Here is a 168,959-nt window from a genome sequence, read left to right on the forward strand (position 1 = left end):
GCTGTTCCGAATTACCCGACCCTCATCGCGTGCTGTCACGCCGGTCGATCCCGGAGTTCCGATGTCCATGGATCCGGAGAACTCGTGTCCGTCGACCCGGAGTTCCAACTGACCGTTGACACACGTTAAGCACCTCGGCGGGCACACCCAGACGCGCCTGCGTCCCACGTCCGAGAAGGTCACCGATCAAGTGTCAGCCTGTTACCGATGCTGCTCTTCGCCCCGGATTCCAGCGCCCGCCGCTAATCGAGGACGAGGCCGTCCGAATGTATCGCAGAATCTGCAGTGTCTCCGCTTTGATCAGCAGTTTGATCGGCGGCGCCGACACCTTCGCAGCCCAAAGACAAGACATCTCGAGCAACCGTGTTCCGTTATTCACCGACAACAGCTGTCCTGAAACACCGGTTCTGGACACGAGTTTCGGCACATGCTCGGCCGCTGGTCACCTGTGTGTGAATCGCGGCGATAAGTGGCACTGATTACGCGGCGGTAAGTGGCACCTGCCTCACGTAGCCGCCCAGCGACTACCACGGCACTAACCGACGAGGACTGCGCCTGAATGAGCCTGGAGCAGAGAAGTACCGCTTCGCTGCTTGTTCGGTTTCCGCATATTGCCTGCCTGCTGGCTTGCGTCATTGGTGGGCGTTCTGCGCCGCCTATTGCAGGTTCAGATTATTCGGTGTGTCGACGTCCTGCGGGCCAGGTACGAGCGGGGGCCTTGTCCGTTCCAGCGGCGGAACGCGTGTGAGAAGTTGCTGACGTCGGTGTATCCGAGTCGGTTCGACACCTGCTCTACCGACATTCCACTGTTGAGCAGTTCCATCGCGAGGTGCTGGCGCACTTCGTCGAGAAGCCGCCGAAGCGAGGTGCCCTCGGACGCCAGTTGCCGTCGAAGGGTTCGGGTGCTGGTGGACAGATGTTCGGCGATCTGGTCGAGTGTCGGTGGCTGTGCGGGATTCGACAACACCAGGTCGCGTACCTGACCGGCTCTTCCGGTTCGGGCTTCGCGTTTGTCCAGCAAGATTCGACACTGCTGCTCGGCAAGCCGGGCCGAATGGGCACTCGCTTGTGGCAGTTTGACGTCCAACTGCTCGGGCGCGAACGAGATCACGGTTTCTGCGGCGTCGAACTCAGGGACTGCGCCGAACATCTCTTCGTAGAGCGTCACGGCGGGTCCCGGTGGCGAATGCGTGAAGGTCAGCCGAGTGGGTTGTGGTGCGGCGCCGAAGATCTCACGATGCAGGACGGGGATCGCCGCCGCGTCACGCTCGAGCACGAACCTGCGCACGGCGGTGGGGACCGAACGTGCGTCGACGACCAGCGTCAGTTCGTCGTGATGATCACGCAGTTCGAATGTGCAGAACGTGTAGGTCAAGCGCATGAATCTCAGCCCGACGTACATCGCCTCACGTAGTGTCTGGCTGCTGATCAGCGCGAAACCCCACACTCCATAGGCAGTCAACGGGTAGTTCTCAGCCAGTTCGAGCCCAAGACCGGGTCGATCTCCGATCGCGGCAACGATGTTCGAAATCGCCTTGAGCTCTTGTTGCCCGCTGACCTCGGCGTCGGGGTTGCGGATCCCGGCGAGTGTGGTGCGAGTACCGGCGAGACTCACTTTCGGTGTCACGCCGAACTGTGCGGCCCACTCGACCATGACCGATAGGCTCGCCGCTGACCGTGGCGACTGCAGAATCGTTGCTGTCACGGTGATTTCGTGTTCTGTCGGTACTCGCGCGGGCCGACTCCCTTCCACCGTCGGAACGCTTGGGTGAAGCTCGACACCTGGGAGTATCCGAGACGATCGGCGACTTGGGCCACCGCGAGACCGTCGGTGACTAGCAATTCCTCGGCGAGTGCTTCGCGTACTTCTTCTTGCAGCGTTCGCAGCGAAACACCTTCCATTGCCAGGTACCGCCGCAGGGTGCGGGTACTGAGGGTGAGCTGCCGCGCCGCCTCGTCCAGCGACACCACCGGCGTCGGACTGGCGAACATGAGGTCGCGGAGCAGTCCCGCTACTCCCGCGCGCGCTGATCGTTGCCGAAGCAGTTCCCATGCCTGACGCTCCGCCATCGACTTTGTGTGTTCGTTCGCCTTCGGTAGCGGGACGTCGAGCCAATCTCCGACGACGGTCAGGCTGTTCTCGGCGGCGCCGAACAGGGGCATCGTGCCGAAGATGTCTTTGTACTTCCGTTCGAGTTTCTCGGTGGGCGGCGCAGTCGTGTAGGTGGCGTCGAGGGGGACATCGGAGGATGCGAGCAGGTCGCATTGCAACGTGCGAATTCCGGTCATGTCGCGGTCGAGGGCGAATCTTCGCACGGCGAGCGGGAGATCGCTGGGGTCCAGGACTATGCGCAGCGAGCCGTCCCCCGGGTCTGGGACGAGGCTGAGTCGGCACAGGCAGAAGCTCAGCGCGGCCAGTGGAAGCCCGATTGAAATCGCCTCCCGGAGCGTTTTCGCGCTCATGAGCGCGAGACCCCAGATGCCGGGGGAGGTCGAATGGCACCGCAGACCCGCCTCGATGCCCAGGTCGGGGCTGTCGCCGAGCGTGTCGAGCATGTTGGTGATGATCTTGAGTTCGTCGCGAAAGCTGATTTCACGGTCGAGATCATCGAGATCTGCTCTCGTCAGCTTCGTTCCGGCCAGCACGGCGCTCAGCGGCATTCCGTGTTCGACTGCCATGTCGACGAGCAGTGCCGAGCTGGCCGGCGAGCGGAGAACTTCGTGCAGACTCACTCGAATACCCTTCGGTTGCTAGCGCATCCCGGTAATTTTCGCGACTTTGAGCGCCTGGGTTGTCGCTTTGGCGAACAGCCGCCACGAAATCGACGGTGGCGGGTTGAGATTGTGCAAGCGCTGGTAGGCGACCGTCTGTGCTTCGGTGTACTTGAGGATGCCCTCGGCTCCGTGTCGACGGCCGACGCCGGAGTCGCCCATACCGCCCATCGGGGAGTCGACACTGCCCCACGCGGCGACGAACGCTTCGTTCACGTTGACGGTTCCGGCGTGGATCTGCGCGGCAATCTTTTGACCACGTGCCGAATTGCGTGTCCACACACTGGCATTGAGACCGTAGACGGTGTCGTTGGCCAGTCGTACCGCCGTCTCGTCCGACGAGAACGGATAGATCGACACCACCGGTCCGAACGTCTCCGACCGGTACAGCGTCATGTCCGGGGTGACATCCTCGAGAATGGTCGGCTCGTAGAACAGCGGGCCGAGGTCGGGCCGCGGACGGCCGCCGGCGAGAACCGTGGCGCCCTTCGACACCGCATCGTCGACATGCGCGAGCACCGTGTCGAGTTGGCTGGAGTTCGTCAGGGACCCCATATCTTTGTCGAAGTCGTAGCTGGCACCCAGTCGCATGCGCCGTGTTCGCTCCACGAACCGTGGCACGAAGTCGTCGTAGATGTCTTCGTGCACGTACATACGCTCGATCGACACGCACAGCTGGCCCGCGGATGGGAAGCTCGCGGCGATCGCGCCCTCGACCGCCCGGTCGATATCGGCGTCGTCGAGAACGACCATCGCGTTCTTGCCGCCGAGCTCGAGGGAGGCGCCGATGAGGCGTTCACCGGCCGCGCTCGCGATCTGACGACCGCTTGCCGTCGAGCCGGTGAACATCATGTAGTTCGCGTTGTTCATCAGCGATGTCCCGATCGAGCTGCCACGCCCGATGACGATCTGCCAGACGTGGTCAGGCAATCCGGCTTCGCGCATGAGTGCCAGTGCCCACAGCGCCGTCAACGCGGTCTGGGTGTCGGGCTTCTGGACGACGGCGTTGCCGGCCATGAGAGCCGCGATCGTGTCGCTGGCGGCCATGCTCAGGGGGTAGTTCCACGGTGAGATGACCGCGACGACACCTTTTGGGTGCCTGAGCTCGGTCGTCGACGTCATCCCCGGGATCACTCCTCGGCGCCTTTTGGGCGCGAGCAGCGAGTGTGCCGTGCGTGCGTAGTAGCGCGACGTGACGGCGATGTCGGTGACCTCCATGAAGGCATCGCGACGGGTTTTACCGCTTTCGGCCTGCATGAGGTCCAACACTTCGTCCTGGCGCTTGAGGACCAGATCGTGAAAGCGCAGCATGATCCTCCTACGCGCCTTGAACGAGGTCTTCGCCCATTCACGCTGCGCCTGGTGGGCGGTCACGAACGCGTCGGCGACGTCGTCCGGTGTCGAGACAGGAAGCGCGGCCAAGGTCTCCAGGGTGTAGGGCGCGCGGGTGGTCACCCGAGGCGCATCCGGCTTGGCGGAGACGAGTCCCGCAAGTCGGTTCACGACATCCGGGGTGAGCGAAGGTGGAAGGTCGGCGCTGCGATCGAACGCGGCACGAGGGGTGGCCGGTGTCGCAAGTTCGTGTGTGGTCATGACGTCCACGGTAGAAACTCCTGCGACCGCTTCACAGGTGACGACTGGCCAATCAGTTGTGTTCAGTGGCCATCATGAGTCAGCCTGGCATGTCTGAGTCGACGCGTCTCAGCCGCCACGATCTGAGCCGGTCGTATCCACCTACGTCTTGCGGCGGCTGCTCGTCGAGCTGGAAACGGGGATTGTCGCCCAGTGCTGCGGCGGTGTTCTCGTCGACTCGCACGTCACCGGCGCGACCGAGAGACGTGAGTCGACTCGCGATGTTGACGGTCGGACCGAAGACGTCGCCGAGTCGTCGCAGGATGGGACCTGACGCGACGCCGGCATGAAGTGGTGGTTAGGACTGCGTCGCCGATGAGTTTCACCACGCGCCGCCGTGCGCGCCTACGGCGTCGGTCGAGAAGAGTGCGGTGAATCCGGAGATGTCGGCGAATCCGACGGTTGCGCCGTCGGCGGAGTCCGGGTGCCGGCCCACTTGCATGGCTTTGCGCGCGACGAACGCCGCCAGCTGCCGTCGCCACACGTAGGTGTGCAGGTCTTCGATGAACGGCAGTGTCTCGTTGCCGAGTTGATCGACTGCCGCGTCGAAACTCCCGGACTGCTTGAGCGCCCCCGTGTACATCAGCTCGCCTTCGCTGTCGGCGAGCTGGGCGAATAGTTGGCCGATCAACCGTGACAGCGACACGACCTCGTCGAAGGTGGCGATGCCGAGCGCGATGCTCTCTTCACTCGCTGGGCGGCGACGAGGTCGTATTCCGTCAGCGAGACCTGGTTGTCGTACCCCTCCTCGTCGACGCTCGCGAACCCCATCGATTGCCACAGGCGCCGCCCGACTTCTCGATCGATGTCCGCTCGCTCGGCCAAGTCGCGTGGACTCAGCGTGCGTGGCCCGCCGAGAAGGGTGACTTCGACCGACTCGGCAAATGCTTGCGGATCGAACCCTTCGTCCGGCATTCAGTCCTCGCTCTCGTTCAGGTACAGGTTTACCTGGTGCACGAGAGATTCAATCGAGGAACGGGGCCCGGCAACCGCTAACGGACAGCCTTTCGGAGGCGCAGCCAGGTCGTGTATCGACGCAAAGCCCGACGTTGCAGGACCGTCTCTTTCGCGAGGGCGATCTTCGGGTGGATCCCCGGTTGTGGGGCGCGTCCGCGTCCCAGCCGCCGGAGTTGCTGGCGGACACGTGCCATGCTCGCTGCCGAGGCAACGGCCTTGTCATCGATGTTGATCGGCTTGAGCTGCACCTGTGCCTCATCGCTGTGTCGCCATTTGTTCGGCAGATCGGGGTCGACAGCGAGCGCGGTGCCCATTCCCACGAGGTCGATTCCGCTCGCGAGCACCTCTTCGGCGACGGGGCGGCGCGCGATGCCTCCGGTCAGCATCAGCGGAAGTGAGCTGCTCTGTGCGAGTTGTGTGGCGAGCTCCAAGAAATAGGCCTCCCGGGCGATCGTTCGATCGTCGGCGGCGCGACCCGACATCGCGGGGCTTTCGTAGCTTCCGCCCGACAGTTCGACGACGTCGACCCCGAGCGGCTCGAGCATCTGGATGACGTTGCGCGCGTCGTCGGCGTCGAATCCGCCGCGTTGGAAATCGGCCGAGTTCAATTTCACCGCCACCGCGAACTGCGCCCCGACGGCCGCGCGCACTGCAGACACGATGCTTACCAGCAGGCGTGCGCGATTCTCGAGAGTGCCGCCCCAGGCGTCGGTGCGCTTGTTCACCAGAGGGGAGAGGAATTGCGACAGCAGATATCCGTGTGCGGCGTGAATCTCGACGCCGTCGAAGCCGACCTCCTGAGCACGCCGCGCGGTGTCGGCGAATCGCGCGATCGTCGCGGTGATCTGTTCGGCGGTCATCTCGATCGGCTGCGCGATCCGCTTGCTCTGCTTGCCGATGTCGACTCGGATCGCCGACGGTGCCCATGCGACGCCGGGCATGTCGGCCCGGACTTGCCGACCCGGATGGTTGATCTGCATCCAGATCTTCGCGCCACCGGCATGGGCGGCGTCTGCCCATTGCCGGAACGGTTCGAGTGGCGAGTCCGCGTCGAGCACGATCCCGCCCGGTCCGGTCAGGGCTTCGGCGTGCACCATCACGTTCCCGGTGATGATCAGCCCGACGCCGCCGTTGCTCCAGCGCTGGTACAGGCGCCTGAACTGAGCGTCCGGCAGTTGGCCCGTCGCGGCCATGTTTTCCTCCATGGCCGCCTTGACCAGCCGGTTCGGCAGGACTTGCCCGTTCGGAAGGGTGAACGGGCGGGACACGGTGGACGACATGAGCTTTCCTTCGGTCGGAATGTATGCACTGATTACATGAAGGTAGAGCGCAATGTGAGCGCCGTCAACATGCGGTGGTGCAGGCCACATGTCGATAGCCTCACGAACGCGGTAAATCGCCGACCGTCAACCAGCGAGATGTTCGTCGAGGAAACGCCACGTGGTGGTCGGCGCTTTCGGTCCGGCCAGCACGCCGACGTGACCGCCCGGCGCGGTTTCGAACCGCAGCCTGGGGGCGCCGGTGAGCACGGTGGTGATGGCGTGTGCAACCGGGACAGGTGCAATGACATCGGCGAGCCCCGCCACTGCCAATACCGGAACCCGGATCTCACCGAGATCGATTCTCCGATCGCCGAGCACGACGTGCCCGTTGGCGAGCTCGTTGCCGAGCATCAACTGATGCCACATCTGGTGGAACAACCGACCGGGATATGCGGGCATTGCAGCCATGAAACCGTCGACCGACTTCATCTGCTCGAGCTTGACCGTCTCGTTTGCATGTTGCAGGACGAACCATGGTTTGGTCAGCTCCCGTTCGAGAGCGGTCAGCTTGAAGCTGTTGCGGACCAGCCAAGGCGGCACTCCGCCCATGACCCGATTCACGGTTCCGATCACTCGTCCACCTGTGACGGTCGCGGCCCGTCGGAGTGGGGAGATCGCGGGAAGCTTGGAGTAGTCGATCGGGGTACCGATCGTGGCGATGGACGCGACCGGCAGCCCGGGGTGTGCGGCGACGGTCAGCAGCGACAAAGTGCCGCCCAGCGACCATCCCACGATGTGAACGCTCTGCGCGGCCTCCGCGGACGCCGCGCTAACCGCGCGTGGCACGATTCGGTCGATCCACTCTTCGAACCCCATGCCGCGGTCGGCGTAAGAGATGTCGCCGTAGTCGGCCAGATAGACCGCGTGTCCCTGGTCGACCAGGTGTGCGACCAGACTCTGCGTAGGTCGCAGGTCGTATGTCGCGGCAGGTGCTGCGGGCGGCGGGACGAGCAGAACCGGTGGCTTGCTGGTGGGGCGGCGACCGTAGCGCGTGAGGGTGAGCTTGTGCTCGGAGACGATCGTCGTGCCAGGCATAGACGTGCCGGGCGGGATCGGCTCCGCGGAGAGAACGGACAGGGTTGTGCGCACTCTCGAAAGCTGCTGTGACAGTGACGGCATTTCGCGACTCCCGCTCGATGTGTGCTGCTGGTCGTACCGACGTTATGGCAGTTCGGTCAGCGCCCACAGGTGCGGACTGGCCAATGAGTTGTGATATCCGGCCATCGGCGACGACGGTCGTGCTAGGTTTGTTAGCAGTGATTACATCGGGGAAAGGGAGAGACCGTTGCCAGCATCGGCGAACTCCTATCACCACGGCGATCTCCCGGGCGCGCTGGTTCGTGCCGCTGTCGAACTGCTCGAGAACGCCGATGTGAGCGAGCTGTCACTGCGCGCTGCTGCCCGGCGTGCTGGGGTATCGCCGGCCGCGCCCTACCGCCATTTCGCCGATCGCGAGTCGTTGTTGTCGGCCGTAGCGGCGGTGGGCTACCGGGAACTGGCCGACACCCTGTCCGCGGCGCATCCCGAGCCGGCCACAGTGGACGACCTCGCCGACATCGCAGTCGCCTACGTCCGTTTCGCATTGACTCGAACGGGGTTGTTCCGGGCGATGTTCGCCGAGCCGTGCGATCCCGGCAACCCGCAACGAACCGCTGCGGCACAGGCGATTCGTCAGTACGTCAGTTCCAGCGTCGAGCGGGTGTTCGGCGGCGCGGACCGCGAAGCACTGTCGGCAGGGGTATGGGCCTTCGTACACGGTCTCGCGTTCTTGCATCTCGATGGCAAGTTCGACGCGACGTCGGCAGAGGCCGTCGACGACCGGGTTCGTGCTGCTGTGCACGCTCTACTCGGGGTCAGGTCCGCCGTCGCAGTGCAACGACCGGAATCGTTCGCTCTGTCTTCGCCTGATACTGCGCAAATATCGGGCTGACTTCGACGAACTTCGCCCACGCGAGGTCACGCTCGGAGTCGGTGACTTGTTCGGCGCGAACAGCAACCGTCCCATCGTCGGGGGTTTCGATCGTCACCTCGGGGTGGGCGAGCAGATTGTGGAACCACGCGGGATGCTCGGGCGCACCGGCCTTCGTCGCGACGATCATCCACGTGTCCGGATCCTGCCGCAGGGCGAACAGCGGAGTGATGCGCTCGATTCCGGTGCTTCTCCCACAGTGGTGTAGCAGAACCAGATGCCGCCCGAATCCACCCGTGGTGACCGTTCCGTCGTTCTCGCGGAACTCCGCGATGATGATGTCGTTCCTGTTCATCCCACTCCTCTCGCGTCCCGTCACCGCGGCCACGCGGTCCTCGCCCCGCGATGAAAGCGAGGACCGCCAGCCGAGAAACTAGTGCAGCGCCGCGTGCAGCGTCTCCTGCGCCAGCTTGATCGCCGCGCTCGCGCCGTGGGTCGACCGCAACGCGTTGAGCATCATGAAATCGTGGATGACGCCACCGAACCGAACCTGGGTCACCGGCACGCCCGCCGCACGGAGTTTGGCGGCATAGGCTTCGCCTTCATCACGCAACACGTCCGCCTCCGCCGTGATCACGAGTGCCGGCGGCAGACCCGCGAGCTGGTCGACCGACGCGCGCAGCGGTGACGCGTAGATCTCTTCACGCTGGGCATCGTTGTCGGTGTACTGATCCCAGAACCACTTCATGCCGTCGCGGGCGAGGAAGTAGTGCTCGGCGAACTGGTGATACGAGCCGGTGTCGAAGTTCGCGTTGGTGACCGGGTAGAGGAGCACTTGCTGGGTGATCGTGACGTCGCCGCGGTCCTTGGCCATCAATGCCAGGACGGCGGTCATGTTGCCGCCGACCGAGTCGCCGACCGCCGCGAAACGGGTGGCGTCGAGCCCCTTCTCGGAACCGTGCGCGACAACCCACTGCGCTGCGGCGTAGTTCTGTTCGATCGCGGTCGGGTACTTCGCCTCGGGAGACAGGTCGTACTCCGGAAACACCACGGCTGCGTGCGCACCGACGGCGAGTTCACGGACGAGGCGGTCGTGGGTGTGCGCGTTGCCGAACACCCAGCCGGCACCGTGGATGTAGAAGACGACGGGAAGTGTTCCCGTGGCGCCGGCTGGCCGGACGATGCGGACCTTCACCGAGCCGGTCGGGCCGCCCTCGACCGTGATCCATTCCTCGTCGATGTTCGGCTTCTCGATGTCGCTCGACTGGACCTCGTCGACTGTTGTGCGACCTTCGGCGGGCGGTAGTTGGAACAGGAACGGCGGGTTGTCTGTAGCCTTTGCAAATTCTGCTGCCTCGGGCTCGAGAACTGGCGTGATTTCGGTCATGTATTCCTCCTTGTGGTGGCGGCCACATCCGATTCGACCAGCGATTCCACTGGCGCGCAGCAATGTGGCCGAATACCACAACTCATTGGCCATTCATCACCTGTGGGCCATCGAGCGACTTCCCTAATTTTGGTGTGGTCGGCCGAGCGTCCGCTCGGCTTCGAACGGGCGAGAGGTCCACCATGAACAGCACACAAGATTTGGTCGAAGTCGATTTCGGCGGCACCACCGTCGATGTTCCCAGGGGCGGTTACTACGACCGCTACCGTTCGAACCCGAACCTCGACGAGATCGCCCAAGATCCGGCGGCGGGCAACATCGATTGGTTCCGCCGGATTCCGAAGGTTCTCGTCGATTCTCGGGTCGGACCGATCTGGGCACCGAACTTCTACTACCGCGCAGGCATCGTTCAAGTCCTGATGCTCGCACCGCTCGACCGGGTCCGGGCCGCGCTTCCGGAGCCGCTGGAGCCGCTGAGCCCGATTCCCGGTCAAGCACTCGTTGCGTTGACGTTCTTCTCGTACTCGGTGTGCGACAACGATCCATACGACGAGGTGTCGGTCGCCGTCGTCGTTCGCCGGCCGGGCGCACGGGGGCCGCACGCGCTGGAACTGGCCGAGTCGATGCGTCGTCGCAGCTACTACGCACACGTGCTCGCGTTGCCGGTCAACACCGAGATCGCCCGGGCTCGTGGCGTGAACGGCTATCAGCTTCCGAAGTGGAAGACCGACATCAGCCTCGCGATCGACGACACGGTGACCGCACAGCTCGACGGACCCACCGGTCCCGATGTGACCCTGCAAACGCCGACCCCTGGCTTGCAGAAAGTGCCGTCGCAGTCGCGGTTCAGCACGAACACGATGCTGCACCTCGTCGACGGCCAATGGCACCAGACCTCGGTGCAGACCAACGTGCTGGAATTCGCCTCGCAGACCCTGCCCGGTGAGCTGACGATCACCCGCCACGGTGGCCCGGTGAGCCAGCTCCTCGACGGGCTGGGTGCCTCGAAGGTTCTTCGCCTCGACGTCACCAAGGATGCGCAGCTGGTCCTGAACCTGCCGCGGCCGCTGACTGCGTTCGACAAATGAGCGAGTCCGAGTTCGATCTGGTCGTATTCGGCGCCACGAGCTTCGTGGGGAAGCTGTTGACCGCGTACCTTGCCGAACGAGACGAACCAGTCCGATGGGCGATCGCCGGGCGATCGCTGACCAAGCTCGAGCAGGTCCGGAGCTCGCTGGGTGCGGCGGGAGAGTCGCTGCCGATCATCGTGGCCGACGCCGCGAACGAGCAGGACCTGCGCGCATTGTGTGCCCGGACCCGGGTCGTCGTCTCGACCGTCGGCCCCTATGCGCTCTACGGCGAGCCACTGGTCAAGGTCTGCGCGGAAACCGGTACGGACTACTGCGACCTCACCGGCGAGACCCAGTGGATTCGCAAGATGGTCGACAAGTACGAGGCTGCAGCGCAGCAATCGGGGGCGCGCATCGTCCATTGCTGTGGCTTCGACTCGGTGCCATCCGACCTCGGGGTCTCCTTCCTTCAGAAGCACGCGTTTGCGCAGTGGGGTGCACCGGCAACGAATGTGACAATGCGGGTAAAGACCCTCAAAGGCGGCGCATCGGGCGGCACCATCGCCAGTCTGATCAATGTGGTCAAAGAGGCAGCCTCGGACCCCCAGCTGCGCAAGGCATTGGTCAATCCTTACTACCTGACCCCCACGGGGCACGGATTCACCGCTCGCCAGCATGCCGTGACGGGACCGGAGTTCGATGCCGATTTCGATGAGTGGATCGCTCCGTTCGTCATGGCGGCGATCAACGAGCGGGTCGTGCATCGCTCGAATGCTCTGTCGCACAACACTTACGGAGACGCATTCACCTACAACGAAGCGATGCTCGTCGGACCGGGTATCAAGGGCCGCATGACCGCGACGGGCATCGTCGCAGGTCTCGGTGGCTTCATGATCGCGGCGGTCGTCGCACCGTTGCGCACCCTCCTCGAACGATACGTCCTGCCCAAGCCCGGCGAAGGCCCGACTCCACACGCGCAAGCCTCCGGTCGCTACGACGTCCGATTCGTGGGCCACAACCGGGATCGGACGATACGGGCGAAGGTCACCGGCGTCGGCGACCCCGGTTACGGGTCGAGCAGCAAGATCCTCGGTCAAGCGGCGCTGAGTCTTGCGCTGAACGAGACCGATCGCGACGGGGGCTTCTGGACCCCGGCCACGATCTTCGACGAGCGCTTCGCCGATCGGTTGACGTCGCACGCCGGCGTGAGATTCGAACTGGTGTGAAGCGGTCAGTGCCGGCGTTACCGCTGCTCGCGGCGGAATTGTTCGGCTTCTTCATCGCAGCGGCCGCACCCTCACCTCTGCTCGTACCGTTCGGGCGGCAATTCGGTTTCGGGGCGGCGATGCTCACGATCATCTTCGCGATCTACGCGATCGCGTTGCTCGGCGCCTTACTGACCGCGGGTGGACTGTCCGACCACGTGGGCCGCAAGCCGATCATCGTCGGTGCCCTGCTGCTCGAGACCGTGAGCATGCTGGTCTTTCTCGCCGCGAGCGCAACGGTGTGGCTCCTGCTCGCTCGCGCGATCCAAGGGTTTGCGACCGGTATCGCGGTCGGAGCACTGAACGCGGCCATCGTCGAGGCGGCGAGGTCGCGTGCCGGCGGCCTGATCAACGGCTTCGCACCGCTGTCTGGCCTCGCCGTCGGCGGTCTCCTCAGCGGGTGGCTCATTCAGCAGGTTGCCGATCCCGCGGAACTCATCTTCTCGGCGCTGGCCGCGTTCTTCGCAATCGCCGCCGGGCTGACCGTGCTCATCCCGGAAACCAGCACAATGCGACCCGGCGCCTGGCCGTCGCTCAAGCCGCGACTGTCGATACCGGCCGCGGCACGCAGGACGTTCCTCGCGCTTACACCTGGGCTGATCGCGCTGTGGGCCCTCGGTGGCCTCTATCTCTCACTGATCCCGCCGGCGATGGGCAGCGTGTACGGCGTGCACGCGGCGCTGGCCGGCGGGTTGGCAATCGGCATGCTCAACGCCACGGGCGCGATCGCTCCGCTGGTACTGGCCCGATTGCAGCCGCAGACGGTCACGGTCATCGGCAGTGCGGCCATCGCCCTGGGATCACTGCTGATCGCGGCATCCGTCGTGACAACGTCGATCGTGCTCTTCTTCGTTGGAACGTTCGTCGCCGGAATCGGATTCGGGTCGGCCTTCTCGGCAAGCCCACGGCAATTGGCGGCATTCGTCACCGCGTCGACACGCGCCCAGATGTTCGCCTCGATCTACGTCGTCAGCTACGCGGCGTTCAGCATTCCGGCGGTCCTTGCCGGGACCTTCGTGCAACCTTTCGGACTGACATCCACGCTGTTGGTCTTCGCTCTGTCGTTGGTTGTAGTGGCACTCCTCGGGACGGCGACCTCATTGGCCGAGAGGCGGGCCGCACGCACGAAGATGCCCGATCTGGGTGTAGGACTTCGCGATTCAGCACACAATTCCATTACCGCAAAATAACAAAGGACAGAAATGACCAAGCGAATTCTCCACGTCGTCACCAACCGCGCACACTACGACGACCCGGCCGAGCTGACCGGCCTGTGGCTCTCCGAGCTGACCCACGCGTGGCACGTGTTCGAGCAAGCGGGATACGAACAGCGGATCGTCAGCCCGCTCGGTGGGCAGTCCCCACTGGAACCGCGCTCCCTGAAATTTCCGAACTACGACAAAACTGCAAAACAGTGGCACGGCGACGAGGCGAAGATGGCGCTGCTGGCGAACACCGCATCGCCCGACGACATCGATTCAAAGGACTTCGACGCGATCTACTTCACCGGCGGCCATGCCGTGATGTACGACTTCCCCGACAGTGAAGGGCTGCAGCGCATTTCGCGCGAGATCTGGGAGAACGGCGGCATCGTATCGTCGGTATGCCACGGATACTGCGGACTGCTGAACACGCGTCTCTCCGACGGATCCTTGCTGATCGCCGGCCGAAAAATGACCGGATTCGCCTGGCGCGAGGAAGTCGTCGCCGGGGTCGCCGACAAGGTCCCCTACAACGCCGAAGAAGCCGCCCAGGAACGTGGTGCCCTCTACGAGAAGACACTGCTGCCGTTCATCCCGAACGCAGTCGTCGACGGACGATTGGTCACCGGCCAAAATCCGCCATCCGCCAAGGTGACCGCGAAGAAGGTCGTCTCGGTGCTCGAAGGGAACTAGCTGGGCTGAACGACTGGCGGCAGCAGCTCGGCTCGCCGCCATCAGCGCTCGCGTGAAGCCGGATCCCGATCTGGACTCCCAAGAGCGGGCCAGTCTGTGGATCTCGGCGATATGTGGCACTGATTTCGCAGGCGTGTTTGGCACCACTGGGCGGGGCTCGCCGGTGACTCCTCGTTGCGATGGGCCCTTACGGCAGTCCGTACACGAGCGCATCAACCGCGACTAGGGACAACCAGGGTGGCCTGGCGCGCGTCAACTGGACACCGTTGACCGGGACCGTCTCGTGGCGTTGACCCCGGTGTGACCGGTTGCCGTCGTGATGGCCGGATTCGCGCCGCCCGCGACACCGGGCCGTTGACCGATCGCTTTCGGAACAGCCGAAGCCGACGCGATCAAGCTTCGGTTATCTGCGCGGGGCTGCTGGGTCGTTGACGACCTTGCGAAGTCGTCGGCAATGGCGATTACCTGAGCGACTTGGCGTGGCGCGTGAAATGGTCGCGCACTCCTCTGGCGTGCGTGCGTCACGCGGCCTCGAGTTTGCTGCGCAAGCGTTGCCGCTGATCCGTTCCCACGAGTTCACCCTCGCCGGGTGCAACGACACAGTCACCGCCGAGTTCTTGTGGATTCTGCAGGAACGCGACCGTCGTGGCTTCGGCATCTCCATCCTGCGGATGCGCAACCTCGTGAGCTCCGCGCGAGACGCGGACACCCTGTTCGATGTCACGCCGTCCCACGAGCACGCCGCGAAGTTCCTGCGGATGACACTGCCGTTGCTGCGGGCGCAGCGCTCACTGTCGGACGGAATCGACGCTGCCGTGTCGGACCGGTGGGGACCCGATGTGCTGGAGCGATTCCCCAGTGTTCACGGCACACGTAGCCGCAGCAGCGTCATCGACTGGTCCGAGGTCGGATGCGTATGGCTTCGGCGCCTCGGCAAGATATGGGCAACCGAAACACAACCCGCGTACGAGAAACTGCGCCCCACGCTTCGGGCACTGACCTGGGCGTCGAAGGCACTCGAGACCAGCCCGGCGATCACTGATCCCACGCTGGCCGGACGCGGCGACATTGCCTCCATCATCGCCTACTGCCGGCGACAGACCAGCCGCGCCGGCACACCCTTGGCTGGCGATTACGCCCAGCGCAGGCTGTGGGATCTGAAAGCAATCCTGGCGTTCTGCCGGTCCGCCGGACACATGGACGACGTGCCCGGCACCTTCGTCCTCACGACAGCCCATCTCGGAGGGAAACCCGAGAGTCGGCGCCGCGACGACGACGACCCCGGTAAGGCATTACCCGACGAGGTCCTCGACATACTCGACCACAACCTCGAGCTGCTGAGTCCGTCGATGTCGGCGCAGTACCGCGTTCAAGGCTGGACCAATGCCGACTACGCCTTGATGCGGCAAACGATCTATCAACTTTTGCGCGACACCGGCCGACGGCCCGGTGAAATCACCGCACTGCGCCGCAACTGCCTCGACACCGACCCCGCCGGAGACCCGGTGTTGATCTACACCAACTCCAAGGCCAACCGAGTCAACCGGCGACTACATATCACCACCGACACCGCCCAGGTGGTGAAAGCCTGGCGGGCGCAGGTTTCGACTCTCCGGCCCGATCGGGATACCGCACACCTGTTTCCGCAGCTGCACAGGTCGGAACCACAGTCCGACAACCATTTCAAGGCCGGAGCGTTCGGGGTCATCTTCGGAACGTGGGTCGACTCGATTCCCGAATTGGAGCCGCTGCTTCGCACCCCGTCTAGCCCAGAGGGCATCATCGACCGGCGCGACGTGATCGCCTACTCGCTTCGTCACACCTATGCGCAACGTCATGCCGACGCCGGTACCCCGGTCGACGTTCTCGCCCCGCTGCTCGACCATCGCAACGTCGCCGTCACACAGGGCTACTACCGCGTCGGCCCCAAACGCAAACGCGAGGCGATCGAACGAGTCGGGGCACTGGTGATGGATCGGCGCGGATCGCTGCGTCCCGCCATGGATCAGATCGAATACGAACGACGTTCCGTATCCACACTTCTCGGCGGATGTGTCGAACCGTCGAATGTGAAATCCGGTGGCAAATCGTGTCCGATCCGCTTCCAATGCGGAGGCTGTGACCACTACCGACCGGACCCTTCCTACATCCCTGAGATCGAGCAGGAGATCGTCAAGATCAAGGCCGACGTCATGGAAGCGCAGCTGTGTGCCGCTCCACCGGTGGTGGACAACCTGCGCTACAACCTGGCGATGTTCGAGTCCATCCTGGCCAAGATGACCACGACGCTCACCCAACTCGACCCAGAGGAACGAGCCGGACTGGACGCTGCGATCGGCACCATCCGCCAGGCCCGTGAACTTCAACGAAAAGCGTTGCCCCTCTTCGTTACCCACACCGGCACATCCGATAACGATGCCTGACTCCCGCGCCGACAAGCTGATCGCCGCCCGGAAACAGGCCAGCCGAGACAAACACAAGCACACCCTGATCACCCTGAACCGGCTACTGCAGACGGGGACACGGATCAGCTTCGCCGGCGTCGCCCGTGAAGCCGGCGTCTCCACCTGGCTGCTCTACAACAACTCCGAACTCAAACAGGCGATCACAACCGGGATGCAACGGCCACCACAACCGCTGACATCGCCGCCGCAGGCACCGTCTGAAGCCTCGGCCAACAGCATGCGGGCCGATCTCGAACTGGCCCGGCACGAAATCACTGTTCTGCGGCGATCCGAACGGAAACTGCGGGAACGTCTGCAACGCACCCTGGGCGCCGAAATCGAACAGATCGACCGCGCAGACCTAATCGCCCGCATCACCGACCTCGAAACGGTCATCACGACACTACGCACTGACAACATCGAACTCGCCGAAACCAACGGTCGGCTCACCGAGCTCACCGCCCGACAACACGACGAGCTCGACACCGCGAACACTCTGCTCCGCCGCTATATGAAGGAAGCCAGCCGAGCACACCCCGACCCAGCTAGACCGAGATGACAAGGTGCGCATGACTCGGCGCAAAGCGAGCCAAACTCAAAGCGGTGGCGAAAGATCGGTCAAGTCGCCGATTCGCGCGACAGTGTGACCGAGCCGCCAGTCGTACCAGACCGCGTTGGTGTCCTCGATGCGTGGGCGCAGAAAGCCGCCTGTGGCTCCCCATGGCCACGCGACTCCGGCGTCGCCGATAGAGTCTTGGATGCTGTCCGCGACATAGCTGAGAATTGTTTCCTGATCGCTGTCGAGGGACGGGCTGCAGGTGCCGCCCAATCCGCTCGGCTGACCGCCGTGTGATGTCACGTTGGCGAGAATCAGCACTCCGCCGAAGTCGTCGTCGTACTCGCCGATCAATTCGATGTGATCGATGTGCCCGCCGTACTGGCGGACGTGCAGGTCGTGCCCGAGGCGGCGCACGGCAGCCAACCAATCGTCGGGTAGATCGGCGGTGAGATCACTGATGCCGGTCGTAGGCGTCCACACCGCTTTCAAAACTTGCTCGCGTCGATCGAGCCAAGTGTCCCGCACGGCGTCAACGCTACGTGGCTCTGCTCGTGAATTTCGGAGTCAGTTGTTAGCGAATGTTGGAGTGCTTTTTGGCGTTAAACAAGATCACTTGTTCGTGAATATTGGCGTCGGATGTTCGCGAAGCGGCGAAGGGTTCGTGGCGGTGTGCGCCGACCTGGTCGCGGGACGTTCAGGGGTGTTCCTTGTTGCGGATGGGGCAGTGTGTCAGCGATGAGCTGCGGTCGTGTGGGCCAGTCGGTAGGAGTCGGTGCCGGTCTCGATGATGTTGCCGCCGAAAGTCAAGCGGTCGACTATCGCCGCGCAAAGCCGCGGTTCGGTGAACGTCCTGGTCCAGCCGCTGAAGGCATCGTTCGAAGCGATGGCGACACTCGCCCGTTCCTCACGCTCGGTCAAAACCTGGAACAACAGATCCGCGCCCCTTTTGTCGAGTTCCATGTATCCCAATTCGTCGACCTATGCCGACATCGGCATAGGTCGACCTATCCCGACCCTGTGACTATGCCGAGCCCGCGACGACGTGGACGCGAAAATGCTGGCATTGGTGGGGATCTGGCGGGCGGGGTGGCTGCGGGTGTCGGCATAGTCAGAGGCTTTCGAGGAAGGCGAGCAGCTTGTCGTCGGGCTGGTAGCGTCCCGGTGTGATCGACGGAGGGGCGGTGGCGTCGAGCGCGCGTTGCTTGATTGTCATGTCGGCGTGCAGGTAGATCGCGGTGGACCTCAGGTCGGCGTGGCCGAGCCAGAGCGCGATCACAGCGGTGTCGACCCCGGCCTGCAGCAGTGACATGGCGCAGCTGTGCCGCAGGATGTGGGGGTGAAGCTCTTCGGGTCGGATAGTCGGGCAGGTGCGTGCCGCGGTGGCGGCGTGGAGCCGGACGAGGCGTTCAACGGCGTCGGTGCTGAGTTCGCGCCCGCTGCGGGTGGGGAACAACGGTTGGTCGGGCCGCCCGCCGCGTTCTGCGAGCCATTCCCTCAGGACCGCCTTGGTGATGGTGGTGAGGGGAACTGCTCGATGTTTGCGTCCTTTGCCGAGACATCGGACTGCGGCTCCATCTCCGAAAGTGACGTCGTTGCAGGCGAGTCCGGTCAGCTCGGAAACTCGAAGCCCGGTCTGCACGGCCGTCAGCAGCAGGGCGCGGTCACGGCGGCCTTCCCAACGACTCATGTCGGGCGCGTCGAGCAGGGCGTCGATCTCGGGTGCGGCGAGAAAGGCGATGAGCTGCTTGTCGAACCGTTTCGCAGGCACGGCCAGGACACGCTGGATCGACTCGGCATGCTCGGGGTGGCGCAGCGCGGCGAAGGAGAACAACGACCTGATCGCGGTCAGCCGCAGGTTCCGGGTGCGCGGGCTGTTATGCCGCTGGAGTTCGAGGTGGTCGAGGAACGCGGTGATCAGGTCCGCATCGAGGTCGGCCCAGTCCAGCGCGGTCGGCGATTTGCCTGTGTGCTGTTGTGCGAACGCGAGCAGCAGTTTGAGCGAGTCACGGTAGGAGGCGACGGTCCGCGGGCTGGATTGGCGTTGCGTGGTGAGCCGTTCGGTGAAGAACGACTGCAATGTCGCGGCGATGGCGGTCATCGGGTGCTCGCCTGCCTCGCCGTGTCCAGTCGATGCGCGGCCATGGCCATAAGTTCCGGCGCGGCGGACAGATACCAATACGTCCAGCGCGGGTCCCGGTGGCCCATATAGGTCGACAGGATCGGCAGCCGAGCGTCGACGTCTTCGCCGGCTCGATACCAGCCCAGCAGGGTCTTCACCGCGAAGGTGTGTCGCAGGTCGTGAATTCGCGGTGGCCAGGCCGCGTTCGCTCCGATTCCTGCGCTGTCGCAGAGGTTTCGGAACACCGCGTGGATGCACGGGTAGACCATCCTGTTGCCTCGGGTCGAGACGAAGAAGCTCACCGTAGTCGGCTTGCGGTGGGTCTCGTCGCGCAGGCGCCCGTAGCTCTGTAGGGCGGCCAGCACGGTCGGTTGCACCGGTATCAGTCGGGACTTGCCGAACTTCGACTCGCGGATGGTCAGCGCGGCGTCGGTTTCGTCGATGTCACCGCGGTCGAGCCGGATCGCCTCACCGACCCTGATGCCGGTGGCCGCCAACAGTCCGAGCAGGGTGTGGTGGGTGGCCGAGGCGAACGGGGTCCGCCGCTGTCGCGCGCCGTCCAGTAGTGCGGCGACGTGCGCATCGTTGAAGATGAACGGCTCGTGGCGACGTCTTCGAGGCGGTGTCAGACCGAACGGCGGGATCTCGGTGCGCGGGTCGAGTCCGCTCATGTGTCGGGCGAACCCGCGCGCGATGGTCATCCGATGCGAGGCCACGGTGCCGGTCGGGTCGACCTCGGGTGCGTTGGCCCACTTCAGGGCGGCGACGACGGTCACCGTCGGTAGACCGGCGTCGTCGAGGAACGCAACGAAACGCGGCAGCAGCCGGTGGTATTCGGCAAGGTCGTGGCCCAGGCGGTTACGCAGCCGCAGGTAGTCCGCAGCGGCGTCGGCCAGCGGACTCATCGCTGGTCTCCCGGCCAGGGCTGGGCGATCGACCGCAGCGTGGCCAGGTCGACCTTGGCGTAGATCGCCGTGGTGGCAAGGTCACGGTGTCGCAGCACCTGCCCGATGTCGATGAGTTTCACTCCCCGACGCAGCATTTCGGTGGCCACCGTGTGGCGCAGTCTATGCGCTCCGGCGTGTGGGAGCCCGGCCCGGTCACACGCCCGACGAGTCACATCGTGCACGAGGTCGGGGCGTATGCCCCGCAGCGGCGCTTTGCACGTGACGAACACCGACCGCAACGGCGTCGTCGGGCGTGCGTCGGCCAGGTAGGCGGCCAGCGCCGCACCGACGTCGGCCGGCAGCGGCATCCCGTCCTCGCGGGAGGCTTTGCCGCGCAGAACGAGACGTCCACCACGCCAGTCGATGTCGCCGAGTTCGAGCCGCGCAACCTCGATCGAACGCAACCCCAGACGCGCGAGGAGCATCAGGATCGCGTAGTCGCGGGCTTGCACCGGATCGGCGCGGTCACAGCTGTCCAGCAGCCGCTGGACATGCCCAGCGGGTAACGCCCGGGGTATTCCGGTGTCGCGCCAACCCGCGACGGGCGGAACCGTCGTGGTCAACAGTCGCGGTGTCAGTCCGCGCACGAACAGGAACTTCAGCACCGAACGCAGCTCGGCCACATGCCCTTTCGCGGCTCCGACGCTGGCCCGATCAGTCTCGCGCAGCAGGAACGACACCACGTCGGCCCCGCCCAACGCCCCGAGCTCCGTCTGCTCGCCGAGCATGTGCTCCAGCAGGAACCGGCGGGCGAGCTTCTCGTAGCGGATGATCGTCGCCTCCGCCAGCCCGCGCTCGGCGACGAGCCACTGCCGGTAGTCGACGAGCATCCGGTCCACCGGCGATACCGAGCGAGCCGAGTCGCCGATCACGCCCTGCTCACGCAGAAACCGCAGCAGCGGCGCGAAACTCTTGACACTGGCGACTTTTCGCCTGCCGATCGCTACGCGATAGTTGTAGAACTCGGCGACCACCGCCTCCGACAACCCGCTCGGCTGCAGATCGTGTTCCTGCATCCACAGCCCCAAGGTGTCGACGTCCTTCAACATGTTGCGGATCGTCGACGGCGTATAACCCTGCTCTTCCAAGCACTTTCGGAAACCCGAGACAAACCCACCCATCCGACCGGGCTTCCTGCGCGGCGTTCCAGACATGACATTCGCTCCGTCCCGGAGCACCCTGCTCCGATACCAGAAGCGTCGACCCGCACAGCAACTATGCCGACCAATCGACATCACTGGAGCCGGTCAACATGCTCACTGCCAGCGTTTTAGCGTGCACGTCGTCGCGGGCTCGGCATAGTCACGGGGTCGGGATAGGTCGATCAGTAGACAGTCGACCCGGCCGTAGCGGTTGATGAGCTTGGTGAGTTGCTTGTCGTCGGCGGCCTCGACGAGTTCGTTGACGAGCTTGGTCGCCAGCGTGTATTTCACGCGGAAGCCCGACATCGCCGCTTCGGTGCCGAGAGCGATCAGCAGGTGACTCTTCCCGGTGCCGGAGTCGCCGATCAGACACAGCGGCAACCCTTTGCGGATCCATTCGCATTTGGCGAGGGTGTGGATCGTGGCTGGGTCGATGTTCGGGTTCGCGGCGAAATCGAACTCGCGTAACGACTTCTGTCGCGGGAAGGCGGCGGCTTTGATCCTGCGGTCGGACTGCCGACGCTTGCGGTCATCACATTCGGCCATCATCAGTTCGGCCAGGAATCCCCGGTAGGACATCTGGTCGCGGGCGGCTTGGTCGGCCAGCTCGCCGAATTCGCGCCGCATCGTCGGCAGGCGCAGCATCCGGCAGGCTTGGTCGATCGCGGCGTCGGCGGCTTGCTCGGTCAATCCGTTGCGGCGTGAGGTCGCCGTGGTAGTGGTCATGGGGTGGGACGTCCTTCCTGGGCGATGGGGCGGAGACGAAGCAGTTGGTCGTATTTCGTTACCGACGGTTGCGGGCGACGGTCCGGCGGCAGCCCGGCGATCACCGCCGAGGGATCGGCCAAACGGCGTTGGGTCAGCGACGCCACCGCTGTAGTGCCGGTTGCCGCAGTGTCGAAATCGGTCAGGTCGACCGCCGGCCGCGAACACTGTTCGACGATGCGGCGTGCTTCCAACGCGACCGCGTCGGCGGTCAACGCGCCGGACTTCAGCGCTGCGGTGATGCCGGTGACGACCTGCGCGTGGGGAAGGTGCCGGTGTAGTAGCAACACCTCGATCAACTCGCGAGTGCCGTCACGATCGCCGTGGATCTTGCATGCAGCGGCCCACCAGGCGTCGTGGGTGGGTGTGAACTTGCCTGCGGCGCGGGCCTGTTCGAGCGCAGTCGAGCCGGGCAGGGCACCTGGCTTACGGAGCAGCCCTTCCAAGTAGTGGTCCAGGTCGACCCGTGTTCCACATTTGCCGCTGTAGCGTTCGTGCTCGGCGACGAGGGTCTGGTTGTCGTAGACCTCGACGGTGTTGGCGTTCAACAAGACTGCGACAGTTCGCCCGATCAACCGGACCGGGACGCTGTACTTGTTGGTCTGCACCGCAATCATCGAGTAGCGATCGACGCGGGGGTGTGACCAGCGGCCGGTCTCGAACCGCTCCGACGGCAGCGGTTTCAGCAAGGGCCGTTCGATCGCGAAGTGCTCGCCGACTGTGTGTGGTCGCGCACCGATGCGCCGGTCGTCGTCAGCGATGTCCCAGCTTTCGATCAGCGCGTTGAGCTCCTCGATGGACGCGACGTCGGGAACGGGCACCATGTGGTTGCGCCGGAATCGGCCGATGTCGCCCTCGACGCCGCCCTTCTCATGAGCGCCGTCGATCCCGGGCTGACAGTAGAACGGGTCGACACCCCAGGTTTCTCTGAACGCGAGCCAGCGGTCGGCCTCCCGCCGCAGCCGGGAGAATCCGATCACCTGCGCGACAGCGGCTTTCAGGTTGTCGTAACGAACCTTTCCGAACGGGACCCCGCCGAGCGTTTCCAGCGCGTGCACGTGGCCCTCGAAGAACGCCTCGAATCCGCCGCTGACGAAGGCGCGATGAATTGCCTTGCCGCTGAAGCTGAGTCGGAACGCGAACAGGTAGACCGTGGTTGGCGCGCCGCGCAGGTTGATCACGACCTCGCCGAAGTCGACCTCCGCTTCGGCGCCCGGCCGGTGGGCTTGCGGAATGAACACCTGCGCCGGGCCGCGTCCGGCCTCGACGCGAATCTGCGGTCTCCGCTGGGCGACGTATGCACGCACGGTCGGATAAGACACGTCGGTCATGCCGTGCTCGTCGCGGAGCCGATGGTAGATACGGGTGATCGTGTGCTTCTGTTTGCGTGGCGCGTCGAGGTCGTAGCGCAGCATCTCATCGATAGCCGGTTTGAACCCGTCGAGCTTCGAGGTCCGTTTCGGGTAGGACTTGCGGGGCTCGGGCCACGCCGAATTCAAGGCGGTCTGCACCGTGGTCCAGCCGACACGGTGCTTGAGTTGGAGCTGCCGATTGTTCAGCCCGGTGCGGGCGTCGCGGCGAATCGCCGCATACAGTTCGACTTTCGAAACCTTACGTGGCGGCAACTCGGACCCTCCCGGCGCAACGACTCCACTGATGCAAACCCGCCGGCGAATCCCCGCCCCCGGGGCCAGATTCTCGATGCCCGACAGAAGTGGCCACTGGGGTTGCCTAGCGGCTCGCCCACGCTGGTGTGACCTGTGCCGGGGGGCATCTGCGGCCTTCGATCAGTGTGTTTGGACGGGTCGGCCTTTGAGGTCCTTGCGGAGGATCTTGCCCGAGACCGATTTGGGGATGGCGTCGATGAAGTCGACGAGACGAATGCGCTTGTGCGGTGCGATTCGGTCGGCGATCCAGGCGATGAGTTCCTCTGCGCTTGCTTCGGCTCCGTTTTGGAGTACGAGGAAGGCCCGGGGGATTTCGCCGGCCTCCTCGTCGGGGTGTGCCACCACTGCGGCGTCGGCGATGGCAGGGTGTGTGAGCAGTAGTGCCTCGAGTTCGGCTGGTGGTACCTGGTAGCCCTTGTATTTGATGAGCTCTTTGAGGCGGTCGACGACGTATACCTCGTGGCGAGGACCGACTTCGACTATGTCACCGGTGTGCAGCCATCCGTCGGGGGTGATCGTGGCGCGCGTCGCTTCCTCGTTGCCGAGGTAGCCCTGCATGGCGTTGGGGCCTCGGACGAGCATCTCGCCCGATGCGGTGCGACCGCCGGGCGAGTCGGGGACCTCCTTGCCCGTGTCGACGTCGACGACCTTGAACTCGATGTTCGGCAAAGCGATGCCGATGGAGCCGATCGAGATGCTGTCGTCACCGATCGGGGTGGCGTGCGAGATGGGGCTGAGCTCGGTCATCCCGAACCCTTGGAGCAGTTGAGCGGGGACGCGGGCGAGCAGTGCCGTGCCGAGTGCTTCGTCCATCGGTGCGGCCCCGGTGAGGATCTGCCGCACTGACGACAGGTCGTATTGCTCGACGAGCGGATGTTTGGCCAGGGCAACGGCGATCGGAGGCGCGATGTAGAGGTAGGTGACCCGTTGGGTTTGGATGAGGTCGAGGAAGGCAGGGAGATCCATCTTCGGCAGCGTCACCAGCGTCCCGCGCCGGTACAGGGTCAGGTTCATGATGACGTTCATGCCGTAGATGTGGAAGAACGGCAGGACGGCCATGACCTTGTCCTCGGCGGCAACGTCGATGGCGACGGCGCTCTGTGCGATGTTGGCGACGAGGTTGCGGTGCGTGAGCATGACGCCTTTGGCGGCGCCGGTTGTACCCGAGGAGTAGGGCAGGACCGCGAGGGCTGTTGCCGGGTCGACCTTCACCTCCGGTGCGGGGAGGCCCTGGCCCAACAAGTCGGCCAGGGACGGATGGCCGTCGGTGCCGTCGACGACGATGATCTCCCTGGCCGGGATACCGACCACCTCGGCTGCGGCGAGCGCGCCCGGCAGGAGAAGGGCGACGGTGATGTAGGTCTTCGCCTTCGCGTCGGCCAGCTGCTTGGCGATCTCGGCCGGCGAGTAGAGCGAGTTGATCGTCGTCACGGTCGCGCCGGCGCGCAGGATGCCGAAGAACGCGACGACGAATGCCGGCGAGTTCGGCACCTGCAGCGCGACCACGTCGCCCGCGCTGATGCCGCGCGCGGCGATAGCGCCCGCGAAAGCATCGGCGCGCGTTCGGAGTTCGCCGTAGGTCAGCTGTGTTGTGCCGTCGGTGACCGCCACTCTGTCGAGGTCGGCCTCGGTGAGGGTGCCGAGAACCTCGGCGTAAACGTCACCGGTCGGGATCTCGACCGACGGATAGCTGCTCGTGTAAACCATCGCTGATCCAGTTTGCTTTCTGTGTGATCAGCCGCGGAAGGCTTGGTTGAAGATGCCGGGAAGCTTGGCCCAGCTCGGATTGGCAGCGAAGCGTGTCAGCTTTTCCGAGACGCCGAGTCCGGACTTGGCGGTCACGAACCACCCGGGTTTCGGCGACAGGGTGAACTCGCCGTTGGCCACCGATCGGGGGAACGGCCGGAACGGGCCCGTGAGTACGCTTCGCTCGACGTTCTCGAGAAGGTGGGCGTTGTGAACGATGCCGATGCCGGAGCCCACGTTGTCCAGGGTGTTGCCCGGGAACGCACCCCACGACAGCGCCGACACCAGGAAGCCGACAGCGCTCCACACGTTGATGCCGATCGTGCCGTAGCGGAGGTCGGCGATCGCGTTTTCGAACGATGATCCCATCGCCGTGCGATCGGCCGGGGCCACGATCAGGCTCGCGCCGAGGGTGCCGTCGAGCTTGGTGTTGGCGAACTCGACGGCTGCGCGCAGGAAGTCGATGCCGCTTCCACCCAACTCGGTGTGGGCCAGGACGGGGCCGAAATATTCGGTGGTGAACGCGGACTGTGAGGTCGTGTCGTCGACCTTCAGCAGCGTGCGGCCGTTGATCCGTTCGGCATCGGGATAGGCCGCCTGTGCTGCCGCGGTCTTCGCCTCGGTGCCTGGGTACCAGGAGGTTCGGTCAGGTAGTTCGCTGATGACGGTGCGCAGTTCGGCGAGGAATTGTTCCTTTTGCGGCCAGTCTGCCGACAGGATCAGGGCCTGACCGCCGATGCAGTTGTGGCCGCAGTTGTGGAACCGCTGGGTGGCGACGTGTTCGGCCTGGTATCGCAGGTCCGCCGCGTCCCACTTGCCGGGCACGACGATGATGGGTGACACGCCGCCGAGCTCGCTGGTGATCGGCTTGTCGAGGCGTGGGGTGCCGGATTTGTCGGTAGTGGAGCCCCACACGATCATGTCGTGCGTGACGCCGCTGCCGGTGATGTGCACGTGCTGGATACCGGGGTGTCCCGTGAGGTACTGGCCTACCTGGGCGCCTCCGTTGACGACGCGCACGAGGTTGGCCTGGATCAGCGGCGCAAAAGCGCGCTCGTACGCGGTGAGCAGGCCACCGAAGGTGGGGTTCAGCTTGAGCACGCTGGCTCGGTTGTAGGCGACGAGTTCGTAGAGGACGTCCAGCGGGCCGATCGAGGAGATGTTGCCTGCGCCGAGCACCAGGCCGACGCCACCGTTTTCGCCGAGTCGTTTGGCGCCCAGGCCGGCGGTGCGCTTGGCTTGGGTAGCGCTCACGCCGGGCTCCAGCCACACCTCACCCTTGAAGCCGTGGAAGAGGTTGAACTCGTAGAGGTTGCTGGGCAGCATCGTGAATGCGGTGCGGTTGCCCGCTGCCGTACGGGTCTTCAGGCCGTCGGCGGGCGAACCGCCTTTGGCGATCTTGCGAAGGCTCTCGATCGCGGCGCCGAAGCCGGCGAGCGTGGCGTACGGTCCCGACATCCACTCCTCGCCTTCGAGCGGGCCACGCGGGGTTGCCTTGGCGAGGATCGCCGCCTCGGCCCAGTCGTCGGCAGCGGCGGCAATGGATTCGTGGGTCCGCTCCAGAAGGGCGATGCGGTCTGGGAGGGGCAGCGCAGCCCAGTTCGCCGCACCACGGGTGAGGTCGTCGATGGCCGAATCTAGCTGGGACTCGGTGGCGAAAGCGATGTCGGTCGTGCTGGTCACAGATGTACTCCTATCGAAGAGAAGGCAGGGTCTACTGGTCGGTGGGCCGTCCGGCCACCGGTGTGCCGCGATACTCGGCCTTGACGCCTTTCAAGCCGCGCTCGACGAACCAGTCCATGAACTGGAGGCCACGCGCGTCGGCCAGCCTCCGGACGGGCCGCAGGCGGGTGGCCTGGTTCACGCCGTGCATCGCGCCCGCGAACAAGCGCACGGCGAACTCGGCTGCTGGTGCCGGCGTCAGACCCAGGTCGTGCTGTACCGGGTGGTCGGTCAGCGTGTCGGTCATCGTCGGTGCCAGGAGTCGGCGTGCGACGGCATGGTTGAAGGCTCTCGACTTGCCGAACACCGGCATCCCTGCCGCGCCTGCGACCACGTCGGCGGTCAAGCGGGCGGCGCCGTCGGTGGCCGCGTACAGGAACCGGTGCTGACGGGTCTGCAACTCCAGCTCTTCGGCATGGGTGCGGCCCAGGAGCTGATTGTTCGCGCCCACGATGCGCGACACCCACCGCCACATCAGCGCGAAGCCGTCACGCTCCTCCTGGCTGACGATCCCGCCGAAGTACTCGATGATGTTCACCCGGAACTGCCCGAAGATGTACGTCGCGCCCGAGGTGGCGAGCTGGCTGATCGGGGTCCCGGTTTCGTACATCGGCCAACGACCGCCGCGATCGATTCCCATCCGGATCATCGTGTGCAGGAACCGGATCCGGACCCAGAGAATCCAGCGTTCGCCGCCGGGCAGCATGCCGTCGACGTCCAGCGCCCCGACGAAGCCCGCCGCGGTCTCGTAGTAGCGGCGGCGGTAGTCGCCGCCGCGCGCGAGGCGCCCGGTCGAACCCATGACGTGAGCGGTCGCGGGGTCGATGTAGGTGTAGGGCAGGGCGGCGTGCATCCCGAAGGCCATGCCGACCGGGTTGCGTCGTCCCATGCTGGCGCCGCGGCGCAGCGAGTCGACGTCCAACCAGGAGGGAACCGCTTCGACGTCGGCGAAGAACGCCACCGCCTCCGGCACGCCTTCGTCCTGGAGGCGGCGTGCGTTGACGTAGATGTCGCCGCCCATCTCCTTCCGTTCGCGCATCACGGCCATCAGGTCCTCGCAGAGAGGATCGCCGACGTGATTCCATGCCTCGAGGTCGACCTTGTCCGGGTCGAGGTAGACCTCGGCGCCGGGCGTGCGAGCCAGAGCGGTGAGGGCAGCAACTCGATCGACCAGAGCTGGGCCGGCGTTCCGGGTGGCGTTGGCAGTCATGGCGTGGTCCTCTGGTGAGTGGGTTGGAGTCCAGCGACGAGTAACCGGATGGTTTGTCGAAGTGCCGCCTCGATCTCGTCCGGAGACAGCCGCAGATCATCGCGGCGCAGCTGCAAGCTCGCCGTAGCAGTCCATGTCGCGAGCAGCGAGTGCGAAAGCAACCGGGCGTCGATCGGCTTCATTTCGCCGACGTCGATCACGGCTTGGATGGCGTGCTCGAAGCCTTCCCGCAACCGATTCATCCGCGCCCCGACCCGTCCCTCGGCCTCGGTCGCCGGCTCGCGTACGGCGCTCAACGCGACGTACTTGCCGATCGCCGGGTGAGCGAGCAGCAGCTTCATGAACGTGACACCGATCAGCTGGAAGCGCTCCGACGGAGTCGCGGGCGCGGCGTAGGCCGCTTCGAGCCGCGATTCGGTCATCTCGACGAGATGATCGACCACGGCCGCGATCAGCGCGTCCTTCGTTCCGAAGTGGGCGTAGATCGAGGCAGCAGACACGCCCGCGTGGACCGCAACATCCTCGATCCGGAAGGACTCGGCCTCACGATCGGCCAGCAGGCTTTCCGCCGCCGCCAAGACGACCTGCCGGGTGCGTTCACGCCTGCGCGCGCCCCGTTCCGCTGGTGTCGACAACACTGTCGATTCCACCCGCAACCTCCCTGTCGCGATTTAGAGTCCGGATCCAATTTGGAGTCAGGCTCCAAATTACATCACGAGGTGGCGCTCGCGGGCAATACTCGGCTTCGGTCGAAGGATGGACGAACAATGGAACCCGCAGAGAAGCAAGCGATTCGGCTGCCGCCGGCGACACGCCGACAGATATCGCGGCGTCCTCAACCGGTCGGGGCCGCGCGGCGATCACGCAACCGAGGAGTCCCGTCGACCGCACGGCGAAGGTCGACACCCATGGCAACTTCGTCGGCGAGCGCTCCGTCGATGCAGGTATCTGTCCGCGCGGCCAGGCCTACCCATCGAACACCTCCACCGCCCAGGCATTGCGACTGTCAACGACGACCGATCGAATCCACAAGCAAACGAACGACTCCAATATTCATCAACATCACAGGTGTCCACTCATCACCGAGCTCCGGAGTCCGCTACCAAACCGCTCCAGAATTCATCAACGAATCCACACCGTCGTATTCATACAGTGGCGGGGTACGACGCCGGGCTGGTTGTTCGTGCCACGTGACTCGCTAGCTGCTGCGCGGTGTGATGTCGGCCCCGTGCGTTCAGCCTCGCTCGTATGTTCCGATCAGTCGCCCGCGGCCGATGACCAGGCCCTCGATTGCGGCCATTGCTTCGGCGAGAGTTGCGTGCTCGCCGAGACCGCTGGGTCGATCCAGGGCGAACAGCTGGAAGATGTAGCGGTGCGGACCGTGTCCAGGCACCGGCCGCGGTCCGGAGTAACCGCGGCGCTTGAACGATCCGAGGCCGACGCGGGCCGGACCGTCTGCCGCGCTCAATTCGCCTTCACGTAGTTCGCCCCGTCCCGCCGCGCTGATGGCGAAGAACAATCCGTGGACGACGGGGCGAGGCAGTGGTGCGTCCGGGTCCTCGACTACGAGGATCAGTTCAGTAGTGTTGTCCGGCGCTCCCGACCATCTCAACGGAGGTGAAATGTTGTCGCCGACGTCGTGGCCGGCATACCGCCGCGGTATCGGGGCGCCCTCCAGGAACGCTGCGCTTGTGACCGTAATACATTCCGGCGCTTGGTTTGTCGCCCGATGGTGCCAGGCTGTCCGGCCGACGCCAGCTCGGACGGGGCGCAGCAGACGCCCGAAAATCGGTGTCGCCATCATGCCCCCGACGAACTGTCGACGGGAACCGCGCCGGAGCGTAATGCGTCGAGAAGTTCGATCGGCAGGTATCCCTGTTCTGCCAGTCTCGCGAGGATGCCGCCGCTCGCGAGAATTTCCTGGATCAGCCCCGGGAGCGGCTGCGCTTGGACGGTATCGCCGGTGGTGTCGTTGCGAACAGTGCCTGTCGCGATGTCGACTGTTCCGCTATCGCGGTCGTTGAACAGATCGGTGACTCCTGGCACGGTCAGGGCCGGCAGTCCTGCATTGATTGCGTTGCGAAAGAACAATGAGTTGAAGTCTTCGGCGAGCAGTGCAGCGACACCGAGATGACGAAACAGTGCAGCGACCGGGCGAGAGGATCCGACTCCGAAATTCCGTCCGGCAACGACGATGTCGCCGCGTTCGACGAGGTCGGTCCAACCGGGACGGATCTGGTGGAAGACATGCTTCGAGGCCTCGGGAATGTCGAGCTTCATCGCGAACGCCGGGTACATGGCGTCGGTGTCGATGGAGTCGCCGAATACCCAAACTCGGCCCGTGATTGTGGTCATCATGCGGTGACGCTCCTGGGGTCGGTGATGTAACCGGTAATGGCGGATGCGGCGACGGTTGCGGGTGAAGCCATATAGATCTCTGCCTCGGTGCTGCCCATCCGGCCGGGGAAATTGCGGGTGCTCGACGTGAGACACACTTCGCCTGGCCCGACGACGCCCATGTGATAGCCGAAGCACGCACCACACGTGGAATTGGTGACAACGCCACCGGCATCCGCGATGTCCTGCAGATAGCCCAATCGCATTGCATCGCGGTAAACCAGCTGGGACGCCGGCGTGACAAGTAGACGGACTCCGTTCGCCACGGTTTTGCCGCGCAGGATCTCAGCGGTGATGCGCAGGTCGTCGAGCTGCCCGTTCGCGCAGGATCCTATGAACGCCTGGTCGATTCGTCTTCTTTCGATTGCGGAAACAGGAAGGCCATTCTTGCTGACTGTGCCCGGACGGGCGACGTAAGGCTCGAGCGCACCGAGGTCGACGATGCGAGTGTCGACGTACTCGGCGTCTGTGTCCGCATCCGCGGGTTCGTAATCGTGCACGCCGTGTTCAGCGAGGAACTGCCGCAGGACGTCGTCTACACCGAAAGTGGCGAAGTCGGCGGAAATCTCGGCCACTTGGGTGGCGATAGTGCGTCTGTCGTTCAGCGGAACACTCGCCACGCCCGGTCCGCCGAATTCGAGGTTCTGATTTGTGGCATCGCCATACGTATTCGCGATGTAAAGGAAGACGTCCTTGCCGCTGATCCCTACCGGCAGGTCGCCTTTCAGTTCGTAGCGCACAGTGGGCGCAACCTGGAACCATGTGGAACCGGTGCACAGGATCGAGTACACCTCGGCCGGGCCGAGGCCTCGCGCCGCAGTGTTGTACGCGCCGCCGGCGCATGTGTGCGAGTCGGTGCAGGCAAGCACCTCGCCCGGGCGAGCCAGACCGTTTTCGGCAATGACCTGGTGGCAGATTCCGTGCCGTCCGACGTCGAAGAATTTGTCGATTCCGAAGTTGGCCACGAACTTTCGGGCTTTCGGGCCGGCCGCTGCATCCTTGAGGGAGGGCGCCGGGACGGCGTGGTCCATCACGACGGCGACCTTGTCGGCGTCGTGGATACGGCTCGGCGGGATCCATAGTGTGGCGAACTGTAGGTCGATCATGACGCACATGTCGACGTCGACGGTTACGATGTCACCTGGACGAACTTGTGCGACACCCGCTTTGCGGGCGAGCAGGTTTTCGATCATGGTCATGCCCATGGGTCACTCTCCTTTGGTTCGGTACAGTTCGGCCAGTTCGGACCATTCGGCGAGTCCGACCAAGTCGAAGAATTCAGCGGGCGTTGACGGCAGTAGCGGTGCCGGGTCTCGACCGGCGAGTCCGGCCAGACCGGTCAACATTGCGAACGCTGCTGCGCCGAGCGGCAGTGAAGGGTGGATCGCCACCGCGTAGCCGAGATCGGTAAGGCGCGTGGATGATTCGATCGGTGTCAACCCTCCGATGACCAGGTTGATCAGCAGCGGTGCCGACACCTCGTTTGCGATTCGTTCGACCTCGTCGGCACCTTGCGGTGCTTCGACGAAAATCATGTCTGCGCCCGCGGCGGCGTAGGCGTTCGCGCGGTCGATCGCTGCGGCGATGCCGAGCGGTCCGCGCGCATCGGTACGGGCGATGAGGATCAGGTCCGAGTCGGTGCGCGCATCGAGGGCCGCTTCGAGTTTCTTGACGAATGCGTCTGTCGAGATGAGTTCCTTGTCTGGCAGATGTCCACATTTCTTCGGAAAGGCCTGGTCTTCCAATTGAATTGCGGCCACTCCTGCGGATTCGAATTCGCGAACCGTGCGGATGACGCTCAGCTCGGCCCCGTAGCCGGTGTCCGCGTCAGCGATCAGCGGGACGTCGCCGAGAGCGGAGACCAGCATGCGGGCCCGCTCGACCATCTCGGTTTGCGTGACCAGTCCGATATCGGGCAGACCGAATCCGGATGCTGCGACGCCTGCTCCGGTCATATATGCGGCGGCGAATTCCAGCAGCCGGACCAGGTGAGCCGAAATGCCGTCGAAGACACCAGGAGCGACTGTCACGTCGGTGGAAGCGAGGGCAGTTCGTAGCCGCTGACGATTCTCGTGGGCGGTCATCGGTTGCTTCCGTCCAACGCGCCTGCGACAGGTCGGGCAAGTGCGTCTGCGAGAGTGCCGATATCGGCGAGTTCGTCGATGTGCAGAACCATTTTCTGGATTGCATCCAGTCGTGCGGTGGTGATCAGCGGCCCGACCAGCGAGCGGTATTTGCCGATGAGTTCGTCGTTGGTGACTGGGTCCGAGGGACCGCCGTGCGGCTGAGTGATTCGCTTCTGCATGGTTGTTCCGTCGTCGAGAGTGATCGTGACTATCGTGGCGAAACGCTCCTCCAACGGCGCGTTCTCGATCTGTTCGTCGAGTTCGACCTCGACTTTGTCGAGCAGATCCCAGACGTCGTCGGCGTCCAACCGGTTCTCGCTGAATTGTGGAGGAAGCACTTGGCCGTCGAGCAGAGCGACAGCCGCGGCGTAGCCGAGATTCATCTGAGCGCCGATCGCGGTCAGCGGACGTTCGGGCACCCACCAGCCGTGGTGGTAGACGGTGTGTCCGACCCGAATCTCGATGTGGGAGATCGTCTTCGCATCGATGTCGTATTCGGCGCGAAGCTCCAACGCGGCTTGGATCGTGCCGTGCAGGCCGCCTTGAGCGGCGTACGACTTCACCATGACCATCTCGGTGTGCCAGCCTTCGCCGAGACCGGCGATCACCTGCGTTGGATCCGGGTCGTGCCCCTCGCCGAATACCGCGAGATAGCCGCCGTAGGGCCGATCGAAGACTCGCTTGATTCCGGTATAGCCGCCGGCGGCCAACCCCGCCGCGTAGTAGCCGTTGCGTGCGGCGAATCCGTGTTGCATTCGCTTCGACATTGCCTCGTACTGAGCGGCCATCAAACCTGCCGACTGGGTACCGGCCATACCGAGCGCATCCTCGATCCGGTCGGTGTCGAGACCGCGCAGTTTGCCGGAAACCACAGCTGCAGTGTGGGTTCCGAACACCGGACCGCTATGCCAACCGCGCGACAACATCTGCGAACCGTGCAGCGCCAGTCCCACCCGAGGCCCGACCTCGAACCCTGCGATCGCCGCAGTCAAGGCTGCAACGCCGTCGACGCCTCCCACATCCCCAGCGGTCGCCAGCATCACCGGCACGATCAGGGAATTGCTGTGCAACGGCGCAATTGGATGGAAATCGTCCAACTCGAAGCCTTGGATGAACGTGCTGTTGAGTAAGACCGCTGCGGGTCCGCTGGTGGCCAGACCCGTTCCGATGACGACCGAGTCGCCGGACCCTTCCATGCCCAGTACCGCGTCCGTGGCGATGCGCGACCACGGCAGCTGGGCGCCGACGAGGCCGCACGCCACTCCGTCGAGCAGAAGGTGCTTTGCGCGCTCGATGACGCGTTCCGGAATCGCGTCGAGTGACAGTTCATCGACCCACCGAGCGAGCGGCACGGTGACGGCGGAAGTTGCGGATTCGCTCATGCATTCAGTGAACGTGCCGACGACCTGCATTCTTCGATAACGATGGAAAGCCGCGATTTCTGCGCCATATTTGCGGGATAGTTACATCGTGGACACGCCGGATGCTAGGAATGCATCAGAACATCGCTCGCTCGCTGCGGGCATCGATGAGACCGATGTCCTGTTGCTCGATGCCCTGCACGCCAATCCGAGAATCAGTTTCGAGAAACTCGGACCGATACTTGGGCTGTCACCTGCGACGGTCGGGCGAAGGTGGCAGCGACTCGTCGATGCGGGGCGTGCGTGGGTGTCGTCGGTTCCCGGCCCGCAGCTGGCACTCGTCGGTGCGGTGTACGAGGTCCGCGCGTTTCCCGGTCGCGCCGTCGAGGTCGCGCAGGAGTTGGCTCGCATCCCCGAAGTCATCAGCGTGTACGCCACCGACGGAACGTTCGACTTACACGCGCTCGTGTTAGCGAGCGACATGCATGTACTCGGGGTTTTGCTTCTCGAATACCTGCCTCGGATACCGGGAATCGCCGAAGCAGTCGCACATGTCGCTACGGAATGGCACAGCGGGATCCATTGGCGCCTCGGAGCAATCGATACCAGCCAGAAGCAGTCGGTGGTCGAGGCGCCCGAAAACGTTGGCAGAGCTGCCACACGTGACCGAGACTTCGAGCCTGCCGATCGCGATCTGTTCCTCGCGCTACAGAATGACGGCCGCAATCGCTACCGCGATCTCGCGCGACAGCTGACCACGTCGGAGCAACTCGTTCGTCGGCGACTCGATCGACTTGTTCGACGCGGAATGATCTCATTCCGAACGGATTTCACGCGGCGAGAAGGTGGTTGGCCGACAGAGTTCGTTCTCTGGTTGACGGTTCCGGCACACAAGATCGACGAGGTCGGCGCGGCGATCAGCGAATGGCCGGAGACCCGCATTTGTGTGTCGGTGGTGGGCGCGGCGAATCTGATGGTGATGGCGCAGGTGCATCGGCCGGTCGATGTAGTCCAGATTCTCGACCGGCTTCGCCTGACACAGCAGCAGGCTCAGGTCACCGATCAGCGAATTGTGTTGCGAGCATTCAAGTCATGGGGTCGGCTTCTGGATACGGAAGGGCATGCGATCGGCGTGGTCCCGGTCGACCCTTGGGCCCGTAGCTCATCGGCGCCGGGATGATGGATGCAAGTATCCGCATTCGGTCTCCGCGGCGATTCACTGTTGTTTAATGCCTCCCGGATGGCACCGGCTGCATCAACCGCTTCGAGCCCGGGGTCATCTACTGGCATCGCCACGCGGGGGTCGGATGCGACCTCACCGGATATCAGTTGCGGAAGATCGGGCCGTAGGTGACGACGGTGTCGCCGTGTGAGCTGACGACCTTCACATATGGCCGGATGCTGGTCTGGCCGAGCACCCCGGTGACCGTGCCGTGGATGCCGCCGATCGCGATGGTTCCGGAGCCACCCTTGATCGAGCCTGACGCCACATCCACCGAGACGATGCCCGGGCCGAAGCTGGCCCCGACCTCGAACCCGGCAACCGGGATCAGGTGGCTGAGTAGCAGGGCGGCGCGCGGAGTACCGAAGTTGTTCCCGAAGTCGACCTCGAGCTCAGGGGTCTGGGCCTTGAAGTACACGCGCCCGGACCCGGTCGCCGGGAATCCGATCTGGTACCCGATCGTGATCGTCCCGTCGAAGTTGTCCGCGGCAACGAATCCCGCGCGGCCGCTGTGGAAGAACTCACGGCTCAACGGGTTGCCGTCCAGCGGTGGCACGAAACTGATGTTGGTGTCGACGGTCTGCGCCTCGATCCGTACCCCATTGCCGTCGACTATCGAGGACGACCCGTCGATTCCGGCGGATGCGGTGCCGTTGTTCGTCAGCGCCACACCCGCAGCGGCGACAGCCGCTATCGCGATCGCACGGATGACGCCGAGCCCATACCGCTGCCGGGAGGCGTGTGTGTTTGTCATCCATCCATCCATTTCAGTTGCCGCTCGGGTGAGCGGCGCAGTTCCGACTATCGAGCTCGCAGTAGGCACTCGGAGACCAGCGGTGCCGAAGGCTATGAATGGGTCGTGTCGGCGGACACGCTGGGTTCGGCGGGGCGTCGACCCTGCCGGAGGGCGGCGCGCGCGTAATTCGCGATCAGTGGTGCGACCGAGAGGACGACGACCGCGATCAGGATGAGTTCGATATGAGCGCGGACGAAGTCGATCCCGCCCAACCAGTAGCCGAGGGTCGGGACGATCGTTCCCCAGGCCAGCCCGCCGACGATGTTGTAGAGGGTGAATTCGCGGTAGCGCATGTCGGCCGCGCCTGCCATGACCGGGATCACGGTGCGAACCACCGGTACGAAGCGGGCCAGGATGACGGTGCGCGGACCGTACTTGTCGAAGTACGCGTGCGCTCGTGCGAGTTGGGCGGGGCCGAGCCTTTTGGCGGTGGGACGCTCGAAAATAGGGGGGCCGGCGGCTCGGCCGATGACGTAGCCGCATTGATCGCCGAGTATCGCCGCCAGCGGCACGGTCAGCAGCAGCACCCACAAGGGAACGAAGGAATTCGGTTGTGCGACGAGCACGCCGGCGGTGAACAGCAACGAGTCGCCGGGCAGGAAGAAGCCGAGTAGGAGTCCGGACTCGACGAACACGGTGGCGAGTATTCCGATCAGTCCGAACGTCGACACCAACGTGTCCGGATTGAGCAAGCCTGCACTCATTGCTGTTGTCATCTCGATCCTCGTTGTGGGCGGCAGTGCGCCGGTTCCGGCACCTGGTTGCGTGTGGCGGGGTGTCGGTCGCCTGGGCAGTGTTGCCCGACCGCGCTGTGTAGATGCTGAGAACGGGTCAGGAGTTGCTCAGTGTCGGCCGCCGAGGAGGTGCCGGTGTCGCGGGAGGTGTCACCGGCGTGGGGTGTGGCTCGACCTGCGGGGCCGGTGTCGTGTGGCCGACGCTTGCTGCGTCCGCGCGCTCGCGGTCGGAACGCAATCGAACGGCAGTGACGACGAGTGCTGTGGCAAGAACGGCGGTTGTTCCCAGTAGGGCGCCGGCGCACACGTCGGTCAACCAGTGCACGCCCAGATACAGGCGGGTCACCATGACAGCGACCACCGCCACCACGCCGGCGCATAGCGCGGCGATTCGAAGTCCGGTGCTGCGTGTGCGGGTGCTGTGCGCCGGTTCGATCCAGATGACCAGCAGAACCGCCCCGACCAGTGCTGTCGTCGCGGTGACGTGCCCGGATGGAAAAGAAAAGTCGGTCTCGGTCATGAGATGAGCGGAAACTGGTGGCCTGTCTCGGCCAACGGCAAGCTTGATCAGCGTGCTCGCGGCGGCGGCCAATGCGACGGGGGAGAGCACCAATAGGGCTGGGCCGATCGCGCGGCGCTGCCAGCCGACGGCGGCCGCGATCACGGTGGCGACCAGCGCGACGCCGGCGGGTCCGCCGACGGTGGTGACCGCGACCGCGAGGGTCGTCCACACCGCCGAGCGGTGCGCCAGGAACCAGTCCAGGGTGGCGGTGTCGGCGCCGGTCAACCAGCCCGATCGTGCGACGTGGATGGCAAGAACGACGAATACCGCGATCAGTGCAGCGATGCGCACACACGCCCACCCGAGGATCGCTGCCGCGTCCAGCTCGGCGCGGGCGCGTCGCTGCGCGAATATCGAGAACAAGATCACGGTCGTGGCGACCGCGATGGTCCAGAGCGCGATTTCCTGCGTCGTGATTTCGGTGGTGATTTCGGTGATCAGAGTCTCGACGACTCCTCGGGGTCCAGCCATGAGGCCAAGTGTGTGAAACGCCTGCTGTGGAAACCCTGAGAGTGGAATGGAGCGGTCTTGAGCAGGCGTCGCGCCGAATTCGGCGCGACGACGAACGGAGACGGTCTGCTCGAGCGGGATGGGCGGCTCGATGTGCGGGATGGTGGTGATCCCCTCAGTCCCGGCGACCAACGGGTGATCTGACCGCGCCCGGTTATCCGGATGCTCTCTCAGGCTTCTTTCAACGACGGCGGCGCATGGTGGGTGTTCGACCGGTCTGCGAGAGTCAGGAGCGTCCGCACATGACAACTCCGCACATGATCACCACCCAGCGATCAGCGCGTGCGTGGCGAACCGGCCGTCACTGGTGGACCGCAGCTGCGCGGACGAAGTCCGCGGTCCTGCTGTGCTGCGTGGTACTTGTGGGTGTGTCCTACGTCCACGCGTTGCTGGCGCCGGGATATGCAAGTTGGACAGACAAAACGTCATCGTGGATCCGCGACCATGGTGGTGCACCACTGCTGAATGCGTACGAGAACTGGCGCTACACCCGTCATCCGCCCTCGGATGTCCCGGCGGACCTGAGCAGCTTCGCCGATCCGCACGGCATCCCCGGGGGCACGGCCGCCGTGAATATTGTTCTCCCGCTTCTTCCTTCGTCCAACGGTGTACCGGTGACGTGGAGACCGGGCCGATTGTCGGCTGGCGGTGACCCGCTCACCTACACCGCAGTCTTCGAACCCGATCCCACCCACCGCAGCGTCGTTGCCGCGGTGGCGATCGTGCCGCACCGAACGGCGATCGCCCATCTCGTCGCCGGAACGCGGCAACCCGGCGGCGAGGGGCTCGGCGGCGACGCCCAGGTGCCGGCAGCCGACGTCCCCAATCTGTTGGCTGTCTTCAATTCCGGGTTCAAGATGAAAGACATCGACGGCGGCTTCTACAAAAACGGAGTCACCGTGGGCGAACTGGTAGACGGGGCCGCGTCGGCGGTCATCGACGACCACGGTCAGCTCGCGGTAGGTGCTTGGGGGCGCGACCTGACCATGACCGCACATGTGCGTGCGGTACGCCAAAATCTTGCGTTGATCGTCGACGCCGGGCGACCGGTGCCAGGGCTTGAAACCAACAGAAACGGCGCGTGGGGCAGTCCCCGCAATCAGCTGCAATACACCTCACGCTCGGGGCTGGGTACCACCGCCGCCGGTGACCTCGTCTATGTGGCCGGTGAGGAGATGAATCTGACCACCCTGGCTGCGGCGTTGACCGCAGCCGGAGCCGTGAGGGGCATGGAACTCGACATTCACCAGGGCATGACCTTCTTCAGCAACTGGACCACCGACTCCGCGGGAACGCTGACCGCCACAAAGCTGCTGCCGACGATGAGTTCACCGCCCGACCGATACCTTTCCTCCGATCAGCGTGACTTCTTCTACCTCACCGCCGTCCCGGAGTCACTGGCCGTGGCTGCGCCGTCGGCGGCCGAGGGCACGACCGGAAGTCGAAGCCAAGCCCGGCCGCCGACATCGGGGCTAAGTTCCGATCAACACCCTAATGTGTGGCACGCCTGAGTAAGGAAGGAGCACGAGTGCGAATTCTGCTGGTCGAGGACGAGACCAGACTCGCCGAGACGATCCGCCGCGGTCTGGTGGCCGAAGGTTTCGTTGTCGACGTCGAGCACAACGGAATCGACGGGCTGGCCGCGGCGAAGACAGGAGAGCACGACGTCGCTGTCCTCGACATCATGCTGCCCGGAATGAGTGGCTACCAGATACTCCGGGAGTTGCGCGCTGCCGAAGTATGGCTCCCGGTCCTGATGCTGTCAGCGAAGGACGGCGAATACGATCTGGCCGACGCCTTCGACCTCGGTGCGGACGACTATCTGATCAAACCCTTCTCGTTCGTTGTGCTCGTCGCTCGGCTGCGTGCACTGATGCGCCGCGGAGCGCCGCGCCGCCCGACGATCCTCACCGCGGGCGATCTATCGCTCGATCCCGCCCGACGGCGCGTGGCGCGCGGTGACGTGGTCCTGACCCTCACCCCGCGCGAATATGGCGTCCTGGAATTCCTACTACGTAACAAGGGTGACGTCGTCACGAAGGCGGAAATCCTTCGATCGGTGTGGGACACCAACTACGACGGCGACGAAAACATTGTCGAGGTCTACGTCGGGTACCTTCGTCGCAAGATCGACGCGCCGTTCGGCCTGACGTCGGTGGAGACGGTCCGTGGTGTCGGGTATCGGCTGGTCGCGGAGTCCGCCTCCTAGCTGGGATCGGTCCACCCCTGCTGTCCCAGTGGCAGAGTGACCGAAAAGACGGTTCCACCACCGACCGCATCGGTGACCGCGACTGTGCCGTCGTGCATCCGCACGATCTGCTCGACGATCGACAGCCCGAGACCGGCGCCGCCGGACGCACGTGCCCGTGCAGTGTCGAGTCTGATGAATCGTTCGAATACCCGGTCACGTTCTTCGGGCGGTATGCCAGGGCCGTCGTCGCTGACGCTGATCACGGCGCGATCGGCGACGGGGCGACAGGACAGCTCGACTGTCGAGCTGGCGTGGCGCGCGGCATTGTCGACCAGATTTCGAATCACACGACTCAACGCCGCTGGGTCGCCGACGACACGGCACGGCTCGACATGGACGACGGTCTGCACTGATCCGATGCGTCGAAGTCGGCCGGCCTCGGCCAGCAACAGATCATCGAGATCGACATCGATGCGTTGGCGTTCCACGGCATTTTCATCCGAGCGGGCCAACAGCAGCAGGTCTTCGATGAGTTGATTCATCCGTCTCGCCTCCGGTAACAGCGACTCGTCGATCAGCTCCTTGTCGATCATCTCGGGCCGGCCGGCCGCAATGTCGAGTGCGGTCGTGATCGTGGCAAGCGGGCTGCGCAGCTCGTGACTGGCGTCGCTGACAAAACGTTGCTGTGCGGCTTGGCCGGTCTCGAGCCTGGCGAGCATCAAGTTCATCGTGGTTGCGAGGTGGGCTATCTCGTCGCGGGCGGCGGGAACCGGCACTCGCTGGGCGAGGTCGGTGCTCGAGATCGCGGCCACCCTAGCCCTGATTTTCTCGACCGGCCGCAGGGCAGCGCCGACGAGCCGATAGGTACTGACTACGACGACAACGAGCAGAATCGGTGCGCCGATCGCCAGCAGTACGGCAACTCGGCTGACCACCGATTCGATCGGCTCCCGATCTGCGCCGACCAGGATTGTCACGGTGCCGCCGGTGATCGCGGTTGCCCGACCCGACACCCAGTAATCGAAGTTGCCTTCGGGATCTTCGACCCTGCCCAGGTCGGTGACCTGGCCGTCACTCATCGATGTCGTCACCAGCGGGCGCGTCGGTGCACCGTTGGATGCCGCCAGGACCGCGCCGGTGTCATCGACTATCTGGACGGCGCCGATCTGACTGTCGGTCGCCAACGATGATCGGTCGATCTCGGTCGGTGAATCGGTCTCGAGCTGCACCCGGATCTGATCCGCGCGCGCCGTCGCCGCGTCCTGAGCGGTCGTCCCCAGCGAACGGTAGAGCACCAGCAACAACAGCCCGCTCGCAACGGCAAAGCACACGCTCACCACGAACGCGGCGGCAACGGCGGATTTGGCTCGCACACTCCAGCGCATCGGGTTCCACGAATCGGTGATCATCACTCTCCGTTGGTTATGCGATGACGTGATCCGCACTCTGCCACTGCGCCGCTGTGGATCAGCTGAACACCCTGCCGCATCCAGGGTTCTCAGCACCCTTCAGCGTGAGCACAGCATCGGATGCGCATTGTCGAGAGGTGCAGCCCACCTCGGCTGAACCTTCGACAGAACGGACCTGGTCCCATGATGAACCGCAGAAACAAGATCGTTGCCGCAGTGACTGCAGCCCTGGCTGCCGGCGCCATCGGCGGCGGTGTCACCCTCGCCCATGCAACCCCGCCGTCGCCGTCGCCGTCGCCGACTCCGGCGGTCGTGGACACACCCGAACCCGGCGATACACCGGACACCCCGGGTGCGGTCGACACACCGGAGCCCGGTGACACCCCCGACGTCCCCGGCGCCGTCGACAAACCGGAGCCCGGTGACACCCCCGACGTCCCCGGTGCCGTCGACACACCGGACCACCACGGACCGCACAACTGACAGTTCGCGTTGGAGTTACCCCGTGCCGAATGCCTCCGCAATAAGGCCTTGCCAGCACGGGGTTCCACATACCCATCCCAGATCCTTCATCGCACGAGAATGACCAGCGGCCCGCGCCGCTGGTCATTCTCGTGTCATCGTCGAGCAACATCTGGCTGCGTCCTGTCTTTTTTGACCACCCGGCATGCTCTGCAGATCTGCTCCACCAGGTGGTCGGCCTTTCGCGCGTCGACGACCGCGCTGCTTATCGGCGGCACCTTCGGCGTCCGCGCGATCGTGAGCTGCGGCGATGAGGTGTTCGCGGCCGCCGAGCGCCGGCCCTCCCGGCGTCCACTCCACCGTGGGCCCCTTTTGTGAGCGGAAGAGGTACCGAAGGCGCCCGCTCCCAACGACTCTGCGTCTCCGTTACACGGCCGTGACAATCGCTCAGCGTTGATTCAGCACCACCTGGATACGTTCTGGCCTTGTGACCGACACAACGAGATCCGACGCCCTCGACACTCCCCGCACGCTGCTGAGCAAAGTTCCCGAGATCACGATCTGGTTCTGGATCATCAAGATCCTCTGCACCACCGTGGGTGAGAGCTTCGCCGACTGGATCAACATGACGTTGGGACTCGGTCTGAATGCGACAGCCCTGATCTTCACTGTCGTGTTCGCGGCCGTCCTGGCGTGGCAGTTGCGCCTGGACCGGTATGTGCCGTTCGTCTACTGGCTCACCGTCGTCGTCGTCAGCGTGACCGGCACGCTCTACACCGACATCCTCACCGATGATCTGGGCGTTCCATTGGAAGTCAGCACGGGTGTCTTCGCTGCGGTTCTGGCGGGTGTGTTCGGTATCTGGTTCGCCCGTGAACGAACCCTCTCCATTCACAGCATTGTGACGCTGCCCCGAGAGTTGTTCTACTGGCTGGCAATCCTGGTCACGTTCGCACTCGGTACGGCGGCCGGCGACTGGATTCTGCAACTGACCGGTTGGGGCCCTGGCACGTCGGTGTTGCTGCCGGCAGGCTTGATCGTCGCGGTGGTGATCGGCTGGCGGTTGGGTGCGAACGCTGTCTTGTCGTTCTGGCTCGCCTACATTCTGACCCGTCCCCTCGGTGCCAATCTTGGTGACTATCTTGCCTTTCCGTCCGCCGATCGTGGGCTCGGGTTGGGCACCGCGCTGACCAGTGTCATCTTCTTGACCGCGATTCTGGCCACGGTCGTCTACCTCACTCGCACTCGCCGCGACGTCATCGACGGGCACGAGCCAGTGCTCGCGGCGACGAGCGTCACGCGCGAACGGACCATGCTCGGCTACTACGCCGTTGTCGCGGCCGCGACCGCCGCACTGCTCGTGTGGGCCAACGGCCAGCCGCACGAGCAAGCTGCGAGCGAGGAGGAATCAGGTTCCTCGGCGATGACAGCGACGCTCCCACCCGGTCAAGCCGCAGCAAGTTTTCCGCCCGCGGAGATCGCAAAATTTCGGACCATCGCGGCGGACACGCTCACCGCAGTCCAGGAGGGCGATCATGCGGCCGCGACTGCACGGGTCAAGGATCTCGAAACCGCGTGGGACAAAGACGAAGCCACACTCAAGCCGATGGACGCAGCGGGGTGGACTGTTCTCGACGGTCGGATCGACAAGGTCCTCAAGGCGATCCGCGCAGCCAATCCCGATCGTTCGACCGAGGCGCACACGCTCACAGATTTGCTCGCCGAGCTGAAGTAGTCGCCGACGGCGAACCAACTTCGGCCCGGGTGTCAGTTCCCACTGGCAAACGCCGATTCATCGCGAGGGCCGTGCGCCGAATCCGGCCCGTCACGAGGTATCGGTTTCGAGGCTCTGAGACGTTAACGGCTGGGTACCGTGTGCGTCGACCGGCGGCTGACCAGCGAAGGTCGTCGGAGTCGAGAGGAAGGTCTGGCCATGACCCATGCAGTCGGCGGTGAGGGTGCGGCGGAGAACACGTCGATGTTTCGGGCCGATGATTTCGGCGCAGACCCGACGCCGAACCCGCTCGGCGTGCCCGAGGAGGTGGGTGTCGAGGGGTTGCCGCCGCGATTCGGTCTGATCGTGGTTCGGCGCGGCCCGAACGCTGGTGCTCGGTTTCTGCTGGACCACGCGATCAGCTCGGCCGGCCGCCATCCCGACGCCGATGTCTTCCTCGACGACGTGACCGTCAGCCGCCGGCATGCGGAGTTCCGGCACGACGGTGAGCGGTTTGTGCTCGTCGACGTGGGCAGCCTCAACGGCACCTACCTCAACCATGTGCTGATCGATTCGGCCGTTCTGGCCGACCGCGATGAGATCCAGATCGGAAAATATCGGTTGCAGTTTCACGGATTGTCCTAAGCGACCGTGCCGCTGTTCCGATGGCCACACGGCAGCCCAAAATCACTCGCCGACACCCACCACCAACGGTCTTTCTCGCTGGTACGAAGTGGTGCCGGGACGTGGGCCTACCCGCTGTTGTTGAGATGGGACTGTCCGGACTCCGCGCGGATTCACAGCGGCCCTCAGCGGTCTCTCAGCGCGGCGCTGTGAGGATCCAGGCATGTCGAACGAACGCGCGCACCAATTCTTGCCAGGCCCGGCGAATCCGCCTACCCGCAGCTATGTGATGCGAAAGCTTCCCCACGTCACCGTCGTCTTCTGGATTATCAAGATTGTCGCGACGACGCTGGGGGAGACGGGGGGAGACCTACTCGCACAGACTCTGAAGGTCGGCTACCTGGTCAGCACGGTGATCTTCTTCGCCATGTTCCTCATTGCTGTCGTATTCCAACTTCGTTCCGGTCGTTTCCATCCGGCGATCTTCTGGACTGTGATCGCCTTGACCAGCACTGCCGGCACAACGCTGTCGGACTACATGAATCCGACCGGCGGGATCGGATACACCAACGGTGCGATCATCCTTGCCAGCGGTCTGGCGATTGTCTTCATAGTCTGGTGGCGTACTGGCCAGACGCTCGACGTGGAGAACCTCGCCACGTTCAAAGGCGAGCTGTTGTATTGGATCGCAATCCTGTTCTCCAACAGCTTGGGCACCTCCAGCGGCGATTTCCTGGCCGACGATCTTGGCTTCGGACTCCGGCAGAGCGCGTTTGTCCTGTCTGCCGTGATGCTGGTGTTGTTGGCCGCGCACTACTACACGCCCATCAACGGCATGGTGTTGTTCTGGATCGCGTTCGTTCTCACTCGACCTCTCGGCGCAACTGTCGGCGATGCGTTGAGCAAGCCGACCGAGCGGGGTGGATTGAATTGGGGGACGACATGGACGTCGGCGGCGTTGCTCGCGTGCTTGATCGGGTTGATTCTCTATCAGGCCAATCAACTGAGGCGCCGACCGCTCGACCCCCTGCCGGCACCTGTCCACCGACGTACGGGCGCGCCTCAAGCACCCAACGGCACACTGATAACAGTGAGCAGCTGACGGTGTGTGTGGACTCTCCGACGAGCCCCGTCTCCTGGATGATCTCGCCACAAGCCAGTGTCGAGCTGGCCGGCGGCCGACGGGGTGACTCGGTTGGCGGAGGTGGGCCGGTTGGGGCGCGTGACCGAGTGGTCGCTGCTGAATGGCCCCTTGCCATGGCTGATCACAGTGGTCGGTGTCGGTGGGGGTTTATGGCTTGTGTGCGTGCGCCGGCGATGGTTTGTGCGCCGTGCTCTGCTGCTGGCGATTGCCGTCGGGGTGGTGGTGACCGGGGTTGTGCGAGTGGTCATCGAGCGCTGGTGGCGGCCGTTCCCAGATCCGGTGCCGCTGGTGATCTGCGCGTCTTCGCCTGCGGTGTCTGCGCTGTGGTGTCGGTCAAGCCGCGGATGGCCGCCGCCGCCAGCCTGGCAGCCAAGGCGCTGTCAGGTACGGCGGCGGTGGCGGTGCTGCTGGCGTTGTCGGTTCAGACGAACGTGTTTTTTGCCCAGTATCCGACCATCGGGGACTTGTTGTATTTGCCGCCCACACACGAAGTCGCACTATCCGATGTTCCCGGTCTGACGACCGTGGTGACGGGCGTCCCGCTGGAACCGGTCTGGCGGAGGATCCCGGCGGCCGTGACCGTGGGCGCCTCGCCGGGACGGGTGGTCGCCGATGTCCCCATTCCTGGTGTGCGGTCGGGGTTCTCGGCGCGCTCGGCCCAGTTGTATTTGCCGCCTGCCTATTTCGCGTCGCCCCGCCCGTTGCTGCCTGTTCTGATTTTGCTTCCTGGGCAGCCGGGTTCGCCGTCGGACTGGTTTCGTGGCGGAAGGTTGACGGCCACGCTGGACGCGTTCGCCTCAGCGCATGCGGGATTGGCCCCGGTCGTCGTGGTCGCCGACGAGAATGGCGGTTCGTTCGACAATCCGGTGTGTCTGGACTCGCGACTTGGGAACGCGGCAACGTATCTAGCGGTCGACGTACCCGACTGGGTCCGCACCCATCTGCAGGTCGACCCCGCACCCACGTCATGGGCGATCGCGGGCATCTCTTCGGGCGGCACGTGCGCATTGCAGATGGCGACCAACTATCCCCAGGTCTATCCGACGTTCTTCGACATGTCCGGCGATGCGGAGCCGACCTTGGGCGATCGGGCTCAGACGGTGGATGCCGCATTCGGTGGTGACACCGCCGCGTTCGCCCGCGTCAACCCCGTCGATCTGATGCGCGTGCGCAGCTATCCGGAAACGAGCGGGCTGTTCGTGACCGGCGTCGACGACACCGACGGAATCGCGGCGCAACGGTCGGTGTGCAGTGCGGCGCCTGCGGCGGGGATGCGAACGCGGTGCGTCGAGGTCTCCGGCGGCCATGACTGGTCGGTGTGGTCGGCCGCATTGAGTGACGAAATGGGTTGGCTCGCAAAGCGGTTAGGGCTCATTCCGTGACATCGATCCGGGGACGCGCGGCGCGCGTCGGCCGCGCGGTGGAACGAACTCACCCATGAACCACCGCACGCATGTTCAGTTCGGGACGAGGGCGTCGGGCTGGTGGGGTGCGATGGCGGGTGTGGCACCGGGGATGTTGAATTTGGCGAGGTTGTCGAGGGCTGGGTGTACGGACCCGGTGGGTCCGGCGGCGTAGGCATCGAGCAGGCGGGTGGTGATCGCGGTGATCGCGTTACGGGTGGTGTCGCCGGCGGTGTTGGCCCGCTCGCAGTGCGGGTCGAGCCCGCAGATCCAGTATTCGGTTCCGGCGGCGAACACGGCGGCTCCGCTGAGGGTCGTGTAGTAGCTGACGTCGGCGTAACCGGGGGTGCCGTTGCAGGTCAGGGGGGAGTGGAACAGCACTTGAAGGGGTCGTGGGGTGGGGACGTCGAGGTCGACCTGGTTGTATTCGTTGCCCACCAGGCGAGGTAAGTGTTGCCCGTCGGACAGAATTCCCTGCAGCAGCCAGTTGGTGGTGTCGGCGGCGACGAGGTCGGCGTCGACGGGGTTGCATTTGTAGTAGTTGCCCAACAACGCGCTTTCGGGGTGTGGGTTGGGCGGAGAACGCCATTCCTGCGTTGCCTGAGCGGGGTTGGTCTTGCTGAGCGGGTCTTCGTCGAAGGATTTGTAGTCGATTTCGAGTCGGTTCGTACCGAGTGGGGTGGAGTTGAATCTCATGTGCCGGTAGCCGTCGTTGCCGCCGAGGAAGGCGAGATTGACGCCGCGGTCGCGTGCTGTGACCAGGTTGTTGCGCATGTTCGCCGACCAGTACTCGTCGTGGGCGAGGGTAATGACGGCGCGGGCGCCGTCGAGTAGGTGCGGATCAGCGTCGAGGTCGGCGTCGGTGGCGTATCCGATCTGGTGGCCGGACCGTTCGGCGAACAGCACCATGGGTAGTTCGAAGTAGAGGAAGTCGCCGGCGCCTTGCATGGTGTCGGCCTGGTAGGGGCGATCGAAACTGACTGCGCGTGAACGCAATGCCTTCTTTCCGCTGGGACTGTCGTAGAGGCTGTATCCGCCCCACCGGTTGTATGCCTGCCAGGTGGTCACGGCGTTGACGATGACGATTCGTCCCTCGTTCGACGGTGTCCGCACGGTGAGCGGCACGAATTGTTGAGCTCCGTTGTCGCCGTCGAGACGGAACAGGTAGTCGCCGGCGGACCACCCGGTGGTGTCGATGGTGAGCGAGGGATCCCATGGTGCGACCACCGTACTGGTCGGCTTTTGCACCGTGGAGCTGGGCTGGACGTGACCGATCTGCGGTTCCGATTTCCAGATTTGCAACGCTTCTGATCCGTCGTAATTGCCCATTCGCAACGCGGTCACCGTGAAGGTGGGCGCGGTCGTCGAGACAAATAGGCGGACTGGTTTGCCGGGTTTCACGCTGATGCGGTCGGCGAATCCTTCGATGGAATGTTCGGGTCCGGGGTGAGTGATCTGCCAACCAGCAGTGCCCGGCACGGCGGCAGCGGGGGAGGACGTCGGTTGGGGACTGGTCGGGGCGGTTGTGGGGGGCTGACATGACGCCGTTAACGCCAATAATGCGGCTGCACCGATGACTCCGCAGACTCGGAACGTCGAGGACCGACATGTTGTGGGCGCCGCCGGCGACTCTGCACAGCGGTTACGCCGCAGAAGAATCGTCGGACGCCGAATCTCGTTCGGTGCACCGACGAGACGGGCCGTTCTTCGGTGCTGTCGGCTTCGCGACCGAGTGCGGACGCAGATCCTCATCGATCCTCCGAAAAGCGTGTGGTCCAGCGATTCACGCTGCTCTGCTCAGCTTCGCCTGCATCCGCTGTGAGCGGGCTGAGAGCCGGTCTCAGCGTCCTTTCAGGGCGGTCTCCCTAGGGTGTGGTGACACCCGCTCACCGCAGGAGAATCCAATGACGACACCCCTAAATTCACCGCCCGACGAGCACACCGATCGGCCTGTCGTCGCCAGCGCTGACACGGCGACTGTGCCGCCCCCGAGCAACGCAGGCTGGGCAGTCGCGGCCGCGTTGTTCTTCTAGCCGCTGGCGTTCTCCGCGTTCACACACGCCTTCAACGTCTATCCGTTGTGGGCGAGCGGCGACATCCAAGGTGCTCGCGACGCATCCGACCGTGTTCGACGACTCGGCCAACTCTCGTTGTGGATTGCGGGTGCGCTGCTGCTTCTGCTGATCGTTGTGTACACGATCGCCGCCGTGATAGTGATCGCGCAGGGTGACTTCGAGACCGGCCGCCACGGCATAGAGCACGATGGCTTCGCTAGGTAGATCACGCCCGACAACTGTGACCGCGGAATTTCGGCCAGCGAACCTCAATCGTGGGAGCGCCGCCGAGCGAACCTGATACGTCAACACCGCCTGCGGGATCGTCGCATGGACACCAAAACGTGCGAACGTCGACTACCACCGCACTTGGGCGACCGCGCGGTCGAGACATCAGCACAAATCGCGGACCAGACACCGGTCAAGAACGCGGGAGTCGACAGGCTGACTAACCGGCACCGGGTTGTCGCCGTACGAAATGGCAGAGCGATACGAGTCGGGGCACGATGTCTGCCGATGCGGTTGGGCGGCACATCGTGGCCGTACCCTGTTCGAGGCTGCCACACAGGCGCACCCCGGGCGTGGCACAGATGAGTCCGAAAAGGATCGATTCGCTGGTGAAACACCATATCCGCGCGGCGGCGAGCGAATCAGACACCGCGCAGGCCGCCGCCTTCTTGGCGATCCTGACTCGGCATTTCGCCGAGGCGTCGTTGGCGGTCGAATCTGCTGATCTCGCAGTCGCAGAGGCGAGGGCGTCCAATCGCGCGGCCAAGTTGCGCCGCGCTGTGATCGCTTCGGAAAACATCCATGCCGAGCGTGACGAACTGCGTCGGCAGATCGGAGCACTTGTTAGCAGATTCCCTTCTCTGAGCGCCCAGGCCGAGACATAGGCGCGCAAATGAATTCGCCGGGCGCAGCGTGACTGAGTCACGCCATCTAAGGACTCTGACAGTGCCCGATAGCGGACCAGAGGGAGGAGTCTGTATCTAGTCGGCGCGGAGTTCTTCGCGCAATCTGAAGATGATCGAAAAACTATTGTCGCACAACAACTTATACCGTCCTTAGCGGGTTACTTTACGTAATCTAGATTACCGTCGTAGTAACTACGCTGGCGCGCAACACCTTTCGCAGTCGGTGCTGAGCTTGCGTAACGTCTCGACGATTCGGTTCATCGACGCGGTTTCGAGTTCGCGTTCAGCGACCTCGCCGTTCAAGTCGAGGAAGTCGAAAACGTACGGGTCCGTGAGATCTCTTGGGCAAGCTCGGAATCTCGCGGCTCCAGGTGGGCGAATGAAGTTCGACGGGGCGGCACCGTTGCGATCCACGGCCCGGTTCATGATCTGGTTGAGTAACACATTGCGGGACCAGTCGTGTTAGGGCGCTGATCGTGCAAACCAAGTTCGAGACCGAGGCTCATCGATTTTGTCCAACAGCACGGTGACGTAGCCCCACGGCAATTCTCCAACAGCCTGTCGGACGATTGCCTCACCGTCCGGCCATGCGGCAGCAAGAGCACCACGTAGTGCAAGTTGCTTCGAGACAGACCCGTCATGCTTCGGCAAGACTACTAACGCTGACTTACGCTGATAGTTAACGTTAGGAGAGGCTGATGAGGGTCGACTACAGCAGTGACGCGCGGAAGCTCGGTTCCTGCACGGGAAAGTCGGTTTCGAAACGGCGCTGAGTGAGATCGTGGGTGCAGAAATCACGAGGGCCGATCTGGTGCGAGTGCTGCACACCGTGGCAGAAGTAGCAGCCGCGGCATCCCATGATCCTGCCTTGTCGGTCCACGACGAGACGCTGCTCGATGAAGCGGGTTTCACCGCGCAACGGCCAAAGGCAACCGTTGCGCTCCTGTCGAGCGATCTTCAGATGCGCGAACTCGTGAGACTGTCCTTGACGGTCAACGCGGCCGCGGAACGGCTGGGGGTGTCACCTGCGCGAGTCCGGCAGCGCATCGCTGACCACACCGTATGGGCGTACAAGTCGGGGCGAAACCACCTCCTGCCAGCGGCGCAATTCACCGACAGCGGAACGGTCCCTCACCTGGATAAGGTCGCGCCACTGATTCCCCGCGACCTCCATCCGCTGAGTGTGCACGCATTGCTGACCCGCCGATTCCCCGAGTTGGTCGTCGACGGTGCGCCAGCGTCGATCATCCAGTTTCTCAGTGCGAGCGCCGGTTCCGCAGACGACATCACCGCCGTCGAACACGTCATCACCGCTGCCGTGTGGGAGTCCGCGTAAGCCTGTGACACCGATACTGCCGCCACCGCTTGGGTGGAAGTTCGTGGCGACTTCGTAGGTGGCGTCGGCGAAAGCTGGCGCCACCTCTATCGGTCTTCCCCAATTCGTCAGACGAACTGGGGGAGCGCACGCGGGTGACCCCGCGCGGCCGACGGCGAACGCGTCGCATGTCGACGTGTCAAGTTTATCGGGTGCTGACAATCGACGCGGCGATCCGCGACAGCGGCGCCGGGGACATCGTCTTTCGCCCCATAAGACCCTTCGCATAGCTACGAGCGCTCAACCCTTGGCCGTTGAAATTCGTTGTGCACGAGCATCTATCGTGGTGATCGCGCAACCGGCGCGCCTAGCGCACTGGTGACGAAAGCGCGTCCCTCGATTTCTCTCGATGGTGCCTTTCCGAGGGTTCCGTCCGCGCAGCAACAGATTTAGAATGATCATCAATCGGTCACCACAATCGAACCGTGCCCCGGCGTGGGTGCGGCAGCTGGATCGTCGGACGCGTACGACGAGCGACCCGCTAACCGATGCCCACAGGTGGTGGCCCTCTTCGGTAGATGCCTCTGAAATGTCGAAAGACACCGATTGCCGTCGGTGTCTTTCAGGTCGATCGCCAGGAACCCGCTGTCGCTGACGTCTGTGCAGGAGGAGATCTGCACTCATGACGATACTCCCGTTTTCCCGTCCCGCACCAGCCCTTCGCCGGGTGGAAGAGGGGTGATGTGGTCGTGTCGGCATATGCGCGTGGCGGTGACGATCCGGACTCGATCATGTTGCGTGTCAGTTCGTTTCGACCGCGAAGTATCGATGATGCGGTGTGGCTGGCGATCGGACCGTGGGTGCGCGCGACCACGCTAACGTCGCGGCCTGTGTTGGCCACCCAGGCCGCGTCGTCGTTGAAAGCGCTGGCGCGATTCGCTGCCTGGGCGGTCGGGCAAGGGATGGTCCTCGAGACCGAGACCGTGTTGAGTCCGGAGGTGTTGGAGCGGTACCGGCTCACCGGGATGCGGCCACTGGTCGCCACCTCACGATCGGCGGAGACGTCGCGGCTGCGGCGGATCGCCCGAACGGTGACCACGTCGACGCCGTGGCCACCGCCGCTGGACAGCTCCCCGCGCGGGCCACTGTCCCCGCCCTACACCGCAACGGAGGTGACGCGATTCTGGGACGTTGCACATCGGCAGCGCAGTCTGTTTCGTCGGCACGCCATGACGGCTGTGCTCGCGCTGACCCTCGGTGCCGGTGCCCGGTCGGGGGAGTTGTTCACCGTCACCGAGGCGGACGTGGTCGACATCGAGTCGACGACCGCTCTGCGGCTCGGGTCTCCGGTGCGAGTGGTGCCGGTGCGTCACGACTGCGTGCGACCGTTGCGGCGGGTGTGCGCTGCAGCAGGCGGTGAGCCGTTGGTGGTGTCACGACGCGAGGGCCGTGATCAGGCCGCAGCCTTGGTGGGGTCGTTCGACATGCCCCGCGATGTGCCGCATCTGACTGTGGCGCGATTGCGATCGACATGGTTGGCATCGGTGTTGACCGATCTGTCAGTGCCGGAAGTGTTCGCGGCCGCAGGAATCGTCAGCGGCAAAGCCTTCTCGGACCTCGTCGCCTATCTCCCTGCATCGGAGCTCGGTTCGCCCGGATGGCGCAGCCTCGTCGGGGGCGGGTCGTGATGGCTGCCCGCACCGCGGAGGAGATCCTCGCGCAGTACACGCCGCAGATGTCGGCCGAAAGGTGGTCGCAGATCGGGCCGTTCGTGCGGTCGGTGATCTCCGAGGCATACCCGGCGCCCGAGCGAGCAAAGGTGTCGGGAAACCGGATAGGGGTCGTCGCCGGACTGGTGTCGTGGGCACTCGATCAAGGACTGCCGTTGGATGTGGAGCAGATCTTCGCCCCGGCGACGGTGAACCGGTACGCGGTCACCGTTCCGGGGTTCGCAGAAACGTCGCGGTCCTCGCGGCGGACGTTGTTGACCACCGTCTCGCGTCGGGTCACCCGCCGGGCTCCGTGGGAGCCGCGCCGTGACCCGCTCGATTCCCGCAGCACCCCGTTTCCCTACACCGACGCCCAGGCACGGTGGCTGGTGGAATGCGTTGACATGCAGCGCACCTCGCTCCGATATCGAGGTCTGGGCACCGCTGTTGTGCTCGGTCTGGGGGCTGGATTGCGGACCGCGGAGATGGTTGGTGTCCTGGGGACCGACGTCACAGTTCGAAACCCGCACCTGCTGGTGACAGTCACGGGCGAACAGCGTCCACGGACCGTGCCCGTGGCCGACCGGTACGGACCGCTACTGGCCGAGCTGGCACGGAATGCGAAGAGTGAGCCGCTGTTTCGGGCGCCGCCGATCCCACGCATCGAGTTCGTGCCAAATCTGTTGCACCGCTGCGAGATTCCCGAACCGTTGCGGCCGGTTACGGTGGCCCGGATGCGAGCGACGTGGGCTGTCGCATTGCTGACAACTGTGCCGATGCCGACCTTTCTGCGGTTGGCCGGCTACAACGATATCGATCAGATTCGAGGCCTGCTTCCCTACATTCCCGCTGCCGGTCCACAACTTTCACGCGACGAACTCGACCACATCACGCAGGCGGTCCTGCCATGACCGCCCCAACCCAGCCGTTGCATGCCGTCACCGCCGATGTGAACCGGACCGAATCATGGCAGTGGCACCGCGTTCTCGCCGTGGTGCAGCAGTGCACGGCGCGCCGATTCGTGGCCGGTGTGTTCGAGCATCGCCGCGGCGCGCATCGCGTTCTGACAACCGACGCGTTCCTCGCGGCCTACCTGACACACTCGTTCCTGGTCAAAGACAACCTGCATCAAACCCAGATCACGAACACGATCCGCGGCTGGACCCCGTCGCAACGCATCGCGGTCGGGTTGGCGCCGGACGCGGTGATCACCTACAAGATGGTCACCGACGGACTCGCCCGCCTGGGTCGGGCGTGCGAAAGCGCGACCTACCCGGACTGGGACGCTGCACGGTTCGCTCAGTCGCTGCTCGACGCCTCGCTGCAGGGCCATTCACCGACAGGTGCTGTCGCGTTGGACTCCACCGACATCGAGACCTGGGGGCGGATCCGCTATCGCAAACCGCTCGTCGACGCTGACCCCGACACGCCTGCGAGGCCCGACCACTCGGACCTGCCGCACATACCGGACGCACCGAAAGGGCACGACGGCCGCTACATCTACACCCGCGATCCCGATGCCCGCATGGGCTGGCGCAGCGCGTCGCAAGGGGAGCAAAACCACTTCTGCGGCTACGACGCGCACGTCATCACCGACGTGCCAGCATCACCCAAATCCGCGGAACGGCCGGTCCCGCACGTGGCGCGCACGCTGTGTCTGGCACCTGCCGGTCGCCACAAAGGTGTCTGCGGAATCACCGCGCTCGATGCTCTTCCGCCGCTACCGCCGCCGCAAGAACTGATCGCAGATCGCGCCTACAACTTCACCCGACCGACCACCTTCACCATCCCCGCCTGGCAGCGCGGTTTCACCACCATCTACGACCTGCACCCCAACCAGCGCGGCCGCCGCCCCGGGCCGGTCGCCGGCACCCAATGGATCGACGGCACCCTCTACACCACCTGCCTGCCCGAAGGGTTGGTCGACCTCGCACCCCTGACCCGCGACATGACAACCGAACAGCGCGCCGAAATCGAGCGACTGCATCAACTGCGCGGCGCATACGCATTCACCCCACACGGCTCCCGCGACCCGGACGGTCGACGTCGCTATCGGGGACCCGCCGTCACCCACCCCAGCATTCGGAGTCCGAAGGCGCCGCGGTCGATGCGCGAAGACTTCCGCAAACCCACCGTCTACTGCACGGGCGACACCGCATGTGGATGCGCAATCACCGTCACCCTCTACGACACCGACGAGCCCAATCTGCGGATGCCGATGCAGCACGGCACTCGGGAATGGGAAGACAGCTACTACCGGCGCGAAGGAATCGAGTCCCTGTTCGGTGACTTGAAAGGCAACCGACTCGACCTCCACCGTGGCGCGATCCGCGGTTACGGACTGACCCGCTACACACTGCTGCTCGGTTTCGCACTCGCCACCATGAACATGGCAATCCTGCGGGACTGGCACGCCAAACGACACCGACTCGACCCGTGGGGGAAGGTCCTCGGCGAACCATCGCCACCGGTTCGCCGAGACCGACATCCCGCGACCGGGCGTCGACCATCGCGGTCTACTCGACGCACCACCCAGCGACCCGATCGATAACTGTCCAGCCCCGCACCGGAATCCCCCGCGATTTCGGCGGGCACACACGCCCTGCCACCGGTCCGAGGCGTGAACATGCCGATTGTCCGCGCAAATTCGAGGACCTGACACCCAGTACATAGCCAGATCACCGCACACGCGAGCCCCGCCCAACGCTGCACAGTCGGCACGCGTCGACAGCAAACCACCCACCCGGGCAATACGGACTAATTGGACTCGAATAGGTGAACTTGAACCCCTGATAAGGGGAAACACCCCATCCAGGTTAGTTTCCCTATTCGGCTCGGCCAGGAACGGCAATCAGAACGGTCATTCCCAGTCGGGGTGGGCACACGTTAGGCGCCTTGCTGGGCACAATTGGATGAACGCGAATTCACCGCGTCGTGGGAGCGGAAAACTGTTGATGCTGCTAAGACGTGATGTCGGCGAGCTTCTCAGCGACGCGTGCCACCGAACAACGGCGACCTGGTCGATCTTCCCGAGGTTTGTTTATGCGAGTCTGCGCCGCAGGTCGTCGGGGTAGTCGCGGTAGGCGGCTGCGACTTCATCGAGGTAGACCAGGGCGGGGAAGTCGATGACCAGTTGATGGTCGGCCAGGAACCGTGCGGTGTGTTCGACAACGCGCTGTTCGTCACCGGGGTTGAAGCCGAGTTCAGCCAGTACGTCGGGGTCGACAACGAACTGGGACTCGGCGGTGTCGCCGTGGTCATCGATGCGGACATGGTATTCGTGGTCAATGACGAGTTCGATATTCAGGTGCTCGGGCATGTCTTCGCGCTCCGTATCGGTATCGGGTGGGGCGTCAGTGCTGATGGGTTGTCGGTGTGTCGTCGGGCCGGTGAGCGGGACGAACAGGGTCGATCTGGGGGCGCAGATGCGTTCGGTTGTCGATTCGATGACTGACCCCAACACGCGGTCCTGGCCATAACTGAAGGCCGCAACAATGCCCCAGAATCCGCCGTGTTCGACGACAAACTCGTGTCGCACGCAGGACTGGTTCCGGTGATGACGCGGGCGAGCGATCCGGACTGCCGGGACTGCTGATCGAGAAGGCGAATATCACGACACCGCGGACCCGTCGGGGTCGGCCAACCACGTTCCGCCGGTGGTCATGTCGGGGCGGCCTTGCTACTTCGCGGTACGTTGCCACGGGATCAGCCCGCCTGCCGACACCATCGCGACCTGCCGGGCAGACAACCGGTGCCGGGTCGTGAAATGTTCGTCGCGGGTTGCGTTGTGCACAGTAATCTCGGCGCCGGACTCGATTCCGTGGCGCAGGTCGTCGAGGATGAGGATGTCGCCCTGGCTGATTTTCTCGTAGTCGGCGGTATCGGTGAATTCCAATGCGAGCACCCCGAAGTTCGCCAGGTTCTGCCAGTGGATGCGGGCGAACGACACCGCGAGGACCGCACGCAGTCCGAGGTAGCGCGGTGCGATGACTGCATGCTCGCGGGAGGACCCCTGCCCGTAGTTGGCGCCACCGACGACGATGTGTCCGCAGCCGTCCTTGTCGGCAAGCGCCCGCTGGGCATAAGTGTCGTCGATCTGGCCGAAGGTGAACTCGGCCAGTTTGGGGATGTTGCTGCGGTAGGGCAACACTCGTGCTCCGGCGGGCAGTATCTCGTCGGTGGAGATGTCGTTGCCGACTTTGAGTGCGACCGGTGCTTCGATCCGGTCCGGGAGCGGCGAGAAGTCGGGCAACGAGGAGATGTTGGTGCCCTTCACCAACACGGCCCTAGGGGTGTCCTCGGCCGGCGGCGGTTCCAGCATGGCTGTGTTCACGCTGGAGACGGTCGGCAGTTCGAGGTGCGGGTAATCGATACCGAGCAGTTGCGGCAGGTCCCGAGGGTCGGTGATCTGTCCGGTCAGTGCTGCTGCTGCGGCGGTTTCGGGGGAGCACAGATACACCGAATCCTCGCGCGTGCCGGACCGTCCTGGGAAGTTTCGCGGCATGGTTCGCAGGCTGTTGCGTCCGTTCGCCGGTGCCTGCCCCATGCCGATGCACCCCATGCAGCCGGATTGGTGCAGTCGAGCGCCCGCGCCGATCAGCGAGAAGGTGGCGCCCATCTTGGTGAGATCCTGCAGGATCTGCCGTGAACTGGGGTTGACGTCGAAGGACACCCGAGGATGGGTCTGTCGCCCGGCCACGATGGCAGCGGCCATGGCGAAGTCGCGCAACCCCGGGTTGGCGGACGAGCCGATCACCACTTGGTCCACGTCACGTCCGGCCACTTCACGCACAGTCACGACGTTGCCTGGTGAGCTGGGCAGCGCGATCAACGGTTCGATCGCCGACAGGTCGATGTCGTCGGTGATGTCGTATTCGGCGCCGTCGTCGGCGAGCAGTTCGACGAAGTCGGCTTCGCGCTGCTCGGCCCGCAGGAATGCCAGTACTTGGTTGTCGGCCGGAAAGACGGTGGAGGTGGCACCCAACTCGGCACCCATATTCGCGATCACGTGGCGGTCCATGGCGGTCAAACCGGCGAGTCCCGGTCCGTGATATTCGATGATCCGGTTTACTCCGCCGTTGACACCGTGACGCCGCAGCATCTCCAGGATGACGTCCTTGGCGCTGACCCAGTCCGGCAGTTCACCGCGCAGGCGCACGCCCCAAATCTCTGGCATCCGCAGGTGGATGGGGTTCCCGGCGATTGCCATAGCGACCTCGATCCCACCGAGACCGATGGCGAGCATTCCCAGCGACCCTGCCGCCGGGGTGTGGCTGTCGGAACCGACGAGGGTCTTGCCGGGGCGACCGAAACGTTGCATGTGCGTCGGATGCGACACTCCGTTGCCTGGCTTGGAGTACCACAGCCCGTATCGCTGGCACGCCGAGCGCAGGAACGCGTGATCTTCTGCGTTTTTGCTGTCGGCCTGCAGGAGATTGTGGTCGACGTACTGCACCGACACTTCGGTGTGCGCGTGGTCGAGGTCGAGTGCCTCCAATTCCAGCATGACCAGGGTGCCGGTGGCGTCCTGAGTCAGCGTCTGGTCGATGCGCAGGGCGACTTCTTGTCCTGCCGTCATCTCACCGGACACCAGATGTGCGGCGATCAGTTTCTGTGCGACGTTGCGTTGCATGTCCGGGCTCCCGCCAATTACTGCTGTCGAAGAATGCCACTACCCACGATCCGCCCGGCTGTTCTCCAGACAGCCGGCGCTCGGTTGCTGTTGTTGACGAATCGGCTACTGGTCCAACGCGAATCGGGCGTCTTGGAAGTCGATCCCGCGTGCGTTGTCGGGAATAAGCGTCTGGTGGGGGATCGGCCGGTCGCCGTTCGAGGCGGCGGCGGACGGGACGGTCTGTGCCCCCGTTGCCCGCGCGTCAATGCCTGAGTCGGGTGGGGTCGCTCGTTCCAGGAAGCGAAGCAATTCGACGGGGAACGGGAGTACGAGGGTGGAGTTCTTCTCCGCTGCGACCTCGACCACTGTTTGCAACAGCCGCAGTTGCAACGCTGCTGGGTGCTCGGTCATGGCTTCGGCGGCCAGGGCGAGCTTCGCCGATGCTTGCAGTTCACCATCGGCAGTGATGACGCGGGCCCGCCGCTCGCGTTCGGCCTCGGCTTGGCGCGACATCGACCGTTTCATCGAGTCGGGCAACGTGACGTCTTTGATTTCGACACGGTCGATCTGCACACCCCAACTCAGGGCGGGGCTGTCGATCATCAGCTCGAGGCCTTGGTTGAGCCGCTCCCGGTTCGACAGCAGGTCGTCGAGGTCGCTCTTGCCGATGATGGACCGCAGGGAGGTCTGCGCGACCTGGCCGATCGCGGATTCGTAGTCCTGTACATCGACGGCTACTCGCACCGGATCGATGACGTTGAAATAGACGACCGCGTCCACGCGGACGGTGACGTTGTCACGGGTGATGCCGTCCTGCGCGGGAACCGGCATGGTGATGATTTGCATGTTGACCTTCACCAGCCGGTCGGCAAGGGGGACCAGCAGCATCAGACCCGGGCCGCGTACCTGCGGTTGGACCCGCCCGAACCGGAACACGACGCCCCGTTCGAACTGTTTGACGACGCGGATGTTGGTGCCCAGCCATAGCAAGGCGAGCGCGATCGCTGCGGACGACGCGTAGAGGATGATCATTGTCTTCTCCAAATCTGTTCATGCTCACTGCTTTTGACGCACTCTGGACGTGGCTCCTTGTCAACCGATGGAAATCTGAGCTTCGGCTGGAGCGCCGCCGGGCAGACGTGACCGCGGTACGCGACTGGAGTGAGTGTCTCGGCAGCTGTCGCTCCGCGACCGCATCCGCGTAACACCGACCACGGGCCTTGGGTGTGCCGGACTCGTTGCGGGTCCGGCCGGAACAACGCTCGCGTTCCTTAGATCCCGACAGACGATCTGCTGGCGCGCGAGGGCGACGAGCGGCGGAAATGGTGGTGAGGTTTGTACCGCCGGTGCACGTTGGCGGGTGTCGATCTGCGCCGCGTCGAGCACACGCGGACTCCACTGCACAGACATCGTCAGCGCCACCGCGAACAGTAACTTCCGTATTCGGTAGCGGGAGTGGAGGTCAGGCGCGGGGGTCGGAGAGAGTCCGTGAAAGAACCGAAGCAGAGCTGGCTCGCCCACCAGTAGCCGTTCAGGCGACGGAACGAGGGGTTCTTGCTCGAATCTTTCCAACACGACATACCTCCCGGACTCGTCCCGGCGAGGTGGTCGTCGGGCTCAGCACCCATCTGTATCGTATCACGATATAAAATTGGGTGTAGTCACGCCCGGGTGTGCCAGTTCGGCATCCGTTTCCAGCTACCCAGGCAGCAACGAAGGCTGCGGGCAGGGGGTTGCGGCTACTTGTGTTGTGTGACAGTGGCGAGGATGCGTCGCCGAACGATCCGACTCCCGCATCAAGCGCGATAGGGGCCGGACTCGGAGCTTGGCAGGTTCAGCGTTGTTCGTCGGCGGGTTGCAGGCGTACGCAGCACAGGTCCGGGCTGGGTTCGAGCCGGGCCGACAGTCCGCTGACGGCGAGTCCGTCGAGGAGTCCGCCGAGCAGGCACAGGTTCATTCCGCAGACCAGATCGGTGTGTTGTTGCGCGAGCCGATGGAACGGGCAGTTGCCGAGAAGAATCTCGTCGTCGATGGTACGAGGCTCGAAGCCGTATCTCGCGAGTGTCTTCACCACGGCCGCTCGGTCGCCCGGTGTTGCTTCGCGGACTGCGGTGCCGAGTTCGCGTCCCACCTCAGCGGCGCGTCGCTCGAGCACCGCGCGTGGTGATTCACCGGTGTTGGTCGCTTCCTCGATGCTGGCGGCGAAAAGCCGCCCGGCCAGTTCGTAGCGCCGCTCTGGCAGCGATAGGTCGAACTGCTGCTGCGATCGCTGATACAGCTTCGAGGGGCGACCGGATCCGGGACCGGTGCGGCCGGTGCGGCGTTCGTAGACCACCGAGAGAAGGCCCTCGTCCACGAGACGTTCCAGGTGAAACGCTGCGGTGTTGCGTGGCAGTTGCACGGCCGCTGCCGCGTCGTCGCGGCTTACGGGTGCGGACTGGCAGATCACGTAGTCGTACAACCGACGCCGGGTCGGCTCGTCGAGCGCTGCGAACGCGGAGATCTTCGTCTCCCACGACTTGTCCTCGGTCATCGCCATTCTAAAACCAATTTCTGTTGACTAAATGCTCGGTTCAGATCTAACGTTAACAAATATCGTCGATAGAAGGAGAAAGTTATGAGTACAAAGACATCCGAGCGCGGACCCGTGGTTGCGGCGCTCCGGTCCGACCCTGCCTACCAGGCGTTTTTCCTGTTGCGGACGGTGTTCACCGTGGCGCCGATCTTGTTCGGTCTGGACAAGTTCACCAACTGGCTCGTCGACTGGCCGACCTACCTGGCCCCGTGGATCAACGACATCGTTCCCGGCACTGCACAGCAGGCCATGTATGCGGTCGGTGTGGTGGAAATCGTGGCGGGGATCGTGGTGGCGGTGGCGCCGCGCTTCGGTGGACTGCTCGTGGCGGCCTGGCTCGCCGGGATCATCGTGAGCCTGCTGACCATCCCCGGGTACTACGACGTCGCGCTGCGCGACTTCGGGCTGTTCGTCGCCGCCGTGGCACTAGCCCGCCTCGCCGTCGTCTACACGCCCGCACGTCAAGGACGCGACGCATGACACTCGCGGCACCGCCGGCTTCTGCGTTCGACGCGCGGGCCGGCAGCGGAGCCGGAAAACACCTGCACGTGGTGCACGGGCGCGAGAACGTCGACCTCGATGCGGCACAGCGAGCAGTCACCGACCTCCTGGTCGCACTGGGCCAGGACCCGACCTCGGAACACCTGGCAGACACTCCGAAGCGAGTAGCGCACGCCTACGTCGAGATGCTCTCCCCGCGCGAGTTCAACCTGACGACATTCCCCAACGACGAGGGTTACGACGAGCTGGTACTCGCCAAAGCCATCCCGATGCAGTCGCTGTGCCAGCATCACCTGCTGCCCTTCCGCGGCACCGCGCACGTCGGCTACCTGCCCGGGGACCGGATCCTCGGGCTGTCCAAGCTGGCCCGCGTCGTCGACCTGTTCGCCCGAGACCTTCAAGTGCAGGAACGGCTGACCCAGCAGATCGCGAACTGGTTGCAGGACCACCTAGCGCCCAAGGGCGTCGGGGTGGTGATCGAGGCGGAGCACATGTGCATGTCACTGCGCGGTGTACGGGCGAGTGGATCGCGCACCGTTACGTCAGCCATGCATGGCGTGCTGCGCGAGGATGCTCGGTCCCGGCAGGAATTCTTTGCGCTCACCGGTTTGGTCGGCTGAGACCGATGACACGGGCGTTCGTGCTCACGGGCGGCGGGAACCTCGGCGCGATACAGGTCGGCATGCTCGCCGCGCTGCGCGAGCGCGGCGTCGCGCCGGACCTGCTGGTCGGCACGTCGGCAGGTGCGCTCAACGCCGCCTACGTCGCCGGAGTCGGGTCCGACGCCGACAGCCTCTATGCGCTGGCCCGACTGTGGATGCGAACACGCCGCCCTGACGTGTTCCCGATCGACCCCGTCCGGCAGCTGCTCGCGCTGCGCGGCCGGCGACCCTCGCTGTGCTCTGCGGAGAGTCTGCGACAGTTGATCGCCGGCGCCCTGCCCTATCAGCGGCTCGAAGACGCCGCCACCCCGGTTCACGTGATTGCGACGAACGTACTCACCGGCGAAGCAGTGAGTCTCGGCTGCGGCGACGCCGTGACCGCGGTACTGGCCAGTGCGGCCATCCCCGCAGTGTTTCCTGTCGTCCACGTCGACGGCACGTATTTGGTCGACGGCGCCGTCGCCGACAGCGGCGGCATCGCCCGCGCGGTGGCGCTCGGTGCCGACGAGATCTGGGTGCTCCCCGCCGGGTACGCGTGCGCGCTGACCCAGCCACCGGCGAGCACCTTGGCTGCCGCGTTGCACGCGGTGTCGTTGCTCGTTCATCAGCGGCTGCAGCAGGAGGCCGCGACCTACACCGGCCGGGTCGAGCTGCACGTTCTGCCGCCGTTGTGCCCGCTGAAAGTGTCGCCGGTCGACTTCGGTCGAGCTGGGCAGCTCATCGCGCGCGGCCACGGGGCGACGCAGGCGTGGTTGACCGAGCGCGGGGACCGTCTGCCCGATCCGGGACGGTTCCTTTCCCTGCACGAGCACAGCACGCAACGCAATGCGGTGACGGGCGGATGCACGACCTGCGCCGGCACCGGCACCGATTGAGGAGAATCTGATGATCGAACAAACCACTCACGTCATCGTCGGCGCGAGCCTGGCCGGGGCCAAAGCCGCGGAAACGTTGCGTGCGGAGGGCTTCGACGGGCGCATCGTGCTCATCGGTGCGGAAAACGAGTTGCCCTACGAGCGTCCGCCTCTGTCGAAGGGATTTCTCATCGGCCGCGACGACAAGTCGAAAATCTTCGTGCACGCGGACGCCTGGTACCAGGACAACTCGGTGGAACTGATGCTAGGTCGACAGGTCACGCGGCTCGACCGCGGAACGCACACGGTGGAACTCGACGGTGGCGAGCGTATCCGTTACAGCAAAGTACTGCTGGCCACCGGCGCTTCGCCGCGTCGACTCGAGATCCCCGGCGGTGGGCTCGACGGCATCCACTATCTGCGACGGGTTACCGATGCCGAACGGCTCCGGTCAGCACTGTCTTCCGCGCCTCGGGTCGTCGTCGTGGGCGCAGGTTGGATCGGGTTGGAGACGGCGGCGGCGGCCCGCGAGCTGGGCTGCCATGTCACCGTCGTCGAACCACGTCAGGCTCCTTTGCTGGCGGCGCTGGGTCCGGAGATGGGTGGATTCTTCGCCGATCTGCACCGCGAGCACGGAGTCGACGTGCGGCTCGGACACGGTGTCACCGAGATCCGTGGCGCCACGGATCGGGTCAGTGCGGTCGTCACCGACGATGGTTCGGTGATTCCGGCTGAGGCGGTCATCGTCGGCGTGGGTGCGCGACCGAATGTCGAGTTGGCCGCGGAAGCCGAGTTGCCGGTGGACAACGGGGTGCTGGTCGATCAGTCGCTGCGGACCGACGATCCTGACGTCTATGCCGCGGGCGATGTCGCCAACGCCTTCCATCCGCACTACGCCCGCCCGGTCCGGGTCGAGCACTGGGCAAACGCGCTGCACGGTGGCCAGGCCGCGGCGAAGTCGATGCTCGGACAATCGGTGAGCTACGACCGACTCCCGTACTTCTTCACCGATCAGTACGACGTCGGCATGGAGTACACCGGCTGGTTCCCGCCGGGCGGCTACGACGCGGTCGTCACCCGCGGCGATGTCGTCGGCAAGTCGTTCCACGCGTTCTGGTTCCACGGCGGCCGCGTCGTTGCCGGCATGCACGTCAACCGGTGGGACGACGGCGTCGGTGCAGCACAGGCACTGATCACCAGCCGCACGATGGTGGACCGTGACCGGCTCGCCGATCTCTCGGTACCGTTGGCCCAACTTGCCGATCCGGTGCCCCACTGAAAGCGGGTGCGGGAACGTTCGAACAAGCGGGGTTGAATAACTCTTCTTACGACTTCCCGCCGCGATCGGTAACCAGATCACCGCAGTCGACGAAGTCGGGGACAGGTGCAACGCCGGTGGGAGCACCGAGCACTCAGCGAGCGCGTGTCGAACTTCCCAAGCACAGCGGGCAGCAATCTCGTTGGCGTATTACGCGGGCTTCACCTATCGAGAAAATAGTGGACTATCTTTCCGAGCCGCTGCCCACGATCAAGTCACGTATCCGAGCTGGCCTGGCGTTTCTGACCTCGGTAGTGGCTGTCGCGTGAGGCGATCGACACGAGCAGCAGGTGCAGACGACGTATTGTATCGTGATACGATATAGCGGTTGTCGAGTGTGTCGAAATGGGAGGATGCCCGGTGTGACAACAGAGCAGGGTGTCGAATCGGCGCCGTTGACCAAACTGGATTTCGAGGCATTGGCGCGTTTCCGCTTTGGTATCCGCCGCTACCTGCGCTTCAGTGAAGAAACGGTCCGTAGTCACGGTTTGACCCCGCAGCATTACCAATTGATGCTCGCGCTCAAGGGTTTTCCCGGTCGGGAGTGGGCCACGATGCGGGAGCTGGCGGAGCGGCTGCAACTGCGCCATCACAGTGTGGTGGAGCTGGTCAACCGGGCTCAGAAACAAGGCCTCGTGGACCGGGCGGCGCATCCGTCCGACGCGCGCGCGGTGCGTGTGCAGTTGACCAACGAAGGGCAGCAGATTTTGGCGCGCCTGAGCGCCATGCACCGCGACGAACTACGCCGCCTCGGGCCGGCACTGAACCTGCCCACCTGGGGCGCCGCCGCAAATTGGTGAGTGTCCCGATAGCCGTCGTCGGTTCGTGAGGCGCAGTCGAATCGACATCGCGCTTCGCGGCTTGGGCTCGACCCCAACTCGACAGGAGGCCGCGCACTTCTGCCCGCTCTGCGCGGATGGCGTGCACTGGCCCTAACGAGGCCTCCTTGAACCCGCTGTCGCGCAACGCTTGTCAGTTGTCACGCCCGGCCCGGCACCGACGATCACGATACTTGCCGGTGCGGGCAAGGCGGTCATCGTCTCGCCTCGGTGAGAGTCGCGGAGAGTTCGGTGGTGAGGTGATCCCAGCTGGCGTCGAATTTCGCGATCCCGTCGTCTTCGAGGGCGGTGACGACATCGTCGTAGTCGATGCCGAGCGCGCCTAACTCCACGAGGGTCTGCCGCGCCTCTGAGTAGGTGCCGTGAATGCGGTCGCGCGGTATCTGGGCGTGGTCGGCGACTGCGTGCAGGGTGGCCTCGGGCATCGTGTTGATCACCCCGTCCGCGACAAGATCGGTGACGTAGCGGGTGTCGTCGTAGCGGGGGTCCTTCACCCCGGTCGAGGCCCACAAGGGCCGCTGCGGGCGTGCTCCTGCCTGGGCCAGTGCCCCCCAGCGGTCGCCCGCGAGGTACTGCTCGTAGATCTGGTAGGCCAGGCGCGCATTGGCAATCGCCACGCTACCGCGCAGGGCCGCGGCCTGGTCGGTGCCGATTTTGTCGAGCCGGTGGTCGACCTCGGTGTCCACGCGGGAAACGAAAAACGATGCCACTGAATGAATCTGGGTGACATCATGACCACGCACGCGTGCCCGTTCGAGCCCGGCGAGGAACGCCTCGATCACTTGGCGGTAGCGGTGCAGCGAGAACATGAGGGTGACGTTGATGTCGATGCCGTCTGCCAGGCAGGCGGTGATCGCTGGCAGCCCTTGTTTGACGGCGGGGATCTTGACCAACACATTCGGCCGATCCACCAGCCGCCACAGCGCGTGGGCTTCGGCGACGGTGCGGTCGGTGTCGTGCGCCCACCGAGGGTCGACCTCGATCGACACCCGCCCGTCGGTCCCGCCGGTGGCGTCGTAGACCGGGCGCAGCACATCGCACGCCCACCGCACGTCGTAGGCGGTCAGCTCCTGTAATGCCGTGTCGGCATCTACCCGGCGCAGCGCGAGACTGTGGATCTGGTCGGCATAGGTGTCGCTGCCGGTGATGGCTTTGGCGAAGATGGTCGGGTTGGTGGTCACCCCCGTCACATGCCGGTCAGCGACCAGGCGGGCCAGGCTGCCGTCAATCAGCCTCTCTCGGCTCAGATCATCGAGCCAGATCGACACTCCGGCCTCGGTCAAGGTGGTCAACGGGTCCGACATGAGTGCTCTCCTTCCGCAGGGGTTCACGTCACAGGTTCCATTTCGAAACACCTTCCCCGACCACGGCTCGCTTTACGCACAACAACGATCGGCTATCGCCTGGCCGGTGCGGGATACTCGCGCAGGTATCGGCGCCCAATCCCCCCGGTCCGTCCGGCCTGGAGCGGGTCCTCGGCCCCGACACAACTCTAGTTTATACAAGAACGCTCTGTATAAATAGAGGCATGGCGAAGGTGATCGGCGGACCGTGCATTGACGTGATGGACCACCGGCCGTGCGCGAAGCAACGCCCGGTCGAGCGCCTCTTCGAATGGGCATTGCCTGCGGCTACCGGCAGAGGGGCCGTGTGAATGCGATCTCGTGCTCACCTGCCCGAAATTCCTCACCAGCAGCGAATACGCCCCGCGCATCCGTTCGCGACTGACCACCGAAACCAAGCTCGTCGACGACGCGCGAAAAGCGTGGCTGGGACCGCGAGGTCGAACGTCACCAGGCGACACGCCGACGGCTACAACATCTGCTCGACGAACTAGACGAGTTTGCCGATCCGCATGCGACGTAACCCGGCAGCGCAACAAGGGCTTCCGCGCCGGGGCGCATCGACAGATCGATAGCTGCACCGTCGATCTCCGCTCGCAGTTTCAATCGGTCGGCATCAATTCCCGTGCGACCAGCCCATCGTCGGGGCGGTGTAGAAGCGGCGGTTCGAGGAACAACGGAACGAAAAGTCACGCGAGCAGCGCCCGCGCCGGAAGCTGGCGGTGGACGGCACCGTCTGCCGTCCGCACGATTCACCCGTGGCGGCGGATCTGGTCGTAGGTCGGGATGTGAGGTTTCGAGGTTCAAAAGGTGACCTGCCCGGTCTGCTCGCTTCGGCCGCGGTTCAAGGCAGGGTGGTTCGTGCCGCCGTGTCCGGCCAGCGCGGTAAGCATGTCGTGCCTGGTTCATTGTCGTCGTTGCTCACGCGGTGGGTCGCGCAGCTGAAGTCCGACCAGGGGCAGTGTCGTCCCTCGGTCGCCGATCCGGGCGCCGAGGGTCGATTCGAAGACGGGTTTCAGTGTGCGCCACGCGCGCGGGTGCGCGGTCGCGTAGCTGGCCAGTGCCGCGGCGGATTCTTCACCAGTAAGTATGTGCGCAACGGCCGCAACAGGATTGCGGCTTCCCAGGTATATCCGAACCTGAGGGTTGGCTCGAATGTTGCGGTACCACTGGGCTTGCGCGCCGAAGCCCGATGCGACGACGTAGATGTCGGTGGCCGGATGCGCGACGATCTCGAGCACGACGTGGCGGCGCAACCCCGAACTTCGTCCGATGTGCTCAAGCATCAGCATTCGCGAGCCGAAGAGAAACCCCAACCGCGCTCGGTAGAGCCATACAGGGCCGCGTACGACCCAACGAACCCGAAGCAGCGCTGAAGCTCGCATGGCGATGGATTGTGTGAGGCTCGACGTCTTGTGTTCGTGCATTGTCGCCTGTTCCTTTCCCGTTCGCTCGGTCAGCGTGATAGCGCACGGGGTCGAACCGAATTCGGTGCAACTGGGTCAGCTGGATCGCCACGATCGCGCGCGGCGCTCTTCGATCTCCGACCAATCTCGCGTGGGTGATCACCGGTGAGGCCTCGGCCAATGGCCTCGGGGGGTATCTGTCAGCGTGGACATCTCGCCTTCGGTTCGGCGGAGTTGGCTGGGACGCACGTTGCTTGTCGGCTGCGCTGCGCGGGTTGGTGCAACGCATCCGTCGACCGCGGGAGTCGGTGGTGCGAGAGCGTCCGGACTGGATGCAGCAGGGCCGGGTGCCGACAATGCGGACATGATTGGGGCTGGGTGTCGGTGAGTGTGTGCGTCCAGTGCGCACACGTGCTGCAGCGCGTGCTGTGCCGCATACCGGCCATCTCGGCCAGCCCGATATAGATCGCCGCGGTGCTCGCTGCCGCGATCGCGACGATCACAGCGATGGTGAGAGCTTCGTATACAGTCATCGGTTGTTTTCGTCTCCAGGTCGAGTAGTGCCTGAGCAGGCATTCGTTTTTTCCACTGCGGTTGTCGGCGTGGCTGGAAGGTGGGGCCCGCGGGTCATTCGGCCCCGGTGCGGCCGCTGCTGCATTTCTTGCGGTCCGTGCGTGCCCCACGTCGGTTCGTCGACCAGCGGCTTGGTGAACGCAGGTCGCTCAGCGTCTGACCCCATTCGAGCTGCGCGGCGCGCTCGGTCGGCAACGACGTCGCTTCGCTGTAGGGCGGTTGACCGGCCAGCAGTACCAATGCGTGTGCGATCTGCGGTACGGAGAGGTGATGGCGGCGCGCGGCGTCGAGCAGTTCGTCCGATGCTTGGTCGGGGCTACAGCGGCGAACTGCGATGAGGAGGCCTTCGGCCAGGTCGATGTCGGACCGTTCGCGAACAGCGGATTCGTGGAGGTCGTATCTCTGCATCGTCGATCTTCTTCCGCGATTGGGACTTTCCGGTCTCCGACCCGTCATCTTCAACATATACTCGCAATGATTGCGTAGGCGCAACAGATAGTGGAGAATGGGACCTGGCGCGCGGGAAGCGAACGAAGGCAGCCGCATTCGGGCACTGCCGCCTGCGCCGGTAGCTGTCGCGTCGACACCCCATGGCATTGACGGGCAGAGAAGGAGAGATTTCGATGCGCACTGAGACGATCGGGTTCCTTGGATATGTTTCGGTACTGCTCGGCGCTGCGGCCGCCGGTCTGTGCTTGATCGCGTCGGGCGCCGGCGCCGGCACCCACGCCGCGACTGCCGGTGTGGTGGCGCTGGTGCTGCTACTGGCCGGGATCGGCACGTTGACGCTGATTCACCGTCGCCGACAGGCTGATCCGATCGAACCGAAACCGACCGCCGACGAAGTATCCACCTACCGACACCAACACCCGCACTGACGCCGTGCGATCGAACTCGCACTACAGACGAGCCGGGAGCAGACCTACTTCGGCCACCCCAATTTCCAGGCGTCGTCGGCGAAGAGTTCGCCGGCACCCGCAGCGAAGGCCGCCATCGCCGAGGCGAGCCCGCGCCGGCGGCGTTCAGGCACATGTGAGAGCACCTGCGCCACGGTCGCGCGACGGTGCGCGATCACCGAATCCACCAGATCACGTCCGCGATCGGTCAGCTCGAGTACCAGGTTGCGTCGGTCGGTCGCCGACTCGCGACGGATCAGCAACCCGGTGGCGACGAGCCGGTCGCAGGCCCTCGTGGCGTTGGACGGATGAATTCCCATCGCCGAAGCAAGCCCGTTGAGATTCAGTGTTCCGCGGCTTTCGATCAGGACCAATGCACGCAGCTGAGGCAGGGTGACCTGATCTTCGACCTCGGCCACCGATTGAGCGGCGATACCGATCAGCGCCCCAGCGGCCCGTGTCATCGCATCGATCTCTTCGTCGGTGACGGGCGAGGCCGCAGTGCTCGGTTGCTGAGAATTCATCGTGTGATTATCGCCGAGCCCTTGCCGTACCGCAATAGTTGCGCCTATGGTTGCGATTACGCAATCATTGCGTATGAGTCGTTAATACCGTCTACACACCGTTCGACCGGTGAGATGGGATTCAAGCGAATGGCATTCGGAAGCCCGCACCCTGCCGAGGGCACTCCGCCCGAATCTGGACAGTCCCATGCTTCCCAGATCGGAAACGGCTCAGCCCCAACAGTGTTCGTCCCGCAGGTGCTGCGTGAGTACGCACTGCTCGCCGACGGTGAACGCGGCGTGCTCATCGGCCCGCGCGGCGACCTCGTGTGGATGTGCGCACCACAATGGGATTCCGAAGCGGTGTTCTCCGCACTGATCGGCGGGACCGGCGGATATTCCGTCACACCAGCAGGCACACGATTCGTCTGGGGCGGGCAGTATGAGGACCGGTCGCTGATCTGGCGTTCCCGATGGGTGACCGACACCGGAATCATCGAATGCCGCGAAGCCCTCGCCTACCCGGGCGATCGGCACACCGCGGTGATTCTGCGCCGCATTGTCGCGATCGTCGGTGACGCCCGGGTCCGGGTCGCCCTGAACGCCCGGGCCGGGTTCGGTGCCCATCCCATGTCCGACCTGTCCCGCGACGGCGGAGTACTCACCGCACGGACCGGCGAACTGCGGTTGCGGTGGTCCGGCATCGGCGACGCTGACAACCTGCCCGACGGCAGCCTCGAAACGGTGATCGACGTGCCTGCCGGCGAACACCATGACCTGATCCTGGAACTGTCGGACCGACCCTTGTCGCGGGCGGGCGTCGACGCATTAGCTGCGTGGGGGGCGACGGAACGGGCGTGGGCCGACGCGGTCCCGCAGTTCACCGGGACCCTGGCCGATCGCGACGCCCGGCATGCGTACGCCGTGTTGCGCGGCATGACCGGTGCGGATGGTGGCATGGTCGCCGCGGCGACGATGTCGTTGCCCGAACGCGCCGAACAGGGACGCAACTACGACTACCGGTATTCGTGGATCCGAGACCAGTGCTACACCGGGCAAGCGATCGCTGCCGCCGGCACATATCCGCTACTGGACGCGGCGGTCGGCTTCGTCGCCGCTCGCATCCTCGAGGACGGACCCAACCTGAAACCGGCCTACACGATCACCGGCGGCGCGGTCCCGGACGAACACACCCTCGACCTGCCCGGGTATCCCGGGGGCGGCGCCACGGTCGGAAACTGGGTCAACAAGCAATTTCAACTCGACGCGTTCGGGGAAGCACTGCTGCTGTTCGCCGCCGCGGGGCGCCTGGACCACCTCGACACCGAGCACTGGCGCGCCGTCGACGCCACGGTCGACGCGATCGCACGACGTTGGCGCGAGCCGGATGCCGGTATCTGGGAACTCGACAACACCCGCTGGGCACATTCGCGGCTCGCGTGCGCGGCGGGACTGCGGCAGATCAGCGCGCTCGCACCGGTCGCCCGTGGGGCGGAGTGGACACGGATGGCGGATCTGCTGGTGGCGGACACCACCCGGGACTGCCTGCACCCCACGGGGCGGTGGCAACGCAGCCCGGAGGACGCGCGGATCGATGCCGCGCTGCTGATGCCCGCGATCCGAGACGCAGTCCCAGCCGAGGATCCGCGCAGCCGCGCAACACTGGAGGCCGTCCGGGCCGAGCTCACCGACCAGGGCTACGTCTACCGCTTCCGGCAAGACGACCGACCGCTCGCCGACGCCGAGGGCGCATTCTCGCTGTGCGGGTTTCTCATGGCGCTCGCCGATCACCAGCAGGGCAACGAACTCGACGCGGTGCGTTGGTTCGAGCGCAACCGCGCCGCCTGCGGGCCGCCGGGGCTGTTCACCGAGGAATACGACATCGGCCAACGCCAGCTCCGCGGCAACCTCCCCCAAGCATTCGTGCACGCCGTCTTCTTCGAGTCCGCACACCGGCTTACCCGATCCTGGTCGCGGCCATAACTTTTCGACCCACCCCCAGCACCGCAAGAAGGAGCACACACATGTCGCACCCATCAAGACAGGTCGTCGTCGTCACCGGCGCGAGCGGGGGCATCGGCCGCGCGACCGCGAAGGCATTCGGTGCTCGCGGCGCACACGTTGCGCTGCTCGCCCGCGGGAAGGAAGGCCTGGCCGGCGCCGCCGCCGATGTTCGTGCAGGCGGAGGTGTGGCGTTGGAGATACCGACCGACGTCGCCGATCCCGATCAGCTCGAGGCCGCAGCAGCGCTGACCGAGGAGACCTTCGGACCGATCGACGTGTGGGTGAACGTCGCGTTCACCTCGGTGTTCTCTCCGTTCGTGGAGATCTCGGCAGAGGAGTTCACACGGGTCACAGAGGTCAGTTACCTGGGTTACGTATACGGGACGATGGCGGCACTGCGCCGGATGCGACCACGCGACGTCGGCACGATCGTGCAGGTCGGGTCGGCCCTCGCCTACCGCGGCATCCCATTGCAGTCCGCCTACTGCGGGGCCAAACACGCGATCCAGGGCTTCCACGAGTCGCTGCGTTGCGAACTGTTGCACGAGCACAGCAATGTGCGCGTCACGATGGTGCAGATGCCCGCAGTGAACACTCCGCAGTTCTCGTGGGTGCTGTCGCGGTTGCCCAACCAGGCGCAACCCGTCCCACCGATCTATCAACCCGAGGTCGCAGCCCGCGGAGTGCTCTACGCGGCGGATCATCCTGCGCGGCGGGAGTATTGGGTCGGTGCCAGCACCGCTGGGACGCTGATCGCCAACGCGGTCGCGCCGGGCCTGCTCGATCGCTACCTGGCACGAACCGGGTTCTCCTCCCAGCAGACCGATGCGCCGCGACCACCGGACGCACCCGAGAATCTGTGGGAACCGGCCGACGGCACCGACGGTCACGACTTCGGGTCCCACGGCATCTTCGACGGCGGATCGCTGCGGATCAGCCGACAATTGTGGGCGTCGCACCATCACCGCCTGCTCGGCGCAGCGGCTGGGTTGCTGGCGGGGGCGACGGCGCTCACCGCGGCACGGGTCCGCCGATGACCGGGTTGTCATGGATCCGCGCAGGTTGGGGAACCATGTTGATCGCTGCGCCGCCAAGTTTGCGAACACCGGCCGGACCGCTGGACCGCCGGGGTGTGCTGATCGCACGTGTCCTCGGTGCACGCCAATTCGCCCAAGCAGCAGTGGTCGGATCGACCTCGAGCCATCGCCTGCTCGCGGTGAGCACCGGGGTCGACGCCCTACACGCGGCCAGCATGCTGGCCGTAGGCGCAATGTCGCAGCGCCACCGCAAAACTGCGATCACCGATGCCCTCATCGCGACCGGCTTTGCCGTCAGCGGATACGCCACGACATGGCGGCGACAGTGAGATCCCGGCCCTGCAGGCGTCCACGCGACCGAGCTAGGAACATTCCACAGGAAGGATCGCGATGAAGCTTCTTGCATCCCGCTGGCACCGGTCGACGGTGGTCGATCGCGGTGTCCACGGCATCGACAGAATGGTTCGCAATGTGGAGACCGGGCGGTTCGAGCGGAGCCTGGCTGCGTTGACCGCCGTCGGGTCGGTAGTGACCGCGGTGGAGATCTACTTCGAGCACGACAGTGCCAGTTTCGGCAACTCGATGATGTGGTGGCCGGTCGTTCTGGGACCGGTCGGTGCCGCCGCCGGGGTCGCCGGTTTCCTCGACCAGCGAATGGCGAAAACGGCGTTGCCGCTGGCGTCGGTGGTGATCGTCGCCAACGGTGTCCAGGGCACCTACCTGCACGGCCGCGGTATCGGCCGGAAACCGGGTGGCTGGTCCAACTTCCGCTACAACATGGAAATGGGACCGCCGTTGATGGCCCCGCTGCTGGTGACCATGGTCGGCGGCATGGGACTGCTCGCCGCACTGCTTCGGCGCGAACAGTGACCACCCCGCCCCGAAGCGCTGGCGCGGCGCCGCGATTTCCCGGCTTCGACGTCCTCGCCGAGTCCGGCCGGTGGGATCCGGTCACCGCCGCAGTGGTCCGCGCACGCACCGGAATACCACCGGATATTCGGTTCTTCAGCCCCGCCGAGGAAGCCGTCGTCACCGCGTTGGTCGATCACCTCCTCGGTCAACGGAGCGAGCCGATGGTCGCGGTCACGGCGCAGATCGACGCACGCCTGGTCGAATCACAGACCGATGGCTGGCATTACGAGGACATGCCGGCCGACCCGCAGGCCTGGCGCGACACCCTCGCCGACCTCAATACGGACGCCAGGGCCCGCTTCGGTGCGGGCTTCGCCGTCTGTTCGGCCAGCCGGCAGGCCGAACTGATCCAGGCCGTGCAGGATCTCGGTAGCAGCGTTTGGCACCGGCGGTCGGCTGCTCACGCGTGGAGTCTGTGGACTCGCTACGCGTGTACGGCGTTCTATTCGCATCCTTTGGCGTGGAACGAGATCGGATTCTCCGGTCCGGCCTACCCTCGCGGGTACAAGAACCTCGGGGTCGACCGCCGCGAAGGCCATGAAGTCGGGGATGCGCGCCCCGACGCGGACCCGATCCGACGGAGCCGGTGATGGGCGGCGTTCGTGCCCGCAACGAATCGGCCTGGCTGCTGCCCGACGACGGCACGCGCACCAATCACCGACTCCGTGAAGACATGCGCCGTTTCGACGACGACGATGACGTCGACATGGTGATCGTCGGCTGCGGTGCCGGCGGGTCCACATTGGCGCAGCGCCTGGCCCGCGCCGGCTGGACCGTCGTCGCGCTCGACGCCGGACCTTTCTGGGATCCCGATACCGACTGGGTCAGCGACGAAGCCGGCTCGCACCAGCTGTACTGGACCGAACCCCGGGTGATCGGAGGTGCGAATCCAGTGCCGTTGGGGTCCAACAACTCCGGTCGCGGCGTGGGCGGGTCGATGGTGCACTACGCCGGGTACACACCGCGGTTTCACCCCAGCGACTTCGCTACCAACAGCTGCGACGGTGTCGGCGCGGACTGGCCCATCAGCTACGGCGACCTGCGACCGTACTACGCCGACATCGAAGCCGAATTGCCCGTCGCCGGCGAGAAATGGCCGTGGGGCGATCCGCACAGTTACCCGCATCGCCCGCACCCGGTCGGCGGGAACGGTGAGATCTTCCTGCGTGGCGCCGACCGGCTGGGAATCACCGCGAAGGTCGGACCGGTCGCCATCACCAACGGCCGCTTCGGGAATCGGCCGCACTGCATCTACCGCGGCTTCTGTCTGCAAGGGTGCAAGGTCAACGCCAAAGCATCCCCCCTGATCACCCACATCCCCGACGCCCTCGCCCACGGTGCCGAGATCCGCGCAAACGCGATGGTCACTCGCGTCGCGGTCGACCCGCGCACCGGCGACGCCACCGGGGTGCACTACCTGCTCGGCGGGGTCGAGCATTTCCAACGCGCCCGTGCCGTGGCGATCGCCGGGTACTCCATCGAAACCCCACGGCTGCTGCTCAACTCGGCATCGGAGCGTTTCCCCGACGGACTGTGCAACGACTTCGACCAGGTCGGCCGGTACCTGATGGTGCAGGGGGCCCCGCAAACCGCCGGACGCTTCGAGGCCGAGGTGCGGATGTACAAAGCGCCGCCACCGGAGGTCAGCTCCGAACAGTTCTACGAAACCGATCCCGCCAAACCCTATAAGCGCGGATTCTCCATCCAAACCGTGTCCCCGCTGCCGATCACCTGGGCAGAACATGTTGCCGCGCAGGGGTACTGGGGTACGCGTCTGCGGGCGTACATGAGCGACTACGTGCATTGGTCGTGTTTGGGCGCGCTGTGCGAATTCCTGCCTCGACCCGACAACCGGGTCACCCTTGCCGACGAAACCGACCGCCACGGATTACCGGTGGCCCGGTTCTCCTACACCCAGTGCGACAACGACAAAGCACTGATGGCCGCCGCCCGGACGGTGATGGAGGACCTGCTCCATGCTGCCGGCGCCGAGGAGGTCATCACCATCGATCGGGCCGCCCATCTCGTCGGTGGGGCCCGCATGGCCGCCGACGAACGCCACGGCGTCGTCGACGCGCACTGCCGCAGCTTCGCGGTGAACAACCTCTACATCACCGACGGCAGCGTGCTGCCGACCCAGGGCGCCGCCAACCCAGCGCTGACCGTCATGGCCGTCGCCGCCCGCGCCGCCGATCACCTCACCCACCGCACCTGAGCTCATCCGAAAATTCGTCCGATCGAGGAGGAACCACTCATGGCAGCACAGAAAGTTTCCGACTACGTCCTGGCTCGCCTACGAGAATGGGGCGTGGAGCACGTGTTCGCCTTTCCCGGTGACGGCATCAACGGCATCCTCGCCGCCTGGGGCCGCGCCGACAACAACCCGGCCTTCATCCAATCCCGGCACGAGGAGATGAGCGCGTTCGAGGCCGTCGGGTATGCGAAGTTCACCGGCCGGCTCGGCGTCTGTATGGCCACCTCCGGTCCCGGTGCGATCCACCTCCTCAACGGCCTCTACGACGCGAAACTCGATCACGTCCCGGTGCTGGCGATCGTCGGACAAACCAACCGCAGCGCTATGGGTGGCTCCTACCAACAAGAAGTCGACCTGCTCAGCCTCTACAAAGATGTCGCCAGCGAGTACCTGCAGATGGTGACCGTCCCCGAGCAGCTGCCCAACGTGCTCGACCGCGCGATCCGCACCGCACTCGGCCGCCGCGCACCGACCGCGATCATCATCCCGGCCGACGTCCAGGAACTCGACTACTCACCGCCCACCCACGACTTCAAGATGGTGCCCTCGAGCACCGGCATCGACTGGCCTACCACAGTCCCCGACGACGACGCCCTCGTCCGCGCTGCGGAGATCCTCAACGCCGGCACCAAGGTCGCCATCCTCGCCGGGTCCGGCGCCCGCAACGCCCGAGCCGAGCTCGAACACGTCGCCGACCTCCTCGGCGCCGGCGTCGCAAAAGCATTACTCGGCAAAGACGTCCTCTCCGACGATCTGCCCTACGTCACCGGGGCGATCGGGCTGCTCGGCACCCGCCCCAGCTACGAGATGATGCGTGACTGCGACACCCTGCTCACCGTCGGGTCCAGCTTCCCCTACACCCAGTTCCTGCCCGGCTACGACCAGGCCCGGGCGGTGCAGATCGACATCGACCCGACGTTCATCGGCATGCGTTACCCCAACGAGGTCAACATGGTCGGCGACGCGGCCACCACCTTGCGGGCGCTGATCCCGTTGCTGACTCCGCGACCCGATCGATCCTGGCGGAACAAGATCGAGAAGAATGTGGCCCGCTGGTGGTCGGTGATGGCCGCCGAAGCAGCGGTGACGGCCGACCCGATCAACCCGATGCGACTGTTCGCCGAACTGTCCCCCCGGCTACCCGAGGACGCGATCGTCACCGCCGACTCCGGGTCGGCCGCCAACTGGTACGCACGACAACTCCGCTTCCGCGCCGACATGCGCGGATCCCTGTCGGGCAACCTCGCCACCATGGGACCCGGGGTGCCCTACGGCATCGGCGCCAAATTCGGACACCCTGCCCGGCCCGTCATCGTTTTCGCCGGTGACGGCGCGATGCAGATGAACGGCCTCGCCGAACTCATCACCATCAAGCGCTACTGGCAACTGTGGGACGACCCGCGGCTGATCGTGACCGTGCTGCACAACGACGACCTCAACCAGGTCACCTGGGAGATGCGGGCGATGTCGGGGGCACCGAAATTCGCCGAATCCCAGACACTGCCCGATGTCGACTACGCCGCCTTCGCAGCCGGTCTCGGCCTGCACGCGATCACCGTCACCGACCCCGAACAGATCGGACCGGCATGGGAACAGGCCTTGACCGCGAACCGGCCGACCGTCCTGGACGTGCACTGCGACCCCAACGTCCCCCCGGTGCCACCGCACGCCACCTACGACCAGATGAAACAAGCCGGCGCCGCCATGCTCAAAGGCGACGAAGACCTACGCGGCATCGTGAAAGAAGGGATCAAGATCAAAGCCCAAGAATTCCTACCGCACCCGACACAGTGAGCGCAGCCCGAGCGATGAGCGACACCCGTGTCGACGACGTCGACGTCACTGCCTACACCGTGCCCACCGACGCGCCAGAGGGAGACGGCACCCTCTCCTGGGATTCGACCACCATCGTGGTGGTCCGCATCCGCGCCGGCGATCAGGTCGGCACCGGCTGGACCTACGGGCCCGTCGCGTGCGCGACCGCGATCCGAGACCTCCTCGCCGACATCGTCATCGGACGCGATGCGCTCGATATCGGTGCTGCGTTCGACGCGATGGTCCGCGCGGTGCGCAACGCCGGACGCCCGGGAGCGATCGGCTACGCGATCTCCGCGGTCGACGTGGCGCTGTGGGACCTCAAAGCGCGGCTACTCGGCGTGGCCCTGCACCGCCTGCTCGGCGCCGTCCGCACCAAGGTCCCCGTCTACGGCAGCGGCGGGTTCACCACCTACGACCCCGATCAACTCCGCAGCCAGCTCTCCCGGTGGGTTTTCGAGCAAGTCATCCCGCGAGTGAAGATCAAGATCGGAGAATCCCGGGGCACCGACCCTGACCGCGACCTCGACCGAATCGCACTGTCCCGGAACATCATCGGCGAAGATATCGAGTTGTACGTCGATGCCAACGGCGGCTACACCCGCAAACAAGCCATCCGGGTGATACGCGCCGCCGCCGACTCCGACGTCCGCTGGTTCGAGGAACCTGTCTCCTCCGACGACCTCGACGGGCTACGGGCAGTCCGTGATGCCGTCGACGCCGACGTCGCCGCCGGCGAATACGGTCACGACCTCTACTACTTCCGCCGCATGTGCGCCGCCGGTGCCGTCGACTGCCTGCAAGTCGACGCATCTCGGTGCGGCGGGATCACCGAATGGCTCCGGGCAGCCGCGGTCGCCGCCTCGTTCGGGCTCGACATATCCGGACACTGCGCACCCCACCTGCACGTCCACGCCGCCACGGCCATACCCAACCTTCGCCACCTCGAATGGTTCCACGACCACGTCCGGATCGAATCACTATTCTTCGACGGCACCCTCGACCCCGCCGGCGGCACAATCAGCCCCGACCCCGACGCCCCAGGCCACGGCCTGACCTTGCGCCGCCCCGACATCGAGCAGTATCTGACCCGGTCCTCAATGATCAGATCACCCATCCGATCGTGACCTTGACCGACTTGCAGCACTCATCGCACCAGCGATCGAGTCTGAGGCGGCTCGCAAACGCGTTTGATAGACCGTGTGGAGTCGAATCAGGCGTCTCGCGAGTCTCGACAGGCTGTCTCGAAATCAACGTCTCAGTTGGCAGACAGCGCGTAAGGAGACTCATGGCGAGGTTCGGGTACGCGAGGGTGTCGACCCGCGAGCAGAATCCCGATCATCAGGTTGACACGCTGCTGCGAGCGGGGGTGCCGGAGCAGCAGATCTTCATCGACGGCGAACGGGAAGCCGAGTTCGTCGCGCCCAGGTTCCAAAGTCGGTTACAGACTCACTACGTGTCGCGAACACTGTCCGCGACGCGACCGGCCACGCAGGCGGACCCTTCCGACCAGCGGATAATGGACGGGGTAACTGTCGAAGCTTTTCCGACGATATGTGCAATCGGAGCGACACTTCGACCGGAAGTGAGTGACGATGAGCAACGATGCCGATGCGCAGTCCCCGGTCGGAGTGGCGGCTCTCATCCGGTCGGTCCGCACCCAGCTCGAGGATCTGCTGTCTGAAACATCCGACCTAGCGGTCGAGGAACGGCTACGCAATGTCGACCGGATCGTGGACTGCATGAAGCGCAGAATTGTCGAGATGACCCCCGAAGAGCTCGCCCGGGTCTGGGCCATTTTCGGTTACCCCGATAGTCGCGCCACTCGGCACTGACCACCGACCCGACAACACCCAGCGGCAACCATCACCGTCATGAACCGGACCGAACATAACCACACGCTGCATTGCTCCTACTGCGAACGTCGCTTCGCCACCGATCATCGCGATCCGCGCGCCGACGCACACGGCAACGGCTGGGTCGTCACCGCCGAAGTGACCATCTGCCCCGCCTGCGCAAACGCCCATGCGAACACCCCGTCAGGGGCCAGGCCAGTGGCGTAGCGGAACGCCGAGTTCGACTACGTCTGGATGCCGACCTTTCTGGAGCGGTGGCAGCCCCTGCGGCCGCTGAAGTGGGCGGTGAGTGCGATTTGCCAGATTAGCGGCGTTGTCCAGGCCGGTTGTCCCGCGGAACCGACATTCGAGCTAGGTCAATGCGGTGGTAATGGCGTGGGCGATCCAGTCGGCGTAGCGCTCCAGCGACCAACCGCGATCAAGCACCAAGAGCTCGTAGAGTTCGACCGCGACATAGGTCCAAAGGACGTCGCGTACCTCGTCGAGCTCGATCCCGACCCGTAACTGTCCGGTGTCGAGTAGGTGTCGGCCGAGCATCGTCATTCCAGTCAAGCGTTCGTGGAGCAGCTGGCACCACACAACATCGAGCGCATCGTCGATGAGGCGCCCGTCGCGTATAAGGATCTGCACCTTCGCCGATCGTTGTTGTCGGCGAGCCAGTCCTTGCACATAGATCTCGATCTTTCGCCGAACATCGGGCTCTACCGCCACCGCCGCGGCGGAAGGTCGGTCGGCGATCGTCGCGTCCTCGTGATCGCCGGCGATCACGAAATCGAACACCGCTTTCGCCAGCGTCGCCTTGGTGCCGAACACCTTGTAGATGCTCTCTGCCGAAACTCCCGCGTGGCGGGCGATCGCGGCGATGGAAGTCGACCGAAAGCCATTGTGTTCGAACAAATCCAGAGCAGCCTCCACCACGGCGTGCCGACGGGCCGCGGCCTGCTCACGTCGACGGGATGCGTCGTAACTTCTCTTGACTTCGCTCATCGCCCATCCGATACTTTTAAATACAGTTCAACTGTATCTATTTTGGAGAACACATGAACACACCACCCTCGGCCGTGGTCAGCGACCCCAAAGCAACTGCGGTCGGCAGCATTCACGCAATGGCACACGGTAGCCGTCCAGACTTCGACGGCTACATCGCCGCCGACGGTTTCACCCGCGAGCAGCGAGCCGCACCCCCCTCCGCCCGCGGCACCGGACCCGGCGCCTTCTTTGCATTGGCACAGTGGATTCGCGCGTCGATCGCCGATCTGGACTACGAGATCCATCATGTCGCCGCCGACGGCGACCTGGTCACGGTCAACTCGACAATGAGCGGCCGCCACGTTGCACCAGCGGTCTTCTATACCGACGACGGAAAAGTCGAGACGGTCTTTCCGCCGACCGGGAAATCGTTCGCCATCACCCAATCGCACTGGTTTCGGATCGCCGACGACAAGATCATCGAACATTGGGCCAACCGCGACGATCTCGGGATGGCCAAGGCCCTCGGATGGGTCCCACCGACACCGGTGTATCTCGCTAGGATGGCGCTGGCCAGACGACGGTTTCGCCACGCCGGACGCCGTCGGTGACCGCATTCGCGCTGACCACGGCGTCGGGCCCCAAGAAGTCGAGCCAGGCTCGCGCCGATTATGCGCATCCCGATCCATATTGAACGGCAACCCACACTGGGGTTGGCTACGCCTTGCTCCACGTAGTCCGCGACACCTGAGAGAGTAATCCGATCTCGGAGTGAAATCCGCGACTACTTCAGAGTGCGGATCGAGTAGGCGATTGGTTCAGGTTACGGCGGGTCCACGAAGCGCCGAGTTGACATCATGGCCCCCACGCTCTAATGGACGTTCGAACCTTAATGGCCTCAATTACCAAATGCTGAGTTGTGCGTCGTCGCGGTCACGGCGTCGGGTTTTGCGTTGCCGGCGAATCGAACGGGTGCCGGCTGCCGTCGTTACCTGAGCACGGTGTGCGAGTGCTTCGCGGATCAGTGAACGCCGTTGGCGATAGATATCGGCGCTGAGCTGATCGCGGAAAATGGCGTACCACGGGGCAGTTCCGGGCGCAGGCATGTCCAGCAGTCGATCCGTGATTCGGTCCAGCAGCACGTCATATTTGTCGCGCAGAATTTGCGCGGCATCATCGAGTGCGGCGCTCGACACGGTGACAGGTCGATCGGCACCACTCATTCGCGCAGGCTACATCCAGCCACCGACACGCGCCCGGCGGAACTGACGTAGTGTCCCAGCTCGAATTGTTGCTTCGGCGCAATTGATTCGGGCAGGATTCGTGGCATGAACGCTGTGCAGCGTCCCTCCTCGCACGCCGGGCCACCTAAGCGGGTCAAGTGGACGCCGTACTGCGGGCCTCGTGGGCCCTGGTGGGCATCGCTGCAGGCTCGATCGCTGCAGTCGACGAGCAGGTGACTCTCCCGCACTTACGCATCCTGGTCATGATCGCCACCAGGGGCACTGAATCTGGCGGCTGTCGTTCGCCGGGCTCGGCGTCAATCCGTCCAACGCCAGTCGCGCCTGTGACCGGCTACTCAAGGCAAGGCTGGTGGATCGTCGCGAATGCCCGGTCGACCGTCGCAACGTGACCTTGAGCCTGACCGAAGCCGGCCACGACGTCGTCGACACGGTGACGACGCACCGCCGCATGGCAATCGCGGCGGTGTTGAAGCGAATACCCGCCGGTGACTTTCTACTGGGCAACACCGATCATGCTCTCGTCGTTCTTCATCGGTGCCGATATCGATCATTGTCTCATCGGACCGGGGACCGCGGGTGGCGGCGTTGGACAGTTTCGCCACGGCAGCGGGCGAACCCTCCGACACCGACCTGACCTTGCTCTGGCCGTCTACATCGTGACCACTGACGCGGCATCGGTGTGTAAACGCAATCATTGCGGGTACGCAATGCTTGTGCCACGCTGGAATCAGCGAGCCGCGAAAGCGCGAAAGATCGGCGTCGCGGCGGTATCGACCGGACCAGCGGAAAGGACCGTGGAAAATGGTGGTCAGCAGGGACGCGATCGCCAATCCGTGGGGTACCCGTACTCCGTACCGACGAGGCGAGCGGTGGCCGGTTCGTGTCGACACCCACCTGGCCGCCGGAGTGTCCCCGCAGCAGGTCGACGCGTGGGTGCAATCGGCGTCGATCCTGCATTCGAACGGGGACGGCATCGACATTGCGGTCAAAGACGACCGCATTGTCGGTGTCCGGGGCCGCGCAGTCGACCGCGTCAACCACGGTCGCCTCGGGCCGAAGGATCTGTTCGGGTGGCAAGCGAACTCGTCACCGGATCGATTGACGCAACCATTGGTGCGGCGCAACGGCGAATTGGTCGAAACCGACTGGGATACGGCGATGAACGAGGTCGTAGCGCAGAGCAAGACGTTGCTGAACGAGCAAGGGCCGAGCGCAATCGGGTTCTACACCTCGGGGCAGCTGTTTCTCGAGGAGTACTACACCCTCGGGGTGATCGCGCACGGCGCGATCGGCACCAATCACCTCGACGGCAATACTCGTCTGTGCACTGCGACGGCCGCGCAAGCGTTGAAGGAGTCGTTCGGGTGTGACGGCCAGCCGGGCTCCTACACCGATATCGATCACGCCGAGGTGATCGCGTTGTTCGGCCACAACATGGCCGAAACCCAACCGGTGTTGTGGACGCGGATCCTCGATCGTCTCGCCGGCCAGGACCCGCCCGCGATCGTCTGTGTGGATCCCCGTCCGACACCCGTCGCCTGGCATGCCACCGTCCACTTGGCGCCGTTGCCCGGGACCAACGTGGCCCTGATGAACGGGTTGCTGCACGAAATCATCGCCCACGACTGGGTCGACCATGACTACATAGATGCTCACGCTGTCGGGTTCGACGAGCTCGTGGCCCGGGTGCGCGGGTATCCACCGGAGCGTGTCGCCAGGATTTGCGGCGTCGACGCCGACGAACTTCGTCGCGCCGCAGCACTTCTGGGAACAACGCAGCGTTTGGTGTCGACTGTGCTGCAGGGGTTCTACCAATCACATCAGGCGACCGCTGCGGCGGTGCAGGTCAACAACATTCATATTGTGCGAGGAATGTTGGGCAAACCCGGCGGCGGCGTGCTGCAGATGAACGGACAGCCGACCGCACAGAACACCCGCGAATGCGGCGCCGACGGCGACCTGGCGGGGTTTCGCAACTGGGCCAACGATACGCACGTGGCCGGGCTGGCCGCGTTGTGGAATCTCGATGTCGATCAGATTCCGCACTATGGCCCGCCGACACACGCCATGCAGATGTTTCGGTATGCCGAACAAGGGTCGCTGCGGATGCTGTGGATCAGCGCGACCAATCCGGCCGTCTCGTTGCCCGAACTGGCCCGTATCCGGGCAATCCTGAGCCAGGACCGGCTGTTCGTCGTCGTACAGGATGTGTTTCTCACCGAAACAGCGGCACTTGCCGACGTGGTACTGCCCGCCGCGACGTGGGGTGAGAAGACCGGCACGTTCACCAATGTCGACCGCACCGTGCACTTGTCGGACAAAGCGGTGCGCCCGCCCGGGCAGGCACGTGCGGATCTCGACATCTTCCTCGACTTCGCCCGCCGCATGGATTTTCGGGATCGCGATGGAAAACCGTTGCCGCCCTGGACCGATGCCGAGTCGGCGTTCGAAGCCTGGAAGAAATGCAGCGCCGGACGACCGTGTGACTACACCGGCATCACCTACGCGAAACTGCGCGGCGGCAGCGGAATCCAGTGGCCGTGCAGCACCGACCATCCCGACGGCACCGAACGCCTCTACGCAGACGGCCGGTTCTGTAGTGCTCCGGACTACTGCGAGTCCTACGGCAAGGACCTGCTGACCGGTACACCGGTGGGACCGACCGAATACCGGGCGCTCAACCCGTTCGGAAAAGCGATCATCAAGGCTGCCGACTACCGGCCCGCGCACGAGCAACCAGACGCCGACTATCCGTTCGCGCTGATCACCGGACGCACCCTGTACCACTTTCACACCCGCACCAAAACTGCACGGGCACCACAACTTCAGGCCGCCGCACCGCAGGTCTGGGTGGAGATCGCCGCGACCGATGCCGAGCAGGCCGGCATCGGCGAGGGAGATCTCGTCGACGTGTCCTCACCACGTGGGGCTGTCCGGGCGCAGGCGCGGGTCAGCGCGATCCGGCCCGGTGTGCTGTTCGTCCCGTTCCATTACGGCTACTGGGACGCCGGGAACGATGAGATCGCCCAGCACGACCGGGCCGGCAACGAACTGACCGCCACCGAGTGGGATCCAGCATCCAAACAGCCGATCTTCAAAACCGCTGCCGCCCGCATCCGCCGGATCACAGCAGGCGACGGCACACCGGCCCCGGCACCGACGACCACCGCATCGGCACCCGTCGATACCACCATCGAACCGACTGTCGGCGACGCCACAGCCCGCACCACCGAAGAAGTCCAGCAGGGGCCACGATGAAACTTGCACTCGCACTGCGCGAACTGCACCGCTGCGAACGCACACTCGCCATGGAATTGCGCGCCATCGCCGCCCGGCACAAGAGCGACCACGAAATCTATTACGTCGCCGGCGATCTCGCGGCATGGTCCGACGACCACGTGCGCGAACTCGCCCGCACCGGCCAACGCTACGACCTCGATCTGACTCTTAATCCGCGCACCCACCCTGTCACCGCACCGCTGCAGGAAAAGTTGAGCACTCTGCTCGGGCGCCGCCCCGAGCCGGCGTTGCTGCTGCTAATCGACCTGCGGCACGCGTACCGCGTCGCGGCAGGAGTGTCGCTGGACTGGGAACTGCTCGCCCAAGGCGCACAGGCCACAAAGGACGCCGACCTGCTCGCACTCGCTACTCGATGCCACGCGCAAACCCTGCGGCAGATGCGGTGGGCCAACGCAATGCTCAAAATCCTCTCACCACAAGTGTTGGCGAGCTGAACCGTCATGCTGAGATTCTTCGTGGTCGCGGCACTGGGTCTCGTCGTTGTCGCCGCGATCGGACTTGCCACCTTCGGCTGGTGGGGATGGTGGGTCGCCGCGGCGGTGCTGGCTCTTCTGCTCGTCGTGGGCGTGTACGACCTGGTGCAGCGCCGACATTCGGTTTTGCGGAACTATCCGGTGCTCGGTCACATGCGGTACCTGCTGGAAAGCTTGCGCCCGGAGCTGCAGCAGTACTTCATCGAGCGCAACTTCGATGGCCGGCCGTTCGACCGTGACATCCGCAGCATCGTCTACGAACGAGCCAAAGGCATACACGGCGAGTTGTCGTTCGGCACCGAACGTGACGTCGAAGAGATCGGCTACGAATTCCTGGTGCATTCGGTTGCCCCGGTCCCCGAACCCGAGCAGCCGCCGCGGGTGATGATCGGCGGACCGGACTGTCGGCACCCGTACGCGATGTCGCTGCTGAACGTGTCGTCGATGAGCTTCGGCGCGCTGTCCGGCAACGCATTACGCGCACTCAACGCCGCCGCCGCCCGGGGCGGCTTCGCCCACGACACCGGCGAAGGCGGACTCACCCCATACCATCTCGACGGCGGCGGCGACGTGATCTGGGAAATCGGGTCCGGCTACTTCGGCGCCCGTGACAACGACGGCCGATTCGCCCCCGACCAGTTCGCCGACAAAGCCGCACACCCCCACGTGAAAGCGATCTCGCTGAAACTGAGCCAAGGCGCGAAACCCGGTATCGGAGGGGTACTTCCGGCAGCGAAAGTCAGCGCCGAGATCGCACGGTACCGAGGCGTGCCCGCACACGAGAAATGCGTCAGCCCTGCTGCGCACACCGCATTCCACACGCCCCGCGAACTCGTACTGTTCGTCGCCCAGTTGCGCGAACTCGCCGATGGAAAACCTGTTGGGTTCAAGTTATGTGTCGGCTCCCGGGTCGACGTGCTCGCGATCTGCAAGGCAATGAGAGCGGAATCGACCACCCCCGACTTCATCGTCGTCGACGGCGCAGAGGGCGGAACCGCCGCTGCGCCTTTGGAATACGAAGATCACGTTGGTCTGCCGCTGACGGAGGGATTGATCACGATGCACAACGCCCTCGTCGGCACCGGGCTGCGCGACCGAATCAAGATCGGCGCCAGCGGGAAGGTGGCGGCGGGCAACGACATTGTCAAACGACTCATTCAAGGTGCCGACTACACCAACGCTGCGCGCGCCATGATGATGGCGATCGGGTGCATCCAGGCCCAGCTCTGTCACACCAACAAGTGCCCCGTCGGTGTCGCCACGCAAGACCCGAAGCGGGCCCGAGCGCTCGACGTCGGAGACAAATCCCAACGCGCACAACGTTATCAAGCAGCCACTGTCGCTCAGGCTGTGCAAATCATGGCATCCCTCGGTGTCAGCGACCCCGCCGACCTCACGCCGCACATGCTGATCAAGCGGCTCACCCCCACCCACATCCGCTCCTACGCCGAGATCTACGAATGGCTCGAACCCGGCCAACTCCTGGCCGAGCCCCCACCGACCTGGGCCGACGACTGGACCGCCGCCGACCCGGACTCCTTCCGCGCTCGGTAAAACCGGGAGGATCAGCCATGCCAACCATCGTCGAGGTCGACCGGCTCACCCGCCGGTTCGGTTCCCGTCGCGGCGTCACCGACATCAGCTTCGACATCGCAGCCGGCGAAGTGTTCGGCTTCCTCGGGCCCAATGGTGCAGGCAAATCCACCACAATCCGTTTGTTACTCGGGTTATATCGTGCAAACTCCGGTCGAACGACCGTATTCGGCCTCGACCCAGTCGCCGACAGCGTCGAGATCCACCGCCGCATCGGCTACCTACCTGGTGAACTCGCACTGTATCCACGGCTCACCGGGCAACGACACCTCGACGGTGTGGCACGAATATGTGCCCTGACCGATTACGTGTATCGAGACGAATTGGTGGAGCGCTTCGATGTCGAACTCGACACACCGGTGCATACCCTGTCCAAGGGCAATCGGCAAAAGATCGGTCTGGTGCAGGCGTTCATGCACAAACCGGAGCTGCTCATCCTGGACGAGCCGACCTCCGGTCTCGACCCCTTACTACAGGACGAGTTCGTCCGACTGGTGCGCGAAACCGCCGACGACGGTCGAACCGTGTTTCTGTCCTCGCACGAGCTCGACGAGGTACAACGGCTGGTGGACCGTCTCGCCATCATCAAAGACGGCCGCATCGTCGTCACCGACACCATCGAACACCTGCGCCGCCAGGCACCGCGCACAATCGAACTGCACTTCGACCACCACGTCGACCGGCATCGTTTCGACGGACTTAGCGGGGTGCGACTCATCGACCACACCCGCGGCCGAATCACACTTTCCGTCACCGCGCCGATCGGCCCTCTGCTGCGCCTGATCGCGGAACTCGAACCGATCGACATGACCGCGCGCGCTGCCGATCTCGACGAGTTGTTTCTCGAGTACTACCGCAAGGATAGGGACCCGGAGGTCGTCGATGCTGAGTGAACTGACTCGAATCGACCTGCGCCTGCGCCGACGTTCGATGATCGGTTACACCGTCGGTATGGCCGTCTATGCCTTCGTCATCGTGGCGCTCTATCCCACGTTCAAGAGCGATTCGGGACTTGATAAGTTCAGCGAGGGCAACTCCACGGTGGCTGCCCTCTTCGGCGCCAGCGGCTCACTGACCACCTCCTCGGGCTGGCTGAACGCGAATTTGTATGCCAATTTCGTGCCCCTGGTGGTGCTGTTGCTGGCCATCGGCTACGGCGCTTCGTCCGTTGCTGGGCAAAACGAAGACGGCACGCTCGGAACAGTAATCGCGCTCCCGATATCCCGGCGCCGGGTCGTGGCGCAGAAAATCGTCGCGCTGTGTCTGACGACTGTCCCGGTGGCCGCAATCACCGCGGTCTTCGTCGCTGTCGGACGCGCCTTCGACCTGTCCGTCGACACTGCCCACCTGGTCGGTATCACCCTCGGGGTGCTGCTGCTCGGCGTCGACTTCGGCGCCCTTGCCATGTTGATCGGTGCCGCGACCGCGAGCAGAGGCACCGCCCTCGGCGTCTCCTCGTCGGTAGCAGCCGCGTCGTATCTGATCAGTTCACTGGCCCCGGCTGTGCACTGGATCGAGCCGGCCCGCTACGGATCGTTGTTCTTCTACGCCGTCGGCGACGGGCAACTTGTCAACGGACTCAAAGTTCCGGCGTTCGTGGTTCTCGTGTCGGTCACCGTGGTCTTGGTCGCTGCCACCGTGGTCGTGTTCGAGCGTCTCGACGTGCGCTGACCGACCAGCCGCGGCGCAGCGGCTACGCGGCATAGTCTTAAGCCGTAGATGGTGTCTCGTCCAACGCTTCTCGAGTGTTCGAGTGAAATCAGCGACTACTCGAGAGTGAGTCAGGTTGCGAGGCGAGCGAGCCGGTCCATGATGGGCAGCATCTGCACCTCCGCGGCGGCGCCGCGCTTAGATCGAGTGCGCTGCCGGACTGTCGCCTCGCGGAACTACAGCACTCGACGAACTCGACGAGTCTGCCGAGGTGAATTGACGTAACGCCAACCGGGCGACCGCAATCTGTGCCGGTTCGCTCCGGCAGATCCAGGGGCGGGGCAGATACTAGGCTAAGCAACAGTCGACGTGTTCCTGAGCCATGACGTCTCCGTCGATTGATCTCGAACTTCCTGGACCAGCGGTTGAGGATGTGTCACTGCCCGAAGCCCTCCGGTGAGCTGGCATCATCCCTGTTGACAAGATTGCGTTTGACGCGATGAATCTTCACTGCGGGTGAAGTCGAGGAGGTGCGAGTTGGGCCTGGCTGTGGTTCGCGATCTGCGCGAGCATCGAACGCCGTCGACCGAGGAGGATCTGGCCGACTTCGAGACCGACGTGCTGGCCGGGTTCGTGCTCGCGCGGGCCTCGGCGGGCTGGTGGACAGCACGATCCGCAACGACACCAACCACCTCGAGTAACCCACTCCGACCGACAATCCGAGCTAATCTCGGAGACAACAACCCGCCGCGATTCACGAGAGCAGCACCGGAACTACGGTGGGTTCTCGCCGAAAAGGCTTCAGTCACACTGAACTTGCGCACTTCCCAGAACTCCCGAAGCTGGCCCAAGCCGCAAGGTAGCCGGGCACTAGGCAGCTTCATTGAGGTCCGCACGACACAGCGGTATATGTGACGGCTCGGCTTGGTGGCGGGTGCCGGTATTCGACGGCCCGTGGCTGCGGCAGGTCAGCTTGCCTGCGTGTCCAGGATTGATTCGTCCGCGAGGGGGCTGGTGAGCAGGATCTCGGTGGTGCGGCAGATACCGCATTTGTCCGAGCACTGGATAATTTCGTAGCACCGAATGCCGGCGCTGCAACAGGTCGTATGTGCCGACCACCAACAGGAAGGCCAGCAACGCGGCGTCCACCACGCCCATGATCCGAACGCGGCAAGCAGGGTGGTGGCGACGACGACGACACCGAGCGCTGCGACGACGAGAAACCTAAGCATCGATCAACGACTCGCCTCTACCGAAGTATCGCGGTTGCGGGTGGAGCTTGCCTACCTGCCGGTCGAATCTGGTTGCGCGTTGTGTGTCACGAGGTCGCTCGTAGCGGCCAGAATGCGGGGGACTGGGGTGGTCGTGAGCTTGGTGATCCGGATTCGCCAGTCGCGGGGTTCGGTGTTGAGGTACTCCCATCGATAGCTGTTGGGGTGGTCGGTCTCGAACTCGTCTCGCAGATGCTTCGGGTCGTGATCGTTGACCAACACGAACGAGTGGCCACAGGCGAGTGCGTTGTAGGTGGCGAAGATCGTGGGGTGCTTGTCCGGTTTGCGCAACTGCCGCACGTCGAGCACATGCGGCGGTTTCTCCTCGTCGGCCATGTGTATATCCTGCCAATAGTTTGTACAATGATCCTTTGTGTAAACTATAGAGCATGGCGCACCCGGGTACCTCCTCGCCCGGAGATCCCGCTCGTCGGGAATCCATCACAAGGGGGACCGAGCGAGAGGAAGCCTGAAACGCGTGCCGAAGAGAACGAACAAGAACCCGGATCCGATGAATCGGCGTCGAAGTGTGCTGCGGATGCTCAACGACGCGACGACGCCGTTGAGCATCGTCGACATCGCCGGTCGGCTGGATGTCCATCCGAACACGGTCAGATTCCACCTGGATCGCCTGGTCGAGAACGGTCAGGTAAAGCGTGTCGAGGTCGATCGACGGGTGCCGGGACGTCCTCCACAGTTTTTCGAGGCAGTGCGGCAGATGGACCCGAACGGGCCGAGGCGCTATCGACTGCTCGCTGAGGTCCTCGCGCTCGACCTCGCTACGGCACCCGATTCCGATGTCCGCGCGGTCGAGGCGGGTCGAGCCTGGGGGCGCCAATCGTCTTTCGGTCGGCACGACGCAATGAGGCCGCCGGCGGAGTCTGTTCCGCGGCTCGTAACTCTGCTCGACGACTTGGGCTTTGCACCCGAACGACGCGAAGTCCAAGGAGGCGAACAGATCGGACTGAGAAACTGTCCGTTTCTCGAGCTTGCCTCGACCGACCCCGGAATCGTCTGCCTCATCCATCTGGGCCTGATGCAGGGCGCGATGGATGCCTGGCAGTCGCCCGTCGCGGTCGACCGGCTGTCCCCGTTCGTCGAACCCGACTTGTGCGTAGCCCATCTCACTCGGGCGAAGCCAACTTCATGAGCGCCAGGCTTACGCCCGCGCGAGGCGGGGGAATCGAGACGGGACCGGTCACTGGTGACGCTCGCGGTCGCCTGCGACGCTCGTCGGCACCGTTGTCCGCCGACAGTCGGATCACCGAGTACCCCGGCCGGATATTCGTTGTCGCCGGGAGTTGCTGTGTCGTCCTGGGCGGCCTGGTTGCGGCCGTCACCGAGCCGCTGGAGCTGGTCAAGGGGAGCTGGTTGGCGGCCTATCTCGTTCTGGTGTGCGGTGCCGCGCAATACGCGTTCGGGACGGTGCAACTACGCCTCGCGGGTCCGTCGATCCCGCCGGCTAGGGCATGGGCACAGCTGACGTGCTGGAATCTTGGTAACGCCGCGGTCATCTGGGGAACCCTGACCGGTGTACCGGTCATCGTCGATGCTGGCGGCGCGCTGCTGGTCATCGGACTGGGCATCGCACTTCTCGCCTCCCGCCCGGCCGGGCCACGGCTCGCGGGCCGGGTTTACCGGTGTGTATTGGTAGTGCTTCTCCTCAGCGTCCCCATCGGGCTGGCGCTCGCCCACCTGCGACATACCGCCTGATTCACGACCCCAGAATCATTCACCGTTCTCGCTGAAGCCCATCGCGGCGAGAAGCGCGCTCGCTCAGATCCTCACGGTGATGACGTCTCGTAGCGCGGTGATCTCCGTGGTGCCCAGCGTCTGGTCCTTGATGGTCTGCTCGATGAGGTCGCTGTATCGGTGGGCGAGGACGACGATCGCGAGGGTGTGGGCGTCCAGGATTTGCGTCGCGGTATAGGTGCCGACGGTGACGTTCGGCAATCCATCGAGCGTGAGGTTCGAGATTGTGTGTTCGATGTCGGCGACGACGCCCATGGACCTTCTCCTTGCGGGTGGGAAACGAAGTTCGACTGCCCGACGACCTGCGCCGATCCGAATTCGACGACCTGTCGTGGGGTAGTGAACCCCCGGCGGGGTTGGCTGTGGGCCTATATATATCGTAGCACGATATAATCGTGGCGGCAGGCCCTGAACTGGGTGGCGTGACAACCTTGGGTCCGAGATGGCGAGAGGGCCGACGGTGACGACGCCCGGAATCGACTTCGGCGGCGGATTCGGTTCTGGCTACGGTCGTCGCTATCGAGGTCGCGGGTTCACGAGGCTGGGGGCGGTTGCTCTCCCGGGGTGAGGAACTTGGATGGATCGCTACCTGCTCGAACGCCGATGTGGAACCACTGCGCGAATCCCTGCGGGTCGCGACGCTCGATTTCATCGAGGTAGTACTGGCGGGTCCGGGCAAGTCTTAGCTGGTCGGTCACCGACGAAGTGTTTTGCAGCGCGGTAAAACTGGTGCGCCAGGCGTGGCAGAGCGCTTCGTCGGACAATTCCGCAAAGGCGTCTGGCGCGGGATCCGGGATGCTGGCGGCTCCCGCGTGATCACCCCCGGTAGTTGCCTGTTGCTCGAGTAGTCGTGCTATCGGCGGCCAGCTACAGAGCCGACGCGTCACCGGTGGGGCGGTCACAATCATGACGAACACCAGCGGCACGGCCGCAGCGCCGGACAGGGTGATTAGCCCGACGATGCTGACCGTAACCGCTGCCGCGGCCGTCCCGCTCACAGCGGCGGTGGGCAGGCACGAACGCCACGAACCCAGTGTCGCGGGGGCGGTGGACTCGGCGACGGTCAACCAACCCAGAACTCCGCCGACCACTGCCGCGGCGAACGCGCCGGCAACGAGTTCGGCGGGCGGGATGGTGAAGGCAGCGACCGCCGCGCCGACCAGTCCTAGCGGCACCGTAACCATCCACCAGATGATTCGGGAGACACTCATGGGAGGTAATCCTTTGCACCGGTGTGGTTCTCACACGCTGCGATCATCGGTCGTCGCGCTGTTCACGCGCGCGGCGCGCGGGCGAGCGGGTCGGACGTGTGCCGCGCCAGGTGGGCGACGCAGGTGTGCGGGGTTTCCCACGGGATGAGTCGGATGTCGGTTTCCGGTGCGTGAAGCCGGGCGAGAACACCGCGCAACAGACCGAGGTGTACGGCGCACACGACGTTCGGGCTTTCTCGGGCGACCGGCTCGAATGGGCAGGCGTGCAACCGGATTCGCAGTTCCTCCGGTGTGGATTCGAGCGCGGGGTCGAATCCCATCTCCGCGAACAGTGTGGTGATGGTGTTCGCGGCCTCCTCGACCGACCGGGGAGACACCGGTGTATCGGTGAAGTCTTCGAGTCCCCACGCCCGGCCGGCCGCCTCAGCGCGATGCGCGGGATCGTCGTCTCCCGCGCTCGCCCAGTGCGTCGCCAACACACCGGCCAGCCGTTCGTACCCGGAGTCGGCACGGTGGTCCGGTTCGAGGGGAGCCGGGGCCCGGTAGAGCTGGCGGGGACGGCCCCGCGCCGGATTCGGCTCGGGCTCGGCCGACACGAGTCCTGCGGTGGTCAACGCGTCGAGGTGAAAGCGGACTGTAGTCACGTGCAGATCGCATACCGCCGCCAATTCGCTGATCGTCATCGGCGTGGGGCTGACCCGCAACACATCCAGTAGTCGGACCCGCCGACCCGACGCCAGCACGGCATGGGTGCTGGCGCGTTCGGCAACGGTTCCTTTTCGTATCGCCATACTGTATGACTTTAGAGGAAGATATTCCTTTTAAAAAGGGTCGCTTCACGGAGGTGGGCTATGACCTATGTGATCGCGGAGCCGTGCGTCGATGTGATGGATCGGGCCTGCGTCGAGGAGTGCCCGGTCGACTGCATCTACGAGGGCGGCCGGTCGCTCTACATCCACCCCGACGAATGCATCGACTGCGGTGCATGTGAACCGGTCTGCCCAGTGGAGGCCATCTTTTACGACGGCGATGTGCCCGCCGAGTGGGTGGTTTTCATCGACGACAACGCGAGGTTCTTCCACACTGCGCTCCCGGGTGCGAGCGAGGCGTTGGGATCGCCGGGTGGGGCGGGCGAGCTCGGCCCTCTCGCCGCGGACACCGAGTTGGTGGGCAGGCGCCCGCACGCGAACCCAACCAGTGCGGATAAAGACGGTGGCGGTGCGCAGTGAGCGCCATAGTTGTCGAACCGACTCCCACCCGACCGTTCCCGCCGCGTGGAGGGCTCAAGGGCTCGTTTCTCTATCGTGCGATGACGACCACCGACCCCAAGATGCTGGGCTTGATGTACATGGTCACCTCGTTCGGGTTCTTCATGGTGGGCGGACTGATGGCGCTGCTGATGCGCACCGAACTCGCGGTGCCGGGTCTGCAGTTCCTGTCCAACGAGCAGTACAACCAGTTGTTCACCATGCACGGCACGATCATGCTGTTGCTGTACGCGACGCCGATCGTGTTCGGTTTCGCGAACTACATTCTGCCGCTGCAGATCGGGGCGCCGGACGTGGCGTTTCCGCGGCTCAACGCGTTCAGCTACTGGCTGTATCTGTTCGGCGCCCTGATCACGGTGTCCGGTTTCCTTACGCCGGGCGGGGCCGCGGACTTCGGGTGGACGGCGTATTCGCCGCTGAGCAGCGCCCTGCATTCCCCGGGTGTGGGTGGCGATCTGTGGATTACCGGTTTGGCGATCGCGGGGCTGGGCACGATCCTCGGTGCGGTCAACATGATCACTACCGTGGTGTGCCTGCGCGCACCGGGCATGACGATGTTCCGGATGCCGATCTTCACCTGGAACGTCTTCGTCACGATGATCATGGCGCTCGTCGTCTTCCCGCTTCTGACTGCCGCGCTGATGGGTCTGCTGGCTGACCGGCATCTCGGCGCGCATATCTACGACCCGGCTACCGGCGGCGTCATGCTCTGGCAACACCTGTTCTGGTTTTTCGGTCACCCCGAGGTGTACATCGTGGCGATCCCGTTCTTCGGCATCGTCTCCGAGATCTTCCCGGTGTTCAGCCGCAAACCGATCTTCGGATACACCCCGCTCGTCTACGCCACCTTCTCGATCGCGGCCCTGTCCATGGCGGTGTGGGCCCATCACATGTTCGCCACCGGCGCCGTGCTGCTGCCCTTCTTTTCGCTGATGAGCTTCTTCATCGCGGTACCGACCGGCATCAAGTTCTTCAACTGGATCGGCACGATGTGGCGCGGCCAGCTCACGTTCGAAACCCCGATGCTGTTCTCCATCGGGTTCCTGGTGACCTTCCTGTTCGGTGGCCTGTCCGGCGTCATCCTGGCCAGCCCACCGCTGGACTTCCACGTCACCGACTCCTACTTCCTGGTCGCACACTTCCATTACGTGCTGTTCGGCACCATCGTGTTCGCCACCTACGCCGGCATCTACTTCTGGTTCCCGAAGATGACCGGGCGGATGATGGACGAACGCCTCGGCAAATGGCACTTCTGGACGACGTTGATCGGGTTCCATTCCACGTTCCTTGTGCAGCATTGGCTCGGCAACAATGGGATGCCGCGGCGCTACGCCGACTACTTGCCCAGCGACGGGTTCACGACGTTGAACTCGATTTCCACGATCGGGTCTTTCGTTCTGGGTGGGTCGTTGCTGCCATTTATCTGGAATGTCTTCAAGTCCTACCGCTACGGCCAAGTCGTCACCGTGGACGATCCGTGGGGATCTGGAAACTCGCTGGAGTGGGCCACTACCTGCCCACCACCGCGGCACAACTTCTACGAACTGCCCCGCATTCGGTCGGAGCGTCCCGCGTTCGAGCTGCACTACCCGCACATGATTGCGCGTATGCGCTCCGAAGCTCACGTCGGCCGTCGAGCGTCAGCCGTGGCCGTCACAACACAGGAACCGACCGAGGAGGCAATGCTCGATGACTGAAACCGCCCGGTACCTGCAGTTGTTCGCGCCGATGCTGTGGCTCGGCATGGTGGCTGCTATCTCCTTCCTCGAGGCGCCGATCAAGTTCCGCGCGCCCGGCATCACGCTGGCGTTGGGCCTGGGCATCGGCCGCCTGGTGTTTCGAGCACTCAATGCCGCCGAAGCGGTCCTCGCCGGCGTCCTGGTGATCTGCTGCCTGATCGTCAACTCCTCTGCAACGGGCTGGGCTCTGCTGATCGCGGCCGTCGCCGCGCTCACAATCCAGATCGGCGTCGTTCGCCCGCCACTGTCGCGACGCTCCGACCGAATCCTCGCCGGCGAGGACGCACCCCGGTCGCACCTGCACCTGATCTACATCGGCCTCGAGGTCGTGAAAGTCGGCCTGCTGGTCGCGTTGGCACTTGCCCTTACACATCCCGTCCTCGACCGGCTGGCATGAAATGGACGCGTTGCACACCGGGTGCACGTGCCGATCCGATATCGCGGACCGCAACGACGTCGAGGCGCTACTGCGCGCCTTCTACGAAAGGGCGTTGACAGACGAACTACTGCGGGAGCCGTTCACCCCGATCCGTGCGACCGGTCTCGATGCGCACCTGCCCGTGATGTGCGACTTCTGGGAAACGGTTCTGTTCGGGTCCCGGCGCTACGACGGCAGCGTCTTCCGGGTCCACACAAGGCTGCACGAGCGACATGTGCTGACGGCCGCGCATTTTCTTCGGTGGCTCTCGCTGTGGACCGACACTGTCGACGAGCTGCATACGGGACCGATCGCGCAACGGGCCAAGCTGCAGGCGACACGGATGGCCTGGGCGATGAATCGCCGGCTGACGGGAGTAGACCCGACTTGGACTCGCCCCGCGATGCGGTCCGACGACAGTTGACCTTCGATACGCAGCGCCTCAGCTGCTTGTCGACTCCCGACTCGAAAAAGACAGCGGCGTCCCTATTTATATCGTGATACGATATAAATATCGCGCGCAGAACGCGACATGACAACTCTTCTTGGTGGAGATGACGATGACCGACACTGTGTATCACCCGACCACTCCGGAGTTGGCTGCGTGGCGAAAAGGCCTTGCGCCGGATACGCACCGGGCTTTCGAAGAGTTCAGCCGATCGGTCTTTGCCGGGGGCGCACTGCCGGAAAAGACCAAACAGCTGATCGCTGTCGCCGCCGCCCACATCACCCAGTGCCCGTACTGCATCACCGGACACACCCGATTGGCGAGCCGCAAAGGCGCCAGCCCGCAAGAGATCATGGAAGCGGTCTGGGTCGCTGCGGAGATGCGTGCAGGCGGCGCCTACGCTCACTCGACACTCGCGCTACACGCCCTCGACGGCCCGCCATCGGCTGCGCATCGGCACGGCGTCGACGGGGCCGCGGAGCAAGACGACGATAGTCACGTCGATGAGGGGCGTGCGGACACAGAAGCGGTCGTCACGGTCTCCTCGGCGGTGATGCAGGTTTCCGACCTGAACCGATCTGTGAGCTATTACCGTGAGGTGTTTCTTTGTCGCGTTGCGGTGCGCGAGCCCAAATCGGCGCTACTGCTCACACCCGGCGGCTTTCAGATCTACATGTATGCAAAAGGGGGTCTTTCTGCCCGCCCCGCAGTCGGACGCGTCGGTGTCAAAAGCCTGATTTGGGCGGCCGAAAACGAGACAGAGCTGCAACGGATCGCTGCGCGGCTACGCACATACGACGTGGCCACCGACACGCAAACGGTGAACGGGGTGACATTTGTCGATGCCTGCGACCCGGACGGTACTCGCGTGATCGTGGCCTACCCCAGTCCCGCGCAGCTGCCACGAGAGCTGATCGCGCCACGATTCCGTGGATAAGCGGAGTCAGATGCTCACCATTTATACGATCGGCCATTCCACCCTCGCGGCAGAGGAATTTATAAAGACACTGCAGCGGTTCGGGGTGAACCTCGTTGCAGACATCCGGACGGTACCGAAATCGCGGCACAACCCGCAGTTTCATATCGAGCAGCTGCCGGGGTCCCTGGCGTCGGTCGATATCGACTACCGGCACCTTCCGAAGCTCGGCGGACTACGAAAATCCGTAAGAGACTCGCTCAACACCGGCTGGCGCAACGAATCCTTCCGCGGATACGCCGACTACATGCAAACACCCGCCTTCGATGAGGCCATCGACGCGCTGATCGCACTCGCCGGAAACTATAAAACAGTCGTCATGTGCAGTGAAGCCGTCTTCTGGCGGTGTCATCGTGCTCTGGTCGCCGACGCGCTCATCGTCCGCGACGTCGAGGTCTCCCACATCATGGGCGCGGGCAAACTCGAGCCGGCCACGATGACCAGCTTCGCCACCCCCCACGGAACGCGAATCCTCTACCCGTCCACATGAATCCACGTTTGAATGTCCTCGATGCATACGGCCGTCGGTGTTCTCCCCGGGAGGCGTGCGCGACGGCAAGTGCATGCGCCAGTCCGAATCACCCAGACCACTGCGCTCGATTCATGTCGACCCGTCCGCCGACCATCGGGGTGCCCTCGTCATGCAATAACCGGGTGGCGAGTCCGTCGTGGCAGGACGGCGGTGTGCCATCGGCGTACACGACTCGATGCCACTGAGTTTCGTCGGCCCACTGGCTCAGGACGCGTCCCACCTGTCGTGGTCCCGCGCCGACCCGATCGGCGATCGAGCCATAGGACATCACCCGGCCAGGCGGGATCCGGTCGATCATCTCCAGGACGCGACGCGCGAAAGGCTCCACTGTTCTCGCGGTCATCCGAACCTGCCCGTCGTTCTCTCCGATGTGCACAAAAAATGGCGCCGTCGACCGCATCACATCGGTTGTGTGTGCAGTGTCGGTGTACTCGTCGCGGAGGTGTTGCGCACACCGGCCGCGATCGCTTCGTCCGGTGTGAGCATGATCCGCAATGCCTCACCACGGCTGAACATACCGACCACCCTGCCGTCCTCGTCGATGACGGGCAAACTACGTAGCAGCCCGTGTGGCAGCAGTTTCCTCAACACGTCGGTCAGATCTTGATGTTCGGCCACCGACACCGGCGGGTGTGTCATCAGCTCACCTACCGTTTCGTCGGTCAATTCGCCAGCACGCAACACGTCGCCACTGGTGAGCATCCCGACCAGTCGATCGTCCGGGTCGAGAACAGGCAACGCTGCGTATCCGAGTTCGGCGAGCATCACCGCCGCCTCACCTATCCTGCCGCTTTGCCGCAGGCCGAGGATCGGTCTGTGCATGACATCGGATACTCGCATGATCGTCTGCTCACCTTCTACCTGCCGGTGGCCGGTCAGGCTGTACTCGCGCGCGACGCTTCGTCGGCGAACGTTGTCCTTCCGTCGTCCATGGGGGTGTCGTCAGGGGCGGGCCGGTGAGAAGCGCCGCCCCTGACAACTCGTGGGCCACTGTTGATGGGCCGGGCTTCTTTGGGCGATCCACTGGGACTGCATGTCATCGCCCGATCAGCGCAGTGGGTCGAATTCCCGCAGGGCCTCGGATTGTGTGTGGGTGTTGATCTGGTCGGCCGAAAGCCGGCAGGTCACCGGCTCGTGCGTCAGACCCCTCATGCCGTCTCCGTCCGCAACTTAGATACCTGGCGTCACGTCGGCGATCAGTGGTCCGCCGTCAATGCGATCGACGTTCATCATCATCACGCACCTCCACCGGACCCGTGTCCTTCAACTCCATGATGGTGTGCAGGGCGACGGCAATGTTTGCGATCTCCAAACAAAGTCGATGGTCTGATTTGTGCCGATGGAACAAAGTCGGAATCTGTTCAGCTGCGTGACCGGTTGCGACTAGTTTCGGGTTACCAGGCTGCGGGACGGCGATGTGGCTCTGTGATTCGGTGATCGACGTGCGGTGCGATCTCGCCGCCCACGTGGACAACCTTGACTCCGGCTCGGCGAAGGGGCGAAGCATTGATTGACGTGACAGTCAGGCGATGGTCGACGACGGGGCGCAAGCATCCGCAACGGAGTCCACGGAAGCGCGATCGCAGCGAATCGGCTCGCGTGCAGGCCGCATTCGACGATCACGTAATCGGTCATTCCGGTTCAGCGCCCTTCGTGTCTTTGCACCTCGCTTGCAGGTTTGTGCCGCAGCTGAGGGGCACTTGCTCGACTCCAGGTCATCGCGCTCGCTTACGCCAGGAAGTGACGGACTCATGGTGACGTTGGACCGGCTGATCAATGTGCTGGGTGGTTATGGTTTCCGGCTGCGCTCGGGTTCGGTTTCTCGGTCCACGGAGTTGCGCAGCGTGGTTGTGCACGAGCCCACCTCGGATCGCGAGGTCGTGGGTGATGTGTTGCTGGCGATCGGTGCGCGCTCGATGCAAGAAGCGCAGGAATGGGCGGTGGCGGTGCGAGCCGTCGTGGTGCTCTTCCGCGCAGATGCCGAGACCGAGATCGCTGACGAGGTCGACGGTGTGGCTGCGATGGTCGTCGATACGGCGATGTCGTGGAGCGAGGTCGCGGCCGTGGTTTATGGCTTGGTTTTGGAGGGGCGCGAGACCGAGGCAGGGCGGGGACCGACTGATCTGTTCGCGTTGGCCGACAGTTTGGCTGCCGCTGTCGGTGGTGCGGTGACGATCGAGGATCGGCTGTCTCGGGTGCTGGCCTATTCCAGACTGCAGGAGGGGATCGATCCTGCGCGAGTCGAGACAATCCTGGAACGGCAACTGCCGCAACGGTTACGGGTGTTATTCGACGCGCGAGGGGTTTTCGCCCATTTGGCGGTGTCGGATGACCCGTTGTTCGTCGCAGCCGAGCAGGATCATGGTTTGACTGGCCGGATGGTGGTGGCTGTGCGGGCGGGCCGGCAGTTGTTGGGGTCGGTGTGGGTAAGCTGCCCGGCGCCGTTGCAGGGGGCGCGGTTGCGAGCGTTGGCAGACGGCACTCGTACGGTCGCGCTGCATTTGTTGCGGTCGCGAGCCAGCGCGGATCTGGAGCGTCAGGTCGAGTCCGATCTGGTGATCCGGCTTTTGGACGGCACTGTGGACGCAGCGACGGTCGCCAGCCGGTTGGGTTTGTCGAGCGCGCCGTTGCGGGTGATCGCTGTGCGCGCTCGGCTGAATGGTGAGCAGCATGCGGCGCTACTGCTGGCATTCGAGCGCGCCACCACCGGATTCGGCTGGTCCAGGTCAGGTCGCAGCGCTTTGGCGGGCACTGCCATCTATACCGTGCTTCCTGTCGCGGAAGTCGACGCGGCGCGGGATTGGGTGAGGCAGTTGCATGCCGCACTGCCCGCGGCGATGACCGTGTCGGCGGGGATCAGCGGTGTGGCACAGATCCCGGAATTGGCGGCGGCACGAGCGGAGGCCGACGAGTGTCTGGCGCTGCACGAGTCCCGATCGCCGAACGACCCGCCCCCGGCCTACGACGAGGCGTGGGACGAGATTCTGCTTGAACGGCTCCGGGCCGCGGCACGGGCGGGGCGGGTCCCGACGCGGGGCCCGGTGTCAGATCTGCGCAGTCACGACCGCATCAATTCCACGCAATACGTTGTGACATTGCGCGCTTGGCTGGAAACCTACGGTGACACTGCACGGGCCGGAGAGCGGCTCGGGATTCACGAAAATACCGTGCGGTACCGGATCCGAAAAATGACCGAACTGACCAACCTCGACTTACAGGACGTCAGGAAGCGACTCGCCATGATTGTCGAACTCGCCGCCACCGAAGACAACTGAGCGATCGCACTGTTTCTAAACGACAAAACATGCCTACCGAATTGTTGAGTTGCGACAACCGGCCCGAGTGGAATTCATCCCATCATTGAGGTGTCCATCAAGTTGGAGCTGGCACGGAGGTGCGTAAAGGTGAGTGTCGATCGGTTCGACGGGGGACCGCGGTCGGTTATCGTCGTCGGCGCCGGAATTGTCGGGCTGTCGACCGCATGGTTCCTGCAGGAGCGTGGCGTCGAGGTGACGGTGGTGGACCGCACCGGAATAGCCGCCGGCGCGTCCGCAGGGAACGCGGGATGGATCGCACCCGCTCTGACCCTCCCGCTCAACAAGCCGGCGGTATTGCGGTACGCAATGAAATCGCTCTTCGACTCGACCCGTGCGCTGCACATTCCGATGACCGCCGATGTCGGCCGCGCAGCGTTTCTGCTGCGGTTCGCCGCGCAGTGCCGCAACTCGTCGTGGAAGCGCGCCGTCCGAGGCAACGCTCCGCTCAACGAGGAGGCGCTTGAGGCATTCGACGTGCTCACCGATAACGGGGTGGATGTGCCGGTAACCAACAGTCCAATCACGGCCCTGTTCCGTACCGAACGCGACGCCGAGCGACTGCTGCACGAGTTGCGTCAGTTGGAAGAGTTCGGCGGGGCGGACGTGTCAGTCACTGCGTTGTCGGGACCGGCACTGCGCGACCAGGTGCCGTTGGCGTCGCCGGCGATCGGCGCGGGATTGAACATTCATGGTCAGCGCTTCGTCGACCCGGAGCGTTTTGTTCGTGCGCTGGGACGGGCGGTCGTGGCGCGAGGCGCGAGGTTTCGGATGATGGAGGTGACCGACGTGCTTCCCGCCCGCCGTGGCGGGATCGCGGTGTATTCGCGGCGCAGGCCGAGATTGATCGCTGACGCGGCGGTCATTGCGACCGGCGCGTGGCTGCCCGTGCTGACGAGTCGACGGCTCAATACTCGCGTGCAGGCCGGGCGCGGTTACTCGTTCACCGTGCCAGTGGATCGCCCGATTCCGGCCCCGATCTATCTACCCGACATTCGGGTGGCCTGCACGCCCTTACAGGGCGCGTTACGGGTTGCGGGGACCATGGAATTCCGTCGGCCGGACGCGCCGATCGTCCCCGAACGAGTAGACGCAATCATTGCTTCGACCCGTCCGCTCCTCGACGGGGTGCGCTGGGACGAACGTAGCGACGTATGGGTCGGTCCGCGTCCAGTTGCCTCCGACTCCAGGCCTCTGATCGGTGAAGTGGCACAAGATATTTACGTCGCAGGCGGCCACGGTATGTGGGGGCTGACGCAAGGCCCGGTGACCGGTCGTCTACTGACCGAACAGATCACAACCGGTAAGCAATCCGAGGTGCTGCGCGAGTTCGACCCGATGCGCTGAGCCACGGCCACGCGAACTACCGGCTTTCTGCGCGAGCGGAATCAAGACCTGGCCCACGAATTGGGCTTGCGAGTTGTCAGGGGCGGCTGCGAATCGAGCCCGCCCCTGACAACGACCCCGAGAGGACACAAGCTGATGACCACCACCGAACAGATTTGGATCACACCGCAAGCGCACAGCCGCCTGCGCGATGAACTCAACGAACTACGTACGAGACTCGACCGACCCAGCTCGACGGAGATCGGCAGCCGCGCCGAGGACGGCGGGATCGAGCGCTCAGCGGTCCAGGCCCGGATCCGGCGAATCCACGACCTGCTGCGTCACGCCGTGGTCGGTGAGACTCCACCCGATGACGGCGTCGCCGAGCCCGGCATGGTTCTTACCATCCGCTACGACGACACCGGCGACATCGAGACCTTTCTGCTCGCCGTGCGCGACGCCGAGGACGGCGCCACCGAGGTGTACTCGACGCACTCGCCGTTGGGCACCGCGATCCTGGGAGCAAGCCCCGGGCAGCAATGCACCTACGCGGTCCCCAGCGGCGCCACCGTCCGGGTGACCTTGCTGAACGCCGTGCCATACGGACGACACGAATCAGCTCACGAGAGGTCACCGTCGCAGCTCACCGGGAGCGGACGATGACAACTACCCGCCGTCATATCTGTGACCAGGTCCGGGCCAGTCCACGTGTCGTCGCGGCCGTCGATGTGCTGATCGACCTCACCGGCGACGACGCCGACGACGCACTCTGCGAGTTGCTAGACATCGCGAATCGAACCCAACTCGACGTCGTCGACCTCGCCGATGCACTCCTGGCGCTGACAGCGCAGAAGACGCCCGACGACCGATCGGCGGAATCGTGGATCGTCGGCGAGGTCTGGGGTCGTCTCGTGCAGCAACGACAGCACCCGTCCGGCACCGAAGCACCGCCTCCCAGCAACAGCAACGCACTCCACCTCGACGACACCGCGGCGCTCGCGATACCGGCAGCGACGAGGTCGAGGGTCCCGACCGATGGCTGAAGCGACGGTGCCGTCGGCGGAGCCGAACGGATGCAGGACCTCATCGCGGCCGGGCGGACGAACAGTTACTGCACGACAAGCATTGTTGTGGCAACGTCCATTGGCCCATTTCGAACTGAAACCAATTACCACAGGGAGTTTGTTGTGTCTCAACTTATCGCCAGCGCACTCGAGCCCGATCGCCGGGAAATTGCGGGAAATGCCTTGCGGCGTACGGTAGTCGACCTGATCGGGCTGTCCTTGATTGCCAAACACATCCATTGGAACGTCGTCGGGCCGAACTTCCGGTCCGTGCATCTCGATCTGGACGAACTGGTCGCGGTGGCGCGCGAGTTCACCGACAAGGCCGCGGAAAGGGCCGCAGCGATCGGCGTCAATCCCGATGGTCGCGTAGGCGCCGTGGCGAACACCGTTGGCGACGAGGGCCATGATGCGGAGTGGCAACAAGACAGCGAGGTGATAGCGACGATCGTCGATCATCTCGCGGCCGTGATCGAGCGTCTCAGAGAACGCATCACCGTGACGGAATCAGCCGATCCGGTGACGCATGATCTGCTCATCGACATCACCGCGCAACTGGAGAAATTGCACTGGATGTGGCAGGCCCAGACAGGGGATCGCAGACGCCTAGGTACCCACTCGTGACACGGCCGTAAATATTGGCGATGTCACGGCCCGGGCGGCCGTTGGCCCCGATGCGGAAGAGGGCAGTGCGATGACTGCAGGCGCCGATGCTCAGATGACCGCGGAAGGAGTAGTGGTGGAGACCTTCACCGTGCGCTTGCCACGATGGAAAGCCGTGCTGTGGCTGTTCGGTCGCACTCCGCTGGTGCGCGCCAGTGACCGGGTCGAAGCATCGGTGTTGGTGCTCGCTGTGGTGGTCTGGTTGCTGGCCTTTCCGATTGTCGCCACAGCCGGCGTCGCAGTGTACGACTCGCGCCGCCTGATCTACGCCGAGGAGGTTCACACACGCCAGTCAGTGACGGCGACATTCACCGAAAGCCCTGCAGCCCAACAGGTCCCGCCGTTCAGGACGGTGGAGGCGCACTGGTCTGCTGGTGGAGCCGAACATATCGGCCACGTCGAGACGCGATCGATCGCACAACCTGGCGATACCATCACGATCTGGGTCGATCGAAATGGTGTCCAGGTCGATGAGCCGACCCCGACCAACCACGCCGCCGTGGAGGCGATCACAGTTGCCGCATTGATCTGGATCGGCGTGGCCGCCGCCGCGATGTCGGCGTACGCAGGTACTCGTATCGTGTGTGACCGCATCCGCGGCACCCGGTGGCAACACGACCTCGACAGGCTGGTCACGGCTGGCGGTAAGCCTTCCTCCAGTGAACCGTGAGACACAAGTAACTCGGCTCGATAGATCCGAGAGTTGCTCCGGGCCGCTTGACGCCACCGTAGCCGGACAACAGCGGCACTGTCGGCCAACCACAACCGACCACTGCCGGGTTGTCCGATTCCGGCAAACGGTCGGAAGTCATGTCAGACCACCATGGAGTCATCGAGCAAATGTTCCGACGTGGACGGTGTCCGACTCGAAGCCCAGTCACGACGCAGAAGCGTTGCGGGTCGCAGAGGACGGGCCGCCAGCTGGTCGACACTGCGGTGCGATTTCCACGAAGGACCCATCGACGATGTATTCCGCGCCGGTATCGGTTTACGGCGGATTAGTTGAGAGGCAAGTGAGATCATGCGGGTTAGCGAAGTCATGCAACGACCGATCACGGTTCTACGTACGAGCGGCAAGGCACGCGATGCGGCGGTGATGCTCGCCCAGTTGGGTTACGGCGCTCTCCCCGTGCTCGACCAGGACGATCGACTCGTCGGGATGCTCACCAGTGGAGACGTGCTCCGGGCCGGTGAGATCAGAGACACGACGGTTGGTGAGGTGATGAGCACGCCGGCGGTGTCGGTGGCCTCCGATCAGGATCTCGCCGAGGTGTGGAAGAAGCTGCTGCCCCGTGGACTGCGCAGCCTGCCTGTCGTCGACCCCGATGGCCGGGTGGTGGGAATGTTCAGCCGTGGTGACGCGCTGCGGATCATGCTCAAACCGGACGAAGCGATCGCGTCCGGGGCCCAGAACTTGCTCGATGAGTACACCGGCAAACGGCGCTGGCGGGTTACCGTCAGCGAAGGAGCGGCCACGATCTTCGGCGGGTTTCTCGACGAATCCGAACGGCGCATCGCCCTTGCTTTGGTCCGGACCGTGCCCGGCACTCGCACCGCGACGATCGCACCCGCATCCGACTCATCTTGTTCGCAACCCGCTCTTGTGACCGCAGAGGCCGTCCCGAAGCGGCACCGCAAGCAAGCCGCCGACGTCCAAGCGGTGACGAGGTGAAGAACGGGACTGAAACCGTGGCCGCAGCAACCGATCGTCAACGGGCTGTTCGCGACGCTGTTCTGCGTTGGCTCTTTGTCAAGTCGGCCGAAGGCCACCGCGGCACATTCCTGGACTCGGATGCGATCGGCACAGCATTCGGATGCTCGCTGGCCCCGCTCACGCAAGATGAGGTCGCGGAAGCGTCGGATCGGCTGTTTCGCTCAGGTCATGTGACCGGGGTTCCGGTGATGGGCCTGTCGATCCCACGGCCGATTCTGACGGTCGCTGGTCGGCGGGTAGCCAAGGCTGCGCACATTGCCTGCGGGCGCGGCAGAAAACCGCGATCGGTCGAAACAGACGACCGTCTAACCGCTGCGTATGCACGCGCGCGCCAGTAATCCCCGAAGCGGGCGCAGGTGGGCGTGTATTCATCACTTGGTGATCGGAAGCCGACGGCTCGAATCGAAACTCGGGCCGGAAGGTCGTTCGTATCGAAAGGTGCGAAGGTCGTGCCATATCCATTTATGCCACGCATCGAGATTGCGGATAAAGTAATGGCCGAATGTAAATAGAAGACGCCGACCGAAAAATCGGCGTGACCTGGACATTTATACGTTATTGAGTATGGTTGGAGTTAGGTATTCGTCATCGATAAGGAAGGGTCCGACAATGGCTAAGTCTGCCGTGAAGAGTTCGAAACAATCTGCACGCGCCCTCAAGGAGCGTCGAGCGGAAAAGCGCACAAGAGCACGCGAAGCCTCTCAATTTATGCCAAAGCGCAAGCGGTGAAATAATCTTATTGCGGAACGCTAACGACGAAAGGCGCGGCGTACTTGTGGAATTCGACACAGGCCGGCTTGACCCATGTCAGATGCAGGAGCGTGATAGTTGTGCTCGTGACCTGCGCCGACACGGCTACCTATCCCCGCTGGTGCGAATGAACCACCGTCCCAGTGTCCGGCGGTTTCCGTGCACCGCCTTCACACCACCGAAATGCAAAGGAGCGAGCATGCACGCCGAAACGGAACTTAGAAAGGGCAGAAGATCCACGACAACGCCCGCGCGCGGCAATATGTCAGCAACCAAAGAACGAATCGCCGCCCGACAGCGCCTCGTCGCACTCCAACGTTGGGAATCCGAAGGAGGTGCTGTGCACGCCGTCCGTTAAGGCCACGTCCCCGACTCGGCCCAGGGTTGGCGGGAGCAGCGGAAGTCGCATTGCAAGGCTTGGCAAAGTCCTCATTCGAAGTCTGCCGCATGTAAAGAACCGGCGAAACTGGCGAATCAATTGATCAAAGTGACTTCTCGGAGCACCGCGCGGCGATGACTGCCGAAATGTGGACATCCATCCGACAGGAATCGCGAAGATGCAACCCGCGTTCGACCCAATTCACCGTCCTGCTGGGGTGTACCGCGCGGACATGGTGCGCCGCTGCGAAAATGGGTGTTGGCACCGATTATCGACGCCGACCGCGCAGACGATTGTGGGCGAGGAGTTAATCCGCCCATCGCGACAGGTCTCGCGAATCCCACGACGTCAGGACATTTCCACGATGGTGGTCTACGTAATTCTCATCGCCATAACGGCCGCATTGCTCGTGCTGACGATCTGGTTGGCGTGTACGTCGCCCCCGTACAGGCCTTCAGGCGATGTCGGACCCGACGAGCAGCACCATATGCGGCGGGACTGATGGCGGCCTGAGAAAGCTCTGGAAGAGCGAGAATCCGCAGGATGGGGACGCATTGGGACCGGAGCAGATCCAGCGCGGATTCGTGCGAAATGACACCGCGGCCGCGGCTCCAGGCGACGGCCTCGGCGTAGGATGCGTGCGGTCCGGAGGCGAGGGCTGGGACACGGTAGTCGCCGTGCGCCGAGTGCTCCAACCGGCCTGTGGCGGCGAGCTTGCGGAGTTGAGCTGGGTAACCGCGGTTGTCCACGGCTACTTCCAGTGCACGATCGAACGTCGTGCGTCCGTTGATTGTTCGCATGATTTAGAGATTTAGGATGATTGCCAATCGGTCAGTGGCTTAAGTTCGCGTCGGACACCGATCGCGTCCCCATCGACGTCGTAATCCTTCGGGGGCCCATTGTCATCCGCAAACCTTGATGCTCGCGGCTCGTCGCCCGACTCCCGCCTTGTCCCGTGTCTGCTTGCACTGCAGCACTATTCAAATGGCACTGGTCTCTGGCGCTGTTTGGCGGCATTTGGATGGGTCAATCTCGCTAGAAAAGGGCGTCGCAACCGGCTTCGACTAAGCGCTAACGCTGTCTTACACTGTTAGTTGACATTAGGAGAGGGTGGTGGGGGTCGACTACAGCAGTGACGCCGAAGCCCGGTTCTTGCACGGGAAAGTCGGTTTCGAAACAGCGCTGAGTGAGATTGTGGGTGCAGAAATCACGAGGGCCGATCTGGTGCGAGTGCTGCACACCGTGGCAGAAGTGGCAGCTGCAGCATCCCATGATCCTGTTCTATCGGTGCACGACGAGACGCTGCTCGACGAAGCGGGTTTCACCGCCGAACAGCCAAAAGCAACCATCACCCTGCTGTCGAGCGATCTTCAGATGCGCGAACTCGTGAGATCGTCCTTGACCGTCAATACGGCCGCGGAACGGCTGGGAGTGTCACCCGCGCGAATCCGGCAGCGCATCGCTGACCACACCGTATGGGCGTACAAATCCGGGCAGAACCACCTCCTGCCCGCTGCGCAATTCATCGACAATGGAACAGTCCCACACCTCGACAAGGTCGCGCCACTGATCCCAGGCGACCTGCATCCGCTGAGCGTGCACGCACTGCTGACCCGCCGATTCCCCGAGCTGGTCGTCGACGATGAGCCAGCGTCGATCATCCAGTTCCTCAGCGCGAGCGCCGGTTCCGCAGACGACATCACCGCCGTCGACCACGTCATCACCGCCGCCGTCTGGGAGTCCGCGTAAGCCTGTGACACCGATACTGCCGCCACCGCCCAGCATCGCGGTGTCAGCCGTCACGCCCTGAGGCCGAGTAACGATGGCGCGCGCTCCGGCGGAAGTTCGTGATGACTCCGTAGGTGGCGTCGGCGGGAAGGTCGGCGCCACCTCTATCGGTCTTCCCCAATTCGTCAGACGAACTGGGGAAGCGAACGCGGGTGACCGCGTGCGGCCGACGGCGAACGCGTCGCGTGTCGACACGTCAAGTTTATCGGCTGCTGACAATCGACGCGACGGTCCCCAACAACGGCGCCGGAGACATCGTCGTTCGGCCCCCAAGCCCCTTCGCACAGTTGTAAGCGCATAGCCGATACCGCTGAAATTCGTTGTGCACGAACATCTATCGTCTGGCGATCGCCGAACCGGGGCGTTCAGCACACTGGCGACGCGAGCTGGTTCCGCGACTTCGTTTCGGCTGTCTTTCCGAGGCTTCCTTCTGCCCAGCAGCAGATTTAGAATGATCATTAATCGGTCACCACAATCGAACCGTGCCCCTCGCGGGTGCGGCAGCAGGATCGTTGGACGCGTACGACGATCGCCTCGATAACCGATGTCCACAGGTGGTGGCCCAATCCAGTAGATACCCCTGAAATGTCGAAAGACACCGATTGCCGTCGGTGTCTTTCAGGTCGATCGCCAGGAATCCGCTGTCGCTGACGTCTGTGCAGGAGGAGATCTGCACTCATGAGAATACTCCCGTTTTCCCGTCCCGCACCAGACCCTCATCGTGCAGAAGCGGGGTGACCTGGCCATGTCGGCGTATGCGCGTGGCGGTGACGATCCCGACTCGATCATGTTGCGTATCAGTTCGTTTCGTCCACGGGCCGTCGACGACGTTACCTGGGAGGCGATCGGGGCGTGGGTGCGGACAACCACCCTGGCGTCGCAGCCGGTGTTGGCCACCCAGGCCGCGGCGTCGTTGAAAGCGCTGGCGAGATTCGCCGCGTGGGCGGTCGAGCAAGGAATGGTGCTCGAGGCCGAGGCCGTGTTGAGTCCGGAGGTGGTGGAGCGGTATCGGCTGACGGGGATGCGACCACTGGTCGCCACGTCACGATCGGCGGAGACGTCGCGGTTGCGGAGAATCGCACGAATAGTGACGACGTCGGCGCCGTGGCCACCGCCGCTGGACAGCTCCCCGCGCGGGCCGCTGTCCCCGCCCTACACCGCAACGGAGGTGGCACGGTTCTGGGACGTTGCGCAGCGGCAGCGCAGTCTGTTTCGTCGGCATGCGATGACGGCAGTTCTCGCTCTGACCCTCGGTGCCGGTGCCCGGTCGGGGGAGTTGTTCAGCGTCACCGACGTGGACGTGGTCGACATCGAGTCGACGACGGCGATCCGGCTCGGGTCACCGGTCCGAGTGGTGCCGGTGCGTCACGACTGCGTGCGACCGTTGCGGCGGGTGTGCGCCGCGGCGGGCGGTGAGCCGTTGGTGGTGTCACGGCGCCAGGGCCGTGATCAGGCCGCAGCCTTGGTGGGGTCGTTCGACATGCCCCGCGATGTGCCGCATCTGACTGTGGCGCGGTTGCGATCGACATGGTTGGCGTCGGTGTTGACAGACCTAGCGGTGCCTGAGGTGTTCGCGGCCGCAGGAATCGTCAGCGGCAAAGCCTTCTCGGACCTCGTCGCCTATCTCCCTGCATCGGAGCTCGGTTCGCCCGGGTGGCGCAGCCTCGTCGGGGGCGGGTCGTGATGGCTGCCCGCACCGCGGAGGAGATCCTTGCCCTGTACACGCCGCAGATGCCGGCCGAAAGGTGGTCGCAGATCGGGCCGTTCGTGCGGTCGGTGATCTCCGAGGCATACCCGGCGGCCGAGCGAGCAAAGGTGTCGGGAAACCGGATAGGGGTCGTCGCCGGACTGGTGTCGTGGGCACTCGATCAAGGACTGCCGTTGGATGTGGAGCAGATCTTCGCCCCGGCGACGGTGAACCGGTACGCGGTCACCGTTCCGGGGTTCGCAGAAACGTCGCGGTCCTCGCGGCGGACGTTGTTGACCACCGTCTCGCGTCGGGTCACCCGCCGGGCTCCGTGGGAGCCGCGCCGTGACCCGCTCGATTCCCGCAGCACCCCGTTTCCCTACACCGACGCCCAGGCACGGTGGCTGGTGGAATGCGTTGACATGCAGCGCACCTCGCTCCGATATCGAGGTCTGGGCACCGCTGTTGTGCTCGGTCTGGGGGCTGGATTGCGGACCGCGGAGATGGTTGGTGTCCTGGGGACCGACGTCACAGTTCGAAACCCGCACCTGCTGGTGACAGTCACGGGCGAACAGCGTCCACGGACCGTGCCCGTGGCCGACCGGTACGGACCGCTACTGGCCGAGCTGGCACGGAATGCGAAGAGTGAGCCGCTGTTTCGGGCGCCGCCGATCCCACGCATCGAGTTCGTGCCAAATCTGTTGCACCGCTGCGAGATTCCCGAACCGTTGCGGCCGGTTACGGTGGCCCGGATGCGAGCGACGTGGGCTGTCGCATTGCTGACAACTGTGCCGATGCCGACCTTTCTGCGGTTGGCCGGCTACAACGATATCGATCAGATTCGAGGCCTGCTTCCCTACATTCCCGCTGCCGGTCCACAACTTTCACGCGACGAACTCGACCACATCACGCAGGCGGTCCTGCCATGACCGCCCCAACCCAGCCGTTGCATGCCGTCACCGCCGATGTGAACCGGACCGAATCATGGCAGTGGCACCGCGTTCTCGCCGTGGTGCAGCAGTGCACGGCGCGCCGATTCGTGGCCGGTGTGTTCGAGCATCGCCGCGGCGCGCATCGCGTTCTGACAACCGACGCGTTCCTCGCGGCCTACCTGACACACTCGTTCCTGGTCAAAGACAACCTGCATCAAACCCAGATCACGAACACGATCCGCGGCTGGACCCCGTCGCAACGCATCGCGGTCGGGTTGGCGCCGGACGCGGTGATCACCTACAAGATGGTCACCGACGGACTCGCCCGCCTGGGTCGGGCGTGCGAAAGCGCGACCTACCCGGACTGGGACGCTGCACGGTTCGCTCAGTCGCTGCTCGACGCCTCGCTGCAGGGCCATTCACCGACAGGTGCTGTCGCGTTGGACTCCACCGACATCGAGACCTGGGGGCGGATCCGCTATCGCAAACCGCTCGTCGACGCTGACCCCGACACGCCTGCGAGGCCCGACCACTCGGACCTGCCGCACATACCGGACGCACCGAAAGGGCACGACGGCCGCTACATCTACACCCGCGATCCCGATGCCCGCATGGGCTGGCGCAGCGCGTCGCAAGGGGAGCAAAACCACTTCTGCGGCTACGACGCGCACGTCATCACCGACGTGCCAGCATCACCCAAATCCGCGGAACGGCCGGTCCCGCACGTGGCGCGCACGCTGTGTCTGGCACCTGCCGGTCGCCACAAAGGTGTCTGCGGAATCACCGCGCTCGATGCTCTTCCGCCGCTACCGCCGCCGCAAGAACTGATCGCAGATCGCGCCTACAACTTCACCCGACCGACCACCTTCACCATCCCCGCCTGGCAGCGCGGTTTCACCACCATCTACGACCTGCACCCCAACCAGCGCGGCCGCCGCCCCGGGCCGGTCGCCGGCACCCAATGGATCGACGGCACCCTCTACACCACCTGCCTGCCCGAAGGGTTGGTCGACCTCGCACCCCTGACCCGCGACATGACAACCGAACAGCGCGCCGAAATCGAGCGACTGCATCAACTGCGCGGCGCATACGCATTCACCCCACACGGCTCCCGCGACCCGGACGGTCGACGTCGCTATCGGGGACCCGCCGTCACCCACCCCAGCATTCGGAGTCCGAAGGCGCCGCGGTCGATGCGCGAAGACTTCCGCAAACCCACCGTCTACTGCACGGGCGACACCGCATGTGGATGCGCAATCACCGTCACCCTCTACGACACCGACGAGCCCAATCTGCGGATGCCGATGCAGCACGGCACCCGGGAATGGGAAGACAGCTACTACCGCCGCGAAGGAATCGAGTCACTCTTCGGTGATCTGAAAGGCAACCGACTCGACGTGCACCGCGGTGCAATCCGCGGCTTCGGCCTGACCCGCTACACGCTGCTGCTCGGATTCGCGCTCGCCACCATGAACATGGCGATCCTTCGGGACTGGCACGCCAAACGTCATCGACTCGACCCGTGGGGTGAGTTTCTCGGTGAGCCACCCCCGGCTGCTCGTCGAGACCGACATCCCGCAACCGGGCGTCGACCGGCAAGCTCCACTCGCCGCAGCACCCAGCGACCCGATCGATAACTGTCCAGCCCCGCACCGGAATCAGCTCACGATTCCGGTGGGCACACTTGTGCCGCCGCGGTCGCGGGCTTGAACTTGTGCCTTCGGGGTCGAAAATCGACCATCTGAAACCCGGCGCAGAGCCAAAGTTGCCGCACATGAGAGGCCCGACCGACGCTGCGACGGGCTCGAAAGACCAGGCCGAACAAGCAAACAGGCAAATCGGATCAATTGGACTCGAATAGGTGAACTTAAACCCCTGATAAGGGGAAACACCCCGTGGAGCCGATGACGGGAATCGAACCCGCGTATGCAGCTTGGGAAGCTGCCGTTCTGCCATTGAACTACATCGGCGTGCGGAGCTTTTGCGCCCCCGCGAGGGACCACTCTAGCAGCGGATCTGCACCGACTACCCTCGAGGCGTGCTGCTCTCAGATCGTGACATTCGTGCCGAGATAACCGCTGGTCGGCTCGGAATCGATCCCTATCAACCTGACCTCGTTCAGCCGTCGAGTGTGGATGTGCGGCTGGACCGATTGTTTCGCGTCTTCAACAACACCCGCTACACCCACATCGACCCGGCGCTGCGCCAGGATGAGCTGACGACGCTCGTCGAGCCGCCAGATGGTGAGCCCTTCGTTCTGCACCCCGGCGAGTTCGTTCTCGGGTCGACATTGGAGATGTGCACCTTCCCCGACGACCTCGCCGGCCGGTTGGAAGGTAAATCCAGCCTGGGGCGCTTAGGTTTGCTGACACATTCCACGGCAGGGTTCATCGACCCGGGCTTCTCGGGTCACATCACGCTCGAGCTGTCGAACGTCGCAAATCTCCCGATAACATTGTGGCCAGGCATGAAGATCGGCCAACTGTGTCTCATCCGGCTCACCAGCCCTGCGGAGAATCCGTATGGAAGCGCCAGTGTGGGCTCGAAATATCAAGGTCAGCGTGGACCGACCCCGTCGAAGGCATATCTCAACTTCCACAACCGGACAACTGACTAGTTCTCCGGATAAAGGACTCACGCACACCAAAATCTTCTGTAAACAGACCAAAAGTCTGTAACGAAGGCTTTTCGCCTACCATTACCCTCAGCAACCCCCTAGTATTCACATCGACGTCCTTCGGGGGGACGGCATTTTGGTTGTTGCTACTCCCATGAGGTAGGTGCGTCCAGTGAGTATTTTGAGTCGTGGCGACGACGTTGTCTCGGTTGTACGTTCCCCCCAGTCACGCCGTATTTCGGTGCGTGAGCGGTGGCAAACCGAGTACATCCGCCGCCTTCGCCTCACAGACGCTCTGGTCGTTTGCGGAGCAGTTGCTGCTGCTCAGCTCGTTCGATTCGGCGGCCTGACGGAAGTGCACGACCGCTTGGCCTGGAGTAGCAGGTTCGATATCGGCTACACAGCCGTATCGCTGACGCTGGCAGGTGTGTGGATCGCCTTCCTCGCGATTTTCAACACACGGTCTGCTCGTGTCATCGGCAGTGGCCCCGAAGAATATCGGCGAATCGCGTCGTCGACCTTCAAGCTGTTCGGCCTGCTAGCGATCGTTTCGCTCGTCCTTCGCGTCGATTTCGCGCGCGGCTATCTCGCGATCGCACTGCCGCTCGGCTTGCTCGGTCTCATGGTGAGTCGCCAGGTCTGGCGCAAGCATGCCGTTGCAATGCGTCGTCGCGGAAAGTACCAAACCTCGGTCCTCGTGGTCGGTGGTCGCGATTCCGCCAAGACGATGACCACCGCGTTTGCTCGGGACAACGGCGCCGGCTATCGAGTCGTCGGGGTCTGCACGCCATCACGGCGCGCGGGTGACAAGCCGACCTTCGAGGTCGCGGGACTGGAGATTCCGATCATCGACGACGCCATTTCGGTCGTCGACGCCGTCAAGATGACAGGCGCCGACACGGTCGCGGTTGCCGCGACGGAACGTCTGGGGCACAAAGGTATTCGCGACCTGGCATGGGAGCTCGAGCCGTTGGGCGTCGATCTCGTCGTGGCGCCGGGCGTGCTCGACATCGCAGGTCAGCGCATCGAGGTGCGGCCGGTGGCGGACATGCCGCTGGTGCATGTCGAAAAGCCGCAGTACGACCGCGCAACCTCGTTCGGCAAGGCCGCATTCGACTTGTGTTTTGCATTCTTCGCATTGCTTGCCGTGCTGCCGGTGATGATCGTCGCGGCACTCGCGGTCAAGACCACCAGCCGCGGACCTGTCTTCTACAAGTCGGAACGGATGGGCCTCGACGGTAAGCCGTTCCAGATGATCAAGTTCCGCAGCATGTACGTGGATGCCGACAAGCACCTCAACGCGTTGATGGAAATGAACGAAGGCGCGGGTTTGCTGTTCAAGATGCGCAACGACCCCCGCGTCACGCCTGTCGGTCGGGTTCTGCGCCGCCTGAGCCTCGACGAGCTCCCGCAGTTCATCAACGTGATGCGCGGTGACATGAGCGTCGTCGGACCGCGGCCGCCGCTGCGCCGTGAGGTCGAGGCATACGACGGCGTTGTGCGTCGCCGACTGCTGGTGAAGCCGGGTGTGACCGGGCTCTGGCAGGTCAGCGGCCGCTCGGACTTGACCTGGGAAGAGTCCGTTCGCCTCGACCTGTCCTACGTCGAGAACTGGTCGATGGTGCAGGACTTGTTGATCATCAAGAAGACGGTCAGCGCTGTGGCTCGCTCTGAGGGCGCCTACTAACCAGCACGAACACCGGGTTGTACACCTCCTGTTGCCCGGACACTTCCTCGAGCGTCGCGGTCCGCTAACCGGTGCCGACTACCAATCGAGTATGCGATGCACAGTGTTCGGAACTGGATACCTCGGAGCCACTCACGCCGCCTGTATGGCCGAGTTGGGGCACGACGTTCTCGGTGTCGATATCGATCCCGGCAAAGTTGCCAAGTTGTCGTCCGGCGAAGTGCCGTTCTACGAACCCGGGCTCCGCGACGTTCTCCGCCGCAACCTCGATTCTGGCCGACTGCGTTTCACGACGTCGTACGAGGAAGCGGCCGAATTCGCGGACCTGCATTTCCTCGGCGTAGGCACTCCCCAGAAAAAGGGTGAGTACGGCGCCGATCTTCGCCACGTCAACTCCGTCATCGACACGCTCGTCCCGCACCTCACGCGTCCGGCGGTCATCGTCGGCAAGTCCACGGTCCCGGTCGGCACCGCTGCGGACCTCGGCGCGCGGGCCCGTGCCCTCGCAACGACAGACGTCGAAGTTGCGTGGAATCCGGAATTCCTGCGTGAAGGCTTTGCTGTGGACGACACGCTCCGCCCGGACCGCCTCGTCCTCGGCCTCGACGCGAGCCGCCCAGGAATGGCAGAGGAGATGGTGCGCGAAATGTACGCGCCCATCATCGAAGACGGCGTGCCGTTCCTCATCACCGACTTGGCGACCGCGGAGCTCGTGAAGGTATCGGCGAACGCGTTCCTGGCGACGAAGATCTCGTTCATCAACGCGGTTTCGGAAGTGTGCGAGGCGACCGGCGCCGACGTCACCCAATTGGCCGACGCACTCGGCTACGACGCTCGAATCGGCCGCCGATTCCTCAACGCGGGCCTTGGTTTCGGCGGCGGGTGCTTGCCGAAAGACATCAGGGCGTTCATGGCCCGGGCAGGTGAGCTCGGGGCCGATCATGCGTCGGCATTCCTGCGCGAGGTCGACAACATCAACATGCGGCGGCGCACGAAGGTCGTGGAGCTCGCGTCGGCAGCATGTGGCGGATCGTTGCTCGGTGCCAACGTCGCGGTGCTTGGCGCGGCGTTCAAGCCCGATTCGGACGACGTTCGCGATTCACCAGCCCTCAACGTGGCGGGAATGATCCAGCTTCACGGTGCTGCGGTCAGCGTGTACGACCCGAAGGCGCTGGAGAATTCGAAGCGGGTATTCCCGACATTGAACTACGCGACGTCCGTTGCCGAGGCGTGCGAACGCGCCGATGTAGTGCTGGTGCTTACCGAGTGGGCTGAGTTCACTCGGCTGCGACCTGCGGATTTGGCACCGTTCGTTCGTGCGACGTCGATCATCGACGGGCGTAACTGCCTCGACGCCGAGGAGTGGCGTGCTGCGAGTTGGACGTACCGGGGTCTTGGACGACGGTGAAAATTGGGCCTTGGTATGAAGTGCCGCGGCGTCTATGCTCGCGTTGCAATCCTCCGGGGACAACCTGCATTGATTAGGTGTGATGTCGCTGGCCGATGACGGCTAGAATAAATCTCCTGACACCGGCTCCGGGGGCTCGTGTGTCGGGAACGGGAATACGGAAAAGGCGACTCATGGGTTCGGTACTTGGGGTTTCAGTCGGGGGGAGCGCCGTTCGTATGGCGCGCCCCGACGGTGCCGCTGTGGACCGGGCACTGCCTCCTACCTTCGATTTGCAGGCAGTCGATGTCAGCCGGACGCGAGCCGAAGAGCTCGCCGCCGAATCGATCGGTGTCGCGCTCGCATCGGGTGAGACGATCGCCGCGACCGGGGTTGCCTATCGCAGCGAACAGCAGGCCAAGGCCATGCATACGGCGATGGCACGCCAGCACCTCGCGAACTACCAGCTCGTTCCTGAGACCACAGCGGTCCTCGAGTTTCTCGAGTCGACTGGTGCCCTGACCGGTTACGGAACCATCGCGCTCTACGACCTCGGTGGTTCAGGACTCTCGATCAGTGTGATCGATACGGAGCTGGCCGAAGTTCGCTATGCGGAGCGGACAACCGAGATCAGCGGCGACTACTTCGATTCGCTCATTCGCGAGCAGCAGATCGCGTCGGGCCGTGTCGAGCAGCCGCAGACGCAGGCAGAGTTCGCCGCCCTGGATTTGCTGTGTCGCGAAGCGAAGGAGCAGCTGTCGGCGAGTACAGCGGTCGCGATTCCGTCCGAGGGCGGGCTGGTGCTGCTGTCGCGCGCCAACTTCGACGCACTCGTCACCCTTGCCATCGAATCGTCGGCGCGCCTCACTCGCGACGTCATCATGCGTTCGGACCGACAGGTTCAGGCAATCGTCGCCATCGGCGGGGGTTCCCGGATTCCGCTCGTTCGGTCCGTGCTGCAGCGGTGGATGGGCATCCCGGTCATCGTTCCGGACGCACCGGAGTCGGTTGCTGCCCGCGGTGCCGCGATGCTCGCCCGTCCGGTGCCACCACAGCCGGCACGTGTCGAGCCGATCAACAACCCCGTGTGGCTCGCGGGGGCTGTCGCCGTCAAGTCTCGACAGAAGCGGGAAATCAGTGGCGCGGGCCTTGCGGCAAGTTCGCTGGCCGTGATTGCCGCGATCGGTCTTGCCCTTGGCTACGGCGGTCAGATATTGGAGCGTGGCTCCGAGGGCGATGGCGGACCGACGACGACACTGCCGGGCGCGCCGCCGCGCACGACGACGTTGGAACCCAACGCCGTCGCACCGATGCTGACGGCCACGCTCGCGCCGCCGACGACGACGAAGGCCTCGACCGAAGTGCCGCCGCCGGTCGTGCTACCCGATGGCACGACCACGACCCAGGGGACACCGCCGCCGCCGTCCATCGAGATCCCCGGCCTGCCGCCGATCACGATCCCGACGCTGCCGGCCTTCACGCCGCCGCCGGTACCGACACTGCCTCCCGCACCGAAACTCCCGGACTTGCCACCCGTACCGACGCTTCCGCCGGTGCCGACGATTCCGAACTTGCCGCAGTTCCCGATCCCTGGTCGCTGACCACCAGCTCAGCGCGAGTGCCGCCCAGAGCTGCTGACCTTTGCGGCGGGCTCGGTGCCGCCGAGCGGTCGAGCGAGAATCACGGCGATAGCCGTCGTCAGCGGGACCGACAACGCAAGAGCCACACCACCGACCGACGATCGCGCAATCTCGATGGCGACGCCGTCGCTGGTCAGGACCTCACGGATCGAACGCCCGGACACACTGAAGAGCAACAACAGCGGTAGCGCACCACCGGCGTAGGCGAACACCAGGGTGTAGACGGTGCTGGCGATGTGGTCTCGACCGACTCGCATTGCGGCGGTGAAGATCTCGCGTCGAGTGGCGCCGTCGTCGAGGGCGGCCAATTCGAATGCCGTCGATGCCTGGGTGATCGTCACGTCGTTCAAGACGCCCAGCGAGCCGATGATGAAGCCTGCCAGGAGCAAGCCGGTGACGCTGACATGACCGAGATACACCTGCACGTTGGTGTTCTGGTCTTCGGACAGACCGGTCACATGCGTCATCCGGATCGCAATGTAGGACAGCACAGCAGCCACGACCATCGATGCCAGCGTGCCGAGCAGCGCCGAACTGGTCCGCAAGTTCCACCCGTGCGCCAGATACAACACGACGAACAGGATCGCGGCGCCGGCGACCAACGCGACCGGAATGGCCGGCTTGCCGTCCAGGAGCGCAGGCATGAGAAAGACGACCAGCACCACGAACGCGAAGATCAGGCCGAGAACAGCTCGCACGCCTCGCCACCGGGCTACCGCGGCGATGACAGCCAGAAAGACGAGCGCGACAACCGTCAGCGGAAAGCCGCGCGAATAGTCGCTGAAGCCGTACATGGTTTTGCCGTCCTGCCCGACCGCGCGGACCAGGCGGACGTGCTCGCCGACGCGTAGGTCCGGTTGACCTGGACCGAGGACGAACTCCTTGGTGTTGCCGGGATCTTGCTGGCTTTCAAGGAGGGTCTTGGCGCCTTCGTTGGGACCGGAGTCGATCCTGACGACGCTGCTCTGACATTTGAACGGCGTTTCTGGAGCCTTCTCCGGACTGCCGGTGAATACGGCGCCCAGCGACGGACTGCTGCACGAACTGATGGCTTGCTCGATCACCGTGCCTGCTTCGGTCTGGATCGCCCCACCGGTCGGGCTTTGCAGGGGGAGCGGAATCGCGACATCGTGGCGGTCGGGCCACAGCACCACCGCGCCGATGAGGACAAGGAGTCCGGCGCCAGTCAACAAGGCCACGACGATGTTTCGCGCCATGCGACCGAGCGGAACTGGTCCGTCATGGCTATGGCCGTGACCGTGGCCCTGCGACGTGATTCGGTCCAGAGCTTTACGAGGTTCGCGAGGCACGGGCTCAGCGTAGTGATTTATCTCTTGGCACTCAGCTGACGCGGCCCAATGAAATCGGGCGAGTGATGAGGAAGTTTAGGGGGTGGCGGAGAGCAGGGGGGGATGTCCCCGCCACCCGGCTCGGGCGGCCCAGGGGGGGTGGGCGGCCGGAACCGGCACCCAAGGTGCCGAGGACCAATGTACAGGATTCGGCACCTGGTTGCGTCTGTTGGGTCGGCGGTTTATTGCGAATAGCTCGCGAGGAAGTTGCCGAATCGCTCGATTGCGACAGCGAGGTCGCGGGCCCACGGCAACGTGACAATCCGCAAATGATCATGGTGCGGCCAGTTGAAGCCGGTGCCCTGGACCACCAGGATCTTCTCCTGCAACAGCAGATCTTGCACGAGCTTTTCGTCGTCGTAGATCTCGTGCACTTCGGGGTCCAGCCGAGGGAATGCGTAGAGCGCTCCGCGCGGTTTGACGCACGACACCCCGGGGATCTGGTTCAGTCGCTCCCACGCGACGTCGCGCTGCTCGAGTAGGCGACCGCCGGGAAGGATGAGGTCCTCGATGCTCTGGTGACCGCCCAGTGCGACCTGAATCGCGTGCTGAGCGGGAACGTTCGGGCACAGCCGGGACGACGCGAGCAGATCGATACCCTCGAGGAATCCTGCCGCGTGTTCTTTCGGCCCGGTGATCGCCAGCCAGCCCGCTCGGTAACCCGCGACGCGGTAAGCCTTCGACAGCCCGTTGTAGGTGAGGCAGAGCAGATCCGGGGCGAGCGAAGCGAGGCTGATGTGCTTGGCGTCGTCGTAGAGGATCTTGTCGTAGATCTCGTCGGCCAACAGCAGCAGTTGGTGCCTGCGCGCGATATCGACAATCTGGGTCAGCACTTCGGCCGAGTACACCGCACCCGTGGGGTTGTTCGGATTGATCACCAAGAGCGCCTTGGTCTTCGGGGTGATCTTTGCTTCGATGTCCGCGATATCAGGCTGCCAACCGGTCGATTCGTCGCACATGTAATGGACCGGAGTGCCGCCCGCGAGGGCAGTCATCGCAGTCCATAACGGGTAGTCCGGCGCAGGGATCAGCACTTCGTCGCCGTTGTCGAGCAGCGCTTGCATCGTGATAGTGATCAGCTCGGACACGCCGTTACCGAGGTAGACGGAGTCGACATCGAGTTCGGGGAAGCCGGGTACGAGTTCGTAGCGCGTCACGATGGCGCGACGAGCGGACAGGATGCCCTTGGATTCGGAGTAGCCCTGCGCGTACGGGAGCGCCGCGATGATGTCCCGCATGATGACGTCGGGCGCTTCGAATCCGAATGGAGCCGGGTTGCCGATGTTCAGCTTGAGGATGCGGTGACCCTCGGCCTCCAACCGTGCGGCATGGGCATGGACCGGGCCACGGATCTCGTACACAACGTTCTGCAGCTTGGTGGACTGCTCGAGAACGCGAGGCGGATGGGCGTGCGGGTGATGCCGCTTCGGCGGATTTCCAGTGCTCACCTGATACATGGTGCCACCCGATGTCCACATCTTTACCTGCGAATAGGCTTGGGAGGTGTCCCGAACCGCGCCGTATGGCTCTTGGCGTTCGCCTATCACCGCTGCTGACGTCGCTGCGAGTGGTCATCCGGTCGAGGGTGGGATGTTCGTCGGCGAGCAAGTGTGGTGGGCGGAGATACGCACCCTCGAAGGTGGCCGATCGGCGATCAGGTCCGGGGATGTGGACTACCCGAACGACGTCCTGCCCGCCCCGTGGAATGCGCGTAACAGGGTCCACGAATACGGCGGCGGCGCCTGGACCGTCACGCAGACCGGAACAGTCGTTTTCACCGAGTTCAGCGACCAACGGATATATGTGCTGGAAACGCAGTCACATCGTCGATCACCACGACCGTTGACGCCGCGACCGGCGGTTCCGGGCGCAATCCGCTATGCCGAGCTTGCCGTTCGCGGGACCGATGTCTGGTGCGTCCGCGAAACACACGGCGAGACGATCACGCGTGAGATCTGCGTAGTTCCTCTCGACGGTTCGGCGGCGTTCGATGCGTCGCAGGTCCGCGTGGTTGTCGGTGGGTCCAACTTCTTGGCGTATCCGCGGGTGTCACCTTCGGGTGACGCACTCGCATGGATTGCATGGAACCATCCGCAAATGCCGTGGGATGGCACGGAATTGCGCGTTGCGTCGATCGGTCCTGACGGCACGTGCAGTGAACCGACGACTATTGCCGGCGGCGCCGAGGAATCGGTGCTGCAACCAGAGTGGGCAAGCGACGACACGCTCTACTTCCTCAACGATCGCCACGGATTCTGGAATCTGTTCAGCGCGCAACGCGATGGCTCGTCCGCAACCCGTATCTATGCGACAGATGCCGACATCGGCGGACCGCTGTGGCGCCTCGGCACGCAGTGGTATCGGCCGCTGCCTGACGGAAAACTGTTGGTGGTAGCCACCTTCGGTGCCGATTCGCTTTTGTTGGTCGATCCACAGTCGGGCTCTGCCGACAAGGTCGAGATCGGTGACATCGCTACGATCGAACTCGCCGACGTGCGCGCAAGCCAGGTGTTGTTGCGGTGCGGCGGTGCGCAAATCCCGTCGGGACTTCGCATTCTCGACCTGGAGACAGGCGAACTCGACGATGTCCGATTGTCTGCCGATTCGTCCCCGGACGTCGCGTATCTTCCTGCGGCGCAGACGGTCACGTTTCACGGTCCGTCGCGTGAGGTTCATGCCGTCGTGTATCCGCCGACGAACCCGGATTTCGACGGACCAGCCGACGAACTTCCTCCGTTCGTAGCGTTCGTCCATGGTGGTCCGACGGCGCACGTGTCGCCGGGCGTGAACTTGGTCTACGCCTATTTCACCAGCAGGGGCATCGGAATCATCGACGTCAACTACGGCGGCTCGACCGGATACGGCCGGGAGTACCGCAACCGGCTTCGTGGTGAGTGGGGCGTCGTCGATGTCGAAGACACCATCGCCGCGGTCCGTGGGTTGGTGTGCGCGGGGCTCGCTGATCCGAAACGGCTCGCAATCGAAGGCGGGTCGGCAGGCGGTTGGACCGTGTTGTCGGCGCTCACCAGCTCGGACGTATTCGCTTGCGGGGCATCTTATTACGGAGTCGCCGAGCTGGAAGCGTTCGTCAGCGAGACGCACGATTTCGAATCGCGGTATCTCGATGGGCTGGTCGGTCCGCTGCCCGAGGCGCTCGATCTGTACCGCACGCGTGCGCCGGTCAACAACGTCGATCGGCTGGAGTGCCCGGTACTCCTGCTGCAGGGCTTGTCCGACCCCATCGTGCCACCGTCGCAGGCGGAGTGTTTTCGAGAAGCCATGGTGCGCAAGGGTATTCCGCATGCCTACCTCGCCTATCCAGGCGAGGCGCACGGTCTGCGCAGGGTCGGCAATCAGATCAGCTCTCGCGAAGCCGAATTGTCGTTCTACGGCCAGGTACTGGGCTTCGCGACGCCCGGTGTGCCCAAATTGGAGTTGTGGCGGCCGCGAACTGCCTAGACGCGGAGCTTGCGGAGCGACCATTCAATATCTTGGACGAGTCTCGAAGAATGAGAGACACGGCCTAGTCTTGTTCCATGACCGAGACGGTTGTCGAGACGAAGACGTATCCGATTTCCTTCGGTGACTACCGAGCTCGTGCAATTTCGCTGGGTGCCGGCCTACACGTGCTGGAACGGATCGTCGACGGCCAGTGGCTCCAACTCACCGAAACGTACGACCCGGCATCGAAGCCGCCGCTCGGCTCCGGAATGACGCTGGCGCCGTGGCCGAACCGCATCAGGGACGGAAAGTTCGAGTTCGGCGGCACCTCCCACCAACTCGACATCACCGAGCCGGCGGCGAACAACGCGATTCACGGTCTGGTTCGCCGGCGCAATTGGGACCTCGTCGAGCACTCGGAAGCGCGGGTGGAGCAATCGATCGAGGTTGGTCAGCATCCGGGTTGGCCCTATGCGCTCCGGCTGACCGTCACGCACGAACTTGGTGACAACGGCCTGACGGTGACGCATACGGCAACGAACGAAGGATCCGAGGCCGCACCGTTCGGACTCGGCGTCCATCCATTCATTCGAGTCGGCGACGTACCTAACGCCGACTGCACGCTGGAGATTGCGGCTACGTCGTATTTGCCCTTGGACCCGACGCGTAATCTGCCGGACGGTCCACCGCAGCCCGTGGCCGGCACCGAGAACGACTTCACCACGCCGCGCTCGCTGGCAGGGGTGTGGCTCGATACGCCGTTCACCGGCCTCGTGCCTGATGCGTCCGGCATTGCCCGGCATGTTCTGCGTGCTCCCGATGGATCTGCAACCGCGTTGTGGTCCGACGCCGCATTCGGGTGGGTGCAGGTATTCACTGCCTATCCAGAGCGCGGCAAGCCGTACCTGAACCGCGACCTTGCGCTGGCCGTCGAGCCCATGACGTGCCCGCCCGACGCCTTCAATTCTGGGCTGGATGTGGTCGTCCTCGAGCCCGGCAAGACCTGGTCTGGAAGTTGGGGTGTTACTGGCGAGTAACATAGTGGGCGTGGCGCAGGTCACTCGATTGTTCGCAACGCTGGCTTACGTACTACGTTATGGACCGAACAGATGTGTCGTATGAGGTGGAGGTTGCAATGCTGCTGACTCTGATCGTTGGCCTGCTGGGGACCGCTGTGGTCCTCGCTCTGGCCGCGAAGCGCGTGCGGTGGCTCTTCGAACTCATATCGTCGGGCAAGAAGGCCGGCGGTCGCGTCGAGCCGGTCGGTCCGCGCCTGGCTACGCAGCTCACCGAAGTTGCCGGCCAGAAGAAGCTGTTGAAGTGGACCGTTCCCGGCATCGCGCACTTCTTCACGATGTGGGCCTTCCTCATCATGTCGTCGGTCTACTTCGAGGCCTATGGCGCGCTCTTCAACGAGCACTTCCAGATCCCGTTGCTCGGCCGCCTGCATGTGTTGCCTGCCTTGGGCTTCCTCCAGGACTTCATCGCCGTGGCGTGTGCGCTGTCGCTCGGCGTCTTCGCAATCATCCGAGTTCGGAATGCTCCGGAGCACAAGAAGCGTGGCTCACGCTTCTACGGCAGCCACCTCGGCGGCGCCTGGCTGATCCTGATCATGATCTTCAACGTCGTCTGGACGATGTTCCTGTTCCGTGGCGCAGCGTCGGCCGCAGGTCATTCGCCGTACGGTAAAGAGGCTTTCCTGTCCTACGGCATCGGACGGCTGCTGAGTCCGCTCGGCCAGGACACCAACAACGTGCTCGACCGCGTCGGGTTGCTCCTGCACATCGGCGTCATGCTCGTCTTCCTCATCATCGTGCTGCACTCCAAGCACCTGCACATCTTCCTCGCGCCGGTCAACGTCGGCGCCAAGCGACTTCCGAACGCGCTCGGCCCCTTGCTGCCTGTCGAGTCCGACGGCAAGCCCATCGACTTCGAAGATCCAGGCGAAGACGACATCATGGGTCGCGGCAAGATCGAGGACTTCACGTGGAAAGGCATGCTCGACTTCGCGACCTGCACCGAGTGTGGGCGTTGTCAGTCGCAGTGCCCGGCATGGAATACCGGCAAGCCGTTGTCGCCCAAGCTGGTGATCATGAACCTTCGCGACCACATGTTCGCGAAGGCGCCGTACATGATCGAGGGCAAGCCGCGACCCGAAGAGGGCTCGGTAGAGATCAAGGTCGACGCACACGACGACGATCCGCATCACGTTCCGGAGTCCGGCTTCGAGCGGATCATGGGTCACGGTCCCGAGCAGGCAGTCCGGCCCTTGGTCGGCACCCTCGAGCAGGGTGGCGTCATCGATCCTGATGTGCTGTGGTCGTGCACGTCGTGTGGTGCGTGCGTCGAACAGTGCCCGGTCGATATCGAGCACATCGACCACATCATCGACATGCGTCGCTACCAGGTGATGATGGAGTCGGAGTTCCCCGGCGAACTCGGCACCGTCTTCCGCAACCTGGAAAACAAGGGCAACCCCTGGGGCCAGAACAACTCCGGCCGCCTGGATTGGGCGAAGGACCTCGGCTTCGACGTCCCGGTCTACGACGGTGTTCTGGGCGAAGACGTCGAATACCTGTACTGGATCGGGTGCGCAGGCGCATTCGACGACAAGGCGAAGAAGACCGTTCAGGCCACGGCGGAGCTGCTGTACCGCGCCGACGTGAACTACGTGGTCCTCGGCTTGGACGAGACCTGCACCGGCGACTCGGCTCGCCGCGCCGGTAACGAATTCCTGTTTCAGCAATTGGCCGCGCAGACCATCGAGACACTCAACGGAGTGTTCGAGGGGCGCGAGCAGGTTCGACGCAAGATCGTCACGACGTGCCCGCACTGCATGAACACCCTCGGTCGCGAATACCCGCAGCTGGACGGTCACTACGACGTCGTGCACCACACGCAGCTGCTGAACAAGCTGGTCCGCGATCGCAAGCTCGTACCGGTCAAGCCCGCCGACCCCACGGCGACGGTTACCTACCACGACCCGTGCTACTTGGGTCGGCACAACAAGGTCTACACACCGCCGCGTGAGCTGATCGATGCCACCGGAATGACGCAGGCCGAGATGCCACGGCACGGCGACCGCTCGTTCTGCTGTGGTGCCGGTGGCGCGCGGATGTGGATGGAAGAGCACATCGGCAAGCGCATCAACCTCGACCGGGTCGACGAAGCGATCGACACCGGAGCAGGCACTGTCGTCACCGGTTGCCCGTTCTGCAAGGTGATGGTCGACGACGGACTCACCCAGCGTGCCGACGAAGGCACGGGTGTCGGTGTCGGCGTGACCGACGTGTCGCAACTGCTGCTCGAATCGGTCAAACGCGGTGCGCCGGAACTGCCGGTCTTCGCTCCGCGCAAGGCACCTGAAAAGCCCAAGGCGGCGCCCGCCCCGGCTGCGGCCAAGACCGCGGTCGCAGAGCCTGCCGCTGAGCCTGCGGCAGCGGCTCAGGCCACCGCAGCACCCGCGAAGGCCGCGCCGGCCAAGGGTCTGCAGATGAAGGGCATCGCGAAGAAGCCAGGGGCGAAAGCACCTGGTGCGAAAGCTGCCGCGGCGCCTGCCCCGGCTGCGACCGAAGCGGCGACACCTGAGGTCAAGCCCAAGGGTCTCGGACTTGCCGGCGGAGCCAAGGCGCCAGGTGGCGGTCTGAAGATGAAGGCTGCGGCCAAGGCTCCCGGCGCAAAGGCACCTGCTGCACCGGCGCCTGCGGAGGCCTCGGTGGAGGCACCTGCGGCCGCTCCGGCAGAATCGGCGGCTCCCGCCGAGGCGTCGCTGCCGACGGTGAAGCCGAAGGGTCTTGCCGTGAAGTCGGGCTTCAAGAAGCCGGGTGCACGAACGAGCGCTCCTGCGGCTCCGGCGCAAGACGCACCCGCCGAAGAAGCACCTGTCAAGGAACCTGCGGTCGAAGAAGCGACCGTTGCCGAGGCTCCAGCGGCTGAGGCAGCGCCTGCACCAGAGTCGGCGGCGCCGGCAGAGGCAGTCGCACCGCCAGCCGCCAAGCCAGGCGGCCTCGGGTTCAAGTCCGGAGCGAAGGCGCCGGGTAGAAAGCAGTAGTAGTTAGCTAGTAGCAACAAAGTTATCGCCCGGTGAATCGAAAAGTTAACCGGGCGATAACCTTTGTTTTGGGGCTTTTTTTGTACTCTGAGACCAGTCATGCCTCGTGCAAGCCCCTGCTTGCAACGTGGCCGAGACATAAACGTTACAGAGGCTCGCTTCTGGGTCACGATTCGGCTACGCTGACCCTCACCTGTCCGGCGTGGCCAGCCTCACACTTGTCGGGACTCGTGTACCAAATGGGTAGGACGCGAAGTTTTCACTTCGGCGTTCGTGGCTGAGCTCGCCGGGTACTGATGAGGGAGTGGGAAATTAGAATGAACACGCGCAAGATCACCGTGGCAGCGGTGTTCGTAATTGCCGCAATGGGCTTGGGGGCAGGAACTTCGTATGCAGATCCGGCAGTCAAGGACGTTAGCTACGAAACCAAACTGGTGGACAAATCTGTCGTGACGACCCTTGATGCGGGAATGTTCAGCATTAATGCGGACGGCAAGACTTTCGATATCAAGGACGGTGCAGGTCAGGTTCTCGTGACGATGCCGCTGGCTTACACCGCGGGGCCGCTCGAGTTTCCGATCGCACACGAAGTTAGTGCCGACAATCGGACGCTGAAGCTGACACCGTCTACGGACGTCCTCAGTGCGCGGCCTGCTCTGGTGAAGCCGGTGGCGTCGGTTATCGAAGACAACCGCGCACGGGCCGAATTTGCTACTCAGCTCGGTATTGCTACAGCGATCGGCGGTCTGATCGGTACTGGCATTGGTGCCGTTGCAGGCGGAATTCTCGGCGCCGCCGGGATCTTGGGCGGCCCAGCCGTTCTCCTGACCGTCTTAACCGGGATCGCAAGTGGTGCTGCAGTCGGCGGAATCGCAGGAACGATTGTGGCCGGAGGGCCGACGCTCATCGCCGCCGGCATCGACTTGGTCAGCACACTCATCGCTCCCCCGGGCACGACGAGGTTCAATTACGTTGAGCCGAGGTAACTCTCCCTAGAACACGACCGAGCCCCGCCTCCATCAGGAGTGCGGGGCTTGGTCGTAATCTGCGTCACGAGTTTTGTGGCTCTGCTGGCAGATCTGCAGCGCTCTGCCGCGTAATCGATTTCAGGTGATGAAATCGATCTTCGTATTGACCGACTCGCCCCGACCGCGCGCCACGCGATCCGCATCTGTTCCCACACTGCGAGCAGCGAGCTTCTCGGGGCCAGCCAGGCGGCGCTGAGGACGCGACACGCGCCGCGCGACGGCCCCCCGGAAGTCTCGCGACCATCCCACCGTCGTCATTGATGACATCCGCCCGACTACCGTGTCTTGAACACCCGACGCCGACCCCATATTCTGGGTCCGCGCACGCCCGAACCCCGGACAAGTAGCTGACGACCTTAGACAAGCCGGAACGCTACTGGGATGACGGCGTGCGCACCCGTAACCAGCGCACTGGGCGCTATTTGGTACGGACCTTCAGTGTCGGGTTCTCGTCGAGGATCACGTTGATCGGAGTGGCGAACAGCTGCGGCTCGTTACCGATGAACGGACCGATAAGGTTCGGGATCTCGCAGATCGGATAGTCCGCAACCGAGGAAGCGCTGGACACACCGAGAGCCATCGTTCCGGTGACGACGGGTCCACCGCTGTCGCCCGGAAGGGCGCAAATGTTCATGGAGAAACTGTCGTTCATATGCCGCGTGCCGACTTCGACCGACTGCTGGACCGCGTTCACCACACCGCAGCTGAATCCGGTCCGAGCGCCCGACTTGCACGCGGGCGCTCCCACTACCGGTGTTGCTGTGCCTGTGATGAACAGCGGCGCCGCGTTGGGGATGCGGACGATGTTGTTCTCGAACCGAGCGCGAGCGTCGTCGGAGATGCGGATGACGGAGTAGTCGTGGTTGTCGAGGCTGGTCTCTTCGAACGTGCCGACCTTCGGGCCCAACACGTCCAGCGCGCGCAATTCGTGGACAGCTGACGCGGCAGGGGTGCCTGCATTGGCGAGGTCCGGGTCGCAGTGTCCGGCAGAGATGTTGACGGGCCGACCGGCCGCGTCGGTGCCGTTGAAACCGAGCGAACAGCGCAGTGACGAGTGTGCTCCGATAGCCGCGTACGCATCGCCTGCGCCGAGAGCATTGCGCGGCAGCTCGCCCGCGACGTCGACGACGGGCGTAATGGGCTCTGCACCGACCGCTGCCGGCATGACGACGACTCGTTGGGGGTCGATGAACCCCGGCAGCTGCAGACCGTTTGCTACCGATGTGAGCCTGATCGCCAGCGCGTTGTTGACCGTATCGATGGCGAAGCCTTTGACGGTGTCGGCGATGTCGACCGGCTGGCCTCGCAGCCAGTCGTCGAATGCCTTCATCTCGTTTTGCAGCGCGGTCTCGGTCTTGGCTACGGGCTTCACCGTAAAGCCGGCCGATTCGGCCGCCGACCGCGCGGTCGGCGATTCTGGGGAGTCTGCAAGCGCGACGACGGGAGCACCTGCTTCGTCAAGCCATGCTCCGGCAAAGCTGTTCGGGAATTGCGCCCGAGCGGTGTGCGCGAACTCCGCGAGCTTCTGCGCGAGGTCGGCCCGCTGCAGGTATTGGTCGGCGGTCAGCTTCAGGTCGCGCGCGATGGCTAGCGTCAGTTCGACCGGTAGTCCGGGTGCCGGATCGGCGTCCGCGATTGCGGTGGCCGGACCGAAGAGCAGCAGCGCGGTAGACCCGAGCACCGCGGCCCGGCGAGCGGTCGAGCTTCGCATGGAAGCCTCTCTTGTCAGATCGTCACCAGGCAGGCCAGGTGATTTGCTCTGGTGACTATATGACCTGCGCCATACCGGCACCAGTCAGCAGCGCCGCGAATTGCCAAGCTCCTAGGTCGGATTGACGCTTGTGCGCACTTCGAGACCTGCGCCGAGACCACCGGAAGCGGTGGCGTTGGCGTCCGCGATGATGTCGCGAATCGGTATTCCGAGGCTCGCGGTTCCGCCGTCTTGGGCGAGCGTCAGATTCGCCTGCACGCAGCTGGGTGCGCTGCTGCTGTTCGATCCGCTGGTGATGCCCATGGCAAGCGTGCCGCTGACGATCGCGCCGCCGCTGTCGCCGGCGAGTGTGCATGCGGTGGTCGCGAAGCCGCGAACGATGCGGCTGCTCCCGTTCTCGGTGAACAGCTGAGTCTCGACACGGTCGGCGACGACGACGCCGCAAGTGAATGTCGACGACTGACCCGATTTGCACACCGGTGCACCGACGACGGGCACAGCTGTGCCCGTAATTGTGATTGTCGTGCCGTTGGCCCCGCGGACATTGGGCAGATCGAAACCGGACTGCTTCGCGTGATCGTTGAGTGCGATGAGCGAGTAGTCGAGACCGGTTGCCGGGTTGCCGAGAGTGGAGTGCGAGAAGGTGCCGATCTCTGGGCTGTTGTCGATATCGTGCAGATTCGGCACGTAGACCGGGGCATTGCCGCTCGCTCCGACGTTCGGGTCACAGTGGCCTGCACTGATATTGATAGCCCGGCCACCCGAGTCGACGGCGTTGAAACCGAAGGAGCACACGGTGATTGCTGCAAGTGGCGTGTCGCGGATGGCGTGCTTGGAACTGATGTAGGTATCGCCGCCCATGGCACGCGGGTCGACCGGTCCACCTCCACCTGGCGAGAGAATGACCTTGACGTTGGCGAGCAAGGTCGGCAGGTTCAGCATGTGCCCAGCCGGGGTGTTCACGATGTCGAGCACGATCTGGTTGTTCAGGAGATCCACGGCAACCGAGTTGACCTGACCTGCTGCTTCGCGCGGCAGCCCGGAGATCCAGCGGTTGAGCTCGGCGAGAGATCGTTCTAGGCCATCGGCCGAAATCGGGGAAATCTGCGTTTCGTAACCGGCTTGTGAGGCGATCTGTGCGGCCTCGTTCGACGTCACCGCGACGACGCCTTTACCGTCCTGACTCATCCACGCGCCGGCGAAAGAATTGGGATGCACTGCCCGAAATTCACGTGCGTAGGAACCGAGCTGCTGCGCCTTCGCTGCGCGCGACAAATATTCGGCGGCACTGATTCCAAGATCGCGTGCCACCGCATCGACGAGGTCGCTCGGGAGCTGCTCAGCAGTGAGCTGGGTGAGCGGAGCGGGCGGTTCAGCGCCGGCGACACCCGTCAGCGAACTCGACGCTGAGAAGGGAACGAGGAGCAGCATGGCGGTTGACCCGACCACTGCAGCGCGAAGCGCCACCAACGTACGCATGAATTCCCTTCGCCGACTGACGCGGTGTCAGCGCCCCACCTTAAGGCACAACACTGTGATTGCCAGCACTGCGCAGCAACGAGGGAGATCGACCTGCAGGTTCGCTCGCAAGTCCACGCCGCTGTCGGCTACGGCTGCTGAATTCCACCCGTGTGGGCGGGCGGATTGACGTAGCCGCCGTAGTTGTTGAACGGCAGCGCCGGGATGGCGGGGTTCTGCGGCGGGACGTAGTAAGGCGGGTAATCCGGCAAGTATCCGAACGCAGGCGTGGTCGTTGTCGGAACCGTGGTGGGCGGGACAGTGGTGGGAACCGTCGTCGGAGTCGAGGTCGGCGGCACAGTCGTCGTGACGGGCGGCGTCGTCGGCACGGTGGTGGTTTCCGTCGTCGTCGTTGCTGGTGGCGGCGGCGGGGGTGGCGGCGGCGTTGTCTCCGCTACTGGTTGCACCGGAACGACGACAGGCTTCGGTTCTTCGACCGGAACCGTTGTCGTGACAGTCGGCAGATTGACGGGTGTATCAGTCGTCAATACCGGCGGCGGCGGTGCGGGCGATTCGGCGTTCTGAATCGCGGGAACCTCGGTCTTCTCGGGGCTCTGCAACAGCGAGGCAGCCGCACCGATGCCCAAGGCCAGGAATGCGGCGACGCCCGCAGCAGCGAGCACGGGGGTCCGGCGATACCAGGGCAGTGGGACCGCGATGGCGGTCGCACCGACGGCCTCTTCGTCGCTCTCGACGGCAGGCTCTTCCGTCGAAGGCAGCGGTGCGCCGACCGGTTCGGCCAGGGCGGAGTACGCGGGTGCGAACACCATCGGTCCTGAGATGGGTGTGGCGACCGCGGAGAATTCTTCGGTGGCGTCTGCTGTGTCGGCGACGTCGCTTGCTGCAGCGAGCGCGACCAGTGCGGCGCCGTGCGCGGGCTCTTCACCGGCATGAACGGTCACGTCGGCTTCGGAGATGATGTTCAGCGAGCGCAGACCCAGGTAGTCGAGTGCGTCTCGAAGTGCGTCGACCGCTTCGGTGTTCCATTGCTCGGGATATGTCGCGTAGATCTCGGTCGGCGGTGTCAAGTTCGGCGAAGCCAGGTTGATCAGACAGAACATGGCGGTCGCGACGAGATCTTCCGCGCGATAGCCGGCACCTTCATCGACGACGATGCCCTCGGGGTTGCCGACGCGTGCAAGGAATTCGGACACGGAGTGCGTTTCGACGTCGGCCGGGGCTTCACCCAGATAGCTGTCGCCATCGTCGGTCAGGTGCAGGACGGTTTTGCGGACTATGTATTCCGGCTCGGATTCCTGACCGGTCGTCACGACTGCGGCGACACTTTCGTACGTGCCGATCCGCAGACCTAGTCCTGTCGCCATATCCAAACCTCGATTCGATGGGCCCGACACCCGTCGCATTCGCGCGGCCCTGTGCCGCTCGTCTTTGTCGCGTTCCGCCTACTTGTGTCCGTTGTCCCCTCGTCGTCGTTACACCACTTGCGAACGATCAGGCATTCCATGGCCCATCGCTCGGAGCATGGAAAGCAATTCCGAACGAGACCCTGCACCTAGCCGACGGCGTATCCGAGCGACGTGATGCTCAACTGTCTTCGCCGAAATGTACAGGCGAGACCCCACTTCGCGATAGGTGAGACCTAACACAAGCAGGTCAGCGACCTCTCCTTCTCGATCGGAGAGCGGACCGCCGCTCGAAGTCGGAAGGGTGCGAACGGCCGCGCCGACCTCGGTCCGCACCGTGGGCGGTACTCGACGCGGCGACTGGCGCAACGACCGCGCGACCTGAAGCAGAGCGGTTGCGGAGGCCGTGTTCGATGCCCGCAGGGCAGCCTCGCTCGCGAGCCGGGCACCATCCCAGGACAAGCCGAGCGTCGCGAGCGTGCGGGCGCACTGCTCGACCTCGACCGGTGCGAAGTCGCCCTGAAGCACGTGAAGCCAGGTTCGGCCGGCCGTTGCCAAAGCGGCGGCGTATTGATCGTTGGCCACACTGGCTCTGCGTTTTTGCGCGGCTGCCTTCAATGCGGTCGCGTGTGGAATCAGCGCAGCGGGGTCTTCGCTCAGCAGTGCGGCTTGCACGCCGTACCAATGGAACGTGCTTGCCCATGCCGGCGGATCGTCGAGCCGGGCGAGCAGTTGACCGGCCTCGTAGATGAGGTGCGCGATGCGCGCTTCGTCGTCGACTCTGATCGCGGCAAGCCAGAGCTCACCCAACGGGAGCAGCGTGAACAGGTCGACCGACACCTCGTCGAGAACCCTGTGCGACGCCTGCCACGCTGTGGTCAGTGCGCCGACGTCGCCGCTGCGCCGCGCGAGGCCGACCTGAATTGCGTGTGCGAGCAGTAGGTCGCGGTTGCCGAGTAGAGCGATATCGATCTCATCGAGGACGGACGCGGCAGCGTCATCGTCGCCGCCGAGCATCGAAATCCACGCCGACAGCAGTTTGTGTTGCAGCCAGCTGCGGCTGCCTGCGCGGTCCGCGGCGATCGCGCGATCCAACATCGCGGTCGCGCGGGCGAGGTCACCGCTGTGCAGACACAGCAGTACAGCAACGGCACCGGGCGAGATCGGCAGCACCCGTGCGGACGCCGGACTGTCGAGCATGGACAGAGAGCGGGCCAAGGAATTGATCGCAGCTGCCGATGACCCGCTGATCGACTGCTCGAGCGCCGAGCCGACCAACGCGATGCCGGCAGCGAGATCAGTGGGCGGCCCGGTCTGCGGGGCGGTCAGCATTGCGGTCGCTTGCTTGGCCTCGCCCAGTGCGAAGAGAACTGCTGCCGCCGCTCCGGCTTCGACGCCGATTCGTTCCGGACCAAGCCAGGTGTAAAGGTCCGCGCCGCGGCGAAGTACGCCGCGGTGTGCCCAAATTCCGGCAAGCACGCGAACCGCGGACGCGAGATCGGCGTTCGACGATTCGGGTCGGGCGAGGACCGCCTCGGCGATGGTCATCGCGGTCCGCGAATCACCGCTCAGCGCTGCGGCCTCGCAGCGACGGGGCGCTACGCGGGCGCTATCGGCGCCGGCGTCGACCGCCGCGGAATACATTTGGGCTGCCACGCTTGGCTCTGCGGATGCTGCTGCAGCACAAAGAAATTCGCCCAGACGTGCGTCGCGCACTCCTGCCCGGGCCAGCCGCATGGCGGTATATTGCCGCAGCGCACCGGACTCCATCCGCAGGTTCAGCAGGCGATGCTGAATGTCGATGAAGCGGCGGCTGCCGATGATCGTCCGCAACGGTTCTTCGGCAACAGGTAGCAACAGATCTGGATCGGACACCAGTCCGCACGCTCGCGCGCGATCGATGAGATTCTGCGCCACGTCGTCGTCGACGCCGACGATCTCGGCAACCTCCGCAAGTTCGAGGCCCGCACCGATCGCTGTCAACGAGAGAGTGGAGAGAAGTTCGGAGTCTTGACGTTTGAGCAGTGCACTCACCCACAAGGAGACCGACCGTGTGATCGCGTTGTCGCGATCGGTGCGCTCGATCGTGCGAAGTCCGTCGATGGCGGCGTGGACCGCCCCGTGAACGCCCGACGTCAGATCGATGATCTTGGCAATGCGCTCCGACGACAGGGGCACACCCAACTGCCGACCGACCGCCGCCACATCGGCCGGAGCCAACGAGCGCAATTCGAACACGCGGCCGTGGTGGGCGACTGCCGTGGCCAGTTCCCGCAACCGCAGATCGTGGGGGCGAGGCTCGGTCGCAATGATCACCGACGCCGCGGACCGGTCGACGAGGTCCATCAGGCGGGCGAGGTCGATGTCGTTCAGCGTGTGTGCGTCATCGATGATGACCGCCGTGCCGCTGCCCTCTGCGGTGTCGATGTCCGATCGCGTGGTCACGCCACTGCCGCGGAGACTCTCCCGGACAGCGGAGAGCAAGATCGACTTGCCGCTACCTGATTGGCCACGAATCAGGAGTCGAATCGGCGACTTTCGCGCCGATTCGACGTCTCGAAGGATTTCCCGCATACCCGCCGAAGAATCGGCAGTTGTCGATATAGCGCTGATCAGCACGGGTTCACTCGCCGGCGCGGGTGACGCCCGGCAACGTGTTGTCGAGCAGGCCGGTCGGGTTCAGGGCGTTGGGTACTTTCGGCAGTGGAAGTCCTGGGTTCGAGTTCTGGGGGAACAAATTGGGGTTGGTGTAGACAGGCGATTGCGGCGCTGGTGAGGGCTGGGGCGCAGGCGCAGGCTGGGGTGCCGGGCTCGGCGCGGGGGTGTTCTGCTGCGCAGTCGGTTCCTGCGGAGCATTCGGCTGGGGCGCGGGATTGTTCGGTGCAGGGTTGTTCGGCGCCGGGGTATTGGCTTCCGTGGTCTGCGGGTTCACGCGCGCCGTCGGGTTGGCGGCTGCTTGCGTTCCGGGTGTCTCTGTTCCCGGTTGGGTGGCCTCCGCGGCGGACGACTGCGGGTCGGCCGGGGTGACCGCCGCAGGCGACGGTGTCGCAACTTGCTGACTCGGGGGCGTTGCGGGCTTCGGGTCGCTACCGAGCCCGGTCCCCAGTGACAACCCACCGGCGGCGAGCAACATGATCGCGGCGACGACGGCGACGACGATCGCCGCCTTGCGGGTCCGGCCCTTGACTTCGGATGCCTGCGCCGGGGGAGGCGCAGGAACACGTGTTGGTGCGGCGGCGCGTCGGGGTGGTGTCGCAGCTTTCGCGTACACGGGTGCAGCCGCTGCTGCCGCGACCGGCTCTGCCAATGCGTGGGAGGCCGCCGAAAGTCTGGTGGCGAGCATTGCAGCGCCGATGGCGCTGGTGCGGTCGGGCGCGGCCGATGCAACCACCGGGAGGCCGAGTTGCGACGAGATCGCCTCGGCAACGAGTGGAATCGCCGCACCGCCGCCGACGAGCAGCACCTGGCTGACATCGGTCACATCGAGACCGGCGAGGCGAACGGTCTCACGTACGAGTTCCACCGACGTGGCGATCGGTCCGTACAGAAGGTCTTCTAGCTCGCCACGCACCAGCCGGACCTCACGGCTGACCCCGGGGAGGTCGACGCGCAGTGTCGTTTCGGTGTGGGCGGACAACGCCTCTTTCGCTGTCGCGCAGCGTCTGCGCAGCTCGACGAGAGCGTTCTCGGTTGCGGGGTCGAAGGGATCGATGGTCGCCGAAGCGCCCACGTTCTCCAGCACGTACTGCATCGTGAGGTGGTCGAACTCGGCGCCGGACACGTCGTCGGAGCGCAACGGCACGCCGAGAATGGCCGACGATTCACCGGTGCGGACGACTGCGATATCGAGAGTCGAGGCGCCCAGGTCGTAAACGAGCACGGCGCCGTCGCCCAGCGGTCCGCGTGCGGCGTCGAGCCATGCGACGGCAGCGGTCGCCTCGGGAACGGGCGTCACTTCGCCGAACCCTGCCCGCTCCAGCGCCTCACGCAAGGCATTGACCGAGTAATGCGACCAGGTCGCGGGGTAGGTTGCGACTGTTGTCGGCTCGTCGGTCAGTCCGGCGGATGCTTCGGTGACGAGGCAGCCGATCGCGGTAGCTGTCAGATCTTCACCCGTGTAGAGGGAGCCGTCGTCGGCGAGAATCCCGACAGGATCACCGACTCGGCCGAGAAAGTCGTCGACCACCACGTCGGTGTGGTGCCGTCCCATTGCCGATGCGCGCCGGTCGACGCCGAGTATCGGCGACTCACCTGCAGACAGTTGCAGCGTGCTGCTGCGAGTGAACGTCGAATGATCCGAGCCATCGGTTGCCCCCGCACCGTGTGGTTCGACCGCAGCGACGGAGTTGAGTGAACCTACAACTACGCCGAGCCCTAATGCCACGCGAATCTCCTTCGATGAGCAGTCGCACCTGCGGGGGGCGGGGTTGGTCGTGAGGGCAGGTCGACTCAAGCGCGATGTCGGCGTCCGGCGCCAAATCGTTACGCTCTGCGCTGGTAGGAGGCCCGTTGGGGGAAAATCCCCTAACGGGTGCATAGCCCCTATCCAGCAACGATGGATGTTTACGGGGGTTGTGCCCGTTTGGCCCAGGGCTTGGGGCCAATACCGTGGCTTTCAGTCACCGCCGCGGCAATTGCGGCCCGATATCAGGAGTCGAATTCCATGACACAGAACGCCGTACTCGAGTTCATCCTTAACCTGTTGCGCAGCGACGAGGCTGCTGCAAGCTACTGCGCGAACCCCACAGCTGCACTGCACGCGGCAGGGCTGACCGACGTCAGCCACGCCGACATCGTTGCTGTGGCTCCGATGGTTGCCGAGTCTGCTCTGTGCACCAGCGGTACCGGACTCTCGACGATTCTCAACGCTGACCTCGGCACCGCGGCCGCGGGCACAGTCGGCCTCGGCACAACCGGCATCGGCACCGTCGGTGGCTCGACCGGGCTCGGTCTCGGGACCGGACTCGGCCTGGGCACCGGAGTCGGTCTCGGTACCGGACTCGGTCTCGGCACGGTCGCGGTGGGCGACGGCAATCTCGGCGGAAACCTCGGCGGAAACCTTGGCGGAAACCTCGGTGGGGACCTTGGCGCTGGCGGGGGCATCGACTTGGCAGCAGCGTTGTCCTCGGCGCTCGGAGCCGGCGGTGCGGCGGGCGTGCAGCTGGCAACCGCGCTGGGCACTGCAATCGAGGCGGCGTCGAACGCCGGTCTCGCCGTCGGCACCGGAATCGACAGCGGCCTGGGACTCGGCGGCGGATTAGGACTCGGCGGTGGACTCGACCTTGGTGCAGGCACGGACTTCGGAACGGCAGTCGCGACCGCGCTCGGCGGATCGCTCGGCGCTAATGCCGATCTGCTGACGAACCTGTCGACATCGTTGAACACTGCCCTCCAGAGTGTCGGAGCAGCCACCGGTGCCGTAGACATCAACCAGGTCCTCGCAACGCAGGGCCAGCTGACGACCTTGCTGCAATCGGCGTTGGGTGTCGGCGGCGACGCAGGCGCAGATGTCGGTGCTTCGCTCGGAGCGCTTCTGCAGTCGACGGTCGATTCGAACCTCGGCGGCAACCTCGGGCTGGACGCGGGTGCGGCCGACAACGTCGATGCCACGGTCGCGTCCTCGATCGGTTCCACCATCTCCAATGCGCTCGGCCTCGGCGCGGACGCGCAGACCGGCCTGACCTCGGCGTTCGACGCTGCGCTTTCGTCGAACGTTGCACCTGCCGCCGATCTGGGCAGCAACCTCGACCTCAACCTGGGCGGCGACCTCGGCCTCGGCGGCAATCTCGGCGGCGACCTCGGTGTCCCGGCCGCGACCGGCGCTGTGACCAGTGCGGCTACCACGGACCTGCATACCGCGGTCGACGCCGGTCTCGGCACCGCGAGTGATCTGGGCGGTCACGTCGACTCCACGCTCGGCGCTGGGCTGGGTGCGGTCAGTGGTGCGCAAACCGACCTCACCGGCGTCGGTGAATTCGGCAGCCAGTTCACGAACTCGCTCACGACGGCTGGACAAGGCAACGCAGACCTCGGGTTCGACTCCCACGCTGGTGCCGATGCATCGAGCGCGGCAGCAATCGACTCGACCACCCATGCGGCGACCAACACCTGGTCGGGTGTCGATGCCAACATCTTCGGCAACTCGTCGAGCAACTTCGTGTCGGACTCGTCGACCGCCCTGTCCGGGTCGATGGACCACAGCTCGGCGATGGAAACCTCGCTGTTCGCCGACGGCACCAGCGGAGCGGCCGCTACCGTGGAAGGCAGTGGTACGCACGACGCCGGATTCGCCGCCGAGCACGACGTCCACTGACAGAACAGCTGTAACGACGCAGGCCGGTGCGGCGGTAGGAGCCGTACCGGGCTAGCGTCGTCGCGCCGGATAAGAAAAGTGGTCAGGGGATAGGCGTGAACAGTCCAGTGGCGCAGGCTCGACAGCCTCGGTCGGCAACGGCCACCGCGCTGGCGACTCTGCTCGACGAAACGACAGCGGTAGCGGAATCCGCAGGCCGCGGCGACTTGGTCCGGCGACTCGCGGCGACCAAGGAACGCGTGCTCGACCCACGCAGGCGAATCGTGGTTGTCGGTCCGCTCAAACAGGGCAAGAGCCAGTTCGTCAACTCGTTCCTCAACGTCACGGTCTGCTCGGTCGGTGACGACGAAACCACCGCGGTACCGACGCTGGTCCAGTACGCGGCCGCGCCGAGCGCTGAACTTGTTCTGGCCGAACCTGGTTCGGAACCGAAGCGGGTCGACGTGCCGTTCGAGCAGGTGACGACGATTACCCCGACCTCGCCGCTCGCGCAGGGCCGGGATGTGCTGCGGCTCGAGATCGGAGTTGCCAGTCCGCTGCTCAGCGAGGGATTGGTGGTGATCGATACGCCTGGGGTGGGTGGGCACGGAAACCCGCATGCGGCAAGCGTTCTCAGCTTGATTCCTGCCGCCGACGCAGTGCTGGTGCTTTCGGACGCGTCGACCGAACTGACTGATCCCGAAGTGAACTTCATCCGTCAGGTGACCGGATTGTGTCCGGCCGTCGCATGTTTGGTCAGCAAGACAGACCTGTACCCGCATTGGCGCTCGGTGGTCGAGGCCGATCGTGAGCACCTCGATCGTGCGAAGCTCGCCGTTCCGTTGTTTCCGATTTCCTCGCTTTTGCGATCGCATGCAGTGCGGTTGCAGGACAAGGACCTCAACGCCGAATCAGGGTTCGTCGAGCTGTTTTCGTTCTTGCGTGAGCAGGTGGTGGCCCGCGCGGATCAGAACGTCGGCGATGCGGTTGCCCTCGATGTGCGTTCCACTGCAGAACATTTGACCCTCGCTCTGGGCAGTGAGCTTGCTGCACTGCGTGATCCGGTGAAAGGTGCTGCTGCGGTGCGCGAACTGCAGCGAGCAAAGGTCGCTGCCGAAGAGTTGCACCGGCGAACGTCGTTGTGGCAGCAAACGCTCGGCGACGGAATCACCGACCTCGCTGCCGATATCGATCACGACCTGCGCGACCGGCTGCGGCGAGTCACCCGTGAGGCCGAAGAATGGGTCGACGCCAACGATCCCGGCGAACGCTGGGACGAAGTGGGCGAGTGGCTCACCGAGCAGATCGGGTCGGCGATCGGCGACAACTTCGTCTGGGCGCACGAGCGCGCGGCGTGGTTGGGTCGCAAGGTTGCCGAACATTTCGCTGAGACCGGATCTGTCGCTCTGCCGCACATCGATGAGCACAGTCTCGATGACATGCTCGAGCCTGTCGAATCGCTCGGCGACCTCGATTCCGGACGAATCGGCATCGGCCAGAAAGTACTTGTCGGCATGCGGGGCAGCTACGGCGGCGTCCTGATGTTCGGGATGATGACGACGTTGGCTGGGCTGACGCTGATCAATCCGATCTCCATCGGCGCCGGAGTCGTGCTCGGTACCAAGGCATTTCGCGACGACAAAGAGCAACGGCTCCTGCGTCGGCGCAACGACGCGAAGATCGCGATCCGCCGATTCGTCGAAGATGTCAGCTTCGCAGCCAACAAAGAGTCGAAGGACCGGCTGCGCCAGATCCAACGCTTGCTCCGGGACCACTTCACAGAGATCGCCGAGCAGACGCTGCGATCGGTGAACGAGTCGTTGCGTGCCGCGCAAGAGGCCGCGACGATCGAGTCGTCGCGTCGAGCGCAGCGTGGAGCCGAGTTGGAACAACAGTTGCGGGTACTCGCCCAGCTTCGCGTGCGGTCGGATCATGTTCTGCCTGGGGGCCGTTCCTCGACTCCGGTGGTTGGATGACCCGCATGCAGCAACGCTCTTCCGTCGACGAAGCCCGCGCATTGGTTCTCGCGGCTCGGCGCGCCTTCGACAACGACCCCGCGGTCCGAGCTGCGCTCGACGAGTGCGGGCGACGGCTCGATCAGCCGCTGCGGGTCGCACTCGCCGGTTCACTGAAAGCAGGCAAGTCGACGCTGCTCAATGCCCTTGTCGGGCAAGATGTTGCGCCTACCGACGCCACCGAGTGCACGCGCGTCGTCACGTGGTACCGCAACGGTCCGACGCCGACGGTCACCGCGGTGCATGACAGCGATCGACGCGCGAATGTCCCGGTCCGCAGGCGTGACGGCGGTCTGACCTTCGACCTCGGGACGCTCACGGCCAAGCAAGTCGATCACCTCGAGGTCGAGTGGCCTGCGAGTGCGCTTGCCGAGCGCACCATCATCGACACACCGGGCACTTCGTCGTTGTCGCACGATGTTTCGGCCCGAACGCTCGAACTGCTCACTCCTGAGAATGCCGCGTCGGGTGCCGACGCGGTCGTCTATCTGTTGCGCAGCCTCAGCGCGACCGATGTGGCGTTCCTCCGTCAGATCGGAGCGCACGTCGGCGCCGAATCCGGTCCGCTGGGCGTCATCGGCGTGGTCTCCCGGGCGGACGAGGTCGGTGCCGGTCGCATCGACGCGATGCTGTCTGCCAAGGAGATGGCGGTTCGTTTTTCCACCGAGCTGGAGCGAACCGGATTGTGCCAGGCCGTTATTCCTGTCGCGGGTCTGCTTGCTTTCGCGGCGAGGACACTGCGGGAGAGCGAGTTCGCAGCTTTCGAGGCGCTCGCCCAGGCGCCGGTCGACGATTTGCAGCTTGCCCTGCTGTCTGCAGACCGGTTCGCTCGGCCGGATTCGCCGTTGCCGGTCGACGGCCCGACGCGCGCTTCCTTGGTCCGGCGATTCGGGCTCTTTGGAATTCGACTGGCAATCACACTCATTCGACTCGGCGCACATGACTCGCCGACATTGGCAGCACAATTGGTCGAACGCAGCGGGCTCGACGAGCTTCGCGCCGTGATCGATGTCCAATTCGGCCAGCGCGCAGAGCAACTCAAGACGCATTCCGCTCTTGTTGCGCTGGAGCGGGTGTTGACGAGTCAGCCGAGCAGCAGCTCCGCTGCGGCGGAGCCGATTCTGGCGGCGGCTCGCCGAATGCTCTCGGATGTACACGGATTCGCCGAACTTCGTTTGCTCGGCAGGCTACGGACCACCCAGACTGCGCTTCCTGAATCCGAGGTGGCAGAGCTCACGCGCATGATCGGTGGCTCGGGTATCGATGCGCGCACTCGGCTGGGGCTGGGGCCGGACGCTGATCCGGGTGAGGTTCGTGCGGCTGCGGTCGCCGCGGTCCGCAAGTGGCGCGCGCGGGCGGGTCACCCGATGCTCGACCAGTTCTCGGCCAAGGCCTGCGCGGCTGCGGCGAGGAGTGCTGAAGGCCTTCTCTGAGGGTTGAGCAGGGACCGAACCTGGCGACTCGCCAAAAAATTCTGGGGCGCGGGAACAAATCCGCAAACGGCGCCGTTGGAACGCTTGACTGTGTTGAGTGCAGGCGACTCAAGTTTGGGTTTGACGAAGAAGGTCGGATCCGGGCAAGATTGAGCGCACCACGCTCAGCATCAAACACAGCGTACAAATGCGGACGCGCAACCCTTGCGGCCCGCAACGATAGGGAGGAACACAAATGGCTCGTGCCGTTGGCATCGACCTCGGAACCACCAACTCGGTTGTCTCCGTCCTGGAGGGCGGCGAACCGGTAGTGGTCGCCAATTCCGAGGGCTCACGTACAACGCCGTCAGTAGTCGCCTTCGCCAAGAACGGCGAGGTGCTCGTTGGACAGCCTGCAAAGAACCAGGCGGTCACGAACGTCGATCGCACCATCCGCTCGGTCAAGCGCCACATCGGCACCGACTGGTCGGTGGATATCGACGGCAAGCAGTACACCGCGCAGGAAATCAGCGCCCGTGTGCTGATGAAGCTCAAGCGTGACGCAGAGGCGTACCTGGGCGAAGACATCACGGATGCCGTCATCACGGTCCCCGCATACTTCGAGGACGCACAGCGTCAGGCCACGAAGGAAGCCGGCCAGATCGCCGGTCTCAACGTGCTCCGCATCGTCAACGAGCCGACCGCTGCCGCATTGGCATACGGCCTGGACAAGGGCGACAAAGAGCAGACCATTCTCGTGTTCGACCTCGGTGGCGGCACGTTCGACGTGTCGCTGCTGGAAATCGGCGAGGGTGTCGTCGAGGTCCGCGCGACCTCCGGTGACAACCACCTCGGTGGTGACGACTGGGATCAGCGCGTCGTCGACTGGCTCGTCGAGAAGTTCAAGGCCAGCCAGGGCATCGACCTGACCAAGGACAAGATGGCGCTGCAGCGTCTGCGTGAGGCTGCCGAGAAGGCGAAGATCGAGCTCAGCTCGAGCCAGAGCACCTCGATCAACCTGCCGTACATCACGGTCGACGCGGACAAGAACCCGCTGTTCCTCGACGAGCAGCTCACGCGCGCCGAGTTCCAGAAGATCACGTCCGACCTGCTGGACCGCACTCGTGCGCCGTTCCAGAACGTCATCAAGGACGCCGGCATCCCGGTCTCCGCGATCGATCACGTCGTGCTCGTCGGTGGCTCGACCCGTATGCCCGCCGTCTCGGACCTGGTCCGCGAACTGACCGGTGGTCGTGAGCCCAACAAGGGCGTGAACCCGGACGAGGTCGTGGCCGTCGGTGCCGCACTGCAGGCCGGTGTGCTCAAGGGTGAGGTCAAGGACGTTCTGCTCCTCGACGTCACGCCGCTGTCCCTCGGCATCGAGACCAAGGGTGGCGTGATGACCAAGCTCATCGAGCGCAACACCACGATCCCGACGAAGCGGTCCGAGACCTTCACCACGGCAGACGACAATCAGCCGTCCGTGCAGATCCAGGTCTTCCAGGGTGAGCGCGAAATCGCGTCGCACAACAAGCTGCTCGGCTCGTTCGAGCTGACCGGTCTTCCGCCGGCTCCGCGCGGCGTCCCCCAGATCGAGGTCACCTTCGACATCGATGCCAACGGCATCGTGCACGTGACCGCGAAGGACAAGGGCACCGGCAAGGAAAACAAGATCAAGATCCAGGACGGGTCCGGTCTGTCCAAGGAAGACATCGAGCGGATGATCAAGGACGCCGAAGCGCACGCCGACGAAGACAAGGCGCGTCGCGACGAGGCCGATGCTCGTAACCAGGCCGAATCGCTGGTGTACCAGACCGAGAAGTTCTTGAAGGAGAACGACGAGAAGGTCCCGGCCGACGTCAAGTCGCGGGTCGAGGCTGCCATCGCCGAGGTCAACGAGTCGCTCAAAGGCACCGACATCGCTGCAGTCAAGACGGCGGTCGAGAAGCTGGCCACCGAGTCACAGGCCGTGGGTCAGGCGATCTACGAGGCCACCGCTGCGGAGTCCGCTGCTTCCGGTGATGGTGCTGCCGAAGACGGCGGCGCACACCGGGCGCCCGAAGACGACCAGGTGGTGGACGCGGAGGTTGTTGACGAGCCGATCGACTTGGGCAAGCAGTGAGTGACGAGCACTACGACGAACCGGTCACGATCGTCGACAACCGGAAGATCGACCCGGAGACGGGCGAGATAAGGGAACCGGACACGGAGTCCGCTGCGGAGTTCTCCGCGGCGGGCGCCGGGCCGGCGTCCGAAGGGGTCGACGTCGAGCACCCGGCGGTGCAGGAGCTGGCGGAGCGCACTGGCGATCTCCAGCGATTGCAGGCCGAGTACACCAACTACCGGCGTCGGGTCGAGCGTGACAAGAAGGCGACGATCGAAGCGGCGAAAGCCTCGGTCGTGGCTGAGTTGCTCGCGGTCGTCGACGATCTCGAGCGTGCGCGATCGCACGGCGATCTCGAGTCGGGCCCGATGAAGGCTGTCGCTGCGAAGCTGATCGGCTTGCTGGAAAAGCAAGGCGTAGCGGAATTCGGTGCCGAGGGCGAGCCGTTCGACCCGACGCTGCACGAGGCTGTACAGCACGACGGCGAGGGGCGGGACCCGGTGATCGGTTCGGTATTCCGCAAGGGCTACCGCATCGGCGACCGAGTGCTGCGGCACGCGATGGTGACTGTCACTGACCAGGTGTCGGACGCGGTCGCAGGATCGCCGACGGAGGTCGCGTCTTCGGATACGGTCCAATCGTCGGAGATCAAGACCGATGCCGATCCCGAACAACGCTGAAGTTAGATACGCGAGAGGAGGAGATGCCCGATGAGTCAACGTGAGTGGATCGAAAAGGATTTCTACAAGGAGTTGGGTGTCTCCTCCGACGCGTCTCAGGACGAGATCAAGAAGGCCTACCGCAAACTTGCGTCGAGCCTGCATCCCGACAAGAACCCCGGTGACGCCAAGGCCGAGGAGCGATTCAAAGCCGTCAGCGAGGCGAATGCCGTGTTGTCGGACGCTGCGAAGCGCAAGGAATACGACGAGACCCGCAAGCTCTTTGCGGGTGGCGGTGGTGGGTTCGGTCGCGGTGGCGGCTTCACCCCCGGCACAGGCGGATTCGGTGCCGAGTTCAATATCGGCGACCTGTTCGGCAACGCGACCAACTACGCCAGCGACACCGGCCTCGGCGACCTGTTGGGCGGTTTGTTCAACCGCGGCGGCACTCCCAGGGCGGGCACTTCCCGGCCGCGCCGGGGAAGTGATGTCGAGACCGAGACGACCCTCGGCTTCCGCGAGGCAGCCCAAGGCGTCACGGTCCCGCTTCGGATGACCAGTCCGTCGCCGTGCACCACGTGCCACGGCAGTGGCGCGAAACCGGGAACCAGCCCGCGGGTGTGCCCGCGCTGCAACGGAACCGGGATCGTCAGCCGCAATCAGGGCGCGTTCGGCTTCAGTGAGCCGTGTGACGACTGCCGTGGCAGCGGATCGATCATCGACGATCCGTGCACCGATTGCCACGGCACCGGAATCCAGAACCGGACACGCACGATCACCGTGCGAGTTCCACCGGGTGTCAACGACGGTCAGCGCATCAAGCTGGCCGGTCAAGGCGAGGCAGGGCTGCGTGGTGCGCCTTCGGGCGACCTCTACGTCACCGTCCACGTCAAGGCCGACAAAGTCTTCGGCCGCGTCGGCGACGACCTGACCCTGGTGCTTCCGGTTGCGTACTCCGAATTGGTTTTGGGCACAACAGTGTCGGTGCCTACTCTCGATGGCCGCGTGGGCGTCAAGGTGCCTGCCGGCACAGTCGACGGCCGCATTCTGCGAGTGCGTGGCCGTGGTGTTCCGAAGCGGTCCGGCGGTGCGGGTGACCTGTTGGTGACAGTGAAAGTTGCTGTCCCGCAATCACTCAATCCTGCGGCAGCGGAAGCGTTGAAAGCGTACGGCGAGGCCGAGCGCGCGAGCGGTTTCGATCCTCGTGCTGGCTGGGCAGGGGCCTAGGAGGTGTAGCTATGACCGACAAGCCGAAGAAAGCGTCGAGCTCGCACACCGAGGCGCAGATGTTCGTCATCTCGGTCGCGGCCGAGCTGGCAGGTATGCATGCGCAGACCCTTCGCACGTACGACCGGCTCGGCTTGGTTACGCCCCAACGCACTTCGGGCGGCGGGCGGCGCTATTCAGCTCATGATGTAGCGCTGCTCCGCGAGGTCCAGCGGCTCTCGCAGGACGAGGGTGTCAACCTCGCCGGGATCAAACGGATCATCGAGCTCACCAATCAGGTCTCGGCGCTGCAGCACCGGATCGAGGAGATGGCTGCGGAGATCGCGGCTCTGCACGCGAGCTATCGCCGCGATCTGGTGCCGGTTCCGCGCAGCACTGCACTCGTGGTCTGGCAGCCGAAGAATCGTCGCTGATCAGTGGGGCACTCAGCCCGCGATACGCACGAACACTTGAGTAGTCACATCGGCACCGCTGAGCGCGGTGCCGATGTCGGCTGCCGTCTCGGCGGCTAGTCGCCGGACCAGCGGAATCGATGCTTCCGGACCGGTGACGATAGTGATCCGCAGGGTCCGGCGGCCGCGATCCAGCTCGGACCTCGCCGATGCCGAATGCACGACGGGGTGGCGCTCGAGCATTGCGGCAACCGCGTTACCGACCTGACCGACGTTGACCGTCAAGGTGCCGTTGGCGCCGGTGCCATCGAGTTCGACTGCGTTGAGCCGATTTCGGCGCAGATTGGCCAGCAAGAGCCACATTCCGAGCACGAACGCACCGATCGCGATCGCGCCGATCGTCCAATCCCACCAATTCTGTTGTGGAGCAAGCGCATACCAGCGTGGACTGGCGTGCGCTATTGCTTTGTTCGCGAGGGCCACGTCCAGCCGCCACGCAATCGTGAAGATCCCGGCGCCCAGTAACACGATGGCGATTGCTGCCGTCACGAGCCGGTCGACGTTGCTTGTGCTTCGCCTCATCGGGCCGCCGGACGTTCGATTGTCACTGTGACCGTTGGTGGTTCGGCAAGCTCGGCCAACGCCTTGCCGACAGCGGACCGTACCGCTTCGGCCAGCGCGCCGGGCTCGCGCCCATCGGTGCGGACCCGTACGGTCGCCCGGCGGCGCACGATCTGCGTTTCGGCACGCCTGACCCCGTCGACGTGAAGTGCGGCCCAGCTGCTGATCCGGGCGGCGTCGGTCGGCCGAAACCAGATGGTAGGAGTTCCCGATGTTCGTAGGTGCGTCGCAGCGCGCGGTTTGACGGCGATCACGAGCAGTGCGGCGCCGAGAACGGCGGCAGCGACTGCGACCGGCAGCATCCAACCTTGCCACGCGAGCCTGCTGATCCATTCGAAGGCGTTGCGAATCCACGGCGGTCCGGGAACCGCGTTGCGTTCGATGAGAAACTCGCGCCCACAGATTGCTGCGACCGCCAGGAGCACGAAGGCGATGCCGAGCGCGACCCACCTCGCAGCGGGCTTGGCAACAGGATCGAATTGCCTGCCATCGGACTCGATCACGAGATTTCAGCACCGATCTCTGCGTCGGTGTCTGCGACTACGGCAATCACGGCGACGTCGACGCGAGACGGATACCTGCCGGTCAGCCGCGCGACCTCGCCCACAACATGGCTGCGGACCTGTTTGCACAACGTTGCGATCGGGCTCGGCCAACTGACCGCGATATCGACGCGAATGTTGGGCTGCTCGGGAGTCATGTCGACGACGGCCCGGGGGAGGTGGCGTCCGGTGACGGATCCGACCGCAGTACGGGATCGAACGACGCCGGGGACGTCGAGCGCTACGAGTTCGACGATCCGGATCGCAGCGCGATTTCGGATCGTCAGTGTGCCTCGCTCACCAGGGTCGACGAGCTCGAGAGGATCGAGCTCAGCCACGACCGCGGCTCCGCAGCAACGCGCCGAGATCGATCGATCCATCGCGATGCGCGCCGACGGCGAGACCGAGCCCGCCGAGGACCACCGCGAACAGGAAGCCCCCGAAACCGCCGGTGATTCCCGCAATCGCAAGCAGCAGGCCCGCAAACAATCCCAGTGTCGCGTTACTCATCGCTTTGTTCCTCAGTTACAACATCTTCGACGGTCACGATGATCGGCATTCCGGCGATCTGCTCGGCCGCAGCGCGGACTTCCTCGGCGACGGTCCAGACGTTACGCCGAAGGTCGGTGATGAGGTGAATCTCGCCGACGGATTCGCCCAGTCGCACGCCGGCGATCTGTTCGCCGGGCAGATAGGTCGCGACCTCGCCGAACTCGCCGCGGTGCAACCCGGCGACCCCTTCGACCTGCATTGCAGCCTGGGCCAGCAGCCGGGCGGTGTCGTTCACCGGACCCTCGGTTTGCCCGGATCGAGCGGGAGATCAGCCCCCTCGTCTTCGCCCTCGAAGTAGACGTCGTGGACCGTGATGTTCACTTCGGTCACTTCCAGCCCGGTCATTCGCTCGACCGCGCTGATCACGTTTCGCCGGATCGCTGCCGCGAGCTCATGGATCGCCGTGCCGTAGTAGGCCACGATCCCGATGTCGACGGCTGTTTGGTGCTCGCCGACTTCGACCGAGACACCTTGCGACAGATTGGTACGCGCACTCGGAATCGAGTCGCGTAGACGGCCCACCACACGCGCGGCGCCGCCGCCCACATCGCGAACGCCGCTGATTTCGCGGGTTGCGATGCCTACGATCTTTGCCACCACCATGTCGGCTATTACCGTGCGCCCCAGTGGGTTCGGCGTTGCGGTCGGCAGCTCGCCGACCACGATTATCGGCTTCGATACCGGATCAGTCATCGGACTCCTCGATTCTCGCCCCACTGGCGATGGTGCCACGGAATTCGTCGGACCGGCGAGTATCGGCGCAGCCGCGCGTGGAGTTACGTGACAGGACAACCCCGGTCAGAGCTCGTCGAGATCCATGTTCACGACGGCTGGCACCGCGTGCCACTCCTTCCAGCCCAGCCGCAGACACACTTCGGTGATATCGACGTGCGCGGGGTCGCCGGTGATCGAGCTGTCTGCATTGCGATATCCCGCATAGCGGATCAGTTGCGGGCTGAGGATCCGGAACTCGCGTCCGGCGGGGAGCGGAGGCGGGCCGACGGTGATCACCGATTGCAGGGCGCCGCCGTTCGTCGCCATGCGCACATGCTCCCAGCACGCCTGTGCGAGTTCATCGGCAGTTACCGCGTCGCGGGCGTCGATGAGCTCGAGTGTCCGCCAATGTTTGCGGCCGACACAGCGTGCGTGGTTGCGCCACGCAAGTTTGGCTCCGACCAGGAGTTCTTCGGTCGTGTGGACATAGGATCCGATTGATTCGAATTGTCGAATGACGTCGTTTCCTCGGTTCGCCGAGAGATGAGCGAGCTCTGGCTGGGCGTAGAAATCGACACATTCGTGCAGTCTGCAGTCGCGCTCGGTGTCGATCGGATCGCCGGCAGGATCGTCCGAAAAGGCCCTGACACGGTACGGCGACTCGTCCCTGAAGGCAATGGCCGCGTGGGTCGAACTATGTCTCGAATGGTCGTTCGCCAGCTGGTTGCGGAGGGACGTCCAGGTCGGTGGATGACACTCGCGGGGTGTGAGGCAGGATTCCTTTGCTCAGAATTCTCGCATAGACTTCCCCGGAAACCAGTCGGCATCTGCCGGGTGAGCCCGCTATCCCCAACGCCCACGTGGGTAGCGATCGAGCGCGAAAAAAGGTGTGCGCCAATGGATTCGAGAGTGATCTCGCTTGTCAGAACGACGTTCAAGGCTGTTTTGGCCACGGACGACGGTCCAGGGCGGTTGACCAGCTCGTTCTATGCGATTTTGTTCACCGACTACCCGGGTGCGCGGGATTTCTTTCCTGCCGCGATGGAGACGCAGCGCGACCGATTGGTGAAGGCGCTTGCCTACGTCGTGGACCGGCTGGAGGATCCGGACAATCTTTTGCCGTTCCTCGCTCAGCTCGGAAAAGATCACCGTAAATACGGGGCACAGAAGGCTCATTACATTGCCGTGGGCGGTTCGCTGATCAAGGCACTGCGCAACTTCGCGGGTACCGAAATTTGGACCGAAGAGGTGGACGCGGCCTGGCAGGACGCGATCGGTGTCATCGCGTCGACGATGCTCGGGGCTGCGGCCAACGAGTCCGACCCGCCGGTGTGGGGCGGCACCGTCGTCGAGCATCGAGAGATTCTGCGAAATCTGGCAATCGTCCGGCTACAGCTGAATCAGCCGATGCACTACGAGGCCGGGCAGTACGTGAGTGTCCAGATTCCGTCGCGTCCGCGGATGTGGCGCTACCTTTCGCCCGCGAACCCGGCCAACGAGAACGGCGAGATCGAGTTTCATATTCGTGGCGTCTCCAGCGGCTGGGTGAGCCCGTCGATCGTCGGCCACACCCAGGTCGGCGATCAGTGGCTGCTCGGATCTCCGCTCGGCTCCCTCGGCGTCGCAGGCAGCAACGACCGCGACATGCTCATGATCGGCTGCGGCACCGGCATCGCGCCTTTGCGAGCCCAGGTGCTGGAAATGTCGCACCGGCGGTCCAACCCGCGCGTCCACGTCTTCGTCGGCGGCCACCATCCGTGTGACCTCTACGATCTCGAGATGCTCTGGCAGTTGTCGCTGACCAACCCGTGGCTCACCGTCACACCGGTTGTCGAAAACGACGAAAACCCTTGGTGGCACCCCGAAGTGCCAGACTTTTCGGCTCCGGGCATGCATCGGAAGATCACCGGCCAGATCGGCCGTGTCGTTGCCGGCCTCGGTGCCTGGTCGGATCGCGACATCCAGATCGCCGGGTCGCCGTCGATGGTCCAGACCACGAAGTTCCGGCTGATGGCCGGCGGCACGCCGACCAAGAACATTCGGCACGACCCGCTGTACTGAGCGGTCCGTCGGCTCAGAACGGGTCGTAGTGGATGTTGTCCATCGGCGTTCCGGTGGCCCGTAAGCGTTCGATCGTCGTGCGGGTCATCGCGGGTGAACCGCAGACCAGCACTTGGTGATCGCTGAGTTTTCCGTGAGCGCCGACGACATCGGCGAGCGTGCCTTCGAGGAGATCGTCGGGCGTGAAGCCCACGTCCACTCTTGTTCGTTCGTACCATTCGTCCGGCCACGTTGGGTCGTCGACGTGCTCGACGACCGGGATCACGGTCAGCCATGGCAGATCCGCCGCGAGCAGGTACAACATGTCGGAGGCGTAGAGATCGCGTGGGGAGCGTCCGCCGATGAACAGGAAGACACGGGGCGGTGCGGCACGGCGTGCCAGGTTCAGAATCAGCGCACGAATCGGCGCCAGACCGGTGCCGCCTGCGATCGCCACGACGTCTCGATTCGAGTCGTCGACGCGAAGCTGACCTGCGGGTTCGGTGATCGTCCAGACGTCTCCTGGGCGCGTTTCGGTGACGATCGATCCGCTCATCCAGCCCGCGGGGACCGCGCGGACGTGAAACTCGAGCTTGCCGTCGAGGGAGGGCGGCAAGGCGGGGGAGAGTCGCCTGCTGATCAACGGATGCGCCGGGATGGTGACCGACACCGACTGACCTGCGACGAACGGCACGACATCGCCGATCAATCGCACGACCGCAAGGTCATGGCGAAGTCGGTGGTGCTCAACGACCGTCGAATTCCACACTGATTCGATCCTTTTCGGGTCAGACCGGATCGTGGGTGATGTTGCCGATCGGCGTGCCGCCTTCGACGAGGGCGGCGATGGTGTCTCTGATCATCTGCGGCGATCCGGCTATCTGGATCTGGCGGTCCGCCCACGAGCCGAAGCTGGCGACGATCTTGCCGATCGGTCCGGTCAGTCGCTGGTGCAGGCCTTCGGGCATCTCGATCGGCGGCGCGTTGTGCCACCAGGGGTCGGTTTCGGTCTCGCACACGGGCACGATCGTCAGCCACGGATTGGTCATCGCGAGCTGCCACATCGTGTACATGTCATAGAGATCGCACGGGTGGTGGCCGCCGACGAACAGGTGGACGCGCGGGTTGGTGCCGCGGGCGGTCAGTTCCATGACCTGGGCGCGCAACGGTGCCAGTCCCGTCCCGGAACCGATCATCAGCACGTCGTCGCCGCTGTGCTGGTTGATGCGCAGGCCGCCGAGCGGCGCGCCGAGCGACCAGCGATCCCCGACCTGCGTTTCGTTGACCATCGACGGGCTGACCCAGCCGCCCGATATCCGGCGGACATGGAACTCGATCTCACCGGCGTCGTTCCACGGGATCGCCGGCGATAGGTATCGCCACATTCGTGGGCGTTGTGGAATCCGCACCGGCAGATATTGGCCGGCTTCGTACGGGACCGGTGTGTCGCAGCGAAGGCGGATGATCGCGAGGTCGTCGAGCACGCGCTGGTGTCCGACGACCGTCGCGTCCCACTGGGCAGGCATGTCGTCGGATTCGGCGCCCGCGGCCATTGCGTCGACGATCAGTTCGAGGACTTCGATCCACGCGGCGTCGATCGAATCCGTCCAGAACGCATGACCGGTGTAGGTCCGCAGCGCTTCGTACAGTGCGCGGCCCGCGGCTGGGTAGTGGGTGCTTTCGACGCCGTACTTGCGATGATCTCGGCCGAGTTGGCGAAGAAACCCGACGATCCGTTCTTCGTCGTCGAGGCTGTCGACCAGGAATACCAGTGCGGCAGCGAACTTGTCGCGCTGCATGTCCATACCGGCGGGGAACAGCTGCCGCAGGATCGGATTCTCGCCGAACAAATTCCGGTAGAACAGGTTTGCAAGGCGGTTCGCGCCTGTGGGTGAGGCAGTCACCGTTCGAAAGTTGGAGCGCACGAGCGCGATCGCACGCAAGTTCACGAAACAGAACTCCTCTGCAATAACCGGAAGAGGAAAGTCGCCGGCTCCACTGTGACGACGAGCGCTACATTATCGCCGAATCGCGGCAGCGGCCAACTTCGATGGGCATTGTGGAGTCTTCGCTGTTCGCCACCGTGCTGCTGGGTGATCGCCTACATTCATCGGCACGCCCCCGACGGCCGCGCCGATGAATGAGAGTTCGGGTGCCCCCGACGGTGGCAGGCTAGCGTGGTCGGCCACTTGTCTTACTGCACAACCGAATCGACAACTCGATGCGGTTCGCAAAGAGTGACGGCGGTACCAGGTAGCGGTACCCACAGAGCATAAACAGACCAGATCTTGCAAATCAAGAACAGTTACATACTTCTTCCCCGTTTTGGACAACTGCGATGAACTTCCAGTCTGCTTCACAGATCGCAGAAATTTTCTATAGTTGAGCGGAACAGACTCAACCTTTGGAGCGTTGGAATCAATGACCAAGTTCCCTACCGAAGCAATCCGGTAGACCTGACGATTGAGAAGACTGAAGAAAGAGGGTGACTAGTGGACTCGTTCAACCCCACCACTAAGACTCAGGCAGCGCTGACCGCTGCCCTGCAGGCGGCATCGTCCGCCGGTAACCCGGACATTCGTCCGGCGCACCTGTTGGTGGCGTTGCTGGATCAGACAGACGGCATCGCTGCCCCACTATTGAAGGCCGTCGCAGTCGATCCTGCCGTCGTGCGAAAGGAAGGCCAGGCGATCGTCGATCGGTTGCCTCGGGCGACCGGTGCGACCACGACTCCGCAACTCGGTCGCGAGGCGCTCGCGGCCATCACGGCTGCACAGCACCTGGCGACCGAACTCGACGACGAGTACGTCTCCACCGAGCACTTGCTTGTCGGCCTGGCGAGCGGTGATTCCGACGTCGCCAAGCTGCTCAGCGGCCACGGCGCGACTCCGGTCGCACTGCGCGAAGCTTTCACGGCCGTCCGCGGCAGCGCCAGGGTGACCAGCCAAGATCCTGAGAGCACCTACCAGGCGCTGGAGAAGTACTCGACCGACCTGACCGAGCTCGCCCGATCGGGCAAACTCGATCCCGTCATCGGGCGCGATACCGAGATCCGTCGCGTCGTGCAGGTGCTGTCGAGGCGTACGAAGAACAACCCGGTCCTCATCGGCGAGCCCGGCGTCGGCAAGACTGCGATCGTCGAGGGCCTGGCGCAACGGATCGTTGCGGGCGATGTCCCGGAGTCGTTGCGCGACAAGACGCTTGTCTCCCTCGACCTCGGTTCGATGGTCGCGGGCGCGAAGTATCGTGGTGAGTTCGAGGAGCGGTTGAAGGCCGTCCTCGCCGACATCAAGAACTCTGCGGGCGAGATCATCACCTTTATCGACGAGTTGCACACCATCGTCGGAGCAGGCGCAACCGGCGAATCCGCGATGGACGCAGGCAACATGATCAAGCCGATGCTTGCTCGTGGCGAACTGCGCATGGTCGGCGCGACCACCCTCGAGGAATACCGCAAGCACATCGAGAAGGACGCCGCACTGGAGCGTCGTTTCCAGCAGGTGTTCGTCGGCGAACCGTCGGTGGAAGACACGATCGGCATTCTCCGTGGGCTCAAGGAGCGCTACGAGGTGCATCACGGCGTGCGTATCACCGACTCGGCGCTCGTCGCCGCGGCAACCCTCAGTGATCGCTACATCACGTCGCGGTTCCTGCCGGACAAGGCAATCGACCTCGTCGACGAGGCCGGCTCGCGGCTGCGGATGGAAATCGATTCGCGTCCAGTCGAGATCGACGAAGTCGAGCGTTCGGTTCGGCGACTCGAGATCGAGGAGGTCGCGCTGGCCAAGGAGACCGACGCGGCGTCCAAGGCGCGCCTCGACAGGTTGCGCCAAGAACTCGCCGACCTCCAGGAGAAGCTGAGCCAGCTCAACACTCGGTGGCAGAACGAGAAGAAGGCGATCGACGACGTCCGCACCCTGAAAGAACAGCTGGAGACGCTACGTGGCGAATCCGAGCGAGCCGAGCGCGATGGCGACTACGGCAAGGCGGCGGAGTTGCGCTACGGCCGAATTCCCAAGCTGGAGAAAGAGCTTGCCACCAAAACCGAAGTCAGCGGTATGCAGGAAGAGGTCATGCTGAAAGAGGAGGTCGGCCCGGACGATGTAGCCGACGTCGTCGCGGCATGGACCGGTATTCCCGCGGGCAGGTTGCTCGAAGGCGAGACCGCCAAGCTCCTCCGCATGGAAGACGTGCTCGGCAGTCGCGTGGTCGGGCAAACCGAAGCTGTGCAAGCTGTTTCGGACGCGGTTCGGCGGGCGCGTGCCGGTGTCTCGGACCCGAACCGGCCGACCGGCTCGTTCCTGTTCCTCGGCCCGACCGGCGTCGGAAAGACCGAGCTCGCAAAAGCATTGGCGGACTTCCTGTTCGACGACGAGCGGGCGATGGTTCGCATCGACATGAGCGAGTACAGCGAGAAGCACTCGGTCGCACGGTTGGTCGGTGCTCCGCCCGGATACGTCGGGTACGACCAGGGTGGTCAGTTGACCGAAGCCGTTCGGCGTCGGCCCTACACGGTCGTGCTGTTCGACGAGGTCGAGAAGGCGCACCCGGACGTGTTCGACATCTTGCTCGCGGTGCTCGACGAAGGTCGGCTCACCGACGGTCAAGGCCGAACGGTCGACTTCCGCAACACCATCCTCGTCCTCACGTCGAACCTCGGCGCTGGTGGCGACAAGGACCAGGTGATGCTGGCGGTTCGGTCCGCGTTCAAGCCGGAGTTCATCAACCGGCTCGACGACGTCGTGATCTTCCACCCCCTCAACGAGGAGCAGTTGGAAGCGATCGTCGAGATCCAGCTCGAGCAACTGCAGAAGCGTCTCGCCGCTCGGCGGCTGCAGCTCGAGGTCTCGCCATCCGCGCGGTTCTGGCTGGCGGTCCGTGGTTACGACCCGGTCTACGGTGCCCGCCCGCTACGCAGGCTGGTCCAGCAAGCGATCGGTGATCAGCTGGCCAAGAAGTTGCTCGGCGGTGAGATCCACGACGGTGACACGGTCACGGTCGGCGTCACCGAGGACGGCAGCGGCCTGACCCTCAACTGATCGGCTGACCCTCGTGAGTCTTTTAGGAGTCCCTGGACTCCTAAAAGACTCACATTCTTTTTCTGTGCAGGTGAACTTTTCTGCACCTCGCGGACGTTCTCTCCTTTTAGAGAGAAGTCCCTAGTAATGCGGGGGTGTTGGAGATGTTGCACACTGTCGAGCAGATCGCGATCCGGCCGATGCGAGCCGACGATGTCGTGTTGGTCGAGCAGATGTCGGCCGACCTATCGGTCCAGTCGCTTTACTACCGGTTCTTCGCCGGGGTGCCGGTGCTGCCGCAGGGCTTCCTGCGCCAGCTCCGCAACCTCGACCACGACCAGCACGAGGCCGTGATTGCGGTATGTGGCGGACTGGTAATCGGAATCGCCGAGTTCGTGCGGTCCGCAGATCCGTCGCGAGCGGAACTGGCCGTCATCGTGGCAGACAGCTGGCACCGCAAAGGCGTCGCGCGCCGCCTGATCGGGCAGCTCACTCCGCTGGCCTGCCGCGCGGGAGTTACCGACTTCGAGGCGTCCGTGTTACCTGAGAACCACGCGGTGCGGAACATGTTGACGTCGATGTTCCCCGCTGGTCGATACGGCTGGCACGACGGCATGCTCGCCTACGAGCTACCCCTCCGCCAAGATCCGGCGAGCGAGCCTCGTCACCAAGCTCGTCGCCCGCGCTGGTGGCGGATCGCCGCTCACCAGGTAGCGGCGCACTACCGCGAGCGGAAGGTCGAACAGCGTGAACGCGACCTCGTCGGAGCGGCGTCCGGTCTCGGCCGCCAGGTCACGCGCGAGCTGAACAATCCGGCTGTTCAATGCGGCGTTGTGCGCCGCCAGCGCTTCTCGAGCATCCGCAGGCCACGTCTCGGGTGAGAAAGCCCTGGCCCCTGCATGCAGGACGATTGCTTGCTGGACGTTCTCGCGGCACCAGTCGACCGTCCAGCCGCAAGCCGCAATCGCCGATTCGACGGGCGGCCTGGCCTCGAGGACCTCGCCCAGCCCGCGTTCGAAACGGCGAGTCGTGCGTAGCCACACCGCAGAGAGCAAGGTTGGTCGGTCGGCGAACCGGTGATAGATCGACCCGCTCGGGGCGCCGACTTCGCGCGCCACCGACGACATCGTCACCGCGCGCGCACCGCCTGTTGCGAACAGGCGAACGGCCGCGTCGATGAAGTCGTCCACTGAATGCGCCGGGGGTCGTCCCACCAGAGCGATGGTACGGAGCTGACCCGAACCGGTTGTGAGTCTTTTTGGAGTCCCTGGACTCCGAAAAGACTCACGAGGGTCAAAGCGCATACCCTGTTTCTATGACGAATCCGAACGAGCCGTGGCAAGGTCAGCCGGGCGGCCCTCCGCCGCCCAACGAGCCGACTGCGCAGTTCGGTAATCCGGGGGCCCCGCAGCACACGTCGAATCCGTACGAAGCGTACGGCCAGGCTGGGCCGAATCCAACGCAGTCTTTCCCGACCGCTGGACCCTACGGGGCCTACCCGACGGACGAGGGCAGCGCGAATCCTTACGGCGCTGATCCGTACAACCCCACACCCGGCGCGACGTACCAGTACGGACCTCCCGGCCAGGTTCCGCCCGGTCAGTTCCAGCCGCCGTACCAGCAGCAACCCCCGCAGAAGCCGAAGCGGACGGGGTTGTGGATCGCCATCGCCGGTGTGGTTGCCCTGCTGCTGGTGGGCGGAGTTGCAGCGGCCGTGCTGCTCGGTGGATCGGACTCGTCGGATACGGCAACGGGCACCAGCAGCGCGAGGACGACGAACCCGAAGTCCGGCAGCAAGACCCCGCCCTCGATCGCGCTGCCAACCGACCTCTCGTTCCCGAGCCTGAGCCTGCCGAATCTCCCCGACCTCGGCGGCATCGGTGTCGAAATCGGATCGATCACCTCGGTCAGCGGCGACACGATCGTGATCGATTCCACCGACGGCAAGCCGAAGACGATTCACACGTCGAGCAGCACGAAAGTGATCGGGCTGTCGGCGAACAAGGTTTCGGATTTGAAGACGGGCGATTCGATCGTGGCCAACGGCACGTCGCGGTCGGACGGATCGCTGGATGCAGACACAATCTTCGCTACTGGTATCCACATCAACTGAACACGACGTAGATAGCGGCAGTCAGCTCTCGAACTAGCTAGGGTGTGCACCGATGACGGCAATCTGGTTCCTCCTCGCTGCGATCGCGCTGGTAGGTGCGGGCGCTCTGCTCTATTTCGATCGCATCCAGCGGCAACGCGTCGGGCGCGTTCGGCAGATCTGGGCGAAAGCGCAGGGGTACTCGTACACCCCGGCTGACCCCAACCTGCCCTCGACCTGGCAGCGGGGTGCGCTCGCCAAGCAGGACTATCTCTCTGCCGTCGACATCGTCAGTGGTGTCCGCCGTGGCGAACAGTTCTTCTTGTTCGATCTCGAAGAGGCAGCGACGATCATCGCCGTCCGGCGCGAGGTCGGCTCTGACGTCGACATCGACCTTCGATTGAAGTCGACGCCACCGCCCCGGGACGCAGATCTCGAACTGCTCGGTGCCATCGGTCCGCGCATCATGTTCGCGACGGACCTCGAGATTGCGCGCCGCGTGTGCGACCAACGCATGATCACCTACACCGAAGGGCTGCCGTCGAAGCTTCAGCTCCTGTGGAGCGAGGGCATGTGGACGTTGGGCTCGCTTCCGGTGGCGACCTCGAGTCGTGAGTGGGAGGCATCGGTCGACGCGGTCGCCAAGCTGTCAGGAATGCTCCACGTCCTGCCGCCGGCGCGCCAGTCGTACGGACTGTCACAGGACGCGCACGATCCGGGTCGGCCGCAGACCGCAGATCAGGCCGCTGCGACGATCCAGCGGTCTGCGGACCCGAATTCGCGCGTCATGGCACCGCCACGTTACCCAGCCCCGGAGCGCGCACGGATGCAGCGACCGCCCGGCGACTTCGGGCGTCAGCCCGTGCCGCCGACGCAGATCGCGCCGCGTGCGCCGCTGCCCCCGCTGCCGCAGCGCAATTTCGATCCGCAGCAGACGCAGCAGGCGCCGCGTCCACCAGCGCCGCCCGCGCGCGACCCGCGCCGAGTGCCGGAACCGCCCAGGCATGGTTCGGATGAGCCGCCGACAGAGCGATGGTCCGAGGACCCGCGCAGACCGCGCTGACCCGATAGGGTTTGCGCCATGTCGTCCAGCTCAGTGCGGCCTGTTGCGCTCGTCACGGGTCCTACGTCCGGTCTCGGCGCCGGGTTCGCAAACAAGCTCGCGTCGCAGGGCTACGACCTGATACTTGTCGCCCGCGACGTCGAACGCCTCGAGGATTTGGCCGGCGATCTCGAGCGGCGCTTCGGCGCACAGAGCGAGGTCCTACCCACCGATCTGGCGACGCAGGCCGGTCGTGAAGCCATCGCCCAGCGGCTGGAAAAGGGTGTGCAGTTTCTCGTGAACAACGCCGGGGTAGGGCTGGTCGGCGAGTTCTGGACGATCGACCCTATCGACCTGCAACGCCAGCTCGACCTCAACGTGACAGCGGTGATGCAGCTGACCAGGGCAGCGTTGCCGCCCATGGTGGCTGCGGCCAAGGGGCGAATCGTCAACGTTGCGAGTGTGGCCGGTCTCGTTGCGGGACGGGGATCGACGTACTCGGCGTCCAAGGCGTACGTCGTCAGCTTCACCGAGGGTCTCGCGGGTGGTTTGGAAGGCACCGGGGTGCAGATCCAGGCCTTGTGCCCAGGGCTGGTGCACACCGAGTTCCACGAGCGGGCAGGGCTGGAGCTGGCCTCGTTGCCCAAGATGCTCTGGCTCAACGTCGACCACGTCGTCGCGACCTCGCTGGAGGATCTCGAGAACGGCAAGGTGATCAGCATTCCGGGGCTGCAGTACAAGGCTCTGACGACGGTGAGCCGGATCCTGCCGCGAGGTGTTGCACGGCGGGTGGGGAGCATTGTCGGTAAGGGCCGGGGCCGCACCTAAGATTCGGGAATGACCGATCGGGACGATTTAGCAGCGTTGGTTCGCGAGCTCGCGATTGTGCACGGCAAGGTGACGTTGTCGTCGGGCAAGGAAGCCGATTACTACGTCGACCTTCGACGGGCCACTCTCCATCACGAGGCCGCGCCGCTCATTGGAAAGTTGTTGCGAGACTTGGTGTCCGACTGGGAGTTCGATGCAGTCGGTGGTCTCACCATGGGTGCGGACCCGGTCGCGCTCGCGGTCATGCACGCGCCCGGTAGGCCCATCGATGCGTTTGTGGTTCGCAAGGCAGCGAAAGCGCACGGGATGCAACGCCAGATCGAAGGTCCGGACGTAGTCGGTAAGCGGGTGCTCGTTGTGGAAGACACGACGACGACCGGCAACTCCCCGTTGACCGCGGTCAAGGCGCTGCGCGATGCGGGCGCGATCGTGGTCGGCGTTGCGACGGTCGTCGATCGGGCGACCGGCGCAGATGCCGTGATCGCAGCGGAGGGTGTGGAGTATCGCTCGTTGCTCGGCTTGGCCGACCTCGGACTGGGATAGTCCGATGGCCCGAATCGCACTCGAGCACATCGTATTTGCCGGAGCGACGGCCGTCACTGTGGCTGGTGCGGTCACCGGGCGAGAGCGGTGGCAACAGGTCGCCAAACCGCTGATCGCGCTGGCGTTGGCGGTGCGAGCATTGCGGAAAGGCCGCGGCCCCGATCGCGCTTTGCTGGTCGGCGGGCTCGCGGCAGCCACGCTCGGGGATGTATTGCTGATCGATCCGGACGACGATACAAAACTCGTCCAAGGTGCGTCGTCGTTCGCCGTGATGCAGTGTGCCTACACGGTCGTGCTGACACGGCACGGTGCCCGCCCGACCGCGCTGGCCGTCGTCCCCCGCGTGCTCGGCTGGGCTGGTGGTGGGGTGCTGCTGAAGAAGCAGGCGCCGCAGGTTGCCGCGCCACTCGCTGCGTACGGACTGACTCTCGGGACGGCAACGACGCTGGCGTCGGATCCAGCTCTCGGACCCAGCATGAACGTTGGTGCGCTGCTCTTTACGGGCTCCGATGCACTGATCGTCGTGCGCCGCTTGTTCCTTCGATCCGAGCGTGCTCGCGCGATCGCGGAGGGCGTGATTCTCGCGAGTTACGCCGCAGCACAGCTATTTCTGGTCGAAAGCATGATGCGGCTGAGTAACGGTGTCGATCGTCGCGAAGGCCGCCCACAGTACCGGTGAATGCTCCATGGACCGCTCCTCGCGCCATGCGTCCAACCGCTCCCGCTGCCAGGAAGCCAACGCGCTGACCGGGTCCGGCTGCTCGTGCGCCGCGTCGATCGCGTAGACAGCGTCCTGCAGCGGCCTCGCCCCGGGGGCTGCTCCGGCGATGCGGTGAAACGCGAAATCTGTCGGCAGCGCCCACCTGCTCGCTGTAATCAGTTCGACCCCACTGTGAATCATCGCGGTGACAAGTCCGAATGCGTCGCCGAACCGCAGATCCCCGCCGCTCTCGCACGCGATCAACGCCACTCGGCTCGGCATCGGCCACAAGTCCGGTCCGGCCGCCGGCTCGTCGGTGAGGGTGTGCGTGCCGAGAATGAGATCCTTCGCCGAGAACGGGCGATGTGTGCGTTGCGGTGGCGCGAAGCCAGGAACAGCCGCGCCGCACGCGAGATGGAGCTCGGCGTTCTCACTCTGCCCCGATTCGGGCGGGGCAGCCGTCACATGGCCAACATAGACCAATCGGCTTGCACCGCTGCGTAGTTCGTCGCTGAGCCAGGCGCGGTCGACGTCGGATCGGCGAAATGCCGCGACCGGATCGGACACTTTGGGGCGCATCCTGCGCTCGGCGGTCCGGGCGGCGACCATTCGCGCCGCGGGCGCGTCCGCCGTCATTCGTCCGAGCACCGAACCCAGCGTCGAATCGGCGGGAAATCCGGGAATGCGTGGATCGAGGACGTTGACGACAGGCAGGTGCTTGGTGTCTTCCCAATGCCGCGCCGTTCTGCCCGGCGCGTGGACGACACCGACGGGCGCGAGAACGCTTACATCAGCGATATCGACGAGTCGTAGCCCCGGATCGGGTGAGATCAACTCCCACGGAATCTGCGCGACGCGCGGTGAGGGCTGAATGCGGATGTGCGGCTTGATGCCGCGGTTGTACAGGTAGTCGAGTTGAAATGCGAGGTTGTACGGCAGAAACAACTGTGACAACCGTTCGGCCAGAGCATTTTCGGCGTCGTACGATGCAAACGTCCCCGTCGTCAGGCAACGTTCGAGTCCGAACGGATCCGCGAGGTTCGGCAGTGCCGCAGCCAAGCGGTCGAGAGCCTCGGTAACGTCGGCGTACGGCACGACGCTCACGCCCGGAGCGCCGACGCCTTCGGGCCAATGCCAGTACAGGTAGGTGTTGCCTGCATCCGCCATCCGCACCACGACCGTGGGTCGTGACGGGAGGTCCGGCGTCACCATACGGGCAGCACGCGGTCGTCGCGAAGTGTTGTGCCATAGCGGTTTTGCGCTGCCTCGGTCTGACGAGCGAGGGCGATGCGCCCATCCCACGCCATCGACAAACGCGGCGGTGGCGAGACCCGAAGGCCGGATCCGAGCGCTCCGACGATCGCCGAGTGCAATGCGGGTTCGGCCAGCGAAGTCGGGGCAGTTGGCTCCGCCGCCAGCGTCGACCGATCCAATGTCGCTCCAGCGCATTGTGTTTCGATCAGCTCGGCGATAACGTGCGCGTCTTGTGCCAGGTAGGCCAGCCGAAACGCGAGTTGCATCGACGGCGCCGCGACCTGACGGTTCCACTGGTCACGCTGTTGACCGTCGGCGAGACTGTGGCGTTCTGCGTCGATGGCGACGGCAGCAGTGACTGCAAGATCGAGTGCGCGCGCGAGTGTCGCGGTGTCGGGGTGTTCGGGGTCTCGCGCCGCGGAATCGACGACGACCGCTTCCAGCAGGGTTGCGTGCCAGAAATCGATCTGCGCGCTGAGCAAGCCGATTCCCCGGCTTGCGGCGGCCGAAAAAGCCTCGGCCAGAATGGCTTCGCCTTCGTTCAGATTGCCCTCCGCAAATGCGTGAGTGGCCAGCAGCGTCTGGACGCTGGCCGCGTCCAGGATTGCACCGGAGGCCAGGAATGACTCCAGGCTGCGTTGGTACAACTCCTTTGCCCTGGGCGCATCGCCTCTGGCGTCGGCGAGAACTCCGAGCGTCTTGGTGGCCGCGGCACTGCGATCATGCTTTCCGGTCCGATCGAACGTCGTCAGGCAGGCGTTCAGCAGCGGCTCGGCATCTTCGGTCCGCCCCGCTCTGACGTAGAGCGCAGCGAGGTTGTACTGCGTCTCGGCGGCCCCGATGGCATCACCGGACTCGTCGAACGCATCGATGGCCTGGCGCCAGAAATCCTCGGCCAGTTCCCATCTGCCGATACCTGAGTTCGCGACCGCGATGTTCTGCAAAGCATTGCCAAGCCGGTCGGGAGCGTGGACCATCGTGACGTCGAGCGCCTCGGTGGCGAGCTCGAGCGCCGTCGCCCAGTGTTGGCGGTGGATGCTGATCGCGGTCAGCGACGCATAACACGCGACCAACACGTCGCCGACCACTCCATCGCCGACGAGCAAGCCACGCGCTCGGGTTGCTGCTTCGAACGCGCCGTCGAGGTCGCCGACGTCTGTCAATGATTGCGAAAGATTGACCAATACACTGGCTTTGACGTCATCGGTGTCGTCCGCCAGCGCTCCCAGCGCGTCTCGGTAGACGGCTATCGCGCCGTGATGGTCGCCGAGGTGGTCCATCATCGTGGCCTTGTCGACCAGCGCGCGGGCGCGGAGTCCACCGGCGTCGGTCCGGGCAATCTCGTCGAAGATCTGGAGCGCCGTTGTCACATCGCCGCGGCGGTACGCATCGGCTCCAGCGGCAAGGGGATCGGCCGCGCTCATCTCAGAAGTCCGTATCCGCTGCTGCAGCAGCTATTTCGGCGAGCAGCGGCGCGTCCGGGTCGTCGATCGCAATTGCCGAGGTGGCTCGGACGAGGCGGCGGCGCGCCAAAGTGCGGACCATTGCGCGAGTGTCGCCACCCGCCGCGCCCGTCGGTCCGAAGCCGGGAACATGGATGTCGATGGTGAGAGCCGGCCCCGCACCGTCGGGTGCTGCGACCTCGCCGAACCAGTTGTCGCCCAGCAGGTTCAGTTCTACCTCGGTTGTGTCGTCCCCGGCGCGCACCGTTGCGTGTGGCTGTAGATGCGCAGGAACCGGCGGTCGAAGGCCTGGTGCGGCAACGACATTCACCATAACGACCGTGCGACCGCCGGTCCTCCGCAACTCCCACGAGACCGCGCTGTCGGACGCATCGATCAATCCCGCAGGATAGCGACGCCAGTCGCTACCGCCGATCCCTCGTGCGAGGACGAGCCCGCCCGGTGCCGTAGCAGTGGCAGCACCCGCCGCGAGAGCGTAATCCTCAGCGCGACCGAGGGTCTCGGGAACGCGGTCGACGGTCAGGTTCTCCTCGATGCCGAGCAGGTCGCACTGCTCGACCAACGCGGCGATGTCGCGTTCGAGTAGGTCGGCGTCCAGCGGCGGGATCCCGTCGAGCACTGAAGCCGGCCACCAACGTTGCGCCCACAGCGTGAACGCGAGGCGGCGGGCCGCCGCGGCGAGGTCGGGCATGGCAGGCGAGGTCGCCACGTCACGTTGCGATCCTTCGGCGAGCGCGATCGCTGCGGCTTCGCCGTACAGTCCCCATACCCAATCCTGTGCTCTTGCGACGTCGTCGAGCACAGCGACCGGACTGGCGTGCGCGCCGAGCAGGCTCCACGCGAGGTGGCCGCCCGCAACCTCGACGACCGCCGTGTCTATGTTAGGCGCGGCGTCTGACAAGCCTTGCGTGCCTGCTTCTTGCGGATCGATGACAACCAATCCGCTTGCGGCATTGGATATCCGGACCGTCGCCATCAGCTTGCCCACTCTTCTGCGATGGCCGATGCGTCCGCGGGCGGGACAGTGCTCAGCGCCTGCTTGACCCGTGCGCGGTGATCCAGAATCACAGACCGAGCGACACCGTCGAGTAAGTCCCACAGTTCGTCGAGGGTGTAGATCGGTGCTCCGCGAACGTCGCGGCCGTGCAACCGAACCCACAGCCGTCGTACATAGGAACGCGAGGGTGTCTGCAGTTCGGCCGCGAGGTATGCGAGGGGGTTTTCGGACGGCAGGTCTGTGGCGTCTGCGCTCAGTGCGAGTCGTCGTGCGCGCAGCACGTATGCCTCACGTCGCCAGCGGCGGTTGATTGCGCGGTGCGCTGCGGTGTGGCCGTCGTCGTCGGCGGCGTTGCCGAACGGCGAAAGCTCCAATGCGAGCGCCGCCCCGACCGTGGCGGCAACGCGGATCGTCTCGTCGAGAATGGCCCACGGCGAGCAGCTTCGGGCGATCTCGTCGGTCACCAGCTCAGGGATCGGTGGCAACTCGGCGCGGTCGCTCGATGTTTGAAGAGCGGTGAACACGCGTTCCTGGATCGTGCGGTCGAACGGTAGCCCGAGCGCGGCTTTCGATGCCGTCGAGCCCAGGCCCGGCGCGCGCGGCAGCGGGTAGACGGTGAGGCCGAGGTCGCGCGCGCAACGCCGGGCGTCCCGCTCGGTCCAGAGACGGATCCCAGAGCGAGTGCCGGCGTGCGATGCGACCAACTCGTCGAACGCATCGGAATCGTCGCCGGTCGGGCAGGTTTCGAGGACGTCCCTGATGTGACGGGACTGCTCTGCGCTGAGCGCACGCGTCGGCGGCCGACGTTTCCATGCGATATCGATCAAGCTGGTCAGCTTGCGCGCTCGCTCGGGGTCGGTGACGTACTCCTTGAGCGCGCTGGTCGTGCGGCCCGCTGCCGATTCGTGCACGTCACGCAAGGCGGCAGCCGCGATCTCGTCGCCGACCGACGGGTCCGGCGGTCCGTGCATGGTTGCGAGCTCGAACGACACCTGGAAGTAGAGGTCCTGCGGGTTGCCGTCGGTGATGCGCAAGCTTCGCCGCACCTGCTTGAGCTTGGTGAACCAGGCTGCGGTGGCCTCCAGCCGATCGCGGGCGGCATAGATGAGCGTCGCGAGCAGGGTTTCGCCGTCGGGAGTCAGCATCGGACCCGCGCATTCCGGGTGCTGCACAGGCCGGATCACCAACGGATCAAGCAGCAACTTGACCGTTCGGCTCAGAGGAGCACCGTGCGGTCCGCTGAGTGCGTCGACACCGTCGAGTTCGCGCCACACCCCGGCGAGAACCATCGCGCGCGGGCGCTGACCTGCGCGTTCGCCGCTCGGCGGTGTCCCCATTTGGTCATGTTAACCGAGCGTCGTAGCGGTGCGTCGGGACAAAACCTGGGATCGGTAGGCGAGCGGAGCTTCATACGGTCTTCACATCGGTTCCAACCACGGAGCCCAGAACTGAAGGGACAGATCATGAACAACATCTCTCGGACCCGCAAGGCCACCGCTGCCATCGCCGTTGCCGCTGCGAGCGCGGGTCTTTTCCTCTCGGCATGTAGCGACAAGGAGAAGGAAGCCAACGACGCCGTCTCGGCAGCCGCTTCCTCGATCGGCGCCGCTGCAAGCTCGGTCCAGCAGCAGGTGCAGAGCGCAATCGAGACCGCCGGACAGTCGGTTCCCGATTCGATCGAAGACGGCAAAGTCCTGGCGTGGGTCACCGCGTTCAAGACGGGTTACCCGACGTTGGCGCAGGGACGCGACGACGCGGCGATCAAGTCGATCCGCGTCGACCTCTGCAAGGACGTCAAGGCAGGTAAGTCGGCCGACGAGGTCACAAAGAAGCTCGAAGACCTCACCGCGAACTCCGGCGTCAAGCCGAACACCTACGAAGCGCAGGCGCTCTACCTCACGTTGACCGGGACCTGCTGACCTAGCTCCACTTTCGAGAAAGGAGTCTCAATGACCGTGTCAAGCCGCAGCTGTGAGTCGAGCTGGGACTTCCGAGGTGAATTCCCGTCTGTCGCGGAGCAGGGCCCAGAGGACGTCGACGAGCCGGCGGGCGAGGGCGA

General features: G+C 64.5%; 157 protein-coding genes, 1 tRNA gene and 6 pseudogenes. 93 read left to right on the plus strand and 71 right to left on the minus strand.

Annotated elements, in window-relative coordinates; all coding sequences use genetic code 11:
• Positions 1–667 precede the first annotated feature (667 nt).
• The 7 genes from FGL95_RS28770 to FGL95_RS28800 form a co-directional block, all read right to left on the minus strand.
• Complete coding sequence (locus tag FGL95_RS28770; RefSeq protein WP_169593883.1) at positions 668–1,705, minus strand: AraC family transcriptional regulator ligand-binding domain-containing protein; 1,038 nt, start codon at positions 1,703–1,705, stop codon at positions 668–670.
• On the minus strand, positions 1,702–2,733 hold the full coding sequence (locus FGL95_RS28775) for an AraC family transcriptional regulator (protein WP_338080075.1): 1,032 nt from the start codon (positions 2,731–2,733) through the stop codon (positions 1,702–1,704). Before FGL95_RS28775 ends, FGL95_RS28770 begins: the two co-directional genes overlap by 4 nt.
• A gap of 18 nt (positions 2,734–2,751) precedes the next feature.
• Positions 2,752–4,365, minus strand: coding sequence for a succinic semialdehyde dehydrogenase (locus FGL95_RS28780; protein WP_169593885.1), 1,614 nt, complete (start codon positions 4,363–4,365; stop codon positions 2,752–2,754).
• A gap of 79 nt (positions 4,366–4,444) precedes the next feature.
• Entirely contained in the window at positions 4,445–4,669 is a 225-nt protein-coding gene (locus FGL95_RS33205) for an adenylate/guanylate cyclase domain-containing protein (protein ID WP_169594133.1), read from the minus strand.
• Positions 4,670–4,726: 57 nt separating this feature from the next.
• Positions 4,727–5,185 (minus strand): hypothetical protein, encoded by a 459-nt coding sequence (locus FGL95_RS28790; RefSeq protein ID WP_169593887.1) that lies wholly within the window; start codon positions 5,183–5,185, stop codon positions 4,727–4,729.
• A 211-nt stretch (positions 5,186–5,396) separates the two neighbouring features.
• Positions 5,397–6,641, minus strand: a complete 1,245-nt coding sequence (locus FGL95_RS28795) for an NADH:flavin oxidoreductase/NADH oxidase family protein (RefSeq protein WP_169593889.1) — start codon at positions 6,639–6,641, stop codon at positions 5,397–5,399.
• Between the two features lie 126 nt (positions 6,642–6,767).
• Entirely contained in the window at positions 6,768–7,772 is a 1,005-nt protein-coding gene (locus tag FGL95_RS28800; protein WP_338080076.1) for an alpha/beta hydrolase, read from the minus strand.
• A 196-nt stretch (positions 7,773–7,968) separates the two neighbouring features.
• On the opposite strand from FGL95_RS28800, the gene FGL95_RS28805 reads away from it, so the two are divergent.
• Complete coding sequence (locus FGL95_RS28805; RefSeq protein ID WP_169593893.1) at positions 7,969–8,613, plus strand: TetR/AcrR family transcriptional regulator; 645 nt, start codon at positions 7,969–7,971, stop codon at positions 8,611–8,613.
• Here the strand turns inward: FGL95_RS28805 and FGL95_RS28810 are convergent.
• Together FGL95_RS28810 and FGL95_RS28815 are read right to left on the minus strand one after the other, a co-directional pair.
• The gene (locus FGL95_RS28810; protein ID WP_169593895.1) at positions 8,537–8,947 is read right to left on the minus strand and encodes a nitroreductase/quinone reductase family protein; all 411 of its coding nucleotides are present in this window, start codon (positions 8,945–8,947) and stop codon (positions 8,537–8,539) included. The genes FGL95_RS28805 and FGL95_RS28810 overlap by 77 nt on opposite strands.
• A gap of 78 nt (positions 8,948–9,025) precedes the next feature.
• Positions 9,026–9,979 (minus strand): alpha/beta hydrolase, encoded by a 954-nt coding sequence (locus tag FGL95_RS28815; RefSeq protein ID WP_169593897.1) that lies wholly within the window; start codon positions 9,977–9,979, stop codon positions 9,026–9,028.
• A 182-nt stretch (positions 9,980–10,161) separates the two neighbouring features.
• Here FGL95_RS28815 and FGL95_RS28820 point away from each other — a divergent pair, with 182 nt between their 5' ends.
• The 6 genes from FGL95_RS28820 (at position 10,162) to FGL95_RS28845 (ending at position 17,212) form a co-directional block, all read left to right on the plus strand.
• Positions 10,162–11,067, plus strand: a complete 906-nt coding sequence (locus tag FGL95_RS28820; protein WP_169593900.1) for an acetoacetate decarboxylase family protein — start codon at positions 10,162–10,164, stop codon at positions 11,065–11,067.
• A complete protein-coding gene (locus tag FGL95_RS28825) occupies positions 11,064–12,275 on the plus strand; it encodes a saccharopine dehydrogenase family protein (protein ID WP_169593902.1) in 1,212 nt (403 codons plus the stop codon). Before FGL95_RS28820 ends, FGL95_RS28825 begins: the two co-directional genes overlap by 4 nt.
• Positions 12,272–13,504: an MFS transporter gene (locus tag FGL95_RS28830; protein WP_169593904.1), complete on the plus strand. Its 1,233-nt coding sequence runs from the start codon at positions 12,272–12,274 to the stop codon at positions 13,502–13,504. Before FGL95_RS28825 ends, FGL95_RS28830 begins: the two co-directional genes overlap by 4 nt.
• 12 nt (positions 13,505–13,516) lie before the next feature.
• Positions 13,517–14,209 (plus strand): type 1 glutamine amidotransferase domain-containing protein, encoded by a 693-nt coding sequence (locus tag FGL95_RS28835; RefSeq protein ID WP_169593906.1) that lies wholly within the window; start codon positions 13,517–13,519, stop codon positions 14,207–14,209.
• A 479-nt stretch (positions 14,210–14,688) separates the two neighbouring features.
• Complete coding sequence (locus FGL95_RS33050) at positions 14,689–16,632, plus strand: tyrosine-type recombinase/integrase (RefSeq protein WP_169593908.1); 1,944 nt, start codon at positions 14,689–14,691, stop codon at positions 16,630–16,632.
• A complete protein-coding gene (locus tag FGL95_RS28845; RefSeq protein ID WP_169593909.1) occupies positions 16,625–17,212 on the plus strand; it encodes a DUF6262 family protein in 588 nt (195 codons plus the stop codon). The genes FGL95_RS33050 and FGL95_RS28845 overlap by 8 nt, the downstream gene beginning before the upstream one ends.
• 36 nt (positions 17,213–17,248) lie before the next feature.
• On the opposite strand, the gene FGL95_RS28850 is transcribed toward FGL95_RS28845, so the two are convergent.
• The 16 genes and pseudogenes from FGL95_RS28850 to FGL95_RS28925 form a co-directional block, all read right to left on the minus strand.
• A complete protein-coding gene (locus FGL95_RS28850) occupies positions 17,249–17,737 on the minus strand; it encodes a hypothetical protein (RefSeq protein ID WP_169593912.1) in 489 nt (162 codons plus the stop codon).
• A gap of 204 nt (positions 17,738–17,941) precedes the next feature.
• Positions 17,942–18,190, minus strand: a pseudogene (locus tag FGL95_RS28855) (ATP-binding protein); the annotation flags it as partial.
• A 130-nt stretch (positions 18,191–18,320) separates the two neighbouring features.
• Positions 18,321–19,310, minus strand: coding sequence for a tyrosine-type recombinase/integrase (locus tag FGL95_RS28860; RefSeq protein WP_169593914.1), 990 nt, complete (start codon positions 19,308–19,310; stop codon positions 18,321–18,323).
• The gene (locus tag FGL95_RS28865) at positions 19,307–20,236 is read right to left on the minus strand and encodes a tyrosine-type recombinase/integrase (protein ID WP_169593916.1); all 930 of its coding nucleotides are present in this window, start codon (positions 20,234–20,236) and stop codon (positions 19,307–19,309) included. Before FGL95_RS28865 ends, FGL95_RS28860 begins: the two co-directional genes overlap by 4 nt.
• Complete coding sequence (locus FGL95_RS28870; protein WP_169593918.1) at positions 20,233–21,432, minus strand: tyrosine-type recombinase/integrase; 1,200 nt, start codon at positions 21,430–21,432, stop codon at positions 20,233–20,235. The genes FGL95_RS28865 and FGL95_RS28870 overlap by 4 nt, the downstream gene beginning before the upstream one ends.
• Before the next feature lie 165 nt (positions 21,433–21,597).
• Positions 21,598–22,146 (minus strand): annotated as a pseudogene (locus tag FGL95_RS28875) (ATP-binding protein); the annotation flags it as partial.
• Positions 22,143–23,810 carry an IS21 family transposase gene (istA, locus tag FGL95_RS28880; RefSeq protein ID WP_169593921.1) on the minus strand — a complete coding sequence of 556 codons (1,668 nt, stop codon included), beginning with the start codon at positions 23,808–23,810 and terminating at the stop codon, positions 22,143–22,145. The gene istA and the pseudogene FGL95_RS28875, both read right to left, overlap by 4 nt.
• A 162-nt stretch (positions 23,811–23,972) precedes the next feature.
• Positions 23,973–25,559: an AMP-binding protein gene (locus FGL95_RS28885; protein WP_169593923.1), complete on the minus strand. Its 1,587-nt coding sequence runs from the start codon at positions 25,557–25,559 to the stop codon at positions 23,973–23,975.
• A 27-nt stretch (positions 25,560–25,586) separates the two neighbouring features.
• Entirely contained in the window at positions 25,587–27,281 is a 1,695-nt protein-coding gene (locus FGL95_RS28890) for an aldehyde dehydrogenase family protein (RefSeq protein ID WP_169593925.1), read from the minus strand.
• Positions 27,282–27,312: 31 nt separating this feature from the next.
• A complete protein-coding gene (locus FGL95_RS28895; RefSeq protein ID WP_169593927.1) occupies positions 27,313–28,530 on the minus strand; it encodes an oxygenase MpaB family protein in 1,218 nt (405 codons plus the stop codon).
• Complete coding sequence (locus FGL95_RS28900) at positions 28,527–29,180, minus strand: TetR family transcriptional regulator (protein WP_169593929.1); 654 nt, start codon at positions 29,178–29,180, stop codon at positions 28,527–28,529. Before FGL95_RS28900 ends, FGL95_RS28895 begins: the two co-directional genes overlap by 4 nt.
• Positions 29,181–29,764: 584 nt before the next feature.
• Positions 29,765–30,331 carry a YbhB/YbcL family Raf kinase inhibitor-like protein gene (locus FGL95_RS28905; RefSeq protein ID WP_169593931.1) on the minus strand — a complete coding sequence of 189 codons (567 nt, stop codon included), beginning with the start codon at positions 30,329–30,331 and terminating at the stop codon, positions 29,765–29,767.
• Complete coding sequence (locus FGL95_RS28910; protein WP_338080086.1) at positions 30,331–30,876, minus strand: LeuD/DmdB family oxidoreductase small subunit; 546 nt, start codon at positions 30,874–30,876, stop codon at positions 30,331–30,333. Before FGL95_RS28910 ends, FGL95_RS28905 begins: the two co-directional genes overlap by 1 nt.
• An 8-nt stretch (positions 30,877–30,884) precedes the next feature.
• A complete protein-coding gene (locus FGL95_RS28915; RefSeq protein WP_169593936.1) occupies positions 30,885–32,132 on the minus strand; it encodes a 3-isopropylmalate dehydratase large subunit in 1,248 nt (415 codons plus the stop codon).
• Positions 32,133–32,135: 3 nt separating this feature from the next.
• Positions 32,136–33,011 carry an isocitrate lyase/PEP mutase family protein gene (locus FGL95_RS28920; RefSeq protein WP_169593938.1) on the minus strand — a complete coding sequence of 292 codons (876 nt, stop codon included), beginning with the start codon at positions 33,009–33,011 and terminating at the stop codon, positions 32,136–32,138.
• Complete coding sequence (locus FGL95_RS28925) at positions 33,008–34,435, minus strand: MmgE/PrpD family protein (protein WP_169593940.1); 1,428 nt, start codon at positions 34,433–34,435, stop codon at positions 33,008–33,010. The genes FGL95_RS28920 and FGL95_RS28925 overlap by 4 nt, the downstream gene beginning before the upstream one ends.
• Before the next feature lie 88 nt (positions 34,436–34,523).
• Here FGL95_RS28925 and FGL95_RS28930 point away from each other — a divergent pair, with 88 nt between their 5' ends.
• Entirely contained in the window at positions 34,524–35,594 is a 1,071-nt protein-coding gene (locus FGL95_RS28930) for an AsnC family transcriptional regulator (protein ID WP_169593941.1), read from the plus strand.
• Between the two features lie 59 nt (positions 35,595–35,653).
• Positions 35,654–35,764 (plus strand): annotated as a pseudogene (locus FGL95_RS33210) (hypothetical protein); the annotation flags it as partial.
• Here the strand turns inward: FGL95_RS33210 and FGL95_RS28940 are convergent.
• From FGL95_RS28940 to FGL95_RS28950, 3 genes are all read right to left on the minus strand, one after another.
• Positions 35,740–36,390, minus strand: coding sequence for an MspA family porin (locus tag FGL95_RS28940; RefSeq protein ID WP_206072420.1), 651 nt, complete (start codon positions 36,388–36,390; stop codon positions 35,740–35,742). The pseudogene FGL95_RS33210 and the gene FGL95_RS28940 overlap by 25 nt on opposite strands.
• Positions 36,391–36,482: 92 nt before the next feature.
• Entirely contained in the window at positions 36,483–37,148 is a 666-nt protein-coding gene (locus FGL95_RS28945; RefSeq protein ID WP_169593943.1) for a DedA family protein, read from the minus strand.
• A gap of 115 nt (positions 37,149–37,263) precedes the next feature.
• Positions 37,264–38,199 (minus strand): phosphatase PAP2 family protein, encoded by a 936-nt coding sequence (locus FGL95_RS28950; protein ID WP_169593944.1) that lies wholly within the window; start codon positions 38,197–38,199, stop codon positions 37,264–37,266.
• Between the two features lie 57 nt (positions 38,200–38,256).
• Between FGL95_RS28950 and FGL95_RS32785 the strand changes: the two genes are divergently transcribed.
• From FGL95_RS32785 to FGL95_RS28960, 3 genes are all read left to right on the plus strand, one after another.
• The gene (locus FGL95_RS32785) at positions 38,257–38,382 is read left to right on the plus strand and encodes a hypothetical protein (protein ID WP_277351831.1); all 126 of its coding nucleotides are present in this window, start codon (positions 38,257–38,259) and stop codon (positions 38,380–38,382) included.
• A 98-nt stretch (positions 38,383–38,480) separates the two neighbouring features.
• Positions 38,481–39,749, plus strand: coding sequence for a phosphodiester glycosidase family protein (locus FGL95_RS28955; protein WP_169593946.1), 1,269 nt, complete (start codon positions 38,481–38,483; stop codon positions 39,747–39,749).
• A 17-nt stretch (positions 39,750–39,766) separates the two neighbouring features.
• Positions 39,767–40,447 (plus strand): winged helix-turn-helix domain-containing protein, encoded by a 681-nt coding sequence (locus tag FGL95_RS28960; protein ID WP_169593948.1) that lies wholly within the window; start codon positions 39,767–39,769, stop codon positions 40,445–40,447.
• Here the strand turns inward: FGL95_RS28960 and FGL95_RS28965 are convergent.
• Positions 40,444–41,838 (minus strand): sensor histidine kinase, encoded by a 1,395-nt coding sequence (locus FGL95_RS28965; protein ID WP_169593950.1) that lies wholly within the window; start codon positions 41,836–41,838, stop codon positions 40,444–40,446. The two genes, FGL95_RS28960 and FGL95_RS28965, sit on opposite strands and share 4 nt — an antisense overlap.
• Before the next feature lie 183 nt (positions 41,839–42,021).
• On the opposite strand from FGL95_RS28965, the gene FGL95_RS28970 reads away from it, so the two are divergent.
• From FGL95_RS28970 to FGL95_RS28990, 5 genes are all read left to right on the plus strand, one after another.
• On the plus strand, positions 42,022–42,321 hold the full coding sequence (locus FGL95_RS28970) for a hypothetical protein (RefSeq protein WP_206072421.1): 300 nt from the start codon (positions 42,022–42,024) through the stop codon (positions 42,319–42,321).
• A 466-nt stretch (positions 42,322–42,787) separates the two neighbouring features.
• Entirely contained in the window at positions 42,788–44,035 is a 1,248-nt protein-coding gene (locus FGL95_RS28975; RefSeq protein WP_169593952.1) for a COG4705 family protein, read from the plus strand.
• A 198-nt stretch (positions 44,036–44,233) separates the two neighbouring features.
• Positions 44,234–44,659, plus strand: a complete 426-nt coding sequence (locus FGL95_RS28980) for an FHA domain-containing protein (RefSeq protein ID WP_169593953.1) — start codon at positions 44,234–44,236, stop codon at positions 44,657–44,659.
• Between the two features lie 202 nt (positions 44,660–44,861).
• Entirely contained in the window at positions 44,862–45,740 is an 879-nt protein-coding gene (locus FGL95_RS28985) for a COG4705 family protein (protein WP_420838098.1), read from the plus strand.
• A 299-nt stretch (positions 45,741–46,039) separates the two neighbouring features.
• On the plus strand, positions 46,040–47,164 hold the full coding sequence (locus FGL95_RS28990; protein ID WP_338080077.1) for an alpha/beta hydrolase: 1,125 nt from the start codon (positions 46,040–46,042) through the stop codon (positions 47,162–47,164).
• Positions 47,165–47,239: 75 nt separating this feature from the next.
• On the opposite strand, the gene FGL95_RS28995 is transcribed toward FGL95_RS28990, so the two are convergent.
• Positions 47,240–48,664, minus strand: a complete 1,425-nt coding sequence (locus tag FGL95_RS28995; protein ID WP_206072422.1) for a N,N-dimethylformamidase beta subunit family domain-containing protein — start codon at positions 48,662–48,664, stop codon at positions 47,240–47,242.
• Between the two features lie 425 nt (positions 48,665–49,089).
• Here FGL95_RS28995 and FGL95_RS32790 point away from each other — a divergent pair, with 425 nt between their 5' ends.
• From FGL95_RS32790 to FGL95_RS29030, 7 genes are all read left to right on the plus strand, one after another.
• Positions 49,090–49,218, plus strand: a complete 129-nt coding sequence (locus FGL95_RS32790; RefSeq protein WP_277351832.1) for a hypothetical protein — start codon at positions 49,090–49,092, stop codon at positions 49,216–49,218.
• A 45-nt stretch (positions 49,219–49,263) separates the two neighbouring features.
• Positions 49,264–49,464, plus strand: coding sequence for a CD225/dispanin family protein (locus tag FGL95_RS32570; protein WP_240963383.1), 201 nt, complete (start codon positions 49,264–49,266; stop codon positions 49,462–49,464).
• A 392-nt stretch (positions 49,465–49,856) separates the two neighbouring features.
• Positions 49,857–50,132, plus strand: coding sequence for a hypothetical protein (locus FGL95_RS29005; protein WP_169593955.1), 276 nt, complete (start codon positions 49,857–49,859; stop codon positions 50,130–50,132).
• Between the two features lie 802 nt (positions 50,133–50,934).
• On the plus strand, positions 50,935–51,489 hold the full coding sequence (locus FGL95_RS29015) for a MerR family transcriptional regulator (protein WP_338080078.1): 555 nt from the start codon (positions 50,935–50,937) through the stop codon (positions 51,487–51,489).
• A 728-nt stretch (positions 51,490–52,217) separates the two neighbouring features.
• Entirely contained in the window at positions 52,218–53,156 is a 939-nt protein-coding gene (locus FGL95_RS29020; RefSeq protein WP_169593959.1) for a hypothetical protein, read from the plus strand.
• On the plus strand, positions 53,156–54,088 hold the full coding sequence (locus FGL95_RS29025; RefSeq protein ID WP_169593961.1) for a site-specific integrase: 933 nt from the start codon (positions 53,156–53,158) through the stop codon (positions 54,086–54,088). Before FGL95_RS29020 ends, FGL95_RS29025 begins: the two co-directional genes overlap by 1 nt.
• Complete coding sequence (locus FGL95_RS29030; protein WP_169593963.1) at positions 54,085–55,728, plus strand: hypothetical protein; 1,644 nt, start codon at positions 54,085–54,087, stop codon at positions 55,726–55,728. Before FGL95_RS29025 ends, FGL95_RS29030 begins: the two co-directional genes overlap by 4 nt.
• Positions 55,729–56,217: 489 nt before the next feature.
• On the opposite strand, the gene FGL95_RS29035 is transcribed toward FGL95_RS29030, so the two are convergent.
• From FGL95_RS29035 to FGL95_RS29050, 4 genes are all read right to left on the minus strand, one after another.
• Positions 56,218–56,715 (minus strand): hypothetical protein, encoded by a 498-nt coding sequence (locus FGL95_RS29035; RefSeq protein WP_169593965.1) that lies wholly within the window; start codon positions 56,713–56,715, stop codon positions 56,218–56,220.
• A 141-nt stretch (positions 56,716–56,856) separates the two neighbouring features.
• The gene (locus FGL95_RS29040) at positions 56,857–58,809 is read right to left on the minus strand and encodes an aconitate hydratase (protein ID WP_169593967.1); all 1,953 of its coding nucleotides are present in this window, start codon (positions 58,807–58,809) and stop codon (positions 56,857–56,859) included.
• A 105-nt stretch (positions 58,810–58,914) separates the two neighbouring features.
• On the minus strand, positions 58,915–59,823 hold the full coding sequence (locus FGL95_RS29045) for an SPFH domain-containing protein (protein ID WP_206072423.1): 909 nt from the start codon (positions 59,821–59,823) through the stop codon (positions 58,915–58,917).
• Between the two features lie 802 nt (positions 59,824–60,625).
• Positions 60,626–61,330, minus strand: a complete 705-nt coding sequence (locus FGL95_RS29050) for a helix-turn-helix transcriptional regulator (RefSeq protein WP_240963384.1) — start codon at positions 61,328–61,330, stop codon at positions 60,626–60,628.
• A 78-nt stretch (positions 61,331–61,408) separates the two neighbouring features.
• Here FGL95_RS29050 and FGL95_RS29055 point away from each other — a divergent pair, with 78 nt between their 5' ends.
• The 5 genes from FGL95_RS29055 to FGL95_RS29075 all read left to right on the plus strand — a co-directional run bounded on the left by FGL95_RS29055 (position 61,409) and on the right by FGL95_RS29075 (position 65,501).
• Positions 61,409–61,846, plus strand: a complete 438-nt coding sequence (locus FGL95_RS29055) for a DoxX family membrane protein (RefSeq protein WP_169593968.1) — start codon at positions 61,409–61,411, stop codon at positions 61,844–61,846.
• Positions 61,843–62,487 (plus strand): GTP cyclohydrolase I FolE, encoded by a 645-nt coding sequence (gene folE, locus FGL95_RS29060; RefSeq protein WP_169593970.1) that lies wholly within the window; start codon positions 61,843–61,845, stop codon positions 62,485–62,487. The genes FGL95_RS29055 and folE overlap by 4 nt, the downstream gene beginning before the upstream one ends.
• A 5-nt stretch (positions 62,488–62,492) precedes the next feature.
• Positions 62,493–63,404 carry a patatin-like phospholipase family protein gene (locus tag FGL95_RS29065; protein ID WP_169593972.1) on the plus strand — a complete coding sequence of 304 codons (912 nt, stop codon included), beginning with the start codon at positions 62,493–62,495 and terminating at the stop codon, positions 63,402–63,404.
• A gap of 10 nt (positions 63,405–63,414) precedes the next feature.
• Entirely contained in the window at positions 63,415–64,662 is a 1,248-nt protein-coding gene (locus FGL95_RS29070; protein ID WP_169593974.1) for an NAD(P)/FAD-dependent oxidoreductase, read from the plus strand.
• Between the two features lie 401 nt (positions 64,663–65,063).
• Positions 65,064–65,501, plus strand: coding sequence for a MarR family transcriptional regulator (locus tag FGL95_RS29075; RefSeq protein ID WP_169593976.1), 438 nt, complete (start codon positions 65,064–65,066; stop codon positions 65,499–65,501).
• Between the two features lie 233 nt (positions 65,502–65,734).
• Here the strand turns inward: FGL95_RS29075 and tal are convergent, their stop codons facing one another.
• A complete protein-coding gene (tal, locus tag FGL95_RS29080; RefSeq protein WP_169593978.1) occupies positions 65,735–66,844 on the minus strand; it encodes a transaldolase in 1,110 nt (369 codons plus the stop codon).
• Between the two features lie 224 nt (positions 66,845–67,068).
• Between tal and FGL95_RS32795 the strand changes: the two genes are divergently transcribed.
• Positions 67,069–67,194 (plus strand): hypothetical protein, encoded by a 126-nt coding sequence (locus tag FGL95_RS32795; protein WP_277351833.1) that lies wholly within the window; start codon positions 67,069–67,071, stop codon positions 67,192–67,194.
• 594 nt (positions 67,195–67,788) lie between these two features.
• On the opposite strand, the gene FGL95_RS29085 is transcribed toward FGL95_RS32795, so the two are convergent.
• The 3 genes from FGL95_RS29085 to FGL95_RS29095 all read right to left on the minus strand — a co-directional run bounded on the left by FGL95_RS29085 (position 67,789) and on the right by FGL95_RS29095 (position 69,270).
• On the minus strand, positions 67,789–68,310 hold the full coding sequence (locus tag FGL95_RS29085) for a nitroreductase family deazaflavin-dependent oxidoreductase (protein ID WP_169593980.1): 522 nt from the start codon (positions 68,308–68,310) through the stop codon (positions 67,789–67,791).
• Positions 68,311–68,489: 179 nt separating this feature from the next.
• Positions 68,490–68,822, minus strand: a complete 333-nt coding sequence (locus FGL95_RS32085) for a hypothetical protein (RefSeq protein WP_206072425.1) — start codon at positions 68,820–68,822, stop codon at positions 68,490–68,492.
• A gap of 94 nt (positions 68,823–68,916) precedes the next feature.
• Positions 68,917–69,270 carry an ANTAR domain-containing protein gene (locus FGL95_RS29095; RefSeq protein WP_169593981.1) on the minus strand — a complete coding sequence of 118 codons (354 nt, stop codon included), beginning with the start codon at positions 69,268–69,270 and terminating at the stop codon, positions 68,917–68,919.
• A gap of 215 nt (positions 69,271–69,485) precedes the next feature.
• Here FGL95_RS29095 and FGL95_RS29100 point away from each other — a divergent pair, with 215 nt between their 5' ends.
• Positions 69,486–69,740, plus strand: a complete 255-nt coding sequence (locus tag FGL95_RS29100) for a hypothetical protein (protein WP_169593984.1) — start codon at positions 69,486–69,488, stop codon at positions 69,738–69,740.
• Between the two features lie 44 nt (positions 69,741–69,784).
• On the opposite strand, the gene FGL95_RS29105 is transcribed toward FGL95_RS29100, so the two are convergent.
• Positions 69,785–70,282, minus strand: coding sequence for a MarR family winged helix-turn-helix transcriptional regulator (locus tag FGL95_RS29105; protein ID WP_169593986.1), 498 nt, complete (start codon positions 70,280–70,282; stop codon positions 69,785–69,787).
• 129 nt (positions 70,283–70,411) lie between these two features.
• Between FGL95_RS29105 and FGL95_RS29110 the strand changes: the two genes are divergently transcribed.
• From FGL95_RS29110 to FGL95_RS29155, 10 genes are all read left to right on the plus strand, one after another.
• Positions 70,412–72,244, plus strand: a complete 1,833-nt coding sequence (locus FGL95_RS29110) for a glycoside hydrolase family 15 protein (RefSeq protein WP_169593989.1) — start codon at positions 70,412–70,414, stop codon at positions 72,242–72,244.
• A 41-nt stretch (positions 72,245–72,285) separates the two neighbouring features.
• Entirely contained in the window at positions 72,286–73,302 is a 1,017-nt protein-coding gene (locus tag FGL95_RS29115; protein ID WP_169593991.1) for an SDR family oxidoreductase, read from the plus strand.
• On the plus strand, positions 73,299–73,631 hold the full coding sequence (locus FGL95_RS29120; RefSeq protein ID WP_169593993.1) for a hypothetical protein: 333 nt from the start codon (positions 73,299–73,301) through the stop codon (positions 73,629–73,631). Before FGL95_RS29115 ends, FGL95_RS29120 begins: the two co-directional genes overlap by 4 nt.
• Before the next feature lie 61 nt (positions 73,632–73,692).
• Positions 73,693–74,172: a hypothetical protein gene (locus FGL95_RS29125; RefSeq protein ID WP_240963385.1), complete on the plus strand. Its 480-nt coding sequence runs from the start codon at positions 73,693–73,695 to the stop codon at positions 74,170–74,172.
• Positions 74,169–74,804, plus strand: a complete 636-nt coding sequence (locus FGL95_RS32800; protein ID WP_169593995.1) for a gluconate 2-dehydrogenase subunit 3 family protein — start codon at positions 74,169–74,171, stop codon at positions 74,802–74,804. Before FGL95_RS29125 ends, FGL95_RS32800 begins: the two co-directional genes overlap by 4 nt.
• Positions 74,805–74,887: 83 nt before the next feature.
• Complete coding sequence (locus FGL95_RS29135; RefSeq protein ID WP_240963400.1) at positions 74,888–76,429, plus strand: GMC family oxidoreductase; 1,542 nt, start codon at positions 74,888–74,890, stop codon at positions 76,427–76,429.
• 39 nt (positions 76,430–76,468) lie between these two features.
• A complete protein-coding gene (locus FGL95_RS29140) occupies positions 76,469–78,262 on the plus strand; it encodes a thiamine pyrophosphate-requiring protein (RefSeq protein WP_169593999.1) in 1,794 nt (597 codons plus the stop codon).
• Between the two features lie 14 nt (positions 78,263–78,276).
• On the plus strand, positions 78,277–79,410 hold the full coding sequence (locus tag FGL95_RS29145; RefSeq protein ID WP_169594000.1) for an enolase C-terminal domain-like protein: 1,134 nt from the start codon (positions 78,277–78,279) through the stop codon (positions 79,408–79,410).
• Positions 79,411–79,878: 468 nt separating this feature from the next.
• Positions 79,879–80,118, plus strand: coding sequence for a hypothetical protein (locus FGL95_RS29150; protein ID WP_169594002.1), 240 nt, complete (start codon positions 79,879–79,881; stop codon positions 80,116–80,118).
• 39 nt (positions 80,119–80,157) lie between these two features.
• Positions 80,158–80,346 carry a hypothetical protein gene (locus tag FGL95_RS29155; protein WP_169594004.1) on the plus strand — a complete coding sequence of 63 codons (189 nt, stop codon included), beginning with the start codon at positions 80,158–80,160 and terminating at the stop codon, positions 80,344–80,346.
• Positions 80,347–80,490: 144 nt separating this feature from the next.
• On the opposite strand, the gene FGL95_RS29160 is transcribed toward FGL95_RS29155, so the two are convergent.
• A complete protein-coding gene (locus FGL95_RS29160; protein WP_169594006.1) occupies positions 80,491–81,126 on the minus strand; it encodes a TetR/AcrR family transcriptional regulator in 636 nt (211 codons plus the stop codon).
• Between the two features lie 53 nt (positions 81,127–81,179).
• Here FGL95_RS29160 and FGL95_RS29165 point away from each other — a divergent pair, with 53 nt between their 5' ends.
• Positions 81,180–81,719 carry an ester cyclase gene (locus tag FGL95_RS29165; RefSeq protein ID WP_169594008.1) on the plus strand — a complete coding sequence of 180 codons (540 nt, stop codon included), beginning with the start codon at positions 81,180–81,182 and terminating at the stop codon, positions 81,717–81,719.
• Positions 81,720–82,010: 291 nt separating this feature from the next.
• On the opposite strand, the gene FGL95_RS29170 is transcribed toward FGL95_RS29165, so the two are convergent.
• Positions 82,011–82,331 carry a hypothetical protein gene (locus tag FGL95_RS29170; protein ID WP_169594010.1) on the minus strand — a complete coding sequence of 107 codons (321 nt, stop codon included), beginning with the start codon at positions 82,329–82,331 and terminating at the stop codon, positions 82,011–82,013.
• Between the two features lie 295 nt (positions 82,332–82,626).
• On the opposite strand from FGL95_RS29170, the pseudogene FGL95_RS33055 reads away from it, so the two are divergent.
• From FGL95_RS33055 to FGL95_RS29200, 7 genes and pseudogenes are all read left to right on the plus strand, one after another.
• Positions 82,627–82,695: pseudogene (locus FGL95_RS33055) on the plus strand (hypothetical protein); the annotation flags it as partial.
• 6 nt (positions 82,696–82,701) lie between these two features.
• Positions 82,702–82,986 (plus strand): MarR family winged helix-turn-helix transcriptional regulator, encoded by a 285-nt coding sequence (locus FGL95_RS29175; protein WP_338080079.1) that lies wholly within the window; start codon positions 82,702–82,704, stop codon positions 82,984–82,986.
• 167 nt (positions 82,987–83,153) lie between these two features.
• The gene (locus tag FGL95_RS29180) at positions 83,154–85,610 is read left to right on the plus strand and encodes a molybdopterin oxidoreductase family protein (protein WP_169594012.1); all 2,457 of its coding nucleotides are present in this window, start codon (positions 83,154–83,156) and stop codon (positions 85,608–85,610) included.
• Complete coding sequence (locus tag FGL95_RS29185) at positions 85,607–86,086, plus strand: hypothetical protein (protein WP_169594014.1); 480 nt, start codon at positions 85,607–85,609, stop codon at positions 86,084–86,086. Before FGL95_RS29180 ends, FGL95_RS29185 begins: the two co-directional genes overlap by 4 nt.
• Positions 86,087–86,092: 6 nt before the next feature.
• A complete protein-coding gene (locus FGL95_RS29190) occupies positions 86,093–87,679 on the plus strand; it encodes an FMN-binding glutamate synthase family protein (protein ID WP_169594015.1) in 1,587 nt (528 codons plus the stop codon).
• Positions 87,680–87,696: 17 nt separating this feature from the next.
• Positions 87,697–88,611: an ABC transporter ATP-binding protein gene (locus tag FGL95_RS29195; RefSeq protein WP_169594017.1), complete on the plus strand. Its 915-nt coding sequence runs from the start codon at positions 87,697–87,699 to the stop codon at positions 88,609–88,611.
• Positions 88,601–89,389, plus strand: coding sequence for an ABC transporter permease subunit (locus tag FGL95_RS29200; protein WP_169594019.1), 789 nt, complete (start codon positions 88,601–88,603; stop codon positions 89,387–89,389). The genes FGL95_RS29195 and FGL95_RS29200 overlap by 11 nt, the downstream gene beginning before the upstream one ends.
• A gap of 849 nt (positions 89,390–90,238) precedes the next feature.
• On the opposite strand, the gene FGL95_RS32580 is transcribed toward FGL95_RS29200, so the two are convergent.
• Both FGL95_RS32580 and FGL95_RS29215 read right to left on the minus strand, forming a co-directional pair.
• Complete coding sequence (locus FGL95_RS32580; RefSeq protein ID WP_240963386.1) at positions 90,239–90,526, minus strand: hypothetical protein; 288 nt, start codon at positions 90,524–90,526, stop codon at positions 90,239–90,241.
• Positions 90,527–90,651: 125 nt separating this feature from the next.
• Entirely contained in the window at positions 90,652–90,975 is a 324-nt protein-coding gene (locus tag FGL95_RS29215) for a DUF2249 domain-containing protein (RefSeq protein ID WP_169594021.1), read from the minus strand.
• 175 nt (positions 90,976–91,150) lie between these two features.
• On the opposite strand from FGL95_RS29215, the gene FGL95_RS29220 reads away from it, so the two are divergent.
• Both FGL95_RS29220 and FGL95_RS29225 read left to right on the plus strand, forming a co-directional pair.
• The gene (locus FGL95_RS29220) at positions 91,151–91,789 is read left to right on the plus strand and encodes a helix-turn-helix transcriptional regulator (RefSeq protein ID WP_169594144.1); all 639 of its coding nucleotides are present in this window, start codon (positions 91,151–91,153) and stop codon (positions 91,787–91,789) included.
• Positions 91,786–92,352, plus strand: coding sequence for a hypothetical protein (locus tag FGL95_RS29225; RefSeq protein ID WP_240963387.1), 567 nt, complete (start codon positions 91,786–91,788; stop codon positions 92,350–92,352). Before FGL95_RS29220 ends, FGL95_RS29225 begins: the two co-directional genes overlap by 4 nt.
• Positions 92,353–92,415: 63 nt before the next feature.
• On the opposite strand, the gene FGL95_RS29230 is transcribed toward FGL95_RS29225, so the two are convergent.
• The 3 genes from FGL95_RS29230 to FGL95_RS29240 all read right to left on the minus strand — a co-directional run bounded on the left by FGL95_RS29230 (position 92,416) and on the right by FGL95_RS29240 (position 94,393).
• Positions 92,416–92,646 (minus strand): hypothetical protein, encoded by a 231-nt coding sequence (locus FGL95_RS29230; protein ID WP_169594023.1) that lies wholly within the window; start codon positions 92,644–92,646, stop codon positions 92,416–92,418.
• A gap of 278 nt (positions 92,647–92,924) precedes the next feature.
• Positions 92,925–93,602 carry a hypothetical protein gene (locus tag FGL95_RS29235; protein WP_169594025.1) on the minus strand — a complete coding sequence of 226 codons (678 nt, stop codon included), beginning with the start codon at positions 93,600–93,602 and terminating at the stop codon, positions 92,925–92,927.
• Positions 93,603–93,664: 62 nt separating this feature from the next.
• A complete protein-coding gene (locus tag FGL95_RS29240; protein WP_169594027.1) occupies positions 93,665–94,393 on the minus strand; it encodes a helix-turn-helix transcriptional regulator in 729 nt (242 codons plus the stop codon).
• A gap of 60 nt (positions 94,394–94,453) precedes the next feature.
• Here FGL95_RS29240 and fdxA point away from each other — a divergent pair, with 60 nt between their 5' ends.
• The 6 genes from fdxA (at position 94,454) to FGL95_RS29275 (ending at position 98,941) form a co-directional block, all read left to right on the plus strand.
• Positions 94,454–94,831 (plus strand): ferredoxin, encoded by a 378-nt coding sequence (fdxA, locus tag FGL95_RS29245; protein WP_169594029.1) that lies wholly within the window; start codon positions 94,454–94,456, stop codon positions 94,829–94,831.
• Positions 94,828–96,567: an aa3-type cytochrome oxidase subunit I gene (gene ctaD, locus FGL95_RS29250; protein ID WP_169594031.1), complete on the plus strand. Its 1,740-nt coding sequence runs from the start codon at positions 94,828–94,830 to the stop codon at positions 96,565–96,567. The genes fdxA and ctaD overlap by 4 nt, the downstream gene beginning before the upstream one ends.
• On the plus strand, positions 96,560–97,006 hold the full coding sequence (locus FGL95_RS29255) for a hypothetical protein (protein ID WP_169594033.1): 447 nt from the start codon (positions 96,560–96,562) through the stop codon (positions 97,004–97,006). Before ctaD ends, FGL95_RS29255 begins: the two co-directional genes overlap by 8 nt.
• Position 97,007: 1 nt before the next feature.
• A complete protein-coding gene (locus FGL95_RS29260) occupies positions 97,008–97,451 on the plus strand; it encodes a group III truncated hemoglobin (protein WP_169594035.1) in 444 nt (147 codons plus the stop codon).
• Positions 97,452–97,587: 136 nt separating this feature from the next.
• Positions 97,588–98,412, plus strand: a complete 825-nt coding sequence (locus FGL95_RS33060; RefSeq protein WP_338080080.1) for a carboxymuconolactone decarboxylase family protein — start codon at positions 97,588–97,590, stop codon at positions 98,410–98,412.
• 10 nt (positions 98,413–98,422) lie between these two features.
• Positions 98,423–98,941: a DUF488 domain-containing protein gene (locus FGL95_RS29275; RefSeq protein WP_169594037.1), complete on the plus strand. Its 519-nt coding sequence runs from the start codon at positions 98,423–98,425 to the stop codon at positions 98,939–98,941.
• An 88-nt stretch (positions 98,942–99,029) separates the two neighbouring features.
• Here FGL95_RS29275 and FGL95_RS29280 read toward each other — a convergent pair whose 3' ends face one another.
• Complete coding sequence (locus FGL95_RS29280; protein WP_169594039.1) at positions 99,030–99,326, minus strand: MGMT family protein; 297 nt, start codon at positions 99,324–99,326, stop codon at positions 99,030–99,032.
• Positions 99,327–99,382: 56 nt separating this feature from the next.
• On the minus strand, positions 99,383–99,823 hold the full coding sequence (locus tag FGL95_RS29285) for a CBS domain-containing protein (protein WP_169594041.1): 441 nt from the start codon (positions 99,821–99,823) through the stop codon (positions 99,383–99,385).
• A gap of 911 nt (positions 99,824–100,734) precedes the next feature.
• Between FGL95_RS29285 and FGL95_RS29290 the strand changes: the two genes are divergently transcribed.
• The 8 genes from FGL95_RS29290 to FGL95_RS29325 all read left to right on the plus strand — a co-directional run bounded on the left by FGL95_RS29290 (position 100,735) and on the right by FGL95_RS29325 (position 107,402).
• A complete protein-coding gene (locus FGL95_RS29290) occupies positions 100,735–102,258 on the plus strand; it encodes a PucR family transcriptional regulator (protein WP_169594043.1) in 1,524 nt (507 codons plus the stop codon).
• A gap of 129 nt (positions 102,259–102,387) precedes the next feature.
• Positions 102,388–103,644, plus strand: coding sequence for an FAD-dependent oxidoreductase (locus tag FGL95_RS29295; RefSeq protein WP_169594045.1), 1,257 nt, complete (start codon positions 102,388–102,390; stop codon positions 103,642–103,644).
• 135 nt (positions 103,645–103,779) lie between these two features.
• Complete coding sequence (locus FGL95_RS29300) at positions 103,780–104,286, plus strand: GreA/GreB family elongation factor (protein WP_169594047.1); 507 nt, start codon at positions 103,780–103,782, stop codon at positions 104,284–104,286.
• Complete coding sequence (locus tag FGL95_RS29305; protein WP_169594049.1) at positions 104,283–104,666, plus strand: hypothetical protein; 384 nt, start codon at positions 104,283–104,285, stop codon at positions 104,664–104,666. Before FGL95_RS29300 ends, FGL95_RS29305 begins: the two co-directional genes overlap by 4 nt.
• A 144-nt stretch (positions 104,667–104,810) precedes the next feature.
• Complete coding sequence (locus FGL95_RS29310; protein WP_338080087.1) at positions 104,811–105,311, plus strand: Dps family protein; 501 nt, start codon at positions 104,811–104,813, stop codon at positions 105,309–105,311.
• Positions 105,312–105,381: 70 nt separating this feature from the next.
• Positions 105,382–106,020 (plus strand): Rv1733c family protein, encoded by a 639-nt coding sequence (locus tag FGL95_RS29315; RefSeq protein WP_206072426.1) that lies wholly within the window; start codon positions 105,382–105,384, stop codon positions 106,018–106,020.
• Positions 106,021–106,371: 351 nt separating this feature from the next.
• Positions 106,372–107,022: a CBS domain-containing protein gene (locus FGL95_RS29320; RefSeq protein WP_169594053.1), complete on the plus strand. Its 651-nt coding sequence runs from the start codon at positions 106,372–106,374 to the stop codon at positions 107,020–107,022.
• Positions 107,023–107,039: 17 nt separating this feature from the next.
• Entirely contained in the window at positions 107,040–107,402 is a 363-nt protein-coding gene (locus FGL95_RS29325; protein WP_338080088.1) for a serine recombinase, read from the plus strand.
• 1,174 nt (positions 107,403–108,576) lie between these two features.
• Here the strand turns inward: FGL95_RS29325 and FGL95_RS29330 are convergent.
• A complete protein-coding gene (locus FGL95_RS29330; protein WP_169594054.1) occupies positions 108,577–108,993 on the minus strand; it encodes a hypothetical protein in 417 nt (138 codons plus the stop codon).
• Between the two features lie 313 nt (positions 108,994–109,306).
• Between FGL95_RS29330 and FGL95_RS29335 the strand changes: the two genes are divergently transcribed.
• The 4 genes from FGL95_RS29335 to FGL95_RS29350 all read left to right on the plus strand — a co-directional run bounded on the left by FGL95_RS29335 (position 109,307) and on the right by FGL95_RS29350 (position 114,237).
• A complete protein-coding gene (locus FGL95_RS29335) occupies positions 109,307–109,942 on the plus strand; it encodes a MerR family transcriptional regulator (RefSeq protein ID WP_169594057.1) in 636 nt (211 codons plus the stop codon).
• Positions 109,943–110,702: 760 nt separating this feature from the next.
• Entirely contained in the window at positions 110,703–111,665 is a 963-nt protein-coding gene (locus FGL95_RS29340; RefSeq protein WP_338080081.1) for a hypothetical protein, read from the plus strand.
• Complete coding sequence (locus FGL95_RS29345) at positions 111,665–112,597, plus strand: site-specific integrase (protein ID WP_169594059.1); 933 nt, start codon at positions 111,665–111,667, stop codon at positions 112,595–112,597. The genes FGL95_RS29340 and FGL95_RS29345 overlap by 1 nt, the downstream gene beginning before the upstream one ends.
• A complete protein-coding gene (locus FGL95_RS29350) occupies positions 112,594–114,237 on the plus strand; it encodes a hypothetical protein (RefSeq protein ID WP_169594061.1) in 1,644 nt (547 codons plus the stop codon). The genes FGL95_RS29345 and FGL95_RS29350 overlap by 4 nt, the downstream gene beginning before the upstream one ends.
• A 259-nt stretch (positions 114,238–114,496) precedes the next feature.
• Here the strand turns inward: FGL95_RS29350 and FGL95_RS29355 are convergent.
• Positions 114,497–114,570 (minus strand) — tRNA-Gly (locus FGL95_RS29355).
• Between the two features lie 68 nt (positions 114,571–114,638).
• Between FGL95_RS29355 and dcd the strand changes: the two genes are divergently transcribed.
• The 4 genes from dcd to FGL95_RS29375 all read left to right on the plus strand — a co-directional run bounded on the left by dcd (position 114,639) and on the right by FGL95_RS29375 (position 119,892).
• On the plus strand, positions 114,639–115,217 hold the full coding sequence (dcd, locus tag FGL95_RS29360) for a dCTP deaminase (RefSeq protein WP_169594063.1): 579 nt from the start codon (positions 114,639–114,641) through the stop codon (positions 115,215–115,217).
• A 181-nt stretch (positions 115,218–115,398) separates the two neighbouring features.
• On the plus strand, positions 115,399–116,904 hold the full coding sequence (locus FGL95_RS29365; RefSeq protein WP_206072442.1) for a sugar transferase: 1,506 nt from the start codon (positions 115,399–115,401) through the stop codon (positions 116,902–116,904).
• Positions 116,905–116,995: 91 nt separating this feature from the next.
• The gene (locus FGL95_RS29370; RefSeq protein ID WP_169594067.1) at positions 116,996–118,312 is read left to right on the plus strand and encodes a UDP-glucose dehydrogenase family protein; all 1,317 of its coding nucleotides are present in this window, start codon (positions 116,996–116,998) and stop codon (positions 118,310–118,312) included.
• A 173-nt stretch (positions 118,313–118,485) separates the two neighbouring features.
• The gene (locus FGL95_RS29375; protein WP_169594068.1) at positions 118,486–119,892 is read left to right on the plus strand and encodes a DUF7159 family protein; all 1,407 of its coding nucleotides are present in this window, start codon (positions 118,486–118,488) and stop codon (positions 119,890–119,892) included.
• Between the two features lie 8 nt (positions 119,893–119,900).
• Here FGL95_RS29375 and FGL95_RS29380 read toward each other — a convergent pair whose 3' ends face one another.
• Together FGL95_RS29380 and FGL95_RS29385 are read right to left on the minus strand one after the other, a co-directional pair.
• A complete protein-coding gene (locus tag FGL95_RS29380) occupies positions 119,901–121,148 on the minus strand; it encodes a YibE/F family protein (protein ID WP_206072443.1) in 1,248 nt (415 codons plus the stop codon).
• 314 nt (positions 121,149–121,462) lie between these two features.
• A complete protein-coding gene (locus FGL95_RS29385; RefSeq protein WP_240963389.1) occupies positions 121,463–122,737 on the minus strand; it encodes a pyridoxal phosphate-dependent aminotransferase in 1,275 nt (424 codons plus the stop codon).
• A 46-nt stretch (positions 122,738–122,783) separates the two neighbouring features.
• Between FGL95_RS29385 and FGL95_RS29390 the strand changes: the two genes are divergently transcribed.
• From FGL95_RS29390 to FGL95_RS29405, 4 genes are all read left to right on the plus strand, one after another.
• On the plus strand, positions 122,784–124,739 hold the full coding sequence (locus FGL95_RS29390; protein ID WP_338080083.1) for a S9 family peptidase: 1,956 nt from the start codon (positions 122,784–122,786) through the stop codon (positions 124,737–124,739).
• Between the two features lie 77 nt (positions 124,740–124,816).
• The gene (locus FGL95_RS29395; RefSeq protein WP_169594070.1) at positions 124,817–125,758 is read left to right on the plus strand and encodes an aldose 1-epimerase family protein; all 942 of its coding nucleotides are present in this window, start codon (positions 124,817–124,819) and stop codon (positions 125,756–125,758) included.
• 98 nt (positions 125,759–125,856) lie between these two features.
• On the plus strand, positions 125,857–128,772 hold the full coding sequence (locus FGL95_RS29400) for a (Fe-S)-binding protein (protein WP_169594157.1): 2,916 nt from the start codon (positions 125,857–125,859) through the stop codon (positions 128,770–128,772).
• 317 nt (positions 128,773–129,089) lie between these two features.
• A complete protein-coding gene (locus tag FGL95_RS29405) occupies positions 129,090–129,758 on the plus strand; it encodes a DUF8020 domain-containing protein (RefSeq protein ID WP_169594072.1) in 669 nt (222 codons plus the stop codon).
• Positions 129,759–130,218: 460 nt separating this feature from the next.
• Here the strand turns inward: FGL95_RS29405 and FGL95_RS29410 are convergent, their stop codons facing one another.
• From FGL95_RS29410 to FGL95_RS32805, 5 genes are all read right to left on the minus strand, one after another.
• Positions 130,219–131,511, minus strand: coding sequence for a S1 family peptidase (locus FGL95_RS29410; protein WP_169594074.1), 1,293 nt, complete (start codon positions 131,509–131,511; stop codon positions 130,219–130,221).
• A 111-nt stretch (positions 131,512–131,622) separates the two neighbouring features.
• On the minus strand, positions 131,623–132,990 hold the full coding sequence (locus tag FGL95_RS29415; RefSeq protein WP_169594076.1) for a S1 family peptidase: 1,368 nt from the start codon (positions 132,988–132,990) through the stop codon (positions 131,623–131,625).
• 128 nt (positions 132,991–133,118) lie between these two features.
• Positions 133,119–134,354, minus strand: a complete 1,236-nt coding sequence (locus tag FGL95_RS29420; protein ID WP_169594078.1) for a hypothetical protein — start codon at positions 134,352–134,354, stop codon at positions 133,119–133,121.
• 108 nt (positions 134,355–134,462) lie between these two features.
• Entirely contained in the window at positions 134,463–136,838 is a 2,376-nt protein-coding gene (locus FGL95_RS29425) for a LuxR C-terminal-related transcriptional regulator (protein WP_338080084.1), read from the minus strand.
• Positions 136,839–137,016: 178 nt separating this feature from the next.
• Positions 137,017–138,777, minus strand: coding sequence for an Hsp70 family protein (locus FGL95_RS32805; RefSeq protein WP_169594080.1), 1,761 nt, complete (start codon positions 138,775–138,777; stop codon positions 137,017–137,019).
• Positions 138,778–139,056: 279 nt separating this feature from the next.
• On the opposite strand from FGL95_RS32805, the gene FGL95_RS29435 reads away from it, so the two are divergent.
• From FGL95_RS29435 to FGL95_RS29465, 7 genes are all read left to right on the plus strand, one after another.
• Positions 139,057–140,706 carry an IniB N-terminal domain-containing protein gene (locus tag FGL95_RS29435; RefSeq protein ID WP_169594082.1) on the plus strand — a complete coding sequence of 550 codons (1,650 nt, stop codon included), beginning with the start codon at positions 139,057–139,059 and terminating at the stop codon, positions 140,704–140,706.
• 149 nt (positions 140,707–140,855) lie between these two features.
• The gene (locus tag FGL95_RS29440) at positions 140,856–142,661 is read left to right on the plus strand and encodes a dynamin family protein (RefSeq protein WP_206072445.1); all 1,806 of its coding nucleotides are present in this window, start codon (positions 140,856–140,858) and stop codon (positions 142,659–142,661) included.
• Positions 142,662–142,666: 5 nt separating this feature from the next.
• A complete protein-coding gene (locus FGL95_RS29445; protein WP_169594084.1) occupies positions 142,667–144,133 on the plus strand; it encodes a dynamin family protein in 1,467 nt (488 codons plus the stop codon).
• Between the two features lie 235 nt (positions 144,134–144,368).
• The gene (gene dnaK, locus FGL95_RS29450; RefSeq protein ID WP_169594086.1) at positions 144,369–146,234 is read left to right on the plus strand and encodes a molecular chaperone DnaK; all 1,866 of its coding nucleotides are present in this window, start codon (positions 144,369–144,371) and stop codon (positions 146,232–146,234) included.
• A complete protein-coding gene (gene grpE, locus FGL95_RS29455) occupies positions 146,231–146,896 on the plus strand; it encodes a nucleotide exchange factor GrpE (protein ID WP_169594088.1) in 666 nt (221 codons plus the stop codon). Before dnaK ends, grpE begins: the two co-directional genes overlap by 4 nt.
• 30 nt (positions 146,897–146,926) lie before the next feature.
• The gene (gene dnaJ / locus FGL95_RS29460) at positions 146,927–148,102 is read left to right on the plus strand and encodes a molecular chaperone DnaJ (RefSeq protein ID WP_169594090.1); all 1,176 of its coding nucleotides are present in this window, start codon (positions 146,927–146,929) and stop codon (positions 148,100–148,102) included.
• Between the two features lie 11 nt (positions 148,103–148,113).
• Positions 148,114–148,515 (plus strand): heat shock protein transcriptional repressor HspR, encoded by a 402-nt coding sequence (locus FGL95_RS29465; RefSeq protein ID WP_169594092.1) that lies wholly within the window; start codon positions 148,114–148,116, stop codon positions 148,513–148,515.
• A 12-nt stretch (positions 148,516–148,527) separates the two neighbouring features.
• Here FGL95_RS29465 and FGL95_RS29470 read toward each other — a convergent pair whose 3' ends face one another.
• The 7 genes and pseudogenes from FGL95_RS29470 to FGL95_RS29500 all read right to left on the minus strand — a co-directional run.
• Positions 148,528–149,076, minus strand: a complete 549-nt coding sequence (locus FGL95_RS29470) for an Asp23/Gls24 family envelope stress response protein (RefSeq protein ID WP_169594094.1) — start codon at positions 149,074–149,076, stop codon at positions 148,528–148,530.
• Positions 149,073–149,618, minus strand: a complete 546-nt coding sequence (locus tag FGL95_RS33065) for a DUF6286 domain-containing protein (protein WP_169594096.1) — start codon at positions 149,616–149,618, stop codon at positions 149,073–149,075. Before FGL95_RS33065 ends, FGL95_RS29470 begins: the two co-directional genes overlap by 4 nt.
• Positions 149,615–149,995 carry an Asp23/Gls24 family envelope stress response protein gene (locus FGL95_RS29480; protein WP_169594098.1) on the minus strand — a complete coding sequence of 127 codons (381 nt, stop codon included), beginning with the start codon at positions 149,993–149,995 and terminating at the stop codon, positions 149,615–149,617. Before FGL95_RS29480 ends, FGL95_RS33065 begins: the two co-directional genes overlap by 4 nt.
• Positions 149,988–150,167: a DUF2273 domain-containing protein gene (locus tag FGL95_RS29485; RefSeq protein ID WP_169594100.1), complete on the minus strand. Its 180-nt coding sequence runs from the start codon at positions 150,165–150,167 to the stop codon at positions 149,988–149,990. The genes FGL95_RS29480 and FGL95_RS29485 overlap by 8 nt, the downstream gene beginning before the upstream one ends.
• On the minus strand, positions 150,160–150,444 hold the full coding sequence (locus tag FGL95_RS29490) for an Asp23/Gls24 family envelope stress response protein (protein ID WP_169594102.1): 285 nt from the start codon (positions 150,442–150,444) through the stop codon (positions 150,160–150,162). Before FGL95_RS29490 ends, FGL95_RS29485 begins: the two co-directional genes overlap by 8 nt.
• Positions 150,441–150,902, minus strand: a complete 462-nt coding sequence (locus tag FGL95_RS29495) for an Asp23/Gls24 family envelope stress response protein (RefSeq protein ID WP_169594104.1) — start codon at positions 150,900–150,902, stop codon at positions 150,441–150,443. The genes FGL95_RS29490 and FGL95_RS29495 overlap by 4 nt, the downstream gene beginning before the upstream one ends.
• A gap of 114 nt (positions 150,903–151,016) precedes the next feature.
• Positions 151,017–151,535: pseudogene (locus FGL95_RS29500) on the minus strand (nitric oxide synthase oxygenase); the annotation flags it as partial.
• 285 nt (positions 151,536–151,820) lie between these two features.
• On the opposite strand from FGL95_RS29500, the gene FGL95_RS29505 reads away from it, so the two are divergent.
• A complete protein-coding gene (locus FGL95_RS29505) occupies positions 151,821–152,984 on the plus strand; it encodes a globin domain-containing protein (RefSeq protein WP_169594106.1) in 1,164 nt (387 codons plus the stop codon).
• Positions 152,985–152,997: 13 nt separating this feature from the next.
• On the opposite strand, the gene FGL95_RS29510 is transcribed toward FGL95_RS29505, so the two are convergent.
• A complete protein-coding gene (locus FGL95_RS29510; protein WP_169594165.1) occupies positions 152,998–153,741 on the minus strand; it encodes an FAD-binding oxidoreductase in 744 nt (247 codons plus the stop codon).
• Between the two features lie 10 nt (positions 153,742–153,751).
• Positions 153,752–154,912, minus strand: a complete 1,161-nt coding sequence (locus FGL95_RS29515) for a globin domain-containing protein (RefSeq protein WP_169594108.1) — start codon at positions 154,910–154,912, stop codon at positions 153,752–153,754.
• A gap of 543 nt (positions 154,913–155,455) precedes the next feature.
• On the opposite strand from FGL95_RS29515, the gene clpB reads away from it, so the two are divergent.
• Positions 155,456–158,002, plus strand: coding sequence for an ATP-dependent chaperone ClpB (clpB, locus tag FGL95_RS29520; RefSeq protein WP_169594110.1), 2,547 nt, complete (start codon positions 155,456–155,458; stop codon positions 158,000–158,002).
• A 143-nt stretch (positions 158,003–158,145) separates the two neighbouring features.
• Positions 158,146–158,862 (plus strand): GNAT family N-acetyltransferase, encoded by a 717-nt coding sequence (locus FGL95_RS32595; protein ID WP_240963407.1) that lies wholly within the window; start codon positions 158,146–158,148, stop codon positions 158,860–158,862.
• A gap of 171 nt (positions 158,863–159,033) precedes the next feature.
• Here the strand turns inward: FGL95_RS32595 and FGL95_RS32810 are convergent.
• Positions 159,034–159,285: pseudogene (locus FGL95_RS32810) on the minus strand (helix-turn-helix domain-containing protein); the annotation flags it as partial.
• Between the two features lie 11 nt (positions 159,286–159,296).
• On the opposite strand from FGL95_RS32810, the gene FGL95_RS29535 reads away from it, so the two are divergent.
• From FGL95_RS29535 to FGL95_RS29555, 5 genes are read left to right on the plus strand one after another with little or no spacing between them, the layout of a single operon-like run.
• Positions 159,297–160,094 (plus strand): hypothetical protein, encoded by a 798-nt coding sequence (locus tag FGL95_RS29535; RefSeq protein ID WP_169594116.1) that lies wholly within the window; start codon positions 159,297–159,299, stop codon positions 160,092–160,094.
• Between the two features lie 52 nt (positions 160,095–160,146).
• Complete coding sequence (locus FGL95_RS29540; protein WP_240963391.1) at positions 160,147–161,136, plus strand: type III secretion system chaperone family protein; 990 nt, start codon at positions 160,147–160,149, stop codon at positions 161,134–161,136.
• A gap of 18 nt (positions 161,137–161,154) precedes the next feature.
• On the plus strand, positions 161,155–161,943 hold the full coding sequence (locus FGL95_RS29545; protein WP_169594118.1) for an SDR family NAD(P)-dependent oxidoreductase: 789 nt from the start codon (positions 161,155–161,157) through the stop codon (positions 161,941–161,943).
• A 9-nt stretch (positions 161,944–161,952) separates the two neighbouring features.
• Positions 161,953–162,486: an orotate phosphoribosyltransferase gene (gene pyrE / locus FGL95_RS29550; RefSeq protein WP_169594120.1), complete on the plus strand. Its 534-nt coding sequence runs from the start codon at positions 161,953–161,955 to the stop codon at positions 162,484–162,486.
• A 4-nt stretch (positions 162,487–162,490) separates the two neighbouring features.
• Positions 162,491–163,165, plus strand: coding sequence for a lysoplasmalogenase (locus FGL95_RS29555; RefSeq protein ID WP_169594122.1), 675 nt, complete (start codon positions 162,491–162,493; stop codon positions 163,163–163,165).
• On the opposite strand, the gene FGL95_RS29560 is transcribed toward FGL95_RS29555, so the two are convergent.
• Genes FGL95_RS29560 through FGL95_RS29575 form a run of 4 tightly spaced genes read right to left on the minus strand, consistent with a single transcriptional unit; the run spans position 163,091 to position 168,189 of the window.
• Complete coding sequence (locus FGL95_RS29560; RefSeq protein ID WP_169594125.1) at positions 163,091–164,398, minus strand: CHAT domain-containing protein; 1,308 nt, start codon at positions 164,396–164,398, stop codon at positions 163,091–163,093. The genes FGL95_RS29555 and FGL95_RS29560 overlap by 75 nt on opposite strands.
• Positions 164,392–165,864 carry a tetratricopeptide repeat protein gene (locus tag FGL95_RS29565; protein ID WP_169594127.1) on the minus strand — a complete coding sequence of 491 codons (1,473 nt, stop codon included), beginning with the start codon at positions 165,862–165,864 and terminating at the stop codon, positions 164,392–164,394. The genes FGL95_RS29560 and FGL95_RS29565 overlap by 7 nt, the downstream gene beginning before the upstream one ends.
• Before the next feature lies 1 nt (position 165,865).
• Entirely contained in the window at positions 165,866–166,891 is a 1,026-nt protein-coding gene (locus tag FGL95_RS29570; protein ID WP_338080085.1) for a hypothetical protein, read from the minus strand.
• Positions 166,879–168,189, minus strand: coding sequence for a hypothetical protein (locus FGL95_RS29575; RefSeq protein ID WP_169594169.1), 1,311 nt, complete (start codon positions 168,187–168,189; stop codon positions 166,879–166,881). Before FGL95_RS29575 ends, FGL95_RS29570 begins: the two co-directional genes overlap by 13 nt.
• A 174-nt stretch (positions 168,190–168,363) precedes the next feature.
• Between FGL95_RS29575 and FGL95_RS29580 the strand changes: the two genes are divergently transcribed.
• The gene (locus tag FGL95_RS29580) at positions 168,364–168,819 is read left to right on the plus strand and encodes a hypothetical protein (protein ID WP_169594128.1); all 456 of its coding nucleotides are present in this window, start codon (positions 168,364–168,366) and stop codon (positions 168,817–168,819) included.
• The last annotated feature ends 140 nt before the right edge of the window (positions 168,820–168,959 follow it).

The sequence above is a fragment of the Antrihabitans stalactiti genome, from assembly GCF_012932915.1.
In the GTDB taxonomy this organism is placed as follows: Bacteria; Actinomycetota; Actinomycetes; order Mycobacteriales; family Mycobacteriaceae; genus Antrihabitans; species Antrihabitans stalactiti.

Coding starts and splice junctions, on each gene's coding strand:
- dnaJ (WP_169594090.1), top strand. CDS start 146,927: ATGAGTCAACGTGAGTGGATCGAAAAGGATTTCTACAAGGAGTTGGGT.
- FGL95_RS29155 (WP_169594004.1), top strand. CDS start 80,158: ATGAACCGGACCGAACATAACCACACGCTGCATTGCTCCTACTGCGAA.
- FGL95_RS29405 (WP_169594072.1), top strand. CDS start 129,090: ATGAACACGCGCAAGATCACCGTGGCAGCGGTGTTCGTAATTGCCGCA.
- FGL95_RS29025 (WP_169593961.1), top strand. CDS start 53,156: ATGGCTGCCCGCACCGCGGAGGAGATCCTCGCGCAGTACACGCCGCAG.
- FGL95_RS32795 (WP_277351833.1), top strand. CDS start 67,069: ATGGCGAAGGTGATCGGCGGACCGTGCATTGACGTGATGGACCACCGG.
- FGL95_RS29540 (WP_240963391.1), top strand. CDS start 160,147: ATGACGGCAATCTGGTTCCTCCTCGCTGCGATCGCGCTGGTAGGTGCG.
- FGL95_RS29300 (WP_169594047.1), top strand. CDS start 103,780: ATGACCACCACCGAACAGATTTGGATCACACCGCAAGCGCACAGCCGC.
- FGL95_RS29070 (WP_169593974.1), top strand. CDS start 63,415: ATGATCGAACAAACCACTCACGTCATCGTCGGCGCGAGCCTGGCCGGG.
- FGL95_RS29235 (WP_169594025.1), bottom strand. CDS start 93,602: ATGAGTGTCTCCCGAATCATCTGGTGGATGGTTACGGTGCCGCTAGGA.
- FGL95_RS29305 (WP_169594049.1), top strand. CDS start 104,283: ATGACAACTACCCGCCGTCATATCTGTGACCAGGTCCGGGCCAGTCCA.
- FGL95_RS28820 (WP_169593900.1), top strand. CDS start 10,162: ATGAACAGCACACAAGATTTGGTCGAAGTCGATTTCGGCGGCACCACC.
- FGL95_RS29410 (WP_169594074.1), bottom strand. CDS start 131,511: ATGCGAAGCTCGACCGCTCGCCGGGCCGCGGTGCTCGGGTCTACCGCG.
- FGL95_RS28825 (WP_169593902.1), top strand. CDS start 11,064: ATGAGCGAGTCCGAGTTCGATCTGGTCGTATTCGGCGCCACGAGCTTC.
- FGL95_RS29535 (WP_169594116.1), top strand. CDS start 159,297: ATGACGAATCCGAACGAGCCGTGGCAAGGTCAGCCGGGCGGCCCTCCG.
- FGL95_RS29445 (WP_169594084.1), top strand. CDS start 142,667: ATGCAGCAACGCTCTTCCGTCGACGAAGCCCGCGCATTGGTTCTCGCG.
- FGL95_RS29395 (WP_169594070.1), top strand. CDS start 124,817: ATGACCGAGACGGTTGTCGAGACGAAGACGTATCCGATTTCCTTCGGT.
- FGL95_RS29565 (WP_169594127.1), bottom strand. CDS start 165,864: ATGAGCGCGGCCGATCCCCTTGCCGCTGGAGCCGATGCGTACCGCCGC.
- FGL95_RS29350 (WP_169594061.1), top strand. CDS start 112,594: ATGACCGCCCCAACCCAGCCGTTGCATGCCGTCACCGCCGATGTGAAC.
- FGL95_RS33060 (WP_338080080.1), top strand. CDS start 97,588: ATGACCGACACTGTGTATCACCCGACCACTCCGGAGTTGGCTGCGTGG.
- FGL95_RS28985 (WP_420838098.1), top strand. CDS start 44,862: ATGTCGAACGAACGCGCGCACCAATTCTTGCCAGGCCCGGCGAATCCG.
- FGL95_RS29290 (WP_169594043.1), top strand. CDS start 100,735: ATGGTGACGTTGGACCGGCTGATCAATGTGCTGGGTGGTTATGGTTTC.
- FGL95_RS29140 (WP_169593999.1), top strand. CDS start 76,469: ATGGCAGCACAGAAAGTTTCCGACTACGTCCTGGCTCGCCTACGAGAA.
- FGL95_RS29375 (WP_169594068.1), top strand. CDS start 118,486: ATGGGTTCGGTACTTGGGGTTTCAGTCGGGGGGAGCGCCGTTCGTATG.
- FGL95_RS28955 (WP_169593946.1), top strand. CDS start 38,481: ATGACAACTCCGCACATGATCACCACCCAGCGATCAGCGCGTGCGTGG.
- FGL95_RS29045 (WP_206072423.1), bottom strand. CDS start 59,823: ATGATCATCCTCTACGCGTCGTCCGCAGCGATCGCGCTCGCCTTGCTA.
- FGL95_RS29125 (WP_240963385.1), top strand. CDS start 73,693: ATGAAGCTTCTTGCATCCCGCTGGCACCGGTCGACGGTGGTCGATCGC.
- FGL95_RS29415 (WP_169594076.1), bottom strand. CDS start 132,990: ATGCGTACGTTGGTGGCGCTTCGCGCTGCAGTGGTCGGGTCAACCGCC.
- FGL95_RS29260 (WP_169594035.1), top strand. CDS start 97,008: ATGGACGCGTTGCACACCGGGTGCACGTGCCGATCCGATATCGCGGAC.
- FGL95_RS29185 (WP_169594014.1), top strand. CDS start 85,607: ATGAAACTTGCACTCGCACTGCGCGAACTGCACCGCTGCGAACGCACA.
- FGL95_RS29465 (WP_169594092.1), top strand. CDS start 148,114: ATGACCGACAAGCCGAAGAAAGCGTCGAGCTCGCACACCGAGGCGCAG.
- FGL95_RS29215 (WP_169594021.1), bottom strand. CDS start 90,975: ATGGCCGACGAGGAGAAACCGCCGCATGTGCTCGACGTGCGGCAGTTG.
- FGL95_RS29100 (WP_169593984.1), top strand. CDS start 69,486: ATGCGCACTGAGACGATCGGGTTCCTTGGATATGTTTCGGTACTGCTC.
- FGL95_RS28915 (WP_169593936.1), bottom strand. CDS start 32,132: ATGGGCATGACCATGATCGAAAACCTGCTCGCCCGCAAAGCGGGTGTC.
- FGL95_RS28845 (WP_169593909.1), top strand. CDS start 16,625: ATGCCTGACTCCCGCGCCGACAAGCTGATCGCCGCCCGGAAACAGGCC.
- FGL95_RS28835 (WP_169593906.1), top strand. CDS start 13,517: ATGACCAAGCGAATTCTCCACGTCGTCACCAACCGCGCACACTACGAC.
- FGL95_RS28905 (WP_169593931.1), bottom strand. CDS start 30,331: ATGGCGACACCGATTTTCGGGCGTCTGCTGCGCCCCGTCCGAGCTGGC.
- FGL95_RS29315 (WP_206072426.1), top strand. CDS start 105,382: ATGACTGCAGGCGCCGATGCTCAGATGACCGCGGAAGGAGTAGTGGTG.
- FGL95_RS28970 (WP_206072421.1), top strand. CDS start 42,022: ATGATGAACCGCAGAAACAAGATCGTTGCCGCAGTGACTGCAGCCCTG.
- folE (WP_169593970.1), top strand. CDS start 61,843: ATGACACTCGCGGCACCGCCGGCTTCTGCGTTCGACGCGCGGGCCGGC.
- FGL95_RS29040 (WP_169593967.1), bottom strand. CDS start 58,809: ATGCAACGCAACGTCGCACAGAAACTGATCGCCGCACATCTGGTGTCC.
- FGL95_RS29085 (WP_169593980.1), bottom strand. CDS start 68,310: ATGCACGAACACAAGACGTCGAGCCTCACACAATCCATCGCCATGCGA.
- FGL95_RS29030 (WP_169593963.1), top strand. CDS start 54,085: ATGACCGCCCCAACCCAGCCGTTGCATGCCGTCACCGCCGATGTGAAC.
- FGL95_RS28780 (WP_169593885.1), bottom strand. CDS start 4,365: ATGACCACACACGAACTTGCGACACCGGCCACCCCTCGTGCCGCGTTC.
- FGL95_RS29170 (WP_169594010.1), bottom strand. CDS start 82,331: ATGAGTGGTGCCGATCGACCTGTCACCGTGTCGAGCGCCGCACTCGAT.
- FGL95_RS29120 (WP_169593993.1), top strand. CDS start 73,299: ATGACCGGGTTGTCATGGATCCGCGCAGGTTGGGGAACCATGTTGATC.
- FGL95_RS29230 (WP_169594023.1), bottom strand. CDS start 92,646: ATGGGCGTCGTCGCCGACATCGAACACACAATCTCGAACCTCACGCTC.
- FGL95_RS29180 (WP_169594012.1), top strand. CDS start 83,154: ATGGTGGTCAGCAGGGACGCGATCGCCAATCCGTGGGGTACCCGTACT.
- FGL95_RS28945 (WP_169593943.1), bottom strand. CDS start 37,148: ATGACAACAGCAATGAGTGCAGGCTTGCTCAATCCGGACACGTTGGTG.
- FGL95_RS29055 (WP_169593968.1), top strand. CDS start 61,409: ATGAGTACAAAGACATCCGAGCGCGGACCCGTGGTTGCGGCGCTCCGG.
- FGL95_RS29145 (WP_169594000.1), top strand. CDS start 78,277: ATGAGCGACACCCGTGTCGACGACGTCGACGTCACTGCCTACACCGTG.
- tal (WP_169593978.1), bottom strand. CDS start 66,844: ATGTCGGACCCGTTGACCACCTTGACCGAGGCCGGAGTGTCGATCTGG.
- FGL95_RS29165 (WP_169594008.1), top strand. CDS start 81,180: ATGAACACACCACCCTCGGCCGTGGTCAGCGACCCCAAAGCAACTGCG.
- FGL95_RS28940 (WP_206072420.1), bottom strand. CDS start 36,390: ATGACAAACACACACGCCTCCCGGCAGCGGTATGGGCTCGGCGTCATC.
- FGL95_RS29505 (WP_169594106.1), top strand. CDS start 151,821: ATGGATTCGAGAGTGATCTCGCTTGTCAGAACGACGTTCAAGGCTGTT.
- FGL95_RS29195 (WP_169594017.1), top strand. CDS start 87,697: ATGCCAACCATCGTCGAGGTCGACCGGCTCACCCGCCGGTTCGGTTCC.
- FGL95_RS28860 (WP_169593914.1), bottom strand. CDS start 19,310: ATGACCGCCATCGCCGCGACATTGCAGTCGTTCTTCACCGAACGGCTC.
- FGL95_RS29370 (WP_169594067.1), top strand. CDS start 116,996: ATGCGATGCACAGTGTTCGGAACTGGATACCTCGGAGCCACTCACGCC.
- FGL95_RS29105 (WP_169593986.1), bottom strand. CDS start 70,282: ATGAATTCTCAGCAACCGAGCACTGCGGCCTCGCCCGTCACCGACGAA.
- FGL95_RS29115 (WP_169593991.1), top strand. CDS start 72,286: ATGTCGCACCCATCAAGACAGGTCGTCGTCGTCACCGGCGCGAGCGGG.
- pyrE (WP_169594120.1), top strand. CDS start 161,953: ATGACCGATCGGGACGATTTAGCAGCGTTGGTTCGCGAGCTCGCGATT.
- fdxA (WP_169594029.1), top strand. CDS start 94,454: ATGACCTATGTGATCGCGGAGCCGTGCGTCGATGTGATGGATCGGGCC.
- FGL95_RS29190 (WP_169594015.1), top strand. CDS start 86,093: ATGCTGAGATTCTTCGTGGTCGCGGCACTGGGTCTCGTCGTTGTCGCC.
- FGL95_RS28950 (WP_169593944.1), bottom strand. CDS start 38,199: ATGGCTGGACCCCGAGGAGTCGTCGAGACTCTGATCACCGAAATCACC.
- FGL95_RS29095 (WP_169593981.1), bottom strand. CDS start 69,270: ATGCAGAGATACGACCTCCACGAATCCGCTGTTCGCGAACGGTCCGAC.
- FGL95_RS29330 (WP_169594054.1), bottom strand. CDS start 108,993: ATGCGAACAATCAACGGACGCACGACGTTCGATCGTGCACTGGAAGTA.
- FGL95_RS28870 (WP_169593918.1), bottom strand. CDS start 21,432: ATGTCTGGAACGCCGCGCAGGAAGCCCGGTCGGATGGGTGGGTTTGTC.
- FGL95_RS28865 (WP_169593916.1), bottom strand. CDS start 20,236: ATGAGTCCGCTGGCCGACGCCGCTGCGGACTACCTGCGGCTGCGTAAC.
- FGL95_RS29485 (WP_169594100.1), bottom strand. CDS start 150,167: ATGAGTAACGCGACACTGGGATTGTTTGCGGGCCTGCTGCTTGCGATT.
- FGL95_RS28980 (WP_169593953.1), top strand. CDS start 44,234: ATGACCCATGCAGTCGGCGGTGAGGGTGCGGCGGAGAACACGTCGATG.
- FGL95_RS29380 (WP_206072443.1), bottom strand. CDS start 121,148: ATGGCGCGAAACATCGTCGTGGCCTTGTTGACTGGCGCCGGACTCCTT.
- FGL95_RS29400 (WP_169594157.1), top strand. CDS start 125,857: ATGCTGCTGACTCTGATCGTTGGCCTGCTGGGGACCGCTGTGGTCCTC.
- FGL95_RS29320 (WP_169594053.1), top strand. CDS start 106,372: ATGCGGGTTAGCGAAGTCATGCAACGACCGATCACGGTTCTACGTACG.
- FGL95_RS29220 (WP_169594144.1), top strand. CDS start 91,151: ATGAATCGGCGTCGAAGTGTGCTGCGGATGCTCAACGACGCGACGACG.
- FGL95_RS29225 (WP_240963387.1), top strand. CDS start 91,786: ATGAGCGCCAGGCTTACGCCCGCGCGAGGCGGGGGAATCGAGACGGGA.
- FGL95_RS29065 (WP_169593972.1), top strand. CDS start 62,493: ATGACACGGGCGTTCGTGCTCACGGGCGGCGGGAACCTCGGCGCGATA.
- FGL95_RS32595 (WP_240963407.1), top strand. CDS start 158,146: ATGTTGCACACTGTCGAGCAGATCGCGATCCGGCCGATGCGAGCCGAC.
- FGL95_RS29470 (WP_169594094.1), bottom strand. CDS start 149,076: ATGAGGCGAAGCACAAGCAACGTCGACCGGCTCGTGACGGCAGCAATC.
- FGL95_RS32580 (WP_240963386.1), bottom strand. CDS start 90,526: ATGGGCGTGGTGGACGCCGCGTTGCTGGCCTTCCTGTTGGTGGTCGGC.
- FGL95_RS29580 (WP_169594128.1), top strand. CDS start 168,364: ATGAACAACATCTCTCGGACCCGCAAGGCCACCGCTGCCATCGCCGTT.
- FGL95_RS28920 (WP_169593938.1), bottom strand. CDS start 33,011: ATGACCGCCCACGAGAATCGTCAGCGGCTACGAACTGCCCTCGCTTCC.
- FGL95_RS29160 (WP_169594006.1), bottom strand. CDS start 81,126: ATGAGCGAAGTCAAGAGAAGTTACGACGCATCCCGTCGACGTGAGCAG.
- FGL95_RS29385 (WP_240963389.1), bottom strand. CDS start 122,737: ATGTATCAGGTGAGCACTGGAAATCCGCCGAAGCGGCATCACCCGCAC.
- FGL95_RS32790 (WP_277351832.1), top strand. CDS start 49,090: ATGACGACACCCCTAAATTCACCGCCCGACGAGCACACCGATCGGCCT.
- FGL95_RS29435 (WP_169594082.1), top strand. CDS start 139,057: ATGACACAGAACGCCGTACTCGAGTTCATCCTTAACCTGTTGCGCAGC.
- FGL95_RS29560 (WP_169594125.1), bottom strand. CDS start 164,398: ATGGTGACGCCGGACCTCCCGTCACGACCCACGGTCGTGGTGCGGATG.
- FGL95_RS28795 (WP_169593889.1), bottom strand. CDS start 6,641: ATGTCGTCCACCGTGTCCCGCCCGTTCACCCTTCCGAACGGGCAAGTC.
- FGL95_RS29050 (WP_240963384.1), bottom strand. CDS start 61,330: ATGGCGATGACCGAGGACAAGTCGTGGGAGACGAAGATCTCCGCGTTC.
- FGL95_RS29555 (WP_169594122.1), top strand. CDS start 162,491: ATGGCCCGAATCGCACTCGAGCACATCGTATTTGCCGGAGCGACGGCC.
- FGL95_RS32085 (WP_206072425.1), bottom strand. CDS start 68,822: ATGACTGTATACGAAGCTCTCACCATCGCTGTGATCGTCGCGATCGCG.
- FGL95_RS28965 (WP_169593950.1), bottom strand. CDS start 41,838: ATGATCACCGATTCGTGGAACCCGATGCGCTGGAGTGTGCGAGCCAAA.
- FGL95_RS29495 (WP_169594104.1), bottom strand. CDS start 150,902: ATGACTGATCCGGTATCGAAGCCGATAATCGTGGTCGGCGAGCTGCCG.
- FGL95_RS29135 (WP_240963400.1), top strand. CDS start 74,888: ATGCGCCGTTTCGACGACGACGATGACGTCGACATGGTGATCGTCGGC.
- FGL95_RS28810 (WP_169593895.1), bottom strand. CDS start 8,947: ATGAACAGGAACGACATCATCATCGCGGAGTTCCGCGAGAACGACGGA.
- FGL95_RS28925 (WP_169593940.1), bottom strand. CDS start 34,435: ATGAGCGAATCCGCAACTTCCGCCGTCACCGTGCCGCTCGCTCGGTGG.
- FGL95_RS29285 (WP_169594041.1), bottom strand. CDS start 99,823: ATGCGAGTATCCGATGTCATGCACAGACCGATCCTCGGCCTGCGGCAA.
- FGL95_RS28895 (WP_169593927.1), bottom strand. CDS start 28,530: ATGACTGCCAACGCCACCCGGAACGCCGGCCCAGCTCTGGTCGATCGA.
- FGL95_RS28885 (WP_169593923.1), bottom strand. CDS start 25,559: ATGGTTTACACGAGCAGCTATCCGTCGGTCGAGATCCCGACCGGTGAC.
- FGL95_RS29110 (WP_169593989.1), top strand. CDS start 70,412: ATGGCATTCGGAAGCCCGCACCCTGCCGAGGGCACTCCGCCCGAATCT.
- FGL95_RS28815 (WP_169593897.1), bottom strand. CDS start 9,979: ATGACCGAAATCACGCCAGTTCTCGAGCCCGAGGCAGCAGAATTTGCA.
- dnaK (WP_169594086.1), top strand. CDS start 144,369: ATGGCTCGTGCCGTTGGCATCGACCTCGGAACCACCAACTCGGTTGTC.
- FGL95_RS29200 (WP_169594019.1), top strand. CDS start 88,601: ATGCTGAGTGAACTGACTCGAATCGACCTGCGCCTGCGCCGACGTTCG.
- FGL95_RS29255 (WP_169594033.1), top strand. CDS start 96,560: ATGACTGAAACCGCCCGGTACCTGCAGTTGTTCGCGCCGATGCTGTGG.
- FGL95_RS29575 (WP_169594169.1), bottom strand. CDS start 168,189: ATGGTTCTCGCCGGGGTGTGGCGCGAACTCGACGGTGTCGACGCACTC.
- FGL95_RS29275 (WP_169594037.1), top strand. CDS start 98,423: ATGCTCACCATTTATACGATCGGCCATTCCACCCTCGCGGCAGAGGAA.
- FGL95_RS29345 (WP_169594059.1), top strand. CDS start 111,665: ATGGCTGCCCGCACCGCGGAGGAGATCCTTGCCCTGTACACGCCGCAG.
- FGL95_RS29240 (WP_169594027.1), bottom strand. CDS start 94,393: ATGGCGATACGAAAAGGAACCGTTGCCGAACGCGCCAGCACCCATGCC.
- FGL95_RS29420 (WP_169594078.1), bottom strand. CDS start 134,354: ATGGCGACAGGACTAGGTCTGCGGATCGGCACGTACGAAAGTGTCGCC.
- FGL95_RS29150 (WP_169594002.1), top strand. CDS start 79,879: ATGAGCAACGATGCCGATGCGCAGTCCCCGGTCGGAGTGGCGGCTCTC.
- FGL95_RS29280 (WP_169594039.1), bottom strand. CDS start 99,326: ATGACCGCGAGAACAGTGGAGCCTTTCGCGCGTCGCGTCCTGGAGATG.
- FGL95_RS29545 (WP_169594118.1), top strand. CDS start 161,155: ATGTCGTCCAGCTCAGTGCGGCCTGTTGCGCTCGTCACGGGTCCTACG.